Genomic DNA, 223321 nt, shown 5'->3' on the forward strand with positions numbered 1-223321 from the left:
GCTGCTCGGCGCGAGCTTCCAGCTCTCCTTCGCCGCGGTCGCCGCGCTCATCGCCGTCTACGAGACGCGCGCCGACGCGCGCTTCGTCCTGCGCGGGGAGGCGCAGCCCAGAATTGGTCTCGATAGCCCCTGGGAGAGATTCGTCTCCGCCTTGTCTCACGTGGCGACGTTAGGACCAGCGGCGGCGCTGCTCACGACCTTTTGCGCGACTCTGGCCACCGCCTCCTTCATGGCCAACGACTTTCACGAATTGAGCCCCTATGTGCTCGTCGGCAATCCGCTCACGCTCGCCGTCATCGAATTCTTCGCCGTTCCCTGCGCCCTTCTCGGCGCGGCGCTCTATCCGCTGGGGCTAGACGGACTACTCTGGATGTATCTTGGGCTCGGGATCGAGCTCGTGCTGAAGATCGCGCATCTCATCGCCGCCGCGCCCGGGGCGGGCTTGCCGGTGAAGAGCTTCGCGCCCTCGGCGATCTTCTTCCTGACGCTGGCGCTGCTCTCCGTCGTGCTGTGGCGCAGCGCCCTCATGCGCCTCACCGCCGTTCCCTTCCTGCTCATCGGCCTCTTCGGCGCCGCCGCCGAACCGCCCTTCGATCTTGCCGTCGCGCCCTCGGGCGAGACCGCGGCGCTGCGCGTCGAAGGCGGCGAGCTTGCGCTCATGGGAAGGAGATCCAATGATTTCGCGGCCGAGCAATGGTTGCGCGCCGACGCCGACCCCCGCACGCCGAAACAAGCCGGCCGCGCCACTTGCGACGATCTCGGCTGCGTCGCGAAGGCGCGCGGCGGCCAGATGGTGGCCCTCGTGACGAAGCGCGAGGCTTTGCTCGAGGATTGCGCCAAGGCGGATGTGCTGATCGCGCCCTTCAACGTTCCGCAAGCCTGCGGCGCGAAGATCGTGATCGACCGCAGCAAGCTGGCCGAGACCGGCGCGGCGACGCTGCGTTTTGCCGACAACGGGGCGGAGTGGACGACGGCGCGGGCGCGCGGCGAGGATCGGCCCTGGTCAAAGGCGCCGAAAGCCCGCCCGGCGCCGCCAAGAAGCGTCGCGACCGAGGCGAAGCGAGAGGAGGCAGCGGAAGAGTGAAGCGGTCGAGAGAGGTCGAAAGGCGCAGCGCGTTGCAGGAGTGGTCGCCCAAGGTTCAGGTTTTCGCTTCGTCAGACTCTGATAGACTTGGCGCAGGCGCCTCGAGAGCGGGGATCGATATGTAAAATGTCGTCCCCTCCTGGGGTTGCGATCGTACGGAAATATCCCATCCTTCACGGTCGCAAATAGACTTGCAGATCGCAAGCCCCATCCCTGAGCCAGGGTACTTAGATTTGCTGTGAAGCCGCTTGAAGGGATAGAAAATAATCTCGGCAAATTCCTGTTCGAATCCAATTCCATCATCAGAGATAGCAAGAATTATGTTTTTGTCTGAGCGTGAAGTGCTAATCGTTATTTTTGGTGGACGATCTGGTTTGCGGTATTTTATGGCGTTTGACAGGATATTCTGCATCAAGCGCGCGAACTGCGAAGGGTCCGCCTTAAAGGGCGTTGGCGGGATGCTCAAGTGGATCTCCGCTCTTGTTTCGGCGCCAGACTGCGAGATGTCGTCCAATGCAAGCCGCATCTGTTCTTGTAGATCGAGAACGTCGTGCTCCAGCTGAATGTTGCTGACGCGCGCATATATAAGGATCTCGTTGACGAGCTCGCTCGCCGCAGACGCAGATTTGAGTATCGCATTTTTTGCTCGTTCGACGTCTGCGTGGTTTCCTGTCGCAATCCCCTGATCGAGCAAGGTCGCAAAGGCCATAATCTTGCGCATCGGCTCCTGTAAATCATGAGCGGCAATCCAGGCGAATTGCGATAGCTGTTCGTTAATCGTCTCTAGTTCAATAATTCTATCTCGTTCTGCATGTCTCTCATCGTGACTCTTAATGCATGTCGATAGAGGATCGTGGCCGCCTGTAGGTTTGGCTGCTAGGGGGTCTGTGTGGTTGCTAAGGTGGCGGCTCTGCGCATCTGCAGATTTTCTTGTTGGGTCCAAGGTGATCTCCCGCAGTCCTGCTGGGAAAAGGCCAAAGCTTAACCGTTATTCTGTCCCGACTTGCGCGCTTCATTCAACAGATGCAACAAAATTTGTCTGTCCACAAGTGAATACGAACATCCGGCGCTGGCTAAATTCGCGCGGGCAGGGCGCGATCGGCGAGGTGGTCAGTGAACGCGGAACGATTCGAATTTTGGATCGCCATCAGATCCAACGCGTATCATGCCGGAGCAACGACACGGTTCGAAACCATTTTCAAACGGTTCTTCAAGGAGTCTATCCGGAGCCGCCTACATCTTGAAATCTTCGCCGAGGTAAATCCGGCGCACGTCGGGATTGGCGACAATCTCCGCGGGCGCGCCCTCGGTCAGCACATGGCCGTTGTAGATGATGTAGGCGCGGTCGGTGAGGCCCAGAGTCTCGCGCACGCTGTGGTCGGTGATGAGCACGCCGATGCCGCGCTGCTTCAAATGGCGCACGAGGTCCTGGATGCCGCCGATCGCGATCGGGTCGATGCCCGCGAAGGGCTCGTCGAGCAGCATGAAGGACGGCCTGCCGGCGATGGCTCGCGCGATCTCGCAGCGCCGCCGCTCGCCGCCCGAAACGGCGATCGCGGGCGTCTTGCGCAAATGCGCCAGGCGGAACTCTTCGAGGAGCCCGTCGAGCTGCTCGGCGCGCTTCTTCTTGTCCGGCTCGACGATCTCGAGCACCGCGAGGATGTTCTCCTCGACCGTGAGCCCGCGGAACACCGACATTTCCTGCGGCAGATAGCCGATGCCGAGCCGAGCCCGGCGATACATCGGCAAGGGAGTCACGTCGTAGCCGTCGAGCGTGATCCTGCCGCTGTCCGGCTTCACGAGTCCGGTGATCATGTAAAAGACGGTGGTCTTGCCGGCGCCGTTGGGACCGAGCAGGCCGACGGCCTCGCCCCGGCGCACATGCAGGCTCACATCCTCGACGACGCGGCGGGTCTTGTAGGATTTGGCGAGATTGTGGATCGCCAAAACGCCTTCGGAGTCATTCTGCGACCCTTCGGCGATCTCTATCGCATGCTGTTCAAAGGCGTCGGGCCGGGGCTCCTCGAAGGTGTGCTGATCAGGCGCGTCGTCGTCGCGGCCCTCCTCCTGCCGCCATTCCTCCTCGGCGAACTCGTCCATTTTCGTCGCCTGGTCGCGCCGAGCGTCCCTCCCGCGCGAGAGAAACTTCCGTGCGGCGTCGACACCGGTAGAAAAGGTCTTGGGCAGGCGCAACCGAGAAGTCCGATCAAAGTGGGCCGGCTGACTCGTGCCGGCTGACTTGGGCCGGCGACTACTTACCCGAAGTCGACGCGGACCAAAAGTTCCAGCCAGCGCGCCTGCGCTGAATGGGTCTCACGCCCAGGGGCGCGCCGCCCCGGCATGGCGCTCATATTCGGAGATTTTCCCCACTTTCTGCAACGTGAGGCCGATCTCGTCCAGGCCCTCGAGCAGACAGTGCTTGCGGAACGGATCGATATCGAAGGCGACGACGCCGCCGTCGGGACCGCGGATTTCTTGTTTCTGGAGATCGACCGTCAGAACGGCGTTGGCGCCCCGCTCGGCGTCGTCCATGAGCTTCTCGAGATCCGCCTGCGAGACCTTGATCGGCAGAATCCCGTTCTTGAAGCAGTTGTTGTAGAAAATGTCCGCGAAGCTCGTCGAGATGACGCAGCGCACGCCGAAATCGAGCAGCGCCCAGGGGGCGTGCTCGCGCGACGATCCGCAGCCAAAATTGTCGCCCGCGATGAGAATCTTGGCGTTCCGGTAGGCGGCCTTGTTCAGGACGAAGTCGGGGTTCTCGGAGCCGTCCTCGCGATAGCGCATCTCGGAGAAAAGCCCTTTGCCGAGGCCCGTGCGCGCGATCGTTTTCAGATATTGCTTCGGGATGATCATGTCCGTGTCGACGTTCATGATCTCGAGCGGCGCGGCGACGCCGGTCAGCGTGTCGAATTTTTCCATCTTGGCCTTGGCCGTCCTTTTAGCCGCCTTCTGGCGGTTTCTCGGCTCGCGGCTTAGCAAATGGCGGGGCTTGGCGCAAAGCCGAAAGGAAAGTGAGCTCGTTGGAACGGTTCAACCCATCTTTGCGTTTCCCCGTCGAGGCCGCACTCGGGCCAGCGACGAGGGTTGCTCGATGCGAACCGAAAGCCGCAGCCGCGGCGGGAGGAATTGCAATGTGCCAAGCTTGCGGATTCCCGAACGCCAGGCATGAGCGGCCATTGCCGCGCCGCGCCTTCATGTTGGGGGCGGCCGCGGCGCTGACCCTCGCCGATGGCGCGAGCGCGAAGCCGGCGCGCAAGCCAGCGCCCACGCCGCCGAAGCCTCAGAACGTCATGACGCCCGATGCGGCCCTGGCGCGCCTCATGGAAGGCAATAAGCGCTACCAGAAAGGCGTCGCCAAGCGGCACGACTTCGTCGCAGAGCGAGAAGCGCTGGTCTCGGGGCAAAACCCCTACGCCGCGATCCTCAGCTGCTCGGATTCCCGTATCGCGCCGGAATATGCGTTCGACAGCGGACGCGGCGATCTCTTCGTCGTTCGGGTCGCCGGCAATTTCGCCAATCCCGACGGGATCGCGAGCTTCGAATATGCTGTCGAGGTCTTGAAGACCCCACTTGTGCTGGTGCTCGGGCATGACAGCTGCGGCGCCGTGAAGTCGACGATGACGTCCCTCCAAGACAAGACGACGCTGCCTGGGCATCTCCCGTCCTTGGTCGCCGCGCTGACGCCTGCGGTGGAAGCCTCCGCGGGCCAGCCGGGAGACAAGCTCGAAAACGCGATCAGAGAGAATGTGCGTCTCACCGTCGACACACTGCGCGCCGCCACGCCGCTGCTCAGCGCCGCGGTAAACGACAAGCGCGTGAAGGTCGTCGGCGGGATTTATCGTCTCAAGGACGGCGCGGTGGATTTGATCGCTTGAGTGGCGCAGCTGTTGGACGATCAGTGGGCCTTGTCGGCGCATGTCCCCATTGCGTAACGGGTCGGCTCCTCGGGCAGACGCTCGCCTTTCTTTTGCAAGACCGAGCGAACGGTCTCGACAAGGGAGCCGTACGCCGGGTCGTTCGGCCAATTGTGCTTCAAATATTGCGCCTGCTCATAGGCTTCCTTCAGCCTGCCTTGATAATAGAGGGCGAAAAAGAGCCCATTCTGGGCCTCTTCGAGCGGAGCCTCGCCCTTGTTGCATTGGGCGGCGCGAAACAGCTCCTCGGCGTTCTTGGCGAGATCGGGCCGGCTGTTCACCCATAATTGCGCGAGCGTCAGGATCGCCGGGACGTCGTTGGGAGCGATCTTGAGCGCCGCGGTCAGATCGGCGGTCGCCCCTTCCCAGGCGCCAGGATAGTCGAAATTATGCCCCATGCTCTGAAGATAGCCGCGTTGATAGAGGAGCTTCTCATCCTTGGGACGTGAGGCCAGAGCGGCGTCGAGATCCTTCTTGAGCGCCTCATATTGGGCTTTGACGGCGCGCGCGCCGGCCTTGTCTTTCATCTCGGCCGGGTAATGGCCGATCGTCGGCTCGAGCGCATGCAAGCGCTCCTCGAAAGAGCCGGCGGCGAGGGCGTCGACGCCGAGCGCGCCCCAAACGAGACAAACTCCAGCGAGAAACCCCGCCCATTGCCGCTTCGACATCGATACTCTCCTTCCGCAGGGTTGAAAAGGCTGGTCTTGTTATCGTAACCCTTCTGCGAAGTCGCCGCCTCAGCGCGCGGCGAAGAACCCGAGCCAGGAGCCTCCGATGATCCGCATCCGCCTGCTCGCCGCCTCGCTGGGCCTTATGTCGGCGCTCGCCGCGACGGCCGCCTCTGCGGCAGGGGCGACCGTCTACGTCTTCACGGTCACCTGCCCTGACAAGACCCAAATCGTCGAGCAATGGACGATCGACGGCGACGATCCGGGCAAGGAAGTCTTGCGTGGCAAGGCCGTCGAGAAGCACCAGGGCTGCACCGCCGCCGACTATAAGGCCGCGACCGACGGCAAGCTCCTGAAGAACACGCAATTCTACAGCACGAAACCGCCCAAGGAGAACAGCTGGCTGCCGAGCTTCGGCAATCCTTTCAGCGGTCTCTGGAAATAAGTCTCGATTCTAAAAGTTTAGAGCGCGATTTGCGCGAAAAATCGGTTTCCAGTTTTTCGCATCGCGCTCTAGGCCTCGATCCCGCTCGAAATCCACGGGGCCTGCGGTAAATTCCCTCCCATGTCGTTTCGTAGCCTCGCCCCCGAAATTACCCCGCAGATGTTGCTGCGCGCCTATACGCTCGGCATTTTCCCCATGGCCGAAAGCGCCGAGGATGAGGAAATCTTCTGGGTCGAGCCGCGCGAGAGGGCCATCTTTCCCCTCGACTCCTTCCACATCTCGCGCTCCCTGGCCAAAGTCTTGCGGCAGGAGCGCTTCGAGGTCTCCGCCGACCAGGATTTCGACGCGGTGTTGGAACTATGCGCTGCGCCCGCCCCGTCGCGCGAGAAGACCTGGATCAACGCGCAGATCCGCACGCTTTATCGGGCGCTGTTCGATCTCGGCGTCGCGCACACGATCGAGTGCCGGCGCGACGGCCGGCTCGTCGGCGGTCTCTATGGCGTCGCGCTTGGCGCCGCCTTCTTCGGCGAGAGCATGTTCCATCGCGAGAGGGATGCGTCGAAGGTGGCGCTCGCCCATCTCGTGGCGCGCCTGCGCGCGGGCGGGTTTCGCTTGCTCGACACGCAATTCATGACCGATCATCTCGCGTCGCTCGGCGCGAGGGAAGTCTCGCGAGAGATCTATCGCCGGATGCTTTCCACCGCGATCGAAACGCCCGGGGCGGACTTCTGGATCTGGCCCAAGGGTCGTCGCTTGCGGGGAACCGAGGCGCTCGCAGCGCTGGGCGCCGCGAGGGACTAGCGCGTTTCCCGCTCAAACGGAATCGTTCGAGCGATAAGGAATCGCGCCAAGTCAGAAAGTTGGAGCATGTCATGACCGGAAAACCGCTTCGCACTTTTCCGTGACAGGCTCTAACGCCTTCCCGCTCTCTCCTGAGCGGGTTAGAAAATCCCGAAGGGATCGTGAATCTGGGGCGCGGGGGCCTGCTGCGGCGCCTGCGGGACTTGCCTTTGCTGCCGTCGTGACCTCTGGGGCTTTTGCGGCTGGGCCGCGGCCGGCTCGGCGGTGCTGTTGAAGACGGGCTCGTCGGCGGGGCCGATCGGCTGCGCCTCGGGATTGACCGGCGTCTTGGGCACGATCTTGCGCGTGCGTCCCCCCTTGGCGGCCTGCTGCGACGCGTCTGGGGCAGGCTGCAGGGCTTCCGGCGGCGGCTGCGTGGCGACTTCTTTTCCGCCTTTGCAGTTGACGAGCCAGACGTCATAGACGGGGTGCTCGACGCCGTGCAGGCCGGGGCTGGAGGCGAACATCCAGCCCGAGAAAATGCGCTTGGTCTCGTATTTGGCCGAGGCTCGGCCCGGAACGTCCGGGGCTTTGGGCTGCTGCTCGTCCACCTCGACGAAGGTCGTGGTCATCGGCGTCTCGGTCTGCGGCTTGGTGTTGCAGACGCGCGGCGTGACCTGAAGCGTTCCGAATTGGACCGTCTCGTCGATGGCCACGTCGAAGTTGATGATCCTGCCGGTGATCTTGTCGAGCCCGGCGAAGATGGCGGTCGGGTGGCGGATCGGGTCGGCGCGCCCAAAGGTGGGCGTGAGCGAAGCGAGCACAGCGCCCAGGAGGGCGCCTCGCAAGGGAAGCGGAAGGCCCTTGGGCGAAGTCATTGCGTCACCGGGGTCGAAGCCTTTGTGAAAGCCGACAATGTTCGGCCGCGCGGAGTAAGCACTCGATCAAGGCGATTGCGTGGTCGCTCTCGTTTCAGCGCCTTCGTCCTTGGGAAGGAGCCTCTTGAGCGACAAGGAGCCGCGCCAGAGTCGATCCCTGCGGAATTCGTTCTAGCCCTCCGGGCGCCAGGCGTCGTAGTCCCCGCCCGAGGCCGGGCGTTGAGCGGCGGCCAGGATCGAACCCGGCGGCCGATAGGCGAGCGCCGTCCCGGTCATATTCTGGCGGTAGGGCAGCTCCCACTCATGCGGCTTGTAGCTCTCCTGCGTCGGCGGCGTGTCCACCGTGTGATGCAGCCAGCCATACCAGCCGGGCGGCGTGGCCGAGCCTTCCGCATATCCGTTGTAGATCACCCAGCGCCGATCGAAGCCGAGCGCCCTGTCCTTCCTGCCGCCTTTCGTGCGGTAGTAGACGTTGCCAAACTCGTCCTCGCCGACGCGCTCGCCCATGAGCAGCGTGTAGACGGCGGTGCTGAGCGTGGACCTGTTCCACCAGGTGAAGAACCGAATGATGAACGACATGCGCCTTGGTCCCTTTGAGCGCATTCCGCAAAAGCTGATAGACTTTCGCGATAAGAATTCGCTCCGGCTTTGCGTTAGCGCGATTTTCGATCGCTCGAACGAACTCGTTCGAGCGGAAAGCGCGCTCGCCGGCGTCTTATCGCGTCTCGAGCCGCGGATGTCCAGCCTCATCGCTCCCGCGCACGAAGGCCCCGAAGGCGCGCGGACCTTCCCCCGTCTCGGTTTTTCCGAGGATTTTGAGGCTCTGCGCGTCGATGGCCCAAAGCTCGTTCGAGAACCAGTTGGTCACATAGACTTTGGCTCCGTCCGGGCTCGCCGCGACGCTTTCGGGATATTCGCCGACCTTGATCGCGGCCAACGGCGCGAGGTTTTGCGCGTCGAGGACGCTCACCGTCTCGCCATATTGGTTGGCGACGAAGACGCGCCCAGCGGCGAGCGCCACGCCGTAAGGGCGCTTCCCGACCTTCACGGTGGCGACGAGCTTTTGCGCCTTGAGGTCGACGACGCTCAAGTCGTCCGACTCGACATTGGCGGCGTAGGCGCGCAGGCCCGCGGGGTCGACCGCGAGGCCAAAAGGGTGCCGGCCGACGGCGATCGTCGCCCTCTTCGTCAGGGTCGCGGCGTCGAGGAGGACGAGCGCGTCGTCGTCGCGCGCCGAGACGATGATCGTCGCGCCGTCCGGCGTCAGCACGACGCCCGAAGGCACGGCGCCGACCTCGGCCTTGCGGCTCGCGCCGCTTTGCGGATCGATCTCCGTGAGATCGCGGCCGTTCATATCGGCGACATAGATCTTCCTCCCGTCGGGCGAGACCGCGACCCCGAAAGGCAGGCCGGGAGCTTCAAGGCGTCTTTCGAGGCGGCGCGCTCTGGCGTCGATGACGGAGACGAAGCCGCCTTCCGGGCTCGTCACATAGACGCGCGCGCCGTCCGGCGCGACCGCGACGCCCGCGGGCTTCCCGCCGAGCGGCAGGCGCGCTGCGACCGTCATGCTCGCGAGATCGACGATGGCGAGATCGCCGCCGCCCTGATTGGGGATGAAGGCCTCGTCGGCCTGGGCGCAAGAGTGGGCGAGGAGGAGAGCGGCAGTGGCGACGGCGACGCCGAGCACGTCATGGCGAGGAGCAAAGCGACGAAGCCATCCAGAAGGGATGGCTCTAGATTGCCTCGCCTCCAGCTCGCAATGACGGGGAGAGACTTCGACGCCGTTCATGGCCGCTCGAGCTTCGCCTTCAGCGAGGCGAGCCCCGCTTTGAAAATTCGCGTCACGGCGTCGACAGCGATCTCGTCGGTGAATTGCTCGGGCGGATTGCCCCCGGGAAAGGCGCGATAGAAGCGGCTCTTCCATTCGACGCGCGATCCGCCGTCGGGAAGGCCGCGCACGTTGAGCGTCGCGGAGAGATTGCCGACGGGCAGCACCGCGATGTCGGCGCGCTCTATGATGTAGCGCAGCGACATGGCGGCGCCGTCATATTGCACGAGGCGCTCGTCGAGAGAGCCGCCGCGCTTGTAATAGAATCGGCGCGTGGCCGTTTCGGGAACATTGCCGCCCTGAGCCTCGGCGCGCTCGATCTCCGGCCGCCAGCTCACGTCGGCAAAGTCGCCGACGACCGCCCAGACTTTTTCCGGCGGCGCAGCGATCTCGATCGTCTCGACGACCTTTTGCGGCGTCGCGCCATGCGCGATGGTGAGGGATGGCGCGAGCATCATCGCCGCGGCGATGACGAAGGAGAGCGTCGCAGCGAGCAGGAAGAGCGGGCGCGGAGGCCCAAAGCCTCCGGGCGACGCGCCGCCCGGAAGACTGTCGTAGCTCAAGAGCTTACTTGCCCTCGGCCTTGGCCTTCAGCGCGGCGAGGCCGGCTTGGTAGAAGTCGGTGATCGCCTTGAGCGCGGCTTCGTCGGAGAGCTCCGGCGGTGGATCATTGTTCAGGAAGCCGCGGTAGAAGGCGCCCTTCCACTCGACGACGCTCTTGCCGCCCTCTTCCTTGACGCTGATCGTCGAGGAATAATTGGCCACCGGAACGACGGTCGGCTCGTCCTTGTCCATCTTGTAAGAAAGCGTCTTGGCGTCGGCGTCGTATTTGGTGATGGACTCGTCGATCGAGCCGCCCTTCTTGAAGGTGACGGTGCGCTTGGCGCCCACGGCGTTGCCGCCTGTTCCTTCCGTCTTGGCGACTCCCGGATGCCAGCTCAGGTCCTGGAAATTGCCCACGATCTCCCAGACCTTGGCGGCCGGCGCATCGATCTCGATCTTCTCGACGACCTTCTGTCGCGACGGGCCATGCGCGAGCGCCGCAAGCGGCAAGAGGGAAAGGGCCGCGGCGAGGACGAGCCGGCGCGAGGCGACAAAAGTCATGCGGATTCTCCTAAAGCATCGCCCGCCATCCGCGCGAGCGCAGGGTCGCCCGCCACTAAAGGCGCCAAGCCGACGGCGTCAAGCGGCTGTGGCCTAAAGAAGCCGGCGCCACAGCTGGCGCGACTGCAATACGAAATTTCTGCGTTGGCTCTCCGGCCGATCTCTGCTTACTGCTTCTGCAGTGCCTATCAGGCGGAATGAGAACGAAGCATGCATGCAATCTTGAGGCATTTCCTCGACACTCCCCTCCAGACCCTTCGCGACGGCGAAATCCTGGTTGCCGAAGGCGAGCGGACCGGGCGCCTGTTCGCGCTCGCCGAAGGACGGCTCGAGGTGGTGCGGGGCGACACGCAGGTGGCGATCCTTACAGAGCCGGGCTCGATCGTCGGAGAGACGTCGGTGCTGCTCGATGCGCCGCATAGCGCGACCGTGCGGGCGCTCGGCGACGCCAGAGTGCATCGGGTCAACGACGGCGAAGCCTTCTTCGCCGAGCGCCCCGAGCTTGGCTGGATTCTCGCGCGCCTGCTCGCCCGCCGGCTGAATGCGGGCACCACCTATCTCGCCGATTTGAAACGGCAAGTCACCGGCGCCGGCAATGAGCTGGAGAAGGTCAGCGAGACGCTGGAAAGCCTCCTGCATCGCCAGGAGGCCGCGCCGCAAACCGACTCTGCCCGCGATCCGGGGCGTTAGAGCGCGAGGCGAACAGCGGAAGCCTCGCGACGCTCTTTCCGGGTTCAACCTTCGGCGAGACGATGCCCGTCGATTTCGGCCGCACGGCTGACGCCTGAGGGGACAGCGAGCGCATCATGCGCGATCTGATGCTGACGCTCGCGGGGCGCCTCGGCCAGGCCAATATCAAGGTCGCTTTGTTGAGCGCGAATTGACCCTCAATAAGCGCTGTCTGCGGCTAGCAAGATAGGCGGCACCTCGAACACATTACTCGATGAAGGCGTCGACGAGTGGGAGCAGGGACGTTGAGTTTTCGCTCTTACGCTATACTTGGCCTGATTTGAAGTCGATGCTCTGGCCGGATGAGGTTGTTGGTGCTGCTTCCTTCCATGATCCTCGCGGGGAGCCCAAGCAGAGATGCGTTTGCCAAAGAACACTGAGGGGATAGAATAGAAAAAGAAGACGATCTACACCGCCACGACGGTGGCCGATGAAGGCGTTGGTAAAGGAATGGCGGGCGGGGGTGCAAAGTGCGATTCCGTCTCAGCACAGAATTTCATTACCTCCTCGATCATGTGCCTGATGGTCAGGTTTTCCAGTTTCGAGAATAGAGGCGTCAGGGCGTCCCGATGCGACTTGATGTGTACGGCTTCATTGTAAATTACTGCGAGCAGAAAAAATTGTTCGGGAAGGTCGATGCCTTTCTCGAGCGCCCAATCGAGTTTATCTCGCGTCTTGTGAATGTCTAAGAACGCCGGCTTATCGGCTGTATCGAGCTTTTGATAGACCGCGCGCTCCAGGGCGTTCCTTACCGCGCAGCAAACGGAGATCGGATCGTAATTCCTCTTCGAAATGTAGCGATCGAGTTGTGTTTTTACATAAGCGTTAAATTTATTGGCAGTGGATATTTCAAAATATAGTCCAAGCGTGTGGAATTTGGCGGATAGGTCGCGATCAGAAGGGTGAAAATGCAGAAAAAACTTTGATATGTCTGTTTCTATCGATGCATCATGTCGCCTCAAAATCATTTCCTTGACATATGTTTCGGGGCATTTGTTATACCTTGAAAGGTATACAACCTTTTGATCTTTAAATGTAAAGTTATTAAAATAGCTGGGGTCAAGATGGGTCAAAATGAGCGGAAATAACTGGCGCCCCTCTTGCTTCCATTGCGGGATCATCTGTGTGAGGTGGTATTGACACGCCACCAGATTGGCATCATCCAGGTAGTCAAAGACCTCATCGATAACCAAGATACAGCGATCCTTCTTGAGCTGTCGCCGCGCTCTGAGCAACTCCGCGACCAGGCATAGCGTGTCACGTTCTCCATTCGAGATCTGGTTTGCCAGAGGAAACCTAAGCACTAAGCGATTGTCGGCCTCAACCGGCGCTATATTCTTCCACGTCGCCTTGAGCGGCTTCAGCTTAGTGACGTAATATTCCTTGTCGTGCAGGTAACTAAAATGTTTGATGCAGGCTTTGAATTCCTCCTTCTTTTCCTTATGTAACTCGCAGATTTGAATTGCTGCGCATAAGGCGTTCACCTGATTCCCGAACTTTCCCGTGTCAAATTCTTTCACAATATCAGCTATTTCACGAATATGATCAATCTGCCGCAGAAGCTCAATTTCCGCGGTATCGACGGCGGCAATAATTTGCGCGGTAGTGCCAGAGCGCGAGTTAACGTGATTGCGAAAGCGGGCGATGGAGGACCGAGTTCCTGTACGATCTTCCTTCGAGAAGTCCACCTGAGCTATTTTTAGCATCAACTTGACGTCCTTCAAGACATCAGAGATGTTGGGAATGGCCTTTCCATTAGAGCCGAACGTCTGCTTAGATTCAGTGTAGGAGTAGACCAAGGGGTGCTTCGGTGGAATTTTTCCAATCAGTTCGATGTCAGGAACGTTGATTGAAGCCGTTGCAATACTGTTCCCTTGGATCTTGTGTACTCTCGCTCTCGGCTTCAAGGCACTTCTGATTACATAGACGCTGAAGGCCGCCGAGATCTCATTCATCCCGCTATTGGCGGTTAGGGTTTCTTCCGATCCGTCGTCCATCGTGCTGGTGATGACAATTTCTGGCATTGCTCCCGCGTTACCGTTGTGTGCGTGCTCATCTTCGATTTCAAGCTTGGAAGGGCGCAGTGAGTGGAATGCCACCGCGAAGGAGCTCTTGCCGAAGCCGTTCGGGGCCACGAGTATGGTCGGCTTGTTTGGGATCAGCTCGACGTCGAAAATCGTGTTCGAGATCCCCTTTACCTGGTTGATCTCAATCTTCTTAATTCTCTTGACGGGAGGCATGCCTGTAGCCTTCAGAACGATGTAGTTGGCTGCACAAAGGGAGGCACCAATTCGTATCTTGTCGAGAGTCGATGACGATGCGTATGGTCAATAACCTTCACACGTCCAAATTCGCGACGCTCAGCGCGTTCTCCTGGATGAATTCGCGCCGCGGCTCGACAACGTCGCCCATGAGCCGCACGAAAATCTCGTCGGCTTCGACGAGGTCCTTGACCTTCACCTGTAAGAGCGAGCGCACATTGGGGTCGAGCGTCGTCTCCCAGAGCTGCTCGGCGTTCATCTCGCCAAGGCCCTTGTAGCGTTGGACCGTGAGGCCCTTGCGGCCCTGGGCGCTCATCGCCTCATAAAGCGCGAGCGGGCCTGAAGTGGAGGCCTCGTCGCCTTTACGGATGAGCAGCGCCTGGCCCTCGAAGATCTCGCGCAGCGACGCCGCGCGCTCGGTCAGCTTGCGCGCCTCGCTCGAAGCCAGGAGCGCGGCGTCGAGCATCGCGACATGTTCGACGCCGCGCAGCGTTCGGCGGAAAATATAGCCGCCGTCGCGGGGGGCGCCGCGCCAGCCGCCTTCCGTTTCTTCGGCAACGAGGTCGAGCCGACGCGAGACTTCGTTTGCGAGCCGCTGCGCCTCCTCGGCGTCCTCCGGCAGAGGCTGCAAGGCGCCGGCCAAGGTCGCCTGCTCGACGACGGTCTGATCGTAGCGCGAATGCAGCGACAGCACGAGCTGGCGGAAGGCGCGGCACTCTTCGAGCACGCGCCGCAGATCGGCCCCGGCGCGCTCCTCGCCCGAGGCGGAGCGCAGCACGGCGCCGTCGAGCAGCGCGTCGATCAGATAATCCTCGAGCGCACGCTCATCCTTGAGATATTGCGTGGACTTGCCCTTGGTCACCTTATAGAGCGGTGCTTGCGCGATATAGATATGGCCGCGCTCGAGCAGTTCGGGCATCTGTCGATAGAAGAAGGTCAGAATCAGCGTGCGGATATGGGCGCCGTCGACATCGGCGTCGGTCATGATGATGATCTTGTGATAGCGCAGCTTGTCGATGTTGAACTCGTCGCGGCCGATGCCGGCGCCGAGCGCCGTGATGAGTGTGCCGACCTGCTCATTGCCGAGCAGCTTGTCGAAGCGGGCGCGCTCGACGTTCAGGATCTTGCCGCGCAGCGGCAGCACAGCCTGGAACTCGCGGCTCCTGCCCTGCTTCGCCGTGCCGCCGGCGGAATCACCCTCGACGATGAAAATCTCGGATTTCGCGGGATCGCGCTCCTGGCAGTCGGCGAGCTTGCCCGGGAGGTTGGCGACGTCCAGTGCGCCCTTGCGGCGCGTGAGATCGCGCGCCTTTCGCGCCGCCTCGCGCGCGGCCGCGGCCTCGCAGACCTTGCCGACGACGATCTTGGCGTCGCTCGGCCTTTCTTCGAGCCATTGGCCTAGCATCTCGTTGACGATGCTCTCAACCGCCGGCCGCACCTCGGAGGAGACGAGCTTATCCTTCGTCTGCGAAGAGAATTTTGGATCGGGGACCTTCACCGAGACGACGCACGTCAGTCCCTCGCGGCAATCGTCACCGGTGAGATCGACCTTCTCACGCTTGGCCAGCCCCGAGCTTTCGGCATAGGAGGTGATCTGGCGCGTCAGCGCGCCGCGAAATCCCGCAAGATGCGTGCCGCCGTCGCGCTGCGGGATGTTGTTGGTGAAGACCAGCACATTCTCGTGGTAGCTGTTGTTCCACCAGAGCGCGACCTCGACCTGAATATGCTCCCGCTTTCCGGCGATCATGATCGGCGCGGAGAGGAGAGGCTCCTTGGCGCGATCGAGATAGCGCACGAAGGCCTCGAGCCCGCCTTGGTAGAAGAGCTCATCCGTTTTCACCTCGGCATGACGCGCGTCGGTCAAGACGATGCGCACGCCGGAATTCAAAAAGGCGAGCTCGCGAAGCCTGTGCTCGATCGTTGCATAATCGAACTCGACCATGGTGAAGGTCGCGGGCGACGGCTGGAAGGTGACTTCCGTGCCGCGCTTCGGCTTTCCGTCAACCTCCGGCGCCGGACCGACGACGACGAGATCGGCGACGGCGTCGCCATTGGCGAACTCCATCGAATGCTCTTTGCCTTCTCGCCAAATGCGCAGCTTCAACCATACGGAAAGGGCATTCACGACCGAGACGCCGACGCCATGCAGGCCGCCGGAAACCTTGTAGGAGTTCTGGTCGAATTTGCCGCCCGCATGTAGCTGCGTCATGATGACATTGGCGGCCGACACGCCTTCCTCGTGGTGGATATCGGTCGGAATGCCGCGGCCATTGTCGGTGACGGTGCAGGAGCCGTCGGGATTGAGCGTCACCGAGACGAGCGTCGCATAACCGGCGAGCGCCTCGTCGATCGCATTGTCCACGACCTCGTAGACCATGTGATGCAGGCCGGTGCCGTCATCCGTGTCGCCGATATACATCCCGGGGCGCTTGCGCACGGCGTCAAGGCCGCGGAGCACCTTGATGGAGCCCGCGCCATAGTCTTCGCCATTCGCAAATTCTTGATCGCTCATGCTTTTCTTATTCTCCGGGGGCCGCGCGCCCCTCAACGATTCGTCAGGGTTGAGTTTACGACGATTCAGCCCCCGGTTGCACGGAGAAAAGGGGGCGCGCTCGATTTCGGGCGAAGCTGTAAATGCCGGCGATGTTTAGGAGATCGCCGGGGCGCGCGAGAGAGTCCCCCCAATCTCGCCTGCCTTGGCTGCGCCCCTATCGCTTATGCGGCGCCGTCTATCGGATCGCAGACTCGTTGCGCTGCGCTTCAATCCTCACCGTCGCTCCGCCGATCGCCGCGCCACGTCGATATCGGACGTCGATCTCTCGCCCGACGGGCAGAAGTCCCACGAGATTTCGAAGCTGGCTGCGAAAAGCTTTTATCACTCGCCGGGAGTCGCTGCTAGCAGCTTGATTTCAAACGGCTTTGGTATGCTCATTGCTTGCCAATTCACAAGGACGTCGGCACAATCGGCGCACGTCCGAGAGCATAGCAAAGAGGAGAACCGCGATGGCTTCGAAGGAGTTTCGCTTGCAGATGGCGGGCTATGGTCTGACGACGGCGAACATCCTCTATCGCCTGCCGGATCATCCCGCCATCATCCAAAGCTACATCTGGCAGGACTACGATCTGCACCCCGAATTTCCGCAGTTGCGGCGATTCCTGGATTTCTGGGCGCAGAAGCTGGAGGGCCCGCTGCACGCTGTCACAGTCTCCCACTCCGGCCTGATCAAGCCGGCGGAAATTAGATTGCTCAATGGGGAGTTTCGAGTGCACTGACGCGCGAGCTCGCCTTTCCGCAGTCGCTTCAAGCCGGCGCCGATGCGCGCATCTCGCGCGCCGGGCCGGCGCTCCTTGCATTTCCAGGGGAGAGCGGCAAAAGCGTTTTTCCGGTCAGGACCTGTGCTCAGTATTTGATCTGAAGCGATTCCTTTTCGTTCGCGTGACTCCACGCGATCGGGACGCGTTCTAACTGTGAGCTTGTTTGGCTCGTCATGCTATGAGCGTAGCCCATGGGGCGACCGGCGGGTCCTGCGCCAACTCAGAGATCATCGGAGATTGAGCCGTGAAAAAGAGCTCCCTTTGCCTCAGCCTCTCCCTCTTGCTTTGCGGGTCGATCTCCTTGCTCGGGGTCGGCGCCGAAGCCTGCACGCGCATCATTTACGAAACCGGCGCGAAAAATTTCATGGTCGGCCGCACCATGGATTGGATGGAGGAGCCTCCAACGGATCTCTGGTCGTTTCCGAAAGGCTTGGCCCGTGACGGCGGCGTTGGGGCGGGGTCGATCAAATGGACCGCCAAGCGCGGTTCGGTCGTCAGCTCCTTTTACAACATTGGCACGGTAGACGGCATGAACGACGCAGGGCTCGTCGCAAATGTGCTCTATCTCGTGGAGGCCGACTACTGCGACGCCGGCGCATCGAAGAAACCGAAGCTCTCCATCGGCGCCTGGGGCCAGTATGCGCTCGATAATTTCGCCACGGTGGCGGAGGCGGTCACAGCGCTGCAAAAAGAGCCGTTCGTCATCGTCGCCCCCGATTTGCCGGGCGGCCACAAGGCCGGCGCGCATCTCTCCATCGCCGACGCTTCGGGCGACAGCGCCATCTTCGAATATATCAAGGGCAAGCTCGTCATTCATCACGGCCCACAATATCGGGTCATGACCAATTCGCCGAGCTACGACCAGCAGCTCGCGAACGAAGCTTACTGGGCGGATGTGGGCGGCCAGTTCCTTCCCGGCACGGCGCGTTCCGCCGACCGCTTCGCCCGCATGAGCTGGAACCTCAACGCCGCCGCAAAAGAAAGCGACCCGAGGCTCGCGACGGCCACGACCTTCTCGCTCATTCGCGCCATTTCCGTGCCGCTCGGCGTCGCGGATTCTGAGCTGCCCAATATTGCCCCGACAAGCTGGCGGACGGTCTCCGACACGCAGGCGAGGCGCTACTACTTCGATTCGGCCTATAATCCGGAGATCTTCTGGGTCGATCTCGACAAATTGAGCCTGGGACCCGGCGCGAAGCCCGCCAAGCTCGATATGAGCGGCCGGCCCATCCTTTCGGGAGAAGTCTCGGAACGCTTTGCGCCGGCGGAGCCGTTCAAGTTCCTGTCGCGCTGAGCCGGCGCGCATCGCGCTCTAGCGCGCGAAAACACACGGCCAACCCAAGGATCTCGCCCGCGCCTCCGCTTGGGAGTCCGCGTAGAAGTTGAAACGATAATGTCGCCAGGCGTCGAGCCTGGAGTAGCGGCCGTCGCCCAAAAGCACATGCGTGTAGCCTTCCGCGCGCAGGATCTCCGGCTGTCCGGCGCGGTAGCTGCCGTTGGGAAATGCGTAGATTTTCGGCGCAAAGCTCAAGCGCTCGAGAAAAAACTCTCGGCATTTGCGAGCGTCATTCCTAAGATAATCGTCAGTTTCCGTCGCCATGGAAGCGTGCTCGAACGAATGCGCGCCGACTTCATGAGATTGGGCGATTTGCCGGACCTCTTCGATCGTCATCATCGGCGAAGGTCGAAAATTTTCGAGCCGCTCGATCTGCGGCTGCAGCTTAGAGAATTGCGCCTTTTGCTCAGCGATCGGCTGCGCCTTCAACGCGCTCGAGCATCTCAAGCAGGATTTGGCGCGTTTGTCGGGATCGGCTCCGTTGGGCAGGCCAGGAAGCGGGACCTCGCGCAGCAGCCGCGCGGGCGCGCAATTGATGAAGTCCTGCAAGATGACGTTCATCGGCGGCCGCCCCGTCTCGATCGCCGCGGGAAGGACGTTTTGATTGACGCGAACGCGATGTTTCTCGAGTATTGGCGCCGCGATGTCGATGAAATCCTTGTAGCCGTCATCGAAGGAAATGATCATCGGCGGCTTGTCGCTTGCGAGTGGCCGCGAGAGCTCATCGAAGCCGATCAGCGAAAACCTTGCTTTGAGCCAAGGGAGCAGCTCATCGAATTGGCTGGGCCCGATGGACGCGCAGCTTCCCGGGCTGGCCGTGACGCGATGAAGATTGAGGATCGTCAACGCTTTCGCGCGCGAAAGCGTGAAGATCTTGAGCGTCACTGTTAGCTCCTGTTGCAAACCCCAGCAGAGCAACGTTTTCACTGTCTGTCTCACGGCCTCAGCCCCCGTTCGCATTCGCTCTTTAAAAATGGGCGGTCGTTCGCATCGGAGCGCCAAAAAATCTACTGTTGGTTTTGACAGCGCTCCTTGGGAGCGATGCGCTGGAGCGTGAGCGGAGTGCTTCTGCTGTATACCCGAATTACACCAGCCTGAAAAGGCGCAATAAGCTTACGCGTAATGCTAACGAGTGTGTAGATAACAATGAACTCAAAAAGTTATCGAGCCAACAGCACATCAATAACACGTCATTATGTCCGGCGATTGTAAGTTTGTCCCATGCAAATGTCTTCATTCGTAATGCCTGGTAGGCATGCGTATGTATACGTAGAGATTTGCTGCATTCCGAGTCGTGCGGCGCTTTCCAGGCGATTGGCGTTCAAATTTTGGCGATTGCGTCTTCAGCAGACGACGGGGAGGGTATCCCCTTGCTCTTTTCAACGAGCAGGGAGAGCGGTAACGCAGAGAGCGACGGCGTCGAGCGGGCGGCTGGGGCGCCCGCGGCGCGATTTGGAGACATGCGAAGCGTCATGCGTCGCCTGATCACTGCGCTCTTCCTGACTGTTCTGCTCACAGCTGCGGGCGTCTCGCGCGCGCTGAGCGCGTCGCAACCAGCCTATGTTTTGCAGGCGGAACAAAATTATCGACACGCGCGCGCCGAGCTCAACGCCGCGCAGAAGGCGCTGGCCCAATTGAAGCAAGAGGAGGCGCGACTCGGCCGGCAAGCGATGCGGCTGCGCGGGCAGTGGCTTGAACCTGCAAAGCTGTGGCGCGCCACACAGGCGGCGCAAAAAAGGCTGGTCTTTGCGCAGCAGAATTCTCAGCAGTCGTTAACAGAGCTGAATATTGCGCGCGACGCGGCGCGCCGACAGAGGGTAGGACCCGTTTCCACGCCCGAGCGATCGCCGCAATGGTGGTGGTGACGTGGGCTATGGCGCTGAAGGCGCGCGTTCACGCAGGCTTTCTCGGGTCGCAATCACCGGGCCGTTCTCGCGACCGTCTCGCATTCGATCACGACCGAGTCCCGCGGGTTTTGCGATTTCCTCGGCGGATCGTCGAAGGACAGCGAGAAATAATCGACTTTCAGGCGCTTCGCCTCCGCCGTCACGCGCAGAAAGCCGGCGTTCATGACGTCGTAACTCTCCAGCCGAACCGTCGGCAGCGTCGTCACAAAAGGCAGTCGATCGACGGTCAGGCCTCGTTGGAGCTTGTGGAGCGAACGCGACGAGTTCGCAAAACCGCCCCCGCCGGCGACGATATAGGGCAGGGTCCTCCCTTCGAAATCGCGGGAAAATCTCTGATAGGAATGGACATGTCCCGCCAGGACGAGGTCCGGAGCCCGGCCGCTGGCCAGAAATGCGGAGTCCATGGCCGACATGATTTCAGCATATCCGCCGTGGGTTTCATCGAGCGAAAAACAAGGATGGTGAGCCGCAACGATCAACCATTTATCGGACGGGGCGTTCCTCAATCGCTCCATGAGCCAGTCTCGTTGCGGCTGTTCGCCGCGTCGGTCCAATTGTCCATCGATATTTGAATATAATCCGATGATATGAACGAAGGGAGCCTCAAGAACCCAATAACAATAAGGCTGTGTCATCGTCGATCTGTATTTGAAAAGCCGCTGTGGCGAGGAAGCGCAGAAATTCTGCATAAAGCCTTGAAGCGACGGTTCATTGCATAGATCGTTGCGTCCAGCGATTTCTCCATCGTGATTGCCTGGAATCGCAAAAATTGGAGCGTCATAATATTGATATGGCTCGTAGAATTGCGCCACGTACTGGCTGCTTTCCCCGCTCAGATAAACGATGTCTCCAAGATGGAAGAGAAACCTAGGCCGCTCTCTCTCCTGCGCATCGGCAATTTGATCCTGCATGGCCGCAGCCACCGCGTTCTGCGTTTCATTGCCGTGAATTCCGCCGGTGTCGCCGAGGGCGTGAAACACCAGAGCGCCCGCTTCTTCCGATTGCCCGGTCACTCCAGGAAGAATCGCTTCCAAGGGAAAATTGAACTTCGTTCCAGCGAATGGAGGCGGCGGCTGGAAGCGCGGCTCCTCGGGGAAATTCGTGACCGGGTTGCCGATCTCGGGCGCGATCTTCGCAAAGGCCGAGCCCTTGATATCCTCGTTCACGACGCAGCCTCCACTCGATCACGCTGCGTTTGAGCCGAATTGCACAAACGCGGACTGGTGATCGATTCCAAAGTTTGAGAGCGCGATTCGCGCGAAAAACCGGTTTCCACTTTTACGCATCGCGCTCTAAAGCTTGATGCGAGCGCGGCAAAATGCGACGCAGAGACGACAACTAGGCGACGGTTTGGCGCGGGAAGGCGCTTTTGCGTCCGCACCCATAGGAATCTATTCCGCCGATGCCGACGACAAGCGCTGATGAGCGAGAAGGTGGCGTGCGAAGACGCGTTTGTTGCCTGGGCAGCATCAACGCTGATGTCACGCTGCGCTTGGATCGTCTTCCACAGCAACATGAGAAAATTGAGGCGCAACAGGTCCGCGTCGGCGGAGGCGGCTCCGCCGCCAACACCGCCGTCTGGCTATCGCGGCAGGGCTTGAGCGTCATGATGAGCGGCTGGATCGGAGAAGACGCCCTCGGAATGCTCGCCCTTTCCGATCTTCGAGCCAATGGCGTCGACACGCGCGCGGTCAAATTGCTGCCAGTCGCCTCGCCAATCGCCGTTTGCTTAGCGCCGCCGGATGACAAGAGGATCATCATCAGTCCGATCATCGAAGCGCCCTGGACGCCCTATGATTGCGCCGACGCTTATGTAACTGTCGATTGGCTGCACACGACCGTTTGTGAGGCGGATTTCTTGAGCGAGGCCAAAAGCGCGAGCCGCGAGCAGGGGACCGTTCTTTCGGTCGAGTTGGACGGTCGTTATGATCCGGCGCTCGCCAACATAGCGGATTACCTTTTCACGAATTCCGACGAGCTGGCGCGCAAGCTGGGAACGGACGACCCCGTCGGTTTCCTATGGGACAAGCATGGGGCGGATCCTGCAACCTGGTTTGTCACTCAAGGCATGCATGGGGTGGTGGTCATTGGCGGCGGGAAGACCGAAACCGTCTCGGCCCTTCCGATTGAAGCCGTCGACCGCACGGGCGGCGGCGACGCTTTCAACGCAGGCGCCATCGCCGCGCTGCTCTCAGGCGCGGATCGTCGCTCGGCGGCGTCCGCAGGACTTCTGCTGGCCGCGCAGGCGCTGCGAGTTCTGGGCGCTCATTGAACCGAGAGAGTCGCTGCGCGGCCTGGCCGAGTTCGAGAGAGCGGCGCATCCGGAGCAGGCGCTGCCGAGATGGAAACGATCGTAAGCGCCAACACGCAATCCGGCTGAGGAGGAAGTCGGATCAGTCCTTCTCTTTGTCCTCGTCGTCGTCTTCTTCCTCGTCGTCGTCCTCTTCTTCCTCGTCTTCGTCGTCGTCCTCGTCCTCATCCTCGTCTTCATCGTCCTTGTCGTCGTCTTCTGCTTTGGCCCCAGCGTCCTTGTCCCAAGCCTTTTCACACTTTTTGAGATCCTCCGTCAGCTTCTCGAGGAGAGACGGCAGCGAATCCGCGATCTTTTCGAGGCCCTTGGTCGCGGGCGCGCCAGAACCAATTTCAAGCAGCCCTTGGCCGCTGCAGATAGAATCGCGGGTTTGTTCGATCGCTCCGTCCAATTCCTGAGTGCCGAGCTTGCCATAAGCCATGAGCTTTCTCCCTTGAGGCGACCCACACCTGAATTGAGGCCGTCCCGCATCACCGATGATGCGCGCATTCCACGGGGAACCGCGAGCGACAAAATTCGCACAGCCCCATAACGCGCGTGCGACGGCGTCAATTCGAGTTCAGAAGCGCGGACGAGCGAGCGCGGCGCCATGCGACGAAGGCAAGACCTGGACGAATTCGCCGCTCGACTCATCAAGGGCGAAGAGGCTCGCATCCTCGATGCTGAAAAAGGCTCCGTGAAGCGCGAGGCGTCCGGCTCCTTCGGCTTCGACGACTTTCTCGAAAGTGCGCAAATTCGCGAGCCCCCGCCTGATCGACTCGCGCGCGAGGCGATCCGCATAGGCCTGGTCGAATGTGGCGGGAGCCGGCGCGATCGCTCGCGCCGCTGGCGCAATCATCGAGATCCAATTGCCGATGTAGTCTTCCTCGTCGAGGGCGGCCTCGCCAATCAGGTTCTCCAGAAACGCGCGGACGCCTCCGCAGCGCGCATGGCCGAGCACGACGATATGGCTCACTTGCAGATTGGAGACGGCGTAGTCGATGGCCGCCCAGGAACCATGATGGTAGTTGTTGGAGGCGTGCGGCGGCACGAGATTAGCGACATTGCGCACGTCGAAGATCTCGCCGGGCTCGGCGTCGAAAATCTCTTCGGGCGTCACGCGCGAGTCGCAGCAGCCTATGACGAGCGTGTGCGGATGCTGGCCGCGCTTGGCAAGATCATGGAACCTTTCCCGCTCACGATGAAAGCGTCCGGAAAGGAAGGTCTCATAACCTTCGAGAAGATGGTGGCTGAGCAGGGGCGCTTGGCGTTTCTCGGTCATCGCGGCTCGCAGGCGGGGAGAGGGCTTGGTCTTCTGAAGCGATCTTCAGGCCGAAGCGCTCGCGGCGAGCGGATCGCTGTTCGCAACGGAGAGCATGATGGCGGGAAGACCCAAAACCGAGCGGAAACGTTGCAGCATCTTCACCGTCTGCGGATCCATGTCGTCGACAGAGCCCGCGATGAACTCCACGACGGCGATGGCGTCCTTGCGCTCGTTTCCTTCCGATAAGAGAACTGGCAAGGTGTTTATCGCCCGATCCGACTCGAACTCGACGATGATCGATTGCTCGCGGATCAGCGCCGCCCGACGCTCCGCGCCGAGCGATGCGAAGGGCTCGTCCTTCGAGAGAACGGTCGCAGCTCTCTGCAGTCGGTCGCGCCGCACCGATCCGCGCGACTCGGCGAGGAGAATGAGCATGCGGATAACCGCCTCCTCGAAACCGCCGCGATCCACCCCGAGCAAGATCGCCTGCACCTCGGGGAGGAAGCGAAGCTCCTTGGGGTCCTTGCGCGTGCGCTCGAACGCATGGGTTGTCGCAACCCAGGTCATGAACGGCGAGCCGTAAAGCATGAGGAACATGGCTTCAAAGCTCGCGTCGCGCAGGTCGCGACTGAGATCGATGGCCTGCAGTGCCCCCGCCGCCCACCATTTCTCGAAGGCCAAGAAAGGATTGGCCGGGTCTGCGGCCTTGCGGTCCGAAAGGATATGCTTCGCGGCTTCCTGAACCGGTCGCATAGCGAGATTTTGGCTGGAGAACATCAAGCGCGACCAGCGCTCGGGATGCATCGCGCTCATCATTCTGGCCGAGTCCGACGTGACCATCGTCTGAACCAGCGGCCGTAGCGAGAGGTCATAGATCTCGACGGCGAGCTCCGAAAGCCGGGCGACGGCTGCGAAGCCGACTTCGTCGGACCGATCATTGTCGTCCAACGCCAGCAGGTCGGCCAATTTTCGCTCTTGGAAATTCACGAGAAATCGCGCGTCCACGCCGTCGCCGATCTGCTCGTCGATTTTCATTTCGTAAAGGCCAGGAGCCAGCGCCTCGATCGTCTTCATCGTGGACGCGACTTCGGCATGTTCCTTTCTTGCGATGCTCGAGGAAACGAAGATGCCGAGATGGCCGGTCGTTGCATGGACCATATAGATGATGCGTTGGCCGCGGATCTTGATCTCGTGCTCGTCGGCGTAGGTGTCGATGATCCAATTGAGCGCCTGCTGGGGAGGTGTGATGTTGTCGGCCAGACTCGTAAAGACGATGATCGGCGACCGGATGGCCTTCAAATCGAGCTGGCGCCCTCGCTCGATTCGCGCTTCGCCGCGCGCGAGACGATTGCCGATGAACAGCTGCTCGACGATCCAACGGATCTCCGCTTCGTTCATAAAATGCATCCCGCCCCACCAACGCTCGAACTCGAGGAACGTCTTGCGGTCGCGATCGACATTCGCAAACAGGTCGTAATATTTGCTGAAGTAATTCCGTCCCGGGTTCAGCATGCCGAAATTCGAGACCAGATGAACTCCGTCGAACTCCCCGTTTCCCAAGTCGGCGAGCATGACGACGGGCAGCGCGCCGCCGAACAGCCCGGCGAAATATCGCATCGGGTTTTCGCCGACGCGCCCGGACCAGTAGGAGAGCGGCGCGCCATTGATGATGAGCGGCCCGCTGATCTCGGGGTTCGCGGCGGCGAGGATCATCGTCGCCCAGCCGCCCTGGCAATTCCCGACGATGATCGGCTTGGACGTGTCAGCGTGACGCCGCCGAATTTCACCGACGAAGGCGGCCTCCGCCCGCATGACGTCGGCCAGCGTCTGACCGGGTTCCGGATGGGGCCGAAAGACGAGAAAATAGACGGGATGTCCATCGCGCAGCGCGACACCCACCTGACTGTCCGCCTTGAAGCCCCCGATTCCCGCGCCATGCCCAGCCCGGGGATCGATGATCAAATAAGGGCGCTTCCAGTCGAAAACTTCGACGCCGGGCGGCGGCTTGATGCGAAGAAGCACGTAATTGACGGGTCGCGCCAGGTCGCGGCCGTCAAGAATCACGTCGCTCTCATAGACGAGCACAGGAGGAGCGCCGGCCGCTTCATGAACAAGGTCATTGTCACCTCGTTCGCGCAGCGTATCGAGCGTGAGCATCGCGCGCTGCCAGGCGTCGACGCCATAGTCATTGGCAGGCGTCAGAAGCCCGCCGTCTCTGGTCGCTGCGGCGAAAAGCTGCTGCACGGATTGCGCCTCGGACCAGTGCGCGCGCAGGCGCCGTCCGTGCTCCCGCGCCAATTTCTCGAGGCGTCGCGCATAGCCGGTCGTCGCCCTCTGAAGCGCGGCCGCCGCAATCTCTTGGTCTTCGGCCAGCCGCTTCGGCATGCTCTCGAGGTTGAAGCGCGGCTTCACGATCTGCATCCTTGTGTTGCTTTGGGCTTGGCTGGGCGCGGCTTCGTGCGTCACTACGCCGCCATTCGGATCCGCTCTTGAAGAAGGCGACAGGTCCTCGCGAGATCCGTCGGACATCGGCGCCCATCCGTCGCATCATTTTCCTCAGCGCAGGTGACAAATCGGTGACCCATTCGATCGCCGGTGGGTTCAGCCTGGCCGCGCCGCGGGCGGGCCGCGCCGGCGAGAGCGGCGCGCCTTCAAGCTTTGCGCGCGGGTTTGCGATCGGCTTCCTCGCTGCGCGCCTGTGCAAGGACCTGATTGAGGGCGCCGCCATACAGCAGCATCGCGGCTAGCCAGTTCAAAAAGATGACGGCGATCATGATCGACGCGAGGCCAGCGTAAGTGGACACGTAGTTTTGGGGGAAGCGCACGAGGAAGGCTCCGAACGCGGCGCCGAAACCAAGCCACGCGAGCACCGTGACCAAGACGCCGGGGGCGATCATCCGCAGGGACCGTCTTCCTGCCGGCAGGTATTTGTGCGCGATGACGAGCACGACGAGAATGACGGCGGAGGAGACGCCGTAACGCACGGGCGTATAGAAGGTCGCGAGTCGCTGCGCCGTTTCGGGCGCCGCTTCTTGCAGGTGAGCCCATAGCAGCGGCGCCACCACCATGAGAAAGGTGAAGGCGAGGAGAGCGACCGCGCCCATGAGCACGAAGAGGATCGCTTCGAGCCGCAGCAGCCACCACGGCCTTGCGTCGCGCAATGCATAGGCTCGATTGAGGCCGACGCGCAGCGCTTCGACGCCGCTCGCAGAAAAATACAGGGACAGCAGGGCGCCGATCGTCAGCAGGCCGCCGCGTGGCGTGGTCAGGACCCTATGAACTTCTGCAGCGATCGGCTCGGCGATGTCCGGCGGCCAGGCGTCGAAGAGCAGCTCGGCCGCCTTGTCGGCGATCTCGGGCGTGCCGAAGAAGCCGGCGACCGCTCCCACGAAGATCAGAAATGGAAAGATCGTAGTGAGGACGGATAGCGAAATGTGGCTTGCGATCGGCCAGCCGTCATCCTCTACGAATTTGAGATAGGCCGCATAGGCTAAATTCATGAGTCGATACATCGAGCCTCGAATGCAGCGGCGCTTCTCGGATGAGGCCCACATGGCGTCGAGGGGGCGTGGAGGCAATGCCTGCGCCGAAGGACGCGCCCGCTCTTTTCGTCAGTCGACAGCTAAAGCCCCGATGACTCTTATTCGGCTCCATTCTAAAAACGAAACCGCCGCCCGGCGCCCGAGACGGGCGACGGCTCTGTCAGAGCATGTCACGGAAAAGTGCGAAGCGGTTTTCCGGTCATGACATGCTCCACCTTTGATTTGGCGCGATTCCTTATCGCTCGAACGATTCCGTTCGAGCGGGAAACGCGCTAGCGCGCGCGGAAGCCGCTCAGCCGTGGCGCTTTCTCTGATACAGGCCGGCGAGCGCCAGGGCCGTGAGCCCGGCGAGCCCCGCGCCCGGCGTCGGAGCCGGGACGAGGGAGATGTCCACAAGCCCGTTCGAGTGAGGACTGAAGCCGAAAAGGGGGCCCGTCGCATTGGCGGCGAGGAAGGAGCCGCCACCGCCGCCACCTTCGCCTCCAAAGCCGTCGCCGCCATAGCCGCCACTATAACCGCCGCCGCCGCCCCCGCCGCCGACACCGGAATAACTCCCACCGCCGCCGCCGCCGCCGCCATAGCCTCCAGTGGGTTGGCAGATGAGAACCGGGGGGCAGAAGCCGAACCCGCCCATGCCGCCGTCGGTAAAGCTGAGGCCGCCGGTACTGGTGGGGAGGAAGGCGTCACCGCCGTTGCGGCTGAAGCCGCCGCCCCCACCTCCGCCTCCGCCGACGAATGCGCCGCCGTTGCCGCCCTGGCCCCCGACGTCGCCGTTATTGCCGGGCAATCCATTTCCCCCGGCGCCCGACGTTCCTCCGCCGCCTCCCCCGCCAGCGACGACCAGGGGTGTGAAGCTCGCTGGAGGCGGTGGAGGAAGCTGAGTGTCCCAGGCGCCCAGAACGACATAGGTCCCGCCGCCCCCGCCGCCGTAGCTTCCGGCGCCTCCTACCGCAATGGTCAGCGTCTGCCCCGCCGTGAGCGCAACACGCCCGCCGATTTCGGCTCCAAAACCGCCTGCTGCGCCGAGGCCGCCGCCCTGCGCCCCGAAAGCTGTGATGTCATAGAGACCCGTCGTCGGAACGCTGTACGATTGCAAGAAGCCCGTATAATCAAAGATCGTCACGCCGGCCTTTGCAGCGTTCGGGGCCATGGCCGAGAGCGCCAAGACCCCCGCGGAGACGAGGTGGAGGAATACTTTGCAACTGAAAAGATCTTGCGCTGACACCTGAGCCCCCTGGCTAGGATTCGCTGTCGCTATAATCTAACGAGGATAGGAAAGTAACAAGGTGATTTTCAATATCCGTGACTTATTGCCACATGCGTATATTTCCGTGTCATTGAGTATTATTACCTAGGGCGGCTTTTGAATTTTGGCGTCATCGCCTCTTCGGGCTATGCCGGTTGCGTGAACGCCTTTCGGGCGCCCGCCGCCTGTTCCCGGACGAAGCATTCCTCCACGTGATCGTTGATGAGGCCCATGGCCTGCATGAAGGCATAAACAGTGGTCGGGCCGACGAAGGACCAGCCACGCTTCTTCAAGTCTTTCGACAATGCAATGGACGCGGCCGAAGTCGATGCCGTCTGTGGCGCGGCCAGTTCATCCGCCTTCGGCTCGAAGCGCCAGACATAGGCGGCGAGCGAGCCCTCCTGTTTCACCAGCTCTTGCGCCCGTTTCGCATTGTTGATGACGGCGACGATTTTGCCGCGATGACGGACGATGCCGGCGTCTTGCAGCAGACGCTCCACATCCGCATCGGTGAAGTCGGCGATGCGATGAAAATCGAACCCATGAAACGCGGCCCGAAAGTTCTCACGTTTGGCGAGAATCGTCCGCCAACTCAGGCCCGACTGAAATCCTTCGAGGCACAGCTTCTCGAACAGGCGGCGATCGTCACCGACTGGGAAGCCCCACTCGGTGTCGTGATAGGCGAGGAATTCAGGCGCAGCGGCGCACCAGCGGCAGCGCGGGCGCTCGTCCGGGCCCGTGATCGTCGTGCTCATGTCTCAGGCTTTCAGAAAGGCGAGCCGGTCATCGGTGCGACCCGGCGAAATGACGAGAATTTGGGCGCTGACCACGCCTTCGGCGACAAAAGGATCGTCCTGCACCCGCGCCTCTATTTCCTCTGGCGACGCCTTATGCGCAAGGATCGCGCCGCCGGCATTCGGCTGGAGGCTTCCTGCCGCCAAGAATACGCCGTCGTCGAAACCGCGTTTGATCCAGGCATTGTGCCCGTCCATGAACTCTGGGGCCTTGGACTTGTCGGCAAAGCGAAGGGTAATGACGAACATGGCTGCTCCGTCAGGCGGGTTGGTGGAAATGAGGTCGTGATGCGAGCGGGCGTTGTGCTTGCAGCCACGCTTCCATGTCGGCGACCTCGCGGCGGATGAAATCCTCATCGTGGAAGGCGGTCGCGAGCGTCGCAACGCCCTGGCTACGCATCAAGACGTGGAGAGCCAATGTATCGGCGTCAGCTTCACGCCCTAGCGCGGCAAACTGCCTGGCCAGCCAGCTACGGAACAGGGTGAATAGGCGGGCTGCATCGTCCTTCGCGGCGTGATCGAGCTTCGCCAGCTCGTTGCAGAGCGTGCCGACCGGGCATCCATGCGCCATGATTTTCGTTTGGTTCGCGATGAGAATGCGCACGAATCTGCGGATACGGTCCGCGGGCGCTTCGGCATCCTGCTCCCAAGCGTCCAGCAGGGCGCGTGTGGCCGCCATGCGCTGCTCGATCACCGCGTGGAGAATCTCGTCCTTGGACTTGAAGTGGTAATAGAAATTGCCTCGCGACAGCCCGACGTCCTTGGCGATGTCGGCGAAGGAGGTGGCCTCATACCCATGCTCGTAGAAAAGCCTGTCGGCGACAGCCACGATTTGTTGGCGCGTTTCGCTCGCGCTCATAGGGGGCTCCACGATCTTGGCGCGACGAGAGAAGGGGTCAGTCGTGTGTAGGACATCTGACCTAGATTTATAGGTCGGATGTCCTACAAAAGCAAGACCTGCCGAACGCGATGGAGCCGCCAGCCTGCCCAGCGCGAGGCTTGACTGTTACGTTGACCCGGCGAAGATAACCCCGCTACGGCTCCCGATACCTGCGTTGCCGTAGCTTAACTGTCTGCGAGCGGGGATGAGACTCTATGTTGAGCATCAAAGACCTCGGCGAAGCCTTCACGCAGACCGCGGGCGTTGGGGAATGTGGACGCAACATCTGCTTTTCTGAATTGATCGACCAAATGCCCACCGCGGTGTATTCGACCGATGTCGAAGGGCGGGTAACTTATTTCAATCGTGCCGCGGCTCAACTGGCCGGTCGAGAGCCCCAAATCGGCAGTGACAGCTGGTGCATCACCTGGAAGCTTTACCGGCCAGACGGCTCTTTTTTACCGCATGATGAGTGCCCCATGGCGCTCGCGCTGAAAGAGCTCCGAAACATTCGAGGAGCAGAAGCGATCGTCGAAAGACCTGATGGGAGCCGTGTCTGGGTAGAGGCTTACCCGACCGTTCTTTATGGCGCCGACGGGCAGGTCACAGGAGCCGTCAACGTCTTAATCGATATCACCGAGCGCAAAAGGGCGGCTGAAGCTTTAGCCGAGGCGGACAGGCGGAAGGTCGAATTCTTGGCTCAGCTTAGCCATGAGTTGCGTAACCCGCTCTCGCCTGTTCGCAACGGTCTGGACGTCCTGCGCAGCGCCGGCCCGCTCAGGCCGCCCCTCGATCGCCTGCTTGTCGCGATGGATGGACAGGTCGAGCATTTGATCCGCCTTGTGGATGATCTTTTGGATATCTCCCGCATCAGCCTCGGCAAGTTCGAGATGCAAAAGCAACGCGTGGATATCGCGGTCCCGCTGGGCCGAGCCGTCGACATGAGCCGGCACCTCGTCGAATCCGAAGACCTCGACCTCCGCCTGAACCTATCCTGCAAGCCGATGCCAGTCGACGGCGACTCGGTCCGGCTGACGCAAGTCTTCTCCAATCTTCTGAGTAACGCCGCCAAGCACACACCGCGCGGCGGGAATATACAGATCACGCTGGACAGAGTCGGCAGCGAAGCGGTCGTGAGCGTCGCTGATACCGGCGCGGGGATTTCGACGGAGCTGCTGCCGCATATTTTCGACCCCTTTGTGCAAGGGGCGGCGAAAGAGGGGGTCTTGAGGCCGGGGCTGGGCATCGGCTTGGCGCTGGCTCGCAAGATCACGGAGATGCACGGCGGCGCGGTCGAGGCGAAGAGCGACGGCGAGGGACGCGGGAGCGTTTTTACCGTGAGACTGCCTCTTCTGGGAGACGCAAGGATTGAATCGCCCGCTCCGAGTAGATCACCCGCGCGTTTAGAAGGGGCGCGGCGGGTTCTGGTGGTCGACGATGTGCCCGATGTGGCCGAGGCTCTCGCTTTTTTGCTCGACGTCCTGGGCGCAGAAGTTCGTGTCGCGCACGGCGGCGAGCAGGGGCTGGCGATCTGCTCCGCGTTTGAGCCCGAGTTGGTGCTGCTCGATCTCTCCATGCCGGAAATGGACGGGTTCGAGACAGCCCGCCGGATCCGGGAAACGCCGGGGGGAAGAGGAGTGAGACTGGTGGCCTTGACCGGATTCAGCGAAGAGCACGCGCGAGCGCAAACGCAGGAGGCGGGCTTTGACGATCAACTGACTAAGCCTGCCCGTCTCGAGTGGCTCGAGGAGCAGCTCGCCTTGGCCCCGGCGGGAGCGGCGCACTAGGGTTATCTGGCCCTCCGCAGAGCGTGAGGCTGGGCGACAAGGGCGGATGTCCCGGCTCGCATCCGGACCGGCGCGAGCGTTGGGCGCATGGGGCGGGACGTCTCTGGGATTGTGCGGCCTGATGTGGGCTTTTGGCGACCGGAGGCTTAACCGAAATTGACTCGGCAGAACGCCAATGCCTCCTTCGCCGGTTCAAGGGGGGCACGCTATGGGGCATTTTGCGATGCGGGATTGAGCTCATACCGCGGGCTCAGGCCGGCCGGGCGCCGCTGCGGCGCATAGATGATCTCCGCTGCGGCGACCATGCGCCAAGACGCTCTCCATCCAGCTTTTTGGTTTGCAGGCGTCCGGTCTCTCAATTGAAGAAACCGAGAACGTCACTCGCGGAGATAATGACCGCCCCGTCGGCGGTCGCTAGCCCGTGGTCGAATTTTTCGGCCGCCAGGAATTCAAGCGCTGGCAAGTCGGCTTCAAGTTGCGCTCTCAACTCGTCATCCGCCAGCATCGACGTCGTCACGACGAGCGCATCGTCATCGACGACTACCTGGACACTTTGGGCAGTTCCCTCGATGCGCATCGGGAAAGCGAAGCCGTGCCTCTCCCGCACGATTTCGCCTTCGATTCTTTGAAGTGGCATTGGACCTGCTCCTATTCCCCCAAGAGAGCGCCTAGCACTTTTCAAATGCGCCCTGACGACGATTCCGTGACCGGCGCGGGCATCGGGCGCCGGGGCGAGACGTGTCTGGGATTGTGCGGGGCGCCCATGGCCGCCATCACGCAGCAATACATCGCGGCATCGGCAAAGCCCAGGATTTCCGCCGCGGGAGTCGGCGATCAGCATGATCCATAGTGAGAGCCGCTGACCAGCGCCGTTGGCGGGCCGGCCACCACGTCCTCTTCGACACGACTTTCCGACCCGACCGCTGTAAGGCCGCAAGGTTCGCTGATCACGCCGGCCAAGGACCGGCAATTCCAATCACGCGGCGCCCCGCCACACGGCATGTGGGGTCTGGAGTCCTCCGCCAACGAGCTGACGAGACAGCCAGAATGGCGCATAAAATATGCCTTTACAGATATATATAAAAAGGGATATGTATATCGCGTGATTATCGAGACCCTGTCCGCGCTGGCTGAACCGAACCGCCTCCAGATCGTGGAGTTGCTTCGTGTCGGGCCGAGCCCCGTCGCCGAGATCTGTGCGCGGATCCCGCTCGGGCAGCCGCAAGTGTCGAAGCACCTCCGCGTCCTTCGCAATGCCGGTCTGGTCCATGTGCAGCCTCGGGGACAACAGCGCTTCTACGCGCTCAACGCGGTGCCGCTCCGCGAACTCGACGAGTGGTTGGAGCGGTTCCGAGACATCTGGGGCGCACGCTTCGACCAACTCGACGCGTTGCTTCTCGAAATGCAAAAAGGGAAAGTAAAATGAGTGGGGGAAAGACGAACGTCGAGCTGAAGTCGGACCGTGAGGTCATCGTCACCCGAGACTTCGCTGCGCCGGCACGCCTCGTGTGGGAGGCGATGTCCAAACCGGAGTACGTGCGCCGGTGGTACGGGCTGAAGATCCTCGATTGCACAGTGTGCGAAATCGACCATCGCGTTGGCGGAAAATGGCGCTTTGTCCTCCGCGCGCCGGATGGGAGCGAGCACGCGTTCAGCGGGGAGTATCGCGAGATCGATGCGCAGAGGCGCGTCGTCTACACTGAGAACTATGAGCCGCTGGGGCCCGGCCACGAGATCGTGGTGACCGCCACATTCGAGGAGAGGGACGGTTACACCCGACTGACGAGCCACCTGCTCTACAAGTCGCAGGCCGATCGCGATGGTCACCTGCAGTCCGGGATGGAGGCGGGCGCCAACGAGTCGCACGACCGTCTCGCGGAATTGTTGGCTACCCTCACCTGAAGGCGACGAACACCAATGTCGACGTTCAACACGCCTTTTCCGACCAATTCTGCGCGGAACGCGGCCCTCGTGTCCAGCACGGGCACGAGCATGTTCCTGGTGATCCTCGCGGCACTCCATGTTGTCAGAGCTGATCTCGATCCTTCGTGTCGCTTCATTAGCGAGTACGAACTCGGTCCGCTCGGCTGGCTGATGCATGTCGCGTTCATCTGTCTCGCCGTCGGCGCCGCCGGCGTCGCGTTCGCCGTCGTTTCGCAAGCCCGGAGTATCGCGAGCTACGTCGGAACCGCACTGCTTCTGATCAGCGCCGCCGGAATGACGCTGGCCGGAGTCGTCGCCCCGGACTCCAACAGCGGAATCCACGATATCGGAGCGATGCTCGACCTGATTCCATTCGCGGCGCTCCTAATTGCATGGAGCCTCTCGCGAAACGCGACATGGGCTTCGACGCGTGTCTCACTGTGGAGGATCGCGCTTCTCCCGATGCTGGGATTGTTGGCGTTCATGGTTTCGATGGCCGTCCTGCTTCCCCGCAATGGCGGTCGCCCGGGGCCGTCGGTGTTCGTCGGCTGGCAGAACCGGTTCATGATCGTCGCGCAGTGCATTTGGCTCCTTCATACCGCACGCCAGGTTCTCGGATCGCCGCCAACTGCGATGATCGACTGCGAAAGTCATTCGAGCGGGAGCGCCTGGACAGCCCCATTGAACCGCGGACAAGAGGTGGAGGATGGCCGAAGCAGGCGGAACGAGGAAGGTTGCGAATGCGAAAGCGACAGATCGCGCACGGACCAGCCAAACCGCTACGGTGATCGACCAGTATCTCGCGCAGGTCCCCGAGCCGGCGCGAGCGGCTCTTGAGAAGCTCAGGCAAGCGATCCGCGCCGCCGCCCCCAATGCCACCGAGACGACAGCTACCGGCTGGCGGCGTTCAGGCACGAAGGCATGCTGGTCGCTTTCGGTGCGGCCGCGAACCACTGCGGCTTCTACGTTATGAGCGGGACGGTCCTTCAAGGTTTTCGAGACGAAATCGCCGAATACAAGACGTCCAAGGGCGCCAGCGCGCTGGTCAAGAAAATCGTAAGAGCGCGCATCGCGGAGAACCGTGCAAGCTTGGCGCAACGACCCTCGCGCGCCGCCTCCTTGAAGAGACTATCAAATAATATCAGCGCGACAGAAGCCATCAAAGCATCATCATGACCAACGCGGAAGATCGCGATCGCATCTTCAACCACCTCTTCAGCCGGGCCTTGCGCGAGGTGCGTGAAACACGGACTTCCTGATCCAGGTCATGTTTGCGCGGTGTCGCCGCGCGATGGCGCTCGGCGCATCGGCCGTGATAGATACTCGTTTAACGCCTGACTGGTCCTTCGCCGCGCTGGAACTGACCGACGGGCGCGGCGTCGATCATATCCTTAAGACCATCGGCGGCGACAATCTCAGCCAATCGGCAGCGGCGGTGGCGAGCGGCGGGCGTATCGCCCAGATCGGCTTCCTCTAGGGATCGGAGATCAAATTATCCGCCGTTCCCAAGATGCTGAACAAGATGCTGAAAAGGAGGAACATCCAGGGCGTCTCGGCCGGGCATTGACGGGCGTTCGAGGATATGAACCGCGCCATTGACGAGCACGGCATCAAGCCTGTGATCGACAAGGCCTACGGCTTCCTGGATGCACATGCGGCGTTCGACCATCTCGAGCGCGGGCCGTTCGGCAAGGTCGTGGTTTGGCTGAAGAATGAATTTCGAAGCTGATTCTCAATGCCGGCTTACGTAACGAGTGGTGTCCGGCGGCGCTTGCGCAGCACCCGCGTACAATATCGGGCCATATCGCGCATTCGGCGGTAAGTGGCGGGCCACGCCCGATAGCGATGAGCACTACGTTTTCTCCATAGCCCTCTTAAATTGAACCACGGGTGACCTGTGAATATTGGCGGGAAACGGTTGGTCTGCGTACAGTTACGGAACCAGGAAGAATTGGACCTCGTTCAAGGGTAGAAAGGGGAAGGCAGCCAAGGGCCAAGTTCGGACAGCCGATGACCGCCGTAAGTCGATGGCCGATGGCTAGCGCTGGAACGTGAGGTGGACGGTCCCGCTCTCGGCCGTTTCGGACTTGGTGGTGTAGCCGGCCTCCAATCCGCGCAACTCGTCCCAGAGGCGTATGCCTCGCCCCAGCAAAATTGGAGCAATGGCGACATGGATGCGGTCCACAAGTCCAGCCTTGAGATAGGCGCGGACCATGGTTGGCCCGCCGCCTATCCGAACATCCTTGCCGTTTGCGGCTTTCTCGGCGCGCTGTAGCGCAACAACCGGGTCGGCCGCGAGGAAGTGGAACGTCGTGCCTCCAGCCATCTCGATGGAAGGCCGCGGCGTGTGCGTCAGGACGAAGACCGGGCAGTGAAATGGCGGCTCGTCGCCCCACCAGCCCTTCCACTCCGGATCATCGGGAAAGTTGTGCAGGCCGAACATGCCGGCCCCCATGATCTCGGCGCCAATGTTGGCGAAATAATCCTTCGCATACTGATCGTCGAGGCCGGTGGCGCCTTGGCCGCTGGTGTCTTTGAGCACGCGCTCTCGAAACGTCCTTGTGGCCACATATGCTGCAACAAGGCGCGACCAATCGGGGCCAAACGGGTTTTCGGGTGTCTGGTCCGTCGTCGTTGCGAAACCGTCGAGCGAGATAAGAAGGTCGACACGTACTGCCATTGGCCTCTCCCAATAGTAAGGCATAAGCCTTACTAATATAGACGGAATACAAAGGCAAGTACCTTATTGTCGTTGACGCATGTGAACGATCCGCCTTACCGTGGCGCATGCCTTATCATTCGACCCCACTCGACCTTGCCTTCCATGCTCTCAGTGACCCGACGCGCCGGGCGGTGGTGTCGCGTCTGGCCGAGGGAGAGTTGCCGGTCAGCGTCCTCGCGGAGCCCTTCGATATGGCGCTGCCCTCCTTCGCTCAGCATCTCAAGGTGCTGGAAGATTGCGGATTGATCGCCAGCGAGAAGCGCGGACGCAGTCGCTGGTGCCGACTGGAACGAGCGCGCTTCGAGGAGGCGGCCAATTGGATGGAGGCGGAGCGTCGACGCTGGGCCGCGCGGCTCGACCGGTTGGAAGCCTATTTGGACAGGACGGAAGAGAACGACGATGGAAAAACTGTTTGAGACCTGGTCGCTCGACCGTGAGATCGTGCTCGTCAAGGTGCTGAAGCACCCGCGACATAAGGTTTTCGCCGCTTGGATGGATCCGGAAGCGCTGGCGCAACGGTATGGTCCTGATGGCCTCAGCATCGAGAACCACGAGGCCGATATCCGCGAGGGAGGGGAATGGCGCTTCGACATGGTGGGCGTATTCGAGGGCCAAGAGCGGCGCTTTCCCAACCTCATGCGCTTCTTGAAGATCGTGCCCAACGAACTGATCGTGGTGGACTATGGCGCCCCGGACCTCAACGACCCTGAGCGCTTCTACATGACGGTTACCTTCGATGAGCAGACCGACGGCAAGACCGTATTGACCCTGCGCCAGCTTCACCCAAGCCGCGAACGGCGTCAGGTTGTTGTCGGTTTCGGCGCGGTGGAGTATGGCCTGCAAACGCTTGCTGGTCTGGCCGCTTGGCTAGATGGTTGACTTTTGATCGCCATTTGAGGGTTTTCAGTTGTGCCTTTGCAAGCGCTCACCCAGTCGATCCACATCGCGGCAGAGCCACAGGAGGTATGGGACGCCATTTTGGATCCCGATGCCGGAGATAAATGGCGCAATGCTCATTTTACGACCGATTGGCATGCGGGCAGCTGGATCGAGATAGTGGCGGTTATCGGGGAGAAACGCTATCGGGATAAGGGACGAATCGTTAAAATTGAACCGCCGTCACAGCTTCAATATACCTATTGGTCGCGGGCATCGGGCTTACGAGACGTCCCTGAATCCTATTCGACGATTACCATGACGCTTGAGCTAGAAGGAGCGGAGACGATCCTGACAGTCTCGCAGCAAGTGCCCCCTTCGCCCGTGCGACGGGGAAAGGGATGGGAAATCGGAGCGGAGTCCGGGGCAAACCATGTCGCGTTCTATTGGCGCATGACGCTACCCATCCTTAAGCGGATTGTGGAAGAAAATCGCAGAAGCTGATCGCGCGCACTGCGCTGTGCCATCTCGCCTTGCGCAATACCGCGCGGAAACGCGACGGCGGGAATCGGCGTTCCCGGTTTTGTTTCGAAGTGGCGGAAGGGGTGGGATTCGAACCCACGGTGGAGTTGCCCCCACGGCGGTTTTCAAGACCGGAGAGACGGCGCTCATTGTCTTGCCGTGTCCCGCCTTGGCATGTGCATAACCCGCGGCCTGCCTTAGGAAAACGGCGGCCTGTCTGGTATTGTCCGGACAAGGCAGGACAGGCCAAGCCACGCTCTTTTGTTTACGTGGCTGTTACATCAGGAAGCAGCGGTCATGAAACCGGCTACCCGGAGGGGCGGCCTCACGGCCAAGGGGATTGAAGCCCTCAAGCCCCGCCTCAAGCCATACGAGGTCCCGGACGGCGGCGGCCTCTATCTGACGGTTCGGCCGAACGGCTCGCGGTCCTTCAACCTCCGATATCGGCACGCCGGCAAGGCGCGAAATCTGACGATTGGGTCCGAGGCGATCGGCCTCGCCGAAGCGCGCAAGCTCGCCCGTGAGGCCCTTGTCGAGATCGCCCGGGGAGAAGACCCCGCCGCGGGCAAAGCCGCGCGCAAGGCCGCCCTGCGCGCGCCGAAGCCGGACCTGTTCGAGAACATTGTCGCGGATTTTGTGCGGCTCTACTGCATAGGCCCTGACACGGCGAAGCCGCATATTCGCGACTGGCGCGAGTCCGAGCGGCTGCTCAAAAAGCATTTCCTGCCCGCCTGGAAAGGCCGGCGGCTTTCCGAAATCACGCGGCGCGACGTGAGTGCCGCTCTCGACAAGATCATCACCGGCGGCGCGAAGATCGGCGCCAATCGCGCCTTCGCCGTGCTGCGCAAGGCTTGTTCCTGGGCTGTGTCGCGCGGCCTTGCCGATCATAGCCCGTGCGACGGCCTTAGCCGCCCGTCATCGGAGAAGGGGCGAGCGCGCGAGCGGGTGCTCGACGAGCGCGAGCTGGCGCTGATCTGGCGCGCGTCCGATTCGCTCGGCTATCCCTTCGGCGCCTTCGTCAAGCTGCTCATGCTGACGGGCCAGCGCCGAACCGAAGTCGGCGCCATGCAGTGGGCCGAGCTCGACCTGGAAAAGGCCGAGTGGACGCTTCCCGGCGCGCGATCCAAGAACCATCGGGCGCATGTCGTCGCGCTGGCGCCGGCGGGGCTGGAGATCCTGCGCCATATTCCCCGCATCGCCACAAGCAAGGGCGACAAGCGCCCCCGATTCGTCTTCACGACGAGCGGCGACGCGGCGTCTTCCGGCTATTCGCTCGCCAAGCAACGTCTTGACGAAGCCATCGCCGAGTTCAATGGCGGCGCGCCGCTCGCGCCATGGGTTTTCCACGACGCCCGCCGCAGCGTCGCAACGCATATGGCGGCGCTCGGCGTTTCGCTTCATGTGGTGGAGCGTTGCCTAAACCACGTCTCCGGAACGTTCGGCGGCATTGTCGCGATCTACCAAAAGCACACTTTCTCCGAGGAACAGCGCGCGGCCTTTGAGGCATGGGCGAAGCGACTCGACGCGATCGTAAGCAGCGAGACCATCGAAGAGCGGGAGCGCACGACGGCGTGATGACGGACGCGACCCCCGCCAAGCGAAAGCCCGGGCGACCGAGGAAGCCGAGGGAGGAAGCTGCGGCCCGCGCGCATCAGTCCCGCGGGCGGCCTTCAAAGATGATTTGGGAAGATGAAGACCGCTACGCCCTGGCCTATTTTTTCGCGTTGGTATCGGGCGGCGGGATGCGGTGCACTCGAGCTGCGATCCTCGCAGCTCTTACCCTGGCTGCTCCCCTCCAAAAGGTCGAGCCCTGGGACGCGAAGGCCAAATTGAAGGCGGAGCGCGAGAGAAAATCCGTGGTCGGGCTCGAGGTAATCGGCTTGCGCCAGTTCTCCAGGGACCCGGGTCGCCCGGGACCTATACGCCAAACGGCGACTAGGCTGCGCAATAAGGCGGCGGCGCGAGGCCGTTCCTTTACCAGTCAGGAGGGCGAATGGCTCTGGCGGATGGCCTTGGCGATGGCGGCGCCCCTATTGGCCGGGGACGGGCTGGCTAAGAACGTAGTCATAAGCCTTGCCGAGTCGGTTGGGGAAAAAGACTTCGCCATTTCGACAATCGTCCCGGCGATCGAGGCGCGACTTGCGGGGGCGGGCCCTACGGAAATTCAATTTCGATTTTTTGCGAATTTATTAGCAAAGCGCGAGGGCTGATTTTCTGCGAGCCTAACCTCGTCAACGCAAGACGAGGCTAACATGCTGCAAAAAGCTGCTCCAATCTTCCCCACGCCGTTTCGTCGCGGCGGTCGCCTCTTATTCGCGCGCAGTCAGGTGGAGGCTTACAAGGCCCGCGTGCTCGAGATCGCGCACGGCGCATCGGCGCCGCCGCGAGAGATTGCCCCCGTCGAAACCTTCGTTTCAGCCGAAGAGGTCGCGCGCGAGCTTGGGATGGCTCGCCGCACGATTGGCCGGCTCGTCGCTGGTCGCGAGATTCCCGAGGTGAACCTCCATGGCGACGCCGAAAAAGGGGGATCCGCATGACGACGCGTCCCGCGCCGGAAGCGTCCGACGCCGAAATATTCCACGTCAAGGCCCTGATCGGCGAATGCACGCTTGCACGCGGGCGCGGCGGGGAAGTCCTGGTCGAAGCGCCGATCGCCACGGGCGCGCGAGTGAGCTGGCGATTGCGCTCGCCCATAGTCAAGCGATGGATTGCAGGGAAATTGCACGCGCGCGGCCTTCCGCCGATCGGCGACGCCGCGCTCGACGAGATTTTCGATCTTCTTGAAAGGGCGGCGCTCGATGGCGCGATCTCCATCTCCGCGAGGCGCTCTTGAAGGGCTGGATGCCCCTCTACATCGCCGATTACCGGGCGGACACGATGCGTCTCTCGACGCTCGAGCACGGCGTCTATCTGCTGTTGATTATGGAGTATTGGGACAAAGGCTCACTTCCCGACGATGACGCCCAGCTCGCGGAGATCGCCGGCCTCTCCGACAAAGATTGGATCCGCATTCGAGACCGGATCCGACGCTTTTTCCACAGCGGCTGGAAGCATAAGCGGATTGAGGCCGAGCTAGCGAAGGCCGCCGACCTTTCTTCGAAGCGAAAAGCAAGCGCAGAGCAGCGATGGGCCAATCGGGGAGCTGATACGCATGAATCCGTCGCAAATCCAGCGCCTTCGCGATCTCGCGCCGATGCAAATGCATTGCATTTGCAATCCGAAAGCAATGCAAATGCAATGCAAACGCAGTGCAAAACCGATGCAATCGGTATGCATCGCGCGCGCGCGGTACAGTCACAATCACAGTCTTCTCTACGAGAAGACAAACGCGCGCGAGATGGGGCCTTTCAGCAATTCTGGACCTCTTGGCCCCACAAGGTGGGCAAGCCAACGGCGGAGCGCGCCTTCGCGAAGTGCTGGCGAGAGCTTCCCGCGATCCTCGCCGGGCTCGATCGCTACGTCCGCGCCAAGCCGCCGCACCAGGCATGGCTGAACCCGGCGACCTTCCTCAACCAGCGCCGCTGGGAGGATGAGCCCGGCGCCATCTCGGGCGCCGGCCCGCCCCGCCGAGGCGACGCACTGGCACAGGAATTGGCGGAGATTTATCGGCAAGAGGCCGAAGATGGCGAACGATATGGCGCTGAGGCGCAAGGCGGTCTTGGAGATGTTCTGCGGCTGGCCGAGCCTCCAATGGTCGACCGAGAAGATGGCCCTAACAGTCTCGGCCTTCCTACAGGACACTGCGATATTCCCCATGGGCGTGCTGGCCAAGGCGTGCTCGAACCTGCGTCGCCGTCAAGGCTACCCCCCGTCGAGCGGTGACCTTGTCGCCGAATGCGGGAGGGTTGCCCATGAGCAGGCCCGGGCCCGCGCCGCCACAAACCCGCGCCTCCCGCGCAGGCCACGCGGCGTCGACGCTGTCCCTGCTGCAGAAAGGGACGCGGTCCGCGCCAGGATACAGGCTGAGGTCGACGACTGCCTGCGACAGCTCCGCGCGCCGCTCGTGGCGCTGGGGGGGCGACGATGACAGGACGCCTGCCTCTAGCGCGGGACGCGGGGACCTCCCGGAAGGTCGCGGGTCCTTCCCGGGCCTCCCGTCATCGGCGGGCCGGGGGGCATTCGCGAAAAAGCTAGTATCTGCAAGCTGAAACAGAGTTGTGCGGGTTGGTTGTTTCCGTGGGCTTGCGGTTGTGTGGAGTAAAGAAACCACATCTATTCAGGTTAGCGGCGATGAATGAACTTGAGCAAAGGGCCGATGAGCTTCGTATGATCTCTGCGAGACTTTCGGAGATCGCCGCCGAGCTTCGCCTCTCCGGCGATGGATCTTCTCCGGCTCCCGCGCGCCCGCTCAATAGCGGCGAAGCGATGCGGCTGACCAGATGGTCGCACTCCAAATTGACGCGCCTCGCCCGCGCGCGGCCCGACATTGCTTGGAAAACGCAAAGCGGCGGCTGGCTCTTCGATCGCGCGGGCCTGTTGGCCTACGTGCGCACGCCGAGAGACGCTCACTCGCTTGTGGAAAAGTGACGCGCTGGCGATTTTGGCGACGCGCTGGCGATTTTGGCGAGTGCGTTCGGCGCGGGGCGGGGCGATGTTTGGCGAGTCGATGGAGGTGGAGCGGTCACATGGGCGGAATCGTTTTTAAGGTCGGCTTCCCGGCGCTGAACACGGGAATTTGAAAAATGGTCGAGGTGAATTCGTTCTACATGGCCACCGTTGGCGAAGCGCGCGGCGCGACTCAGGCTTATCCGCCAGAGCACTACCGCAGCCAAGCGGAGGTCTTGCGCAAGCAGACAAATCTCGCCGCGCGGCTCCCCGAAGGCCGCCCGCGCGAAAAGTTTACGCGCCTCGAGGAGCTCATCGCCGAGCGCCACGCGCTTCACGACCTGCTGCAGCGCCGCTTCGAAGAAGCGCGCGAGCTGAAGCAGGCGCAGGCGCTGCGCGTGCGAGAGTTCGAGCTGCAGCCCGTGACAGGCGACGGCGCCCTCACCGTTGAGCGAGCGGAGCTGGCTCGCCTTGCGGCCGAAGTAGCGCCGGTTGCCGAGCGAAGGGCGGAAGCGTGGAAAAAACACGAGCCCGAGGTCGCGCTCTTCGCCCGGACGCGCGATTACGTGCGCGACCAGGCACAGGACCTTGCGCCCTTCGATGCGCCGCCGGCGCCGCCGCTCGCGCCGGGCGAAAGCCATGCCGACGCTATCGACGCAGCGCGCGCCGAGGTCTTCGCGATAAGGGGAAAGCTTCAAGATATTGATTTCGCGCCCTATCCGAGTGACTGGTGCAAGCAGCGCGCGCGGGCGCAGATCGACGCGCTCGCCGAACGTGGGCGTGTGAACGTGTCGCCGAGTGTCGACACCGGCGCGCCGGCGATCTTTCCGGGGCTTTCTTTTCGCGAGGTTGATAAGGAAATTCCCGACGGCCTGGCCCTCGTCGCCTGGCTGCACCGCGATGCATTGATTGCCCGCGTCGAGCGGGAGATCGACGAGAATTCCGACGACCGGTCGGCGCTGGACCCGGGCCAGCGCAAATCCCTCCGCGCCGAGCTGGAGGCAGCTCTCTTGGCCGCAGAGCGCATCGAGGAAGCGGCGATCGTCGCGGCCGAAGCGGCTGGCGTTCTGATCGTCCGGCGCGCCGACGCGGACATCCGCAGTTTTCTGGAAATTTCGGGCCCGGCGCCGCGACGCTAAGGAGCACACCATGCCGTCAAGCGAGGTAACTTGGAACGATGCGGCGGATATGATGAAGCGGGCGGAGGCGCGGGGGAAGTCCGACGAACGCCGACGCATCAGAGCAATACTCTGCTGCGCAGAGGCGGAGGACCGCCAACGCTTCGCCCGCCACCTGGCCTTTGATACGACCTTCAACGCGGGGGAGGCCAGGGGCTTTCTCGCAAATACGCCTAAGGAGGAAGTCTCGCGGCGTGATCGGCAGAGCCTGCCGCCCTTCGTCCCGAACGCGACTCCTACGCCATGCCCCGTGCCGGTCGCCCTCGCCGCTCCTCGGCCCGCCGCAGCGCCTGGAGCGCCGCAAGCGCCCGCGCCGCCGCGCGAGCCTGCGTCCTTGCAAGGCGCGAAGGGCTGGGAGGAGATTATTTCGAGAGTCAACGGGAAGAACGCTGGGGTTATCGCGCCTTGCGTGAGAGGGGGGCGTCATGGTTGACGGAAACCAGGGCGCCCTTGAGCGCGCGCGGATCGTCGACATCCTGAGCTGCGAAGAGGCGAAGGGTCGCGAGTCTCTCGCGCAATTTCTGGCGTTGAAAACGCGCGTCACCGTCGACGACGCCAGGACCGCGCTCGCCGCCGCCGCGCTCGCCCCGCAAGCCGCGCCGCCGAAGCCCCGCGAGCGGCTGCTTGCAACATACGCGGCGCGTCATCCCGAAATCATGAATGCGCGAATTTCGGCTTTTGATCCGCGCGAGCATCTATCGCCTCCGGCGGATGGCGCGCCGCCAGCGGGCGCGCCCTGGGAAAAAATCATCGCCAAGGCTTGCGCCGAGGCTGGCGTCAAACCGCGCCGCGGCTAGGCCGCGCTGATGCAATTCCAAAAGCAGGAGACCAATAAAATGCCTCAGCCCGGTTACAGCCTCTCGGAGTGTCGGACCTCGCGACGACATGTGCTCTTCGCCGCTGGCGTCGCCGCCGCGGCGGGAACCGTGCTCGGCGTGAAAGCCGAGGGCAACATCTACTGGCCCCTCACTCCCGAAGCGAGTGACGGCACGCAAACCCCGTCCGCGATTCTCTTCGATGAAGTCGCGCCCACACTCTCGCCGAGGGTTGTCACGGTTTCAATAAACATAGTGGCGAATCGTGCGGCGCTCATATGGCCGCCCGGCGTGACGGCGGAGCAAATCTCGACGTTCGAAACACAGCTCGCCTCGGTGGCGAATATCGCTGTGCGCGACGCATAGCGCGCAATGAATTCCCGCGCGCGAGGGCGATAACTCGCACGCGGGCGCAGCCGGCGGTTTGCTCCTTTCCCGCCGGCCGCAAACACAATGCCTTCGCGGCGCGGGACTCCACGCGCCGTGGAGGAGCGGCCGGCGACGCCGGAACCGTCGCCGGCCGCAACGCAACGAAAGCAAATGGAAACGTTATGGCTACAGTCCTGCAAGCCAAGGCCGTCATTGAGGCCGAAGACCGCACAGGCGCCGTCTTCGCCAAGCTCGGCGAGAAGATCGACGCGATCTCGGCCAAGGCCGCGAAGATTTCGCCGACGGTCGACAAGATGTCGACGCCGAGCGTCGAGCGCCTCGGCGCGCTGGCGAAAACCGAGAACGCCATCTCGCGCGCCACGGTTGGCCTGGCCGCCTTCGCCGCCGGCCTCGCCGGCGTCGAGAGCGCTGCCGGCGCCGCGACGGCCTCCATCCACGCCGCCGCCGCGCGTCTGCACGAGGTTGAGCGCATGAAGAGCGCGGGCATGTCGGGTGCCGAAATCAGCGAAGCGCGAGAAAAGGCCGCCGAGTTGCACACGCAAATGCCCTCGCTCGGCACGACGGATCTGCTGCATATGTTTCGGAACCAACGCAGCGTTGTCGGCGGGACGGAAGAGGTGAAGGAGATCATCGACGACGTCGCAAAGCTCCGCGTCATCGCGCAGGCGGCTCGGCCCGGCGAGGATGTGAGCGAGGATCTCGACAAGCTCGTCAAGGGCATGGAGATTCGAGGCGCGACGCAAAACCGCCCAGAGTTTCATCGGATGATGAACGGCATCGCCAAAGGCCTCAATGCCTTCGGCGACACGCTAAAACCCGAGCAATATTACGAGATGTTCAAATATGGGCGTCAGGCCACGCCCGGACTCTCTGAAGATTTTATTTTGTCGACCGCGCCCACGCTGGCGCAGGAATTGGGCGGCAGTTCCTACGGTAAGGCGATCTCGGCCTTTAACGCCGCGATGGTCGGCGGGGTTATGAAGCACTCCGCGCTCGGCGAGTTCGAAAGGCTCGGCCTCGTCGCACCCGGAGATCTCGACCGCACGAAAACCGGAGAAGCAAAGGGCCTCAAACCCGGCGCGCATTTCAAGGGGTGGAGGCTCGCTCAGAGCAATCCCAACGAATACGTAAAGCAATATCTAGTGCCCGCCATGCAAGAGCACGGCATCACGAGCCGCGAGGACGTGCTCGCCGAGATCCCGCGGCTCTATCAAAACCAGATGGCCGGGCAGATGGTCGGCTTGCTCGCGACGCAGCAGAGCCGCATCAACAAGGACAGACAGCTCTACCTGGGCGCGCAAGGAATGGAAGCCGCCGATCGCATCTCGCGTGAAGATCCGCTCGTCGTCTGGCAAGGCCTGAAAACCTCGCTCGAATCGCTCGGCGGCACGATGTTCCAAGGTCTAGTCAGGGACTTTAACGAGCCCATTTTTGCCTTCTCACAGTCGATCGCGCGTTTCGATGCGGCTGTGTCGAAATCCGCCACGGTGTGGGAAGGCGTCAACGCCGCGCTTTACGAAATGTGGGGCAAGCGGCGCGAGCGCGAGGCGCGTGAGAGCTTCAGCGAGCCCGCCTCAAACGTCTTCGACCGCATGCGGCGCCCTTATGGGCCTCCGATGCGCGCCCTACCGTCGCCGAGCGCCTATCTCGATCTCGCGCGCGGTCGCGGGCCAAATATTTCTTATGCTCCCGTGACGAACGTCTGGCACGACTCGGCCGGCCACTACACCGGCGGTCTCGCGGCCTTCGGCGGAACGATCGGCGCGAAGCCTCAAGAGGTCGAGCTCAAGGGGGTCGCGGATATCGTCTCGCGCATCGAGATCGTGCACGACGCCGAGATTATCGTGAACAAGGTGCTCGAGCAAATCACCGCGCGCGGCAATCTGCGCGCCGACACGGGCCGCAGCATGCCCGAGGCCTCTCCCGGCGCGGCCTTCGGCTGATGGCGATTTACACGCTCGAATATCACTTCCTCTTCGGCCGGTTCGACGGGCCGCAGGTCTCGACCTATTCCGCCGAGAGCGGCGAGGCGCAGCCGCTTTCGGGCGCGGGGGCCTCTCCCGCCAGCGCCGGACCCGACGCGATCGCCGCGCCGCATTCCCCTGCGCATCCCGCCGGAGGTCGGCGCGGCCGCGCGCCGCGCGCGCGATCGGGACCCGCGACGCCGCGCCGGCGCTATCCCACGACGCCGCGGGCGCATGCGGTCGCGACGCCCAGGCCTGTCGCCGCGACGCCCCCCAAAGGCCACGCGCCGCCGCTGACGCCGCGGTCCGCGCCCTCCGGCGCATCCCCCGTCACGCCTGCGCCGCCCGCCAGGGGCGTAGTTCCGGCGCCGCAGAAAGCCCCGCCGCCCAAGGCCTCTCCATCTTCGCCGCCGCCGGGATTTTCTGGCCCCATTACGCCTTCGAACTTGCCGGCCGGCAAGACGCCGATGGCCTGGCCCCAAGCGACGGCGCCCGTCGTCTGGGCCGACCCCGGCAAGATCAATTACGGCGCGGACGCCGCCAAGCTCTCCGGAGCGACGCCCCGCATCGCGCCGGTCGCCGCAAAGACGCCCGCGGGCGCGCCGCCGCCCGTGACGCCGCAGCACGCCGCCGCGACGCCGCCGGGACCGCCCGCGCCTGCGACGCCGCCCGGGCCTCCTGCTCCCGCGACGCCCCAGCGCGCGCCCACCACGCCGGCGGGACCGCCCGCGCCTGCGACGCCGGCCCCGCCGCCCGCGTCAAGCCGCGACAATCCCTTCTTCACCAAGGAGAACGCGGACGCGTTGCGGGCCTCGGCGGCGCGCCGCGGCGTCGATCCGCTCGATCTCGCGACCGTCATCTCCTATGAAACGGAGCGTAGCTTCAATCCAAATATCTGGGGCGGCTCGCCATGGTCCGGCGGCGAATATCGGCGCGGCGGAAATTATATGGGGCTCATTCAGTTCGGAAAGCCCGAGCGCAAGCAATATGGCGCGCATGAGGGACAGAGCTTCGTCGAGCAGCTCCCCGCCGTGGAGGCCTATCTCAAGGACCGCGGATTTCAGCCGGGAATGGGGATTCTCGATCTTTATTCGACGATCAACGCGGGTAGCCCCGGGCATTACAATCTCTCCGACGACGGCGGCCGCCATACCGTCCGCACCCACGTCCAGCAGATGCTGGCCGGCGTAGATCGGCAGCTCGCGCGCGAGTTTCTGGATTCAGGCGGCGTCGAAGCGCGCCAGACGATGACGCCAAGCGCTTCTCTCGGCCGCCCCGTCTTTATCGGCGACTCCATCGCGCATGGCCTGCGCGGCGCGGCGCACGGCGAAGGCGACACGAAAATCGGTCGCGGCCCCCAGGCGGTCCTCGGCTCGATCGCGAATCTTCCCGCGGGCGCGCTCGCCGGGCGCAGCGTCGTGATCTCCTCGGGCGCAAGCAATTATCCCGCGGGGGCGGGAGCTCTCTCCGACCAGATCGCCGCGGCTAAAGAGAAGGGCGCGACGCCGGGCCGCATCACGGTGATGGGCGTCGGCCCGCGCCGCGATTTCGCTGGCGTCAACGAGCGCCTGCGGGGCATCGCCCAGGGCGCGGGCGCGCGTTTCCAGCCGCTGCTCGAGACCGGCCGCGATCTTGTGCATCCGAAGAATTACGACGCCCTGCTGCGCGCCGTCGCCACGCCCGAGCCGGCCGTGACGACTCCTGTTTCCGCAGGCCGGAGCACGGGCGCGCAGGCCGGCGCCACTGCGGCGAAGACGCCCTAACCTAACAGGATCTGACGATGACCGAACACGAGAAGACGGCGCAATTCGCGGACGAGGTTTTAGACCGTGCCGAGCGCGTGATGCGGGATCGAGCGGCGATGTTGCCGAGCTTACAGATCGTCGCGCATCGCGCATGGATCGCGCATCTGACGCTTCTCCAATTACGATCGGCGCTCGGCGTTCCGATTCAGAACGCGACGCTGGAGCTGGAGCAGCTTCGCAAAAATTCGGCAAACATGATCGACCGCAGTTTCGACGACATGGACCCGCGCCTTCGCGCCGAGCTGCTTCCGATCGTGCATGAGGAGCTGCAAATGCTCGTCGAGCATTTGGAGCCCGGAGCATTGAAACTCGACGCCGCGCTTGCGAAAATGGGGCGCGCCTGATCTTTCCTTGGCGATCGCGGAGCCTGCGAGCGGACGATGGCGGAGGGTGAAGAAAGCGGAGGCCTTTGGCTTTCGATATCTGCGCTCGCCGAGGCGAAGGGCGTAACGCAGCAAGCCATCTCAAAACGCGTCGCGCGCCTCAAGGCGCACGGCCTTCTGCAAACGCGCGCGGGCTCCCGCGGCGCGATCGAAATCAACGTCGCGCAGTTCGATCGCGCGACCAAGGAAACGACCGATCTCGCGCGCTCGACGTCGCACATGCGCGCGCCGGCCGCCGCCGCGATCCCCACTGAGGACCCCGACGCGCCCATTTACACGAGAGAGCAGGCGCGCAAGGCCGCCTATACCGCCGACCTCGCCAAACTCGAGCTCGACGAACGGACCGGGAAACTGATTCATGTCGCGGAGGTAGAAGTCGCCGCGACGCGCGCCGCCGAGATGATTGTGTCGCATTACAACACGCTTATCGGGAAAGCCGAAGAGCATGCTGGGATCGTCGCGGCCGAAGGCGCGGTCGGTCTGCGGCGGGCCTATCGTGAGTTTGTGCAGGACCAGCGCGAAAAGATCGCGCGCGGTCTGCTTGCGCTCGGACATGAGGGAGAGGAGATTCTGGAATGAGCGACGACGACTACAAGAAAATTGTCAAAAGCGAAGAGGCGCGCGAGGCGGGCTATCGCGCCGAGATTGAGAGGCTCGATCGCGATTTGGCGAGCGGTCGCGCCATGTCCAGGGAGGACTTCGCGTCCCTGGCCGAAAGCATTTTTGAGCCGGGCTTGGAGCTGCTCGAGCGGCAGGATGTTGTTGAGAAACTCGCCCGCGCCGCCGCCGAAGGTCCCGACGCTCTTCGCGCGGCGCTGAAGGCGCTCGCGTCTGAGATGATGAAGGCGGTCGCGCAGGAGAGCGACGACGAAGCCCAGCGCGGTGATGAAGGCGAATGAGCGCAGCTCACGCGATCAAAGTTCCGCGAAAGAACTTTGATCGGCAGTTTCACGGTTCCGCGCGAGGAACCGTGATTTTGAGCGGCGCGCGAGCTTCACGCTTCCTTCGCGGCAAGGTGATCGCCTTTCGTGCATGGCGCGCCCTTGCGCAGCCGCACGCCCGCCCCGCCGCCGTTATCTGGGATGAACTCGACCCCCCCCGCCTCGAGGGCCGCGCGCAATGCTTCGACCGTCCGCGCCTGGGCGGCCAAGGGTCCAGGGATCGTTTCAAGCCTCTTGATGGCGGGAAGGGAGATTTTGGAAGCCGCCGCCAGGTCTTTTTGCTCCCATCGGAGCATGGCTCGCGCCCCCCGTAATTGCTCGCTCGTAAGCATCGCGCTCATGGTCTGAGGGATATTTGCATACCTGAGGTATTGACATGCCCAAGGGATAGACTTATTCCTGAAGTATCACAAGCCGCTCATCCGAGCAACCCGCCGCCGGGACCCCAGTCCCGGCGAGCTGACAAAATGCTTTCCGAGCTTGGCGACAACCAATCCAAATTTGGATCGGTCTATTCTGATGCCAAAAGGCTTGCCCAATGGAGTGGAAAGTCCACCACGGAACTACTGCGCTTCCCCTCCCGCCTTCCCCCGGACGCGGCGCCGCTCGCCGCCTGATCTCAAAGAGGAGAACGAACCCATGACGAAAGAGCATACCGAATCCATCTGCGATCTCTTCAAGCGACTCGAGGCCGCGGGCGCCGATCCAGGCCATCTTCGCGCCGTGGCCGACCACACCCGACGCGAAAATAACATGGGTGCTCCACGCCTCGACCGGCTCTATTTTGGGAAGGGCGAGGGCGAGCGCGTGAGCCTCGAGGATATCGCCACGGAGTTGGAACAACTGCACCTACGGGCGAGCGGCGTCGAGCTCGCCGTGCAGGCGCTCGCCGATGGCGGCGCGTCCTCGCAACAGGCTGCTGGCGCGGAGGTGCTCATGCGTCAGGTTGTGGCCGACATCGAACGCCTACACCTTCTCGCCCGCGCTGAGCCGGCCGCGAATCGCCCGCGTCTCCCCGGCGAGGATGACGCGATCTATTATGCGAGCACTCTAACGGCGGCGCGCTCATGAGGTTTCGCGGCGCCCTCGAGATCGGCGCGGCGATTGCCTCCGCCGGGTTGCTCAATGTCTCTAGCTGGCTCATCCCGAAAGGAGCGACCACGCCTCGAATCGGGCTCGCGCGGCTCGCGCTCGCCAAAGCTGCTCTGCGTCTATCGCAAAGGATTCTGCAATGCCGTCTCGGCGCGTCAACCTCCTGACGCCTGAAGGCCAGTTCGATCGCGCGGCGATCATGCGCAAGGCGTGGCCGGACTTCCGCCGCGTCCGCGCGGCTGGAGGCTGCGGCATGTGCTTCGCCGACTTTCTGCGCAACGCCTGGCGCGTCGCCAAGGCGCAGCGGGCGCCATTTGTTACGTGGGCAGTTACATCAGAGGCCCGAGAACGACGCTGGCCCCAAGAATTTAAGGACTTTAATTCATTGATTTAATGGCGGAAGGGGTGGGATTCGAACCCACGGTGGAGTTGCCCCCACGGCGGTTTTCAAGACCGCTGCCTTAAACCACTCGGCCACCCTTCCCATGCTTTTCTCTATGGCCGCCCGGATCGCGGCGTCAACTTTCGGCCGGTCTCGGGAGGAGCGGCGGCGCCCTCAAACGCTCGGGGCCACGACAAATCCCGCCTCGCCGGCTTCCGCCGCCGACGCCTCCTCCTCGCGATAGCTCTCGACGCGCGCGCCCGGCGGGCCATGCCGCGCAAGACGTGCGAAGTCTTCGAGCGCCGTCGCTTCGCCCGCGACGAGCGTCTCGACCTCGTCTTGCCCGCGGTTTCGGGCGAATCCCGAGAGCTCGAGCCGCGCCGCGGCATGTGCGAGGAAGGCGCGAAAACCCACCCCTTGCACGCGTCCGCTCACGATGATGCGCAGCGCTTTACGCCTCATGCGTCACCGCCAGATTGTCGATGAGCCGCGTCGCGCCGAGCCGCGCCGCCGCGAGCAGTCGGATCGGCCCGTCGCGCCGGCCGGCGATCCGCGCCAGCGTCTTGGCGTGGCGCGCCTCGATGTAATCGGGGAGGAAACCCGCCTCGCCAAGCGCGGCGCTCGCGCGCGCAAGCGTGGCCTCTATCGCCTCGCCCGCGCCGATGAGGCGCGCAGCCTCGTTCAAAGCCGCGTATAAGGCCGGCGCCGCGGCGCGCTCCGCTTTGGAGAGATAGACGTTGCGCGACGACATCGCGAGGCCGTCCGCCTCCCGCAGCGTGGGCGCGCCCAAAATCTCCGTTGCGATGTCGAGATCGCGCGCCAGGCGTTGGATCACCAGCAATTGCTGATAGTCCTTCTCGCCGAAAACGGCGACGTCGGCCTGCGCTTGGTTCAGGAGCTTGGCGACGACGGTGGCGACGCCGCAAAAATGCGTGGGGCGGAAGCGATCCTCGAGATCGGCGCGCGCGGGACCGTCCACCTCGACGCGCGTTGAAAAGCCCGGCGGATAGACCGCCTCCATGGTGGGCGCAAAGCAGAGGTCGGCCTGGACGCTCGCGAGCTTCTCCAGATCCGACGGAAGCGTGCGGGGATATTTTGCGAAATCCTCCGATGGGCCGAACTGCGCAGGATTGACGAAGATCGTCACCACCACGCGCTCGGCGTGGCGGCGCGCCTCCTGCACCAGCGAGAGGTGGCCGTCGTGGAGCGCGCCCATTGTGGGGACGAGAGCAATCTTCTCGCCCTTATTGCGAAAATCTTTCAGCCGCGCGCGCAGCGCCGGCACGGACTCGACGACGGGAAAATCGGTCATGACGCGACTCGCTTATAGGCTTGCGAGAATTGCTGCAAATAGGCGACGTAAGCCGCCGGCAGCGCCCAGTCGGCCGCCGCGGCGAGGATCGTAGCGAGATGGTCCGCCCGCGGCGCCCCGGGCGCCGGCTCGGCGCCCAGATAGATCAACGCATGAACGGAGCCGGTCGGCTCGCGCAGCACCGGCGTCAGGATTTTGCGATAGAGGCCGCGTCCGACCTCTTCATATCGATCGAGCGCGCCGACGTCGCTTGGCGCGAGCTCCCAAAGCACGCCATGCACGCTCGCTTTCGCGTCGCGCATGACGCTCGCCGCGCCGCAGGCCATGAAGAACAGGCGATGACGGGCGAGCCGGGCGCGGCCCAAGGGGCGCGAGCGCGGGCAGCGCTTCTCCATGGCGCGCCGGTCCATGTTGGTTCCGTAAGCGAAATAAAGCGGCATCGAGGCCTTCCAACGCCCGGAGCCGGGTCCGGGGAGACGCGCCTTTATAGCGCAGGACGGCGATTGCGCGAGGCCGCCTCGCGAGCGAAAGAGATTTCAAGATGATGGCGGACAGCCGCCGGCGAAGAGGCCGGAAAAGCGGCTGCGGCCGACGACGTCGGGAAGCCTCAACAAGACTAGGGTCTCGACGAATTTGAGATATTCCTCCGAGCGCCCCTCCTCGGAGAGCCCATCCTCGACCGGATACGCAATGAGTGCATGATTCGGCGCCGCCCGCGCGAGCAGCGCGAGCGCCCGAGCCATATGCGTTCGACTGGTGATGAGGAGAAGCGGGCCGGAGACTGCGCGATCCTTCAGCCAGCATTGTGTCTCGAGCGCGTTCTGGATGGTGTTCTCCGCCGCCTCGCCCATTTCCACACAGCAGGCGACGAGCCGATCCAGGGACGCAAGCTTGGGATTGCGCTGCGCAAACTGCGCGACGAAACTTTGCTTGTCGAGTCCCGCGCCGCCATTGACTCCCGAGATGAAGACTCTGTGAACGCGACCCTTGGCGAGAAGCGCCAACGCTTCGTCGATGCGGGCGAAGTCGCCCGTGAAGACGATCGCCGCCGCAGCGCGTTTAACCGCAGCTTCGCTCGGCGGCGAGAAGGCGTCGAATTGCAAGAGCTCCGACGCGAAGGACGCGAGCGCGCAGAAAATGAGCGAGAGCGCCAGCACCAGCAGGGAAGGGGGGCGCGCAAAATTGGCGGTCATCTCAGATTTGCGCTTTGCCAAGCTCGCTCGTCCGTTCAGTTTGTCGGCATGGCCGCGCGGGAAATCGACGACATCGGAGCCTTGCTACGCTCTAAACCCAGCCCCGTCGGTTGAAAAGAGCGCGGATTCCATTGTCGCGGCGGCGCTCCGTGAGTGTTCGGTCGAAGGCGTGACGAGCGCGGTCAGCATGCAGCTTGCCCCGGCCCAGGTTGTGGCGACTCTGGGCCTGGAGTTCCGCGACGAGCTGAAGGCGCCCGAGATCGAAGAGGCGGGTAGTCTTGCTGGAAAGGCGCGTCCGAGCCGGGCATCCACAGGTTGTCGCCCTGTTCGTGAAGCCACAGACCAGAAGCACCTTTGAAAAAACTCGCGGCAGCTTTCATTTTGCGCGGTTCAAAGACGGCAAGCGTGCGCCGAGTTAGAGCGCGATGCGCAGGAATGGCGCGGCCCGCCAGCAATGGAAACGACCATGACAATCTTATTCGCACAACCCTACGAATCCAGCCCGTCGGGATCGCCGAAGCGCCTGACCTGAACGACTTTGTTGCGCGGTTCCGTCATAGATCGATTCCTTGCGTAAGGATCGCGTTACTGGCAAAACAGTCACGATGATGACAGGCCATTTTCGAGGAGATCGTAAATGTCCAGGAGCCAGCTCAAGATCAAGGAACCGGCGCGCGAAATTGATGTTGTGCGCGAAACCGATGTGTTGGTGGTCGGTTCCGGCCCCGCGGGACTGGCAGCCGCGATCGGCGCGGCGCGCGCGGGCGCGGAAGTCTCCATCGTAGAGCGCTTCGGCTGCTTCGGTGGAAATATCACGGTGGTCGGCGTCGAGGGCATGGCCTGGTACCGCCACGAAAAAACCATCGAGGCCAACGGCCTAGGGCGGGAAATGGAGGAACGGGCTAAGGCGATGGGGGCGGCGGCGCCGGAATCCCAGTCACTGTCGTATGAGCTCGACTCAGAAGGTTTCAAGGTCGTCGCCGACCGCATGGTGGAGGAAGCGGGCGTGCATCCCATGCTTCACCGCATGTTCGTGGCCCCCATCATGGACAACGACACCATCGTCGGCATTGTCACGGAGTCGAAAGCGGGGCGCGAGGCGATTTTGGCTAAGCGCATCATCGATGCGACCGGCGACGCCGACGTCGCCGCGCGCGCGGGCGCCCCGTTCTTCATGACGCCAAAGGAGAAGATGATGGCGGCCTCCGTCATGTTCCACCTTGCTGGCGTGAACAAAAAGAAATTCATGGATGGTGTGCGCGCCGATCTGCAGACCTACAAGGACTGGGGCAGCGGCGGCGGAGGCGACTGGAACATCGAGACCTCGGGCAAGGAAGACGAGATGTTTTCCCCCTTCATTAAGAAGCCGTTTCAGAAAGCCATCAAGGAAGGCCTGCTGCCTGCGAATCTGAACACCATTGCTGGCACCTGGGGCGCGATGCACGACACCGGCGAGCTGACCTATATGAACCTCATCCACATGGAAAAATGCGACGGCACCAATCCCGACGATCTGACCAAATTCGAAATCGAGGGTCGGCGCCAGACGATGCTGGCCATCGAAGCGCTGCGCCGTTACATGCCCGGCTGCGAAACGGCGCGGCTGCGCAATTTCGGCATGACCATCGGCATTCGAGACACGCGGAAGATCGACGCCGCCTATAACATGACCGAAACCGACGTGCGCGAGCAGGGCAAGTTCGAGGACTCCATCGGCATCTATCCGGAATTCATCGACGGCTATGGCATTCTAATCCTGCCGACGACAGGCCGTTACTTCCAGATTCCGTTCCGCAGCATGATGCCGAAGAAGGTCAAGAACCTGCTCGTCGCGGGCCGCTCCACAGGCGGAGATCGCGTCAGCCACGCGGCGATCCGCAACATGAGTTGCTGCGCCGTGGCGGGGCAGGGCGCCGGCGTCGCCGCCGCGCTGTCGCTCAAGACAAAGACAGACTTCGACCGCCTCGATATTTCGGCGGTCCAGAACGAGCTGACGCGGCAAGGCGTGCGGATACACTAGAGCATGTCACGGAAAAGTGCGAAGCGGTTTTCCGGTCATGACAGGCTCCAACTTTTTGACTTTGCGCGATTCCTTATCGCTCGAACGATTCCGTTCGAGCGGGAAACGCGCTAACAGCGTATTGACGAAGTCGCCGCCGGCTGGTTCGGTTTGAAGAACGAAGGTTCTCGGCTGAAGCCGCCTGATCAAATCGCGACATTTTCACCGAGCTGCTAACGCGTTTTGTCGCCCGCATAGCAAGAATTTTAGTCAAGTTGTCGCAATTTTGTTGAACCGGATTGTTCTTTAACAGGAGGGTCGCATCGCGGGACTTTCAGGGTGAATCGCGCGCCGCCCTGAGGAAGATTGACGCAATCGATGACGCCGCCATGCTCGCGAACGATCGAATAGGTGATCCAGAGCCCAAGCCCGGTGCCTTCGCCGACCGGCTTCGTCGTAAAGAAGGGCTCGAAGATTCGTGCGCGAGCATCCTCGGAAACGCCCGGCCCATTGTCGGAGACCTCGACGACCGCAAGCTTCTCTTCCGATCTCGTCTCGATCAGCACCGAGGGGTTTGGAGCGCTTCTGACTGCATCGAGCGCATTGTCGACCAGATTGCCGATCGCCGAATGGATTTGCCCTTCATGGGCGAATGCGAAGAGATCCGCTTCGAGCCGCATCTCGATCCTGGCCTTCGCCTTTTTGCTGCGGGACGCCCATTGCGAGGCCGTCCGCACCACTTTCGACAGCTCGACAGACACTCTCGGGGCATTGGAGCCAAAGGACAGCCGGCGTAAATTCTTGACGATATCGCTGATGCGCACAGCGCCTTCCAGCGTTCCCTCGATCAGCGGCTCAAGATCTTCCAGCACCGCGTCGATCTTGAGACGTCGACGAAGCGCTTCCCGCGCCTCGTCGGGCATGCCCGAGTGAATGCTTGCGAGATAGTCGGCGAGAGTCATCCTGTAGCGATTGAGCGTATGGATGTTTCCATAGACGAAGCTGATCGGATTATTGAGCTCATGCGCGACACCCGCCACGAGCCGGCCGAGGCTCGCCATTTTTTCCTGCTCGATCAGGCGAGCTTGCGCCTGCTGCAGCTCGACATGGGCGCAATGCAGGGCCTCATAGGCGCGACGTAGCTGTCCAATGGGCCGCCCCGTGAACACGGCGCCGGCGAGTCGTCCCTGGGAATTGAACCGCGCCGAGCAATTGACCGCCATCACGTCCGAGGGTCCGGAAGCCGTCTTGAAACACAGTTCTAGGCTCTCCTCCTTGCTCATAGGCCCCGGCTCGAACATCGCCTGAACAGCCGTGCGGCTTTCCGAAGCGACGCACTCGGCAAAGGGCTGATCCACCAAGGCCAGCTCCGGCGCGCCCATCAGCCTCTGGAAGGCCGGATTGACCTGGACGATCGCCCCCTTCTCGTCGCAAACGATCAGCACGTCGGAGATCGAGGCGACGACGCCAGCGATAAAATTGCGCGCTTCCTCGAGCTCGGCGTTCTTGCGCTCGAGATCGGTCTCGTAGCCGATGAGGTCGGCATAAACCTCATCCATCTTGCGGATGACTTCCACCCACATCGACTCGCCGTCTTCGGACAGCAAGACCTCTTCCTTCCCGCCGACGAGGGCGATCAGCTCGCCACGCCTCGCGAGTCGGGAGGCGTCAGGGTTCGTCATCTACGAGCCGGCAAATGTCGTAGCGGGTGATCTTGCTGCGAAGTCCGACGCGCGAGAGGCCGAGCTCCTCCGCGACGCGGCTGATATTATGTCCGTTTCGTTGCAGAGACTCTTTGATCACGGCGCTTTCCAGGGCTTCGACGCGATCTTTGAGCGTCAGCGGCGCCGCCGACTCGACCGTGGGCTTGGAGCCGGCGCCTTTGGCGATCGTCGCAGACAACAGGTTCGAGCCGAGCGGCGCCTCGCCGTCGCACAAGACGCACATGCGTTGAATCTCGTTGTAGAGCTCGCGGATATTTCCAGGCCAGGCATAGCGCTGCATGAGGCGCAGCGTCTCGGGGTCGAATCCTGGTATGCGTCGGTTGAACGTACGGTTGACCTCGACGAGAATGCGCGCCGCTATGACCGGGATGTCCCCCGGCCGCTCGGCGAGCGGCGGCAGATGGATCGGAAAGGCGGCGAGCCGATAATAAAGGTCGCGGCGGAAGCGGCCGAGGGCGACGTCCGCTTCGATATTGCGATTCGTCGCGGCGATGACGCGCACATTCACGCGGCGCGACCGCTGCGCGCCGAGCGGCCGTATCTCGCCCTCCTGCAATACGCGCAGCAGCTTGACCTGGAATGCGGGCGAAGTGTCTCCGATCTCGTCGAGGAAGATCGAGCCGCCGTCGGCGACCTCGAAAAGGCCGATGCGATCCTGATAGGCGCCGGTGTAAGCGCCCTTTTTGCAGCCGAAGAGTTCACTTTCGAGAAGCTCGTCAGGCAAGGCGCCGCAATTTTCGATGACGAAGGATTTGTCGCCGCGCGCAGAGCTGTAATGGATCGCGCGTGCGAGCAGTTCCTTGCCAGTCCCCGACTCGCCGGTGATCAGCACCGATACGTCGTAGCAGGCCGCACGCCGTCCGAGCGCGATGGCCTCGCGCAAGACGCTGTCCGGACCATGAGCAATGCGATCGAACTCGTAACGCTTACGTTCGTTTCGCTTTCGATCGACGATAAGGCTGTGCAGTTGCAGCGTCGACGGCTTTGCCTCGATGAGCGGCGCCGCGACCCCCTCTTTCTGCAGCCGATAGAGCTCGACCGCCGCGCGGACGCTGCTCACGAGCTTTTCGGGATCCCACGGCTTGGTGATATACTGGAAGATGCCAGCCTCATTCACGCTGGCGATTATGTCCTCCGCATCGGTGTAGCCGGAGATGATCATTCGCACCGGCTCTGGCCATTGGTCGCGCACGCGCCGCAGGAAATCGACGCCATTTTGGTCCGGCATGCGCTGATCGCAAAGGATCACCTGGACAAGATCGCCGGCGAGGATGGCCCCGGCTTCCTGCGCGCTCGCAGCACAGAGCACCTCGAACTCGATGCTCAGCACGCGACGCAGGGATTCGAGTGAACGACGCTCATCGTCGATGACGAGCACGGTCGCGCCCGTTCTTGGCGCGGCTTCGACCGCTATCTCGTCGAGCATCTTGTTCATGTGCTGCTCGCAGTCTCGCTTTCTTCCCTTAACAGATACGCGGCAGCTGCTCGCCCGACAGCCAATCTACGATCCGCGCGCCGCCGAAGACGGTGTTCATTTGCACAAAACGCCCATCGTCGGCCACGATCTTTCCGATCAACGCCGCCTCGGCGCCGAGCGGATGCGCGCGCATCGCCGCGAGGATGGTCTCGGCGGCGCCACTCTCGACAATGGCGATGAGCTTCCCTTCATTGGCGACATTGAGCGGATCGAGTCCGAGAAGCTCGCAAGCCGCGGCAACCTGCGGCTTGATCGGCAGCGCCGCCTCGTCGATACGGGCGCCGACGCCGGATTGATGCGCGATTTCGTTGAGAGTCGCCGCAAGGCCCCCGCGCGTTGGATCGCGCATGGCGCGGATGGAGGCGCCGCCCGCTGTCATCATCGTCGCCACCAGCCCATGCAGTGCGGCCGTGTCAGAGAGCACATCGGTGCCAAATTCGAGGTCCTGGCGCCGGGACATCACGGCCACGCCATGATCGCCGATCGAGCCCGAAAGCAGGATCGCATCGCCTGGACGCGCCTTGTCTCCGGAAAGCTCGACTCCCGCAGGAGCCGAGCCGACACAGGCCGTGGAGATGAAGACCCCATCTGCCTTGCCGCGTTCGACGACCTTCGTGTCTCCCGTGACGATCGGCACGCCCGCAGCGCGAGACGCTGCGCCCATGCTCTGCGCGATGCGCTGCAAATCGGCCAAGGGAAAACCTTCCTCGATGACGAAGCTCGCCGACATATAAAGAGGCGTGGCTCCCGCCATGGCGATGTCGTTGATCGTGCCATTGACCGCGAGAAGGCCAATGTCGCCGCCCGGAAAAAACAGGGGAGAAACGACATAGGCGTCCGTCGTCATGACCATGCGGCCGCCGGCGACGTCAAAGGCGGATTGATCATTGCCCGCGCGCAGCATCTCATTGTCGAAAGCGGCGACGAAGATATCGCCGATGAGCCGCGCCATGGCGCGTCCGCCGGCCCCATGCGATAGATCGACGAGGCCGCGTCGCAGGTCGAGCTTGCGTCCGACGAGATCCATCTTATTCATCCGGCGGCTCTTCTTTGCGGGGCGCGAAAACGTCCATAGGCCCAGTAGGCCGCGCATGAGCCCTCGGAAGAAACCATGCACGCGCCGATTGGCGTTTCCGGCGTGCAGGCTGTCCCGAAAAGCTTGCAGTCGCGCGGATGCTTCTGCCCGCGCAATATGGCGCCGCATTCGCAAGCCGGATTGTCGCGGGCAATTCGCTTCTCCACGGGAAAGCGGCGCTCCGCGTCATATTCGTGATAGGCTTCCCGCAGGAGTAGCGCGCTATTGGGAATTTCCCCAAGCCCACGCCATTCGAAGCTCTCGCGCATTTCGAAGACGTCGGCGATTTCCGCCAGGGCGATGCGATTCCCCGCCGGCGTGACGGCGCGGATATATTCGTTCTCGACCTCGGCGCGACCCTCGTTGACCTGTCGAACGAGCATGAGAATCGCCTGCATGACATCGAGGGGCTCGAAGCCCGCGATGACGACTGGCTTGTCGAACTCTTGAGCGATGGCTTCGTAGGGCGCGGTCCCTATGACCGTCGAGACATGCGCCGGGCCGATGAATCCTTCGAGCGAGAGCGTATTCGGATCGCTCGTCTCGAGAATCTGCCGCATGGCGGGGGGCGTCAGCACATGATTGCAAAAGACCGAGAAATTCTTCAGACCCTTCTTTTCCGCGAGGCGGATCGCCGCAACCGTCGGCGGCGTCGTGGTCTCAAATCCAATCGCGAAGAATACGATCTCGCGATTCGGCGTGCGCCCCGCGATCTCGATCGCTTCGAGCGTCGAATAAACCATGCGGATGTCCGCGCCGGCGGCCTTGGCTTTGGTCAGGCTCGCGCCATTGGAGCCAGGAACGCGCATGAGATCGCCATAGACGCAGAGCGTCACCAACGGATTCTTGGCAAGCTCGATCGCCTCGTCGATGCGTCCCATCGGCAGCACGCAGACCGGACAGCCAGGGCCGTGAATGAGGCGAACATTCTCGGGCAGTATATCCTCAATGCCATATCGCGATATGGCGTGCGTGTGGCCGCCGCAAAACTCCATGAAGGAATAAGGGCGGTCGGCATGCGCCTCCTGCGCGATGCGCGCGGCGAGGCCTCGGGCTAGATTTCCGTCGCGATATTCGTCGAGATGTTTCATGCGGGCGCGCCCAAATTCGTCGCCTCCCGCAGGAGCGCCAGCGTGCGCTGCGCTTCGTCTTCATCGATCTTGGCCAGCGCATAGCCGACATGCAGAACGACATAGTCGCCGACGTCGACGTCTTCGACGAAGGCGAGCGACGCCGCCTTCAGCACGCCGTCGAGACTGACGCGGGCCATGTTATCGGGCAGCAGTTCGACGACGCGCGCGGGTATGGCGAGACACATGCTAATTTTCCCATCCTGCGAGTCTGGCGCGGCGCGCCAGAAGAGCCTGGCCGAGCGATAGGCCACCGTCATTTGAAGGAACGCGACGCGCCACGAGCGGCTCGATCCCCGCTTTTTGAAGCTGCAGCGTGACGCCCTGCGTCAGCACCGCGTTCATAAGGCAGCCGCCGCCGAGGGCGACGCGACGGCGCTCGAACCGGCGGGCGGCTTCCGAGATCCAAGCGGCGAGGCCCTCGATGAGCGTCCCATGGAAAAGCTCCGCACCCTCGACCTGTGATGGCTTTTCCTCGACGAGATACAGAAACAAGGGGGAAAAATCGAGCACGCCCTCGCGAAGCAGAAACCCCTCAGGCAGCGCACGGGGCGCATGGCAGAGGGCTTCCAACTCCATGGCCGCCTGTCCCTCATAATCCTGCTCCAGGCGCAGGCCCAGCAAAGCCGCCGCTGCGTCGAACAGCCGCCCGAGGCTCGTCGTTTGCGAGACGCCCGGCGACAAGGCCAGATGCGCCACCGCCCCCGCGAGAGGCTGCTGCGGAAAGCGCGCCTCCGCTTCCGCGCCGCGCCCAAGCCCGGCGAGCATGGCGACGCCCATGCGCCACGGGCTGCGCGCCGCGCTATCGCCGCCAGGGAGCGGCGCCGGCGCGAGATGACCGACGCGCCGCCAATTGCAGCCGTCGATCCCCATCAACTCGCCGCCCCAGGCGCCGCCGTCGTCGCCGTAACCGAAGCCGTCGAGGGCCGCCCCCAGCGCCGCGTCCTCGACGCCATGCTCCGCGAGAATCGCGGCGATATGCGCGGCATGGTGTTGCGCGCGAAAGATCGGTAGGCCGCTCGCCTCGGCAATCCGCGTGGTGTGAAGATCCGGGTGCAGGTCGCAGGCGACGCATTCGGGCCGCACGTCGAGAATGTCGAGCATGCGCGCGACGGTTTCCGCGTGATGGCGCAGGGTCGCCGCGTCGCTGAGACTGCCGATATGCGTCGAGACGAAGGCTTCCCGCCCACGCGTCACGGTCACGGTGGTCTTGAGATGCGCGCCGAGAGCGAGCACATCGGGACCATCGTCCGCCAGCGGGATGGGCTCGGGAACGAAACCGCGCGCGCGCCGCAGAAAGGCGGGCGCGCCGGCAATCATCGTCATCACGCTATCGTCCGCCCGGGCGACGATCTCCCGGTCGAAGCCCACGATCAGATCAGCAACGCGGCGAAGCTTCTCGCGGGCCTCGTCGTCGTCAATGATCAAGGGCTCGCCGCTCATATTGGCGCTGGTCGCGACGAGGACGCGATCGAGCGGAGCGTCCCGCCAGTCGCGGCCTTCCGGCTCACCCGCCAAGGCGTGGAAGATCAGATGATGCGCAGGCGTGTAGGCCAGCATCACGCCGATTCGCGAGAGCCCTGGCGCGACCGAAGCGGCAAGAGCATCGGCTTTCTCGACGACGACGATCGGCCGCGCCGGCGAAGACAGAAGGGCGCGAGAGGACTCGTCGAGGACGCCGATGCGTCCCGCGGACGCGGCGTTGAGGACCATCACCCCGAAGGGTTTGGCGTCACGCTGCTTGCGGCGGCGCAGCTCCTGAACGGCCGCTTCGTTGCGCGCGTCGCAGAGCAGATGGAATCCGCCGACGCCCTTCAAGGCGACGATCCCGCCTTGGCGCAAGCAGGCGGCGATGTCTTCGATCGATGCGTCGAGGCGCGGCCCGCATTGCGGACAGGCGATCGTCTGCGCATGGAAGCGCCGGCTCGACAGGTTGCGGAAGTCGGCCGCGCAAGCCTCGCACATCGCGAAAGGCGCCATCGTCGTTTGTGAGCGATCGAAAGGAAGCCTGCGCGTCAGCGTGTAGCGAGGTCCGCAATGCGTGCAATTGACGAAGGGATAAAGGTGAAACCGGCTCCGCGGATCGAAGAGCTCGTCGAGGCATTCTTCGCAGACGGCGGCGTCGGCCGGAATTCGCGTCCGGGCTTCGCCCGCGACGCTCGTCTCGATGCAAAACTCGCTTTCGGCTTTGGGCGCGACACTTTGAGCCTCAACCGTGTCGATGCGCGCCAGGGGCGGAGGGCTTCGCCGCAGCGCCGCGACAAATTCCTGCGCCCGCGCGCCTTCGATCTCCAGGAGCACGCCTTCTGCGTCGTTGCGAACGAAGCCGCCGAGATCAAGCGCGCGAGCGAGACCATGCACGAAAGGACGAAACCCCACGCCCTGCACCGCGCCGCGCACTCTCAGGCGCAGGCGCTCCGACGCTCCGCTCTGCGAACGCGCCGGCTCCATGACGGCTACTCCGCGACTGCGGTGGAGGCGTTGGCGCGAGCCCATCGCGCCGCGCGCGCTTCGATCCAGGAATAAAACGCGGCGAGCCCCTCGCCGGTTTTCGCGGACACCACGAGCGCCTGGAGGTCCGGATTGATCTTCAGCGCATGCGCGATGCACTGACCGACGTCGAAATCGAGATGCGGCAGCAGGTCGGCCTTGTTGATCAGCATGAGATCGGAAGCGGCGAACATCTCCGGATATTTGAGCGGCTTATCTTCCCCCTCAGTCGCGGAGAGCACCACGATCTTATGCGCTTCGCCGAGGTCGAAGGCGGCGGGGCAGACAAGGTTGCCGACGTTCTCGATGAAGAGCAATCCGCCCGGCTCGAGCTTCAGGGCGTCGAGCCCATGCGCGACCATATGCGCGTCGAGATGGCAGCCTTTTCCCGTGTTGATCTGCACGGCGGGCGCACCGGCGGAGCGAATGCGGGCCGCGTCGTTCGAGGTCTGCTGGTCGCCTTCGATCACCGCGATCGGGAAGCGCGCGCCGAGATCGGCGATGGCCCGCACGAGCAGCGAGGTTTTGCCCGATCCCGGACTTGAGACGAAATTGAGCGCGAAGGTGCGGCTCCTGGCGAAGCGGGCGCGATTCATCGCGGCATTGTCGTTGTTCTTGCCGAGGATGTCGCGTTCGATGCGCAAGATGCGCTCCTGCGAAAGCCCCGCGACATGCACGCCCGCCGCGCCCGCGCCAAAATCGATCACGCCCGCGTCATTCGCCTGCGCGCTCTCGGGCGCGTGGTGGTGGTGATCGTGGCCATGGCCATGGTCATGCGGGTGGTGATGATCATGATGCGCGTGATCATGGGCGTGTGAATGACCATGAGCGTGGTCGTGATCATGAGTGTGGCCATGTTCGTGACCGTGATCATGATCATGTGTCTTGCCGCCTTCGACGCTCGAGGAGCCGCAGCCGCAAACCGTGCACATCACTCGACCTCCAGTTCCTTGAGGCGCAGATCGTCGCCTGCGGCAACCTGCACATGATAGCGCCCGCACTCCGGGCAGGCGCCGAAACGCTCGCTCATCTCTACGGTCTTGGCGCAGTCGAGGCACCAGCCTTCGCCGGGCGTGACGCAAATATCGAGCTCGGCGCCTTCGACGAGCGTTCCCTTGGCGACCGCGTCAAAGCAAAAGCGCATGGCTTCGCCGTCGACGCCGCCCAACGCCCCAAGCTCCAGCCGCACCACGCGAACGCGGGAGAAACCTCGGTTGCGGCTCTCGTTCTCGATGAGCTCGACGAGGCTTTCCGTCAGCGCCAGCTCATGCATGGCCGTGTTCCCTCACCTCGACGCGGAATGGCGCGCAGGGGTCGAAGAGACTCGCGAGCTGCACGATCCGCCGCTCCGCGCAACCGCGGCTCATACTAGCGCCGAGCAATGTTTCTATGAAGGGTCCGGTCGGATGGAAATTCCATTCGGTCGGCGCGACGATCTGATGATCCGCGATCCGACCGTCAACCGAGAGTCGAACCCAGTGACAGAGTCGACCCCGGGAGGTTTCCGCCGCGGCGAATCCTTCGCGCAGGGCAGGGGAGAAGGCATGGCAAGCCGCCGGAAAATCCCGTTCTGCCCCTTCGAGCTCGCTGAGGCATTCAGCGATGTCGATCATACGCGCCTGGAAGCGGGCGGCAAGCGCTCCTTTTGAGAAGTCGGTCTCCGCCCAGCGGCGCGCAAAGGCCCCGGTCTCCGGCGCGCGTCCCTCGAGGCTCGGCGCGACGGCGAAGCTCGCGCCTGCCGCGCGCGCGCGCTGCATGATCTCCAAGTCATCGGCGTCGCCGAGCGAATCCGGAGCCGTGATCGCGAGAGGCTCGCTGGCGGCAAATTCCTTTTCCAATTGACGGAACGCGAGGGGGTAAGCTGGTTCCGCGCCTTCGGCCGCCAAGCCGAGGGCGTGGCCGGAAGCGCGGATCCTGACGATCAGCAATCTCGCCGCTTCGGCCGCTCCTGGAGCCCGCGCGAAGGACTGGGCACAGAGATCGCGCAGGAGGGACAATAGCTCGCCAAGCGGGCGGACGAGCTCGAGGTCCGCGGATTTGGACTCCCTCTGAAGCGCTAGGATCATGTTCGAGCGCAGCGACGCGCCGAGCCTCTCGGCGGCGAGCGCGATCGCATCGCTCCGATTGCGCTGCGCAGGGACCGGCTCTCCGCGCGCGCTCGCGATGGCGCGCGCCGCGACGACTCGATGCGCGGCGCCGCAGAGCGCGAATATGCGTTCGGCGAGAAGCGGCGCCTCATCCGCGGGCCGGCCGACAAAGAGTCGCGAAAGATCGGTTCGGCGCGTGGAGGAGATGCGCGCTGCGCAGACGCGGCCATCGGCGACTTCGACTATGATCGTCAAGCCGTCCTGGCTTGCGTCGACGATCCCGCCGACCGCGTTCATGACGCCAAACCTTGTCGAATAGGGCGGCCCCTGAGAAAGGCGCGGCGGTCGAGAGCGGGGCGTTCCGTTGCCTTTGTCGCGTGAAGACCGGGGTCGAAGACGGCGTCAAGGGCCGCCTGCGCCGTAGCGCTGGCTGTTTCCTGATCGGGAAAATCGAAGAGCGGCGAGAACAGCGAGCAGCTTGCGAGCCGGCCGAAGCCCGCAAGCTCGGTGACCGTAAAGTCGATGGAGCCAGCGGGAAAGCGCAGACGGAAAGCGCCGAGCGGAAGACCGGGGTCGACGTCGGCGATCGGCGCGGCGACAAGGTTGAGGAACCAGGGCGTCAGCATGACTCCCACCGCATAGCCTTCGAAGTCGCGAAAGCCGATGGCGGTCACCTGCAAGGCGGCGTTGCAGATCGGCGCGTCGCGCATCGCCGTTGCTTCGATTTCGCGATACAGAGCGGTGAGCGCGTCTCCGATCGCTTCCGCATTCATGGCTCGGCCTTCATGAATTTCTCGCGCGGCGCGTCGCAATGGGGACAGCGCCAGTCCTCGGGAAGCTCGGCGAAGGGCGTTCCCGGCTCGATCTGCCAGACAGGGTCGCCTTCTGCCGGATCGTAGACGTGCCAGCAGACGCCGCATTCCATGCGCTGTGTCGGCTCGAGGTGAATGGCGTCGCTCATGTGAAATAGGCCTCGTGGATCTCGCGCAGGCGCTCAGCCGAGTCGCGAAAATCTTCCTCCGCAGCGCAGGCCGCTGCGGGAACGTCGCCGATCTCCAGCGTGTCGAGAATGATCGCGTCGGTGGCGTTGAAGAACTGCACCGACCAAACATTGCGGGCGCCCGTCGCGGTGACCTTGCACGCGCCATAGCCGCGCGAGAGCAGTTGCACGGAGCCCTCGCCCAGCGTCTGCTGGAGAAAGCCCATGTCCACTTCGTTCATCGGCAGGAGTGAGAAATTGATCACATGCGGAGCGCGGTCGAGGACGGGCTGGCTCATGCGCTCATTGATCTCGGCGAGCAGCGGCATCACATTCATCGCGCCCGGAGGCGACGCGCCAAAGGCGAGATGCTCGGCGCCAAGGCTCGCCGCGCGGCGCACGATCTCCGGTATGGCGGCGATCTCGAGATAATCGGCGGCGAGCCGCCGGGCGGCGTCGAAGAAGCGCACGCGCCACAGGCCGGCGACGGTCGCCTCCTGGATTTCGGCCGTGACGCTATCGGGCAGAGCGGCGGCGCCGCTGACCTCGCCTTGCCCGAGCACCTGGCCGATGAGTTCCAGATCGTCGCCGTCATAGTCCGTGATGTCGAAGAGCCGCCCCGGTTCGGAGACCTTCTGCACGGCCAGCGCTTCGGCGAGTTGCGGCAGGAGAGCCGCGGCGCGCGGGCAGGCTGCGACCGCCTCGGCTCCCGCGGCGGTGGCGAGGAAGGAAAGGCTATTGCGCCCTCTTGTATCCTCCGCGACGGGGCCGAGGGGAACGAGCGTCATATTTTCCTCGACGCCTTCCGGGGCTTCCCAGAACCCTGTCTTCATGGCGCGGTCTCCCTCGATGCGAAGGCAATCTGTGTGCGCGGCCCGGACTTGGCGACGAGGGCAGGCGCATCGGGGTGAAGCATGGCCTCGATACGCGCGACATAGTCGGCCCAGTCGTAGACTTTGGGGAGAACGCCGAGGATTTCCGCGTCCCGCAGAATCACGAGGCTCGGGAGCACGCGGACGCAGAAGCGCTCCTTCAACGCCGGCTCGGCGTCCGCTGCGACGAGCGCGCCGCGCAGCCGCCCCGCGAAGGCTTGGAGCAGTTGCGGCAGAATCACCGCGAGATCGCGCGTCTCGGGGCGCTCGCGCGGATCGCCAGCGAAGAACAGCGCGCTATGGGGCGGCGCGGCCGGCGTCGGGGCGAGAAACGCCTCGACATTGGCTTCATCAACCAGAGGCAGATGATGGCGCTCATGAAGCATTTGGCGCAGCGACGCCGGCATGGGGATGTTTCCTTTTTTCATGCAATCGGCAAAGGGCGTGCCAGTGGCGGGAGGCGCGAGTGGTAAGTACCGTGCTGAAATTTAATTGGGTTTCCACTTTGCTCCTCTGGGCGGTGAAAACGTCGCTTCCAGCTATGGAAGGCGCCATTACATTCGGGTTAAGAGCGGCGGGCAGCGGTCTAGCCTGACAAGATAGGCGTCTATGTCTTTGACCGTCTCCCGCGGGATCGGCGCGAGGAGGAACAGGAGTCCTGCCAATTTCACCAATAATACTTCAAGCCTTGCGCCCAAGAGGTCGCGCTGTATCTGGACTTCAGCATGTTGAACCAGGTCTTCCGCTGTGACAGTTCGACATCGGTTCCACCGCAGCGGTTGGCGCCGGTCGGCGCGTAGCAATTGATGGCGCGATAGAGCGCGTAGGCCCTCTCGCGATCGGGCGTTGAAGGGTCGGCGATCAGCCGCTTATACAATTCGCCTCTCGAGAAGGGCTCGCCCGGGAAAATTGACTCGCCGCCACCCAATTCGTCCGGCTTGGGCCGGAAGCTTTCAAATGCGTCTAGTTCGGCGGTGCGAACGAATTCACCCAGACACAACAACCCATGCGGGTCGCGGTTATTGGCGAGAAGCTCGCCAATAACCTCTTTCAAAGCCGGACACTGATAAGGCTCGCTGGCGCCGCGCCAGAGAAACGCTGCCGCTTGCCCGGCCTCGACATTTTTTATCAAGGCGAGGTCCCGCAAGAAGTTGGCGTATTGCCCGCGGGTAGCCTCTTTGAAAAGCAGGACGAAACGGGCGAGGTTTCTTTCGTCAGGTGTCGATTTGGGGTCGTCGACCGCCATGCGTAGCAGTATCGGCCCTGCCGTATGACTCAGCAGAATTTGGCGAATGCGGGATGAGGCGACGCGTGTCTCCGGCAGGAACACCTTGTTCAGCGTTCCTGCGCGCTCCCAGCTCAAAGCGAGGCCGAGTTCGACGGCCTCGCTCTGCCAAGGCTGCGCGAGATTGGGAAGAAGTGCTCTCCAATGGGCTATCGCCGCTTGATACTGTCCAGAGGCCAGAAACGCCTGGCCGCGCAGCATCTCGCGGCTGAAGTCCAGATAGGACGGACCAGACTGCGGTGGGCCGAGCAGCCGCAAAGCTACGTCAGGTTCGCCGTCTACATAATAGGCGCGCGCTGCCTTCAAGAAGGCGAACAATTCCTCGTGGCCAGCAAAGTCGGGCGCTTGCGCTTCGATATCAGCGGCTGAGAATTTAGGTCTGGAGGAGCCACGAAGCCTCATCAAATCCTGAACGGCGAGCAAAATGGGTTCGTGGCTTTGGTCTTTCGCGGCGCGCAGATATTTCGAGTCGATCTCCTCCACGAGATCGTCAACGTCCATCGAAGCGGTCAAATGCGCAATTTGCCATCCGTACTCGGCGGAGAGCCTCGCCTCGTCCGCCCCGAGCCAATAAATGCGACGCAATAAACCGCGCGCGGAGATGGCGTAACGCCCAGCGGGATAGGCGGTGAGATAGGCTTTGATCTCGGTTTCGGAGGCGCCGAGCGAGGCCTTGTCGCTCGCTCGCGGTTCCCCCGTCTGGTCGAAACTATCGAACGCCCCGATCTGCGCCTTGTTCAAAAGCGTGCGCCCGATCATGTAGCGGGCTGTCTCCTGGACCCAAGCGTTTTCGGACTTCGCGAGCAGCCTGAAACGAATTTTGGCCTCGTCAAAAGCGCCTTCGTAGAACGCCTTGGCGCCTTGCAAATAGGTATTGAAATCCTTCGCGGCGAGAGAGGCCAGATTGGCGTGACTCTCTGAGGAATGGGAGACGCCGCCGCTGCACGCGGGAACCGTTTGGTTGCGGGTCTCCGTCAACTCGGCACGCTCGGCGGCGGAAAGGCTTGGGTCCGCCTGGACCGCCGCTAGGAAAGCTTGCTTGCCGCTTTCGAAGGAAATACAGCGACTCCCCTCTCCGTCTGCAAGCGATGTCGCTTTGCGAGCCTCTTCATCGCCGCTGCGGTTCACTGACGAACCGGCGTCGCGTACGAAAGCCGTGTCAAGATCCCACCTCCAAAACATCATAGTGGAAGCGGATTTCTCGTCCTCGGAGGAGACCAGCTTCGCGTTTCGCAACAAGCGAGGGTACGCGTCGACTATAAGGAATTGAAGATTGGTGCGGCTGTCGTTTCCCGGGCTGAGAAAGGGCAGAGCGCTGTCGCCGGTAAAGGCTCTGTGGTCGAGAGACCATCGGTAACAAGGCTCCGGGCCGTCCGAAGATGCGAGGGCTACGCCAGCCCATGCCAAAAGTGCGATAAGGGCGACGCCAGCACAAAGGTGCGCATGCTGAGCCGGGGTCAATTCGGCCTCATGTCAAAGGGCTAACCTTAGAATGGAAAGCATGAAAGTCGCTGCAGAGCAACCGTTAGATGCTGCTGTCGCGCGGGGAAACGAGCTTCACCAGGCGCCTCAACGTGTCCAGTCGTTGGATCAGGGCGCGTCTTGGCGGAGGAAGTCCGGAAGCTCCGGCTCGCGATCGACCAGGTCCGCGAACAGATGATCGATGTTCTCGCCGCGCAGCGCGGCTTCGAGGGCCGTAAGCGCATCGTCGATCTGCCGCGCTTCGAGATCGTCTAGCACGCGCACCGCCGCGCCGAGGTGAGCGAGTATTTTCGTTCCGGCGGGCTGCGGCCCGACGAGCAGCATGGAGATGCGCTGGCGCTCCCCGTGGCGCTCGCAGAGCGCCTCCGAGCCGAGGTCCTCAATCACCTCCATAGGAAAGCCGATGCACATGCCGTTTAATCCCGAATCCATCCCCTCTCCCCGCGAGCGGGGAGAGGGAGTAGGCCCTTGCGCTCTCGTCAGCGTTGCGGCTGAAGCGCGAGCAGGGCTGCGGACCCCAGCGCGATGGCGATGCCGACGCCAATGAAGAGCAGATGATCGGGATTGCTCGCGACGTGCAGCAGGCTCCAGGCCGCATCGCCATGATGCGGGCCGGCGTGCGCGAAGGCCGTCGCTGGCGCAAGCGAGGCGATGGCGATGAGCGGGAGCGTCTTCAAACTGCGCATGTCGTCTCCTATCCGGTCAAGAGCCCCAAGTTTCGCCTCTCATAGGCGCGATCATCGAGATCGTTGGAGAGCAGCGGCGCCGCCGCGCCTGTGCGCTCCCGACAGCTCACGCCCCACTCCTCGAGAACGGCGCGGGCCGCTTCGCAGGCGGGCGCGAGCATCGCGCGCACGGGCGGCGTCAGCGGACCGCCCCAGGCCTCCAAGTCCTGCGGCTGCACGCCGATCAATGCGAGATGCTTCGGATAGCGGCCCAAGAGATCGGCGGCGCTTAGCACCTCCTGGAAACCCGTCTGATGCAGGCTCATCTTCTTCGCGCCGGTGAAGCGGGGCACCGCCTCGTCGCGAATGACGCGCAGCTCTCCGGGAGCGAGCCCGTAGTCGATGGCGTCAAAGACGAGGAGCTGATCGCAGGCTTCCACGAATTGGACGAGATAAAGCCCCTGCGTGCCGCCATCGAGTAGGGTGACGTCCTCACCCATCTCGAAGCGCGCGTGAAACGCTTCGAGCGCGCGCACGCCAAAACCCTCGTCGGCCCAGAGAATATTGCCGATGCCGAGAACGAGCGTTTTGGGCGCGCCGGTCATGGCCTTAATCGTCGCTGTCGCGGAAGACGCGCTCGCCTGAGATCATCGAGGAGATCAGGCTCTGGCGCGACATGATGTCCTCACGCACCGCGGTGTAAATGTGAACGATCACGAAGATCACGACGGCCCACATGCCGAGGTGGTGCCAAGTGTGAATATCCTGGCTGTTCGGCCAGATCGAGAAGACCCAGCCGAAGAGCTTATACTCCCAGCTGTCGCGCCCCGTGCCCTCGGAATAGAGGGCGAAGCCCGTCACGACCATGAAGGTCAGGAGCAGCATGAAGAAGAACATCACCAAATGCGCAAGCGGATTGTGGCCGATGTATTTTTGCGGCCGGCTCACGAGGAAAAAATACCAACGCATCTCATAGAGCACGCCCCACCACCACTTGCGGTCCGTGAGCGGCAGCGTGAAGATCTGCCGGGCGTAAGGGTTTCCGGCGACGGCCCAATAGAGACGGCCGATGAGCCCGATCGCCAGCACAAAGCCGGCCGCGAAATGCGCGAAGCGGATGTAGCCCATGACAAAATTGGCGCTCGCTTCGCCGGGCGTCGACCAGAGGGGCGTCGCAATGAAGAAGCCGGTGACGGCGAGAACGACGATCGCCAGCGCATTGGTCCAGTGCCACAGCCGCACCGGCGCTTCATAGACATAGAAGGTCTGAAGATTCTCGGCCTTCTCGCCATGGCTGTCCAAGATTCCGGATGCCTGCGCCGTGTCGGTCATGAAGGCTGCTCCCTATGTGGCTCGTCAGAGCGAGTTCCGCAAAAGTTGGTAGACTTTTGCAATCGGAACTCGCTTCAGCACTTTCATCTCGCGCGATCTCTCGTCGCTCGAACCATTCCGTTCGAGCGGAAGGCGCGCTAGCGCACTTTCACGCGACTCATCTCCTGTCCGTCCTCGCTCATCACATGCGTCGAGCAAGCGAGGCAGGGGTCGAAGGAGTGGATCGTGCGCAGGATTTCGAGCGGCTTCGCCGGATCGGCGAGCGGCGTGTCCATGAGCGACGCCTCGAAAGCGCCGATATTGCCCTTGGGGTCACGCGGACTGCCGTTCCAGGTCGTCGGCACGACGCATTGGTAATTGTCGATCTTGCCGTCCTTGATCTTGATCCAATGCGCGAGCGCGCCCCGCGGGGCCTCGGTGAAGCCATAGCCCTTCGCTTCCTTCGGCCAGCTTTCGGGCTTCCACTTCTCGACATTGGCGGTCGACGAATCGCCAGCCTTGATCGTCGCGATCAGCTTGTCCTGGAAATGCCGGAGCTTCCAGGCCGCCCACTGGCACTCGAGCGCGCGCGCCGCGGTGCGTCCCAGCGTCGAGAACAGCGCGGAGACCGGAAGATCGAGATGCTTGAGCAGTTTCTCAGTCGGCTCTTTGAATTCCGGCTTACCTTGCGCATAGCCGATCACGAAGCGCGCGAGCGGGCCGACCTCGACGGCGTTGCCGCGCCAGCGCGGCGACTTGATCCAGGAATATTTGCCGCCCTCGTCGAGCTGCTCGATATTTGTCGGCGTTCCCTTGGCGTTGGGGCCGAGCTTGTAGTTCGGCTCGGTCACGCCATCCCAAGGATGAAGGCCGCGAGTCTCGTCGGGATATTTATACCAGGAATGCGTCACGAATTCCTGGATCTGCTCGGGATCGCCGTGATCGATCGGAAGGACCTCCTTGAGGTTTCCGTTGAGGATCACACCGCGCGGCAGCAGCAGGCTCTTCTCGGAATGATCATTCGCATATTCCGGGATGTCGCCGTAGCTCATGACGCTCTTGCCGGAGAGGCCGCCGCCATAGAGCCAGTCCTTGTAGAAGGAGCCGATCGCGGCGATGTCCGGCAGATAGACCTTGTCGACGAATTCGATCGTGCGATCGATGATCGAGCTGACCTCGTTCAGTCGCTCTATATTGATTGCGCCGACCGCGCCCGTCCCATCGACATTGATGGCGCAAGGCACGCCGCCGACGAGCCAATTGGGATGCGGGTTCTTGCCGCCGTAGATCGTGTGGATCTTGACGATGTCCTTCTGGAAGTCGAGCGCCTCGAGATAATGTGCGACCGCCATCAGATTGGCTTCCGGCGGCAGCTTGTAGGCGGCATGACCCCAATAGGCGTTCTTGAACGGCCCGAGCTGCCCCGACTCGACGAATTTCTTCAGCCGAATCTGCAGATCCTTGAAGTAGCCGGGCGAGGACAGGGGCCAATCCGAAATCGACTGGGCGAGCGCCGAGGTCGCCTTGGGGTCGGCGGAGAGCGCCGAGACGACGTCCACCCAGTCGAGCGCGTGCAGGTGATAGAAATGCACGAGGTGATCATGCACCTGCAGCGTGAGCTGCATGATGTTACGGATCGAGTTGGCGTTCTCGGGGATCGTGATTCCGACCGCGTTCTCGACCGCGCGAACCGAGGTCAGCGCATGGGTGCCGGTGCAGACGCCGCATATCCGCTCGGTGAAGGCCCAGGCGTCGCGGGGATCGCGGTTGCGCAAGATCACCTCGATGCCCCGCCACATCGTGCCTGTCGAGACGGCGTTGCGGATGACATTATCCTTGTCGACATTGACCTCGACCCGCAGATGACCCTCGATGCGGGTCAGCGGGTCGACGACGATGCGCTCCCCCGAGTTGTCGAGATTGAAGCCGTTCGGCGTCTGAATGGCCATGATTGCGCTTCCTGCTGCGAGCGATTTTTACGAGGACTTGCCGGTGAGGCGCTTGATGGCGGTGACGCCCGCATGGGCGGCGACCGCGCCGCCGACCAGGCCGACCGCGGCGAGGCCGATCTCATCGGCGTTGTGCTCGACGCCGAACGGCTTGATGTTGGAGAGCCGCTCGTAGAACGGCCCCTTGTCCCAAAAGCCGTCTTCGGAACAGCCGATGCAGCCGTGGCCCGACTGAATGGGGAAGGACACGCCGCCGTTCCAGCGCACGGTCGAGCAGGCGTTGTAGGTCGTCGGACCCTTGCAGCCCATCTTGTAGAGGCAATAACCCTTGCGGGCGTTCTCGTCGTCCCATTGCTCGACGAACTGTCCGGCGTCGAAATGCGGGCGGCGATAGCATTTGTCGTGGATGCGCTGCGAGTAGAACATCTTCGGCCGCCCTTGGCGGTCGAGCTCCGGCAAGCGTCCGAAGGTCGTGACGAAGGTCACGACGCCGGTCATGACCTCGGCGATCGGCGGACAGCCCGGCACTTTGATGATCGGCTTGTCCAAAATGACCTTGTCGATCGGGGTCGCCTGCGTCGGATTGGGTTTCGCCGCCTGCACGCAGCCCCAGGAGGCGCAAGCGCCCCAGGCGATGATCGCCATGGCGTCCTGCGCCATCCATTTCAGTTTCTCGACAAAGGGCTTGCCGCCGTCGATGCAGAACATGCCGCCTTCGTTGAGCGGCGGATTACCCTCGACCGCGAGGATGTATTTGCCCTTATATTTTTCCTTCGTCTCGACGAGGATCTCCTCGGCTTGATGGCCCGCCGCCGCCATGATCGTGTCGTCGTAATCGAGCGAGATCATCGAGAGCACGACGTCCTTGACGAGCGGATGCGCCGATCGGATGAAGCTCTCGGAGCAGCAGGTGCATTCGAGTCCATGCATCCAAATCACGGGGGTGCGCGGATTGGTCTCGAGCGCCTTGGCCATCGTGGCCGCCGCGGTCGATCCCATTCCCATGCTCGCTGCGGTGAGCGAGCAGAACTTCGTGAAGCTGCGCCGCGTGACGCCTTGGCGGCGGATCACATCGTAAAAGGTCTCGATGGCGGCCATTGTCCTCCCCGCAGCATTGTTTTGCATGGCGGTAAACCGCTCTTTGGCGGCGGCGACAAAGAGGGCGCAAGAACCGGACCAGCGGGAGAGCTCCCTGGACTCAAGCAATTAGTGTGGGAGAGCTCGCTGCGAGATGAAAATTTGCTTACCAGCGAAGAAAAGCAAACGACCAATCAATGCGCGGTGCAGACCATACAGGGATCGAAGGAGCGCACGATGTGCTGCACTGCAACACTGGCGGCGCCGTCATTGCCGACCTCCAAGCCCTGCAATGCGAATTCGAGCGGTCCTGGCCGCCCGGCGGCGCAGCGCGGGGAGAAATTCCATGTCGTGGGCGCGATGATCTGGTAGGTCGTATAGCGATCGTCGCGAAGGCTCGCCCAATGGGTCAGCGTTCCGCGCGCCGCCTCCACACAACCCACAACCGCGCCGTCGCGCGCCGTCGCGTCGTCGGCGCAGAATTTCTCCTTGGGCTCAATCCGTTGAACCCAGGCCTCCATCGCTTGCGTCAGCAAAGCGATCTCGAGCAGGCGCGCGACCACGCGCGCAAAGACGTTCGAGGCGCCGTCGCGCGCGATCATGCGCAGAATTAGAGGATGGCCCGCGATGGCCTGCCGCGGGAGCGCGCCGACTTCCACGGGCTCGCCGGAAAGTCGCGGGGCCTTGGCGAAGCTATAGGCGCCGTCGCGATTAACGGCGGGAATGGTTTGCGCCTTGGCGGGATCGGGGTCGCTGTCGCGCATATAGCTATGCGAGACGTCCTCGCGCACGCCGGCGAGATCGAAGCCGCGGAGCGCCCCCGTGCGCGCGTCGAGCACGCCTGCGGGAAAATAATGGCCTTCCGGTCCGCGATAGGCTCCGCCCGACATCATGAGCCCGGGGCCGAAGCCCATCGCCTCGAGCGACAGCGCGCGCGCGATTTTGACGAAGGCGGCAAAATCTCCTTCGCGTCCCGCGCCTTCTACGAAAGCGTCGAGATCGGCCAGCGACTCGAGCGCCGTCACAGCTTCGAGGGGCGCGCCGAAGAGACTTCGCTCTAGGAAGGCGCGAAATCGCGCGATGATCCCGAGCAGCTTGATCTTCGCGCTCAGATCCGGCGCATGCGTGACGCCGCCCGCGCGAAAGGCGAGGCTGTGCGGCCATTTTCCGGCGATGACGCCCATGACCTCGAGAAGGCCGGCGCGCGCCGGCAGAACCTCGCGCAAGCATGCGCCCTTTGTGGCTTTGAAGCGGGCCTCGATCGTCTCGAACCAGGGCCTCCCGGCGTAGCCTGCGCGCGCGAAGTCCGGCATGAAGAACACATAGAAATGCGTCAGGTGATCGGCGATGTTTTCCGCGGCGTGCGCGATATTCGTCAGCAGGAGCCCGTTTGGCGCGGGCCTCGCGCCTTGCGCCGCGCGCAGCATCGCGGCGACGGCGAGCGATTGCGAGACCGAGCAGATGCCGCAAATGCGCGGCGCGATCGCGAGCGCGTCCTCGCTCGGGCGGCCGAGCAGAATTTGCTCGAAGCCGCGATAGAGATTGGCCGCGACGCGCGCCTCGCGCACGACGCCGTCGACGACGTCGAGCGCCAGCTCGAGATCGCCTTCCACGCGATTGAAAGGCCCGATGACGATGCGGGTCATGTTTTCTTATCGGCGCCGGGCTCGGGTGCGCGCTCGATGCGATCGGACCGCGCGTTCTCGCTGACGCGTTGGGGCGTCGCCGATTTCGACAACGCCGCCAGCGCGACGAACCAGGCCTTAGGCATGTCGAGCGGCAGGCCGACAGGAATGCCGGCGATCTTCGGCGTGCGCATGAAGCCCACGGCGGCCTCGAACCCCGGCGACGTGCAGGCGATGCAGGTCGAGCCGGCGCGCGTGCATGAGCCGGAGCCGTTCCAGGATCGTTGATTGCAGTCGCCGACGGCTTGCGTGGCCTTGCAGCCCAGATGCTCCATCAGACAGCCACGCTCGAAAACATGCTCGGCGCTCGCCTTGAATTCATAGAATTCGTTGCGGCTGCAGCCATGATGCGCGAGATGGTCCGCGAAGAGCTTCGGCCGTCCGAAGCTGTCCAGATCCTCGCGACCAAGGAGGCCAAGCGACAGCGCCTCCAGCGTCTCCATGATCCAGCCCGGATGGGGCGCGCAGCCGGCTATGTTCACGACTGGGAGGCCCGCGCGAGAGCGATAATCGCGCCCGAGCGCGCCACCCATTTCACGCGCTTTATATTGCAGCCCGCGCGCGTCGGTCGGATCGGGCGCCCCGGCCGGCACGCCCCCGAAGGCTGCGCAACTGCCCACCGCGACGCAGTAGTTCGCGAGCGGCGCGAGGCTCGCTATCCAGTCGAGCAGGCTGCGCCCGCTGCCCGACAATTTGTTGAAGAGCCCCGTTCCGTCCGGGCCGCAGAGCACTGAGCCCTCGACGACGAGCGCGTCGAGACGCAGCGCTCCGCTCTCGACGGAACTGAGGATCGCGAGCGCCTCTTGCCCGCTCGCCTCGCTGACGCTCGGATGCCACAGCAGCTCGACGCCGAAGGCGGCGAGCTCCTCGAACCAGCCAGCCGCGCCGCTCTCCAGCGCCGACATGGTGCAGCCGCCGCAGCTTCCGGCCTGCAGCCAAAGCACATGGAAGGGCTCGGCGCGTTTCATCGCGCCATTCAAGCGGATGTCCGCGGATCGCGCAAGAAGCGCTGCGCCGCCGATGGCGCGAAAATCAATGTTCGTTCGGGTCGGACGCCACGACCGCTTGGTCAACGCGACCGACATTCCTCGTCTTTAGGGTGCGTTCGATCTCGGCCAGGACCGCGCGCGTTCCGAAGTTCAAATCGCGGACTTCGGCCAGCGTCCGAAAATCGGAGATGGTGTGAGGGCAAACCCAATTGCCCTCGAAGATGCGCACGCCCTCGTCCGTGACGATGACGTCGCCATATCGCAGGGTCGGATCCCGCACCAAAGCCTCCTTGTAGTCAACGATCTTCGCCGCCGGGTCCTCCTCGCCACAAAATCGGGCTCGCTTAGGCTTCACGCTTCCGGGGGCAGAAGCGACCGCAGTGGGCGTTGGCGTTGAAACCGTCCATGCAGCCTGGGCGTAACCCGTCCAGGGAGCCGCGACATGGGCCGCCCAGGGACCCTGGCTGCGCACTGCGGGGACGGCATGTCGCTCGGAGAGATTTGCCCGGACAAGCTTTGCGCGCGCCGAGGCGTGGCGCGCGCCGGCGCGCCGAGCATGCTCGCTTCGCGCCCCCCGGGGGGACCCCCAGCCGCCGCCTCTCGTCCCGCGAGCGACGGGCGCGGGGTCTGCGCCGAAAAGATCCTCGAAGAAGCCGGCCTGCGCAGAACCAGCGAAGACGGCCGACAGCGCCAGGAGAGTGAGCATCCCGACCGTCCGACGCGAGCTTCTACTTGGGAAAAATGCATGGGTTTGATCTGGAGTTCTACCGACAAACGGAGCCAGAATCTGGCCGCAAAGCTGAAGACTCGAAAACATCCCGCCCCCCGGAGTCATGCCAAACCTAAGCCCGAGACTCGATTGCGAATTTGGCGCTTGGGGCCATGCTCGCCCGGTTCTTGCACCGGGCGCGACGCCCCTGAGGAAAGTACGTAGAACTTTTAGATTGCAACTCAATGGCGTTAGTGCCGCGAACAGGGCGGGGGGCGCTTTCCATGGCCTCTGACAGGGTTTTTTTTGCTCTTGTGACCGCGGTGGGCTTTGTCGCGCTGAAGCCTGTGGCGCGCGTGCGCCGCGCCGGGGAAAGCTCGGGCAGTACAGAAAAACCGGAGAAGCGTGATGCTCAGCGCGATAGGAGCGGCGCCTTCCGTTTCTTTGACGCGGCGCGCCTGAAGACGGCGACGAGCTCGATATGCGCGGCATAGCGGAACTGGTCGATCGGCGTCACTTGCTCCAGAGCGAAACCGCCATCAATCATAGCCTTCGCGTCGCGCGCAAAGCTTTGGGCGTTGCAGGAAATAGCGACCGAGAGCGGAACCTTGGAACGCGCGAGCTCCGCCGCCTGCGCGGCCGCGCCGGCGCGCGGCGGATCGAAAATGACGGCGTCGAAGCCTTCGAGCTCTTCGGCGCGAAGAGGATTTTCGAAAAGATTGCGCCGGAACGCCGCGACCGGCTTTGCTCCGCTCACGCTTCTCGCGGCCTCCTCCAAGGCCGCGAGCGCTTCGGCGCTTTCGTCGAAGGCGTCGACCCGCGCGACCTCGGCGAGACGCAGCGCAAAGGCCCCGGAGCCGCAAAAGAGATCGGCGACGCGCTTGGCCTTGCCGATTGACTGCAACGCCAGCCGCGCCATCTCCTCCTCGCCCCGCGCTGTCGCTTGCAGAAAGCCGCCGGTGGGCGGCGATAGCCTCGCGCTTCCGACGCCGAGCGTCGGCCGGCGCCGCAACGCAAGAACGCGGCTGTGATTTGAGAGCCGCGCGATGTCCAACCGCTCCGCCAACTCGACGAGCGCGCGCGCTTCGCTCTCGGAGAGCGCCCCGGAGCCCCGCAGATCGACATCGAGTCCTTCCGGAGCCGAGGTCACGGCGATGTCGAGAGGCTTGCCCGAGCTCTTGAGCGCGCGGGCCAGCGCGCGCGCGGCGTCGAGCGCCGGCGCGAGGCCGCTATCCAAGAGCGGACAGGCGTCGATCTCGACGAGCTTATGCGCTCGCGTCTCCATGAAGCCGACGGCGCCATCGCGCGCGTGGAAGACAACGCGGCGGCGCCCGGCGCCATGGGCGTCGAGGAGGGGCGCGACGTCAGTGGAGATTCCGGCGTTGGCGAGCGCCGTCACGACGAGGCCGCGCTTCCAGGCCGTATAGGCCGAAGGGGCGAGCGTCTGCACGGCGCAGCCGCCACAGACGCCGTAATGCTTGCAGATCGGCGCGATGCGGTCGCTGGAAGCCGTGAGGACTTCGACGAGACGTCCACGCTCGCCGTCGACCTCCGCCAGCACGCGCTCGCCCGCGAGCGCGAAGGGCACGAAGACCGTTCTTCCGGAATGCTTCGCAATCCCTTCGCCGCGTTGGCCGAGGCGTTCGATCTCCAGAATCGCGCGGGTCATGGGCGTTGGCCGCAAATCAAGAATTCGCGGTTTCCCTCGCCGCCCATGATCGGCGACGGCGCGATCCCGACCACGCGCCAGCCGAGCGCGACGATGGTCTCGGCAATTTTCTTGCAGGCGGCTTCATGCGCGGCGGCGTCGCGCACGACGCCTTTTTTGCCCGCGCCCCGGCCCGATTCGAATTGCGGCTTGATCAGCGCGACGAGCGTCGCCTCTTTTGCGGCGAGCGAAAGCGGGCGCTCCAGCAGAAGCGTCAGCGAAATGAAGCTTGCGTCACAGACGACGAGGCTTGGCGGCTCGACGAGATGCGCGGGGGCGAGGTCGCGCGCGTCAAGCTTCTCGTAAGATCTCACGCGCGGATCTTCCGCGATGCGTGGGTGCAGTTGTCCGGAGCCGACGTCGACCGCGACGACGTGGCGCGCGCCGCGTTGGAGGAGAGCGTCGGTGAAGCCGCCCGTCGAGGCGCCGAGATCGAGGCAATAGCGGTCTTTTGCGTCGACGCTGAAATGATCGAGCGCGAAATCGAGCTTGACGCCGCCGCGCGAGACGAAAGGATGCGGGCTCTCCGCGATAATCTCGGCTTCCCGAGCGATCTCCTGCGACGGCTTCGCGATCGCGATCCCGTCGGCGGTCACGAGTCCCGCTTCGATGGCCGCGCGGGCCTTGGCGCGGCTTTCGAAGAAACCGCGCTCGGCGAGCAGTGAGTCGGCGCGCGGCACCTCATTCTCCCGATTGAAGAAGGGAGCCGACCTCGCGCGCCTTGGCGAGGAGATGGGAGAAGGCCAGCAAGGCCATTACGAAATAGAAGGCGTCGAGCGCCAGAGCCGTGATCATGAGATCGGAGCGAAACACATGATCAATGAGCAGCGCGCGCAGACCCTCAAAGACGTAAGTGGGCGGGAGGGCGTAAGCGATGGGTTGCAGCCAGACCGGCAGCGTCGAGACCGGAAAATAGACGCAGCCGAAAGGCTGAACGACGAACATCAAGGACCAGGCGAGGCTCTCGGCGCCGAGCCCATAACGCATCAGCATGCCGCTGACGATGATCCCGATGCTCCAGGCAAAGAGCGCGAGCGCGATGAAAAAAGTGCCGACGGCCGCGCCGAGCGACCAGAGATTGAAACCGAACAGCGCGATCGCCAAAAAGATCACCGGCACGACGCCGATGGCGAGGCGGATCACGCTCATCGCCATCAGCGCGACGATGAACTCGCTCATCCGCAAAGGGCTCATCATGAGATTGGCCAGGTTGCGCGACCAGATTTCCTCCAGGAAGGAGAAGGAAAATCCCTGCTGCGTGCGCAGCAATATGTCCCATAGCAGCACGGCGCCGATGAGCGTCCCGGCGACACGCGCCGGCCCGCTTTGCGCGACGCCCGCAGAGGCGAAATAAGTCTGGAGGAATCCCCAGGTCAGCAGTTGTATGGCCGGCCAATAGGCCGTCTCCAGCGCACGCAGCCAGGAGGAGCGAAGCACATAGACGTAGCGCAGCATCATCGCGCCGACGCGGCCGAGGGAAAAGACGCTCACGCCGCTTCTCCGTTGACTCGCCCGCGCGCCACGTCGAGAAACACCTCCTCGAGCGTCCTTCGGCCGTAGCGCGCGAGCAGCGCCGCGGGCTTGCCGTCGTCGACGAGCACGCCTTTGCGCAGCATCAGCACGCGATCGCAGAGCCGCTCGACCTCGCCCATATTGTGCGAGGCGAGGAGAATCGTGCAGTCATGCTTCTCGCGCTGCGTTTCAAGGCGCGCGCGCACCCAGTCGGCCGTGTCGGGATCGAGCGACGCCGTAGGCTCGTCGAGAAGCAAGAGCTCTGGATCGTTGATGAGCGCCTTGGCGAGAGCGACCCGCGTCTTTTGCCCGGCGGATAGGCGCCCGTTGGGGCGGTCCAGAAAATCCTCGAGCGCGAAATCTTTCGCGAGCCGCGCAATCTTTTCCTTGGCGTCGGCGACGCCATAGAGCATCGCGAAGACGCGCAAGTTCTCGCGTACGGAAAGCCGGTGGGGCAGATCGACATAAGGGCTTTCGAAATTCATGCGGCCGAGCACGCTTTCGCGATTCGTCGCCATGTCCGCGCCAAGCGCGTGGATCGAGCCGGACGAGGGCTGGATCAGCCCCATGACCATGCCGATCGTCGTCGTCTTGCCGGCGCCGTTGCCGCCGAGGAGCGCGGTGACCGCGCCTTTCTCGAGTTCGAAATCGAGCGGGCCCACGACGAGCTTCCCGCCGTAGGACTTACAAAGGCCGCGGAGGCTGAGTGCCGCGACGGGAGGGGAAAATGACATAGCGCGGCTTTTAGCCCCGCTAAGCGGGGCCGGGCAAGCGTGGGTGATCGAGACATTCTCGCGTTGCGGTAACAAACTTGATCGGAGTCGTTGCGTCCGCCGGCCAATCTTATTCGCGATATAGCTGCCCGCTCTCCGATCGCAGCCTTTTCGACGCGTTTGGATGCAGCCGCGGGAGCGATAAGGCCCGCGGCGGCGAGAAAGCCGATCGTGTTGAAACTGAAACACAATGCGGCAAAACCGGAAAATGCGGGTCGGCGATCGTCGCGGGATCAATCTTGGGCTGGAGAGCGCGCATAATGGACGCCAAGAGATTAAAAAAAATGGATATACATGTTGCAAAAAGGCTAAGCTCATGATATTCGCAAAACGATTGAACTAAGTCGCTTGCCGATGGTGATCGGGGCGAGGAAAGCTGTATGGCGCCAGCATAGCGCTCACGCTATACGGGAATCTATTAGTTCGTAGACATTTAACGGATGTATAAAAATGAAAGCAATATTTTCGTACATTGAAGAAAAGCGCAAAGAATACGAATGTCATCCGTTCTTTACCCAGCTTTTGGCCAATCCAGACCTTCCTGGAGAAAAGCGTCTGGCCTGGGCCCCAATTACTATACCTTTTATCATGGGTTACGCTGATTTGAACTGTCTCTTCCGTAGAAATGAGATCGCAGATCCTGCCGATCCCCTCCAGGCGATCTTGAATTCCCATACTTACGAGGAGGACTTTCATTGGCAGTGGTTTCTAAATGATCTGAATAGGCACCATGCAAACCCGACGCTCCCCCTTGCAGACGCTGTGCGAATCCTGTGGAGCGACGATTTCAAGCATTCAAGGACCTTGAGCCTAGAATTGTGCGCATTGGCGCTACGATCGCCGAGCTACGTTCTTTTTGTAATGATGGAGGTTATGGAGGCGACATCGATGACAGTGTTCAAGAATTGTGTTGGCATTAAATTACAAAATGGCGATGAATGCGAATTTTTTGGTACGAAGCATTACCTTGCAGAAGCGTCACATGCAATCTACTCGTTAGACGAAACAAAATAAAAATGTCTAGTCATCAACGATGAGCAACGGCCGATTGCGCGAGAGATGGTCGATCGAGTTTTTTCGTTATTTAGCGACTGGATGGATTCGCTCCTTCACTACTCATTGGAAATTGATGAACACTCGAAGGCCTACGAGCGAATAATTTCTCAGAGCAAAGCGATGGCGCCCTTAATGGACCGCTGCCAAACTCCTGGCTCCGATGGAACAGCCCCGTGAATCTCTGAATGCGGGGCGACCAGGAGAGACCATCCATTGCATGCGTCGCCTTGTCCTCGCCCGGATGCGCCTCGCAGTAGTCGAATACTTCGTGCTCACCGCATCCTCCGCCGCGAATTGGACAAGCCTTCGGCCGCACCGTTTGCTGCAGGGCGTCGCGCGCCATTTATCATGGCGAAGGTCATGTCCAACCAAGGATTGAGGACGCACAGCCGATGCAACAGGACAAATGGAGCGCCTGCGACGCTTATATCGCGAATCATCTGATTGGCGCCGGCGAGGCGCAAGCCGGGACCCTTGTCGCCAATGCGGCGGCCGGCTTGCCGCAGATCGACGTCTCGGCGCCGCAGGGCAAGATGCTTTACCTGCTCGCCCGCTCCCTACAACCCAAGCGCATTTTGGAAATCGGGACCCTCGGCGGCTATTCGACGGTTTGGCTCGCGCGGGCGCTTGCGCCGGACGGTCGCCTGGTGAGTCTCGAGATCGACCGGCGCCATGCGGAGATCGCGGCCGACAATGTGGCTCGCGAGGGCTTGGGCGCTTGCGTCGATATCCGCTTAGGTCCGGCGCTCGAGCTCTTGCCCGGGCTGGAGGCCGAGGGCTTCCACCCCATCGATTTCGCTTTCATCGACGCCGACAAGGAGAACAACGCCGAATATTTCCGCTACGCTGTAAAGCTCGTGCGCAGCGGCGGCTTCATCATCGTCGACAATGTGATTCGCGACGGCGCCGTGATTGATCCGCATAATATCCATCCCGCGATCACGGGCACGCGCGCGCTCTACGAGGCGGTCGCCGGGGAGCCGCGAGTCTCGGCGACGGTCATCCAGACCGTCGGTTCCAAGGGCTGGGACGGTTTCCTGCTCGCCTGCGTGAATTGAGACAGGGCTATTTGATCGGCACTTCGTGCGTCTTCTTGCGGTTCTGACGGTCCGACTCATACTCCAAATAATGGAGATCTGTCGGCTCGGCGGCGGCGCTCGCCCCCTGCTGCAGGCAGAAGGAGGGGATGGGGTGATAGACGCCGTCGTCCGCCTTGAAGCAGTCGGTGAACTGCGTCTCGCATTTGACCGAATTGTCGAGCCCTGGCGCGGCGCGCTTGGCGATGGCGCGCGCCTTGCCGACGACGGCCTCGCAGGTGGATGCGTCGAAGCCCCAGGATTTGCACTCGCTGATCGTCGACATGATCTGCCCCTTGCCGCCGCAGGCCGGCGCTCGTCTCGTCATGACGAAGGCCGTGAGCGCCGCCGCCACAAGCGCCGCGGCGATGATGAAGCCTCTCGAGGGCGTGACGATCATTGAGCTTCCCCTTTGCATTTTCTTTTGTTGCGCGGACCATAGCGCGCTTTCCGCTGAAACGGAATCGTTCAAAAGTCCAGAGACGATCAGATCACGCTGCGTTCAGGCGGAATCGCTTGAACGCAGCGTGATCGATTCTATAAGTTTAGAGCGCGATTTGCGCGAAAAAGCGGTTTCCACTTTTTCGCATCGCGCTCTAGGGCTTGCCAGACCACAAATGATCCGGCGGTCCGGCGCCGGCGCCGAGGCGCATCTTCGCGCCGGCGGCGAGCGCTCGCGTGAGCCAGCTTTTCGCGCCTTCGATCGCGGCCTCCAAGTTGAGCCCCTGCGCCAGGAGGCAGGCGATGGCCGAGGAAAGCGCGCAACCCGTCCCATGCGTGTTCGGCGTTTCGACTCGCTCGCCATGAAAGACCCGGGTCACGCCTTCGGCGTAAAGCACGTCGATCGGCGCGCCGTCGAGATGACCGCCTTTGATAAGCGCCGCCTTTGCGCCGGCTTCGACCAGGGCGCGCGCTTGCGCCCCCATGTCGTCTGCGTTCTGCGCGCGCGGCGTTCCCGTAAGGATGGCCGCCTCTGCGAGATTGGGCGTGATGAGGCGCGCGAGCGGCGCCAGATGCGTGAGGATCGCCTTCGGCAATCCCGCGTCGCTCAAATCCGCGCCGCGAGTCGCCCGCAGCACCGGATCGAGCACGATGCTTTGCGCGCCCGCGCGTTTCAGTGAGGCGGCGACGGTTCTGGCCGTGGAAGCGCGCGCCAGCATGCCGATCTTGACGGCGTCGACGGCGATATCGTCGAAAATCGCGTCGATCTGAGCGGAAACAAGCGCGGCTGTTGCGGGCGCGACCTTCGAGACGCCCCTGGTGTTCTGCACGGTCAGCGCGGTGATCGCCGCCATGCCGTAGGCGCCGAAAGCCGCAAAGGTCTTCAGATCCCCCTGAACGCCGGCGCCGCCCGATGGGTCCGAGCCTGCGATGGAGAGCAGTATCGGGCGAAGCGCGGCGGCGCTCATCCCCGGCGTCGGCGCTTCGAACTGCGCGCCGCGCTCATTTCGCCTTCTGCCCCTGGCTGGCGTCGTTCAGCATCTTGTCGAGCCGTTCGTCCTTCAGTCCCGCTTGCACGGCTCGGTCGCGCCATTGCTTCGCCTTGGCGATGTCTTTATCGACGCCGCGCCCCTGCGCGAGGAGATAGGCGAGGCGGTTCTGCGCCACGACATTGCCCATCGTCGCCGCCTTTTGGAACATTTTCGCAGCGCCGGCCTCGTCGCGTTCGACCCCGACGCCGTTGAACTTCAGGATCGCCAATTCGACCATGGCGCCGAGATGATCGTTTGCAGCCGCAAGCTCGAACCAATGGGCGGCTTCGCCGCCGTCTTTGGCGACGCCCTTGCCGTGCAGGTAGAGCTCGCCCAAGGCGTAGCGCGCGTCGGTGTCGCCGAGCTCGGCGGCGCGCTTGAAGTTGTTCGCGGCCCTCTCGAGATCGGCGAAGGCGCCGTTGTTCTCGAGCGCGAGCTCGCCCAGGAGGTTGAGCGCCGCCGCGTTGTTCTTCTCAGCCGCCTTCTCGAGATAGTTTTGCGCAGTCTTGCGGTCGCGCGTCGCAGGCGCATTGGCGAGAAGGGCCGCCGCGTAAAGATAGGCGCCCTGGGCGTCGCCGAGATCGGCCGCGCGGCGGAACCAGGCCTGCGCTTCCTTCGCGTCGCGCCCCACGCCCGCGCCCTCCGCATACATGCGGCCGATCAGCAGTAGCGCCGCCGCGTCCGAGGGATTGGCGGAGAGGCGCCCCTTGGCCTCGCGCATCGCCCGCGCAAAATCGCCGGCCTCATAGGCCTGGAAGGCGGCGTCTCCCGCTGCGGCGGGCGCGGGCGGTTGCGCGCGCGCCACGGAGAAGAGCGAGAAAAACAGGATGGCGACGAGGGCTGTTGCGCGCATGATCAGGCTTCCTCCCGCGCGAGGGCGTCGAGGACGTCCTGAATTGCCGCGCCCGGGCCGCGGGGATCGCTCCAGACACTATCGCCGAGCATGATGAAATCCGCGCCTGCATGCGCGAAACGCGTCGCCTCCGCCGGGTTCGAAGCGAAAGCCACGCAGGGCGTCGTGAAAATTTCGGCCCACCAGCGCAGATGGTCCTCGATGGTGTCTTCCGGCAGGGGCGCGCTCCAATCTCCGAAGACGACGTAGTCGGCGCCGAGCTCGCCCGCGACCATCGCGTCGTGGCGCGTGGCGAGTCCTCCTGCGCCGACGATGTGGCGGGGGGACAGCCGCTCGACGGCGGCCTTTAGAGCGGGGCCGCTTCCCGCGATCTGGGCGCCGTCGACGTTTGCCCGCAGGGCGAGATCCGTAGAGCCGTCGATCACCAGCGCCACACCCAGCGGCTCTGTCCTGAGCGCAATCTTGCGGACGAGGCGTATCGCGTTCTCCTCGTCATCGATTGACGAGCGAAGAAGCAGGCTCGCGGGCCTCACAGCGTGGAGCGCCTCGTCGAGCGCGGGCAGGAAGCTCTCAGCCTCATGGAGGAGAGGCGTGGCGAGATAGAGCTGCGGGTTTGTCATGGCTCGCGGGTTTAAGGGACGGCGGCCTGGGCGTCGACCAGCCCAGCGCTGGGTCCATAGCGCAAAAAGCTTTCGTCGTCGCGCAGGATCGGCGCAGCGATTTTCCCCGAAGCGCGCGTTGGGGAGAGCGGTTCAGCCGCTTTGTGACAAAAATCCCTTGACCTCACGCTGGCGGGCGTAGGCGTTGCGGATCGCCTCCAGCATGGGGCCGAATCGTTCTTTGAGCTCGCCGCAGCGCGTCGAATTGATGAGTTCCACGCCCTTGCGCTCGCTGCGGATGAGCCCGGCCTCACGCAAAATACGAAAATGCTGGGAGAGCGTGGATTTCGGAAGGATGTCCGCATTGAGATGCGCGAAGGCCGAGCAGTTCTTGGCGCATTCGGAAGCGGCGAGACGGCCGAAGATTTCCATGCGAATCGGGTCCGAAAGGGCATGGAGAATGCCCTCCACGGTGATCTCGTCCAGCTTGGGGTGCGGCAGCGGTCTCATGTTTCTCTTATTTCTCTTATCACATGAATTGACAATCGGCTCATTAGTTCCGTATTATTGAACAATAGAACTAAGCCGGCGCCGGGCCGCAAGTCACCACGGAGATCGATATGGGCAAGCTTTCGGGGAAAGTCGCTGTCGTCACGGGCGGCAACAGCGGAATCGGACTTTCGACGGCGCAGCTTTTCGCCGCCGAGGGCGCGCATTTGGTCGTCACCGGCCGCCGCAAGGCCGAGCTGGACACGGCCGTCGCCGAGATCGGCCACGGCGCGGTCGGCGTGCAGGGAGACGTGTCGAAGCTCGCCGATCTCGACGCGCTCTACGCCGAGGTCAAATCGAAATTCGGTCGGATCGACATTCTCTTCGCCAACGCCGGCGTCTGCGAGCTCGCGCCGCTCGTCGGCGTCTCCGAGGAACACTTCGACAAGGTCTTCGACATCAATGTCAAGGGCTTGCTCTTCACCGTGCAAAAGGCCCTGCCGCTCTTCGCGGACGGCGGCTCGATCATTCTCAATTCCTCTGTCGCAAACACGACCGGCATCCCGGCCTTCGGCGTCTATTCGGCCACGAAGGCCGCCGTGCGCTCTTTCGCCAGAACCTGGACGTCGGAGTTGAAGGATCGCAACATTCGCGTCAACGTGATCAGCCCGGGGCCGATCGAGACCCCAATTTTCGGCAAGGTTGGGCTTTCCGCCGAACAGCTGCAGGAATTCGACGCGCAGATTTCCGCGAAGGTCCCGCTCGGCCGCTTCGGCAAGCCGGAGGAAATCGCCAAAGCGGCGCTGTTCCTGGCGTCGGATGACGCAAGCTATGTCGCCGGCGCGGATCTTTACGTCGATGGCGGCCTGGTCGCCGTCTGACCGCGCCGTCGCGCGCCCGCCCAAGCTTCCCGTTCAATCCCAGGACGACCCTATGTCATACTCGATGTCTCGGGCTTCTCTGCCGGCTTTCAAGCTCGGTCTCACCGCTCTATCATCGCTCCTCGACAAGGCTGCGGCCTTTTGCGCGGCGAGAAAAATTGACGACGCGGTCATACTCCAGGCGCGTCTTGCGCCTGACATGTTCGCTTTCGTCCGGCAAGTGCAAACGACCGCGGATATTACGAAGAATGGGGTCTCCCGCCTCGCTGGCGTCGAGCCGCCGCGCTATGCAGACGACGAGACGACCGTCGCGCAGCTGAAGGATCGTGTCGACGCCACGCTTCGCTATCTCGAAACGATCAGCGCCGCGAAAATCGACGCGTCGGAGGCGCGGGAGATCGTGTTTCCTATCGGTCCGGACGCCAAGGCTAGCATGAAGGGCGACGACTATCTCGCTCAATTCATGCTGCCAAACTTCTATTTCCACCTCGCGGCCGCCTATGCGATTCTGCGCCACAACGGCGTGGAGATCGGCAAGCGCGATTTCCTCGGAGCGATATCGCTGACGCCGCTCGCTTGACGAACTCGACGCTCTTCGTGATTCTTTGCGATGACGATGCGCGCGAGCGAGGGAGGGTCCGCGGTGGCGAAGGCGACTGACGTCGATCGCGAAAAGGCTCCGCAAGGCCCGATCGTCGTCGTGTCCAATCTGAGCAAGGTCTACGCTGGCGGCTTTCATGCGCTGAAGTCGATCAACCTGGAAATCCGCGCCGGGGAGATTTTCGCCTTGCTCGGGCCAAACGGCGCGGGCAAGACGACTCTGATCGGCGCTATCGCAGGGCTCGTGCGTCCGAGCTCGGGCGTCGTCACCGTCGACGGCAGCGACACGGTCAGGGACTATCGCGCTGCGCGCGCCAAGATCGGCCTCGTGCCGCAGGAATTATCGACCGATATGTTCTCGCGGGTGCTGGACACCGTGGCCTTCAGTCGCGGGCTCTTCGGCTTTGCGCCGAACCCAGCCTATATCGAAAAAATTCTTCATGATCTCTCGCTTTGGGAGAAGCGGGACAGCAAGATCGTCACGCTCTCGGGAGGAATGAAGCGTCGCGTCCTGATCGCCAAGGCGCTGGCGCACGAGCCCAAGATTCTGTTTCTCGACGAACCCACCGCGGGCGTCGACGTCGACCTGCGGCGCGACATGTGGGCAATGGTCCGGCGCCTGCGCGAGCAGGGGGTCACCATCATCCTCACCACGCATTATCTCGAGGAAGCGGAGGAGATGGCGGATCGCGTCGGCGTGATCGATCGCGGCGAGATCATATTGGTGGAGGAAAAACGCGCATTGATGCGAAATTTGGGGCGAACGACCGTCACGATCGGCCTTAAGCAACCGCTTCTGGCCGTTCCCCCGGATTTCCTCGGACATGCGGCGAGCCTTTCGCCGGACGGACTGACGCTCACCGTCGCCTTTGCCGGAGAGGAAGAGCACGGGAGCGGCGGCGTGGCGGACTTCATTCGGCGGCTTGCGGCCAGCGGCGTCGATTTCAAGAGCGTCGACATGAGTCGCTCCTCCTTGGAGGAGATTTTCGTCAGTCTTGTGGGAAGACGCACATGAATCTCCACGCCATCCGCGCGATCTATCTCCACGAGCTCGCCCGCACGCGTCGCACGCTGTTTCAGAGCATAGCCGCTCCGGTTCTCTCGACGACGCTCTATTTCGTCGTATTCGGCTCGGCGATCGGCGGCCGCATCTCCATGATCCACGGCGTCTCCTATGGGGCGTTCATCGTGCCCGGCCTGATCATGCTGGCGGTTCTCTCCGAGAGCGTGTCGAACGCATCTTTCGGAATTTACATTCCTCGCTTTACGGGAACCATCTACGAGCTGCTCTCCGCGCCGGTGTCGGTCCTCGAGTTCTTGCTTGGCTTTGTCGGCGCGGCCGCGACCAAATCGATTGTTCTCGGATTGCTGATCCTCGCGACCGCGCGGGTCTTCGTGCCGTTCGAGATCGTCCATCCGCTTTGGGCGGGCGCGTTTCTCTTGCTGGTTTCGATCGCTTTCAGCCTTCTCGGATTCATCATCGGCCTTTGGGCCGATGGCTTCGAAAAGCTGCAGATCGTGCCGTTGATGATTATCTCGCCGCTGACTTTCCTCGGAGGAACCTTCTATTCGATCGACATGCTCCCGCCGCTGTGGCGCAACGTCGCCTTATTCAATCCGATCGTTTATTTGGTCAGCGGTTTTCGCTGGGCCTTTTACGGAAAGGCGGACGTCGCGGTCGCCGTCAGCCTGGGCATGACGGCGGTCTTCACGACGGCTTGCATCGGCCTGATCGCTTGGATGTTCAAGACAGGCTATCGCTTGCGCGCCTGAAGGCGCAGGCTGCGGGCGGATTACATGCCCGATAATTTGCGCCGGTTGGACGTTGCGCGCGCCGCCGGCGCGTCGGACTGCTTGTCTGACGGGTTGAGCGATGGCGCCGTGCTCCGTGGCGGCTCTGTCTCGTTGGCGTCTCGCGCGCGTTCCTTGGGCTTGAACGCCTCGGCCATCGACTTGCCGGCGGCGAGGTCGCGCGCGTCGAGTCGCGTGGCCACCTCGTCCCGCTTCTTGGCAGCCTCGGCGTCTCCTTGAGAGGCCGCGACGGAGAACCACATGTAGGCTTGCACCAAATTCTCCTCGACGCCCGTGCCGCGCGCATAAAGGACCGCGAGGTTGAACTGGCTGTCGCGCACGCCGAGTTCTGCGGCCTTGCGGAACCAACCGGCGGCGGAGACGTAATCGGGCCAACCGTCGCCATTTTCTACAAAGAGCACGCCGAGATTGTGCATGGCGCGGGCGTTTCCGGCGTTGGCGGCCTTTTCATAAAGGCTGCGGGCGCGCCCGAGGTCTCTCTCGACCGACACGCCCTTCTCGTAAAGCGAGCCGAGCCGATATTGCGCGAGCGCGAGGCCCTGATCAGCCGATTTGGCGAACCACTGCGCAGCGAGCTGCGGATCTCGCGCCAAGCCGCCGCGGCCCTCGGCATAGCGGAGGCCGAGCTCGAACTGCGCTTTGGCGTCGCCGCGCAGCGCCTGCGCTTGCAGCAACGCCGGATCCAGCGGCAAGCTTGCCGGCGCCTTTTCGATCGCGCCGACCGGAGTCGTGTCCAATCGCTCGGCCGCGGCGCTTTTGCGCTCGGCCTTAGCGGCCGGCCCGTCGCCTGTGGCTTCTTTCGCGTTTTCGACTGCTGTTCCGTTGCTCGCAGATTTCGTGTCCGTCCTGTTCAGTTCCGGTAGGCTGAACTGTTTGGCGGGAGGCGGCGAAGCATTCAGCGCAAACTTTTGGGCGGCGCCGACGTCGGCTCCGATCGCCTTGGCATCGAGAGCGGAGACGTTCTGTGTCTGATCAAGGACTGCACGGCCGATCGGCGCCGCCGCGGCGATGAGCGCGACACCCGTCAAGCCCGCAATAAGGAGCTTCTTGCGATTTGACACAGGGACGGGCGGCTGAGGACCGGTATCGGAATTACAGTTCGCGGCGAGCTCCCTGATTGTGATTTTGCGGTCCCGTGGCGGGATCCCGCCCGCGCTGGCGCGCTCCGCCGCTCGGCGAGCAGCGGCGATGAACTCCGTCTGCTGTCTCAATTCGAGATCGACGCCGCTGGGGCGGGCCGAGCTCGGCGCGCCAATCCCGCCGGAATCCGAATCGGTTACGACCTGGAGCCCTTGTCCCCACCGTGGCGTCGCGTAAACGACCGGCAAGCGCGGCTCCTCCGGCGCTTCAGCGAGCGCGCTCTCGCCGCATTCCTCCTCGCCGCATTCCTCCTGGGCGCCTTCCGACGTCGCGCTCCAAAAGCTCTGTCCTTGCGACTCGCCATCCGGCGACTCCGAGCGCCTATCTTCATGACCCGAGGGGAGGGCCGCGACGCGTTCGGGCGCATCCTGCGCGACCGTCTCCGCTTCGCGCCCGCGCTCCGGCGCTTCGCGACGCTCGTCGCTCTCGAGCTCTTGGCGCGCACAAGGCGCCTCGCCGCTTATCGAGCCCTCCGTCTCCGCCGCAGCGTTGGCGCGAGAAATCTCAATTTTTTCGCACAGCTCGGTGATCTTGCTTTCGATGGCGGCGAGCGCCGCGCTGTCGATGAGCGAGCGGTCGAGCCGCGTCGAAAGCTGCCGCACCTGCTCGCTCAGACCGTTGATCGCCGCCGAGTCCGCGCCCGGACCGAAGGCCTCCGCGCTTCGATTGGCGAGTTGCTCTAGGAGCGCGGAAAGCTGCGCCTTGTGCGTATCGTCCTTGTGGCGTCGCGTGCTCTCGTCGATCTGCTTCGCGAGCGCGCGCTGCATGACGTCGAGCCGCGTGGCGATTTCACCAAAACGATTTTCCTCGCGCGGCTTTACCTTCGCCAACAGCTCTTCGAGCTTTTTAGCGAAAGCTCCTTCGCTCAGGCGATCGAGCTTCTCGTCAAGGCGATCCACCTTGCCTTCCAACGAGGCGACGGCGACCGGGGCCGCGCTTGCGGAGAGGGCCTGATCGACCTTTTTGGCGAGATCGCCGAGCAGTCCTTCGAGCGCGGCCACATGGGGGGGCGTCTGCGCGATCCCTTGATCGATGCGTTGCGCCAGCGACTGGTGCATCTCGTCGATACGCGCGCCGAGCTCGTCGAGCCGGTCGCCGTCAAACCGGGCGAGCGCCTCCTCCAGCCTGTCGGAAAGCCGGTCGAGCCTTTGATTGAAGGCGCCAAGACCCGTTTCGGCGGACAAGATTGCTCGAATAGCCTTCGCCGCGTCGACCAGCTCGGACGAGCCTTCGCCTGCGAAGGACGGCGCCGGAGTCAGCTTGTCCACGCGGATCGTCAGATCGCGCACGCGCGTTTCGATCTGTTCTTGTGGAAGCGGACGCGCGGCCAGCGCGGAGAGCGCCGATTTGATTTCGGCGGCGCAGCGAGCAAGTTCCTGCAGAGCAGCCGCGTCCGCGTCGCCGGCGGTCTCGAGTCGATCCAGGCGGTCGGCCATCGCGCGCACGTCGGCGTCGAGCTCACGCATATGGGGGCGCGGATCGAGGTTCTCGATCACCGCGCGCAGCTCGCCCGCGATTCTTTCGGCCGGCGCGAGCGCCTGGTCCTCGACGCCCTTCGCGCGCTGGGCGCCGACGCGCTCTGCGAGGTCGCTGAGGGCGCGATCAATCGCTTCGACCGACGCGCGTGAGGCAAGCTCCCCGACGCCCCGCGACAGGCCGCGGATCTCCTCGCGCAGCCCGTCGACTTGAAGCATGATGTGGCGTTCGCGCTCGGCGCTGTTGTCGAGATCGCCGCGAAGAGAGTCAAGCTGGCGCGTGAGCGCCTCCATTTCGGCGCGCATTTCGTTGGAGCGGGCCGAGAGCGCCGGATAGGATTTGCCGATCGCGTCATCGAGCTGGCGTCGCAGCCCGACAATCTCATCCAGAGCGCGATGCGAAAAAGTCACGTTTTCCGCGTTCAGGAGATTCCGCCTGAACGCAGCGTGATCTAGCCGCTCACTCGAACGGTCAGGTTGAGCTTCCTGGCCGCCGAGCATCGCTTCGACTCTTTTCGCCAGGACTGCGATCTTTCGCTCGATCTCTTCGAGAGGCTGCGCGCCGCTCTCGCCGGCGGCCCGAACGCGCGGCTCATCCGAGCCTCTATCGTCGGCATGGGCGTCCGCATCCAGGGCGCGCCGCCTACGCGTGACCTCGAGTATGGCGTCGGCGAGCGGAAGCGCCACGATGGCGGACTCGGACTGGGCGCGAGGCGTTTCCGGCGTGTCAGAGCGCGGGGCCTCTTTCTCGGGAGAGCCGGCGAGATCTTTTGGCGAGCGCTCGGAATCGTCGCCGCCCGCATCGAATTGTGGAGCAAGTTGCTGGTCCGGCGCGGTGGATGGCGCCGCGGACTGCGCGCGATTTGGCCGCTGTTCGCCCGCCGACGGGGCCAGATCATCCTCGATCAGCTCGGCGACAATCGTCTCGAGCGCCCTCGCGGTTCGTCGCTCGCTGGCGTTGATGCTGCGGCTCAGCGCGTCGAGCGCTTGATCCAGGCGGACGCTATTTCGTCTCTCGTCGACGAGCTGCGCGATCTTCTGGAGGGCTCGCGTATTGTGCCGCTCGTTCGTGGCGAAGCGTCGCGTGCGATGCGGGGAGTCTTCAGAGGAATCGTCGCCCTCGTCCGAGACCGGGAGCCCTTTCGCGTCGTTTTCGAGGAGGAAATCGTCTTCCGTTTTTTCATCATCGAAGTCGCGTGACGCGTCGCCGCGGCGATCCTTCGCCCTCACAACCCGGGTGCGGGCGGCGCTCGACAAGCTCTGGATTTCTGCTCTGAGTTGTTTGTAATTCGGCTTATTCATCGGAGCTTCCAGCGAATCCCGGCGAGCCGGCGAGAGGCAGTCGTCTGGGGGGACTGACATGGGCGCGAGCGAATCGCCCGGAACGCACGGCCGGAGAGGGGCCGTTGGCGGCGATTTTCCGACGAACATGGTAAAAACGCCGTTAACCAGGGGACAAAGCGCTGATCCAAAGGCCGCGCGACTCCTCCCGGCAGAATCGCCGCCCGACCGGAAGCGCGCGCGGCCTCCACCCCGAGGAGACGGCCCAGCTATTGCGCGAACCCTGCGTCGTCTCTAGGTAACGTGTTGCGTTCATTGTGCGACTGGGAGTGCGTAGCGGGACATCGTCCCGCGTCTCCACCCGAGGGATGAGCGGAGAGCGCGATGTCGACATACAAGGCCCCTGTCGAAGAGGCGGTATTTCTTCTCGAGGACGTATTAGGCTTCAGCAGTTACGGCCAGCTTCCAGGCTTCGCCGAGGTCAGCGGCGACGTGCTCGCGCAAATCCTCGAGGAGGCCGGGCGTCTTAGCGAAAAGGTCCTGCATCCCCTCAACGCATTGGGCGATCTTGCCGGCTGCCGGCGCGCGGAGGACGGCTCCGTCGCCACGCCCAAAGGTTTCATCGACGCCTATCGCGCTGTCGCGGACGGCGGTTGGATCGGACTCTCCGTTCCGACCGAATTCGGCGGCCAGGGTCTTCCCTATGTGCTGACTGCGCTCACCAATGAATTCGCGTCCTCGGCCAATATGGCTTTCGCCATGTATTTCGGGCTGAGCCAGGGGGCGATGGCGGCGCTGCTGCGGCATGGGAGCGACGCGCAGAAGCAGCTCAGCCTGCCCAAAATGGTGACCGGCGCTTGGAGCGGCACGATGAACCTGACCGAGCCGCAATGCGGCACGGATCTCGGCCTGCTCACGACGAAAGCTACGCCCAATCCGGACGGAAGCTTTTCGCTGACGGGCCAAAAAATCTACATATCGGCGGGCGAGCACGATCTTTCCGAGAATATCGTGCATCTGGCGCTCGCCCGTATCGAGGGCGCGCCCGCGGGCGTGAAGGGAATCTCCCTGTTTCTCGCGCCCAAATTCTTGATCAATCCAGATGGCTCGCTTGGGCCCCGCAACAAGCTTTCCTGCGGCTCGATCGAGCATAAGATGGGCATTCACGGCAACGCCACCTGCGTGATGAACTACGAGGGCGCGCGCGCGGAGCTCGTCGGCGAGCCCAACCGGGGGCTTAATGCGATGTTCGTGATGATGAACGAGGCGCGTCTCGGCGTCGCGAATCAGGGCCTGGGCCTTTCGGAGATCGCCTATCAAAATGCGGCCGACTACGCGCGCGAGCGTCTGCAGGGGCGTTCGCTTTCGGGACCGAAAAACCCGGCAGGAAAGGCCGATCCCATCATCGTGCATCCCGACGTGCGCCGGATGCTGCTCGAGATCAAATGCTTCAACCAGGCGGCGCGCGCGCTGTCGCTTAGCGTCGCGCTCGACAGCGATGTGGCGCATCGCTCGCACGACCCCGCAGCGCGGCAGGCGGCGGAAGATCGGCTCGGTCTGCTCACGCCTGTGCTGAAGTGCTTCTTTACGGAGCGCGGATTCGAGAACGCCGTCAAGGCGCAGCAGGTGTTCGGCGGCATGGGCTACATCGTCGAGACCGGCGTGGAGCAATTCGTCCGCGACGCTCGCATCACGATGATTTATGAAGGCGCAAACGGCATTCAGGCGCTTGATCTTGTCGGACGCAAGCTCCCCAAGGACGGCGGGCGCGCCATTTCCGCCTATCTGAAAGAATTGCAGAGCTTCATCGGGTCGAACGAGGCGCCGGAGCTTGCGCCCTTCGTCAAGCCGCTGCAGACGGCCGTCGGCGATTTGCAGAAAGCGACGCTGTGGCTGATGCAGAACGCCCTGACCAAGCCCGACAACGCCGGCGCGGCCTCGATGGACTATCTGCATCTTTTCGCGCTGGTCGCGCTCGGTCACGCCTCGGCGCGAATCGCCAAGGCGGCGCTCGAGAAGAAAGCGCGTGAGCCGCAAACGGCGAGGGCGATGGAGGCCAAGCTCATTGCCGCGAAATTCTTCATGGAGCGGATGCTGCCGGAGACGGGGTTTCGGCTCGCCCGGCTTTCGACGGGCGCCGACACGATGATGTCGCTCGAAGCGGAGATGTTTTAGGCGTGAAGGGCAAGTTGGCAGTAGGCAGTAGAACGGCGCACCCTCGACTTCCTACCGCCTAATCCCTACTTCCGATTGCCTACTGCCAAGGAGACGCGATGACGGACGCTTACATCTATGACGCCGTGCGCACGCCGCGTGGGCGCGGCAAGGTCGACGGGTCGCTGCATGAGGTCTCGACCTTGGGGATCGCGGTGACGGCGCTGGCGGCGATCAAGTCGCGCAACGGTCTCGCCGGCTCCGAGGTCGACGATGTCGTGTTTGGCTGCGTCGATCCGGTCGGCGAGGCTGGGGGAGACATAGCGCGCGCCGGCGCGCTCGCCGCGGGCTTTGGCGACAAGGTTCCCGGCGTGCAGATCAACCGCTTTTGCGCATCCGGGCTCGACGCCGTGAATTTCGCGGCGGCGGAGATCATGTCGGGTCAGCACGAGCTGACGATCGGCGGCGGCGTCGAGAGCATGAGCCGCGTCGGCATCGGCGCCTCGGGCGGCGCCTGGCCGGTGGATCCAGCGATCGCCATTCCTTCCTACTTCATGCCGCAGGGCGTCTCGGCCGATCTCATCGCGACCAAATATGGTTTCTCGCGCGACGACGTGGACGCTTATGCAGTGCAGTCGCAGAAGCGCGCGGCGCGCGCTTGGGAGGAGAAGCGCTTCGCGCGCTCGATCGCGCCGGTCAAGGATGTGAACGGCCTCACGATCCTCGATCGTGACGAGCACATGCGTCCCGAGACCGACATGCAGGGGCTCGCTTCGCTGAAACCTTCCTTCGTGATGCTCGCCGAGATGGGCGGCTTCGATGCGGTGGCGATCCAGGCCCATCCCGAGATCGAGGCGGTGAACCATGTGCATCACGCCGGCAATTCGTCGGGCATCGTCGACGGCGCAGCGGCCGTGCTGGTCGGCTCCAGGGAGGCCGGTCAGCGCTTGGGCGTCAAGCCGCGCGCGAAGATTCGCGCCTTCGCCAATATCGGCTCGGAACCTGCGATGATGCTGACGGGACCGATGGACGTGACGCGCAAGCTGCTCGCCCGCGCCAAGATGAGGCTCGCGGACATCGAGCTCTTCGAGGTCAACGAGGCCTTCGCCGCCGTGGTGTTGCGTTATCTGCAGGCCTTCGATCTCGACCCCGAGAAGGTTAACGTCAATGGCGGGGCGATCGCGCTCGGTCATCCGCTCGGCGCGACGGGCGCGATGCTGCTCGGGACCGCGCTCGACGAATTGGAGCGCAGCGGCAAAAGCGTCGCGCTCGTGACGCTCTGCATTGGCGCGGGCATGGGGACGGCGACGATCATAGAGAGGGTGTGAGGGGTCGCTACTGCTGCGCCCTTCGAGACGCGTCCTGCGGGCGCTCCTCAGGGCGAGGGGTCTGGCAAACGGCTTGAAGCCCCTCAACCCTCATCCTGAGGAGCGCCCGCAGGGCGCGTCTCGAAGGATGAGACATAAACGCAAGAAGCATCCGGTCAACGACGCGCGCCAATTCGGTCTTTCGACAAAATTTAGCTGGAGCACCCCATGAACCTCCAAAACTTCCGCTTCGATGTGGGCGCCGATGGCGTCGCTCTTCTCACCTGGGACATGCCGGGGCGCTCGATGAACGTCATCACCGAGGAGGTGATGAGCGAGCTCGCGCAGGTCGTTGAAAAGGTTGCGGCGGATGCGGCGATCAAGGGCTGCGTGATTGCATCTGGCAAGAACGCCTTTTCGGGCGGCGCCGATCTCTCGATGCTGCAGAAGAGTCGCGCGGCGCATGGCAAGGCGCTCGGCGAAAAGGGTGCGGAAGAAGCCAACAGGCTCTTCTTCGAGAGCGCGCGCAAGCTATCGCAGCTTTATCGCCGCCTGGAGACCTGCGGCAAGCCTTTCGCCATCGCCATTCACGGCGTCTGCTTAGGTGGCGCCTTCGAGCTCGCGCTCGCTTGCCACCATCGCGTGCTCGCCGACGACGACAAGACCAAGGTCGGGCTGCCCGAGGTCAAGGTCGGGCTGTTTCCAGGCGCCGGCGGAACGCAGCGCGTGGCGCGGATAATGCCGACCGGCGATGCGCTGCAATTCCTGTTCAAGGGCGAGCAGCTGTCGGGCAAGGCCGCGAAGGCCGCTGGGCTCGCGCAGGAGCTCGCGCCCCAGAGCGAGATCGTGAGCCGCGCCAAGGATTGGATCTTGGGCGGCGGCAAGGCGATCGCGCCCTGGGATCAGAAGGACTTCAAGCCGCCGTCCGGACGCATCTTCTCGCCCGGCGGCATGATGATCTGGATGCCAGCCAATGCGATCTATCGGCGCGAGACCTACGACAATTATCCCGCCGTGAAGGCCATTCTCCATTGCGTCTACGAAGGCCTGCAACTGCCCATCGATCAGGGGCTGACGGTCGAGGCGCGCTGGTTCGCTCACATCCTGCGCTCGAAGGAGGCGGCGGCGATGATCCGCTCGCTCTTCCTCTCCAAGAACGAACTCGACAAAGGCGCGAGACGCCCCAAGGACGAGCCGCCGACGCAGCTCAAGAAGATCGGCGTTCTCGGCGCGGGCTTCATGGGCGCGGGCGTGGGCTATGTCTCGGCGTTGAACGGTCTCGAGGTCGTGCTGATCGATCGCGACCAAGAGAGCGCCGACAAGGGCAAGGCTACGATCGACAAGCTCATCTCCGGCCAGGTCTCGCGCGGCAAGGCGACCGCGAGCGCCAAGGAGGCGCTGCTAGCGCGCGTCGAGGCGACGCCCGACTATGAGAGGCTGAAGGGCTGCGATCTCATCCTCGAAGCCGTGTTCGAGGATCGCGCGGTTAAGGCGGAGGCCACGAAACGCGCGCAAGCCGCCGTCGGGCCCGATGTCGTCTTCGCCTCCAACACCTCGACGCTGCCGATCACCTCGCTCGCCGAGACCTCGCTGAAGCCGGAGAATTTCATCGGCGTGCATTTCTTTTCGCCGGTCGAGAAGATGCTGCTCGTCGAGATCATTCTGGGCGAGAAGACGAGCGACAAGGCGCTCGCCACCGCGCTGGACTTCGTCCGCATGATCAAGAAGACGCCCATCGTGGTCAACGACTCGCGCGGCTTCTTCGCCAATCGCTGCGTGCTGGCCTATGTGCGCGAGGGGCAGACCATGCTCGTCGAGGGCGTGCCGCCGGCGATGATCGAGAACGCCGCGCGCATGGCCGGCATGCCGGTTGGGCCGCTGTCGCTCAACGACGAGGTGGGCCTCGATCTGGGGTGGAAGATTTTGCAGGCGACGAAGAAGGATCTCGGCGCCGCGGCGGTCGATCCGGCGCAGGAGCGCGTGCTCGGCTTTCTGGTCGAGAAGAACGGCCGCTTCGGTCGCAAGAACGGCAAGGGCTTCTACGACTATCCGGCGAGCGGCAAGAAGACGCTCTGGCCGGGCTTGGCGGGGCTCGCCGAAAAGACGCTCGATCCCGACGCGATCGACGTGAAGGAGCTTGAGCGGCGCTTCCTCGTCGCCCAGGCGGTGGAGGCCGCGCGCACCTTCGCGGAGCATGTCGTGACCGATCCGCGCGAGGCGGACGTCGGCTCGATCTTGGGCTTCGGTTTTGCGCCGTTTACGGGCGGCGCGCTCTCCTACATCGACGGCATGGGCCTCAAGGCCTTCGTCGCGCTCTGCGACACGCTCGCGGCCAAATACGGCCCGCGCTTCGCGCCGCCGCAATTGCTGCGCGACATGGCCCGCGAGGGCGAGACGTTTTATCGCGCGGCATGAGGCGGCTGGATCGGCGGCGAGGCGCAGCAAGCTCTGCGCCTTGTCCTATGGCGCCTCCAGCATAGCGACGGGCGGGCTTTCGCCATTGACCATGATCTGACGCTTCGCCTCGCCGCGCGCGATCGTGACGACCTGCCAGGCCCGGGGACTTTGCGCCGCCAACAGGCGGGTCGGGTCGTAGCTCGCGCCGGCGGTCGCGCAGGCGAAGCTCAGCTCGACGAGAACGCCTTCGTCATTTGCGGGGTCCTCGCCGGATTTCTCGATCTTGCGCGCGCAGTCCGCTCCTTGGCCGTCGCGCATTGTCACCCGGCTCGCGATGAAAGCTCCGATCTCTCGCTCGATCGCGCCGGGTTGAGCGAGGTCCACGCCCTCGCGTTCGCGCCCCGTTTTCAGAAACATCTGCTCGACATCGGTCGCCAGCATGCGCATATCGACGATATAGCGTTGGCCGTTCCCGGCGATGCTCGCCGTGGATATGTTGTTCTGGATCAGCCCGTTGGAGTCGAGACTGCGCGCCGGCGGGGCTTGCACGAGCATCGTCGCGAGCGCGATCGCTGCGAAGATCTCAACCCGAGGGCGACCCATGAGCGTCTCCTACCTGCGCTTGGCGAGTATGCTGTTTTATAGTATTTATCTCACGAGGTTGAAGCGCGTCAACGCAGGACGCCATGGCTGCGGGACTTGAACGCGATGGCTTCTTCCCAAAGCAGGCGACGCAAGCATGACGCGTGATGCGGCCGGTAGCGGCCTCGAGGCCCGCGCATTGTCTGAGTTGCCCCTTGAGCGGCGGCGAGGGCGATTGCGCCGATCCTTCCTGCGCCTTCATCAAATCATCGGGCTGTTCGCGGGCGCCCTCTTCGTTCTCATCGGGCTCAGCGGCGGCGTTCTCGCCTTTCGCGAGGACATCGACGAATGGCTGAACGACTCGATCATGCGCGTCGAGCCGCCCGCGCAGGCTTCGCCAAAATCCTTGAATGAGATTCTCGCGGCGGCGGTCGCCGCGGCGCCTCCCGACGCCAAACTCGAGCGGCTTACGGCGCCGCGTCACGCGAGAGCCGCCGCGGCCGTCACCTACATGGTGGATGCGGAGGATCTCGAAAGCGACTTCTACGAGACCTTCGTCGATCCCTACACGGCGCAGGTCAAAGGACGCCGGCTGCTCTTGCATGGCGACAAGACCTTCTCGCAGCCCTTCATACAGATCCTCCTGGCTTTCCACTCGACGCTGCTGCTCGGCGCCAACAACGCCTATCTCGTCGGCAGCGTTGGCGTTCTGCTTCTCCTCTCTGTCCTCGTCGGTCTTTACCTCTGGTGGCCTCGTAATGGCGATTGGCGGCTCGGCTTAAAGGTCAAGTGGGGCGCGAGCCGCGAGAGGATCGTCTATGATCTGCACAGATGCTTCGGGATCTATGGCGCCGCGATCCTGCTGGTGATGCTGCTCACCGGCGTTGCGATGATCTTCAAGCCCGCGACGCGCGGCGTGACCGCCCTGTTTTCGCCGGTGCGGGCCGATCCTGATTTTGGACGATCGAAGCCTATAACCAACGGCGCGCCGATCGGCGTCGACGCCGCCGTCGCAGCCGCCGATCGGATCTTTCCCGATGGGAGGCTTCACTGGGTGTTGCTGCCGAGCACGCCCACAGGCGTTTATGTCGTCGGAAAGCAATCAAGGAATGAGCCGAGCCGAAGCAAGACTTTTAGAAACGTCGGCGTGGATCAATATGGCGGCGAGGTCCTGGGCGTTCAGGATCGCAGCGGCTTCACGGCCGGTGAGCGCTTCCTGGAATGGCTCTTCCCGCTCCATAGCGGCGAGGCTTTCGGCGAAATCGGCCGTCCGCTCACCTTGCTGATCGGGCTACTGCCGCTCGTCCTCTATGTCACCGGCTTTCTGCGATGGCGGCAACGGCGCCGCGGGCGAGCGCCGCCGTCCTTCTAATGCCTGTCCTTCTCATTGCCCCGCGAAGATCGGCATCTCGATAATGTCTTCCTTCTCCTTGGCTTCGCCAAAGCCGATCTTGAGAAGATATTTTCCTCTATGGGCGACCGTCGCATCGACGGACATCATCCCGCTCGGATAGCGGGTCGGCGGCCTCGAGCCGATCTCCTTCCTGCCTCCCGCCGTGTCCAATTGATAGAACCAGAGCGAGATGGGCTGGCTGCGCACGTCCTTTTCCATGAAGGTGACGGCGAAGATGACGCGGCCCGTTCCGGGAACGTGATCGCAATATTCGTCATATTTTCGCAGGTCGTCCACCGCGCCCCCAGCGCTTTCGTCGGAATCGGCCAGGAAATAGGTCGTCAGATGGACCGAGTAGAAGTCGCTGACGCCCAGGCAGTCGGAGATGACACGATCGCCGGCCTTTGTCGCCGGCTTCAAGGGCTTCGGCGCCCAATGCTCCGTCCAATAGAGTTGGAAGGCCGGCCCCCAAAGCGAGTAGGTGAAGGCCGCGCCTTGAACGCCGACGAGGACGAGGAGGGCGGCGAACAGAATGAGGTTCAGCCGTAAGCTCGGTTGTATCATGCTCGATTCTTCCTCTTGCTCCCTTCCCCGCTTGCGGGTGGAGAGAACGCGCCACGTCGGTTGGGACGACGCGAACAAGGCCTACGGCTTCACCTCGAAGTCCCAGGCGCCGCTCACGAGATGGCCGTCAGCCGACAGCGCCCGGTAGCGCACCGTGTATTTGCCGGGGTTCAGCGGATTGACGCTGACTGAGACGTGAGAGGGATCGGCGCTGTCGATCGACGCGTCGCGCTTGTCGACGCGCTCTCCGCCCTCGCTCACGACGGCCAATGCGGCGAGCGAGTCGCGGATGCCGGCGTCGTACCAAACATCGACTCTTCCGATGTTCCCTGCCGCGACCCCGCCTTCCGTCGGCGACCTGCGGACGACAATCGCATGCGCCAGGGCGATCGGAGATTTGGACGTCGGCGCGATGAGCGTGAGCGCCGCGGCGTCGCCGGCCGCTGCTCCCAGGCACAGCGCTGAGGTCCAAAAGCAAGCGGCCTTCCAAACAGAGGCGAATACGCGCCAAGATGTCATACCGTTCTGCGTCATGGCCCCTTTCTGCGCATTCGTCTCGTCTCGCGGAAGCCCTATTCGGCGACCGCCCCCATCTCATCGTAACCTTTGGCTTTATAAACTCCATAGGAAATGACCCAGGACAGGGCGAAAACGCCGACGATGGCGGCGCCGAGAACGTCGAAATTGTCGTTCAGGGCGCCGATCAGGCCCCAGAAACCATTCCCTTGGGTCAAGCCCAGTCGATCGCCGATGAGGTTCAGCATTTCGACGCCGCCTATGATGAGAGCGACCAAGACCGACACGGTGGTGATCGTGAGATTGTAATACAGCTTCCGGATGGGCTTCACACTGGCCCAGCCATAGGCGCCGATCATCAGCAGATTGTCCGTCGTGTCCAGGAGCGTTATTCCCGCGGTGAATAGAGCCGGAAAGACCAGAATCTGCCAAACCGAAAGACCTTGGGAGGCTTGTGTCGCGGAAATGCCCAGGAGCCCGACTTCTGTGGCGGTGTCGAATCCGAGGCCGAAGAGAAGACCGAGCGGATACATCTGCCAGCTCTGCTCGATCACGCGGAAGGCGCCGCGAAAGAGCCGGCCCATCCCGCCTTGATTCGACAAAGCGAGATCGAGGTCCTCCTCGACGAAGCGCCCCCCTTTTCGCACGAGGCGAAAAGTCTCGTAGAGGGAGCGCAGCACGAGCGCATTGGCGAAGGCGATGGTGAGGAGGAACAGCGAGGAGACGAGAGAACCGATGACGCCGCCGATCGTCTTGAAGCTCTCGAATTCGCCATGGAGCGCCGTCGCCGTGATTGCAATGGCGATCGTCAGTCCGACGACGATCGTGGAGTGACCGAGCGAGAAGAAGAGACCGACGCCGATGGGGCGCTTGCCTTGCTGCATGAGCTTGCGGGTGACGTTGTCGATCGCGGCGATGTGATCCGCGTCGAAGGCGTGCCGCAGGCCGAGGCTATAGGCGAGCGCCGCCATCCCCAGCATCATCGGGAACTCGCGCGAAGAAGCCGCCGCCCAAATCCAGGCGGCGACATTGGCTGCGAGCAGAACGGCGTAGACGCCGGCGACCTTGGCTCTCAGCGCGCGATTTTCATCGTTGAAGAGAGACGACCAGCTCGAATTCATACCCTTCCCTTCTCGCTTCGTTCGGATCGGGACCAATCGGGTTCTGCGCGAATGAAGCCGCGAGGCCGCACCTTGCCTTTCAAACGCTGGTATGCACTATTATTACTTTATGCATACGCCACGCTGGGGCGTGGGGTCAAGGGAGCGGCGGGATGATAAGCGTCGGGAAAATTGCGATCGCCGTCGCGCTGGCGATGTTTGGCTTTGCGTCGGCGGCGAGCGCCCATACGGCGAATATCTCGAGCAGCCGCATCGTCCCGGAGGCCAGCGGCCGCTACCGCGTGGAGGTGGGTTTTCTCGGAACCGACATCGAGCGCATGCTCGCCGAGAACAAGGAGGCGCTCAAAGGCGTCGATCTCACCGAGCCGGGCCTTCTAGAAGGCCTGCTCGGCAAGTTCATCCAAAGCCGCGTCGCCATGGAGAATACGGAGGGGCAGAAGTGTTCGAGCACGGTCGTCTCGGTCGGCGAGGATCCCACTAGCCCCGCCGACTCGAAGGCCGTCCTGCGCTTCGACTGCAGCGGCGTTCCCGGCCCGATTCTCTATAGCCCCTCCGAGCTTCTGAAAGCGCAAGGGTCTCGCGCGAAGCATCTCGTCAGCATCGGCGAGAAGGGCGACGAATCCAAGTTGACCGAGGCGCAGCGTTTGGGGAGCGAGCCGGCGCCGGGACAAGTGATGATCTTTCCCGGCGACGCGCCGATCGACGTCTCCAAGCCCCTGCTGACGCCCTGGCAGCTTGCGCCGAAATTTTTCGCAGCCGGCGTCGAGCACATCATGACCGGCTACGATCACCTGTGCTTCTTGCTGGCCGTCGTGCTTTGGGCGTCGCGCGCCTGGCCGGTCGTCAAGATCGTGACGGCCTTCACGGTCTCGCATTCGATCACGCTGACGCTGGCGGCTCTCCAGATCGTCAATATCCCGAGCGCCTGGACCGAGATCGCCATCGCGCTCTCCATCATCTACGTCGCCGTCGAGAATTTCTTCACGCGCAAGGTCGATGGGCGCTGGCGCGACACTTTCGTCTTCGGCTTTATCCACGGCTTCGGTTTCGCGAGCGGGCTCGTCGAGCTCGGCGTGCCGCAGCGCGCCATCGTGCCGGCGCTGGCGAGCTTCAACCTTGGCGTCGAGGCCGGTCAGATCGGCGTCGTGATGATCGTCATTCCCTTGCTCGTCTTCATCGACAAGCGGTTCTGCAACGGCGAGCGCAGCCAGCGCCTCGTCTACGCCTGTTCGGCGGTCATCGCCGGCTTCGGCGCCTATTGGCTGCTCGTGCGTCTTGGCGTTTTGAGCGATGACTTTACGACGGGCTCTGTGGGGCTTGCCGTGAGCCTTGGCCTTGCAGCGGGCCTTCTGGGTCTGGCGGTGATGATTCTTCGCCGTGGCCGCCTCATGCGCGGTGGCCGGACTCATCGCAGTCACGGCGCCCGATAGGAGGTCGCCTGAGCCCGAAGAGTTTCACATCGAGAAATGAAAGACGCGCCCCTACATAGGGGCGCGCTTGGCGAAGTCCGACGCCGCCGGCTTCGATCTTACTTGCCCTTGCAGGACGACATGCCTTTGCAGTGGGACTTCTGGGTCTTGCAATGGACCCTGGCCTTGCAATGATGTTTTTGAGTTTTGCAGTGGTTGTGCGCCTTGCCCGCGACGTAGTGGGCGGCGGCCGGAGTCGGGGTGGCGGCGCCGGCGAGCGCCAGCGACACGGCGGCTGCGGCGATCGTCGCGCCGGAAATAATCTTGGAGTGCATCTCTAATCTCTCCTCGCGCTCGCATGATCCCGAGACGGGATATTGGCGGCGGGAAAACGTGTAGCAATTTTCGGGAATTTGCAATCGGCGTCCCCAGATCACGCTGCGTTCAGGCGGGATCTCTGTGAGCCGAGAAAGGGTCATGTGTGAATCCCGGCATCCCTGTGACATTAATGCAACGGCGCCGGAAAATCATGCAGGTCGGCGCTTTCATTAATTGACGGTGATGTATCGATGGGAAACTATGGCGCGACCGTGTGATGATTGATTGAAATCATCACACGCAAGGGAGGCGCCAATGAGCCGTCGAAACCAACTCATTGAAACGTCGCTGCTGGCGCTGACTGTCGCCAGCATCGTAGCGCCCGCTTCGGCGCAGACCGCGCTCCCTGACATTAGCATCGGCCAAAAGAAGCCGAAAGTCGTCCATCAGGCGCCGCAGCCTACGGTGAAGCCGGTACAGCCCCGAGTGGCGCAACCCGCTCCCGCGTCGCCGCCCACGCAAGCCCGCGCCCCGGCGCCCGCCCCCAGGCCTGCGGCGTCGACGCGCCCTTCGGTCGCCGCGCGCGCGCCGGCTTCGGCCCCCAGCGCGCCGCAGCCCGCTCCCTCCCCTCCGGCATCTGCGGAGCAAACCCGGGTCGAGCAGGCCGAACAGCGCTTCAATGCGAGGCAGGAAACCTCGAGCGAGCGCTTTACGACGGGCAAGGAGATCAACGCGGTCCCCTTCAGTCGGCCGGGCGAGGCGCTCGAGACCGCCGTGCCGGGTCTGGTCGTCACGCAGCACAGCGGCGAGGGCAAGGCCAATCAATATCAGCTTCGCGGTTTCCAACTCGATCACGGCACCGATTTCGCGCTCTATCTCGACGGCATGCCGCTCAACATGCCGACGCATGGTCACGGGCAGGGCTACGCCGACGCCAATTTCCTGATCCCGGAGCTGTTGTCTTATGTCGTTGCGCGCAAGGGGCCGTACTTTGCGGACGAGGGCGATTTCTCCTCTGCCGGCGCGGTGCACATCTATTACAAGGACGAAGTCCCCAAGGGCCTGTTCACCGCGACCATGGGCAGCTTCGACTATGGCCGCCTGCTCGCGATCGACAACAACAAGGTCAATGGCGGCACGCTGCTCTCGGCGATCGAGCTCGGCATTTACAACGGCCCCTGGACCATTCCCGACGCGGCGCACAAGATCAACGGCGTTTTCCGATGGACCACGGGCACGCCCGAGAACGGCCTCGCCATCGACGCGATGGCCTATGCCAATCGCTGGCACTCGAGTGATCAGATTCCCCAGCGTGCGGTGACGGAAGGCTTCATCTCGCGCTGGGGCAATATCGATCCCTCCGATCGCGGCAACACGACGCGCTTCAGCCTCTCCGGGCGCTGGACCCAGACGGACGCGCAGAGCCATTCGGTCGTCGAGGCCTTTGCGATCCATTCGACGCTCAATCTCTTCAACGACTTCGACTATTTCCTCACGCAGCCGCTGATCGGCGATCAGTTCCACCAGTTCGACCGCCGCTACATTCTGGGGCTCAAGGCGGAGCACGGCCAGAAATATGAGATCGCCGGCATCCCCATCGAGACTAGGATCGGCCTCCAGTCGCGCTACGACAACATCCGGCTCGGTATTCAGGAAACCTATCGGACGGCGGCCTATGACACATTGACCAATGATCAGGTCCCGGAGGGCAACGTCGGCTTGTGGACCGACACCACGATCAAATGGACGCCCTGGCTGAGGACAGTGACCGGCATGCGGGGCGATTTCTTCGCGGCGAGCATCGGCGATTATCAAGATCCTCGCTTTGCGCCGACGGGCGCGACCTTCTGGAATTGGCCTGCGCCGGCTCTCTTTCCCACCGGGCCGATCTGGAGCGGGCCTTGGAACTCCGGCCAGAAGGTCGCGGTCATCGAGAGCCCCAAGGCGAACATCATCTTCGGCCCCTGGGAGAAGACCGAGTTTTACTTGAACTTCGGCGAGGGTTTCCACTCCAACGACGCGCGCGGCACGGTCGCGTCGATTTCTCCTGTCGACGGCTCCCAGGTCGCGGCCGTGCCCCTTCTCACCAAATCGCGCGGCGCTGAAGGCGGCATTCGCACCAAATTCATCGACGGGCTCGACTCGACAATCAGTCTCTGGTGGCTGAATTTCGACTCGGAGAGCGTGTTTCAGGGCGACACCGGCAACACGATGTTCGGCCGTCCCAGCCGCCGCTATGGCATCGAGAGCACCAATCGCTACACCTACTCCGAGTGGCTGCGCTTCGACGCCAATTTTGCCGTGACGCATACCCGCTACCGCGGCTGGGACACCGAGCAGAGCGCGATCTACAGCACGCTGCTGACGCCCAACGCGATCGGCTACTTCACCTATCTCGGCAACGCGCCAGGCAATTACATTCCCGAGGGGCCGTCGATCATCGCCTCGGCCAACATCGAGCTCGGTCGTCAGACAGGCTGGTTCGGCGCGCTGAAATACCGCTTCAAGGGCGGCTATCCCTTGACCGAGGATGGCTATTTCAAAGCCCCGGCGACCGCGGTGCTCGATTTGCGCGCCGGCTATCGCTGGGAAAACGGGCTGAAGCTGCAGCTCGACGTCATCAATGCGCTAGATTCGCGGTCCGACCAGATTACTTACGCCTACGGCTCACTCTTGCAGACCGACCCGCTTTATTGGTCTTGCCAGAGCGGCGCCGCGCCGGCCGCCGTCTGCGCGATCGGCCAGATGGACCGCCACTACCATCCGCTCGAGCCGACCGCAGCGCGCGTGACCTTGAGCGGACCGCTGACGCTCGGCGCCTTCGATCCGCTTTTCGCGCCGCAAACCGGCGCGCACACGCCCTCGGGAGACTTCCTGGCGCTCGTCGACACGCTTACCGAGCCGCCGCAGCCCGAGAGCCAGGCGGGCGCGAAATCGGACCTGCCGAGGCACAAGGCGACGCCGCGCCTCGTCGAGCCGCCGACGCGCTGGACCGGCTTCTATCTCGGGGCGACGACTGGCGTCGTCTGGGGCGCGAACAACAACATCTATTACGCCAACGGTCCCATCGGCCCAGGCTTCGATCCCGGCGTGGCCCTGCTTGGAAGCGGCAATCTCGGCGAGAGCAACGCGGGATTCATCGGCGGCGGAACCGCGGGCTACAATCTACAGCTCAGCCCGCGCGCGCTCGTCGGCGTCGAGGCGGACCTTCAGGGCGTTCTCGGGGGCAGCGGCGCGTCGAACACGGTGGGGACGAGGCCGAGCTATGCGACGCCCGGCGGCGTCCTCTTCGGCAATTTTGCGGCCAGCCAGACCCTCGACTATCTCGGAACGGCGCGCTTGCGTATGGGCTATGTGCTGCGCCCGAGCCTGCTCGTCTTCGCAACGGGCGGCCTCGCCTATGGCGGGACGAACCTCGTCGCCAACACCCAAGTCCTGAGCGTCGGCCCCACCGGCAACGTCGCCACGCTCGGCGGGGGATCGACGTCGAGCGCGCAGACGCGCGCGGGCTTTTCGGTCGGCGGCGGCTTCGAGTGGATGTTCCTGCCGGGCCTCAGCGCCAAGGCGGAATATCTCTTCTACGACCTCGGCTCTCACGGTCTCGCCGCACCACAATATTCGGTGAGCCTGCCGGCGGGCCCGGCGCTTGCCGATGTGACCACCGCCTTCCATGCGCGCGCCAACGGCCAGCTCGTCCGCGCCGGCTTGAACTACCACTTCGACTGGGCCGCGCCGGAAGCGATCGTCGCCAAATATTGAGCGTCAGGCCCCGCCGCAGGTGTGCTCGGAGTCAGGAAGCTTCCAGCTCTTCTTCGTGCGCAGGTTCGTGGTGCGGTAAATCTTGCCGCGCTCGTCCCCCTTGGGGCAGTCCTGCGGCGCGCTGACGAGACACATGCGCGCCTTGTCGCCCTTTTTCGACTCTTCGATCTCCGGCACCGTGTCGTAGGAGACCTGATAGCCGCCATTGGCGAAGCGCACGGCGCTTCCCGAGCCGGGCACCGGCTCATGCGTGCCGTCGTCCTGGAGGCGCGTCTCCACAGCGGTGATGGTCGTGGCCACGCAATCGCCCACGCGCGTCGGGAGGGACTCGGCGGCGAAGGCCGGCGCGGCGAAAAACAGTGCGGCGGCGATGAAGGCGAAACGAGGAACCGTCATCTGATTTCCTTGCGTGAAGAGCGGCAGGAGGCCGCTGGCCCGCGCTCACCCTAGCGCGCTTTCCGCCCGAACGGAATCGTTCGAGCAATAGGAAATCAATAGCCGGAGCGAATTAAGGATCACTCAACTTTCCTTCACTTCGCTCTGAGTGCGCGCCGCAAGGTCAGCTGCGTATTTCGGCCTCTAAGCTTACGGAGAGTTCATCCTTTTGGCCCTTGTCACGCCTTCGCGCGCGCGCCATATTCGGCCCAGCGGCCCGCGGCAACGCTTTTGAACGAAGCGGGCGGCCAAGCCAAACGAGGAACCCATGTCCAATTACGACCGCAATTACAGCTTTGGCGCGCAAGTCGGCCAAAAGGCGGCCGCGGAGATCGACCAGGGCCTGCGCGCCTACATGATCGGCGTCTATAACTACATGATGCTGGGTCTCGGCGTCACCGGCCTGGTCGCGCTCGGAACGAACATGCTGGCCGTCACCCACAGCGCCGCTGGCCATCTGGCGCTGACGCCTTTCGGCCAGACCATCTACATGAGCCCGCTGCGTTGGGTGATCGTGCTCGCGCCGCTCGGCTTCGTCATGTTCCTGGGCGCCAAGGCGAATTCGATTTCCGCCGCGACCGCTCGGACGCTCTTTCTGGTCTTCGCGGCGCTCGTCGGCCTGTCGATGTCCTTCCTGCTCATGGTCTACACGGGCGGGTCGGTCGCGCAGATCTTCTTCGTCACCGCGGCGGCCTTCGGCGGCTTGAGCCTTTACGGCTACACGACGCGGCGTGACCTGTCGGCGATGGGCTCGTTCCTGGTCATGGGCGTGTGGGGACTGGTGATCGCCGGTCTGGTGAACCTATTCCTGCATAGCTCCAGCCTGCAGTTCGGCCTGTCGATCCTTGCGGTGCTGATCTTCTCGGGCCTGACGGCCTACGACACCCAGGCCATCAAGGACCAATATTACGAGGGCGATGGGTGGGAGGCCACCCAGAAGAAAAGCATCTTCGGCGCGCTGATGCTCTATCTCGACTTCATCAACATGTTCCAGTCGCTGCTCTATCTCTTCGGCCAGCAGCGCAGCAACTGACGATCGAGCTTTAGATGCGAAAAGGCCCCGCGTGAGCGGGGCCTTTTCTTTTGCAGGATTTCTCGCAAGAAACTTTTTGTCTGGGACATTACCGTAGCTTAATAAGATTTCACGATTTAGCCGGCATTGGGCCATTGGCGAGACAGAAGCTCGATCCAATATTCCCTTCATTGCCTCGTGCGATGTCGTTCGCCTTCCGGTTTTCGTCAGCCCCCCAGCCCCCGGAAGGCTGCGACTGCCACGTTCGTGGCGATGGACGAGTCGGCAGAGAGCATCCCTCTCGCCGGCTCGTTCTGCTATAGCCGGCCTAGACGCGACCTGAGTTCATGCGGATGGCCTTCGGCAAGACCCTCGACCTCTCCTTGAAATCCCCAAAAATCTTGGGCGCCGCCGCCGCTGCCGTCGCCTTTCTTCTCGATCAAGCGCACAAGCTCTGGATGCTCGACGTTTTCGGGGTGGCGGAGCGTGAGCCGATCCGACTCACGCCTTTTCTGGACGTCGTGCTCTCCTGGAACCGCGGCATATCCTATTCGCTGCTGTCCGCGCGGGACGAGGTCGCGCGTTACGGTCTGCTCGGCCTGCAACTCGCGATCGTCGCGGGGCTGTGCTTCTGGCTGTGGCGCGCGCCGCGCCGTCTGACGGCCCTGGCCTTGGGGCTGATCGTCGGCGGCGCGCTCGGCAATGCGGCCGATCGGCTGCGCTACGGCGCCGTGGCGGACTTCTTCTTTTTCCACACGAGTCTGCCGGTGGGGCCGCTCGCCAATTACGTCTTCAACGTCGCCGATGCGCTGATCACTCTCGGCGTGGCGCTGATGCTCCTCGACGCCGCACGGAGCGGCAGGGACGGTCAGGCCTGACCGGAAAACCGCTTCCCACCTTTACGCGACAGGCTCTCTTCACTGAAAGTGAATGCGCTGGGAGGCGAAAAAGGCGCCGTCCGGGGGCGGCGGCGCGTGGGTCGCCGTGATCGCGCCGCGCAAGACAGCCTCATGCGCGTGGGACGTGGCCTTGCAAGACTCGACCGAGAGCGCTCCCTGGCCGTCGACGCGGAAGGTGCAGTAGGCCTCTCCCGTTCCTGGCGAGGCGCGGCTCGCCAGGTTCTTGCGCACTGCTTTGGCGAGCTGCGTCGCATAGGCGAGCTTGGAGACGCCCGCGTTCTCCGCGGGCTTTTCCTTCTGTCCGAGGCGATGACGATCCTGCGCATCCCTGCGTTCGCGGGCCTGGTCGCTGCTGTCGCGCTGGACCTGATCGGATTTCGGCGACGCGGAGAGCGCGTCGGGGTCCATTGTCTGAGGAAGCGGAACCTCGATTGGAGCCTTTGTGGCCATGACCATGGGCGGCGGCGCTTCGTCTGAAGCCGCTGTCTCCTCGCTTTCGAACTCGTCGCCTTGCGGGACCAGCTCGAGCCCGATCTCTTCTACGGGCGGCACATTCGCCATCTCGACGGGATGATAGGCGAGCCAAAAGGCGAGGCTCGCATGGGCGAGAAAGACCGATACGAAGATCGTGGGCTCAAGCCAGCGGGGCTTGACCTGCGGATAGGCGGGGGCTGCATCGATCGCGTCCTCCGGGGCCGCGGAAGCGGCGTCCGACGAAGTCCGACCGAAGGAACTCAACAGCTCAACGAGACTCAAAGGCGGCTTTCCGAGCAGGCGGCGGTGTCTGATCCATCAGATTAAGAGAGGAAAACTTCTTACGCAAGCGCTGCGATTGCAGCCGTCGCCGCTCGCCGATCACGGCGCTCGAACGCCTGATTCTTATTTACTTTCTGGACACCAAACGGGCGTAGCCTGTGTTCGTCCCTTGCTCGTTCGCCGGCGTTTTGGCCCAAAAGGAAGCTCCGCCCAGCCACGAGGAGGAACGAAAACATGCCCGTCGCCAGCCAGCCGTTCGCGCCTCTCCTCCGCAAAAGCGGCCTTCGGCCTTTGCTCCTCGCAAGCGCGCTCGTCTCGGCGCCCTTGGCCCAGGCCGCGGATCTTGCTCTTCCCGCCGTGAAGGATGCGCCGGTTTTCAACGCGCCGCTCCCTTATGAGCTCGAGGTCGGCGCGCGCTACTTCTACAGCACAGGCTATTATCGGGGCGACCTCTACAGCTCCGAGACGCCGGCGCACATGGTTTCTCGTCTGACCTACGGCAATCTCGACGCGCATGCGGCGGAGACCTTCTTCCGCTTGGATCATGAGACCGGGCTCTTCCTGAAAGGCAATCTCGGCGGCGGCTCGATCGTGGGCGGCCACATGACAGATGAGGACTATGCGCCCCTTGAGCTGCCTAATTTGCCTCTATCAGTCTATTCAAAGACCGTCAGCTCTCAGAGCGGCGGCTCGCTGCAATACGCCACGGTCGACGGCGGCTTCAATGTGCTGAAAACGGCGCAATACCGGCTGGGGGGCTTTGTCGGTTATCAATATTTCCGCGAACGCATGAACACATTGGGCTGCGTCCAGGTCGCCGCCAATCCATATGTCTGCACCTCGAACGCCTCACCGACGTCCGTCGATCAACTCGACGATGACGCGCGCTGGCAGTCGCTGCGGCTGGGGCTTTCGGGCCGCGTCGCCATCCTGCCGGGACTGAATTTCGACGCGGAAGTCGCCTGGGCGCACAACTGGCTGAGAAGCACGGATTATCACAATGCGAAAGCGCCGACCTGGGGCACGCGCGACGACGGCGCCGGCAATGGGCTGCAGGCTGAAGCGCTCTTGAGCTACGATCTGACGCCGCAGCTCAGCGTGGGCGTCGGCGGACGCTATTGGTATTTCGACGCCGGCTCGGGCCAGTCGCATTGGGAGCGCACGCTGACAGGCGGCGCGCCGGCGCCGCAGCGGGCCACTTCCGAGCGCTACGGCATGTTCGTTCAAACCGCCTATAAGATCGGCGGTCCGGGGGCTGGCGCCCTTCCCTTCGGCCCCTTGACGCTGACGAAAAGCACGCCGAGCCTCCATGATTGGTCCGGCTTTTATCTCGGGCCGAACATCGGTTACGGCATGGGCGCGACCACGGCTTACTTCACGCCGCTCAGCCCCGACTCGATCCTCAACAACTGGGCTTTGGCGAGCGTTCCGACCTCGCGAGCCTATCCTTCGGTCGGCTTCGTCGGCGGGGGACAGATGGGCTATAATTATGCGATCGGCCAGAACGCGCTCGTCGGCGTCGAGACTGACATCGACTATGCCCATATCGGCGGCTCGTTCGGATACTCATATTTGTATCCCATTGTGACCTCCGCGGCGCGGACCGAATGGCTCGGCACGACGCGTCTGCGGCTCGGCTGGACCCCGGGGTCGGGCGCTCTGCTCCTCTATGCGACGGGAGGTCTCGCTTACGGCGGCGGGTTCTTCAACGCCTCCATGATCGACGGCGTTCATTACGTCTTCGGAGCGAATAGGAGCGCATCGGTTGGCTGGGTCGCGGGCGCCGGGGCGGAGCTGGCGGTCGCCGAGAATGTGAGCCTGCGGGCGGAATATCTCTTTGTCGATCTCGGCCGGCGCAACCTCGTCGCCACTGAATATGGCGGACCCGCCGCAATGGGAGCGCCGCTCGCCTATGGCCTTCAGAGCCAAGTCCAGCACAATCTCGTCCGCCTCGGCGTGAACTACCGCTTCAACCTGCTCAATGCGGCCGCGACGCCGGTTCTGGCTTCCTACTGAAGCAAGTTGAAGCAAGCAGCGGCGCGCGATCGCCGGCTCGACGGTCATGCGTGGGCGCGGCCTTCGAAGCCGATTCTCCTTTACTTTCTCGACACCAAATGGGCGTAGCCTGTGTTCGTCCCTTGCTCGCGTCGCCGGCGTTTTGGCAACAAGGAAGTTCCGCACAGCCGCCAAGAGGAACGAAAGATGGGATTGCCCGCCGCCAGCCTGCCATTCCGGCTGTCCTCGCCTCTGCTCCGCAAAAGCGGCCTTCGGCCTTTGCTCCTCGCGGGCGCGCTCATCCCGGCGACCTTCGCCCAGGCCGCGGATCTTGCTCTTCCCGCCGTGAAGGATGCGCCGGTTTTCAACGCGCCGCTCCCTTATGAGCTGGAGGTCGGCGCGCGCTACTTTTACAGCACGGGCTATTACCGCGGCGACCTCTACGACGCGCAATATACGAACATCATGAATTCGCGTCTCACCTACGGGAATCTCGACGCCCATTCGGCGGAGACTTTTTTCCGTTTCGATCATGAGACGGGGCTCTTCCTGAAAGGCTATCTCGGCGGCGGTTCGATCGTCGGCGGACACCTGACTGACGAAGACTATCCGCCGAGGGAAGACGTCTACTCAAAGACGACCCATTCGCAGAGCGGCGGCTCGCTGCAATACGCGGCGATCGATGGCGGCTTCAATGTGCTGAAAACGCCGCATTACCGGCTGGGCGGCTTTGTCGGCTATCAATATTTCCGCGAGCGCATGAACACATTTGGCTGCATGCAGATCGCCACCAATCCCACCGTCTGCGCCGGGGGCGGCGCGCAACCGACGACGCTGGATGGACTCGACGATGACGCGCGCTGGCAGTCGCTGCGGCTGGGACTTTCGGGCCGAATCGCCCTCATGCCGAGGCTGAATTTCGACGCGGAAGTCGCTTGGGCGCACAACTGGTTGAAAGGCACGGACTATCACAACAATCGCGCCAACATCTGGGGCACGCGCGACGACGGCGCCGGCAATGGGCTGCAGGCCGAGGCGCTCTTGAGCTATGATCTGACGCCACAGCTCAGCGTGGGCGTCGGCGGACGCTACTGGTATTTCGACGGAGGTTCGGGCCTGTCGCATTGGGAGCGGACGCTAAAAGGCGGCGCGCCGGCGCCGCAGCGAGCCACCTCCGAACGCTACGGCATGTTCCTCCAAACCGCCTATAAGATCGGCGGGCCGAATGCTCCGGCCGCTCCTTTCAGCCCGCTGACGCTGACGAAAAGCGCGCCGAGCGTCCATGATTGGTCCGGCTTCTATCTCGGGCCGAACATCGGCTACGGCATGGGCGCGACCACGGCTTTTTTCACGCCGCTCACAACCGGTGGGCTCAACGCCGACTATCTGGCGAGCGTTCCGACCTCGCGAACCTATCCTTCGGTCGGCTTCGTCGGCGGGGGACAGACGGGCTACAATTATGCGATCGGCCAGAACGCGCTCGTCGGCGTCGAGACCGACATCGACTATGCCCATATCGGCGGCTCGTTCGGATACACATACCTGTATCCCAATGTAACCTCGGCGGCGCGGACCGAATGGCTCGGGACGACGCGCCTACGGCTCGGCTGGACGCCGGGGTCGGGCGCTCTGTTCTTCTATGCGACCGGCGGCCTCGCCTATGGCGGAGGCTTCTTCAACGCCGCCGCGCTTGACGCCGCTCATTACGTCGTCGGAGCGAATACGAGCGCATCGATCGGTTGGGCCGCGGGCGCGGGGGCGGAACTGGCCGTCGCCGAGAATGTGAGCCTGCGCGCGGAATATCTCTTTGTCGATCTCGGCCGGCGCAACGTCGTCGCCACTGATTTCGGTGGCCCTGCCGCAGGGGAGATACCGCTCGCCTACCGCCTTCAGAGCCAAGTCCAGCACAATCTCGTCCGCCTCGGCGTGAACTACCGCTTCAACCTGCTCAACGCGGGAGCGACGCCGGTTCTGGCTTCCTATTGAAGCCAGGAGCGGGGCGCGATCGACGGCGGACAACGCGCTCCGCCGGAGGCCGCTGACACGCGAGGCGGTTCGCTCAGCCCAAATTCCCCTTCACCGTTTCAATGAGCTGTTTCAGCGTGAAGGGTTTTGGCAGGAAGCCGAACTCCCCCTCGGGGAGATTTTTCGCGAAGGCCTCCTCGGCGTAGCCGGAAACGAAGATCACCTTGGCTTTGACCCCTCGCTTGCGCAGCTCCGCGAACATGGTCGGCCCATCCATCTCCGGCATGACGACGTCCGAGACGATGAGGTCGATCTTGCCCCCCTCGCGGTCGACGACCTCGAGCGCCTCGAGGCCCGAGCTCGCCTCCAGCACGGTGTAGCCGCGCGAGGCGAGCGCGCGCATGCCGAAGGCGCGAACGGCGTCCTCATCCTCGACGAGAAGAATGACGCCCTGACCGGTGTAGTCCGAGGACGGCTTCGCCGCCTCGGTCTTGGGAACCGCCGCGCCGGCCTCGGGAATATGGCGTGGCAGCAGGATGCGAAAGGTCGTGCCCTTGCCGACCTCGCTCACGACGAAAACGAAGCCGCCCGATTGCTTTACGATGCCGAAGACCATCGAGAGGCCGAGACCCGTGCCCTTGCCGACCTCCTTCGTCGTGAAGAAAGGTTCGAAGATCTTCGTCTGCAGCTCCGGCGGTATGCCGCAGCCATTGTCCTCCACCTCGACGAGCACGTAATCGGCCGCGGGCAGCGCCGGCTCTTTCAGCTCGGCGCAGTCGGCGGCGGAGACATTGCGCGTGCGCAGCAGAATCTTGCCGCCGCTTTCGGGCATGGCGTCGCGGGCGTTGACGACGAGGTTGATGATCACCTGCTCGAACTGATTGATGTCGGCCTTGACCTGCCAGAGATCGCGGCCGTGGCGAAGATCGACGTCGACCTTCTCGCCGACGAGCCGGCGCAGCAGGATTTGCAGCTCTGACAGAACGTCACCGAGCTGCAGCACCTGCGGACGCAGCGTCTGACGGCGCGAGAAGGCGAGGAGCTGCCGCGTGAGGCCCGCCGCGCGATTGGCCGTCTGCTTGATCTGCATGATGTCCTGAAAGGACGGATCGGTCGGTCTGTGATTGGCGAGCAGCAGATCGGAATAGCCGATGATCGCCGTCAGCATGTTGTTGAAGTCATGCGCCACGCCGCCGGCGAGCTGTCCGACGGCCTGCATCTTTTGCGATTGGGCGAATTCCTCCTGCAGCTTGCGCTGCTCGGTCGTGTCGAGCGCATAGACCATGGCGCCGCGCCGGCCCGCTTCCTCGTCGGGCGAGAAAAAGAAACGCGCCGATCTGACCGCCGCGCCGGCGCCTTCCTCGAACACCGCGTCGACCGGCTTGATGTCGCCTTGTCCCTCGAAAGCGGCGAGCATCGCGGCTTTCAGCGCGGCGCGGTCGCGCTCGCCGACGCTTTCGAGCAATGGCCATGCCGCATCTTCCTTCGCGACCGGCGCCTTCAGGGCATGAGGGAAAAGCTTGGCGAAAGCGGCGTTGGCGCGACGCAGGCGCCCCGTCTCGTCGAGCGTCGCGATCGCCATGGGCGTTGAATTGAAGAAGCGCGCGAATTTGACCTCGACGGCGCGCAGATCCTCTTCCGATCGCTCGCCGGAAGCACGATTGAGCGCGAGCGTGCGCGAGCTGCCCGGAGCGCCGTCCTGTCCGAAGGCGACGCGATGCAGGAGGCGGACGGGCAAGGAGCGTCCGTCCCGCCGCTTGAAGTCGAGGTCGATCTGCTGCGTGCGGACTTCGCCCGGCGCCCCGGCGTCGAAAGCGAGCAACGCCTCGCCATTGTTGGCGACGATGTCGCTGAGCCCGAGCCCCCCGGCGCCAGCGCCGGTGAGATCATAGCCGAGCCACCCGGCGAGCGTTTTGTTCATATAGGGGATCGCGCCGCCCGGCGCGGCCGAGAAGAAGCCCGCGGGAGCGTGATCGAGAAAGTCGATCGCGTGCTGCAGCTCGAGGAAGCTGTTCTCCTGGCGTTGGCGATCGACGGTGACGTCGGCCACCGACCAAAGCGTTGCGCCGTCGACGTAACGCTTGAGCGGGCTCACTCGAATCCGATACCAGCCGGCGTCGCCCGAACCGCTCAGGGGCGGGGAGAGACGCAAATCCTCAATGTGACGTCGTCCTTCGCGCGCCGCCTGAGCGAGTCGATAGATCGCCTCGGAAACTTCCGGCGGCCCCGCGAAGAGCCTCTCGACAGTCATGAGGCCGCCGACGTCCGGCGCGCCGCACAGCTCCATATACGCTTCATTCGCATAGATGATCTGCAGATCGCCGAGGGTGACGACCAGTCCTTCGCCGCTCGTGTCGGAGATGAGCTTGGTCAAGTCGTTGCGCGCGGCGCGGCTCGTGAGCTGAAGCAGCCCGACGGCATAAGCGAAAAGCGCGAAGATTCCCGCTATCGCGAAAATCGAAAGCGCGAGGAGCGTGAAGCGCGAAGCCTGAGCCGGGGCGAAGAAGAATACGGCCGTGACGGCCGCCAGGCCGGCGGCGAGAAGAAGAACGAGGCCGGCGTTGCCGGGCCGCTCGGAGCGGTCATAGGCGGACGATGCCGAGTTTTCGGACATGCCTGGCTTCTTCCAAGCGCTCCGGCCGGCGTCCCGACCGCGAGCATGAGAATCACGTTCGCACAATGGCCCCCCGCGCGGCCAGAGGCAATCGGCCGTCCGCGCGCCCAGGGCCGAGGCTCGTTAACCATCGATTAACCTTTCCCAAAGACTCCGGGCGAAAAGCTGGTAAATTGTCAAAGCCTCGCCGGCGCTGTAACACCCGGCCCAGGCGGCCAACAAGAGAAGAAGATCGAGGAGTAGATGTTAGCCAGCGTCATGCAAATGCAGCTTCTCCCGGCGGTGCTCGCCCTCGCGGCCTTCCTGGTCGCGATCCTCCTCACTCTTTACATTGTGCGAATGCTGTTCGGGCGCCGCATCCGCGTTCCGAGCGCCCGCAAGGGCGCCAAACGTCTCGACATCGTGGACGCCTTCGATCTCGATCGGGAGCGCCAGCTCGTGATTGTGCGGCGAGACAATGTGGAGCATCTGCTCCTCATCGGCGGGCCGAGCGACGTTCTCATCGAGGCGGGCTTCGAACGCAGCGCCGCAGCGGCGCAGCCGGAGGCGCGTCCGGAAGGGCGCGAGCCGCGAATTTCGGCGCCGACCGCAGCTCCCAGCTGGCCGAGCCCTCCGGAAGGAGAAGAGGAAGCCGCAGAGGCGCCGCTCGCCGCGCGAGACGCCGGCCCGCCGCGCATTCCCTCGCCGCCGGCCGCCGCGCCGCGCGAAGCGCCAGCGCCGCTCAGCGCCGAGTCCCTCAGGCGTCGATTCTCCGAGGCGCCGCGTCCGGCGCCGCGCCCGCCAGAGCCTCCGCGCGCCCCTGGGGCCCCGCCGGCGCCAGGCGTGACCCGCCCGCAGGCGCCGCAGCCCGGCCGCATGGGGCCGCCGCCGTCCCGCGGTGCCGAGCCCCAGCAATGGGAGGGAGGAGCCGCCGCTCCAGCCGGCCCGGGACCCCGTCCGGATGCGCCTCCGCCGCCTGCGCGCCCCACGCCGCCCGGCTTGGCGCCGCGCCCGGCTGGCCCGCCGCGCCCGGCGCCGTCGTTGGCGCCGCGGCCCCCGCGCCCCGCGCCGCCGCCGCCCGCGGCTCCGCCGCCGGCCGAAAACGCGCCGCAGGAGCCTCCGAGCGGTCGTCCCACGCGCGAGTCCTTGGAATCGCTGGAGTCGCTCGAGGCCGAGATGGCCCGCTTGCTCGGCCGGCCCGAAGGGCAATAGCGCCAGCGCTATAGAGACGAGAGATCACAGAGGGCGCGCCGGAACTCGGTCGCGCCCTTAATTTTATATGCTCAGATTCGCGTCTGCGCCGTGAGCCACTTCTGCCAGTCGGCGTGCGTGCCACGGAACGCGTTCTGATCGACATTCCCCGGAATGCCGGGTACCGCGCCGTCCGAGCGATATTGCCAGAAAGTCCAATTGCGCGAGCCATAGCGCACGGCGGGGTGATATTTCGTCGAGCGCACCCAGATCGGATATTCCGCGAGCGCGTCGGAATGGAGGATCGCCTGGTAGAAATCGACCGAAGTGTAGATGATCGGGCGTTTGCCGTAATGGGCTTCGAGGGCCTCAAGCATCTTGCGCAGGTCCGGCAGGACTTCCTCACGCGTGAGCCTGCGCTTGCAGGTCCTCGATTCCGGCGTCGCCTCGAGATCGAGCACGGGCGGCAGCGCGTCCGCCTCGACGGGCACGATGCTTTTGAAATTCGCGATCTCTTCGTGGGGCGGGCGGCACCAATAGACGAAATGATAGGCGCCGCGGGGCACGCCGGCGGCCTTCGCCAAGGCCCAATTGCGCTGGAACTTCGCGTCGACGCTGTCGCCGCCCTCCGTCGCCTTGATGAAGGCGAAGGCGACGCCCGACTCCTTCACGGCGTTCCAATCGATGTCCCCCTGATATTTGGAGACGTCGACGCCATGCACCGAAAATTCGCTGCTGCGCGTGGCCGGGTAGAGATGGAGCTCGGTTTCCGGCACCGCATAGGCCAGGAAATCGGGGTCCTTCTTGGCGTTCTTGAGCGGCACGCTCGTCGCGAAGCGCGGCGAGCGCCCCTCGAAGTTCGGATCGAGGCCGCTATTGCAGCCCGAGAGCGACACAGAGAGGGCGAGCGCCGAAAGCGCGGCGAGCATCGGCCGGGGAGAAGATCTAAATGCGCACATGGCCTTCAAATACCCCAGTCGCGGAAACGGGGCGTTAATCCGCCCCGCGTCCCGTCTCTTCTTTCGAGAGCCTTTGCCGGTTTGGTTTCCGTCCCCTTTCGGACGGACGCGGCTCAGGACAGATGAAACCAAATCGTGGCGATAGAAAGAAACGCCCCGTAGCCGATGACGTCTGTCACCGTCGTCACGAAAGCCGAAGCCGAGACCGCCGGGTCGACCTTGAAGCGCTCGAGCGTGAGCGGAATGAGCACGCCGCCGAACGCGCCGGCGAGAAGATTGGTTAGCATCGCCAGCGCCATGACCGGAGCGATCCCGACGTTCTGGAACCAGTTTGAGGCGACGACGCCGGTGATGAGGCCGAAGGCGGCGCCGTTCACCGCCCCCGCCGCGGCTTCGCGGAAGATCACGCGCACCGCATTGGTGCGCGAAAGCTCCTGCGTCGCCAGCGCCCGCACGATCACGGTCATGGTTTGCGTCGCGGAATTGCCGCCCTGGCTCGCGACGATCGGCGCCAGCACCGCCAGCGCCACCATTTTCTCGATCTGGTTCTCGAACAGACGCAGGACCGACGATGCGAGGAAAGCCGTGGCGAGATTGACCAGAAGCCACCAGAAGCGGCTGCGCGCCGTCATCCAGAAGTTGTCGGAGAGCTCTTCCTCCGGATTGACGCCGCCGAGCGCCTTGATCTCCTCTGACGCCGCCTCCTGCATCACGTCGACGATGTCGTCGATCATAATGACGCCCACGAGCCGCTCGGCCTCGTCGACGACGGGAACGGAGACGAGATTATAGCGCTCGAACATGCGCGCCGCCTCGGCCCGGTCGTCCATGTCATTGAGCCGTCGCCTGTCCTCCTGCATGATCTGATCGACGCGCCGGTCGGGCCGCGCGCGCACCAGCGCGTCGAGGAACACGGTGCCGAGGAACCGGTATCCGGAGTCGACGACGAAGACCTCGAAGAAATTGTCGGGCAGAAGGTCGGGATCGGTCTCGCGAAAGAAATCGAGCACCTGACCGGCGGTCCAAAAGGGCGGGACGGCGATCAGCGACGTCTGCATCAGACGTCCGGCGCTGTCTTCCGGATAGTTGAGCGAGCGAGAGAGCAGCACGCGCTCATGCGCCGGCAGCGCGTCGAGCACCTCCGCCTGCTCGTCGGGCTCCAGAGTCTCGAGGATCGCGACCGCGTCGTCGCTCTCCAGGTCGCGCACCGCTTCGGCGAGCGTTTCGACCGGCAGATCCTCGAGAATGTCCTCGCGCGTGGTTTCGCCGACCTCTGTCAGGGCGGTGAAATCAAAATCGGCGCCCATCAGCGCGATGAGCTGATGCCGGGCGTCGTGATCGAGGAGCTCGAGCAACGCGCCGAGATCGGCCTCGTGGAGCGAGCCGACCAACGCATAGGTCGCCGCCGCGTCGCCGGAGGCGACGGCCTCGGTGACGCTTTCCACGAACAAAGGCCGCGGTTTTCCGTCCTCGTCGCGGAAGACCTCGGGCCCGGTCTCTACTTCTTCACGATCGAGGTCCATAGGCGATTCCGCTTTCCTGGCGATTCGTGGCATAACCCGCGCATCAATAAAATCAAACGGGAAAAGCGCCCGTGATCCAGACCCTTCACATCCTGTCTCTCGCCGCCGCGGTTATCGCGGCCTGTCCGGTGGCGATGGCCGCCGCCGCTTGCGCCCCCGACAAGCTCGGGACGGCGCGCGAGATCGAGATCAACGGCTCGGAAGCGCTATCGCTCGGCTTGCAGAGCTATCCGCGCACGCTCGACTTAAAAGACCATGAGGTCGTGCTGACCTTCGACGACGGGCCGGCGGAGCCGACACCGCAGATCCTCGAGGCGTTGAAACGCGAATGCGTGCAGGCGACCTTCTTCCTCATCGGCAAGAACGCCAAGGAGATGCCGCATCTCGTCAAGCGCGAGATCGAGGAAGGCCACACCGTCGGCTATCATTCGATGACGCATCCCGACCGCACATTGCGCCTCATGAGCCTCGCCGAAGCCAAGGCCGATATCGACGCCGGGATAGAAGCCGTGGACATGGCCGCATTCGGCAAGGTCGGCGAGCATCCGCAGCCTTTCTTCCGCTTTCCTGGCTTCGCCGACACGCCGGAACTGCTCAATTATGTTCATTCCCGCGGCATGGCGGTCCTCGGCTCCGACCTCTGGGCCTCGGATTGGCGCAAAATGACGCCGCAGGAGGAGCTGAAGCTCGTGCTCGAGCGGCTCGAGAAGGAAAAGAAAGGCATCGTGCTCTTTCACGACAACAAGCCCGTCACCGCGAAGATGCTGCCCGACTTCCTGCGCGCGCTCAAAGAGCGAGGCTATAAGGTCGTGCATCTCGTATCCGGCTCGGGCACGACGCCGATCGAGGAAGCCGACGCCGATTGGAAATCGACGACGGCGCCCATCGTCGAGAAAATCCTCAAGGCCAAGCAGCACGAGAAACACAAAAAAGAGACGCGCGACAAAGCGGCGCCGGAGAAAGAGCACGAGGGGATGTGAGGGAGGAACCCGGGCCGTAGCGCCGCCGCCGCTGCCGAGTTCCTGGACCTGCTGTCGCGCGCTCCTCAACAACAAACGCAATCGCAAGCGGGCCGTAGAATCAGCTCGATGCGTCCTCTGTCGCCGCCGCGGCCGCAGCGGCGCGCTTCTTCTCGATGTAGCGCACGGAGAAGATCGAGGCCTCGTAGAGCAGCATGCCGGGAATGGCGAGCGCCAGCTGACTGAACACGTCGGGCGGCGTCAGCACGGCGGCGACGATGAAGACGAGCACGATCGCATAGCGCCGCTTGTCGACGAGGAATTGCGATGAAATGAGCCCGATCTGGCCGAGCAGCGTGAGCACCACCGGCAGCTGGAACACCGCGCCAAAGGCGAGCACCAGCGTCATGATGAGCGAGAGATATTCCGAGACGCGCGGCAAGAGCTCGATCTGCGCGCGGCCCGGCTCATTCGCCTGCTGCATGCCCATGAAGAAGCGCAGCAGATTGGGCGTCACGATGAAATAGACGAGCAGCGCGCCGAAGGCGAAGAAGATTGGCGTCGCGATCAGATAGGGCCGGAACACCGCGCGTTCATGCCGATAAAGGCCCGGCGCGACGAAAGCGTAGATCTGGCCGAAGACGACGGGGCAGGAGAGGAAGGCCGCGGCGAAGAGCGCGACGCGGATCTGCGTGAAGAAATACTCCTGCGGGGCGGTGTAGATGAGCTTGGCTTCGGGCCCCGCAGCCTGCGTGTAGGGGATGAGCAGAAGATTATATATGTCCTTGGCGAAGAAGAACGAGATCACGAACGTCACGAGGAAGGCGATGAGCGCGCGGATCAGGCGCTCGCGCAGCTCCATAAGATGCTCGATCAGCGGCGCCTTGGTCGCCTCGATATCTGCGTCGGTCATGCGCTCGGACCTGCATTCTCGCCCGCGGACTCGGGCTTTTTAGGCGTCTCCGCCGGCGGCCCCTGGAGCGCGGAGTCGATCTCTTGCTTCGCGGCGGAGAGCGGGTCGAAGGAAGCCGCTTGCTTGGCGCCGTCCAACGCCGATCGAACGTCGCGCGTGGCGTCATCGAGGTCGGCCTCGCGGATGGCCTCCATGAGTTGGCTCTGGAACTCGGCCGCCATGCGTCGCGCCTGCGCCGTCCATTGGCCGAGCTGGCGCAGCACGCGCGGCAGATCCTTGGACGGAATGGCGACGAGCGCCACGATGCCGATCACAATCAACTTGCCGGCGTCGAAATCGAACATGGTCCCATCCGGGAAAGGGCAGGGCGGGAAAGCTCTTCGCCTTCAGACTTGCTTGGCGTCTCGCCTTTAGACTTTCTTGGCGTCGCCCGTTTTATCGAGCGGAATCTGCTCCTGGGCCAGGCGGTCGAGCGCCTTTGCCGGGTCTTCCGGCGTGTCGGGCTCGCTCAAGCCCTTCTTGAAGGCTTTGATTCCCTTGGCCACGTCGCCCATCACGTCGGAAATCTTGAATTTGCCGCCGAAGAAGATGAAAACCACAGCGCCGACGACGATCCAGTGCCAGATCGACAGACCACCCATCTCGCAACCTCCAAGACCGCCGCGCGCGGGCGGGCGCCCCTCGCCAGTCGGGGTTACAACTATGCTGCGGCGCGCGTAAAAACAAGCATGAAGCGGGAACAGCCGGCGCGAGGGGAAGAGACCCCCGCCACAGGCTGCCGGCGCCTGCGCGTTTGCCCTCCGCATCCTTCTCGAATGGATTGGCGCCCAATCGCTCGAGCCCGGCTCGCCCGACGTTCTATAGGTCAATCCGGCCGGCTCCAGAGATACGTACTAACACGCAATCTCGGACTCCGCCGCTGTGGTACTTTTGCAATCGTCCGAGAAAAAATACGTTTAGCCGCAGCATCATGTTTACAAGCGGCGTTTCTCTTGGCTTTCTCAAGTCGCGCGGCGACGGACGCAAGTCATTGCCAAGCTTGCGTCCAAACTCAGCTTCGGCGGCGCCGCAGGAGAAGATTTCGTGGCTAAATCATTCGCCGCCACACCCGTCGCCGAGGCAGGAGCGCCGCCGAGCCCGGAGGAATTCGCCGCGCTCGCGAGATTTCGCTACACGCTGCGCAAATTCCTGGCTTTCAGCGAGCAAGCCGCGGGCGAGCTCGGCATGACCGCGCAATGGTATCAGGCGCTGCTGGTGATCAAGACTCGCGGCGCCGAGCAGCCGGTCAGCGTCGGCGATCTCGCCGAAGAATTGCTCATCAAGGATCATAGCGCCGCCGAGCTCGTGTCGCGTCTTGTCGAGGCGAAGCTCGTGCGCCGCAAGGTGGATCCGAGCGACCGCCGCCGCTCGCTCCTGCTGATGACGCCCTTGGCCGACCGCGGCTTGGCGAAGCTCGCGGCCGTCCATCTCGAGCGCTTGCGCGAGGATAGCGACGCCTTTCTCAACGTGCTCGACGGCAATCGGGATCCGAAGCGCCAAGCGCGATAGACTCCGGTCAGCGGCGCTCCCCATGCTCCTCGTGGTGCGGCTCGGGCGGCCTCGCATTCGCGGGAGGGGCGGCATGTGGCGCGCCGGCAGGCTGCGGATGCGGAGTCATGCTGGGAGGAGACGTAGGCGGCGGCGCGACGCCCATCCGCGGCGGGGATGCGCCGGCCGGCGGCGGCGGCGCCATGTGATGCATAGCGCCCTCGCCGGGCAAACCGCGCTCGCTATTCGGGCCGGGCTGCGGCGGCTGGAGCAGCATGTGATCGCTCGGAGCGCCATGCGACAGCGGCTGCGGCCCGGCGCCAGTCGCCGCAGGATGCGGCGGGATCGGCAGGGCGTGATCGTTCGGTGCGCCTGCGCCATGCGGGAGCGGCTGCGGCCCGGCGCCAGCCGCCGCAGGATGCGGCGGGATCGGCAGGGCGTGATCGTTCGGCGCGCCATGCGGGACCGCGCCCGAAGGCGGCGGCAAGGCGTGCTCGCCAGCTCCGGGAGCGCCGCCGTGCGCCTCTGCACGAGTCACGCCGGGGCCTGTAAAATGCCCTGGCGTCGATGTGGCGGCTACCGGCGGAACGCCATGGTTGGCCGTCGCGGTCAAAGCCTTGTCGGCGCGGGCGGCGTCGAAATTCTGCGTCTGCGCTTGTGTCGGCGTGAAGTGCGCCTGGCTCACCGCGGAACGCTCGGCTGCGGTCGGCCGCGCCGACAGTCCGCCCTGACCGCCGTTGTAGCTGACATTGGTGATATTGCGATTGACCGTGACGTTGTTGACGTAAACATTGGTGATATTGGCGCGACCAATATTCACGACAGCGGTATTGTAGAAGAAGCTGCCGTTTCTCCAATATCCGCCTGCGAAGCCGGCGCCGAAATAACCGTAGCCGTAGTTGACGCCACCGTAAAAGCCGATCGTCGGCGCCCAATAGCCCGGGTGGAAGACATAAGCGCCGCCATTCCAGCCCCAATATCCCGGGGTCCACAGCAGTCCGGGCTCGGGCGGCAGCACCCACGCGCCCGGCACCCAGAAATAGTCATAGCCGTTCCAGGCCCAGTATCCGGGAGCCCACAAATAGCCGTAATCGGGCACAGGAGGCTGGACATAGACTGGGAGGGGCGGCGGCGGCGCGTCGACCGAGATGCTGACGCTCATTTGCGAAAGACTCGGAGTTGGCCACGCGAGCGGGAGGGCGATCGTCCAGCTCAGCGCGAGCGCGATCCGAAAAGATGAGCGCTTTTGCATCAATCTTTCACCTCCCAGAGAGTCAGAAAAAGCCCGACGCTTGGCTCTACTCTCTCTGGCGAGTATGGCGACGTCATGGCCCGAAAGCTGTCGCTAACAGGGAGGCCCAGCGCCGGTCCGCGGCCCTGGTGAACAGGCTGATCTGGCTGAGGTCTTCAGCGTTAACGCAATGCAAGGAAAGCATGTAAGAGAGCGGGCATGTCCGCGCGCCGACGAAAGACTCTCCTCCTCGACCTCGACGGGACGCTCGTCGACCCTGCCCGAGGCATCCTGGGCAGCTGTCGATACGCCATGGCGCGCATGGGCCATCCGATCGACGACGACGAGGATTTGCGCTGGATCATCGGCCCCTCGCTGCGTGAAACTTTCGCGCGGCTGCTGGGCGGCCGCGGCGACCCGGAGGCCGCGGTTCAGCATTATCGCCAACGCTATTCGGAATGGGGGCTGACGGAGGCTGCGCCTTACGGGGGCGTCCATGAGGTGTTGGCCATGCGGCGCGCCGAGGGGACCCGTCTCTTCCTGTGCACCGCGAAACCCGCCGTCTTCGCCAAACGCGTCGTCGACCACTTTGGTTTCGCCGGTCTCCTCGACGGCGTCTATGGACCGCAGCTCGATGGCAAGCACGACGACAAGGGCGATCTCATCGCGCATCTGATGGAAGTGGAGCGCCTCGTCCCGGAGGACGTCTGCATGGTGGGCGACCGCGCGCAGGATGTGCTCGCCGCCCGCCGCCACGGCGTCCCGACGGTTGGCGTGCTGTGGGGCTATGGCGGGCGAGAGGAGCTCGTGGCGGCCGGCGCCGAGATCCTCATCGCCTCTCCGGCCCAGCTGCTCGATTAGCAGAGCCACAAATCGCCGAGCGGAAAAAGCGCCATTGCGTCGTCGGCGGCTTGTCAAAGCCGCTGAATTGAAAGACAGTCCTAGGCAGTTGGACGCGCGAATTCCGCAAAAGTTGAGAGACTTTTGCGATCAGAATTCGCGCCAGCTTCTAGATTGGCGCGATTCCTTATCGCTCGAGCCATTCCGTTCGAGCGGGAAGCGCGCGAGGATTCGTCTCGTCATGGCCGGCTCGTCTTCGCTCCCCAAAATCGGCGTCGTCACGCTGGCGATCATGAATGTGACGACCGTCGTCAGCCTGAGCGTGCTGCCGTCGGAAGCCAAATACGGCCCGACCGCGGTGTTTTATTACCTCGTCGCGGCGTTCTTTTTTCTGACGCCCGTCGCGCTCGTGGCGGCGGAGCTCGCCACGGGATGGCCGCAGGAAGGCGGCGTCTATCGCTGGGTCTCCGAGGCTTTCAGCGATCTCTGGGGCCTGATCGCGATCTTCGCCCTTTGGCTCGCCTTCACGATCATGTTTCCAAGCTGCCTCATCTACGGCGCTTCGGCGCTGGCTTTCGCGGGCCCCGACCTGAGATGGGACGAGGCGCTCGCCGCCAACAAGCATTATGTCATCGTGGTCGTGCTGCTGCTCTATTGGGCGGCGACCTTGGTGTCGCTGCGCGGCGCGACGACCGTCGCGCGCGTCGCCAAATGGGGCGGCGTCATCGGCACGATCTTGCCGGCGGCGCTGCTCGTCTTCTTCGGCGTGGCCTATTTCGCCTCGGGTCGACCGATATCCGCCGATATCAGTTGGAAGCGATTCTTTCCCCATCTCGTCGATCTGGACAGCCTGGTTTTGGCGGCGGGCGTTCTACTCTGTTACGCCGGCATCGAGATGAACGCGATCCATGTGACCCAGATCGAGAACCCGTCGAAAAACTACCCGAAAGCGATTCTCGGCGCCGCTGTGGCGACGCTCCTCATCTATGCGCTCGGCACGCTGACCATCGCCCTTATTCTTTCGCCCGCTCAAATCGATCTCACGCAGGGCTTGCTCGTCACCTATCGCGACTTCTTCACGCTATTCGGGCTGACGGCGCACGGCATGGGCGTCGATATCGCTTTGGCGCTCGGCGCCTTCAGCTCTGCGGCGCTCTGGATCTCCGGTCCCTCCTGCGCGCTGGCGGTCGTCGGCGGCTCGGGCTATCTGCCGCCGTTCTTCCAAAAGAAGAACGCGCAGAACATTCCGAGCCGCATCTTGTTCTTCCAGGGCGCGCTCGTCACGCTGCTGACGCTTTTCTTCGTGCTCATGCCCTCGGTCGAAGCCACTTTCCAATTGCTCAACCAGCTCTGCACGACGCTCTATCTGCTCATGTATATTCTGATGCTCGCGGCCGCCATTCGGCTGCGCTACAGCCAAAAAAACACGATCCGCGGTTTTACCGTTCCCGGCGGGCTATGGGGCATGTGGCTCTTGGCCGGCTGCGGAATCATCGTGTCGGTCGCGGCGTTTTTCTTGAGCTTCCTGCCGCCGTCGCAGGTCTTCATCGGCAGCCCGATCCTCTATTCCGCCATCCTGCTCGCGAGCTTTTTGGCGGCGCTGTCGCTCCCCGTCGGACTCTATCTCTACGCCAAGCCCGCATGGAAGCCGCGCTTGGCGTAGAGGGCTTTTCGGATGCCGACCGGGCAGGGAAGCACAGGAGTGTGGGGGGCGACGTGGCGCGTCTCGAGTGGGAGCAGAGCCCGTGATGGCAAGCTCGACGACAAAGGCGGTTTGATCGCCCATCTCAATCGCCGATCTCATGAGAGAGCAGCATCTTGCCAGCATCCGGTCTGCAGGGTGGACGACCGTGAGCAGGATGTCCGCGCCGGACGCAACGGCGTTCCTCGATTGGCGTGTTGCGGGGCTATAGCGGCTGAGATGAATGATCAGCGGCCGATGGGTTCTCCAAGCGCAAAAGCCCGATCCCTCCGCGGGAAGGTCGGCGGTCGACCGGCCAAGCCTCGAGACGAAGGCTTTATCGCCGCCCGCGCCGAGAGGAGTCGCGCGTGAGAAGCGACTCAGTCTTTGGCGAGGAAGGCGCTCGGAGCGCCCCAGTTGAAGTGATAATTGACTCCCGCGCGGGCGATCACTCCCTGATAGTTGAAGGTCGTGTCGGCTGCATTGATGATGGCGACCGAATTCGGCGCGGCGGGGTTGATCAACGGGCTGAGCTGGCCGTTCACGGACCTCGACCCGAGGTCGTAATAAAGCGCCTCGATTTTCGCGCTCCAGCCGGGCCAGAACATCCATTCGGCGCCGCCGCCGACTGTCCAGCCGGCGCTTGCGGTGTCGAACGACGACCACGTCGGAGTCACGGGATTTTCGGGATGCGCGTCTTCGTGTCCGGGATGCCAATGATAGCCGCTGGTGTTGACCGCGCCGTTGGTGTTTCCATAGGCGAGGCCGCCCGTGGCGAAAATCAGCACAGAGGGGGTCGCCAGCAAGCCGAGACGCCCTCTGACTGTGCCGATCCAGTCGAGGCCCGAAGAAACGCTCACAATTCCGCTTTGCAGATGGAGGAAGTTTTCCGCCGCATGCGTCGTGTTGCCGGAACCGCCGGCGAGACCTGTCGACGAGCCGCTTCCCGAGAGGCCGGTTCCCTGAAAATCCGTCTCGAAGCCGACCAGCCAGCTCGGACCGATCAGGAAATTGTAGCCGATTTGCCCGCCGCCGATGACGCCCGCCTGTCCCACGCTGGCGTTTGCGGTCCGATAGCCGGAGGTCCATCCGAAGGGAAGATTATACACGCCTGCCGCCCAGTCGAAGACCGAGTAGCCCGAGGTCGGGACAATTGTGGATGTGCTGACGCCGCCTCCTGCGTTGAGGCCTGCATAGAATCCGGACCAGCTTGGCGGAGGCGCCGGCGAGGGAGAAGCGTCGCCCTTCCAAGGAGCATGGTCGGCGGCAAGAGCAGAGCCGCCCGTCAGCGCAATCAAGATCGTAGAAATTGAAAGGAGATTCATTTCCTTCTTCCTTAAGCGATCGGACTTGTCGCTCGCCATGGCCGAGGACGCCACGCAGTCGTCGGGACGGCCGTGGGGTCGCATCGTCGCCAAAAGCGCGCGGCTTCTTCTAGGCCTGGATCGAATCACTCCGCACCCCAGCTGTTTTCGATAATAAGAGAATCGGACGAAAAGCCAACGCCAGACCACAGGGCGCATCGGACGCGCCCTCGGCTACCGCTCTCTCGTTCTTCGATTCTGGATCACGCGTAGTCCGACAATACAAAATCATCGCGACAAAATCATCGCGGAGGCCCGTGCCCAACATGAAATTGACCGCGCCCATTGCGTCAGAGCAATCGCGGCGCGGCGATTTCCAGGCGCGTCCCGCAAGCATGCTATCCTCCCCTTAGAATCGCCGCCAAGAGCCGCTAAGCCCCAACCCCATGCCTCTGCTTCTCCTCTATCGATTCGCGACGACGGCGCTCACGCCCCTCGCGCGTCCGCTCCTGCTCACGCGCGCCCGCCAGGGGAAGGAAGACAGAGCGCGGCTCTTCGAGCGCCTAGGCTTTCCAGGCGCGGAACGTCCGGAGGGTTCGCTCGTCTGGCTGCATGGCGCGAGCGTCGGCGAGGGTCTCTCGCTGCTGCCGCTCCTCGATCGGCTGCTCTCACGCGGCTATTCCGCGCTGGTCACGACCGGCACGACGAGTTCGGCGCAACTGCTTTGCGAGCGTCTTCCGCCCGGCGCCTGCCATCAATATGCGCCGCTCGACGCCCCGCCCTTCGTCGCGCGCTTCCTCGACCACTGGCGCCCGGACCTCGCGCTTTTCGCCGAATCGGAAATTTGGCCGAATATGGTGGTGGCGACCAAAGCGCGGGGCGTTCCCTTCGCGCTCGTCAACGCCCGCATCTCCGAGACGTCGCTTTCGCGCTGGCGCAAGGCGCCTGGCGTCGCCAAGCGGGTCTTCTCGAAAATCGACCTTTGCTTCGCGCAGGACACGGTGAACGCCGCGCGCTTCGTGGGTCTCGGCGTCAAGGCCGCGAGCGTCGCGGGCAATCTGAAATTCGACTCCGCCCCGCTGCGCGCCGATCCGATCGCGCTCGCCGAATTGCGGGGAGCGCTCGGCGCGCGGCCGGTCTTCGCGGCCGTCTCCACGCATCGCGGCGAGGAGGCCATCGCCTTCGACGCGCATGTCGAGATCGCCGCGGGCTTTCCGGATCTCCTGACGATCCTCGCGCCGCGCCATCCCGAGCGCGGCGAGGAGATCGCCGCTGTTGCGGCCGAGCGGGGCTTGACGGTCGCGCGCCGCTCGCAAGGGGAGCGCCCGGAAAAAGAGACGTCGATCTATCTCTTCGACACGCTGGGGGAGCTGGGCCTCGCCTTTCCGCTCGCCGGCGTCGTCTTCATGGGCCGCTCCTTCGCGCCCGGCGGCGGGCACAATCCGATCGAGCCCGCGCGCTTTGGCTGCGCCCTGCTGCATGGCCCCGAGGTCGCGGATTTCGGCGAGATTTACGAAGCGCTCGACGCCGCCGGGGGCGCGCTGGCCTGCGCGGACGCGCGCGAGCTCGCGCGCGCTGGAAAGCGCCTCTTCGCCGAGCCGCGCCGGCTGCGCGAGATGGGGCGGCGCGCGCGCGAGGTCGTGGAAAAGCTCGGCGGCGCCTCGCAGCGGATCGTCGCGGCGCTGGAGCCCCTGCTCGCGGCGCGCGAGGAGGCGTGACGCCGCCCCTGCGCGCGCCACAGTTTTGGGGACGGCCCGCAGGGCCGCTCGCTTTGGCGCTCGCGCCGCTCGGCGCGCTTTATGGGAGCGTGGCCCGCGCCCGTCTCGCGCATCCGGCGCCGCGCACGGCTCTGCCGGTGATCGCGATCGGCGGGCTGACGCTCGGCGGCGACGGCAAGACGCCAACGGCGCTGGCGCTGGCGCGGATGCTGCTGGAGCAGGGGGAGCGCCCAGCCTTTCTCACGCGAGGCTATGGCCGCGCCGGCGCAGGCCTAGCGCCGCTGCGCCCCGATCCGGCCCGCCACGCTGCGCGCGACGTGGGGGATGAGGCGCTGCTGCTCGCGGCGCTGGCGCCGACCTATGTGGGCGCGGATCGCGCCGCCGCGGCGCGGCTCGCTGGGGCCGAGGGCGCGAGCGTGCTGCTGCTCGACGACGGGCTGCATTCGCGCAGGCTCCTGCCCGACCTCGCCATTCTCGTCGTCGACGCGGCTTATGGGGCCGGCAATGGGCTCTGTCCGCCCGCGGGTCCCCTGCGCGCGCCGCTGTCGGCGCAACTCGCCTGCGCCGACGCGGTGATCCTCATCGGGGAAGGCGAGTCTCCCCTCTGGCTGAGACCGGCAAAGACGCTGCTGCGCGGCCGCCTCGTCGCCGACCCGGCCGCCGCCGCGCGGCTGGCCGGCGCTAGAGTCTTCGCCTTCGCCGGGATCGGCCGGCCGCAGAAGTTTCTTCGCAGCCTTCAGGAGATTGGCGCGCAGGTCGTGGGCGAGCGCTGGTTTCCCGACCACCACCTCTATGACGAGCGGGAGCTGGCGGCGCTCGCCCGCGCGGCGGAGCGGCGCTCGGCGCGGCTCGTCACGACGGAGAAGGACGCGCGGCGTTTCGGCGCGGGAAGGGAGATCGAGACGCTGCCCGTCAGGCTCGAATTCGAGAGGCCGGAGCAGGTCGCGGCGCTGCTGCCGCGTCGCCTCAGCCCTCGCGCTTTTCCTCGTCCTTGATCCGCTGCAATCGCGCCGCCGGGCTGCTGTAGGCCTCCTGGCGATCGACGCTCCAATAGCGCAACTCTTCGAGCGGGATCGGCTTGCCGGTCACCGCGCAGCGGACATAGGCCCCGGCCTTCCTGACGCGATAGTCCCCGTCCCGATATTCGAGCTCAGCCTCTCCGGCCGGCTGGGGAGCGCGTTCAAACCGGTTCATGCGCGGTCGCCTCATCATGCGATGCAAGAGCATCCTCAAGGAGGACATAAGCAAGTTATCGCGCATTTTTCAATGATTCACTCCATTGTGACAGTTAGACGATATATTGGAACGGCGGCAAAAGGCGAGCGTCGGCGCGGCAAAAGGCGAGCGTCGCTATGATCGCCTCGGCGCGGGCGTGTTCTTTTCTGCGAAGCCGCTTCGCGTTTTTCGGGGCGAGCCTCGGGCGGTTTGCGCGAGCGGCCGGCTGGCTGCTATCGCCTCGATGGGGCTCGAGCATGGGGAAAAGGATGAGCGACGTCGGTCCGGTCAGGCGCAAGGCGGCCTTCGTCTTCATCCTCGTCACCGTCGTGCTCGACATGCTGGCGCTCGGCGTGATGATTCCCGTGCTTCCAAAGCTCATCACGCAGTTCGAGGGCGGCGACATTTCGCGCGCCGCGGCCGTCTCGGGCGTGTTCGGTTTCGCCTGGGCGCTGATGCAATTCCTGTTTCAGCCCGTGCTGGGATCGCTGTCCGACCGTTTCGGACGGCGCCCCATCGTGCTCGCCTCCAACCTGGGCCTCGGGCTGGATTACATTTTCATGGCGCTCGCCCCCTCCTTGCCGTTCCTCTTCGTCGGGCGGCTGATCTCGGGCGCGACGGCCGCGAGCTTCTCCACGGCCGGGGCCTATATCGCTGACATTGCGCCGGCGGAGAAGCGGGCAGGGCTTTTTGGCATGCTCGGCGCCGCCTTCGGCTTTGGGTTCATCCTGGGGCCGGCGATCGGCGGCTGGCTCGGCAATTATGACCTGCGCTTGCCCTTTTGGGCCGCGGCGGCTTTGAGCCTCGCCAATGCGGGCTACGGCTTCTTCATCCTCCCCGAGTCGCTTCCGCAAGAGAAGCGCACGCAGAAAATCGCCTGGCGCAGCGCCAATGTTTTCGGCGCGCTGCGGCTGCTCGGCGCCGAGCGCGAGCTCACCTTGATCGCGGCGGCGGCCTTCCTTTCCTATTTGGCGCATGAGTCGCTGCCGAACCTCTTCGTGCTCTACGCCGACTACCGCTATCATTGGGACGCGCAAAAGACCGGCTGGGCGCTTGCGCTGGTCGGCGTCTCCCAGACGATCGTCTCCGGCGGCCTCGTGCGACCGGCCGTGGCGCGGCTTGGCGAGCGGACCACGCTCGCGATCGCGTTGATTTTCGGGGCGGCGGGCTTCCTACTCTACGCCTTCGCCTCCAGTGACGTGCTCTTTCTCTCGGCGGCGCCGCTCATCGCCATGTGGGGAATGGCGAACCCCTCCCTCCAGGGCCTCGCGACGCGGCTTCGCGGCGGGTCCGAACAGGGACGGTTGCAGGGCGCGCTCGCGAGCTTGCGCGGCGTCTCCGGCATGATCGGGCCGCTGCTCTTCACTCAGATATTCTCGCTGAGCGCCGCGGCCGGCGTCTTTCCGGGCGGCGCCTATCTTCTCTCGGCGGCGCTGCTCTGCGCGAGCCTCGTCGCTGCGCTCGCCGCCGGATCTGTTCGGCGCGGCTCCCTCTCGCCGAATGCGGCGCAGGGAGAGAGTCAGGGTGAAGGTTCCGGCCCATTGCTCGGCTGACGCTACGCCGCAGGCAAGCGCTGAACTCCAATCGCAGCTGCGCGTTGAGCTTAGGCGCTCGCCTTGCGTCGCATGGGGAATTCCGTTTAGAGTTTTGCATTGCAATAGGCAGCATTGGAGAGCGAGCATGAGATCAATGGTCACAGAAGGGCTGGCGATCTTGGTGATCGTCTTGGCTGCGGCGCTTGCGGCCTACTACGACGTGAAGATTTACGACGCGAAGATGCGACGACGACGCAGGGCTCGCCTCCTCGATGCTGCGCGGCGCTTTCTATTCCCTTATCTGCTCCCTTCACTGGTCATTGCGGGCTTTGCGGCCTATTCTTTCTCGACGCTGGTGATCATTCCCTATTATCCGGGCTCCGCGGCGGTCTGCCGCTTGCATGATCCGATCTGTCGCGCCCGCATCAATCCGGACGCCAATCAACTCTATTCGATGATCGGCATCGCGATCGCCTGCGTCCTGGCGCTCTTTTACATCGCCCTGACGGTGTGGCGCAGGTATTTGAACCGTCCGATCGCCGTTTATTGATCGCGCTGCGCTTGAGCGGAAGCGCGTGAGGTGCACATCTCACGTGAGGGGACGCGCTTTAGAGCATGTCACGGAAAAGCGCGAAGCGGCTTTCCGGTCAGGACATGCTCCAAACTTTTGATTTGGCGCGATTCCCTATCGCTCGAACGATTCCGTTCGAGCGGGAAACGCGCTAGGCCCTCGCAGGCGCGAAGATCGCGTTTTGTTGCAGCGCCAAATGCGCTAAATTCCGTTGTCCCACGAACTTGAAATCGAGCCTTGCGCATGACGACCGGCGAGCCAGAGACCCATGCCTTGACCCCTGCCGCGCCTGTCGATGCGACCCTTCCGCCTCGAGCGCGCGCGCCCTCCATCTCCACAACGATGCAAGCGACCCCCAAGGAGAAGGCGGGCCGCCAAGCGCAGCAATCCATCGCCCCCTTCCCGGGACGGGCCCGTCCACTGCGGCGGCGTGAGCCGGAAGAAGATCCTTTTGCGACGACGGCCTTTAGCGAGGCCATCGATCGCAGCCTGCACGCCTCATTCGCCTATTTCACCGCAGGGATTTCTCCAGCCGCTCTCGGCAGCGCCTATTTGGATTGGGCGACGCATCTCGCCGCGAGCCCCGGCAAGCAGGCGGAGCTGGCCGTGAAGGCGGCGCGCAAGGGCGCTCGTTTCGCTCATTATGCTTGGCGATGCGCTTTCGAGGGCGGCGCTTGTGAACCCTGCATCGAACCGCTGCCACAAGACCATCGCTTCGTCGGGGAGGCATGGCGGCGCTGGCCATACAATCTCCTCTATCAAGGCTTCCTGCTCCAGCAGCAGTGGTGGCACAATGCGACGACGAGCGTGCGCGGGGTCACAACCCAGCATGAGAACGTCGTCGACTTCATGTCGCGCCAGATGCTGGATACGGTCTCTCCGTTCAACTATCTGCTGACGAACCCGGAGCTGATCGAGCAGACTCTGCGGCAAGGGGGCTGGAACCTCGTCCGAGGCGCCCATAATTTCCTCGAGGACTGGACGCATGCGATCAATGGCGAAAAGCCTGTCGGCGCCGAAGATTTCGAGGTCGGGAAAAACATCGCCGTCACGCCGGGTAAGGTCGTCTATCGCAATCGCTTGATAGAACTCATCCAATACGCGCCCACGACCGAAAAGACGCGCCCCGAGCCGGTTTTGATCGTGCCGGCGTGGATCATGAAATATTACATTCTCGATCTATCGCCGGAAAATTCCCTGGTGAAATATCTCGTCGACCAGGGCTTTACGGTCTTCATGATCTCCTGGAAAAATCCCGATCCACAGGATCGCGACCTCGGGATGGAGGACTACCGCAAGCTCGGCGTGATGGCGGCGTTGGACGCGGTCACGGCGATCCTTCCCGAGAGCAAAGTTCACACCGTCGGCTATTGCCTCGGCGGCACGCTGCTCTCGATCGCCGCCGCGGCGATGGCGCGCGACGGCGACGAGCGCCTCGGGTCGATGACCTTGCTCGCCGCGCAAACCGATTTCAACGAGGCCGGCGAGCTCATGCTCTTCATCAACGAGAGCCAGATCGCCTTTCTCGAAGACATGATGTGGGAGAAGGGCTATCTCGACGCCAAGCAGATGGCCGGCGCCTTCCAGCTGCTGCGCTCCAACGATCTCATCTGGTCGAAGCTCGTGCGCGAGTATCTGATGGGCGAACGACAGAAGATGAGCGATCTGACGGCCTGGAACGCGGATGCGACGCGCATGCCCTACCGTATGCATTCGGAATATCTGCGCCGCCTCTTCCTTCTCGACGAACTCGCGGAAGGCCACTACCTCGCGGGAGGCAATCCCGTCGCCCTGACCGACATTCGCATCCCCATTTTTGTCGTCGCGACGACGCGCGATCATGTCGCGCCCTGGCGCTCGGTCTTCAAGATCCATCTTCTTACCGAGGGCGAGGTGACATTCCTGCTCACTTCGGGCGGACACAATGTCGGCATCGTCTCTCCGCCGACACGCGACATCGCGAGCTATCAGGTCGCCACGCGAGAGCTTGGGGGGAATTATCACGATCCCGACGCCTGGACCGCCGCGGCGCCCAAGAAACCCGGCTCCTGGTGGCCCGAGTGGTTGCATTGGCTGGAGGCTCGCTCGGGCCAAGCGAGCGCTCCGCCGGCGATGGGCGCGGCGGACGAAGGATATGCGCCGCTCGCCGACGCTCCCGGCTTCTATGTGTTGCAGCAGTAGGTTCTGGCTTTGACCGCAACGCGCGAAGCCGCGTGGATTGAGTTTGGCGAACCAACGGACAGGGAGCTTGACTCATGGTCTCGCTTTGGCCGGTCTCGTTCGTCGCAACGAGGAGGAATTCGGTCACGCCGACTTGACAGTGACCCTATAAGTCTTGGCGTCCCGCAATGAGCGAAGACTTCCGCATCGCGACCTTCAATCTTGAGAACCTCGATTGGACGGCCGCCCGCGATCGCCAGTTCGAGCGCCGCATCGCCGTGCTGCGGCCGCTCTTACGCGATCTCCGCGCGGACGTTCTTTGCCTTCAGGAGATCGCCGGCCGCAAGAGCGAGCCTCACGCTCCTCGCCAGCTGCTCGCGCTCGATCGGCTGCTCGAGGAGACGCCCTACTCGGCCTATTTTCGGGCAAGCAGCACGCGCCCCGGCGCCGACGTCCCGGCCGATGTTCACAATCTGGTGATCCTCAGCCGCTGGCCCATCGTCGCGACGCGGCAGATTTATCACGACCTCGTCGCCAAATGGCGCTGGAGCGCTCTCGGCGATGACTCGAATGAATCGAGCTCCATAGAGGTCGCTTTCGATCGCCCGCTGCTCTATGCGGCGATCGATCTGCCTGGAGCGGGGCCGCTACACCTGATCAATCTGCATCTGCGCGCGCCGCGTCCCGTGCCGCTGCCAGGAGGCTCAGCCTCGAGCCGCAAGCGCGTGGAGGGGCTTTTCCTCGCCGCGCAGAAGCGCGAGCGTCAGGCGCTAGAAGCCAGGCTCTGCGTCGAAGACATATTTGACGCCGACGAGGAGGCGACGATCGCGCTCTGCGGCGATCTCAATGTCGATGAGCATGACGCGGCGTCGACGATTCTCGAGGCGAACTTCGAGGGCGGCGCGCGCGATTCAGAAGCGTCGGAGCGCGCGGGGCGCGCAGACCCCGCTTCCGCTTTCTCGCCGCGCGCTCTTGAGCCTTTGGAGACCCGCGTCCCGCTCGAGCGGCGCTATAGCGTCCTGCACGCCGGCGAGCCGAGGCTCATCGACCACATCCTCGCCTCCGCTTCTCTTGCGCGACGCTGCGAGAGCGTAGAAATCCTCAATGAGGGCTTGCAGGACGAAGCTTTTGCGCAAGATCCGATCGATGGCTCGCTTCACGCGCCGGTCGTGGCGTCCTTTCGCATGCTCTAGATCACGCTGCGTTTGAGCAGACGCGCCTTTATTGCGCCGGTCGAGAGCCGCGTCCGGCGGCGAGCCAATAGAGGAATCCCGTCAGCGCCCCGGTCAAGAAGAAGAGCCCCAGGACCCTTATCTCCATCTGGCTCGGGGGATGCGCGCTCGCCTGCGCCCGCGCGCCGCGCGCGATCCAGGGCGAGGCGGCGGCGAGAATGCCGCTGGCGCCGACATACCAGATCCAACTCCTCGCGCCGGCGATCTCGCCGACGAGCGCGGCAAAGGCGAGGGGCGCGACGCAGACCGCGATGAGGATCGCCCAAAAGACGAGGCCCAGAGCGTGAAATCCCGCGGCCGGGTCGCCGTCGCGCGCCGTTTCGTCCAGCATCGCGAAGAAACTGCCGATCACAGCCTCGAACCCAGCCTCGCGCACGGTCGAGTCGGCAAGCGCGGCGATCGGCAGAAACAGCGCTCCGCAGCTCACGGCGAGGATGAAACCGAAGCCCATCACGAGGACGCGGCGCGCCAATCTCCCTATCAAGGCTCGAGCACCGAGTCCCAGTAGAGATAATCCATCCAGCTTTCGTGCAGATAATTGGGTGGGAAGAGCCGCCCGTTGCGATGAAGATCCGAGACCGACGGCGCGTAGGGCTTCTGGATCGGCGTCATATGCGCTTCCGACGGCAGCCGATCGGCTTTGCGCAGATTGCATGGCGAGCAGGCGGCGACCACGTTCTCCCAGGTCGTCGCGCCTCCCTTGGAGCGGGGCACGACATGGTCGAAGGTCAGCTCTTCGTGCTCGCCGCAATATTGGCAGGTGAAGCGGTCGCGCAGGAACACGTTGAAGCGCGTGAAGGCCGGCTGGCGAGACGGCCGCACATAGGCCTTGAGCGATACGACCGACGGCAGACGCATCTCGAAGGACGGGCTTTTGACCACCCTGTCGTAATGCGAGACGATGTTGACCCGATCGAGGAACACCGCCTTGATCGCGTCCTGCCAGCCCCAGAGCGAGAGCGGATAGTAGCTCAAGGGACGGAAGTCGGCGTTGAGCACCAGCGCCGGGCAATTCTGCGGTGAGACATGCTGTGTGCGAAGGGGAATCGTCACGCCCGCGCCTTTCCGTCGCGAGGGACCCGCCCCAGTCGCGGCCCGAATCCCTCGCAGCTGCCGACTCTCATAGTCTATAGCCTGGATGACGCCTTTGTGAAGCCGTCAGCCGAGATCCCCGGGCTCTCCCCAGGCGAAAGGGGCTGCAAAGATTTTTGTTCCCATATTGTTCTTGCCGCGCTCGAGAAAGCCGGCTAGGCTCGCGTCAGCCTTCCTGGGATGCTCGAACGGAGCAAGGTCATGGTCGTCCGCGTTGCAACCGTCGCTTTCGAGGGCGTCGAGGCCCGGCCCGTCGACGTGCAGGTGCAAATTTCCAGCGGCGCCGTCGTCTTCAACGTCGTCGGCCTCGCCGACAAGGCCGTCGCCGAGTCGCGTGCGCGCGGCGCTCGTCGCCTCGGGCCTCGCGCTCCCGGCCAAGCGGATCACGGTCAATCTCGCGCCGGCCGACATGCCCAAGGAGGGAAGCCACTATGATCTGCCCATCGCGCTCGGCGTGATGGCGGCGATCGGCGCGCTGCCGTCAGACGCGCTCGACGGTCATGTCGTGGTCGGCGAGCTCGCGCTCGACGGAACGCTCACCCCGATCGCCGGCGTCTTGCCGGCCGCGGTCGCGGCCAACATGCGCGGCCTCGGACTCATCTGCCCCGAAGCCTGTGGCCCGGAGGCCGCCTGGGCCTCGCGCGACATGGACGTCGTCGCGCCGCGCTCGCTCATTCAGCTCGCCAATCATTTGAGGGGAACACAGGTCCTGTCGCGTCCGCAGCCCGCGGTGCGCCGCCAAGCCGGCGATCTGCCCAATCTTCGCGACGTGAAGGGACAGGAGAGCGCCAAACGCGCGCTCGAGATCGCCGCCGCTGGCGGCCATAATCTGTTGATGAACGGTCCGCCCGGCGCGGGCAAGTCCATGCTCGCGGCGCGCCTGCCGTCGATCCTGCCGCCGCTCAGCCCGCGCGAGCTGCTCGAGGTCTCGATGATTCATTCGGTGGCGGGCGAGATCGCGGGCGGCGAGCTCACCGATCGACGCCCCTTTCGCGCGCCGCATCATTCCGCCTCCATGCCGGCCCTCGTCGGCGGCGGCGCGCAGGCCAGGCCCGGCGAGATCTCGCTGGCGCACAACGGCGTGCTTTTCCTGGACGAGCTGCCGGAGTTCCAATCGCAAGCGCTCGACGCCTTGCGACAGCCGCTCGAGACGGGCGAAGTCGCCATCGCGCGCGCCAATCACCGCGCCGTTTATCCCGCCCGCTTTCAGCTTGTCGCCGCGATGAATCCCTGCCGCTGCGGCCATGCGCGCACGCCGGGCTTCGCCTGCAAGCGCCAGCCGAACGAGCGCTGTGAAGCGCAATATCAGGCGCGGCTCTCGGGTCCGCTGCTCGACCGCTTCGATCTGCAAATCGAGGTCGCAGCGATTTCCGCCGCCGATCTCGTCCTGCCGCCGCCCTCCGAAGGCTCCGCGGAAGTCGCAGCGCGCGTTGCCGCTGCGCGCGAGACCCAACGCGCGCGCTATGCGGCGCTCGGTTGCGCCGGCCCCGCGACAAACGCCGCGGCGCCGGCCAATCTGGTCGAGACCGTCGCCAAGCTCGACTCAAAGGGCGCGGAGCTCATCCGCGAGGCCTCGGAGCGCTTCGCGCTTTCGGCGCGCGGCTTCCATCGCATATTGAAGCTCGCGCGCACGATCGCCGATCTCGAAGAGGCGGATTCGGTCGCGCGCCGCCACCTCGCCGAGGCGCTCTCCTATCGCGCCGGCCTCGTCGGCATGCAGCGCGCGGCATAGCGTCACAGCACGATGAGCTGGCGAGAATTCTTGCCGCTCTTACGATCCCGGTTGAGCAGAATAGCGGCCAACTGGTCACGGATTGGGCTTCGTGAAGGCCGATAAGTTGGGACAGTGAGACGAGTAGCGGCCGGTCGCCTCGTCGAAACTCAGCTCCGAACAATTTCGATCGCAAGGGCATGGCGCGAGCGCCGCCACCGCGTGGTTTGTCAGAAACAGACGCAACACCAGCAAGAGACTAGCGGCTCGTTCCTGCACTCCAAGATCCAAAGCGGTGCGGAGGTCGCAAACGATGAGGTCGCGCACGACGTTAGTTCCTCTCCATAAATTGGAGAGATAGCTTCTCAATATTGCGTGAGTGGCTTCTGTTTCTGCCGCTCCGACGATGATTTCTTCCGAGCTGAGGCCCGTGGCCGCGCGGGTTTCTTCGAGGGTTCGCATTCTCCACCCATCTCGAACAGGATCGAACTCTAAGCGCAAAGGCCCTTCGCGAAAACTCGCTCTGATCGTGAGATCGCCGCGCAGTCTCAACCCCTGCAACATGCATTCCGGAAATGTCGTCGAGGCTGCGTATGAAACGAAGTTCCGTTTGGCCCCCCCCCGCGCCTTTCAGAGCCGCTATGGCCAAGCGCCCTGGCGGCCTCGTCTCAGCACGCGCGTTTCGCCGCTTGAAGGGTGAAGTTCGAAGCCTTAGCTATGCAATGTATTCCAAATGCGGAAAGCCGCGTTTGGGAGGGCAATGAAGCAACCAAATGACTGGAGGGGACAAATGAAAACACGGATGCTGTTCGCTGCAACCCTTGCCGCCCTGGCTCTTTCCTGCGGAGCGAACGCCGCAGAGTACGCAAGCCCCATCAATGTGCGCTCCGGGCCCGGCGGGAAGTGGCCGGTCGTCGCGACCATTCCCGCCGGCGTGGACGTGCAGGTTCTGACCTGCGCCGCCGGCTGGAAATGGCGCTGGTGCCAGGTTCAGGCTGGCGACGTGAAAGGCTGGGTGAAGGAAGTGGGCCTCGGACGGACTGGCGGTCATGCGGACGTCGCGGGAGTGGTCACGCAGGACGCGACCGCCTTGCATAAGGCTCCCCGTCTCTTCTCTCATGTCATCGCGACCATACCGGCCGGCGCCTCGGTCGACGTGGTCCATTGCGCGAGCGGGCTGGGTTCCGGTTGGTGCAAGGTCGGCTACGGCGGCGCGGTCGGCTACGTCCGCGGCGGGCTGCTCGCCCGCAACACTTTTGGCCTCCCCTTCTAGTCTTGGCGACCGCGCCTCATGCGTTATCATGAGGCGCGGTCCTTTCTTGAAGTCGGCGACCCATCGTCTTTCCAGACGCCGAAATAAAGTGCTGCGCGGGCTCAAGTTTTTCTAGAGCGCGATGCGAAAAAGTGGAAACCGGTTTTTCGCACAAAGCGCGCTCTAAACTTTTAGAATCGATCACGTTTTCTGCGTTCAGACGATTCCGCCTGAACGCAGCGTGATCTAACTGGACCGTTCGGCGCTTCTCGAGCGAAACGCTAGCGGTCCGACGGGTCAAGAGCGCCCCATCATGACGACGGACTATGATCCCATCGCCGAACAATATCGGCAAGCTAAGCGGCAACCGCATAGAACGCATATCGAAGCCTATTCCCTGATGCATCTCGTGGGAGAGCTCGACGGGAAGGCGGTTTTGGACGTCGCATGCGGCGAAGGATACTACACGCGCCTGCTGCGACGACGCGGAGCCGAGCGCGTGGTCGGCGTGGATCTCTCGCCCGAGATGATCGCGCTCGCGCGCTCACAGGAATCCGTCGAGCCGCTGGGAATCGACTATGTCGTCGGCGACGGAAAAGATCTGAGCTTCGACGAGTCGTTCGATCTGGTCTTCGCGGCCTATTTTCTCAACTACGCCCACGACGCCGAGGAATTGCAGACCATGTGCGCTTCGCTCGCGCGCTGCCTCAAGCCCGGCGGCCGCTTTGTGGGCGTCAATTGCAGCCCCTTTGCCGATTTCGCGCTCTGGCGATCCTACAGAAAATACGGCCTCGACTCACACGTCTCGCAGCCGCTGCGCGACGGCTCGCCCATTGTCTGGACCTTTTTCTTGGAAGACGGCGATAGCTTCGACGTCGAAAACTATTTTCACGATCAGCCTACATACGCGGCTGCGCTAAGCGCCGCGGGTTTCAGCGAGATTAGATGGCCCGCGCTCCAGTTGTCGCCCGAAGGCGACGCGGCGTTCGGCCGCTCCTTCTGGGCGGAATTTCTGGAGCACCCTCCGATCGCCCTTATCGAATGCGTCAAATAGCGGCGTCCCCCCGGCTCGCCGCCATCGATTTGCCGGGAGGCTCTTCTCGTGGGGCTCCCGAACTCTATCGAAGAACCGCCAAATGCATCAGATATTGGGCGGTCCCGATCGTCAGCGTCAGCGTGACGGCCGACAGCATGATGAAGACCAACGCTGTTTTGCCTTTGTCGGAGACCATCGCCATCTCCCGCAAACGCTCCCCCCTGCTCGCGCGATAAATGGGGCGAGGGAAGAGATCCGACAGGGCTTTAGAGCTGAATTCGCTCCAAATTTGATGTGGCGCCATTCCCCGTTCGTTCGAACGCTTCCTCGAGCTGGAGACGCGGTAGATCGCGCTTCGAGAGACCCATCGGCGTAAGCAACTGCGCGAGCGTGGACGCGAAACGGCGCCGAAAGCGCTCGTCGCAAACGGCGCCGCTCATGTCCGGTAGCTTCTCAGCTCTGATGCGGCCCGAGCATTTCTTTCAGCGCCGCTTCGATGCGCCGCCAAGGCTGCGCGTCTTCGTGCTTGCCTTTTTCCTCCAAAGCGCGCGCTTTTTGCGCCGCTTCGGCGACGGCCTTGTCGCCATGGGCTTCCATGAGTCGCCGAGCGTAATCTTGAACGTCGACTGCTTGCATCTCAACCTCCTCCTCATGGCGGCGCGTCAGCCGCGCCGCAAATGATGGACCGGCTTTCGGGTCAAGCCTGACAGATCGCTTAGATAGGATGCTTCGACTTGGATGGGAGGCTCGGCGACGGCAGTCGCCAAGGCCATCTTTCGCGGATGACGCCTATGCCTCTGCCGATACGCCGATTTCGACGGGCGCCAATTCGGCAAGCTCCGCATCCGAGAACACGCGGCTCCGCGTCAAGAAGCGCAGCCCTTCGGGGGCTTCGAGCGAAAAGCCGGAGCCGCGCCCCGGAACCACGTCGATGATGAGCTGCGTGTGCCGCCAGTAGTCGAATTGGGCGGCGCCCATGTAGAAAGGGACGGAGCCGACTTCGCCGAGCTTCACGTCGCTGGCGCCGATGCGGAACTCGCCTGCCGGATAGCACATGGGGGACGAGCCGTCGCAGCAGCCTCCAGACTGATGAAACATGAGCGGTCCATGCTGACGCTCGAGTTTCGCAAGGAGCGCCAGAGCCTCAGGCGTGGCGACGACGCGTTCGACCATGTCACGATTCTTTTCGGTCAACGCGGCGCGGGATTGCGGCCCGCGCCGCTCAGCCACGTTAAAAAAGGCCCAAAGCCTTGGGACTGTAACTTACCAGCAGATTTTTGGTCTGCTGATAATGATCCAGCATCATCTTGTGATTCTCGCGCCCGATGCCGGACTGCTTGTAGCCGCCGAAGGCCGCATGCGCCGGATAGGCATGGTAGCAATTCGTCCAGACGCGCCCGGCTCGAATCGCTCGCCCGCATCGGTAGGCGCGACTGCCGTCGCGCGTCCACAGACCTGCGCCAAGCCCATAGAGCGTGTCATTGGCGATCTGCAGAGCCTCTTCTTCTGTCTCGAATGTCGTCACGGAGACGACAGGGCCGAAGATCTCCTCCTGGAAGACACGCATGCGGTTATGGCCTTCGAGCGCAGTCGGCTGCATGTAGTAGCCTTCCTTCAGCTCGCCTTCGAGCACGCTCCGCTCGCCGCCAATGAGAACCTTGGCGCCCTCTTTACGGCCGATGTCGACGTAAGAGAGAATCTTCTCCAGCTGATCGTTCGAGGCCTGCGCGCCGATCATGGTGGCGGGATCGAGAGGATGGCCTTGCCGAATCTTGGCCACGCGCGCCAACGCCTTTTCCATGAACTTGTCGTAGATTGATCTTTGCACCAGCGCGCGGCTTGGACAGGTGCAGACCTCTCCCTGATTGAGCGCGAAGGAGGCGAAGCCTTCCAGCGCCTTGTCGAGAAAGGCGTCGTCCTCGGCCATCACGTCGGCGAAGAAAATATTCGGCGACTTGCCGCCGAGCTCCAAGGTTACGGGGATCAAGTTCTCGGCGGCGTATTGCATGATGAGCCGCCCCGTCGTCGTCTCGCCGGTGAAGGCGATCTTGGCGATCCGCTTGTTCGACGCAAGCGGCTTGCCCGCTTCGACGCCAAAGCCATTGACGATGTTGAGAACCCCTGGCGGCAGCAAATCCGCGATGAGCTCGGCGACGGCGAGAATGCTCATCGGCGTCTGCTCGGCCGGCTTGAGCACGACGCAATTGCCTGCGGCGAGCGCTGGCGAGAGCTTCCAGGCGGCCATCAGGATCGGAAAGTTCCAGGGAATGATCTGGCCGACGACGCCCAAGGGCTCGTGGAAATGATAAGCGACCGTGTCGTGGTCGATCTCGCTCAATGATCCTTCCTGCGCGCGAAGGCAGCCGGCAAAATAGCGGAAATGGTCGATAGCGAGGGGTATGTCAGCGGCGGTCGTCTCACGGATGGGCTTGCCGTTGTCGATCGTCTCGACGAGCGCCAGCGCGGAGAGATTGTCATCCAGTCGCTGCGCGATCTTGTTCAGCATGTTGGCGCGCTCGGCGGCGGGGGTCTTGCCCCAAGCGTCCTTGGCCTTGTGCGCGGCGTCCAGCGCCAGCTCAACGTCGGCGGCGCGGCCGCGCGCCACTTGGCAGATCGGATGGCCGGTGATCGGGCTGATGTTGTCGAAATATTCGCCGCCGAGGGGGGCGACCCACTGACCGCCGATGAAATTATCGTAGCGCTTCTTGATCGCGACGGAGCCTTTGAGCTTCTCGATTTCCTGATGCAGCACGGTTTCCTCCTCCCACCTTCGGCATGGTCTTAAGCGCTCCGGTCCCCGGGAGCTAGGCTCCGATGCTTCTGACGAAGATAGGCCCGTCGCCCGCGCACGCCCTCGCACGAGGCCGATGCCGGGAGGGCCAGGAGCATCGTTGAAGCGAGGGACTCGACCGCGCGCCGCAAGTCGTGGCTCAGCGGAAAATTTAGCTAGGGCGCAATCAGAGAGCGGCAAGGCGGAAGGAGACGAAGCTGTTGGAGCCAAGGATCAGGCGCTGGCCCTGTCGCGCGAGCCGCTGATCTGGGGCGCGCGACGCTTCCTAGAAAAAATCCTGGAGCCGTCGCCGGCTCCAGGAACGAGAAACCCAAAAAGCGCCGAGGCGGCGCGAGGCGCCCGGTCAGAGATTGAGCGCGCGGTTGACGGTCGGGATGAAGAACCAGAAAAGCCCGATGATAAAGAGCACCCAAAAGCTCACCCAGCCGAGTTCCTTGGCCTGATGCAACGCCATGTTTCTTTCCCCCTTGAGTTGGTGTTATCGCGCGATGCGCCCCCTCGCCGCCATCACAAAGGCGCTTAACGGCGAGACGAAACAGCAGCTCGCCATAGTTTGTGATATCCATCATGAAGACAATGTTTGTTAGCCGCGTCAAAATGTCACTCAATGTCGATAACAACGAGTCTCACACTTATATGTGTGTATTAAATTACGATACTATATGTAATAATGAGACGCCTATTTTTTGTTCATTCGCATATACATTTAAGCAGTCTTCAACTAAGGCCAGCAATCCCATATTAAATCGCTTTAAATGTCCTAATTTATTGTGCTTCGCGACACATTGTCACACGCACAAACAACAATTTCATGTTTTCCTTCCTTCCCGTGATGTTAAGTTTCCTCGGCTGCGAGACCACGGCGTCATCTATTGACGATGTCGAGGCGAGGCCTGGATTCCTAAGCTGAAACGGCGAAGGGTTTGGGTTCCGCGTCTTGGGCCGGATCGAGAAGTCTTGGAGAGTCCTTCGCGACGGCGTCGGGCGAATAATCGGAAATGGCGAGGCGATCGCAGGTTCGCCTCGGGGAGCCATCCCAAGGGAGAAAGCGAATGAGTATAACAACACAAAAAGCCGGCGCTGCAGCCCATGCTGAAGCCGACGTCATCGTCAATTATAAGCCTGCCTACATTGCGATGCTGTGCCTCGGCTTCTTCTATGTCGGCATCCGCATTTACGAGCAGTATTTCGGCTGGAAAGCGGGTCTCGACTCCTTCGCTCCGGAGTTTCAAACCTACTGGCTGAACCTGATGTGGACCGAGCTGCCGCTCGAGTTCATCGCTTTCTGCGGGATCGGCGGCTATTTGTGGAAGACTCGCGACCGCAACATCGACGCGGTCACGCCGCGCGAGGAGATGCGCCGCCTCCTGACGCTCGTTGGTTGGCTGCTCGTTTACGCCTTCACGGTCTATTGGGGCGCCTCCTACTTCACCGAGCAGGACGGCACCTGGCATCAGACCGTCATCCGCGACACGGACTTCACGCCGAGCCACATCCTGGAGTTCTACCTCAGCTACCCGATCTACATCATCGCCGGCTGGGGCGCCTTCATGTATGCGCGGACGCGTATTCCGATGTTCGCCAAGAACATCTCCATCCCCTTCCTGATGTTCTTCGCTGGACCTTTCATGATCTTCCCGAACATCGGTCTCAATGAATGGGGCCACACGTTCTGGTTCATGGAAGAGCTGTTCACGGCGCCGCTGCACTGGGGCTTCGTGTTTTTCGGCTGGTTCGCCCTAGCCGTGTTTGGCGTCACCCTGCAGGTGCTCGGACGGGTTATCGAGCTCAGCAAGGAATACGAGCAGGACGTGCTCAAGGTCTGAGCCCGAGGCGCGCGTCGCGCGCCTCCCAGTCCACTCCGGAAGCGTCGCCCGTGCTGCGGCGACGCTCCCTCCAAATCCGCAAACTGTTCAACTGCGCCGCAACACCGATGCCGCCGCTCGCGGGATCGACCGGGGAAGCGCTGTCTGAAAAGCCAAAGATCCGGCGGTCTTTGCCGGAAACGAAAGGGAGAAACATAATGTCTGTATCGGCTGCGCCTATCGGCAAGGCATGGAAGTCAAAGGAGGAGTTTCTCGGGTGCGTCATTTTGACGGACTGGATCCTCCTCTTCGTCCTGTTCCTTGTGCTGCTCGGCTCCTACCACATCCACTATATGCTGCTGGCCGGCGACTGGGACTTCTGGATCGACTTCAAAGATCGCCGCATGTGGCCGACCGTGGCGCCGATCGTCGCCATGTGCTTCGCGGCGGCCGCGCAGTCCTTCTTTTGGACTAAGTTCCGGCTGCCCTTCGGCGCGACGGTCGTCACGCTGGCCTTGCTCGTCGGCGAGTGGATCAACCGCTACGACAATTTCTGGGGTTGGACCTTCTTCCCGATCAGCCTGGTGTTCCCCTCCGCGCTGATCCCGATGGCCTTCTGGCTCGACGTCGTGCTGCTGATCTCTGGCAGCTGGCTCGTCACCGCGCTGCTCGGCTCGCTCGGTTGGGGCCTGTTGTTCTATCCGTCCAACTGGCCTGTGCTCGCGCAGTACCATCAGGCCGCCGAGATCGACGGCGTGCTGCTGACCCTCGCCGATCTGATCGGCTTCAACTACGTGCGCACCGGCACGCCGGAATACATCCGCATGATCGAGCGCGGCACGCTGCGCACCTTCGGCAAGGATGTCGTTCCTGTCGCCGCCTTCTTCTCGTCCTTCATCTCGATGCTGGTCTACTTCCTCTGGTGGAAGATCGGGATGTGGTTTGCCCGCACCGACTATGTGAAGGCGGAAGACATCTGAGAACCTCGAATTCGAACAAGACGACGCCGGAGCCGCGGTCGGCTCCGGCGAGGGAAAGAGAAAATCTAGGGAGACGTTGGATATGAATCTCGGAATAACTCAAATCCTCTCCAAGCTAGCGGGAAAGCGCGCGCTTCGCGCCGCCGCCTTTGGCTTGGCAGCGCTGTGCGGCGCCACGACGTTGATCGAGGCGACGCCGGCCAGCGCGCATGGCGAGCGCTCGCAGCAGGCCTTCCTGCGCATGCGCACCTTGAACTGGTATGACGTGAAATGGTCGAAGACGGAGCTCAACGTCAACGACGAGATGGAGATCACGGGCAAGGTGCACGTGTTCTCGGGCTGGCCCCAGGCCGTCGCGAAGCCCGAGGAAGCCTTTCTCAACATCGGCGAGCCGGGTCCGGTGCTGATCCGCAAGGCCTCCTTCGTCTCGGGCATTCCTGCGCCCCGCACCTTCTCGATGAGCGTCGGCAGAGACTATGAGTACCGGATCGTCATGAAGGCGCGCCGTCAGGGACGCTTTCACGTCCACGTCCAAATCAACGTCAAGGACGGCGGACCGATCGTCGGCCCCGGCCAGTGGATCACCATCAAGGGCGACATGGCGAATTTCGTCAATGATGTGACGCTGCTCGACGGCAGCACGATCGATCTCGAGAAATACGGCATTCCGTGGACCTTCACATACCACTTCATCTGGATGGCCGCGGCCGCCGTTTGGGTGATTTACTGGTTCATGCAGAAGGGCATCATCGCCCGCGGCTGGCAGGTCGCCGCCGGCAAGGGCAACGAGATCATCACGATCCGCGACAAGCGTTTCGGCGGCATCTGGCTCGCCGCGTCCCTCCTGGCGCTGCTGTTCTTCTACGCCAGGGCTAACGCCGAGTTCCCGCGCACGCTGCCCATGCAGGCCGGCCTGCTGAAGGGCATCGAGCCGATGGACGAAGAGATCCCGTTGGTGACCGCTCACTATCAGGGCGGCAGCTACAAGGTCCCGGGCCGCGAGCTTTCGATCAAGCTGAAGATCACCAATAAGGGCAAGGAGCCGCTGCGGATCGGCGAGTTCACGACGGCTGGCCTGCGCTTCCTCAATCCCGACGTCTTCGACCATCGTCCTGAATATCCCGAGTATCTCTTGGCGGAGCGTGGCCTCTCGGTGAGCGATCCCTCGCCGATCGCGCCCGGCGAAACCAAAGAGGTGACCGTGGTGGTGCAGGATGCGCGGTTCGACATCGAAAGACTGTCCGACCTCGCCTACGACACGGACAGCCAGTTCGGCGGCTTGCTCTTCCTCTTCGACCCGTCGGCCAAGCGCTACAAGGTCGAGCTCGGCGGCCCGGTGATCCCGCGCTTCCAGGCTGGCGCGAGCCTCTAACGAACAGAGATTTTCCTCGACATCGACTTGACCTCCCAGTCTCGGTGTCCAACTTGCCCGCCCGGTCTTCCGGGCGGGTCTTTTATTTTGGGGGGCCTGCTCCTTTCGGGGCCATCCAGCTAAGCCGACTGGCGCCAGCGTCGACGCCGTCCCGATTGTCTGCTTTATTGACTGGATCACGCTGAGTTCAGGCAGAATGGCTTGCTCGAGCCGCGACATTCGGGAAGACGCGCGATGGAGATGGACCGGGAGATTTTGGGCTTGCTCGGCCTCGCCCTCTTCGCCTTCGCGCTGGGGCTCGGCGCGGCGCTCTATCTCCTGCCGGGTCGCGGCGACTCCGGCGGTCAGAGGGAGGCGCTGCTCCACGAGATTCGTCAGCTGCGCGCCGCAGCCGCCGCTCGCGATCGCGCCGAAGCCGCCAATGAGGCCAAATCTCGCTTCCTTGCGACCGTCAGTCACGAGATCCGCACCCCGCTCAATGGCGTTCTCGGTCTGGCGCAGCTCCTTTCCATGACGCGGCTCGAGGCCGAGCAGGCGAGCTACGTGGACTCCATCCGCGACTGCGCGCGGGCGCTGGCGCAGCTCGTCGACGACATTTTGGATTTCTCCAAGATCGAGGCGGGCCGGCTTGAATTGCGCCGAGAGGAATTCGCGCTTGCGCCGCTCGTCGAAGGCGTCGTCGAGCTTCTCGCGCCACGTGCGCAAGGCAAGGGTCTCGAGATCGCGAGCTATGTCGCGACCGGGACGCCGGCGCGCGTCGTCGGCGATCCGGCCCGGCTGCGTCAGGTGCTCATAAATCTCGCCGGAAACGCGGTGAACTTCACGCAAGAGGGGGGCGTCGGCGTGAGCGTCGCGCCTGCCGCGGACGGCATGCTGCGTTTCGTCGTCGAGGACACGGGCCCGGGGATTCCGCCATCGGCGCGCGCGAAAATATTCGAAGAGTTTGAGCAGGCCGAGCCGCTCACAACCCGCTCGGGCGGCGGCGCGGGCTTGGGTCTCGCCATCGCGCGCCGGCTCGTCGCCAAGATGGGCGGCGCGCTTGCGCTCGAGGCGAGCTCGGAACGCGGATCCCGCTTCGCCTTCACTTTGCCGTGCGAAACCAGCCCGGTCAGCGGCCGCCGCCCGCTCGAAGGCCAGAACGCGCTGATTGTCGCGGCGAGCCGTTTCGAAGGCCCGTTCCTGGCGCGTTATCTCGAAGCGGCGGGAGCGACGGCGCGGATCGCCGCGAGCGCCCCGCAGGCGCGGGCCTTCCTCGAGACCGCGGCCGGAAAGCCGCCGCAGCTTGCGATCGTCGACTGCGCGCTGGGGCTCGAGGCGGCCGAGAGCCTCGCTGCGAGCGCTCGCGAGGCCGGCGTCGCGCGATGCTTCCTTCTTTTTTCGCCTTTGGAGAGGCGCTCCCATGGCGAGGCGGCGCTCAAAGAATTCGACGGCTGGCTCGTGAAGCCGGTGCGCGCCGCGACTCTCCTGGCAAGGGTGTTCCCCGTACCGAGCACGCCGAGAGAAACCTTGGCGCCGCGGCCTGAGCCGACGCTCGCAGGCCTCACGGCGCTCGTCGCCGAGGACAATGAGATCAATGCGCTCATCGCGCTGCGACAGCTGGAGGCGCTGGGCGCGGCGCCGACGCGGGCCGAGGACGGAGAAGAGGTCGTCGCGCTGGCGGGGGCGGCGCTCGAAGGAAAGCTTCGTCGCTTCGACGTGATCCTGATGGACCTCTTCATGCCCAAGCTCGACGGCCTCGATGCGACCCGCCGCATTCGATCGGCCGAGTCGCGCGCAGGGGCGGCGCGCACGCCGATCCTCGCGCTCACCGCCAGCGCATCGCGCGAGGACGCGGAAGCGGCGCTCGCGGCTGGCGCCGACGCGGTGCTGACGAAGCCGATCGAGCTTGCGACAATGGAAGAAGCGATTCGGGCTTTCGCCGCCGGACGCGCCACGATTGCCAGCGTGACCTCAAACTGAAGCGCTGGCGCGTCGCGTCACAAAAGTTTCGTTTCGTGGTGATCTAGCTCCCGCGCTCAAGCCCGCGGGTTGGATGGATAAAGGGAGACGCTGATGGCTCGCGAGAAGCCGCCGCTCATTCGACCGCCGACGCCGCTTTGGGTGAAGGGCGCCTGGACGGTCGCCGCGGCGCTCATTGCCGTTTTCATTTGGGCGAAGACCCGGCCGCCGGAAGCGCCCGTCTGCGACGCCGACATCGTGAAGAGCAATCTCAACGATCTCGTGAATGCGGCGGCCAATGAGACCGCTCTGGAGGCGCGGGCGTTCAGGACGCTGAGCTCCACCAGCAAGGAAAAGAGCTGCGCCGCCGCCGTCTCGAATTCGAAGGGCGTCGAGATCCCGATCGAATATTCGGTGACGATCGAGGACCGCGCGCCCAAGGTGGAGATCACCAGCGGAGAAGATCGCCTCGCTCCCCAAGAGGCCGATCCGCCGGCGCAAGCCGAAGCCCCGAAGCCGGCCGCCGAGGCAGAAAATTGCCGCGCCGGCGCGGAGGCGGAGGCTCGCATCGCCGATTGCGGCAAGATCATCGACGACAAAGACAAGAGCGCCGAGGCCCGGATGGAGGCGCTGACGCTGCGCGGCCAAGCGCTCAGTGAAGGGAAGGATTGGGACAAGGCGCTCGCGGACTTCACCGCGGCGATGGCGCTCCAACCCAAGGACGGCGCCAATCTCGCCCAGCAGTCGCCGATCTATGTCGCGCGTGCAGAGGCCTATCTCGGCAAGGGCGACCATAAGAAGGCGCTCGCCGACTTCAGCGCCGCTGTGAGGACCGATCCCTCGAATGGCGCCGCCTATCTGGGGCGCGCTTGCGAATGGGTGGCCGCCGGCGCGCTCGCCAAGGCGGAGTCCGATCTCAAGACCGCCGCGACCCTCGCGAAGGACCCAACCGACAGCGCCTGCAGCGCGGCGTTTGACGCCCTGCGCGCCAAAAGCAAGACAGCGGCGGCGCCCCGGCGCAAGAGATAGCGTCGGCGCAAGAGATAGCGTCGGGCCGAACGGCGGCGTTCGGGAGAGAGCCTTCGAAGGGAGGCTCTCTCATCGCCTGTCCGATTACTCCTCGCCGCCCGCTTCGGCGAGCGCCTGACCCACCTCGAGGCCGAGCTCATCCATCGAGGTCTCCTCGCGCTCCCGGAGCGTCGACTCACCGCGCGCTTGGCGCTCGGCCTCTTCCTCCGAACGAGCGACATTGACGGTGATCTTCACGTCGACTTCCGGATGCAGATGCACCGGCACGTGATGAAGCCCGAGCTCCTTGATCGGATGGATCAGCACGACCTGATTGCGCATGAGCGTGAAGCCGCCGGCCGTCGCGGCGTCGGCGACGTCGCGGGTCGAGACCGAGCCATAGAGATGGCCGCTCTCGCCGGCCTGGCGGATGATCGTGAAGGTCTTGCCTTCGAGCGTCTCGGCGACCTTCTCGGCCTCCCCCTTCGCTGCGAGGCTATGCGCCTCGATCTGCGCGCGCTGCGACTCGAAATGCTTCTTGTTGGACTCCGTCGCGCGCAGGGCCTTCTTGCGGGCGAGCAGGAAATTGCGGGCGTAGCCGTCGCGCACGCGCACGGTCTCGCCCATCTGGCCGAGCTTGGCCACGCGTTCGAGCAGAATGACGTCCATGGTGGTTCTCCTTGAGTTTTCGTATGGGTTGCTGAGCCGCCTGAGTCAAACGGCGCCGTCCGGCCGCGGCGAACGCGTGCTGCGCTCACGGAAGCGCAAGACGACGTCGGCCAGGCCGAGAATGGAGAAGAGCATCATCGGCGCGCCAAAGACGCCGATGCAAAAATATATCAGCCCGAGCAGGAGCACGCTCGCCGCGGAGCCGCGCAGCCAATAATGCGTCACCGCGAGGCCCTGGAAGCCGAAGGCGAGGGCTATGGGCGCCGCGAGCGAGAGACCCACGGCGCCGACCGGGCCGTCGACGAAGGAAAGCCCGAAGCCGATGACTAGCAGGACCGCCAACCATCGCGGCAGCGCAAGCTCGGCGGCGATGTCCGGCCATGTGATTTGCAGCATGCCCGAAAACTGCACGATCCTGGCGGCGAGCCAAAGGTTGATCGCCTGCACGAGAAGCATGTGGCCTGCGACCATCGCCGGCAGCGCCTGACGCATGACGCGTTTTATGTCCTCGGGATTGGCCTTTTCTCCGAAGACGCCCTCCGTCTTCATCGCCTCGATCGCAAGATTCATTTGTTCTTGCAAATAGGCGAGCGGCTCTGTGACCGTGCCGGTGGAGGAGAGGGCCGCCATGCCGATAAACAGCGCGACCGCCGCTGCGACCGCAAGCGTCTGCGCCGTCACGGCCCATCGGGCCGTGCCGCGTTCGAGCCAGTCGCGGCCCCGAAAGGGCGCGCCAGCGCAAGCATAACAAGAAAGCCAGGCCGGCAAAGCGACGAGCAGCCCGAAGGCCATGCCGAAGAGCGGATGCGGCCATATGCTCAAGCCGAGCGTTCCCACGATCGCCGCCGTCGCGCCCTGCGACACGCCCAGCGCAAGGCAAACGATCATGATGGGCAGCGGCGCGAGATGCGACAGCAGGAAGCCCTCGAACGAGCCCTTGCCGAGCACCGCGAAAAGCAGAGCCGCCGAGAGCCCGCCGCCGATCGCCAATGCGAAATTGGCGGGGGAATAGACGCTTCGATTCGTCACGGCGGGAGGGTTCCAGAAGTTGTCGCGGCTTGGCCGCAAGCCGCCAACGGAAAATGCGCCGGAACGGGGTCGCCGCCAACGCCGGGGCCTTTTAGGCCAGCCGGGGCTTCAGGGCAAGCCTTCGCGGAGCACGAACGCATCCGAGCTTGAAATTCGGCTTTTGCCAGGAGGCGGCTCCCCGACCAGCGAACGAAAAAGCGCCAGGTTCGGCCGATCACGCGTGCTATTTCGGCGAAAGAGTTTCAACAAAATCGACCGCGAATTGCGTATAGCTGGTAAGCTGAGCATCGGTGCGAATCGCCTCTGGGAGTATTGTTGCCCGCCCCTTCATAACCTTGCCCGTCAGATCCATGGGCATGACGCCTTCGCGCGTCAGCAACTCTTCGGCTCGCGTTTCGCCAACACGAAGAATAAGGTTCTTGTTGTGGACGCCGACGCACATGTTGCCGTTCAGGGTGAAGCAAACGCCGCCAAACATGCGGCGAGCTTCGACGTGCGGGTGATTAGCGAGAATAGATCGAAGGCGTTCAACAAGCGCGGGGTCGGACGCCATTCCGGCTAGCCCTCCATCATGGGCGGCATTTTTTCGAAGCGCGGCAGATTTGTATCGGGGATATCCCAAGAAGCGCCTCGGCTCGCGTAAACGATCATTTGAGGCTTGAACAGCTCGAGGTCATCCAGGCTCGACGCCCTGAGGAACATCAATTCGGGCATTGCGTCGTTCAACGAATACATCGGCGAGCCGCAGCGAGGGCAGAATGCCCGCGAGACCACATGACCACTGTCAGCCGCCTTGTCGTAGATGACTACATCCCCTGATACGGTCACCGAGGATCGGGGAACGGCGAGATGCGAACTATGGCCCGTCCCGCTGCTTTTGCGGCAATCGGCGCACTGGCAATGACCGGACATGAGGGGATCGGCGTTACATTCATAATGGACAGCCCCGCAAAGGCAGCGGCCTTGAAAAGCTTCTGACATTGGTTTTTCTCCTGAACTGTGCGTTCATGTCCCTCAATATTAGATGAGCGACTTGCGATTCGCAAGCCACTGTCAGTCGACGAAGGGCCCTTGAAAAAACTCAGATCGGGATGCCCGATAGCCACATCTTTGGATATTTTTGGCGACCGATGGACGCTTATCATCATGCGCGATCTCGCAATGGGGAAAACGCGGTTTGGAGATTTTTCTCAATCCCCTGAACGCATCCCGACGAACGTGCTGACAGATCGACTCATTCGATTGGAGGAATTCGGCCTTATCGAGAAGAGCGCTTATCAAGAACATCCCATCAGGTATGACTACGGGCTGACGCAAAAAGGAGCCGAATTGCTGCCAGTGCTTCAAGCCGTTTGCAAATGGGCGAATAAACATCTGCCGGACACATGGAAAACGCCGGAAAAGTTTCTCTTGCTGAAACCCTCAGACCTCACCGCCTTAAAGGCCAAAGCCGGCAAATAGGCAATCGCCGCGGACCCTGCGCATCGCTCAAGCGACCACCTTAGCCTCGCGCCTTCACTTGCCTGCGCATCTCTTGGGGCGAAAGCGTTTGTGTAATATGCTGGATAGACTCTTCCACTGGCGCTTGGCGCCAAAGGGATTAGACGAATCGTCAAGATGAAAGTAGAATGGCGCATGCGAGCAATCGTATTCTCCATCGAAATTGCAGACCTGTTTGTAATCCGTGAGCCTTACATCGTCGAATACGGGAACGTAACCACTCATATCGCTATAATACGTAGAATGACTGACCTCATTTGGTCCCAGCGAGGCAGAAGTCTCTATTGAATATGTTTTTTCTTTATAGGAAATGGTGATCACAGTGGATCCGGAAACAATATATTTTTTCTTAGCGCTCTGCTTTGATTTTGCCATTTCGTTAGCCGAGCGGTAGGTCAGGCATTGATGATTGTTTGGATCGCCAAACTCACCCTCGCCCAAAATTTTGTAGCATTGCCGAATATCAGTTACTTTTACATCCGCGTCGTTTTCGTCCACCAAGAAAACAGTTGCATAGTCGCAAGGCGAGTTGGGCGCATCTGACGGATGCGTTGCGCCGTCAGCCTGAGAAATCGCGGGCGGTTGTACATCATCCTTGCCGCTTGCCTGGCACTCTTTATGGCCGGCCGCAAGTTCAGGGTTCGCGCAATCGATCGAACCTTCGGAGGGCCCCGGTCTTTCGCGGTTGAAATATGCGCCGGCGGCGGTTCCTAGAACAAGAGTAGTTACGAGGAGCGTTGTCGTGACGAGGCGGTTCGGACTGCGGAAGCTTCCTGTGAGAAGGCGCTTTAGCACAAGGCCGACCAATTGAAACCCGATGAAGCCAGATAAGCCCATTCCTGCAGGCAGGACCCACTCCGGTTCGCTGCAATGAAAGACGCCGCATGTTACAAAGACATATTGGAACAAAAATAGGCTAAATATTGAGAGCGCGAAGAAGATCCAAAAGAGGCCGACCCCAAGGTTTGTCGTGAAGGACCCGCGCTTCATTCTGGCTCCTGTGAGAGGTTGCGCCACCCTTTAGTAGAAGCCGATGGCGCGGGTTCTTTCCTTGGCTTGGTCGATTTATCCTGGATCAAACCCAAAGATAGCGGGTCTACTGCCTTCGGCCTTTGCGCCGGCCGGCTGTGCAACGCGCTCAAACGACCAGCGCAGCCGCGCGCCTTGCGCGGCCTCCCCGCGGACGACGATTTGCGTCGTCGGGCGCGGTCCTTCCGGCGCGGCGCCATAGCGGCCCTCCTCGAGCCGCGCGGGGCCGTCGGCAAAAAATCGCACCTGCGCGCCGGAGGGCAGCGTCACCTCCGCGCTGCGCCCATCCTCGCTTAGAACCGCTTGCGCCTGCGGATGCAGGTGGAACCGGAGCGCGAAAGAATGCGCTTGCCTGCCGGCTTTAGCGCCGCGAACGGCCGAAAGCCGATCTTGACCGAGCAGCCGCGAGCCGTCGCGGCTCAAGATGAGCAGGCGATCGTGACGCAATCCGTAACGCCGCGCATAGCCGTCGAGATCGACAGAGAGCGCGTCGCCGAAGCGGGTCGAGCGCCGGCGCGCGCGTTTCGTCCGCCCATGCTCCAGGATGAGGCCGGAGTCGGCCTTCTCGGAGAGCGGCGCGATCCGGCTCGAGGATTGCTCGTCGAGACAAAGCGTCGAATGCGCCTGGGTTTCGCGCGCCGCTTCCCGCGCCGATTCGAGCGAGGGGAGCGGCGACCCGCTGTTGACCACAACCAGCTCGGGGCCGAATGAAAGCTCGAAAGAGAGCGCGCCGGCATGGGCCTCGCGCGAATATTCCTTTGGCGGCGGAGCGCCCGTGTCCATGATGACGGTCGTCCCGCCCCGCGCCATGCGCGAATAGCCGGAGGGGCGCGCATCCTCCAGATGCGGCTCTCCGGACGGCTCATGCGCGAAGACCGTGGCGAGCGCGCCGGGATTGCCCGCGCCCATTCCATTGAAGCGCGCCAGAGCGCCGTCGCCGTGCTGCAGCAGCCGCAGGAGGGAGATCATCTTGTCGATCGTCGCGGTCAGGGCCGCGGGGGGTTTGACCCCTTGCGCCACCATGAGCTGGCGGAGCGCCAGGAGATCGAGCGAGAGATCGAGCGTCGTTCTGGGATTGCGGCTGACATGGCCCCCGTCGGAAAGCATCTGCTCGCTCAACGCGGCCAGGAAGGCCTGGCGGGCCTGCGTTTTCAGTTGAGGGCTCGAATCCGTGCAGAGGGTGAACTCGAAAAGGGCGAGAGCGCAGAGCAGGCGATCGACGCCTTTCGCGCGTCTCGATGTCAGCATGGCGGCCAGGCTCTTTGCCTGAACGGCGAGGCCTTGAAGCAGCAGACGGGAAAACTGGGGCTCGGCGTCCTCTAGCAGGAAAGGCGCGTGAGCCATCAGATTGAGGACCCGCCGGGCGATCGTTCCAGGCTCCTGAGCCGCGTCGTCCGCTGCGGGTGAACGCATCTCGAGGAAATCCTGGACAAGCGCCCGGGCGGTCTTGCGCGCCCCCGGCGTGTCAGCGGCGCGCAAATGGCGCAGCCAGGAGAAACCGGCGAGCGTGCGCCGCCACGCTCGGCTGGGCGGCGTCAGCGCGAAGGGAGACTGGCTGCTCGTCTGCGCCAGCTTGCCGGCGAAGGAATAGACGCCGGACTCGAACTCCTTCGCGACCGTCGGGTCGGCCGTGCGCATGTCGGGAGCTGCGCCGCGCAGTCTCGTCGGAGTCTCGATACGGGCCTTCACCGATGCGCGGGCGCCGATCTCGCCGCCGCTCGCAAAACGCATCGCTCCCGCAAAGAACGTCTTTAACGCATGCAGCATGCTCGCCCCAAACCATCCCAAGCATTTGGATCTGGCGCGATGTCTTATCGCTTGAAGGGACGACCGGTAACCTAATCGCGGGCCGAATGCACCGGTTTTGTGACAGTGAGCGGCCGGCGGCGCCCGGAGGTCTATTCCGCCGCCTCGCGCAGGAGGTCGCGCGCCTGCTGGCGCAAATCGTCGATCGGCGAGAGGGCTCCGCTTTCCTCGAAGTGCCAGAAGGTCCAGCCGTTGCAGGCGGGTAAGCCTTGCGCCAAGGCGCCGGTCTTGTGGATGGAGCCGATGACGCCGCCGATCAAAAGCGTCCCGTCGGCGCGCACGGTCGCCTTGTGCCGTCGTTTTGCGTCGGTCAACGGCGTTCCCGGCGCGATGAGGCCGGCCTCGATGAGGCTCACGAAGGCGATGCGCGGCTCGGCTCGCTTGCTCGGCGCCGGCGCGAGCATATCCGCGTCGAGGGGCTCCACCGCCGCGATTCGCGCCTGCGCGGCGTCGATGTAAGAGGACTCCCGTTCGAAGCCGAGATAGTCGCGCCGCAGCCGCTTGGCGACCGCCCCCGTCGTGCCGGAGCCGAAGAAGGGGTCGAGGACGAGATCCCCCGGCTGCGATGCCGCCTGCATGATTCGGGCGAGCAGGGCCTCCGGCTTTTGCGTGGGATGGGCTTTGCGGCCGCGCTCGTCTTTGAGCCGCTCGGCGCCGACGCAGATCGGCAGCAGCCAATCGGAGCGCATCTGGCAATCCTCGTTCGCCGCCTTCAGCGCCTCGTAGTTGAAGGTGTAGCGTTTCGCGCCGGCGTCGCGCGCCGCCCAGATCATCGTCTCATGGGCGTTGGTGAAGCGCCGGCCGCGAAAATTGGGCATGGGATTGGTCTTGCGCCAGACGATGTCGTTCAAGATCCAAAAGCCCAGATCCTGCATGATCGCGCCGACGCGAAAAATGTTGTGGTAGGAGCCGATCACGAAGATCGTCGCTTGCGGCTTCATCGCGCGGCGCGCCGCGGCGAGCCAGTCTTTCGTGAAGGCGTCATAGGCGGAAAAATCCGCGAACTTGTCCCAATCGTCGTCGACCGCATCGACGACGCTCTGGTCGGGGCGCGATAGCGCGCCGGCGAGCTGCAGATTGTAGGGAGGGTCGGCGAAGACGAGATCGACCGAGGCTTCCGGCAAGGCGCGGAGCAGCGAGACGCAATCGCCGCGAAGGATCGCGTTGCGCCGCGCCGCGCCGGGCGGCCCGTCAGCTTTCGTCCCAGTACGCGTGACCTTTATCTGGGCTACAGGACGGGCAATCCCGACGCGAGCGGTTTGCATGAACTCGACACCACTTACGCTACCGACGCGATGGACTATGGCGGAACGAAGTAAAGGCCGAGTTTCGAGGGGTGTCGCGCATGCGTCCCTTTTTCGGACGGCTTTGTTAAAGTATCTCGATTTGGAGCAATGATTGACCAATTATTACGTATTTCTCTCGCGCGCCTTGAAGGGCGAGAAGCTCAATCGGTGAAAGGACGTGGGGCCAAGACGCGCAATCGCGTCCAAATGCTTGGCGGAGCCGTAGCCCATGTTCGTCGCGAAGCCATATTCCTCGTGGATGCGCGCCAGGTCGCGCATCATCGCGTCGCGTGCGACTTTGGCGACGATCGAAGCCGCCGCGATCGACTGAGACAGCGCGTCGCCCTTCACGACCGCGCGCGCAGGACAGGACAGAGGAGGCGCGTCGCGCCCGTCAATGAGCGCGAAGGCCGGGGCGAGCCCTAAGGCCCCAACGGCCTGCGCCATCGCTTTGAGCGCGGCCTTCCTGATGTCGGTCTCGTCGATCTCCTTCGCCGTCACGAAGGCGACGCCAACCGCCAGCGCGCTTTCGACGATCGCCGCAAAGGCGGTTTCGCGCGCTGCCGCGGCGAGGGCTTTCGAATCGGCTATTCCCTTAGGAACATTCGCGGGGTCGAGGATGACCGCGGCGGCGCAGACGGGGCCGGCGAGCGGCCCGCAGCCGACTTCGTCGACGCCAACGATAGGCGCGACGCCCTGGGCGATGAGCTCGGCTTCGAGCATGAAGTCAGGAAGGCTTGGACTGATCCCGCGCATCGCGTTCCGAGAGGTTTTGTCGCGGAACGCGCCGCGCGTCGGCGCCGGTGCTAGAACGAAACCCGCAAATGTTGATGGGTTTTGCGATCAGCTAGGACGCTGCATCAGAATAGCGCAAGCTGCTCGGCGGCGCGACGGGGCGGGCTGAAAAGATCGCAACGCAGGCGCGCACCCTGGCCGAAGCCGAGTTTTTCGGCGGCGCGCTCGAAGCGCCGGCCGATCATCCAGGCATAAGGGCCTTCGCCGGTCATGCGCGTCTCGAAGGAGGGGTCGTAGAGCTTCCCCTCGCGCGTCTGGCGAATGAGCGAGAGCACATGGCGCGCGCGATCGGGAAAATGCTCGCAAAGCCATTCGCTGAAGATCTCGCGTAGCTCGAGCGGCAGCCGCAGCAGCACATAGCCCGCCTCGCTCGCGCCGCAGGCGCGCGCTCGCGTCAGGATCGTCTCGATCTCGGCGTCGTTGATCGCCGGGATGATCGGCGCGACGAGAACCGAGACCGGCACGCCGGCTGCGGCGAGCTTTTCGATCGCCTCGAGGCGCAGCCGCGGCTGTGGAGCGCGCGGCTCCATGCGACGCGCGAGATCGCCGTCCAGCGTCGTGACGGAGATCGCGACCTTGGCGAGGCCCTTTTTGGCCATGGGGGCGAGGATGTCGAGGTCGCGCGTGACTAGCGCCGATTTCGTGACGATCCCGACCGGGTGGTTCGCGCGCGCGAGCACTTCAAGCAGCCCGCGCGTGACGCGATGGCGCTTCTCGAGCGGTTGGTAGGGGTCGGTGTTCGAGCCGAGCGCCAGGGTCTTCGCGACATAGCCGGGTGCGGAGATCTCGCGCTCCAAGGCCTGCGCGGCGCCGTCCTTGACGAAGATCTCGGTCTCGAAATCGAGGCCCGGCGAGTAGCCGACGAAGGCGTGCGACGGGCGCGCATAGCAATAAGCGCAACCGTGCTCGCAGCCGCGATAGGGATTGACCGAACGATCGAAGGCGATGTCGGGCGAATCGTTTTTTGTGACGACGCTTCTCGCCTTTTCGAGATGGACGCGGGTCTCCAACGCCGACAGATCTTCGAGAGATCCCCATCCGTCGTCAGCCTCTTCTCGCGCGTGAGGCTCAAAGCGCCCGCTCTTGCGGGAAAGCGCTCCGCGGCCGCGTCGCCTCGCGGGGTCGATCAGTGATTCCGGCGCGCCGAGCCCCAGTGCTCGATAGGGTTGCAGAACGCTGCCGGCGCTCTCCAGGCTTCTCATCGCGACCTGTCCTTCCTTTGGGATAGCCTGCTACTCCGCGGCCCCCGGGCGCTTTCGTGGGGACGAGACGCGCGCCCGGAAGCCGCGAAGGCAAAGGCTCGACTGGAACGAAACCCGACGCCAACGCGAAAGCCCGACGCAACGAGAGACGCGGAGGAGGCGAAACACGGAGCCGAACGCCCTCCGAAACGCGAAACAGAACAAACAGCGAATAAGGAACATATAGAGAACAAACGGCGCGGCGTCAAGCCGCGCGCTGGAGCTTTCCGCGACGCTTCGATAGAAGGCGCGATCTCCGCCAACGCCACGTGATGAGAAGGTCATGACCGAAAAGCCCTGTCCCTGCCGCGTCAAAGATAAAGAGCCGCTCCCTTATGCGACGTGCTGCGCGCCGATCCTCGAGGAGGGCAAGCCCGCGCCGACGGCCGAAGCCCTCATGCGTGCGCGCTACAGCGCCTTTGCGCTGGGCAAGATCGACTTTCTTTATGATTCGCTCGCGCCTGAGTCGCGCCACGACTTCGATCGCAAGGCGGTGCAGCATTGGGCCACGCAGTCGCAATGGCTCGGCCTGGACATTCTTTCGACCGAAGATGGAAAGGCCGGCGACAAAGAGGGTTATGTCGAGTTCGTCGCGCATTTCTCGCTCGACGGGAATGAGCAGGCGCACCGCGAACGCTCGAAATTTCGCGCGGACGAGACGACCGGCGGCTGGTGCTTCCTGGAGGAGGCGAACCGCAAGCCCGAGCCTGTCGTGAAAGGCAAGCAGCCAGGCCGCAACGATCCCTGTCCCTGCGGTTCGGGCAAGAAATTCAAGAAGTGCTGCGCCATGGCGGCGTGATGTGGCCGGCGCCTCTTTCCGCAAAAGCCATGTATGCTGAGTCCGCATGTGCGGACGTTTCACCCAGCACCTCTCCTGGGCGGAGATTCGCCGGCTCGCCGACCTCGTCGGCCAGCCGCGCAATCTCGCGCCGCGCTACAATGTCGCGCCGACGGACGCGATCGAGGTCCTCCGCGCCGGCCCTTCGGGGCTGGAGCTGACGCCGATGCGCTGGGGGCTCATTCCTTATTGGTGGAAGAAGCCGCTCCAGGAGCTGCCGTCATGCTTCAACGCGCGCGCCGAGACGCTCAGCGAGAAGCCGATGTTTCGGGACGCTTTCAAATCGCGGCGTTGCATCGTGCCCGCCTCGGGCTTCTATGAATGGACGAGCGAAAAGGGGCGCAAGATCCCGCATTATTTCTCGAGCGCCGATGGGCTGCCCCTCGCGCTCGCGGGCCTTTGGGAGCAGTGGCGCGATCCGAACGGCCAACAGTTGCTCTCCGCGACCATCGTCGTCGGTGCCGCCAACCCATGGATGAGCCGCTTTCACGATCGCATGCCGATCCTCTTGTCCTGGAGCGACGCAGAGCATTGGGTGAGCGGCGACGATCCCGCGACGCTGCTTCGCCCCGCGCCCGATGAGGCCCTTCAGGAGTGGACCGTCTCGACGCGCGTCAATCGCTCGGGCGTCGGCGACGACGATCCGACCCTGATCGACCGAGCTGAAGGCGAAGGCCTCCTTCCCAGACTCGGGGCTTGATTACGACTTCGCGCAGCCTCGCCCGGTAGCGTCCCCGCTCCCGCTTGCGGGGGAGGGATAGGGAGGGGGCTGTCAGAAGCCTCGCCCCGGCGGCGCCGGCTGACATTTGAACACGGCGATCTCGTCGCCAAGATCGTATTTCAGCTCGCCTTTCGCGAGATCGAGCGTGTCGCGCGTCTGGCTATCGACGCATTTCTTTTTCGTGCCGCTTTGCAGGCAGGCGCGATCCTGGCCGAAGGTGACGAGGTCCTTGTCGATCGTGACCACATAGGTCACCTTTTCTTTTTCGCCGAAACTGTCGGGCCCAGAGATGTAAGACTCGCCCTGCGTATATTCCTCGGCGACGCCCTCGCTCCACATGATCTCGAGATAGCGCCGCTCGGTGTCGAGCCCGAGGGTCACCTTCTGATCCGTGCGCGCGCAATCGAGGTGGAGTTCCTTCGCGCCGGCGCCCGTCGCGCTCAAGAAAAGCGCAAGCGTGGCGCCTAGAGCGCAATGCAAAAAAGTGGAAACCGGTTTTTCGCACAAATCGCGCTCTAAGCTTTCGGAATGGAAAGGTCTGAGCTTCATCGCCGAGTGTCCAATTCTGTCTTCGCTTCCTTGCAGGCTTCGATCTGTTCCTTGCTGGCGAACCAGTAGTTGACGTTGCAGAGCGCCTCGTAGCGGCTGTTGACGAATAGCGACCAGAAATAATAGCCCATCACAAGGCCTGTCACGACGAGGAGCGCGAGGGTCGGCGGTCTCAAAAACGTCTCCGTGGTCACGCGCTTGTTCCGCTCGAGTGCTTTGAGCGACAGAAAATCACGACGCAAATGCGATCGTAAGCGCCACGCCTCCGAAGTCAACGCCGCCCCTCGCTCCCGCATCCGCCGGGCGTCTTTCCCTGCCGCAAGGATAAAGATCGGCGGCGGCACGGAGAGCAAAGAGCGGGGCGGACCGCAGCGAGCGACCATAGGCCGCATAACTCATTGAGCATGAAAGCCTAGCACCAGCCTTGACTTCGAGGGACGCATAGCCTATTTCGCGCTCTCCGCACGCGGGGGAGTAGCTCAGTTGGTTAGAGCGCCGGCCTGTCACGCCGGAGGTCGCGGGTTCAAGTCCCGTCTCTCTCGCCAGCCTCGCGACGAATTCCCCTTGAGCCTTGCGGTTCGGCGCTTGGTGGCGTCGGGAGCGCAGCTCAAATCTTGAAAAATCCGCCGCCTTCTCGTCGATGTTCGGCCAAGGCGACAGCGTCGAGCGGCTCATTGCAGGAGTCCCGATGCCCATGGATCGCCGCCCCGTCCGCCGCGCTCTGCTTTCCGTCTCCGATAAGAGCGGCCTTGTCGAATTCGCGCGCGCGCTTTCGGCCCGCGGGGTCGAGCTCATTTCGACCGGCGGCACGCGCAAGGCGCTCACTGCGGCGGGGCTGAGCGTCAAGGACGTCGCCGACGTGACGCAGTTTCCCGAGATGATGGACGGCCGGGTCAAGACGCTGCATCCGACCATTCACGGCGGCCTGCTCGCTGTGCGCGAGAATCCTGAGCATGAGGCGGCGATGCTCGCGCATGACATCGCGCCGATCGATCTCCTCGTCGTCAATCTCTATCCCTTCGAAGCGACGCTCGAGAGCGGCGCCGCCTTCGAGACCTGCGTCGAGAACATTGACGTCGGCGGACCCGCGATGATCAGGGGGGCGGCGAAGAATCACGATTCCGTCGCCGTGCTCGTCGATCCCTCCGACTATGCGGCGCTGCTTGGCGAGCTCGATGCGCAGAACGGCGCGACGACGCTCACCCTGCGCCGCCGCCTCGCGCAAAAGGCCTTTGCGCGCACCGCCGCCTATGACGCAGCGATTTCCAATTGGCTCGCGCAAGAAATCGGCGATCCGGCTCCGCCTTGGCGCGCGCTGGGCGGACGTCTCGCGCAGGAGATGCGCTATGGCGAGAACCCGCATCAGGGCGCCGGATTTTATCTGGGGGGCCCTAAGCGCTTCGGCGTCTCGACGGCGCGCCAGCTGCAGGGCAAGCAGCTCTCCTACAACAACGTCAACGACACCGACGCCGCCTTCGAAAGCGTGGCGGAGTTCAATCCCGCGCGGACCGCGGCCGTCGTCATCGTCAAGCACGCCAATCCCTGCGGCGCCGCCGAAGGCGCCTCGCTCGAGGAGGCCTATCTGAGGGCGCTGCGTTGCGATCCCGTCTCGGCCTTCGGGGGCATTGTTGCGCTGAACCGCCGCCTCGACGCCGCCGCGGCGAAGAAAATCGTTGAGATCTTCACCGAGGTCATCATCGCGCCGGAAGCCGACGAGGAGGCGGTCGCCATCGTCGCGGCGAAGAAAAACCTGCGCTTGCTCGTGACGGGCGGCGTCCCCGATCCTCGCGCGCCAGGCCTCGCGCTGCGCGCGGTCGCCGGCGGCTTTCTGGCGCAGAATCGCGACAACGCCGTCGTCGATGACATGAAGCTCGCGGTGGTGACGACGCGCGCGCCGAGCGAGGCGGAGCTCGCCGATCTCAAATTCGCCTTTCGCATCGCCAAGCACGTCAAGTCCAACGCGATTGTCTATGCAAAGGACGGCGCGACCGTCGGCGTCGGCGCCGGCCAGATGTCGCGCGTCGATTCTTCTCGCATCGCCGCGCAGAAGGCGGCGGAGGCCGCTGCGACCGCAGGTTTGATCGAGAGCCTCGCTAAAGGGTCGGTCGTCGCCTCTGACGCTTTTTTCCCGTTCCCCGACGGCCTCCTCGCCGCGGCCGCCGCCGGCGCGACGGCGGTCATTCAACCGGGCGGCTCGATGAACGACGCAGCGGTGATCGCGGCGGCGAATGAGGCCGGGCTTGCCATGGTCTTCACCGGCACGCGCCATTTTCGTCATTGAGCAGAGCGAGCGCCGCGCGCGGCGCGTCGGGAAGAAACATGACGGAAGCCTCAAAGACTCTTCTTCGCATCGCCGAGGCGCTGGAGCGGCTTGCGCCGCCGCCGCCTCAGCAGCCGGATTTTTCCGCGGCCGAAGCTTTCGTCTGGCGCGCCGACGCGCGCGTCCTCTCGCCGATCTTTGAGGTCAATCGTATCGCGCTCGATCTTCTCGCGGGCGTCGACCGCGCGCGCGATCTGCTTTTTTCCAACACCGAGCGTTTCGCGCGAGGCTTGCCTGCCAATAACGCGCTGCTCTGGGGCGCGCGCGGCATGGGCAAGTCGTCACTCGTCAAGGCCGTGCATGGCGCGCTGAGCGGGGAGGGGCTCCTCAAGCTCATCGAGATTCACCGCGAGGACATCGAGAGCCTGCCCCTTCTGCTCGCGGCGCTGCGGGGCAAGGATTATCAGTTCATCGTCTTTTGCGACGATCTCTCCTTCGACGTCGGCGAAGCGAGTTACAAATCCCTGAAAAGCGCTCTGGAGGGCGGCGTCGAGGGCCGCCCGGCCAATGTGCTCTTCTACGCGACCTCGAACCGGCGGCATCTCTTGCCCCGGGACATGGCCGAGAATGAGCAGGGCTCGGCCATCCATCCGGGCGAGACGGTGGAGGAGAAGGTCTCGCTCTCCGATCGCTTCGGCCTCTGGCTCGGTTTCCACAAATGCAGCCAGGATGAATATCTCGCGATGATTGCGGGCTATGCGCGGCGCTGCGGGCTCGACGTCGCGCCCGAGACGCTTCGCGCCGAGGCGTTGGAATGGTCGACGACGCGCGGCGCGCGCTCAGGCCGGGTCGCCTGGCAATTCATCCAGGATCTTGCGGGCCGGCTGGGCAAGCGGCTGGACGGCCATTCCTGTGGATGAACGTCTCGCCAACCGGCTCACTCGTCGGGGCGCTCAACGCACTCGACCCGAAGTTTAGCCCCTTTGCCCTTCGAGGCGGACGCCAAACTGCATCTTGCTAGCGCCGGAGTTCATAGTTGGGGCAAGTGTTCACGATTCTCCAACCCGTGCCCGTCCATACCCGTTTCATGCAGTCGAAGCACCGCATCGAGTTACTGAAGTCCTGCCAGGCGCAGTCGTCGTCAGCCTCCGTCGCTAATGCGGCCGGGCTAAGACATGCAGTCGCGACCAGCGTAACCGCGACTATCGTTGTCCTCATCGCGCGCGTTGACATTGCGACGTGCTCCTTTGTGACACCCAGCTAGCTTGGAAAGGCGATGATTCCTCGAATCCTGCGCCCGCCGTGGAATGTGTGTCAGCTGGCTATGGCGGCAAGTCCGCAACCTGCATTCACACAGGTTTTTTATGCTCTTCTACGCGACCTCGAATCGGCGGCATCTCTTGCACCGGACATGGCCGAGAATGAGCAGGACTCGGCCATTCATCCGGGCGAGACCGTGGAGGAGAAGGTCTCGCTCTCCGATCGCTTCGGCCTCTGGCTCGGTTTCCACAAATGCAGCCAGGGTGAATATCTCGCTATGATTTCGGGCTATGCGCGGCGCTACGGCCTCGACGTCGCGCCCGAGACGCTTCGCGCCGAGGCGTTGGAATGGTCGACGACGCGCGGCGCGCGGTCGGGCCGGGTCGCCCCGTAATTCATCCAGGACCTCGCGGGCCGTCTCGGCAATCGGCTGGTCGCCGTCTCCGATTGACGCTTCATTCCTTCGCGCGCCAGCAGCCTTCGAGATGGTCGTCCACCATGCCGACCGCCTGCATGAAGGCGTAAACGACCGTCGGGCCGCAGAATTTGAATCCTTTCGCCCGCAGATCCTTGGAGATGCGCTCGGAGAGCGGCGTATGCGCCGGCACGTCGCGCATAGTCTTCGGCCGGTTGACGAGCGGCGCGCCGTCGACGAAGTCCCATAGATATTGGGAAAATCCCGTCCTCGCCTCGATCTCGAGAAAGGCCCGGGCCGAAAGAATCACGCCTTCGATCTTGGCGCGATTGCGCACGATCGACGGATCGGCGAGCAGCGCTTCGACGCGCGCGGCGTCGTAGCGCGCGAGACGTTCGGGATCGAACCCCTCGAAGGCTCTTCTGAATGATTCGCGCTTGCGTAGGATGACGATCCAGGAGAGCCCGGCCTGAAAACCGTCGAGGGCGAGCTTTTCGAACAGCGCCTTCGAAGAGAACTCGGGCCGGCCCCATTCCTCGTCGTGATAGGCGACGTAAAGCGAATCCTCGCCGCACCAGGGGCAACGCGCTTTTCCGTCGCCGTGGCGCGCGAGCTGTGCCTCTCGCCAAGCCAGAGGATTTTGGCGCTGGGGGTTTTGCGGTTTTGCGACCATCTCTGCTCGGCGGTTTCCTCGACGAGGTCCGGCGATTTCCCCGCGCGAGTTCGGATTGCCTTCGTCCCGACATTCGGATTATCGTCATTATACGCGATGCGGCAGGCGGAGAACTATGCAGGTCCGCGCGCTCGAGGCGCGCTCGCCGCCATTTTTCAGCGCTGCTCACCCGAGCGCGGGGAGCTTCTCGGTTTGGAGAAGAAAGAATGTCGGTCCGATTTGTCCCTCTCGCCGTCGCGTCTCTCGCGCTGGGCGCCATCGTCGTTCCGGCGCAGGCGCAGCAGGTCAGCGTGCAGAAGGAATGCGGCTCCGAATACCAGGCGGCCAAGGCAGCGGGCTCGCTCAATGGCCAGAGCTGGCAGGAGTTCCTGAAAGATTGCCGCGCGCGTCATGCGGGCGCGAGCCCGGCGGCGGCTCCGGAGCCCGCCCCTGCGGCGGCGGCGCCGGCCGCCGCGGCCGCCGCGACGGCGCAGGAGCATTTGAGCGTGCAGAAAGAGTGCGGCTCGGAATATCAGGCCGCCAAGGCCGCGGGTTCGCTCAATGGCCAGAACTGGCAGCTGTTCCTGAAAGATTGCCGCGCACGCCACGCCGCTCCCGCTGCTGCGGCGGCGCCTGCAACCGCTCCGGCTCCGGCTCCGGCTCCAGCTCCGGCCGCGCCTACGCCTGCAGCCGCGGCTCCGACAGCGGCTCCGGCTCCAACAGCGGCTCCCGCACCGGCAGCTGCTCCCGCGGCGGCTCCGGCCGCCGAAGCGCCCGCTGGCGCTGCGACCACCAAGACCGGTAAGCCGCTGAGCGCCGGAACGCAGGCCTTCATCGAGCGCGAGAAGGCGTGCGGAGCCGAGTGGCGCGCCAAGAAGGCCGCGATCCTGAAGGCCAATCCAAAGGCGACTTGGCCTTCTTACCTCAGCGAATGCAACAAGCGCCTGAAGGCTCAGGGCCGCTGAGCGCCCCCTCCCTCACCCTCCCCCGCTCGCTTCGCTTAGCGGGAGAGGGGGCGGCGGCCGCGCCCCGCCTCATAGCCTCAAGTCATCACCACATTCACCGCGCTTTCCGGCAGATCCTTGCCGAAGCAGCGCTGGTAGAACTCGGCGACGAGCGGTCGCTCCAGCTCGTCGCAGCGATTGAGGAAGGTCACGCGGAACGCGAAGCCGATGTCGCCGAAAATCTCGGCGTTCTCGGCCCAGGTGATGACCGTGCGCGGGCTCATCACGGTCGAAAGGTCGCCGGCCATGAAGGCGTTGCGCGAGAGGTCGGCGACGCGCACCATCTTGTTCGCCGCGTCCTTGCCCTCCTTGGTCTTCTGCAACGATTTGACCTTGGCGAGCACGATGTTGGTCTCGGCGTCGTGCGGCAGATAATTCAGCGTCGTGACGATCGACCAGCGGTCCATCTGCCCCTGGTTGATCTGCTGCGTGCCATGGTAGAGCCCCGAGGTGTCGCCGAGGCCCACCGTGTTCGCGGTCGCGAACAAGCGAAAAGCCGGATGCGGCCGGATCACGCGATTCTGATCCAACAGCGTCAGCTTGCCGGAGACCTCCAGCACGCGCTGGATGACGAACATCACGTCGGGGCGGCCCGCGTCATATTCGTCGAAACAGAGCGCCACGTTGTTTTGCAGCGCCCAGGGCAACATGCCGTCGCGGAATTCCGTGACTTGCTTCCCCTCACGCAAGACGATCGCGTCCTTGCCGACGAGGTCGATGCGCGAAACATGGCTGTCCAGGTTGACGCGCACGCAGGGCCAGTTCAAGCGCGCCGCCACCTGCTCGATATGCGTCGATTTTCCGGTGCCGTGATAGCCGGTCACCATCACGCGGCGATTGCGGGCGAAGCCCGCCAGAATGGCGAGCGTCGTCTCCCGATCGAAGAGATAGTCGGGATCGAGGTCCGGGACATACGGGTCGGCCGTCGAATAGGCCGGAACCATCATGTCCGTGTCGATCTTGAAGAGCTCGCGCGCGGAAACTGTCGTGTCCGGCAGTCCCGAACCATTCGCGGCGGCTTTTTCCAGGGCGACCACTCTTCTTCCTCCTCAGCGCGTTCGAAATTCTCCCGGTCGAACGCCATCCGCATTCACTGATCGAGCATGGTCTCATCCAAGACCGCTTCGCGCTTTTGGGCGCAGGCTCTTAAAGACCCGCTCAAGACCCGGCCAACGGCGAGGCCGTCAGACGAGGTGAGCGGCTCGCAGGGTTCTATAGGCGTGGATGATTTCCCGCAATTTTTCCTCGCGAGAGCGGTCTCCACCGTTGGCGTCGGGATGATGGCGCTTGACCAGCTCCTTGTAGCGGGCCTTGATCGCCTCCCCGTTCGCGGCGTCGTCGAGGCCGAGCGCGTCGAGCGCCCGCATCGTCACCGGCGAATAGCGCGGCCCACGCCCTTCCGTGGTCCGGCTTCCGTGGTAGCGCGGCCGGTAGGACCCCAGCGGGTCGGCGTGATCCGAGGCGCGCGGGCCATCATGGCGAAAGCCCGCCGCCCCCCGCTTGACGCCCATCGACCAGGTCGGGCGATGGCCGACCGCGGCGTCCTTGAGGTAGCGGGCGACCGCCTCGTCGCTCATCCCATTGAAGTAATTGTAGGAATTATTGTATTCCCGGACATGAGCGAGGCAGAAGCAGAAATATTGTCCTTCGCGCAGCCGCCCCATCGGCGCGCGAAACTCCCCGGGCGCCTCGCAGCCCGGAGAATCGCAGCGCATTCCGGTCGGTCGGGCGGGCCGCTCGGGACCGCGGCGGGTGCGGATACGGTCGAAGAGGGGTGAATTCAGATCCATGCTCGCCCATTATGGGGATGCGCTGCGCCGCGGCAAGACGAAATCGCGGTCAGGAAGCTGATGCGATGGGCGCGACTCTTGCTTCGACGCTCAAGAAAGGGACAATCATGACGCAAATGAGCGACGGAGCCGTCAAGCAGTTGATCGAGGAGCGGCTCGGCCAGGGACTCGAGCCGACGAGATTGCTCGTTACCGATGATTCGGGTCGCCATGCGGGGCACGCCGGCCACCGCCCGGGCGCCGAGACGCATTTTCGTGTCGAGATCGTCTCCTCGGCCTTCTCGGGGAAAAGCCGCCTCGAGCGCCACCGGCTCGTCAACGACCTCCTGAAGGACGCCTTCGCGGCGGGCATGCATGCGCTAGAGCTCAAGGCCAAGGCGCCGGACGAAGCGCATTAACGCATGAGCTCGGGCAGCTTCCGCTCGCCCCATCCCATGGCCGCTCCGAACAAAATCTGACGGTTCCCAACGCCCGGCGGGAGGCCAGCATGCTGGAAGGGGGATGTCTCTGCGGATCGATCAGATATCGCATCGACGCAGAGCCGACCGACAGCGGCGTCTGCCATTGTCGGACGTGCCGAAAAACGGCTTCGGCGCCGGCGTTGCCTTTCGCCACCGTGGCGTCGGCCGCATTCTCCTTCACTCGTGGAGAGCCAGCGGCGTTTCGATCCTCGTCGTCAGCCACGCGGCGCTTCTGCGGACGATGCGGATCGCCCTTAACCTACCATAACGACGACAGCCCTGAACTCGTCGATATTATGACTTGCAGCCTGGACGATCCTGAGCGCATCGCTCCGAGATTTCACATTTGGCTCAGCCACAAGCTGCGCTGGGAAGAAATCGGCCTTGGCCTTCTTCAATTTCCCGAGCGGCGCTCCGATCCTTGAATCTTTGCGGACCTCCGACAGGGCTGCGCCTATCGGGCGTTAACGCTAAACGCAAATCTTCAACGGCGGGAAGACGGCGGCGTCGAAAGTCTACTCAAGTTAAGTAGGTCGCCGCACGCTCGGCCAGTCTAACACAACGTGTCTTCGCTGCGGCGACTGGCCGGCCACTGCAGAAAGGGGGAGACACCTCGCATCACCGCCTTCATACTTCACAAGAGGAACCTTCTCGCAAGTGATGCGTTCTTTCCTCGCCCTAGCTTCAGCAGAGCCTTGGCGCGAAAGGACTCGGAACCGGCACGCCACCTTTCGCTAACTTGCCGCCCCGACCGCCTAGAATCTTCAGTTTAAAAGAACCGAGGGGAAATAGGATGCCGACCACCAAGGTTATCACTGCAGTACTTCTGAGTATTGCTGTGACTCTAATCGTTGCGGCGCTCGTTGTGCCGCAAATATCAGAAACATACAATGTTAATCTTCCAGCCTTCCTCCTCAACCCCATTAGTTATATAGCCTCTCTTTTTATTCTCGGCATTTGTCTCCATTTCTTGCTGACAATACAAGGTGATAACACTTCTCTCAGGACGAAGGATTTCGCGTTTCTTGCCGAGGCGATCGTTTCGGCCTCCTTGGTCGGATTACTAATAGAGGCGCCTCATATTAGCAAGGTTTTTATAGAAAGGATCGAAAAAACAGAAAAGGATATAGGGGCCGGCCTGATGGAAAACCGGCATAACACAAACACAAAACTCGACGATATCAGAAATTTGATACTTTCAATGCCAAGACAGCAGCAAGCACCTATTGACCCACAGGGAACGTGGCTTTACGTCATACATGGCGACAAACAGACTCCTATTCATAGCGGCGTCGTCTATGTGAGACGCTCAAACGACGATAGTATTAATATTAGCGGTCAGCGGCTATGCACTAACAATGGCCACAATAAATTGGAGAAACTAAAAGGGAATGGGCTGCACTGGGAAGCAGATGACGCCTATATCCATGCTGGGGATAGGAACAAACTAACCTATGTGTTTAGATTTAAGAATACGAATGAGGCAGGATACGCCTCAATTGATTTATATGGCAACCCAATCGAGCAAATGATGGGAACATATAGTGGTTTCGCTCCCAGCACGCTGTTTGGAGAAATACGCTATAAAAAGGTCTCACCCCAGCCATTTTTCGATACAAGCAAAATTAATGACGGCAAATACTGTGATGAGAGCTTTCTTGACGTCCGCTAAATGACTTAATACTTTCTCAATCTCGCCCCGCCCACCTCATCCCCTAGTGTAAGAGGCCCTGGGCCTGAGCGGCTTCCACCGAACGGGGCGTGATCAAGCGAAGAGCAAAAATATCACGCCGCCCTTTCTCGCCTCCCGCGCCAGCGCGGCTTCCGCCTCCTCGGCGCTGAGCGTCGAGAACATCTGCTGGAGTCGCGCGCCGGACGTCGGCGCATAGGCGGTGATCCCGTCTCGGTCGTAGAAGGCGCGGAACATGCGCCTCGCCTCATCGAGGCCGAGCAGGCCGATCTCGTAAATCTCGTCGATGCGGCCCGGGCGCAGCAGCGCGGGGTCCAGCCGATCGAGATGGTTCGTCGTGATGATGAACTTGAGACCATCCGGCGTTTGCATGCCGTCCAGCGTGTTGAGGATCTCATGCAGTGGGAAGGAAAGAGCAGCGTCCTTGCCGCTCTGCGCGCTCGTTCGGTTGAGGCCCGCCGACAGCGTGTCGATATCCTCGATAACGAGGAGCGATCGCGCGGTGACCGTGTCCATCTTCTGCGCCATCAGCGAGAGCGAGGTGACGTAGAAGACGTCGAGATTGAGCTCGGACGCGATCGCATGGATGAGCGAGGTCTTTCCCGTGCCGGGCGGGCCGTGCAGGATGAAGCCGATCTTTCGCGGCACGCCGCGCCGATCGTACCACTCCGCATTCGCGTCGAACCATTTGAGGCGCGCGACGATCCTGCGGCCCACATCTCCCTCGACGAAGACCGTGTCGAGGCGTCTCTTGCGCTTATAGGTCCCGATCCAGCCGGTCCCCCGCTCGACGGCGATGGTGATCGAGTTCTGGTTCGCCTCCGCGGGGATGGCCGACATCAGGAGTCTCCTGACCCGCTCGACGTCGGATGTGTAGAAGGTCATGGTCAGCACGATGCGGACGGCGGCCTGCGCCGATTCGTCCTTCGCCTTGTTGTAGCTGACCCACATGCCCTCCCAGCGGGCGAGGCCCCGCCCAAAGCCTGTGGTGAGTTCCAGGTTCTGGAACTCGAAGGCCTTGTTGATCTTGACGCGATGCGCCGAGAGCGCCCGATCGACGTCGAGGAAGAAGGCGCGGCTGCTGTCCATCGTCACGCGCACGCAAAAGAGCCCGCTCGCGAGGCCATAGATCGCCGCCGGGAGGGACTTCGCCTGATAGGCGACCCAGCCGAGCGCCATCGCGCCAAAGGCGCCGGTCAGGATCTGGTTTTGCAGCAGGCCGTCGACGAGGGAAGCGAACATGGCGGCTCCTCACGGCCTTTCGCCGGCCGCTACGGAGCCGCCGCCGTCGAAGAGAAGGACGCGAGAAGAGTGGCCTTCGACGCCGCGAAGATCAAGAGCGCGGCGCTGGGCTTTTCTCTCCGGACCGCCCGCGCTGGCGCGATCCTCGCGCGGTCACTCATGCGCCTCTTTCGGCCCCCGCAGCACGCGCTTGGCGAGCGGCGCCTCGGGCGCGTTCTGCCCGCGCCACAACAACGTCTCCTCGAGCTTCTTCGCCAGCTCGAAGTCCTTGTCGGTGATCCCCTTGGCGGAGTGGGTGGCGAGCTTCACCTCGACGAAGGCGTAGGAGACGACGAGATCGGGGTGATGCCAGGCCGCCTCCGAGAGCATGCCGATCGTATTGATGAGCAGGAGGGTGCCGGGCCATGTGTGCGTCTTGTAGGTGCGGCGGATCCAGCCGCCTTCGTAGCGCCATTCGGGCAGCTCCTTGGCGAGCTTCTCGGCAATCTCCGCCTCGGAGTAGACGCGATCCTTCGTGGTCATTATCTCTCTCCTGTCGGCGGGACTGAGTGCGGCGCAGCAATTCTCCTTGCCAAGCGCCCTTCCGCCGGGTTAGTCGCGCGAGCGCAGGCGCTGCCGCCATCGCGCGAGATCTCCCTCCCTACTTAGAGCGCAAGCCTCGCCTGTCTTGCGAAACCACGGGGCGCCCATGCCGGCGGACAGAAGCGTCAACGAGGTTCGCGTCGCCGCCAGCGCGCGGCTCCATCTCGGCTTTCTCGATCTCCACGGTGGGCTCGGCCGCAAATTCGGCGGGCTGGGCCTGGCGATCGACGGGCCGAAGACGCGATTGACCCTCACCCGCGCCGAGGAGGTCTCGGTCGAAGGTCCGGAGGCGCCGCGCGCGGCTTCGCTTTTCGAGAAAGCGAGATCGGCCTTCGCGCCGGGCCTGAAGGCGCGGCTCGTCATCCAGGAGGCGATCCCGGCGCATGCGGGTCTAGGCTCCGGAACGCAGCTTGCCCTGGCGATCGCCGCGGGGCTACGCCGCCTCGAGGACGTCGTGGGCGACGCGGCCTCCGACGCCGCGGCGATGGGACGCGGCGCGCGTTCGGGGCTCGGCGCCGGTCTCTTCGAACACGGCGGCTTCGTCGTGGACGGCGGGAGAAGCGACGACGGCCCGACCGCGCCGATTGTCGCGCGCCTGCCCTTTCCGCCCGAGTGGCGAGTGTTGCTGGTTTCCGATTCGAGGGCGGAAGGGGCCCATGGAGAAGGCGAGCGCGAGGCTTTCGCGCGTTTGCCGGCCTTCTCCGAATCGATGGCAGGAGAACTCTGCCGCCGCGTGCTGATGCAAGCGCTCCCCGCCTTGATCGAGCGCGATCTCGCGGGCTTTGGCGCGGCGATCGCGCATATCCAGCAGGCCGTGGGAGATTACTTCGCGCCCGCGCAAGGCGGGCGACGCTTCCTCAGTCCGGTCGTGGAGCGGACGGTGGCTGCGCTTGTCGCGCAGGGGGCGGTGGGCGGCGGGCAGACGAGCTGGGGCCCGACGGGTTTCGCCTTTGCGGCGAGCGAGGCGGAGGCCGAACGGATCGTCTCCCGCATCCGGCCCCTGGAGGCGGGGCTCTCGGTCGAGGTCTTCCGGGCGCTGGACTGCGGTGCGAAGATCGACGCGGTCTACGCGCGGGTGGCGTCTGCTTGACCGTGCGGGCTTGCTCCTCGCGGCGCCCGTAAATAAGCCAGGCTCAGAGCTTTGGACGCCCTTGCGTCCAGCCGGCGGAGGCACAATGTCTGGGGTCGAGCGACGGCGTCCAGAGGGCTTGATTGAGGGCCACAGCGGAGTTGTCGGCAAGGGACCGCTTCGGGGCCCGTTACAGATTCGGTAGAGAAAGGACGCGAAATGGCGAAAATCATCGGCATCGACCTCGGCACCACCAATTCCTGCGTGGCTGTCATGGACGGGTCGACCCCTAAGGTCATCGAGAATGCGGAGGGCGCGCGCACGACGCCGTCCATCGTCGCCTTCACCGACGACGGCGAGCGCCTCGTCGGTCAGCCGGCGAAGCGCCAGGCGGTGACCAATCCCGAAAAGACCTTTTTCGCGATCAAGCGGCTGATCGGCCGCACCTTCGACGATCCGCTGACCAAGAAGGATATGGGCCTCGTCCCCTATCACATCGTGCGCGGCGGCAATGGCGACGCCTGGGTCGAGGCGTCCGGCAAGCAATATTCGCCCTCGCAAATCTCCGCCTTCATCCTCCAAAAGATGAAGGAGACGGCGGAGGCGCATCTCGGCTATCCCGTCACGCAGGCCGTCATCACCGTCCCCGCCTATTTCAACGACGCTCAGCGTCAGGCGACCAAGGACGCCGGCAAGATCGCCGGCCTCGAGGTGCTGCGCATCATCAACGAGCCGACCGCCGCGGCGCTGGCCTACGGCCTCGACAAGAAGCACTCCGGCGCGATCGCGGTCTATGACCTCGGCGGCGGCACCTTCGATATTTCCATCCTCGAGATCGGCGACGGCGTGTTCGAGGTGAAGTCGACGAACGGCGACACCTTCCTCGGCGGCGAGGACTTCGACAACCGGCTCGTCGAATATCTCGCGAGCGAGTTCAAGAAGGAGCACGGCATCGATCTCACGAAGGACAAGCTCGCCCTGCAGCGCCTGAAGAAGGCGGCGGAGGACGCGAAGATCGCGCTCTCCTCGGCGACGCAGACGGAGATCAACGAGCCCTACATCACCGCCGACGCGACCGGTCCCAAGCACCTGTCGATGAAGCTGACGCGCGCGAAATTCGAGACGCTGGTCGACGATCTCATCCAGCGCACGATCGAGCCCTGCCGCAAGGCGTTGAAGGACGCCGGCATGTCGGCGGGCGAGATCGGCGAAGTCGTCCTCGTCGGCGGCATGACGCGCATGCCGAAGGTGCAGGAGATCGTCAAGCAGTTCTTCGGCAAGGAGCCGCATAAGGGCGTGAACCCCGACGAGGTCGTCGCGGTCGGCGCAGCCGTGCAGGCGGGCGTGCTGCAGGGCGACGTGAAGGACGTGCTGCTCCTCGACGTGACGCCGCTCTCGCTCGGCATCGAGACGCTCGGCGGCGTGTTCACGCGTCTCATCGACCGCAACACGACGATCCCGACGAAGAAGAGCCAGGTCTTCTCGACGGCCGAGGACAACCAGACCGCGGTCACGATCAATGTGTTCCAGGGCGAGCGCGAGATGGCGCAGGACAATAAGAGCCTGGGACGCTTCGATCTCTCCGGCATTCCGCCGGCCCCGCGCGGCGTGCCGCAGATCGAGGTGACCTTCGACATCGACGCCAATGGCATCGTCAGCGTCACGGCGAAGGATAAGGCCACGGGCAAGGAGCAGCAGATCCGCATCCAGGCCTCGGGCGGTCTCACCGACTCCGACATCGACCGCATGGTCAAGGACGCCGAGGCGCACGCCGCCGAGGACAAGGCGCGGCGCGAGCTCATCGACGCGAAGAACCACGGCGAAGCGGCCGTGCATTCAGCGCACAAGTCGCTTGCGGAATTCGGCGACAAGGTGTCGTCCGCCGACCGCAGCGCGATCGAGGCGGCGATCGAAGCGCTGAAGACGGCGCTCACGGGCGAGGACGCTCAGGCGATCAAGACGCGCACGAGCGAGCTGGCGCAGGCCTCCATGAAGCTCGGCGAGGCGATGTACAAGGCGCAGCAGGCCGAAGGCGCGAGCCCCGGCGGGCATGAGGCCCACGGCAAGGACGATGTGATCGACGCGGACTTCAAGGAAGTCGGCGGCGACGACCACAAGAAATAAGACAAAAGAATGCGGCTTCGGGCTCCCTTCGGGGAGCCCGAACTTTTTGTGCTATTACCTTCGTGGAGCCGGAGCGCCCGCGGTCAATTTGAAGCCCGAAGCATGAAGCCGTCCGAAGCCCTTGCAGCCCATCGCGAAGCCGTCTGCGCCGCCGTGAGCCGCTTTCGCGCCACGAACCCGCGCGTCTTCGGTTCCGTCCTGCACCGCGACGATCAGGAGGGGAGCGACATCGACATTTTGGTCGATGCGCTTCCCGGCGCGACTCTCTTCGACCTCGGCGGCTTGCAGATGGAGCTTGAAGGGATTTTGGGCGTAAAGGTCGACGTGCTGACCCCGGGCGAGATTTCGCACTATTTTCGGGACCGTGTCCTGGCCGAGGCCAAGCCGATATGAGGCGAAAGACTCCGCTTGCGCCTGTCGGTCATATGCTCGAATCCGCCGTGCTCGCGCTGTCCTACGTCGAAGGAATGAGCAAAGATGATTTCGTAGCAGACAGACGCACCAGGCAGGCCGTCGTGATGAACCTTTTGATAATTGGAGAGATGGCAGGACGACTTGCCCGCGACCACAACGAATTTTGCGCCAAATATCCGGATGCGCCTTGGCTGAAAATGACGTCCATGCGCAACAGAATTGCGCATGGTTATTTTGAGCTCGATCTGGATATTGTTTGGGACACCGTGAACTACTCATTACCTGAATTGATCGCTTTCCTTGAACCCATTCACAAGGAGCTCCTTCGTCAGGATTCGCGATGCTAGCCTACGCCAGCTCAAGCTGCCACCGGTCTAGACGCAGATATTCCGTGCGAACAGTCGTCCCAAGTCCTGTTCCGCCTCCGCCGCGACGCCATTGCCCCGCCTTCTCATACCGTCTATCTCTCCGGCGCGGCGGTGGGGAGCCTGGAATGTCGAGCGAAGACGTATCGCTGAGCGGCGGCCCGGGGGGCGGCTTCCGCCTCGACCGGAATCTGCTGCTTTGGGGCTTCGCCATTGCGGCGCTGCTTGTCGCCGCCTCGGCGCTGAAGTCGATTCTGACGCCTTTCGCCGCCGGCGCAGTGCTGGGCTATCTGCTCAATCCGGTCGCGGAGCGATTGCAGCGCCTCGGCTTGTCGCGGCTCGGCGCGGCGCTGCTGCTGCTTGCCGTCTTTGTCCTGGTCGTCGGCGCGGCGCTGCTGCTGCTCGTCCCGGTGCTCATTCAGCAGTTCGAAGGCTTCCTCACGGGCCTCCCCAGCCTTATTGCCGCGCTCCGTAGGCTTTTCGCCGAGTGGAGCGACAAGCTCGTCACCGATTACAGCAAGGTGCTCAAGGAGCACGGGCTCGACATCGCCATTCCGACCCTCGACACGCAAAAATACGTCGACGAGTTCTTCGGCGACACCCCCGCGCATCTTGCGGATCTGGCGCGCTCGATGCTGTCCCGCGGCCTTGCGATCATCAACATATTGTCGGTGATCGTGGTGACGCCCGTCGTCGCCTTTTACATGCTGCTGGATTGGGGCGCGATGGTGCGCATGCTCGACGACCTCACGCCGCCGCGCTATCGCGGCGAGGTGCGCATGTTGGCGCGAGAGATCGACGCGGCGATGGGCGGTTTCCTGCGCGGACAAGCCGCCGTGTGCTTTTTCCTCGGCAGCTGGTTCGCCTTCGGCCTTTCCTTCATCGGGTTGAACTTCGGCTTTCTGATCGGCGTCGTCGCCGGCGTGTTGAGCTTCATCCCTTTCGCCGGATCGATCGCGGCCTTCGTGCTGTCGATCAGCATCGGCCTTGTGCAGTCCTGGCCTGACTTGCGCCTTCCGCTCGAAGCGGTCGCGATCGTGAGCGTCGGTCTTTTCCTCGACGGAAATGTGCTCTCGCCCCGTCTCGTCGGCGCTTCGATCGGATTGCATCCTGTCTGGCTCATGTTCGCGCTTTTCGCCTTCGGAACGCTCTTTGGATTTGTCGGGCTCCTTCTGGCGGCGCCGGCCGCGGCGGCTGCGGGCGTGCTGCTGCGTTTCGCTCTGAAGCGCTATCGCGAGAGCTCCTATTATCTGCGACCGAGCGCCGCGCCCTCACAGGCGGAGTGAGCGCAAATGGCCGAAGGCGAGAAAGCGGCGCGGGGCGGCGAGCAGTTCGCGCTGGAGTTTCCCTTCGAGCCGAGCTTCGCGCGCGACGAATTTTTGGCAGCGCCATCGAACGTCGACGCGCTGGCGATGATCGATCGATGGCCCTCCTGGCCGGATCGTCTCCTGCTGCTCGTGGGGCCGGCCGGCAGCGGAAAGAGCCATCTCGCCGCCATATGGGCGCGGCGCGCCCACGCGCTCGTGGCGTCCCCCCTGGCCTTGCCTCCGCTGGACGCGCTCGTGGGGCTGAAACCCGAGGCGATCGTCGTCGATGGCCTCGAAGACGCAACGGACGAAACCGCGCTGTTCCATTTGCTGAACTACGCCAATGAAAGCAATATTCCTGTCCTTCTGACGAGGCGTTCGCCGCCGCGCGAGGACAGGGTGCGTCTTCCCGATCTGCTGTCACGAATGCGTCGCGCGCCTTTGATCGAGATTGGCGCGCCCGACGAGGATTTGATCCGCGCCGTGCTGGATAAGCTTTTCCGCGATCGCCAGTTGATCGTGGAGCCCGGGCTCGGCGACTATCTGACGCTGCGGCTCGAGCGCTCGCTCGACGCCGCGCGGGCCTTCGTTCGCGACCTCGACCGCGAGGCGCTCATGCGCGGGCGACGCGTGACCCGAGTACTTGCGGGCGAGCTTCTCGACCGGGCCAGAGAGGACTGACATAAGGAGCGCTCAGCTCGCGGCTCACGGAGTCCTCCGCGGAGCCCTGCACCGCATTGGAGAGTGGTTGTGACGCAGCAGAAATCGAAGGAAGAGGCGCCGGTTGTGGAGGTTGAAAATCCGATGCTGAGTTGCGGGACGGAAGCCGACGCGCTGATGTCCTCGCCCAAGCGGTTCGTCAATCGCGAGCTGTCTTGGCTCGAGTTCAACCGGCGCGTGCTGGAGGAGGCGTCGAACCGCAACCATCCTCTGCTCGAAAGGCTGCGCTTTCTTTCCATTTCGGCGAACAACCTCGACGAATTTTTCATGGTGAGGGTGGCCGGCCTGCGCGGCCAGGCGCGCGCGGGACTAACCACGGCGTCACAGGACGGACTGACGCCGGCCGAGCAGCTCAAATGCGTCAGCGCTCGCGTCGTCGAGCTGACGAACCAGCAAGTGCTGCGCTGGCTGGAGCTGCGCGTCGAGCTCAAGGACGCCGGCATCGCGATCGTCGAGCCTGCAGATCTCTCCAAGACCGACAGCGAATGGCTGGAGGAGCATTTTCTCGCGCGCATCTTCCCGGTGCTGACGCCGCTTGCGGTAGATCCCGCTCACCCCTTTCCCTTCATTCCCAATCTCGGCTCGACGCTGGCGTTGGAGCTCGTCCGCCAGAGCGACCGCAAGGCTCTGCAGGCGCTGGTGCGGCTGCCGCAGAAGATCGAGCGCTTCGTGCGTCTGCCCGCTCCGGAGGCGAAAGCCGACGCGCAGCCGCGTGAGCGCTTCATCCCGCTCGAAACCTTGATCGTGCTGCACGCGCAGCGCCTCTTCCCCGGCTATGTCCTGCGCGGTCAGGGCCTCTTCCGCGTCATTCGCGACAGCGACATCGAAGTCGAGGAGGAGGCGGAGGATCTGGTGCGCCTCTTCGAGACCGCGCTCAAGCGGCGCCGCCGCGGATCGGTGATCCGCCTCGAAGTCGCCGCCGACATGCCGGTCGCGCTCCGCGCGCTCGTCGCCGACGAGCTCGACGTCGAGGACGACGAGGTGTTCGAGCTCGAGGGCATGCTCGCGCTCACCGAGCTCTCGGAACTCGTGGGGCTCGATCGGCCGGAGCTGAAGTTCACGCCCTACAACCCGCGCTTTCCCGAGCGCGTGCGCGACAATGGCGGCGACTGCTTCCTGGCGATCAAGCAAAAGGACCTCGTCGTCCATCACCCTTACGAGTCCTTCGACGTCGTCGTTCAGTTCCTGCAGCAGGCGGCGCGCGATCCCAATGTCGTGGCGATCAAGCAGACGCTTTATAGAACCTCGGCGAACAGTCCGATCGTGCGCGCGCTGATCGAAGCGGCGGAGGCCGGCAAGTCGGTGACGGCGCTCGTCGAATTGAAGGCCCGTTTCGACGAGGAGGCCAATATACGCTGGGCGCGCGATTTGGAGCGAGCCGGCGCGCAGGTCGTGTTTGGTTTTCTGGAGCTCAAGACTCACGCCAAGCTGTCGATGGTCGTGCGCCGCGAGGGCTCCGGCCTCGCCACTTACTGTCACATCGGCACTGGGAACTATCACCCCGTCACGGCGCGCATCTATACGGACATCTCGTTCTTCACCGCGGATCCCGCGATCGGCCGGGACGTTTCGCGCATCTTCAACTACATCACGGGTTACGCGGAGCCCGCCGGGCTCGAACGCATGTCGGTCTCGCCGATCTCGCTCAAGCAGAAGCTTCTCGAGCACATCGAGCAGGAGATCGGTTTCGCCAAGGCCGGAAAGCCTGCTGCGATCTGGGGCAAGTGCAACGCGCTCGTCGATCCCGAGATCATCGACGCGCTCTATCTCGCCTCGCAAGCCGGCGTCTCGATCGATCTCGTGGTGCGCGGCATCTGCTGCTTGCGGCCGGGGGTGCCGGGACTTTCGGAAAACATCCGGGTCAAGAGCATCGTCGGGCGCTTTCTCGAGCATGCGCGCGTCTATGCCTTCGGCGGCGGTCATGGCCTGCCGCATCCGCGCGCGCCGCTCTATATTTCCTCGGCCGACCTCATGCCGCGCAATCTCGATCGCCGCGTCGAATCGCTGATGCCGATCACCAATCCGACGGTGCACCAGCAGGTGTTGGATCAGATCATGGTCGCCAATCTGATGGACAATGAGCAAAGCTATCTTCTTCTCCCCGATGGCTCGTCTCGTCGCGTGATCCCGGCGAGAGCGGCGGGTCAGGACAGCGCGAGGCCCAAGGAAGAACGGTTCAACGCGCACAACTACTTCATGACGAATCCCAGCCTCTCAGGCCGCGGCAAATCTCTGAGAGATTGGCGTCCGCGCTCCTTGCTCAAGCGCGACGACAATGGCTGAGCCCATGCAAGGAGACCCTGTCGCGATCATCGACATCGGCTCGAATTCCGTGCGCCTTGTCGCCTATCAGGCGTTGACGCGCGCGCTGACGCCGATCTTCAACGAAAAGGCCATGTGCGCCCTCGGCAAGGGGGTCGTGGTCAATGGCCGCCTTTCCGAGGACGGCGTCGCCAAGGCGTTGAAAGCGCTGCGACGGTTTCGAGCGCTGTGCGACACGATGCGGATCGCCGATGTGACCGTGATCGCGACGGCCGCCGCGCGCGACGCCGCCAACGGCGCCGAGTTTCTGGATGGCGCCCGGTCGGCGATCGGCTGCGACATCGCGCTGCTCTCAGGGCCCCGCGAGGCGGAGCTTTCGGCGCTCGGAGTGGCCTCGGCCATCCATGCGCCGGACGGCGTCGTAGGCGATCTGGGCGGCGGGTCGCTCGAGCTGATCGATCTCGACGGCGGCGAGCCCTGCGGAGGCGTCAGTCTGCCGCTCGGCGGGCTCGCGCTCATGGATGCGTCGAAACGGTCCTTGCGCGAGGCGAGCCGCATCGCCCGCAAGGCGATCGCAGATGCGAGTCCGCTCGCGAGCCTGCGCGGACGCAGCTTTTACGCCGTGGGCGGAACCTGGCGCGCGCTTGCGAAGCTCCACATGCGCCAGCGCAACTATCCGCTCGACGTGATGCATAATTATCGCATCAACGCTTACGAGGCGGCCGACCTCGTCGCGCTCGTCGAACGGGTCGACAGCGAAGCGCTCGCCGACATCGCGAGCATCTCGATGGCGCGCCGCCCGCTGCTGGCCTATGGCGCGGTCGTGCTCGATGAGATCATTCGCTGCGCCAAGCCCAAGGACATCGTGATTTCGGCGGCCGGCGTGCGCGAGGGCCTGCTGTTCGAGCGCCTCTCGAAAGAAGAACGCCGCGCGGATCCGCTGCTCGCGGCCGCGCGCGAGCAGGGCGCCTTGCTCGCGCGCGCGCCCGTCTATGGCGACGAATTGATCGAGTGGACGGACGTCCTGATGGCCTCGAGCGGCCTTGAAGAAACCGTCGAGGAGAAGCGCTTGCGCCATGCCGCCTGCTTGCTCTCCGACGTTTCCTGGCGCGCCCATCCCGACTATCGCGCCTTGCAGGCGACCAATGTGGTCACCCAGGGCGGCTTCGTCGGCGTCGACCATCCGGGGCGCGCCTTTCTCGCGCTCGCCATCGTGTTCCGGCATGAAGGTCCCGACAGCGAGCACGACTGCGCCTCGCTGCGCACGCTGCTGTCGACGCGTCAGATCATCCGCGCGCGCGTCCTCGGCTCCGCGATGCGCGTCGCCTACCTGCTCTCCGCCTCCATGCCGGGCGTGCTGCCGGCGACGCCGCTGCGCTGCGCAAGGGGACGCCTGATCCTCGCCCTTCCTGCGCCGCGCGCCAATCTGGCGAGCGACCGTCTGCTCAACCGTATGAAGGCGCTGGGCCGGCTTCTCGGGCTCGAGGCGATTGTCGAAACAACAGCCTGAGGGAATGAGTCGCGTCGACGCCGTCGCGAGATTGGATAGGCCTACTGGAGGTCCGACATGAAAAGCTGGGCGCTTGCTATCGCTTCGACGATCTTTGTTCTCCACGCGGCGAGCGCTTCGGCGAGACCGGCAAGGTGCGTGATCGTCAGCAATGGCGAGAAAGAGTTCAACGGTCCCTGCGACTATATGGCCGAATCTGGCGGCAGCTTCTCGGTCTCGCGAGCCAAGGGGCACAAGTTCCTGGAGATCGACCCGATCAGCGTAACCATCGTCTCGCCGGGCGTCGCCGAGGTGAGAGGCCTGACCAAGCTCGGCAACAATTCTCGCTGGGGCGAGGCGAAGCGTTCGACCGCCGACCCCGCCTGTTGGGTCGGATCGGACTTCAAGATTTGCGTCTATTAGATCACGCGACGAGACGCATCGCCTGAGCGCGAATGCGCGATCGAGGCTTTTGAGACTGGAGCGACGCGGGCGTCGCTCGCGCCGCGCCAATTCGTCCCCGACCTCTCCGGCCCCATATGCTCTCCCGAGGGAAAACTGAGGGAGGCCTTCGTGACCTATGAGCTATATTATTGGAGCGGCATACAGGGCCGCGGGGAATTTGTGCGGCTTGTGCTGGAGGACGCGGGCGCGGACTATGTCGACATCGCCCTTCAGCCGAACGGCGACGAAAGGCTGATGGCCTTTCTCGACAGAGAGGATCTTTTGCGGCCGCCCTTCGCGCCGCCGTTTCTGCGCGACGGAGATCTCGTGATCGGCCAGACCGCCGCGATCTTGGCCTATCTCGGCGACCGCTTGGGACTCTCCTCCAAAAGCGAGGCCGACCGGCTCTGGCTACACCAGATCCAGCTCACGATCGGCGACGTCGTCGGCGAGGCTCACGACGCGCATCATCCCTTGGGCGCGCATCTCTATTATGAGGATCAGAAGCCAGAAGCGGCGCGCCGCGCGAAGGCGTTTCGCCAAGAGCGAATCCCGAAATTTCTGGGCTGGTTCGAGCGCGTTCTGTCTCGCAATCCGCACGGCGGCGGCTACCTCGTTGGCTCCGGCGCAACCTACGCCGACCTGTCTCTGTTCCAGCTCGTCGAAGGTCTGCTTTACGCCTTCCCGAAGGCGACGAAGGATTTCCTCGCCGAAGCGCCACGCGTCGCTGCGCTGCGCGAGACGATTTCGGCGAGGCAGCGAATCCACGCCTATTTGGCGAGCGGTCGCCGCATCCCGTTCAACCAGCAGGGGATATTTCGTCACTATGCGGAGCTCGACGGCCGTCGTCCAAGCTGATCGGCGCCTTGCCCTTGCGTCTGACGCAAATCCGGTTATAACCCGCGCTTCGCGTCGCCCCGGCTGGGGGCTGAACGGAAGCTCCGGGGCCAGTCCCCGGTGAAGGGCTTAGGCCCGCCTTCCCGTGTTCCCGCCTTCGACACTTCCCGATCCGAGCCTTTCCATCCGAGGGCTCGAAGGGCTTTGCGCCGGGGCGCGACCGAAAACCAAGGAAAGGCAAGCCAAAATGCCGCTCTACGAGCACATTTACCTTGCCCGTCAAGACGTCTCCGCGCAGCAGGTGGAGACCCTGACCGGGCAGTTCAAGAATACGATCGCGTCGCTTGGCGGAACGGTCAAGAAAGTCGAATATTGGGGCGTCAAATCCCTGGCCTATCGGATCAAGAAGAACCGTAAGGCGCATTTCACGCTGCTCAACATCGACGCGCCGCCGGCGGCGATCGCCGAGATGGAGCGCCAGGAAAGCCTCAACGAGGACGTTCTGCGCACGCTCACCGTCCGCGTGGAAGAGCTGGAGGAAGGCCCTTCGGCGCAGCTCCGCAAGCGCGACGATGACGGCGAACGCGGCGAGAGAGGCGAACGCGGCGATCGCCGCGGCCCGCGCGGCGACCGTGGCGACCGGCCGGAGCGCCGCCCACGCCGTGAGGACGCTCCGCGCAAGGAAGAGGAGACGATCTGATGTCCGCCCCCGCAGCCCCGCGCCGCCCTTTCTTCCGTCGCCGCAAGTCCTGTCCTTTCTCCGGCCCGAACGCGCCGAAGATCGACTACAAGGACACGCGCCTGCTCTCGCGCTACATCTCCGAGCGCGGCAAAATCGTGCCGTCACGCATCACCGCGGTTTCGGCCAAGAAGCAGCGCGAGCTCGCGAGAGCGATCAAGCTCGCGCGCACGCTCGGCCTGCTGCCCTACGTCATTCGTTAGAAACCGACGTCTTTCGCCATCCTCAAAAGGCCGCGCGTCAGCGCGGCCTTTTACTTTGAGCGCCTCTTCTGCCTCCGCACAGTCTCACTCGTTCCGCGCTCTCCAGATTTGCGGCGAGGCGAGCTTTGATTTGCACGCCCTTCCCGCCGCCCGCCAGTCCTTCCAGATGCGACGACGCGCCTCGTTCAGCGACATGCGGCCGGCGCAAACGGCATGCGCAAGGCAGACCTCGACGCCGTCTTTCCTGTCGGCCTCGGACCAGGGTTGAAGCCGAAGATTGCGTACATCGTCGGGAGCGCCGCCGAGCGCGAGCGGGATGATGTGATCGAGCTCGAAGCGGCTCTTGTCCGCTTCCGTCAGTCCACGCTCCCGAAGCTTCGTGAGCTTGATCGCGTTCGAGACCTGAAACGGCGGTCGAACCGTCTTCGTCCAGCCGCGCACGCAAATCGTCTCGTCGATGTTCTCCTGCGTCACGGCGGGATTGAGCGGCAGGGTCGCCGCCTGCGCGCTTGAGGTCAAAACCAAGAGCGCGGTAATCGGAAGCATCGATTTCAAAGAGCCAGTCTCTCCTGTCCGAGAAGCCTTGCGAGTCGGTGGTCTTCCTGGCGAAAACGCGGCGCAATTCCTTGTCGCTCGAACGTTCCGTTCGAACGGGAAGCACGCCAGATCAAATTGCCGGAGCAGGTTTCGATCGCATGAATCTTTCAACTTCTCGTAAAAATGCGCGCTACGCCGTCTCAAGGAGCTGGACGATCTCGTCCTTGAGCGAGAGGCGCTGCTTCTTCAAGCCTTCCAAGGTCTCGTCGGCGACCGGCTCGACGTCGGCCTCCATGCGGTGAATGGCGCGGTTGAGCTCGTGATACTGTTCCGCAAGGCGAGCGAAATGCGCATTCTCGCTCTTGAGACGGCGGATCGTCTCGCTCTTCTCCGGAAATTCTTCGTGAAGCTCGTGCGCCACATGGCTCATGCCGTAACCCTCTTTTGATTTTGGTCCGTCGACTCAGGATGGCTTGCCGGGCTACTCCGCAGAGCTCCCGCTACGAGCGTCTTTGCCCAGTTTGGCGCCTCTGGCAAGGCCCGGCCCAAACCGCGTCGGGCTCTTGATTTGCTTTCAAGACGCTTCCGCATGCGCTTGGAAATAGGCCGTCACGAGCAGGACGAGCTCCCTCTCCAAGCGCCGCCTGAATTGCGCTGGCGCGCCTTCCTTGAGCACGCCCTGCACCGGCCCGACCAGGGCGCCGAGCGCGATCGTGGCGATCGTGACTGGGTCGTCGAGACGGGCGTCCGACACGCTTTCCAGCATGGCCGCGACGGCCGCCACGATGCGCTTGCGCATGCGAGCGACCAGGACTGCGCCGCCCCGTTCTTCCGCCACGGCGTAAAGCGCCTTCGCCTCCTCGGGAGCGCGCAGCTTCGCAGCCAGAAAAGCAACCACAAAGGCGGACGCCGCTTCGGATAATCGTCTGCCGCGATGTTCGAGGCAGGCGCGCTCCACGGCGGCGGCGACGCCTTCGAGGTGCTTTTCGAGGACAGCGGCGAGCAGCGCGTCGCGATTCGGATAATATTGATAAAGGCTGCCGACCGACGCGCCCGCGCGCTCGGCGATGCGAGTTGTCGTGCAGCGGCTCAGTCCCTCCCGAACCAAAACCTGAATGGTCGCGGCGTGCAGGGTGTCGACAGTCACCGCGGAGCGGGCCTGAACCGGGCTTTTTCTGGGCTTTAGGCTTGTTGCGATGGCGCGCATGGAATGCGAATTCGGAAAGTGAAGGATTCCTCATATATTCGAGAGGGCGATTTGAAACAAGGATCCACGCATGACGACCACATTCCCCTTCGGCGGCAGCGCCGTGAAACGGCTCGGCTATGGCGCGATGCAGCTCGCGGGACCGGGCGTCTTTGGTCCGCCGAGGGATCACGCCGCCGCGCTGGCCGTGCTGCGCGAAGCGGTGGACGCCGGGGTGAACCATATCGACACCAGCGACTTCTATGGGCCGCATGTCACCAATCGGCTGATCCGCGAGGCGCTGCATCCCTATCCAGACGACCTCGTCATCGCCACCAAGGTCGGCGCGCGGCGCGGCGCAGACGGCTCCTGGCGGCCAGCCTTCTCGCGCGAAGACCTCGCGCAGGCCGTGCAAGACAATTTGCGCAATCTGGGTCTGGATGCGCTCGACGTGGTCAATCTGCGCGTCATGTTCAGCATTCACGGGCCGGCGGAAGGTTCGATAGAAGCGCCGCTCACCGCGCTCGCAGAGCTTCAGCGGCAAGGCCTGATACGCCACATCGGCCTCAGCAATGTCACGCGCGCTCAGATCGTGGAGGGACGCAACATTTGCGAGATCGTGTGCGTGCAGAACCACTTCAATCTCGCGCATCGGACGGACGACGCGCTCATCGACGAGCTCGCGGGCAACGGTGTCGCCTATGTGCCCTTCTTTCCGCTCGGCGGGTTTACGCCGCTGCAATCCTCGACTCTATCCGATGTCGCGCGGAGTCTCGACGCCACGCCCATGCAGGTCGCTCTTGCCTGGCTGCTTCGTCGCGCGCCCAATATCCTGCTTATCCCCGGCACGGCGTCGGTCACGCATCTGCGCGAGAATCTCCTCGCAACCGAGCTCGATCTGCCGGGCGAGGCGATTATTTTGCTCAACGGCGTGGCGGCAAGCGCGCCGCTCAATGCGCCATGAAGATCGGCAGCTTGCTCTCGGCCAGCATGCGCTGCGTGGTTCCGCCGAAGATCAGCTCGCGCAGCCGCCAATGGCCATAGGCGCCCATGACCAGGAAGTCGGCGCGGCTTTCGGCCGCCCGATCAAGTAGCGCAATCGCCTCGTCCTTCGCCGACGGAATTTCGCACAAGACGGCCGCGACGCCGTGCCGCTCGAGATGTCGGAGAATCTCGGCGCCATTGGGGTCCCCGGGGGATTGACCGTCGTCTTGAACGCAAACGACCTCGACCTTTTCGGCGCGCTCCAGCAAGGGAAGCGATTCGGCCAGGGCCTTGGTCGCGGGCGCGCCCCCGTCCCAGCAGACCATGGCCTTCGTGAGCTTCGCGGGTCCCAAAAAACCTCGCGGTAGAACAATGACCGGCCGGGCCGAGCCGAAAAGCGCGCCGGTCACGATGTCCTGGGCGTAATCCGGACCGAGCGGACTCGGCTGCGGGATGATCGACAGATCGAAGCCGCGAGCGAGCCGCCCGCAGTCCTCACCGATGGTTTGCGGAAAGGACTCGATCATCCTGTGCTCCGCCGAAACCCCGGCGGGCAAGGATTTGGAGAGCTGCGCGAAAGCTTCGCGCGCGATCTTGCGGTACTCCTCGGCAAATTTGACGACGCTTTCCACGTCGCCAAATTCGAGACCGCCCGCAAAGCTCGCGGGCGTCGCGAGCTGCGGCGGATATTGGATCACGAGGCTTGCGACGGTCAGATGCGCGCCATGGGCTTGCGCGAGCGAAAGAGCGAACTCGCTCCCCGGGAACTCCGGCCCTTCCGGCTCGAGATGAAAGAGAAGATCCTTGATCGCCACTTCTTTTCTCCTTCTCTTGAGACGCGAGCGGCGCCGAACGGCGGGCGCGCGAGCGTAGAGCGCGCTGAAAAAAAGTGAAAGCGGGTTTTTCAAGGAAAGCACGCCCAATTTTTTAGAATCAGGCGTGCCCCTCCAAGGGAGAGCGCGCGCGTTTGGCGATTTGCCGATTTCCACTTTTTCGCAGCGCGCTTTAGGATTGCTCCTGGGCTCGCTTGGCAAGTTTGGCGGAAGCATGCCGGAAGATACGCAGACCCTGATCGATGGAGGCCCTCCCGTCGACGCAAGCGCGGCGGGAAGCGTGAGCGCCGTCCGCGGGGCGGTCCTTGACGTGCGTTTCGCCGAAGGGCGCCTGCCGGCGATCGAGGAGGCGTTGATCGTCGACAAAGGCGCCGGCGAGCAGATCTACGCCGAGGTTCAGGCGCATCTCGACCGCAACACGATCCGCGCCCTCGCGCTGCAATCCACGGTCGGACTTTCCCGCGGGCGCCCTGTCCGCGCGGCGGGCGGTCCCATTGAAATTTCCGTGGGCGACGCCACGCTCGGGCGCGTGATCGACGTCGTCGGCCAAGTCGGCGACAATGGACCGCCCTTGCCCGAGGATTCGCCCAGACGCGCGATCCACCGCACGCCTCCGCCTCTCGCGCAGCGACCGCGCGACGCCGGCATTTTTCAGACGGGGATAAAGATCGTCGATCTGCTCACGCCGATCGCCCAGGGCGGCAAGGCGGCGATGTTCGGCGGCGCGGGCGTCGGCAAGACCGTGCTCGTCATGGAGCTGATCCACGCGATGGTCTCGGCCTATCAGGGCGTCTCGGTCTTCGCCGGGATCGGCGAGCGCTCGCGCGAGGGCCACGAGATGCTGGTCGACATGCGCCAATCCGGCGTGCTCGACCGCACCGTGCTCGTCTATGGCCAGATGAACGAGCCGCCGGGGGCCCGCTGGCGCGTGCCGCTCACCGCGCTGACGATCGCCGAATATTTCCGCGACGAGAAGCGGCGCAATGTCCTGCTGCTCATGGACAACGTCTTTCGCTTCGTGCAGGCGGGCGCCGAGGTCTCCGGGCTCCTGGGCCGCTTGCCGTCGCGCGTCGGTTATCAGCCGACGCTCGCCAGCGAGGTGGCGGCGCTGCATGAACGCATCGCTTCGGTAGGCGGCGTCGCGGTGACGGCGATCGAAGCCGTCTATGTGCCCGCCGACGACTTTACCGATCCGGCCGTCACGACGATTGCCTCGCATGTCGACAGCATGGTCGTGCTGTCGCGGCAGATGGCCGCGGAAGGCATGTATCCGGCGATCGACCCGATCGCCTCTTCCTCGGTGCTGCTCGATCCGCTGGTCGTGGGCGAAGAGCACGCGCGCGTCGCCACCGAGGTACGCCGTGTCATCGAGCGCTACCGGGAATTGCAGGACGTCATCGCGCTGCTCGGCGTCGAGGAGCTCGGGGCCGAGGACCGCAAATTGGTCGATCGCGCGCGGCGTTTGCAGCGCTTCCTCACGCAGCCCTTCGCCGTCACCGAGGCCTTCACCGGAACGCCGGGCCGCTCCGTCCCGCTCGCCGACACGCTGGAGGGCTGCCGCGCGATTCTCTCGGGCGCTTGCGACCACTGGCGCGAAAGCTCGTTCTACATGGTGGGCTCGCTCGACGACGTGAGGCGCAAGGAAGAGGCGGCATGACGGAGAAGGTTGTGCGCCGCGAGCCTGGAGGCTCGCGATCTGGGGCGCGGGTGGACGGCGAGCCTAGCGGTCCGCCTTCCCTGCGGCTGACGATCACGACGCCCAACGTCCTGCTCGTCGACGCGGAGGGCGTCCAGTCGGTCCGCGCCGAGGACGAGTCGGGCGGCTTCGGGATTCTGCCCGGTCACGCGGAATTCCTGACGGTGCTGCCGGCCTCCGTCGTGCGCTGGCGGACAGCGGCGGGGCTCGAGGCCTATTGCGCGCTGCGCGGCGGCGTGTTGACCGCGAGTCGCGGCGAGCGCGTGTCGATCGCCTGCCGGCAAGGCGTGCTGGGCCAGGATCTGCAAAAGCTCGAAGCCGACGCGCGGCGCGCCCGCGCCGAAAGATTGGACGCCGCAGCGCGCGCAAAGGTCGAGCAGACGCGCCTACACGCCCGCACGGTTCGCCAGCTGATCCGCTATCTGCATCCCTCTGGGGCGGCCCCCGAGGCGGTGTTGTTCAGCGAGGAGGAGGGGGCGTGAGAGGCCGCCGCCCTCTTTTCCTGGCGCCATTTCTTATGCCGCCCTTTTTGAAAGTGCTAGGGTGCAATGAGAGTTGGCCATGACAGACGAGCGCAGCCTCGAAGAATTGAAAGATCTCGGTTCCGGGCGACCCGCGCCGGGGGGCATTGTGCGCCTTTATCGCGAAGCTTTCGCCAGATACGGAACACGCGCGCTTTGGAACTGGCGGCAGCTAGAGCAGCCGACCATCACACAGGCTTTGACGATAGCCGACTCCTTGCGACTAGAGGGCGATCGGCAAGCGCGCGCTTTGGCCTTTCAAATTGAAGAGGCCTGCCGTGCCGCTGTCTAAACTACAAAGCGAAATTCTTTGCCTGCTGGCGGCGCATCGAAATCCCGAAAGCTATGTCGCCGGTTCTCTGCCGCTAAATCGCAGTGGACCACGCTTTTCCGGCGATATCGACATCTTCCACTCCCGCGAGGAGGCCGCGGCCGCAGCGGCGCTTTCAGACGCTGCGGTGTTGACCCAGGCGGGCTTCACGGTTGAGTGGCTTCGGCAAGAGCCTGGCCTTTATGGGGCGGAGGCGCGGCGTGGCGGCGAGAGCATGAAGCTCGAATGGCTGCGCGACAGCGACTTTCGGTTTTTTCCGCTCCAGAGAGATGAGTTATTTGGCTACGCGTTGCACATCATCGACATCGCCACCAACAAGGCCATGGCGGCCGCCGGTCGGCGCGCGCCGCGCGACGTGCTCGATCTCCTGCAGATTCATGAGCATCACTTGCCCCTGGGCGCGGTCATCTGGGCCGCCGTCGAGAAAGCGCCCGGGTTCACGCCTGAAGGGCTTATCAACGAAATTCGCCGCAACGCCCGCTATCGAGCCGACGAATACGCCGCGCTCGATACGGTCGAGCCCATTGACGCGAGCCTTGTCGCACAACGACTGCGAGCCGCGCTTGATGACGCCGACACGTTTGTGCGTGCGATGCCCCCCGGCAAGGAGGGACTGCTGTTCTTGCGAGGCGGGCAACCTGTGCAACCCGACCCAGCGAATCTTGGCGCTTACGTGGAACATGGCGGCCAGCTGAGGGGTCATTGGCCATCCTCGTCCGAACTTGGTCACGCCATGATGGAGCGCTATGGCAAGTCGGCGCCGTGATTTGCGTCAGCGACCTTGCGGCTTGTCGGAGCGGTTCGTGTCCCATGATAATGACGAAGGCGTCATGACTGAGCGCGAAGCAGAAAAGGCGCATGACCCCGTCGCCGACGCCTCGCGTGTCGCCGCCGAGCGCGACGCCATGCGGCGCAGGGACGCCGAGCCTTCGCTCGGGCGCCGGCTGGGCCAAATCGGCGTGCTGGGCTGGGCGATCGTGCTGCCGGCGCTGGCCTGCCTCTTTCTCGGACGCTGGCTCGACAGGACCTATGCATCGGGCGTCTTCTTCTCCGCCCCTCTCGTCATGATCGGCGCCGGCGTCGGCTTCTGGCTCGCCTGGAAATGGATGACGCGCCAGTGATCGCCGCGTTTCCCTCGCTCGCGCTGCAAATCGCGCTCGGCGCCACCGCAGGCGCGGCGGCGGGATTCGCTTACTTCACGGCCTTGCGCTGGAATGTCGATCTTTTCGAGCGCGGCGCGACGCCCAAGGCGCTTCTTCTGCTCGTCGCGCGCTTTGGGCTGCTGGCTGCGCTCTTCGTCGCGCTCGCGAAGCTCGGCGCGGCCCCGCTGCTCTCCGCCGCTCTCGGTCTGCTTGCGGCGCGGCGCATCACCTTGCGTCGCTTCGGGGGGCTCGAATGAAAGCCTCCCCGCTCGCGCTGGAGCCCGGCTTTCAGCTCGGCCCGATCCCGATCAGCAAGCCCGTGATCGTCACCTGGTGCCTGATGGCGGCGCTCGTTCTCATCAGCGCGCTGCTGACCCGGCGCTTGTCGCTCTCTCCGCGTACTGGGCAATCGGCGTTGGAGCTCTTCGTCGAGGCGCTCGACGAGCAGATCAAGGACACATTGCGCGCCGACCCCGCGCCCTATCGCGCGCTCATCGGCACGATCTTCATTTTCGTGCTTCTCGCCAACTGGTCCTCGCTCATTCCTGGCGTCGAGCCGCCGACGGCGCGGCTGGAGACGGATACGGCGCTGGCGGTCATCGTCTTTTTCGCGACGATCTATCACGGGCTGCGCACGCGTGGGGTTCTCGGCTATCTGAAAACCTTCGCCGAGCCGAGCGTCATCATGATCCCGCTCAATCTCGTCGAGCAGCTCACGCGCAGCTTCTCGCTCATCGTGCGCCTGTTCGGCAATATCATGAGCGGCGTGTTCGTCGTCGGGATCGTCCTGTCCGTCGCGGGCCTGCTCGCGCCGATACCGCTCATGGCGCTCGATTTGCTCACCGGCGCGGTGCAAGCCTATATCTTCGCGACGCTCGCGACGGTGTTCATCGGCTCGGCGGTCGACGGGCATGACTGAGAACGCGCTTTACAGCGAATTCCGCAAAGTTTGGGAAACGCGATAGGAAAGGCCCGGAGATGTACGACATTCAAAGCCTCAGCGTCATCTGCGCCGCCATCGCCGTTTCTTTCGGCGCGCTCGGCCCCGCGCTCGCAGAGGGCAAGGCCGTCGCCGCGGCCATGGACGCGATTGCGCGTCAGCCCGAGGCCGCCGGCGTCCTCTCGCGCACGCTCTTCGTGGGACTCGCGATGATCGAGACGATGGCGATCTACTGTCTCGTCATCGCGCTGCTGCTGCTCTTCGCCAATCCTTACGCGAAGTAAGGCGCGCCACGCATGCAGATCGACTGGTGGACGCTCGGGCTGCAAACGGTCAACGCGCTCGTCCTCATCTGGCTGCTCTCGCGTTTTCTGTTTCGCCCGATCGCCGCGATTCTCGCCGAACGCCGGGCGGCGGCGGCGCATCTCCTGGAAGAGGCCGCCGCCAAAGAGGCTGCGGCCCGCGCGCTCGAGGAAAAGGCGCAGGCGGCGCTCGACGCGATCGCGTCCGACCGGGCGGCCTCCGTCCGCGCGGCGACGCTCGAGGCTGAGGAGGCCCGCCGCGTCCTGCTTGAGGCCGCCCGCGCGGAGGCGGAGCGAACTCGCGCCGGCGCGCAGGCGGAGATCGAGCGCGACAGGAAGTCGGAAGAGCGGGCGGAAGCCTCACGCGCGAACCAGCTTGCCCTCGACATTGCCCGCCGCCTGCTCGAGCGATTGCCGCCCTCCTCGCAGGTCACGGGCTTCGTCGACGGCCTGGTCAAGGGCGTCGGCGCCCTCTCCGCAGAGGCGCGTGGGGAGTTTTCTCGGCGCGCCGACGCGGTGCTGAGAGCCCCGCGCGCGCTGACCGCCGAGGAGGAGGCGCTATGCCGCGGCGCGCTGACGAAGGCTTTCGGGGAGCCGGTGCGCTTCGCCACGCGCGCCGACCCTTCGCTCCTCGCCGGCCTCGAGCTGGAAAATGAGCACACGAGCATCCGTAACAGCCTGCGCGCGGATCTAGAGCGCATCTCGGCCGAGCTTCTGAAGGCGCAGGATGGGTAACGAGGCCCCTGGCGTTGCGCCCGATTGGCTCGCGCGAGGGCGCGAGGCCTTGGCCAAAGCCGAGCTCGGCCCAAGGGTCGAGACCGTGGGGCGCGTCGAGAGCTTCGCCGACGGCGTCGCCTTCGTCTCCGGCCTGCCGCAGGTGGAACTGAACGAGCTGCTTCGCTTCGAGAATGGCGAGCTCGGATTTGCTCTCGCGCTCGAAGCGGATCGCATTGGCGTCATCTTGCTCGACGCCAGCCGCGTCATCGAGGCGGGCGGGCGCGTGCTCGGCACGGGCGAAGTCGCCCGCGCGCCGGTCGGACCGGGTCTTTTGGGGCGCATCGTCGATCCGCTCGGTCGTCCGCTGGACGGCGGCGATGCGATCGTCGCGGAGGCCTTCCATCCCATCGAGCGCGCCGCGCCCACCATTATCTCGCGCGACCGCGTGAGCGAGCCGGTCGCGACGGGCCTTTTGGTCGTGGACTCGATGTTTGCCCTCGGACGCGGCCAGCGCGAGCTCATCATCGGCGATCGCGCCACCGGCAAGACCTCGATGGCGATCGACGTCATCATCAATCAGCGGCATTCGGATATTTTCTGCGTCTATGTCGCGGTCGGACAGCGCGCGACGGCGATTGAGCGCGCTATCGAGGCCGTGCGCGCCAATGGCGCCTTCGAGCGCACGATCTTCGTCGTCGCCTCGGCGGCCGCATCTCCCGGCCTGCAATGGATTGCGCCCTTCGCCGGCTTCACCATGGCCGAGTATTTCCGCGACCGGGGCCAGGACGCGCTCGTCGTGATCGACGATCTGAGCAAGCACGCCGCGACGCACCGCGAGCTCGCGCTTCTCACCCATGAACCGCCGGGGCGCGAAGCCTATCCCGGCGACATTTTCTATCTGCATGCGCGCCTCTTGGAGCGCGCCGCCAAGCTCGCCCGAGAATTCGGCGGCGGTTCGCTGACCGCGCTGCCGATCGCCGAAACCGACGCCGGCAATCTCTCCGCCTATATCCCCACAAATCTGATCTCAATCACCGACGGGCAAATCGTCCTCGACCAACGCCTGTTCGCCGCCAACCGGCGCCCGGCCGTGGATGTGGGTCTCTCGGTGAGCCGCGTCGGCGGAAAGGCGCAGCCCGGATCGCTACGGCGAGTCTCGGGAAAGCTGCGCCTCCAATATACCCAGTTCCTCGAGCTCGAGATGTTCACGCGCTTTGGCGGCATGTCGGGCGCCCGCATCAAAAATGAGCTCGTCCGCGGCGAACGCATCCGCGCTCTTTTGACTCAGCCGCGCTATGCGCCGCTGCGGCTTGCGGACCAGCTGGCGCTGCTAACAGCGCTCGAAGCCGGCGTGATCGACGAAGCGCCCCTCGAGGCCGTGGCGGAGATCCGCGCCAGGCTTCCCGCGCATCTGGATGCGACGGCGCCGCAATGCGTGGCCGCGCTGATGGGTGGGGCGCCGCTTGACGAGTCTCTGCGCGGCACTCTCGTGGCCAAGGTCACGGAGCTCGTCAGAGAGCTCCGTGCGCCCCGCACATGAGCGAGCGCCTCAGCGACATCCGCGCCCATATCGTCGCGACTCGCCAGTTGGAGACGGTGATCACCGCGATGCGCGGCGTCGCGGCCGCGCGCGCGAGAGAGGCGCAAGCTCGACTTGAAGGCGTGCGCGCCTACGCCGGCGCCTTGGGCGAGGCGATCGGCGCGGCGCTGTCGCTGGAGCTTGGCGAGCGCGAGGAGTCGATCGCCTCGCCTGGGAAGCCTAGCGCCGGCCATATTCTGCTCGCCTTCTGCTCTGCGCAGGGCTTCGTCGGCGCCTTCAACGAACGCATTCTCGCGGCGGTCAGAAAGAGTCTCGCCGCTTCGCAAAACGAGCGCATGGCGCTCTATATTGTCGGCGAACGCGGCGCAGCTCTTGCGGAAGAGCAAGGATTAGGCTTGGCGTGGACGACGGCGATGGCGGCGCATGTCGATGAAGCCCCCGCGCTCGCCGACCGCGTCGCGGGCGCCCTTTATGACCGCATCAGCGCGAACCAGGCAGGGCGAGTGACGCTCATTCACGGCGCGCCCGACGGCGGTGCGGGCCTGACCATCGTCGAACGGCAGTTGATTCCCTTCGAGCTTTCTCGCTTTCCGCCGTCCCGCCGCTCGCCGCCGCTCGTCAATTTGCCGAAACCGGCGCTGGTCGAAAGCCTTGCGCAGGAATATGTCTTTGCCGAGCTCTGCGCGGCGGCGACCTTGTCCTTCGCCGCGGAAAACGAGGCGCGGATGCAGGCGATGATCGCGGCGCGCAGCAATGTGCAGAAATCTTTGCAAGAGCTGGAAGCCCGGCATCGCCGCCAGCGGCAGGCGGAGATCACGGAAGAGATTATAGAGCTCGTGCGCAGCGCGCCGCGCTGACAGAGCGAACTTCATGAAAGCCGGCTAAGTCGCGCGAGCGAGGCGTCGCCCCATGAGTCCTTATGATCTTTGGACATGGCCCTGGACGAGCACGATCGAGTTCTACCAACGTCTGCTTGATTTGGGCGAGACGACCGCAACGACTGACGCCGCGCAGACCGAGGCTGCGCTCGAAAGCGAAGCCGAATGGCTCACCCCGAACAACGTGACGCTCGACCTGGACGCCCTGCGGCTGCGCGAATTCTCGAACGCCAAGGCGGCGCAAGCCCCGCTTCTGATCGTCGCGCCGCGTTCGCTTCACGACGCCGGATTCCTCGATCTGGCGCCGGGTCACAGCCTCGTCCAAACCCTGTCGTCGAATGGTTGCGAGCGCATCTTTCTCGTCGAGTGGAAGTGCGCGACGCCGGCGATGAGAGACGAGGGGGTCGATGCTCAGCTCGCCCTTCTCAACATCGCCGTCGACGAAATCGGTCCGCCGGCGGATCTCGTCGGCGTCTGCCAGGGCGGTTGGCTTTCTCTGGTCTATGCCACGCGTTTTCCGGGCAAGATACGCAAGCTCGTACTCGCTGGCTCGCCGATCGACACAAAGGCGGCGCCTTCCGCTCTCTGCGCGTCGGGCGCGCCGCTGAGCGAAGCGCTCCTCGAGCAATTGCTCAAGCTTGGCGAAGGGCTCGTGCTCGGCCGGCATTTGTCGAGGCTCTGGCCGAGTGAAGCCAAGTCGCGGCGTCTCATTGACTTTCTGCAGCTTTCCGCAAGTCCGATGACGCCTGACGAGTGGGAGCTTGCCGAGAAATTCGAGCGTTGGGATCATCGCCTGCTCGATCTTCCCGGCGCCTACTACAGAGAGGTCGCCCTCTGGCTCTATCGAGAGAATCGCCTCATCGCCGGCACCTTCCCGGCGCTGGGACGCGCAGTCGATCTCGGCGCGCTTTCCTGCCCTCTTTTCTTGCTGGCCGGCGCGGAGGACGCGATCGTCCCGCCGGCACAGGTCTTTGCCGCCGCATCCCGAGTCCCCGCGGATTTGGCGGTCGAGACGGCCATCGCTCCCTGCTGCCATCTGGCGCTCTTCATGGGGCGGCGCACCTTGACCGAGCAATGGCCGGGCATAGCAAAGTGGCTGTCGAAGTAGCGTCGCGGAATCAAATGGTCGACGACTCTTAACTAGCGAACGCCCCTCGTTGCCGCCTCCTCGAGTCGGGCGAGGCCCTTCTCGAATTGCGAGGCGATCTTGTCGTCGTGCCGGAGGAGAAGATTCATCGCCTTGGCGACGAGTCCGCGCCGTCCGACCATCGTCCAATCCACCTTGGAGCCCTGGCCATCCGGGGTGATGAGGAAGCGCACGTCGTTTTGCGCGACGATGGGCTTTTGCATGTCGAGCCGCATTTCGACGCTCTCGTTGGGCCTGCTCGAGACGATGGTTACTTTTCCGACTCTTTTGTCGCCCGACCAGGCCAAGCTCGCGCCTTCGCCGGCTGCCGGCCCCTCAAAGGCTTTGTTGGCGGCGGGCTCGAAATCCGCCCAGGGCGACCAGGACTCGAAACGATGCAGATCGTTGACGAGACCGAACAGCGTGTGGGGCGAAGCGGGGATCGTCCGGCTGCGCGCCACGACGAAACGGTCAGGCTGAAGAATGACGAAAGCCGCGAGCGCGGCGAGGCCGAAATAGAGAAGAACGAGCAAAACGCCAGTCATGGGCAAGCCTCCCTTAAGGGCGCCGCGCGAAAGCAGCTAAGGCGGAGAACGGCGCGGTCAAGCGGGGTCGGTCGTCCGCTTTGGGGCTCAAGCGGAGGAGGCGCTTTCCCCGAGGCCGCGCCTGGTGTTTTCTACAGCGCTTCGAGGAAAGACCGGTTCGGCGGCGCGAAGGCGCCAAAGTCTGAGCGGGTTTCTGGGCGCGCGGGGAATCGCTCATGGTTAAGGTTTCGCCTCGCCTCGCTGCGCCGAGCGTCGATGACGCCCGTCGCGCGCTGCGCGAGACTTTCGGCTACGAGCATTTTCTCCCGGGGCAGGCGGAGATCGTCGAGGCGGTTCTCGCCGGACGCGACGTGCTGGCCGTCATGCCGACGGGCTCGGGAAAATCGCTTCTCTATCAGCTTCCGGCGGCGATGCGGATTGGCCTCGTCGTCGTCGTCTCGCCGCTCATCTCTTTGATGCACGACCAACTGCGCGCGCTCGCGGCCGCGAAGCTTCCCGCCGCGGCCTTGCATTCCGCCGAGGATGACGCCGATTATCTGCGAGCTTGCGAGGGCGTGGCGTCGGGCCGCGTCAAGCTGCTCTACGCCGCGCCCGAACGGCTTGCGCAGGAAGGCGCGCTCGCCCTGCTCTCAAGACGGCGCGTGGCGCTGCTCGCCGTCGACGAAGCCCATTGCGTCTCGGCCTGGGGCCATGATTTTCGTCCCGAATACGGTCGGCTGCGCGAGATTGCGGACCGGCTCGGCGCTCCGCCGATCCTTGCGGTTACGGCGAGCGCCGGACCGCGCACGCGCGAGGACATTGCGCAAAAGCTTTTCCAGCGCGAGCCGCAAGTCTTCGTCCGCTCCTTCGCGCGCGCCAATCTCGCCCTCGCCTTCGCCGAGCGGCATGACGAGTTCCGACAGCTTACGCGCTTCATCGCTGCGCAGCGCGGCGGGAGCGGCGTCGTCTATTGCGGCTCGCGCGCCAAGGTCGACCGCTTGGCGCAGGAGCTGCGGCGCTTCGGCCTCGATGCGCTCCCCTATCATGCCGGGCTCGATGGCGAGCGGCGCGCGCGGCATCAGGATGCGTTCTTCGCAAGGGCGGGCGTCGTCATGGTCGCGACGATCGCCTTCGGCATGGGCGTCGATAAAAGGGACCTGCGCTTCGTCGCGCATGTCGATCTGCCCGATTCGATAGAGGGCTATTACCAAGAGATCGGCCGCGCCGGCCGCGACGGCGCAAAGGCGCGCACGCTCCTGCTCTTCGAGCGGCGCGAGCTGGCGGACCGGCTGGCGCCAGAGGGCAGGAACGACGATGCGTCGGTCGAGGCGGAGCGCGGGCGCCGCGAAGCCATGGCGCGGCTCTGCGTCACGCCCGGCTGCCGCATGCAGGCGATGCTCGCGGAATTCGGCGAAGCGAGCGCAGCTTGCGGAAATTGCGATCACTGTCGCGGACTGCTTGCTCCCGTGCGGCGTCTCCACGCCACTGCGCTGAGCCTGCGCTTGCGCGCGAATGGGCGCGCCCGCGCCTTGTTCGAGCGCGGCGAGACAGAGGCGCCAGAGCACGAGCCGGAGCTTGGAACGTCATGGCCGCCGCCCGCAACCAGGGACCTCGCCCCCCTCACTGTCGAAGAGGAGCGTCTGCTCGGTCTGCTCACCGCCGAACGCAAACGCCTCGCGCGCGCGCGCCGACTTCCGCCCCGCAAGATCGCGAGCGACGAAGCGCTGCGCGCGTTGGCGCGCGGCCCATCTGACACAGGAATCGAGGGCGTCGACGACGTCGACGCAACGACTTTCACGCGCATCATCGAAACGGCGCGCCAGCGCAAGTGATGAGCGTTGCTTTGAGCTTCGTTTCGCGCGCGTCGCTGCGCGACTGAGCTTTACGTGTTCCTTATCCCAATCGGCTTCTTACGAATAGCTTCCTTATTCCAGAGCGACATAACATCGCCTTTGCAGTCCACATCCCGGATTGCGGTCACCCCAGGCTCCACAATGAGCATTCACCTTAGCGCAGCGATTGAAAGTTCGCATCATGGCGTCGCAGCCCAATTCGTTATCGGACAAGATCCCAAGGGCCATTGGATTGTCGCCGAATCCCGCAAGCGGTTCGGCGGAATGTTCGCGACGCGTGAGGCCGCGCTGAAATACGCGGCCGTCGAATGGGGACTCGATCCTCAAAGGGTTCGATGGTCGAACGAGCCGCTCGGACTGTGGACCTGACGCATGCTCGCCTCCCTATTTAAACGGCGTCAGCACCCTTCGCTTTTTGGTTTGCCGGGCGCCGATGAAGAAGCCGAGCCGCAGCCCCCAACGCGGCTTGCGCGCATCGTGGCGCGCGATCGCATCTGGCTGACCGCGGCGCCAACGCCCTTCGCGGAGGACGACATCGCCGAAGACGCGTTCGCGCGATACGTCGCCTGGCAGATCGACGAGGGTTGCGGCGGCCTCGTCGTCGGCGGCGCGATGGGCGAGGGCGCGACGCTCTCGCGGCGCGAGCGTCTCCGTCTGATCGAGATCGCAGCCGAGACCGCATCGCGCCGCGCCGTCGTCATCGTAGCCACGGGGACCAATTGCACGCGCGAAAGCATCGAGCGGACTGAAGCGGCGCAGATGGCCGGCGCCTCCGCCGCTCTGTTGGCCACGCCCTATTACAACAAGCCCGGTCAGCGCGGCCTGTTATCCCATTTTCAGGAAATCGCGCGCGCGGTCGATCTTCCGCTCATCATCGAGATCGATCCGGCGAGAACAGCGGTCGACATTGGACCCGAGACGCTTACGCAGCTCGCCGAGATTCCAAACATCGTCGCCATCGCTCACGCCGACGGAGGACTGGCCTCTCTAAGAAAGCGAGGGCCCTCGGCTCAGCCGAACTCTGCGCATCTTTGCGGAAGCGACGACGCCTGCGCGCAATTTTGCCTGGCCGGGGGCTCGGGCTGGATTTCGAGCACGGCCAATATCGTTCCCGCATTGTGGTCCGCGCTCCAGCGGGCCGTTGACGCGAAGCAATGGGACCGCGCCATGCTGATCGAAATGGCTTTGCAGCCGCTGACCTTCGCGCTGCAAAGGGAATCGGGCGCTGCTCCGCTAAAATACGCCTTGTCCTTGCTGCATCCGTGGTTCAGCCCGCAAGTGCGCTTGCCGCTCACCCCCGTCGCAGCCGAGACGGCCCGCGAGATCAGAGCCTGCTTCGCCCGGTTTTGACGCCGTCGGGGAAGGCGCTCATTCCCCGCGTTGAAAATGCTCATACACGAGCCGCGCTGTCGTCTTATTGACGCCGGGCGTCTTCTCCAAATCGGAGAGCGCCGCCCCCGCAATGGCCTTGGCGGAGCCGAAAGCCAGAAGCAGCGCGCGCTTTCGCGCGGGGCCAACGCCCGCGATCTCGTCGAGCGGATTGGCCGTAAAGGCCTTTTTGCGGCGGGCGCGATGCGTTCCGATCGCAAAGCGATGCGCCTCGTCGCGCAGGCGTTGCACGAAGTAGAGCGCCGGATCGTGCGGCGGCAGGCGGAAGGGTTCGCGCCCCTCGACGAAGAAGGTCTCGCGACCGGCGTTGCGGTCGGCGCCCTTGGCGATCGACGCGATCGCGACGCCGGTCACCCCCGACTGCGCAAGCGCTTCTCGCGCCGCGTCGAATTGCCCCCGCCCGCCGTCGATGAGAACGAGATCGGGCTTGGCCGGAAACGCCTCCGGATCGCTCGCCGAGTCGGTCTCCTTGGAGAGGCGCGCGAAACGCCGCGTCAGCACTTGCCGCATCATCGCGTAATCGTCGCCGGGCGCGATCTCGCCCGGAGCGATATTGTATGTGCGATAATGCGCCTTCATGAATCCGGCGGGTCCCGCGACGATCATTGCGCCGATCGCCTGGCTCCCGCCCGTATGGGAGTTGTCATAGACCTCGACGCGCCGCGCCGGGGCCGCAAGGCCGAAGACCTCGCCGAGCGCCGCGAGCAATTTCTCCTGGCTCGAGTCCTCGGCGAGCTTTCTCGAGAGAGTCTGGCGCGCGTTGTTCAGGGCGTGCTCCACGAGCTCGCGCTTCTCGCCGCGCTGCGGCGTCGCGACCTCCACCCGCTTTTTCATGCGCACATAGAGCGCATCCTCGAGGACCTCGCGGTCCTCGATCTTGTGAGAGAGCAGAACGAGCGGCGCCGAAGGATGCTCGCCGTAGAACTGCGCAAGAAAGGACGACAGCACTTCCTCTTCGGAGAGCGTCTTGTCGGCGCGCGGAAAATAGGCGCGATTGCCCCAGTTCTGATAGGCGCGGAAGAAGAAGGCCTCGATGCAGAAACGCCCGGCGTCCTTGGCGATCGCGAAGACGTCCGCCTCCTCGACGCTGCGCGGATTGATCCCCTGGGCTCCCTGGATCGCCGAGAGCGCCGAGATGCGGTCTCTGAGCCGCGCGGCGCGCTCGAACTCCAAGGCTTCAGCCGCCTCCGTCATTTCCTGCGCGAGCTGCTCGCGCACGGCGCGGCTCTTGCCGGTCAGGAAGTCTTTGGCTTCCTCAACCAGCATGTCATAGTCCTCGAGCGAGATTTCGCCGGTGCAGGGGCCCGAGCAGCGCTTGATCTGATAGAGCAGGCAAGGGCGCGTGCGGTTCTCGTAGAAAGAGTCCGCGCAGGAACGCAAGAGAAAGGCGCGCTGCAATGCGTTCAGCGCGCGATTGACCGCCCAGACGCTGGCGAAAGGGCCGAAATAATCCCCCTTGCGCGAGCGCGCGCCGCGATGCTTGCCGATCTGCGCGGCCGCGTGGTCGCGCGCGATCAGAATATAGGGGAACGACTTGTCGTCGCGCATCAGCACGTTGAAGCGCGGCTTCAACTGCTTGATCAGATTGGCTTCGAGCAGCAGCGCGTCGGTCTCGGTTTCGACCGAGATGAACACCATCGACGCCGTTGCGGCGATCATGCGCGCAATGCGGTTCACATGGCCGGCGAGGCGCGTGTAGCTCGCGACGCGCTTCCTGACGTTCTTCGCCTTGCCGACGTAAAGCACCTCGCCGTTCTCGGCGATCATGCGATAGACGCCCGGGCCGTTCGGCGCATTTTTCCACTGCGCCCTGATGACCTCGACGCCGCGTTTCAGGCTCTCGGGCGCATCGGGAAGATCGGCGGCGCTCTCCTCGTCGGGAAGCTCGGGCTCCTCTTCGACAAGGTCTTCCTCGGGCGGCGCGTCGACGGGGCGTTTTGAGGGGATCATGGGCTAAGATGTAGCGAGAGGCGGCCCCGGCAAAAAGGGCGCCCCCGCGCTCGGAGCGAATCTAGAGCATGTCACGGAAAAGTGCGAAGCGGTTTTCCGGTCATGACATGCTCTAACTTTCTGATTTGGTGCGATTCCTAATCGCTCGAACGATTCCGTTCGAGCGGGAAACGCGCTAAGGAGCTGTTCGCGCTAGCCGGCCCGCCGCGCGCGGGGACGCGACGTCTTCTCCTGCATGAGGCGTGGCAGGAGGAGGTGCGGCGCGACGCCCTCGCGGATCAGCGCACGGCGCAAAGGCGCGAAGGCGCTCACGGCGACGAATCCCGCGCCGCGCAGGAGATCGACGGGCAAATAGGGGATAATCAGCGAGCGGTTGAGAAGATCCACGCCGAGCGTGCGGAAGCCGATGTCGGCGCGCCGGTGCCGGTCGTAGCGCGCCAGCGCATGGCCGAGCTCGCGCCGGTTGGCGAAATCGACGCTCGCCAGGCATTCCTCGAGATCGGCGACGTCGCGCAAGCTCAAGTTCAGCCCCTGCGCGCCGATCGGCGGAAACACGTGGCAGGTTTCGCCAACGAGCGCCACGCGGTCCTTGGCGTAGGCGGAAACACGCATGCCGCCCATTCTGAACTGCCCGATTCCGCCTTCGATGGCCATCGCGCCGTAACGCCCATGCGAGCGGTCCTCGAGCTCGAACTGCAGCTCCTTGCCGGGCTTCGCCAGCCTTCGGCTCGCATCGGCGACGCTCATGAGCCAAACGAGGCTCGAGCGGTTCGGCGCGCCTTCGCGGCCCTGCAGCGGCACGAGCGTGAAGGGTCCGGAGCGCGTGTGAAATTCAACCGAGACCCCGTCATGAGGCCGCTCATGCGTTAGCAGCGCCGTCAGCGCGACCTGCGGATAGGTCCATTCCTGCGTGTCGATTCCGGCGACGGCGCGGGCGCGGCTCGCGCGTCCGTCCGCGGCGACGACGAAGTCGGCCTCCACCCGCCGCCCGTCCGCGAGCAAGGCGACGGCGCTGTCGCCGTCGAAGGCGAAGTTGGCGATGTCGGCTTCGATGATTTCGAAGTCGGCGCGTTCGCGCGCGGCGGCGATCAGAATCTCGACGAGCTCGTCATTCGAAATATTGACGCCCAGCGCCGGAAGGCCGATCTCGCGCGCCTGGAGCACCAGATCGGGCGTCGGCAGCAATTGGGTCGTGTCGTCGACCATGCGGATCGCCGCGATCGGCGCGGCTTTCTCCTTGACGCGCTGCAGCACGCCCAGCGCGTCGAGAAAGCGCGTCGAGGCTTCGAACAGCGCCACGGTGCGTCCCGGCAGGGAGGGCGGAAAGCGCCCAACCAGCGCCACCTTGTGTCCAGCGCGCGCAAAGGCCATTGCCGCCGCGATGCCGGTGGACCCGGCGCCTGCGACTAGGATTTGGGTCTTGACAATCTTGGCCTCGGAGGCGGGCTCGGTCATGGTTTCAATCTCCCTGGTCGCGTATATAGCGCTTGTGCGCGATGGGAGCGAGGCCGGGTCTTCCCCGGGCGGGAACTATCGAGCGCTTATCCTAATCATTATCATTCGACGAGGATCCGGGATGACGACCGTCAAGGCCATTCGCGTGCACGCCCCCGGGGCGCCGGACGCGCTACGCTATGAGGATGTCGAGCTGCCGCCGCCCGGGCCGGGCGAGGCGCAGATCCGCCATCACGCGATCGGCGTCAATTACATCGACGTCTATCGGCGTTCCGGGCTCTATCCCGCGCCGTCGCCTTTCATCCCGGGCCATGAGGGCGCCGGCGAGGTGATCGCCGTCGGCGAGGGCGTCGAGCATGTCAAGACGGGCGACCGCGTCGCCTATGTCGACGGGGCGCTCGGCGGTTATGCCGAGGCGCGCAACATCGCCGCCGCCGCGCTCGTCCGCTTGCCGAAATTCCTGTCCTATGAGCAGGGCGCGGCGATGATGCTGAAGGGACTGACCGCGGAATATCTTCTGCGCCGCACTTTTAAGATCAAGAAGGGCCATCGCGTTCTCGTTCAAGCGGGGGCAGGGGGCGTCGGGCAATTGCTTTGCCAATGGGCTTCCGCGCTGGGCGCGAAAGTCATCGCCACCGTCGGCAGCGCCGAGAAGGCCGCGATCGCTCGAAGGGCCGGCGCCGATCACACGATCCTCTACCGCGACGAGGATTTCGTCGCGAAAACACGCGAATTCACCAAGGGGAAGCTTTGCGACGTCGTTTATGACGGCGTCGGGCGGGCGACCTTTCCCGCTTCGCTCGACTGTCTGAAGCCCTTCGGCATGTTCGTCAGCTATGGCTCGGCCTCGGGTCCGATCGCCGCTTTCGACATCGGGCTCCTCTCGCAGAAGGGCTCGCTCTACGCGACGCGGCCTTCGCTTTTCAGCCATATCGCGGATGTCGAGACCTACCGCGACATGACCGGGGAGGTGGTCGACGCGCTCAAGCGCGGCGACATCTCGCTCGACGCGATCAGCGCGCGCCCCTTGGCGGATGCCGCAAAGGTCCATTGCGACCTCGAAGCGCGAAAAACGACCGGATCGATCGTGCTCACGCCCTGAGGCGCGGGCGCGAGACAAAGAATTTCGTGGATAGTGACAATTTTGCCACGTCTGGGGGAGCTCGCCACGCTGCGGCGCTAATATTTTGAAACACAAGAATTTTTTGGGGACGCCAGACGTTGGTCCTTCCGCTGGAAGGCTAAAAACGCGCGCATTTCGGCGAATTTAAGGACTTTCACGAAAATATAATGGAAGAAATTTCCTGCCGAATCGGTTAGTTTGTTTCTACGTTATGGCTGAATGGTTCCTCCCGCCTATCGATGGGCCATAGCTGACTGGACCCGGCTCGACGAGCGAGCCGGGCTCTTTTTTGGGGCGTCGCCCAAAGCCGTTTTCCGCTCAGGACATGCTCTAAGTTTTTGATTTGGAGCTTAGTCCTTTTCGATCGGGTGATTCCACGTGATCAGGACGCGCTCTAAAACTTTGGGATCGATCACGTTATCTGCGTTTTTGAGCGATTTCGCTCAAACGCTTGTGATCTAGGGCCCATATTTGACGGTTATTTTCAACGTGATCTCGCGTTGTGGGGGATCAAAAGGCGCTGAGGCGCGGATTGTCTGAAGCGCGCTCTCATCTAGTTTTGCCTCACCGCTGCTCGAAACGATTCGTAGAGAGCCGAGGCGCAGCGCGCCGTCCGGGAGGATGGTGAACATGACGGCGGCGTCGCCGCGTAGTCCCGCCCTGCGGCCTGCCTCGGGATAGACGAGCCTGCTCATCACCTTCTTTGTCAGCAGTCTTGCGTATTCGCGCAGGGGGTCGGGCCGACTTTCGGGGCGCGGCCGGATCCTGCGCGCCTCCTGCCGCTGATCCGTCCCCGCGACCTCCAGCGCCCCCGGCGAAGCCGGCGCGTCTTTTGCGGGCGTCGCCGCGCGTTGCTCCGTGGCGGGCAGGAACTTCGCATTGAGCATCGCCGTGTCGGATGGAAGGTCTTCGACCGCTTGTGTCATGGGGCGCGGTTGAAGGTTGTCGGCTCTCGAGCCAGGCAAACCGCCGGTCTGTTCCTTCAACTTCGCTTCGGACTGCTCACTGGCTTCGGCGCCCGAATATTCGACGATCAGCAGTTCGGCCTCGTCGAACACCGGCGCTAGCGCCCAGGCCGCAATCAGCAGCGCCGCCAAATGGATCGCGAGCGACGCCGCCATTCCGGGCTTGACTGCTCGCCACACTCAGAGCCCGTCCAGGCCGTGGGTCAGGAGGCGTCGCAAGCGCTGGTCTCCTCGGGCAGCGGCGAGCGCTGCGGTTGTCCGGCCCATTCGAGGGAAAGCTCGTCCTCTCCGTAACGAATGTAAGGGGCGAAGGTTCGGACAATCTCGCGGCTCAGCGCCGGGAGCACGTCGCGCTCATAGCGATAGATGCGTCTTTGCAGCAGCGCGAAGCAATAATAGGCCGGCACGGCGATGAACAATCCCCACATCGTTGAGACGAGCGACTGGTCGATCGCCATCACCAGGGCCGTCATGTCCCGGTCTCCGGCGATCGCGAATTGTTTGAAGGTTCCCATGATGGCGATCGTGGTTCCCAGCACGCCCAAGAGCGGCGCGACGACATAAGCCGTCGAAAGGGGCATGAGGGAGTGATAGAGCCGGTCCGTCGAATCTTCTATCGGCTCGCGATTGATATCGGGATGGACCGGCTCGCCGCGCTCGCCGGCTTCGATATATCCCAGCAGAACCTGAGCGAGGGGGCAGGTATTGTAGACGAGCCCTTCTCGAAACGCATGGAACTCCTCAGGACTTTTGATCGAGCGGGCGGCCTCGACCAAACCGGCGGGGGTCACGCGAGATTGACGAAGGTCCAAAAGCCTCTGGATGGTGATGCCGAGTGTGAAGATGGACAGCGGAATGAGGAGAGCCATCGTGAGTCCTCCACGCAAGACATATTCCTCGAAGGTCGCCGCTACGGCTTGCCCGAATTCATGGACTTCCATCTGCACGACCCTTCTCCGTCTCAATCTTCACCTTCGCGAAGCCAGCCTGCTTGCAGGCGCCGAGCACGTTCACCGTCGCCTGTAGCCGGCTCTCCAGGTCGCCGCGGACGATCACATTTTTGAGATTCGGGTTCGCCGCTTTTCGCTCTCGCATCCGCAAGGGCAGTTTATCGGGGCCGACCTCGTCTTGGCCGATGAAGTAGCGACTGTCTTTTGTGACTTGGATCAGCAGCGACTCGTTGTCCCTCGACGTCTGCTCCCCGTATTCCGTTTTCGGGACCGCGACGTTCAAGGATTTCGTCACTGCCAACTCTGTCGCAAAGACGAAGAAGAGGAGGATATTCAGTACCAGATCGAGGAAAGAGTTAAGGCTTATGTCCGGCTGTTGCCTTCCGGGCGACAAATGTCTCGATCGTCTTTTGATCCCGACAATGCTGCGCGGAGCGCCGAGAGCGTGTGACGATGGGATTGACATCGACCTCGACGGACGAAGCTCGACCGCTGGGGCAGGCGCCTTTTGTCGCACTCCTTGCGAGCCTCCGCGCACAGGCTCTCCCGTGAGCCTTCGGCTTCACAGGCGGCCAGAGCCATACCGCCGTTCCGTCGCCGCCGACATGGCAGCTCACCCCGCCAACGGCGCAGGGCCCTTCGATTCAGCAGGGTAACGACCAGGAGGCGATATGTATTCGGAGTGCATATAGACCATGGCGCGGAAATTGAAAACCGCCGCAGAATGATGCGTGGCGCGCGACATCACGCTGCGTCCAGGCGGAATCGCCTGCACGCAGGAAAGCTCATTGATTCTATAAGGTTAGACCGAGACTTGCGCGAAAAACGGTTTCCACTTTTTCGCATCGCGCTCGAGCGTAGCCGGAGGCTAGCTGCGCTGCTCCTCATACTGGCCCGTCGGGCGAAAACGATAGAGGTAGGACGGCGCGACGCTTTCGAAGGCCGTCGGCGCGATCCCCAATCCTTCCAGCGTGCGTCCCTCGGCCTTAGCCGCGTCAGACACGACGTTGTCATGCTTCAACAGCTCGACCTGATCGGTGGTCATGCGCAAGAGCTTCGGGAACAGGCCGAGTGACAGTCTGTCCAGCGTTTGCATGATCGCGGCGACGAATTTGCCCATGCCGAAGGAAAGATTGACGATGGGGCGCTTTCGGTCGGAGACCGCCAGCACGTAGCGCACGAGCGATTCGAAGCTTCTGACCTCGGGGCCGCCGAGCTCATAGGTCGCGCCCTTGCGAGCCTTGCCGGAGACGGCGCACACGACCGCCTCGGCGACGTCGCCGACATAGACCGGCTGGAATTTGGTGTTTCCGCCGACGACCGTCTCGAAGGGGAGGAAGCGCCCCATAGCCCCGAAACGGTTGAAGAAATCATCGCCAGGACCGAAGACGACGGAGGGGCGCAGGATCACGGCGTCGGGAAGCGCGGAGCGCACCGCGGCTTCGCCGGCGGCCTTGCTGCGGGCATAGCGGGAAGTCGCGCGCGCGTCCGCGCCGATCGCCGACACGTGAACGAAATTGTCGATGCCCGCCGCCTTGACCGCTTCGGCGACCGCGCCCGGGCCCTTTCCCTGAATCGCGTCGAACCGCTGCTTGCCGCTCTCGGCCAAAATGCCCACGAGATTGACGGCGGCCGACGCGCCTTTCAGCGCCGCCGCCAGCGAGCGCGGATCGCGCAGATTCGCCTGGACCGGGAAAATCTGCCCCGGCACGCCGAGCGGCTGCAGGAAAAAGGCGAGATCCGGCCGACGGCAGGCAACGCGAATCCGCCAGCCGTCCTGCGCGAGGCGCGCGACCACATGGCGCCCGATGAACCCCGAGCCCCCGAAAACCGTGATCAGCTTCTGCGTCTCCGCCTGCGGCATGGCCATATCCTCGTCAATTCCCTGCGACGCCTGCGGCGCTCGTTTTTTCGAGCCTCGCGGCGCTGCAACAATCCGCTGCGGCTCTAACGCTTTTTGCGTCCGAAGGGAATGCCGCTTCGCGCATTGACAGAAGCCGACGCAAGCCCGTAAGAGACGCCCCCATGCCCAGGTGGCGGAATTGGTAGACGCGCTGGTTTCAGGTACCAGTGGTGAAAGCCGTGGAGGTTCGAGTCCTCTCCTGGGCACCAACGATCCAAAAGCGCATTGCGTTTAAGGCATTGGCCGCGGCGTGGCGGCTCTTGATCGCTGCGGCGCTCATGCCATCTGTCTCCCCTTTCGCGCCAAAGAGACATGTTCGAGCAAACCTTCAAAAATCTCGACGACGTGCTGTGGAAAGAGGCCGGCTGCACGACCGAGCTCGACTACACCGAGCAATCGTCTTGGCTGCTCTTTCTCAAATATCTCGACGACCTCGAAGAGGAGCGTAAGGTCCAAGCCGATCTGCACGGCAAGGCCTATGACTACATTCTCGACGAGCCGCACCGCTGGTCCTCCTGGGCCGCGCCGAAGCAACAGGACGGGACGCTCGACCATCGCAAGACCCGCACCGGGCCGGACCTCATCGCCTTCGTCGATACGGACCTCTTTCCCTATCTGCCTTCTCGACCAATGGGCTGGGCATTTACCGCGTCGATATGGAGACGGGCGCCGAGGGCTATGTCTCCGCTTGGCCCGCGCCGGAGGAGCTGTGGGCTGAGACCTTTCCCGCACAAAACGCTTGGCGCGACCGCTTCGCCGCCGTGCCCTTTGTCGAGAAGGGCGGCGACTGGAGCCTGCGCTATTATCAATCCAACGCCGTCAATAAGGCGCTGGAGCGCGTGCAGGAAGGCGGGCGGCGCATTCTGCTGACGCTCGCGACCGGCACGGGCAAGACGACCATCGCCTTTCACTTCGCCTGGAAGCTCTTCGAGGCCAAATGGAATCTTTCCGGCGAGCCAGACCGCCGGCCGCGCATCCTCTTCCTCGCCGACCGCAACAATCTCGCCAATCAGGCCTATAACGACTTCAATTCCTTCGCTGCTTTCGAGGAGCGGGGGCTCGTCCGCATCAAGCCGGACGAGATCGCGAAAAGCGGAAAGCCGCCGAAGAACGGCGCCGTCTTCTTCACCATCTTTCAGACTTTCATGACGGGACGCAACGAGAACGGGGAGCCCGCGCCTTATTTCGGCGAATATCCGAAAGACTTTTTCGATTGCATCATCATCGACGAATGCCATCGCGGCGGCGCCAAGGACGAAAGCCAATGGCGAAAGATTCTCGAATATTTTGAGCCCGCCTTGCAGCTTGGCCTGACGGCGACGCCAAGGCGCACAGACAATATCGACACCTACGCCTATTTCGGCGAACCGGTTTACGTCTATTCGCTGAAAGATGGGATCAATGACGGTTTCCTGACGCCGTTCAAGGTCAAGCAGATCGCGACGACGCTCGACGACTATGTCTATACGCGCGACGATGAGGTCATCGAGGGCGAGGTCGAGGAAGGTCGGCGCTATCGCGAGGCAGATTTTAACCGCGTCATTGAGATTGAGGCGCGCGAGGAATACCGCGTGCGGCTCTTCATGGAGGCGATCGACCAAAGGGATAAGACCCTGGTCTTTTGCGCGACGCAGGACCACGCGCTCGCCGTTCGCAACCTCATCAACCAAATGAAAACGAACAAGGACCCGCATTATTGCGAGCGCGTCACCGCGAATGACGGGAAGATCGGCGACCAGCATTTGGAAGCCTTTCGCGACAATGAGAAGACCATCCCGACGATTCTCACGACCTCGCAGAAGCTCTCGACGGGCGTCGATGCGCGCAACGTCCGCAACATCGTCTTGATGCGGCCCATTGGCTCAATGATCGAATTCAAGCAGATCATCGGGCGCGGGACGCGGCTCTATGAGGGCAAGGACTATTTCACGATCCACGACTTCGTTCGGGCCTATGAACACTTCAACGACCCGGAATGGGACGGCGAGCCGCCGGAAACGGAACCGCCGCGGCCTCCCCGCCCGCGACCTGACGGCTGCGAAGAGGGGCCGCAGGATCCTTACGAAGCCGGAGGCGAAGAGGAAGGCGACCGACCGCGAAAGCTGAAAATCAAGCTCGCCGACGGCAAAGAGCGCGCCATTCAATCCATGGTGGCGACGACCTTCTGGAGCGCCGACGGTCGCCCTATGTCGGCGACGCAATTCGTCGAAAGCCTCTTTGGCGAGCTTCCGGCATTCTTCAAGGACGAGGACGAGCTGAGGCGCCTCTGGAGCCGCCCCGACACGCGCAAGGCGCTCTTGCAGGGACTTTCCGAAAAGGGCTTCGGCGCGCAGCAGCTCGGTCAGATCAAGGACATGATCGACGCCGAGAAAAGCGACATTTTCGACGTGCTGGCCTATGTCGCCTTCACCAGCTCGCCCAAGACGCGGGCGGAGCGGGCCGAGGCGAGCAAGAACCGAATGGACGGAGAATATGACGAGAAGCTCGCCGCCTTCCTCGACTTCGTGCTGGCGCAATATGTGAGCCAGGGCGTCGAGGAGCTGGAGCAGGAGAAGCTCGCACCGCTGATCCTCCTCAAATATGGTTCAGTCAATGAAGCCGCCGCCATGCTTGGCGGCGCGGCGACGATCCGAGACGCCTTCGTCGGCTTTCAGCGGCATCTGTACGAGAGCTGAGGGGGCCGGGTTGGCGGTGCGTTGCGGCTCCGCTCACTCGAGAAATTTCGGGAACCAGCCCGTCGCTGGCGGCGGCGCGGCGACAGGCGGCGCGACGGCCGGCCCAGGCGCGGTGACAACCGGCGCGGCCATGGGCGGCAAGAGTGGCGGCGGCGGCGGCGGGATCGCGTCCGAGGCCCAGAGGCTTTTGCCGAACTCGATTCCGGTCGGGAACCAGTCCGGATTGACCGGTCCGTCAATATGCGCGACCTCCGGCAGCGTCGGGCGCACGGGGCCGAGGGTGGGCGAGAGCCTCTTCAAGTTCTCGTCCTTCCAGCCGCCGCCGAGCGCCATGAACAGGCCCACCACGTCGGTGAGCCGCGTTCCTTCCGCCTGCATGCGCGTGGACGAGGCCTGCAGCCACGTTTGCTCGGCGTTCAAGACCTGCAGCATGTTGACCGAGCTGCCCTCTTTCATGAGGAACTGCTTCTTGACGATCTCGAAGCTCTTCCTCGCCACCGTTTCAGAGTGGATCGCCGCCCTCACCGCCTTGGCGTCGGCCTGAAGCGCGCGCAGCGCGTCAGCGACGTTCTGGAAGGCCGTGATCACGGCTTGCCGATAAAGGGCCTCGGCCTGGGTCAGCGCGGCCTCCGCAGACCTCTGCTTGTTGAGCAGTGTGAAGCCGTCGAAAATCGGCGCCGCGACGTTGCTCGCGCCGACCCAGAAGCCCGAGCCCGGCGGCGGGAAAGGCGAGAAGAGCTTCGCGAAGTTGAAGGCGCCGACGCCGGCGTTGGACGAGAGCGTGACGTTGGGCAGGCGCGCGGCGATAGCGACGCCGATCTGCGCGCTGAGCGAATGCATGTTGGCCTCGGCGGCGCGCACGTCGGGCCGCTGACGCACGAAGGCCGAAGGCAGCGTGAGAGGCAGTGCGTCGGGCAGCGCCAGCGTTCTGAGGTTGAAGGTCTCGGGAACCGCGGCGGTCGAATATTGTCCCGCCAAGGCGGTCAGCAGATCGCGTTGCAACGCCAGCGCCTTCTCGAGCGGTGGCAGCAATTGCTCCATCTGCGCCAGCGCCGCCTCCTGCACGAGCACATCGGCCTGCGCCACCGCGCCGATCGCATATTGCTTGCGCAAGATGCTCAGCATGTTGTGCGCTTCGTTAATGACCTCGCGCGTGGCGGCGAGCTGGCCGCGCAGCGCAGCCTCCTGCGTCGCAGCCGAAGCGACGTTGCTGGTCAGCGTCAGATAGGCCGCTTCGAGCTGATAACGCTGCTGGTCGGTCTGAGCTTCGAGCGATTCGACGGCGCGCAGATTCTGCCCCCAAATGTCGGGCGTATAGGAGACGGACAACACTTTCTGGAAAAGACCGTAGGGGTTGGTCGGGCCTGCGCCCTGGAATGTCTGAACGTAGTTCGCGAACTGATAAGTGTCGCCCGACGTCGCCGTGAGCTGGGGCAGGAAGCCGCCCTTCTGCGCCTCGGCCTGGTAATAGGCGATGCGAATCGCTGCCTGCGCCGCCTGCAGCGACGCATTTTGCTCGATCGCCGCCTCGATGAGCGCGTTGAGGTTCTTGTTGTGGAAGACCTCCCACCAGCGCGCGGGGATCTCGTCGACGACGACGACCTGCTGCGAGCCGGCGCTCTTCACCGGCTCCGGCGTGAAGCGGTCGACGGATGGCGGCGGCGGAGACACGAAGTCCGGACCCACCGCGCAGCCGGAGAGAACGAGGACGCTCACGCCCGTTACAACATGGGCGGCGACCGCAAGGACGGGATGTCGCCTGGCGAAAGGCGTTCTCAAACGTTGCTTCACCCGCCATTCCCGCAATTTGGCTGCATCCCGGAAGCTTTTTCTGGTTCCGGCCTCGCGCGACATAGACCTGAGCAAGCCGGCGCGGCCGTCTTGGGTTTTCCCCCAAGCCCGCGCGTCGGCAAAGCCCGAGGCGATATTGCAAATGCGTCCTCAGCGGGTCTACCGTTGATTTTGACAGTGGACCAAAGGCCGGCTCTCTGTCCATACCTCCAATCGCGAGGCCCCTAACGCCCGCTTCGCCGCACTGCGGCGCGAGCGATCCGGACGACGATGAGACGCGCCTGCCGCAGGACGGTTGAATGAGTGAAGCTCCCAAAATCCCGCGAAATTATGTGAGCTATGGCGTCGCAGCCCTCATCGCCCTTGTCGTCGCCTATGTGGGCTTTGCGTTTTTCCTCGCCAAGAAACCGGCCGAAGTAAAGCCCGTGGCGGCGGAGACCGTCCCGGGAGAGCTTGCGGTCGACCTCAATGAAAAGCAGCTCCAGGCGATCAAGATCGGCGTCGTGGGAACGCGGACCTTCGTCATCGAGCGGCAGGCCGTCGGCACGATTGATTTCAATCAGAACCGGCTGACGCAGGTCTTCACGCCCTATCAGGGCCGAATCATCGCCGCCTTGCCCAACGTCGGCGACAGGGTCGAGAAGGATCAGGTGCTGTTCACCATCGACAGTCCCGATCTCCTCAACGCGGAATCGGCGTTGATCGCCGCCGCGGGGGTTCTGAAGCTGCAAAATGCGACGCTGGCCCGCGCCCAGAAGATGAAGTCCTTCGGCGGCGCCTCGCAGCAAGCGGTCGATCAATCCGCCTCGGATCAGCAGACCGCGGAAGGCAATCTGAAGTCTGCGCGCGACGCCGTGCGCATCTTCGGCAAGACCGACGAGGAAATCGACAACATCATCGCTCTGCGCAAGGCCGATCCGCGCCTCGTCGTGAAAAGCCCGATGACCGGCTATGTCACGACGCGCAACGCCGCGCCCGGCCTGTTCGTCCAGCCCGGCGTCGCGCCTCCGCCTTTCACGGTCGCCGATCTCTCCACCATGTGGTTGTTCGCCAATGTGCCAGAGACGGAGACGCCCCTCTTCAAGGTCGGGCAGAGGCTCAAGGCGCATGTCGCCGCCTATCCGGGACGGGATTTCGACGGAACGATCACCGTGCTCGGCCCTTCCGTCGACCCCAACACGCGTCGCATTTTCGTGCGCTCGGAGATCGAAGACCCGCAGCATTTGCTGCGCGGCGGCATGTTCGCGGATTTCACGATCCGCCTGGACGACGCGGTCAACGCGACCGCCGTGCCAGCCGCCGCCGTGGTGCGCGAAGGCGACGGCTCGATGAGCGCATGGACGACGAAGGACGACCGCCACTTCGTGCGCAGAACGGTCAAGGTCGGCCACATCCAGGAGGGATACGATCAGATCCTCGAAGGCTTGAAGCGCGGCGAGCGTGTCGTCGTCGAGGGCGCGGTGTTCTTGAGCAATAAGCTCGCCGGCGGCTCGACCGACTGATCACGGGGTCAGAGCGCCCAGGCGTCGAAAGAAACGAGGTTCGGAAAAGTGCTCAAGGCCATCCTTCAATTCGGATTGACGCGCCGGGCGATCATCGTGATCGGCGTCATCATTTTCGTGGCCGCCGGACTGCTCGCCTTCTCGAAGCTGAACATCGAGGCTTATCCCAATCCGGCTCCGGTCATTCTCGAAATCACCGCGCAGGCCGCGGGCCTCTCCGCCGAGGAGATGGAGAGATATTACACGATCCCAATCGAAAGCGCGCTCTATCCTGTGCCCGGCGTCGTCAATGTGCGCTCGACCTCCTTTTACGGCCTCTCCTTCGTGCGCGTGGCCTTCAAATATGGCGTGGACTACTATTTCGCCTATACGCAGGCGGCGATCGCGCTGCAACAGGGAGTGACGCTGCCGGGCAGCCAATCCGCGCAGATTCAGCAGTCGAGCCTCACCGGCGAGATATACCGTTATCAGGTCACCGGCCCACCGAATTTCGGCCTGACCAATCTGCGCACGATCCAAGACTACATCATAACGCGCCGGATGCTCACCATCCCCGGCGTCGTCCAGATCAACTCTTGGGGCGGCACGACCAAGCAGTTCAACGTCGACGTCAATCTGCGGAAGCTCGAAGCCTATAACGTCACGATCCCGCAGATCATCTCGGCGATCGGAAACGCCAACGCCAATGTGGGCGGCCGCGAGATCCAGATCGGGCAGCAGTCGATCAACATTCGCGGGATCGGCCTCATCGACGACGGCGGCGCTGACGATGTGACCCGGGGCACACGCACCGAGGACATCGAGAATATCGTGCTCTCGCAGACAAACGGCGTGCCGGTGACGCTCAAGGACGTCGCAAACGTCAATGTCGGCTATGTGCCGCGGCTCGGCATCGCGGGGCGCGATCATGAAGACGACATCGCCGCCGCGATCCTGCTCATGGGCCGCATGCACCACACGAACGACGTGCTGCCCGGGGTCGAGGAGGCGGCGGAAAGGCTCAATCACGACGGCACGCTGCCGCCGGGCGTGAAGATCGAATCCTATTACGACCGCGGCGCCCTCGTCGAGGTCACGACCCATACGGTTTTGCACAATCTCTTTTTCGGTTGCGCGCTGGTGTTCCTCATTCAGTGGATCTTCCTTGGCGACTTGCGCAGCGCGATCATCGTGGGCGTGAACATTCCCTT

Annotated in this window: 222 protein-coding genes, 3 tRNA genes and 4 pseudogenes (2 of these 229 only partly in view); 117 read left to right on the forward strand and 112 right to left on the reverse strand. The window is 63.7% G+C overall.

The features are described from left to right. Positions 1–1084, forward strand: partial view of a ComEC/Rec2 family competence protein gene (locus tag QMG80_RS05510; protein WP_245300263.1) — the 3' portion only. It extends 1154 nt beyond the left edge of the window; only the last 1084 of its 2238 coding nucleotides appear in the window; its start codon lies beyond the left edge, outside the window; the stop codon is at positions 1082–1084. A 55-nt stretch (positions 1085–1139) separates the two neighbouring features. On the opposite strand, the gene QMG80_RS05515 is transcribed toward QMG80_RS05510, so the two are convergent. The 3 genes from QMG80_RS05515 to leuD all read right to left on the reverse strand — a co-directional run bounded on the left by QMG80_RS05515 (position 1140) and on the right by leuD (position 4003). Next, positions 1140–2027 carry a sensor histidine kinase gene (locus tag QMG80_RS05515; protein WP_158658741.1) on the reverse strand — a complete coding sequence of 296 codons (888 nt, stop codon included), beginning with the start codon at positions 2025–2027 and terminating at the stop codon, positions 1140–1142. A gap of 290 nt (positions 2028–2317) precedes the next feature. Next, entirely contained in the window at positions 2318–3184 is an 867-nt protein-coding gene (gene lptB / locus QMG80_RS05520) for an LPS export ABC transporter ATP-binding protein (protein WP_085771912.1), read from the reverse strand. Between the two features lie 213 nt (positions 3185–3397). After that, a complete protein-coding gene (gene leuD, locus QMG80_RS05525; RefSeq protein ID WP_085771913.1) occupies positions 3398–4003 on the reverse strand; it encodes a 3-isopropylmalate dehydratase small subunit in 606 nt (201 codons plus the stop codon). A gap of 212 nt (positions 4004–4215) precedes the next feature. On the opposite strand from leuD, the gene QMG80_RS05530 reads away from it, so the two are divergent. Next, positions 4216–4959 carry a carbonic anhydrase gene (locus QMG80_RS05530; RefSeq protein WP_085771914.1) on the forward strand — a complete coding sequence of 248 codons (744 nt, stop codon included), beginning with the start codon at positions 4216–4218 and terminating at the stop codon, positions 4957–4959. A 20-nt stretch (positions 4960–4979) separates the two neighbouring features. Here QMG80_RS05530 and QMG80_RS05535 read toward each other — a convergent pair whose 3' ends face one another. Continuing rightward, complete coding sequence (locus QMG80_RS05535) at positions 4980–5666, reverse strand: tetratricopeptide repeat protein (RefSeq protein ID WP_085771915.1); 687 nt, start codon at positions 5664–5666, stop codon at positions 4980–4982. A gap of 106 nt (positions 5667–5772) precedes the next feature. Here QMG80_RS05535 and QMG80_RS05540 point away from each other — a divergent pair, with 106 nt between their 5' ends. Continuing rightward, entirely contained in the window at positions 5773–6111 is a 339-nt protein-coding gene (locus QMG80_RS05540; protein ID WP_085771916.1) for a hypothetical protein, read from the forward strand. Positions 6112–6231: 120 nt separating this feature from the next. Then, complete coding sequence (gene aat, locus QMG80_RS05545; RefSeq protein ID WP_085771917.1) at positions 6232–6912, forward strand: leucyl/phenylalanyl-tRNA--protein transferase; 681 nt, start codon at positions 6232–6234, stop codon at positions 6910–6912. Positions 6913–7052: 140 nt separating this feature from the next. On the opposite strand, the gene QMG80_RS05550 is transcribed toward aat, so the two are convergent. The 5 genes from QMG80_RS05550 to QMG80_RS05570 form a co-directional block, all read right to left on the reverse strand. Further along, entirely contained in the window at positions 7053–7769 is a 717-nt protein-coding gene (locus tag QMG80_RS05550; RefSeq protein ID WP_085771918.1) for a DUF2155 domain-containing protein, read from the reverse strand. Between the two features lie 171 nt (positions 7770–7940). Further along, positions 7941–8348, reverse strand: a complete 408-nt coding sequence (locus tag QMG80_RS05555) for an NADH:ubiquinone oxidoreductase subunit NDUFA12 (protein WP_085773696.1) — start codon at positions 8346–8348, stop codon at positions 7941–7943. 136 nt (positions 8349–8484) lie between these two features. After that, positions 8485–9558: a YncE family protein gene (locus tag QMG80_RS05560; RefSeq protein ID WP_085771919.1), complete on the reverse strand. Its 1074-nt coding sequence runs from the start codon at positions 9556–9558 to the stop codon at positions 8485–8487. Continuing rightward, positions 9555–10160, reverse strand: a complete 606-nt coding sequence (locus QMG80_RS05565; protein WP_245299905.1) for an SRPBCC family protein — start codon at positions 10158–10160, stop codon at positions 9555–9557. Before QMG80_RS05565 ends, QMG80_RS05560 begins: the two co-directional genes overlap by 4 nt. Positions 10161–10164: 4 nt before the next feature. Continuing rightward, positions 10165–10701 (reverse strand): SRPBCC family protein, encoded by a 537-nt coding sequence (locus QMG80_RS05570; RefSeq protein WP_085771920.1) that lies wholly within the window; start codon positions 10699–10701, stop codon positions 10165–10167. A gap of 210 nt (positions 10702–10911) precedes the next feature. Between QMG80_RS05570 and QMG80_RS05575 the strand changes: the two genes are divergently transcribed. Continuing rightward, positions 10912–11391, forward strand: coding sequence for a Crp/Fnr family transcriptional regulator (locus tag QMG80_RS05575; RefSeq protein ID WP_085771921.1), 480 nt, complete (start codon positions 10912–10914; stop codon positions 11389–11391). 446 nt (positions 11392–11837) lie between these two features. On the opposite strand, the gene QMG80_RS05580 is transcribed toward QMG80_RS05575, so the two are convergent. Then, positions 11838–13670, reverse strand: coding sequence for an ATP-binding cassette domain-containing protein (locus tag QMG80_RS05580; protein WP_085771922.1), 1833 nt, complete (start codon positions 13668–13670; stop codon positions 11838–11840). Between the two features lie 97 nt (positions 13671–13767). Then, positions 13768–16203, reverse strand: coding sequence for a DNA topoisomerase (ATP-hydrolyzing) subunit B (gene gyrB / locus QMG80_RS05585; protein ID WP_085771923.1), 2436 nt, complete (start codon positions 16201–16203; stop codon positions 13768–13770). A gap of 491 nt (positions 16204–16694) precedes the next feature. Between gyrB and QMG80_RS05590 the strand changes: the two genes are divergently transcribed. After that, positions 16695–16964 (forward strand): usg protein, encoded by a 270-nt coding sequence (locus QMG80_RS05590; protein ID WP_085771924.1) that lies wholly within the window; start codon positions 16695–16697, stop codon positions 16962–16964. 286 nt (positions 16965–17250) lie between these two features. Further along, entirely contained in the window at positions 17251–18300 is a 1050-nt protein-coding gene (locus QMG80_RS05595) for a linear amide C-N hydrolase (protein WP_085771925.1), read from the forward strand. Positions 18301–18318: 18 nt separating this feature from the next. On the opposite strand, the gene QMG80_RS05600 is transcribed toward QMG80_RS05595, so the two are convergent. After that, on the reverse strand, positions 18319–19227 hold the full coding sequence (locus QMG80_RS05600; protein WP_158658742.1) for a polysaccharide deacetylase family protein: 909 nt from the start codon (positions 19225–19227) through the stop codon (positions 18319–18321). A gap of 587 nt (positions 19228–19814) precedes the next feature. On the opposite strand from QMG80_RS05600, the gene QMG80_RS05605 reads away from it, so the two are divergent. Then, positions 19815–20207: a hypothetical protein gene (locus tag QMG80_RS05605; RefSeq protein ID WP_281926176.1), complete on the forward strand. Its 393-nt coding sequence runs from the start codon at positions 19815–19817 to the stop codon at positions 20205–20207. Positions 20208–20260: 53 nt separating this feature from the next. On the opposite strand, the gene QMG80_RS05610 is transcribed toward QMG80_RS05605, so the two are convergent. After that, positions 20261–21415: a metallophosphoesterase family protein gene (locus QMG80_RS05610; RefSeq protein WP_085771928.1), complete on the reverse strand. Its 1155-nt coding sequence runs from the start codon at positions 21413–21415 to the stop codon at positions 20261–20263. Positions 21416–21687: 272 nt separating this feature from the next. On the opposite strand from QMG80_RS05610, the gene QMG80_RS05615 reads away from it, so the two are divergent. Next, positions 21688–22521 carry a carbohydrate kinase family protein gene (locus tag QMG80_RS05615; protein ID WP_158658744.1) on the forward strand — a complete coding sequence of 278 codons (834 nt, stop codon included), beginning with the start codon at positions 21688–21690 and terminating at the stop codon, positions 22519–22521. A gap of 121 nt (positions 22522–22642) precedes the next feature. Here the strand turns inward: QMG80_RS05615 and QMG80_RS05620 are convergent, their stop codons facing one another. From QMG80_RS05620 to QMG80_RS05655, 8 genes are all read right to left on the reverse strand, one after another. Beyond that, positions 22643–22981 (reverse strand): hypothetical protein, encoded by a 339-nt coding sequence (locus tag QMG80_RS05620; protein WP_199768965.1) that lies wholly within the window; start codon positions 22979–22981, stop codon positions 22643–22645. A gap of 138 nt (positions 22982–23119) precedes the next feature. Further along, the gene (locus QMG80_RS05625; protein ID WP_085771930.1) at positions 23120–23821 is read right to left on the reverse strand and encodes a carbonic anhydrase; all 702 of its coding nucleotides are present in this window, start codon (positions 23819–23821) and stop codon (positions 23120–23122) included. 45 nt (positions 23822–23866) lie between these two features. Further along, positions 23867–26188: a DUF3141 domain-containing protein gene (locus QMG80_RS05630; RefSeq protein WP_085773698.1), complete on the reverse strand. Its 2322-nt coding sequence runs from the start codon at positions 26186–26188 to the stop codon at positions 23867–23869. Between the two features lie 266 nt (positions 26189–26454). After that, the gene (locus QMG80_RS05635) at positions 26455–27315 is read right to left on the reverse strand and encodes a YihY/virulence factor BrkB family protein (RefSeq protein ID WP_085771931.1); all 861 of its coding nucleotides are present in this window, start codon (positions 27313–27315) and stop codon (positions 26455–26457) included. A gap of 322 nt (positions 27316–27637) precedes the next feature. Continuing rightward, entirely contained in the window at positions 27638–28495 is an 858-nt protein-coding gene (locus QMG80_RS05640) for a hypothetical protein (RefSeq protein ID WP_158658745.1), read from the reverse strand. A 242-nt stretch (positions 28496–28737) separates the two neighbouring features. Then, on the reverse strand, positions 28738–29346 hold the full coding sequence (locus QMG80_RS05645) for a DNA-3-methyladenine glycosylase I (protein ID WP_085771932.1): 609 nt from the start codon (positions 29344–29346) through the stop codon (positions 28738–28740). Between the two features lie 3 nt (positions 29347–29349). Then, on the reverse strand, positions 29350–29634 hold the full coding sequence (locus QMG80_RS05650; protein WP_085771933.1) for a YciI family protein: 285 nt from the start codon (positions 29632–29634) through the stop codon (positions 29350–29352). Positions 29635–29644: 10 nt separating this feature from the next. Further along, a complete protein-coding gene (locus tag QMG80_RS05655; RefSeq protein WP_085771934.1) occupies positions 29645–30244 on the reverse strand; it encodes a TetR/AcrR family transcriptional regulator in 600 nt (199 codons plus the stop codon). 236 nt (positions 30245–30480) lie between these two features. Here QMG80_RS05655 and QMG80_RS05660 point away from each other — a divergent pair, with 236 nt between their 5' ends. Further along, a complete protein-coding gene (locus QMG80_RS05660) occupies positions 30481–32052 on the forward strand; it encodes a hybrid sensor histidine kinase/response regulator (protein WP_085771935.1) in 1572 nt (523 codons plus the stop codon). 355 nt (positions 32053–32407) lie between these two features. Here the strand turns inward: QMG80_RS05660 and QMG80_RS05665 are convergent, their stop codons facing one another. Next, positions 32408–32689 carry a hypothetical protein gene (locus tag QMG80_RS05665; RefSeq protein ID WP_158658747.1) on the reverse strand — a complete coding sequence of 94 codons (282 nt, stop codon included), beginning with the start codon at positions 32687–32689 and terminating at the stop codon, positions 32408–32410. Positions 32690–33154: 465 nt separating this feature from the next. On the opposite strand from QMG80_RS05665, the gene QMG80_RS05670 reads away from it, so the two are divergent. The 5 genes and pseudogenes from QMG80_RS05670 to QMG80_RS05690 all read left to right on the forward strand — a co-directional run bounded on the left by QMG80_RS05670 (position 33155) and on the right by QMG80_RS05690 (position 35704). Beyond that, entirely contained in the window at positions 33155–33478 is a 324-nt protein-coding gene (locus QMG80_RS05670) for an ArsR/SmtB family transcription factor (protein WP_102938200.1), read from the forward strand. Then, entirely contained in the window at positions 33475–33954 is a 480-nt protein-coding gene (locus tag QMG80_RS05675) for an SRPBCC family protein (protein WP_085771937.1), read from the forward strand. The genes QMG80_RS05670 and QMG80_RS05675 overlap by 4 nt, the downstream gene beginning before the upstream one ends. A 15-nt stretch (positions 33955–33969) precedes the next feature. After that, complete coding sequence (locus tag QMG80_RS05680; RefSeq protein WP_085771938.1) at positions 33970–34812, forward strand: DUF998 domain-containing protein; 843 nt, start codon at positions 33970–33972, stop codon at positions 34810–34812. 84 nt (positions 34813–34896) lie between these two features. Next, positions 34897–35151 carry a hypothetical protein gene (locus tag QMG80_RS05685; protein WP_199768966.1) on the forward strand — a complete coding sequence of 85 codons (255 nt, stop codon included), beginning with the start codon at positions 34897–34899 and terminating at the stop codon, positions 35149–35151. Positions 35152–35242: 91 nt separating this feature from the next. Next, positions 35243–35704: pseudogene (locus QMG80_RS05690) on the forward strand (zinc-binding dehydrogenase). A gap of 309 nt (positions 35705–36013) precedes the next feature. Here QMG80_RS05690 and QMG80_RS05695 read toward each other — a convergent pair. After that, on the reverse strand, positions 36014–36655 hold the full coding sequence (locus tag QMG80_RS05695; RefSeq protein ID WP_085771940.1) for a dihydrofolate reductase family protein: 642 nt from the start codon (positions 36653–36655) through the stop codon (positions 36014–36016). Positions 36656–36762: 107 nt separating this feature from the next. On the opposite strand from QMG80_RS05695, the gene QMG80_RS05700 reads away from it, so the two are divergent. The 18 genes from QMG80_RS05700 (at position 36763) to QMG80_RS05785 (ending at position 50074) form a co-directional block, all read left to right on the forward strand. Continuing rightward, positions 36763–37113: an ArsR/SmtB family transcription factor gene (locus QMG80_RS05700; protein ID WP_085771941.1), complete on the forward strand. Its 351-nt coding sequence runs from the start codon at positions 36763–36765 to the stop codon at positions 37111–37113. Continuing rightward, positions 37097–37576, forward strand: coding sequence for an SRPBCC family protein (locus tag QMG80_RS05705; RefSeq protein WP_085771942.1), 480 nt, complete (start codon positions 37097–37099; stop codon positions 37574–37576). Before QMG80_RS05700 ends, QMG80_RS05705 begins: the two co-directional genes overlap by 17 nt. A gap of 30 nt (positions 37577–37606) precedes the next feature. Beyond that, the gene (locus QMG80_RS05710) at positions 37607–38077 is read left to right on the forward strand and encodes an SRPBCC domain-containing protein (protein WP_085771943.1); all 471 of its coding nucleotides are present in this window, start codon (positions 37607–37609) and stop codon (positions 38075–38077) included. A gap of 315 nt (positions 38078–38392) precedes the next feature. Then, entirely contained in the window at positions 38393–39670 is a 1278-nt protein-coding gene (locus QMG80_RS05715) for a tyrosine-type recombinase/integrase (protein WP_085771944.1), read from the forward strand. Positions 39671–40101: 431 nt separating this feature from the next. Continuing rightward, positions 40102–40305 (forward strand): hypothetical protein, encoded by a 204-nt coding sequence (locus tag QMG80_RS05720; protein ID WP_281926183.1) that lies wholly within the window; start codon positions 40102–40104, stop codon positions 40303–40305. Between the two features lie 42 nt (positions 40306–40347). After that, positions 40348–40632, forward strand: coding sequence for a hypothetical protein (locus tag QMG80_RS05725; RefSeq protein ID WP_085771946.1), 285 nt, complete (start codon positions 40348–40350; stop codon positions 40630–40632). After that, complete coding sequence (locus QMG80_RS05730) at positions 40629–40928, forward strand: hypothetical protein (RefSeq protein ID WP_085771947.1); 300 nt, start codon at positions 40629–40631, stop codon at positions 40926–40928. Before QMG80_RS05725 ends, QMG80_RS05730 begins: the two co-directional genes overlap by 4 nt. 8 nt (positions 40929–40936) lie before the next feature. Continuing rightward, positions 40937–41917, forward strand: a complete 981-nt coding sequence (locus QMG80_RS05735; RefSeq protein WP_158658750.1) for a YdaU family protein — start codon at positions 40937–40939, stop codon at positions 41915–41917. 444 nt (positions 41918–42361) lie between these two features. Continuing rightward, on the forward strand, positions 42362–42622 hold the full coding sequence (locus tag QMG80_RS05740; protein ID WP_085771949.1) for a hypothetical protein: 261 nt from the start codon (positions 42362–42364) through the stop codon (positions 42620–42622). Positions 42623–42777: 155 nt separating this feature from the next. Continuing rightward, a complete protein-coding gene (locus tag QMG80_RS05745) occupies positions 42778–43779 on the forward strand; it encodes a hypothetical protein (protein ID WP_085771950.1) in 1002 nt (333 codons plus the stop codon). Positions 43780–43789: 10 nt separating this feature from the next. Then, on the forward strand, positions 43790–44251 hold the full coding sequence (locus tag QMG80_RS05750) for a hypothetical protein (RefSeq protein WP_085771951.1): 462 nt from the start codon (positions 43790–43792) through the stop codon (positions 44249–44251). Continuing rightward, positions 44244–44615, forward strand: a complete 372-nt coding sequence (locus QMG80_RS05755; RefSeq protein ID WP_085771952.1) for a hypothetical protein — start codon at positions 44244–44246, stop codon at positions 44613–44615. The genes QMG80_RS05750 and QMG80_RS05755 overlap by 8 nt, the downstream gene beginning before the upstream one ends. A gap of 39 nt (positions 44616–44654) precedes the next feature. Next, positions 44655–44999: a head decoration protein gene (locus tag QMG80_RS05760; RefSeq protein WP_158658751.1), complete on the forward strand. Its 345-nt coding sequence runs from the start codon at positions 44655–44657 to the stop codon at positions 44997–44999. Positions 45000–45184: 185 nt separating this feature from the next. Beyond that, positions 45185–46966, forward strand: coding sequence for a hypothetical protein (locus QMG80_RS05765; protein ID WP_085771954.1), 1782 nt, complete (start codon positions 45185–45187; stop codon positions 46964–46966). Next, positions 46966–48750: a hypothetical protein gene (locus QMG80_RS05770; RefSeq protein ID WP_085771955.1), complete on the forward strand. Its 1785-nt coding sequence runs from the start codon at positions 46966–46968 to the stop codon at positions 48748–48750. Before QMG80_RS05765 ends, QMG80_RS05770 begins: the two co-directional genes overlap by 1 nt. Positions 48751–48767: 17 nt before the next feature. Then, the gene (locus QMG80_RS05775) at positions 48768–49136 is read left to right on the forward strand and encodes a hypothetical protein (protein WP_085771956.1); all 369 of its coding nucleotides are present in this window, start codon (positions 48768–48770) and stop codon (positions 49134–49136) included. Positions 49137–49172: 36 nt separating this feature from the next. Then, a complete protein-coding gene (locus tag QMG80_RS05780) occupies positions 49173–49754 on the forward strand; it encodes a MarR family transcriptional regulator (protein WP_085771957.1) in 582 nt (193 codons plus the stop codon). Continuing rightward, positions 49751–50074 (forward strand): hypothetical protein, encoded by a 324-nt coding sequence (locus QMG80_RS05785; protein ID WP_085771958.1) that lies wholly within the window; start codon positions 49751–49753, stop codon positions 50072–50074. Before QMG80_RS05780 ends, QMG80_RS05785 begins: the two co-directional genes overlap by 4 nt. 95 nt (positions 50075–50169) lie before the next feature. On the opposite strand, the gene QMG80_RS05790 is transcribed toward QMG80_RS05785, so the two are convergent. Next, on the reverse strand, positions 50170–50412 hold the full coding sequence (locus QMG80_RS05790; protein WP_342586545.1) for a transcriptional regulator: 243 nt from the start codon (positions 50410–50412) through the stop codon (positions 50170–50172). Positions 50413–50755: 343 nt separating this feature from the next. On the opposite strand from QMG80_RS05790, the gene QMG80_RS05795 reads away from it, so the two are divergent. Both QMG80_RS05795 and QMG80_RS05800 read left to right on the forward strand, forming a co-directional pair. Then, positions 50756–51187, forward strand: coding sequence for a hypothetical protein (locus QMG80_RS05795; protein WP_085771959.1), 432 nt, complete (start codon positions 50756–50758; stop codon positions 51185–51187). Beyond that, positions 51184–51375, forward strand: coding sequence for a hypothetical protein (locus tag QMG80_RS05800; protein WP_085771960.1), 192 nt, complete (start codon positions 51184–51186; stop codon positions 51373–51375). The genes QMG80_RS05795 and QMG80_RS05800 overlap by 4 nt, the downstream gene beginning before the upstream one ends. Before the next feature lie 227 nt (positions 51376–51602). Here the strand turns inward: QMG80_RS05800 and QMG80_RS05805 are convergent. The 5 genes from QMG80_RS05805 to QMG80_RS05825 form a co-directional block, all read right to left on the reverse strand. Further along, positions 51603–51692 (reverse strand) — tRNA-Ser (locus tag QMG80_RS05805). A 72-nt stretch (positions 51693–51764) separates the two neighbouring features. After that, positions 51765–52052: an acylphosphatase gene (locus QMG80_RS05810; protein ID WP_085771962.1), complete on the reverse strand. Its 288-nt coding sequence runs from the start codon at positions 52050–52052 to the stop codon at positions 51765–51767. After that, complete coding sequence (panC, locus tag QMG80_RS05815) at positions 52042–52902, reverse strand: pantoate--beta-alanine ligase (RefSeq protein WP_085771963.1); 861 nt, start codon at positions 52900–52902, stop codon at positions 52042–52044. The genes QMG80_RS05810 and panC overlap by 11 nt, the downstream gene beginning before the upstream one ends. Further along, complete coding sequence (locus tag QMG80_RS05820; RefSeq protein WP_085771964.1) at positions 52899–53342, reverse strand: gamma-glutamylcyclotransferase family protein; 444 nt, start codon at positions 53340–53342, stop codon at positions 52899–52901. Before QMG80_RS05820 ends, panC begins: the two co-directional genes overlap by 4 nt. A 96-nt stretch (positions 53343–53438) precedes the next feature. Continuing rightward, positions 53439–54095 (reverse strand): YdcF family protein, encoded by a 657-nt coding sequence (locus QMG80_RS05825; protein ID WP_085771965.1) that lies wholly within the window; start codon positions 54093–54095, stop codon positions 53439–53441. Between QMG80_RS05825 and QMG80_RS05830 the strand changes: the two genes are divergently transcribed. Beyond that, entirely contained in the window at positions 54085–54453 is a 369-nt protein-coding gene (locus tag QMG80_RS05830; protein WP_158658752.1) for a hypothetical protein, read from the forward strand. The two genes, QMG80_RS05825 and QMG80_RS05830, sit on opposite strands and share 11 nt — an antisense overlap. A gap of 279 nt (positions 54454–54732) precedes the next feature. Further along, complete coding sequence (locus QMG80_RS05835; protein WP_085771966.1) at positions 54733–56115, forward strand: FAD-dependent oxidoreductase; 1383 nt, start codon at positions 54733–54735, stop codon at positions 56113–56115. Between the two features lie 245 nt (positions 56116–56360). Here the strand turns inward: QMG80_RS05835 and QMG80_RS05840 are convergent, their stop codons facing one another. The 27 genes from QMG80_RS05840 to QMG80_RS05970 form a co-directional block, all read right to left on the reverse strand. Then, positions 56361–57776, reverse strand: coding sequence for a PAS domain-containing sensor histidine kinase (locus QMG80_RS05840; protein ID WP_085771968.1), 1416 nt, complete (start codon positions 57774–57776; stop codon positions 56361–56363). Then, positions 57763–59253, reverse strand: coding sequence for a sigma-54-dependent transcriptional regulator (locus QMG80_RS05845; RefSeq protein ID WP_085771969.1), 1491 nt, complete (start codon positions 59251–59253; stop codon positions 57763–57765). The genes QMG80_RS05840 and QMG80_RS05845 overlap by 14 nt, the downstream gene beginning before the upstream one ends. Before the next feature lie 28 nt (positions 59254–59281). After that, complete coding sequence (hypE, locus tag QMG80_RS05850) at positions 59282–60331, reverse strand: hydrogenase expression/formation protein HypE (RefSeq protein ID WP_085771970.1); 1050 nt, start codon at positions 60329–60331, stop codon at positions 59282–59284. Then, positions 60328–61461 (reverse strand): hydrogenase formation protein HypD, encoded by a 1134-nt coding sequence (hypD, locus tag QMG80_RS05855; RefSeq protein WP_085771971.1) that lies wholly within the window; start codon positions 61459–61461, stop codon positions 60328–60330. Before hypD ends, hypE begins: the two co-directional genes overlap by 4 nt. After that, entirely contained in the window at positions 61458–61688 is a 231-nt protein-coding gene (locus QMG80_RS05860) for a HypC/HybG/HupF family hydrogenase formation chaperone (protein ID WP_085771972.1), read from the reverse strand. Before QMG80_RS05860 ends, hypD begins: the two co-directional genes overlap by 4 nt. A gap of 1 nt (position 61689) precedes the next feature. Continuing rightward, entirely contained in the window at positions 61690–63951 is a 2262-nt protein-coding gene (gene hypF, locus QMG80_RS05865) for a carbamoyltransferase HypF (protein ID WP_085771973.1), read from the reverse strand. Between the two features lie 5 nt (positions 63952–63956). Beyond that, positions 63957–64922, reverse strand: a complete 966-nt coding sequence (gene hypB, locus QMG80_RS05870; RefSeq protein ID WP_085771974.1) for a hydrogenase nickel incorporation protein HypB — start codon at positions 64920–64922, stop codon at positions 63957–63959. Beyond that, entirely contained in the window at positions 64922–65263 is a 342-nt protein-coding gene (gene hypA / locus QMG80_RS05875; RefSeq protein ID WP_085771975.1) for a hydrogenase maturation nickel metallochaperone HypA, read from the reverse strand. The genes hypB and hypA overlap by 1 nt, the downstream gene beginning before the upstream one ends. After that, entirely contained in the window at positions 65256–66374 is a 1119-nt protein-coding gene (locus QMG80_RS05880; RefSeq protein ID WP_085771976.1) for a nickel-dependent hydrogenase large subunit, read from the reverse strand. The genes hypA and QMG80_RS05880 overlap by 8 nt, the downstream gene beginning before the upstream one ends. Continuing rightward, positions 66371–66850 (reverse strand): [NiFe]-hydrogenase assembly chaperone HybE, encoded by a 480-nt coding sequence (hybE, locus tag QMG80_RS05885; RefSeq protein ID WP_085771977.1) that lies wholly within the window; start codon positions 66848–66850, stop codon positions 66371–66373. The genes QMG80_RS05880 and hybE overlap by 4 nt, the downstream gene beginning before the upstream one ends. Further along, complete coding sequence (locus tag QMG80_RS05890) at positions 66847–67038, reverse strand: rubredoxin (RefSeq protein WP_085771978.1); 192 nt, start codon at positions 67036–67038, stop codon at positions 66847–66849. Before QMG80_RS05890 ends, hybE begins: the two co-directional genes overlap by 4 nt. Next, on the reverse strand, positions 67035–67889 hold the full coding sequence (locus tag QMG80_RS05895) for a hydrogenase expression/formation protein (RefSeq protein WP_085771979.1): 855 nt from the start codon (positions 67887–67889) through the stop codon (positions 67035–67037). Before QMG80_RS05895 ends, QMG80_RS05890 begins: the two co-directional genes overlap by 4 nt. Beyond that, on the reverse strand, positions 67886–68335 hold the full coding sequence (locus QMG80_RS05900; protein WP_085771980.1) for a thioredoxin domain-containing protein: 450 nt from the start codon (positions 68333–68335) through the stop codon (positions 67886–67888). The genes QMG80_RS05895 and QMG80_RS05900 overlap by 4 nt, the downstream gene beginning before the upstream one ends. 260 nt (positions 68336–68595) lie before the next feature. After that, entirely contained in the window at positions 68596–70674 is a 2079-nt protein-coding gene (locus tag QMG80_RS05905; RefSeq protein ID WP_483428762.1) for a PA5441 family protein, read from the reverse strand. Between the two features lie 129 nt (positions 70675–70803). Next, entirely contained in the window at positions 70804–71106 is a 303-nt protein-coding gene (gene hypC / locus QMG80_RS05910; RefSeq protein ID WP_085773701.1) for a HypC/HybG/HupF family hydrogenase formation chaperone, read from the reverse strand. 68 nt (positions 71107–71174) lie between these two features. Continuing rightward, entirely contained in the window at positions 71175–71381 is a 207-nt protein-coding gene (locus tag QMG80_RS05915) for a hypothetical protein (RefSeq protein ID WP_085771982.1), read from the reverse strand. A gap of 8 nt (positions 71382–71389) precedes the next feature. Continuing rightward, positions 71390–71965, reverse strand: coding sequence for a HyaD/HybD family hydrogenase maturation endopeptidase (locus QMG80_RS05920; protein WP_085771983.1), 576 nt, complete (start codon positions 71963–71965; stop codon positions 71390–71392). A gap of 4 nt (positions 71966–71969) precedes the next feature. Continuing rightward, positions 71970–72692, reverse strand: a complete 723-nt coding sequence (cybH, locus tag QMG80_RS05925; protein ID WP_085771984.1) for a Ni/Fe-hydrogenase, b-type cytochrome subunit — start codon at positions 72690–72692, stop codon at positions 71970–71972. 137 nt (positions 72693–72829) lie between these two features. After that, a complete protein-coding gene (locus tag QMG80_RS05930) occupies positions 72830–74620 on the reverse strand; it encodes a nickel-dependent hydrogenase large subunit (protein ID WP_085771985.1) in 1791 nt (596 codons plus the stop codon). 27 nt (positions 74621–74647) lie between these two features. Next, entirely contained in the window at positions 74648–75718 is a 1071-nt protein-coding gene (locus QMG80_RS05935) for a hydrogenase small subunit (protein WP_085771986.1), read from the reverse strand. A 173-nt stretch (positions 75719–75891) separates the two neighbouring features. Further along, positions 75892–77343 carry a nickel-dependent hydrogenase large subunit gene (locus QMG80_RS05940; RefSeq protein ID WP_085771987.1) on the reverse strand — a complete coding sequence of 484 codons (1452 nt, stop codon included), beginning with the start codon at positions 77341–77343 and terminating at the stop codon, positions 75892–75894. After that, a complete protein-coding gene (locus tag QMG80_RS05945; RefSeq protein ID WP_085773702.1) occupies positions 77340–78350 on the reverse strand; it encodes an NADH-quinone oxidoreductase subunit B family protein in 1011 nt (336 codons plus the stop codon). The genes QMG80_RS05940 and QMG80_RS05945 overlap by 4 nt, the downstream gene beginning before the upstream one ends. 64 nt (positions 78351–78414) lie before the next feature. Further along, positions 78415–79077, reverse strand: coding sequence for a hypothetical protein (locus QMG80_RS05950; RefSeq protein WP_085771988.1), 663 nt, complete (start codon positions 79075–79077; stop codon positions 78415–78417). 415 nt (positions 79078–79492) lie between these two features. Continuing rightward, complete coding sequence (locus tag QMG80_RS05955) at positions 79493–80749, reverse strand: class I SAM-dependent RNA methyltransferase (protein ID WP_085771989.1); 1257 nt, start codon at positions 80747–80749, stop codon at positions 79493–79495. Next, complete coding sequence (locus QMG80_RS05960) at positions 80746–81468, reverse strand: TlyA family RNA methyltransferase (RefSeq protein WP_085771990.1); 723 nt, start codon at positions 81466–81468, stop codon at positions 80746–80748. The genes QMG80_RS05955 and QMG80_RS05960 overlap by 4 nt, the downstream gene beginning before the upstream one ends. A gap of 1 nt (position 81469) precedes the next feature. After that, a complete protein-coding gene (locus QMG80_RS05965) occupies positions 81470–82246 on the reverse strand; it encodes an ABC transporter permease (protein WP_085773703.1) in 777 nt (258 codons plus the stop codon). Between the two features lie 29 nt (positions 82247–82275). Then, positions 82276–83034, reverse strand: a complete 759-nt coding sequence (locus tag QMG80_RS05970; protein WP_085771991.1) for an ABC transporter ATP-binding protein — start codon at positions 83032–83034, stop codon at positions 82276–82278. 489 nt (positions 83035–83523) lie between these two features. Between QMG80_RS05970 and QMG80_RS05975 the strand changes: the two genes are divergently transcribed. Together QMG80_RS05975 and QMG80_RS05980 are read left to right on the forward strand one after the other, a co-directional pair. Further along, the gene (locus tag QMG80_RS05975) at positions 83524–84087 is read left to right on the forward strand and encodes a hypothetical protein (RefSeq protein WP_085771992.1); all 564 of its coding nucleotides are present in this window, start codon (positions 83524–83526) and stop codon (positions 84085–84087) included. 434 nt (positions 84088–84521) lie between these two features. Continuing rightward, the gene (locus QMG80_RS05980) at positions 84522–85187 is read left to right on the forward strand and encodes an O-methyltransferase (protein ID WP_085771993.1); all 666 of its coding nucleotides are present in this window, start codon (positions 84522–84524) and stop codon (positions 85185–85187) included. Positions 85188–85194: 7 nt separating this feature from the next. Here the strand turns inward: QMG80_RS05980 and QMG80_RS05985 are convergent, their stop codons facing one another. The 5 genes from QMG80_RS05985 to QMG80_RS06005 form a co-directional block, all read right to left on the reverse strand. Then, complete coding sequence (locus QMG80_RS05985) at positions 85195–85605, reverse strand: DUF1190 domain-containing protein (RefSeq protein WP_085771994.1); 411 nt, start codon at positions 85603–85605, stop codon at positions 85195–85197. A 196-nt stretch (positions 85606–85801) separates the two neighbouring features. Then, on the reverse strand, positions 85802–86614 hold the full coding sequence (thiD, locus tag QMG80_RS05990) for a bifunctional hydroxymethylpyrimidine kinase/phosphomethylpyrimidine kinase (RefSeq protein WP_085771995.1): 813 nt from the start codon (positions 86612–86614) through the stop codon (positions 85802–85804). Between the two features lie 34 nt (positions 86615–86648). Further along, the gene (locus QMG80_RS05995) at positions 86649–87530 is read right to left on the reverse strand and encodes a tetratricopeptide repeat protein (protein ID WP_085771996.1); all 882 of its coding nucleotides are present in this window, start codon (positions 87528–87530) and stop codon (positions 86649–86651) included. 2 nt (positions 87531–87532) lie between these two features. Next, a complete protein-coding gene (locus QMG80_RS06000; protein ID WP_085771997.1) occupies positions 87533–88150 on the reverse strand; it encodes a thiamine phosphate synthase in 618 nt (205 codons plus the stop codon). A gap of 132 nt (positions 88151–88282) precedes the next feature. Beyond that, positions 88283–88639: an ArsR/SmtB family transcription factor gene (locus QMG80_RS06005; RefSeq protein ID WP_085771998.1), complete on the reverse strand. Its 357-nt coding sequence runs from the start codon at positions 88637–88639 to the stop codon at positions 88283–88285. Positions 88640–88749: 110 nt separating this feature from the next. Between QMG80_RS06005 and QMG80_RS06010 the strand changes: the two genes are divergently transcribed. The 4 genes from QMG80_RS06010 to QMG80_RS06025 all read left to right on the forward strand — a co-directional run bounded on the left by QMG80_RS06010 (position 88750) and on the right by QMG80_RS06025 (position 91872). After that, entirely contained in the window at positions 88750–89499 is a 750-nt protein-coding gene (locus tag QMG80_RS06010) for a glucose 1-dehydrogenase (RefSeq protein WP_085771999.1), read from the forward strand. A 52-nt stretch (positions 89500–89551) separates the two neighbouring features. Beyond that, a complete protein-coding gene (locus tag QMG80_RS06015) occupies positions 89552–90079 on the forward strand; it encodes a DUF1993 domain-containing protein (protein WP_085773704.1) in 528 nt (175 codons plus the stop codon). Between the two features lie 63 nt (positions 90080–90142). Next, positions 90143–91114 carry an ABC transporter ATP-binding protein gene (locus tag QMG80_RS06020; protein WP_245299907.1) on the forward strand — a complete coding sequence of 324 codons (972 nt, stop codon included), beginning with the start codon at positions 90143–90145 and terminating at the stop codon, positions 91112–91114. Continuing rightward, positions 91111–91872 carry an ABC transporter permease gene (locus tag QMG80_RS06025; RefSeq protein WP_085772000.1) on the forward strand — a complete coding sequence of 254 codons (762 nt, stop codon included), beginning with the start codon at positions 91111–91113 and terminating at the stop codon, positions 91870–91872. The genes QMG80_RS06020 and QMG80_RS06025 overlap by 4 nt, the downstream gene beginning before the upstream one ends. 20 nt (positions 91873–91892) lie before the next feature. Here the strand turns inward: QMG80_RS06025 and QMG80_RS06030 are convergent, their stop codons facing one another. Next, on the reverse strand, positions 91893–94937 hold the full coding sequence (locus QMG80_RS06030) for an SEL1-like repeat protein (protein WP_281926208.1): 3045 nt from the start codon (positions 94935–94937) through the stop codon (positions 91893–91895). A 66-nt stretch (positions 94938–95003) separates the two neighbouring features. Here QMG80_RS06030 and QMG80_RS06035 point away from each other — a divergent pair, with 66 nt between their 5' ends. The 4 genes from QMG80_RS06035 to QMG80_RS06050 all read left to right on the forward strand — a co-directional run bounded on the left by QMG80_RS06035 (position 95004) and on the right by QMG80_RS06050 (position 101683). Then, entirely contained in the window at positions 95004–95726 is a 723-nt protein-coding gene (locus QMG80_RS06035) for a hypothetical protein (RefSeq protein ID WP_158658755.1), read from the forward strand. 465 nt (positions 95727–96191) lie between these two features. Beyond that, a complete protein-coding gene (locus tag QMG80_RS06040) occupies positions 96192–97982 on the forward strand; it encodes an acyl-CoA dehydrogenase C-terminal domain-containing protein (protein ID WP_085772002.1) in 1791 nt (596 codons plus the stop codon). A 98-nt stretch (positions 97983–98080) separates the two neighbouring features. Next, a complete protein-coding gene (locus tag QMG80_RS06045; protein ID WP_085772003.1) occupies positions 98081–99289 on the forward strand; it encodes an acetyl-CoA C-acetyltransferase in 1209 nt (402 codons plus the stop codon). Positions 99290–99496: 207 nt separating this feature from the next. Then, the gene (locus QMG80_RS06050; RefSeq protein WP_085772004.1) at positions 99497–101683 is read left to right on the forward strand and encodes a 3-hydroxyacyl-CoA dehydrogenase NAD-binding domain-containing protein; all 2187 of its coding nucleotides are present in this window, start codon (positions 99497–99499) and stop codon (positions 101681–101683) included. A gap of 45 nt (positions 101684–101728) precedes the next feature. Here the strand turns inward: QMG80_RS06050 and QMG80_RS06055 are convergent, their stop codons facing one another. Beyond that, complete coding sequence (locus QMG80_RS06055; protein WP_085772005.1) at positions 101729–102268, reverse strand: hypothetical protein; 540 nt, start codon at positions 102266–102268, stop codon at positions 101729–101731. A 214-nt stretch (positions 102269–102482) separates the two neighbouring features. Between QMG80_RS06055 and QMG80_RS06060 the strand changes: the two genes are divergently transcribed. Then, entirely contained in the window at positions 102483–103619 is a 1137-nt protein-coding gene (locus QMG80_RS06060; protein ID WP_245299908.1) for a PepSY-associated TM helix domain-containing protein, read from the forward strand. Positions 103620–103631: 12 nt separating this feature from the next. Here the strand turns inward: QMG80_RS06060 and QMG80_RS06065 are convergent, their stop codons facing one another. From QMG80_RS06065 to QMG80_RS06075, 3 genes are all read right to left on the reverse strand, one after another. Next, positions 103632–104204 (reverse strand): hypothetical protein, encoded by a 573-nt coding sequence (locus QMG80_RS06065; protein WP_102938096.1) that lies wholly within the window; start codon positions 104202–104204, stop codon positions 103632–103634. Between the two features lie 81 nt (positions 104205–104285). Next, positions 104286–104738 (reverse strand): copper resistance CopC family protein, encoded by a 453-nt coding sequence (locus tag QMG80_RS06070; RefSeq protein WP_245299909.1) that lies wholly within the window; start codon positions 104736–104738, stop codon positions 104286–104288. A 38-nt stretch (positions 104739–104776) separates the two neighbouring features. Beyond that, entirely contained in the window at positions 104777–105841 is a 1065-nt protein-coding gene (locus QMG80_RS06075; protein WP_085772007.1) for a HoxN/HupN/NixA family nickel/cobalt transporter, read from the reverse strand. A gap of 152 nt (positions 105842–105993) precedes the next feature. On the opposite strand from QMG80_RS06075, the gene QMG80_RS06080 reads away from it, so the two are divergent. Then, positions 105994–107271 (forward strand): HupE/UreJ family protein, encoded by a 1278-nt coding sequence (locus QMG80_RS06080; RefSeq protein WP_085772008.1) that lies wholly within the window; start codon positions 105994–105996, stop codon positions 107269–107271. A gap of 98 nt (positions 107272–107369) precedes the next feature. Here the strand turns inward: QMG80_RS06080 and QMG80_RS06085 are convergent, their stop codons facing one another. Next, complete coding sequence (locus QMG80_RS06085) at positions 107370–107729, reverse strand: hypothetical protein (RefSeq protein ID WP_158658756.1); 360 nt, start codon at positions 107727–107729, stop codon at positions 107370–107372. A 154-nt stretch (positions 107730–107883) separates the two neighbouring features. On the opposite strand from QMG80_RS06085, the gene QMG80_RS06090 reads away from it, so the two are divergent. Then, entirely contained in the window at positions 107884–111327 is a 3444-nt protein-coding gene (locus QMG80_RS06090; RefSeq protein WP_158658757.1) for a TonB-dependent receptor domain-containing protein, read from the forward strand. A gap of 3 nt (positions 111328–111330) precedes the next feature. On the opposite strand, the gene QMG80_RS06095 is transcribed toward QMG80_RS06090, so the two are convergent. Next, positions 111331–111723 (reverse strand): hypothetical protein, encoded by a 393-nt coding sequence (locus tag QMG80_RS06095; protein ID WP_085772010.1) that lies wholly within the window; start codon positions 111721–111723, stop codon positions 111331–111333. Positions 111724–112030: 307 nt separating this feature from the next. On the opposite strand from QMG80_RS06095, the gene QMG80_RS06100 reads away from it, so the two are divergent. Continuing rightward, positions 112031–112795, forward strand: coding sequence for a Bax inhibitor-1/YccA family protein (locus QMG80_RS06100; protein WP_085772011.1), 765 nt, complete (start codon positions 112031–112033; stop codon positions 112793–112795). 326 nt (positions 112796–113121) lie between these two features. Continuing rightward, entirely contained in the window at positions 113122–113652 is a 531-nt protein-coding gene (gene lspA / locus QMG80_RS06105; protein ID WP_245299910.1) for a signal peptidase II, read from the forward strand. Between the two features lie 39 nt (positions 113653–113691). On the opposite strand, the gene QMG80_RS06110 is transcribed toward lspA, so the two are convergent. Beyond that, entirely contained in the window at positions 113692–114429 is a 738-nt protein-coding gene (locus QMG80_RS06110) for a hypothetical protein (RefSeq protein WP_085772013.1), read from the reverse strand. Positions 114430–114663: 234 nt separating this feature from the next. Between QMG80_RS06110 and QMG80_RS06115 the strand changes: the two genes are divergently transcribed. After that, positions 114664–116445, forward strand: coding sequence for an outer membrane beta-barrel protein (locus QMG80_RS06115; RefSeq protein WP_085772014.1), 1782 nt, complete (start codon positions 114664–114666; stop codon positions 116443–116445). A gap of 186 nt (positions 116446–116631) precedes the next feature. Then, positions 116632–118410 (forward strand): outer membrane beta-barrel protein, encoded by a 1779-nt coding sequence (locus QMG80_RS06120; protein WP_085772015.1) that lies wholly within the window; start codon positions 116632–116634, stop codon positions 118408–118410. Between the two features lie 73 nt (positions 118411–118483). Here QMG80_RS06120 and cckA read toward each other — a convergent pair whose 3' ends face one another. Further along, positions 118484–121003, reverse strand: coding sequence for a cell cycle histidine kinase CckA (cckA, locus tag QMG80_RS06125; protein ID WP_085772016.1), 2520 nt, complete (start codon positions 121001–121003; stop codon positions 118484–118486). Between the two features lie 243 nt (positions 121004–121246). Between cckA and QMG80_RS06130 the strand changes: the two genes are divergently transcribed. Then, entirely contained in the window at positions 121247–122194 is a 948-nt protein-coding gene (locus QMG80_RS06130) for a flagellar biosynthetic protein FliO (RefSeq protein ID WP_085772017.1), read from the forward strand. 71 nt (positions 122195–122265) lie between these two features. Here the strand turns inward: QMG80_RS06130 and QMG80_RS06135 are convergent, their stop codons facing one another. Both QMG80_RS06135 and mgtE read right to left on the reverse strand, forming a co-directional pair. Beyond that, the gene (locus QMG80_RS06135; protein ID WP_085772018.1) at positions 122266–123132 is read right to left on the reverse strand and encodes a glycoside hydrolase family 25 protein; all 867 of its coding nucleotides are present in this window, start codon (positions 123130–123132) and stop codon (positions 122266–122268) included. Positions 123133–123245: 113 nt separating this feature from the next. Further along, the gene (gene mgtE, locus QMG80_RS06140) at positions 123246–124655 is read right to left on the reverse strand and encodes a magnesium transporter (protein WP_085772019.1); all 1410 of its coding nucleotides are present in this window, start codon (positions 124653–124655) and stop codon (positions 123246–123248) included. Positions 124656–124726: 71 nt separating this feature from the next. On the opposite strand from mgtE, the gene QMG80_RS06145 reads away from it, so the two are divergent. After that, entirely contained in the window at positions 124727–125635 is a 909-nt protein-coding gene (locus QMG80_RS06145) for a polysaccharide deacetylase family protein (protein ID WP_245299911.1), read from the forward strand. Between the two features lie 100 nt (positions 125636–125735). Here the strand turns inward: QMG80_RS06145 and tatC are convergent, their stop codons facing one another. From tatC to QMG80_RS06160, 3 genes are all read right to left on the reverse strand, one after another. Continuing rightward, a complete protein-coding gene (gene tatC / locus QMG80_RS06150) occupies positions 125736–126527 on the reverse strand; it encodes a twin-arginine translocase subunit TatC (protein WP_085772020.1) in 792 nt (263 codons plus the stop codon). After that, the gene (locus QMG80_RS06155) at positions 126524–126871 is read right to left on the reverse strand and encodes a Sec-independent protein translocase subunit TatA/TatB (RefSeq protein WP_085772021.1); all 348 of its coding nucleotides are present in this window, start codon (positions 126869–126871) and stop codon (positions 126524–126526) included. Before QMG80_RS06155 ends, tatC begins: the two co-directional genes overlap by 4 nt. 66 nt (positions 126872–126937) lie before the next feature. Beyond that, positions 126938–127168, reverse strand: a complete 231-nt coding sequence (locus tag QMG80_RS06160) for a twin-arginine translocase TatA/TatE family subunit (RefSeq protein WP_085772022.1) — start codon at positions 127166–127168, stop codon at positions 126938–126940. A 442-nt stretch (positions 127169–127610) separates the two neighbouring features. Between QMG80_RS06160 and QMG80_RS06165 the strand changes: the two genes are divergently transcribed. After that, positions 127611–128075, forward strand: a complete 465-nt coding sequence (locus QMG80_RS06165) for a MarR family winged helix-turn-helix transcriptional regulator (RefSeq protein WP_085772023.1) — start codon at positions 127611–127613, stop codon at positions 128073–128075. A 7-nt stretch (positions 128076–128082) separates the two neighbouring features. Here QMG80_RS06165 and QMG80_RS06170 read toward each other — a convergent pair whose 3' ends face one another. Beyond that, positions 128083–129216 carry a YXWGXW repeat-containing protein gene (locus QMG80_RS06170; RefSeq protein ID WP_199768968.1) on the reverse strand — a complete coding sequence of 378 codons (1134 nt, stop codon included), beginning with the start codon at positions 129214–129216 and terminating at the stop codon, positions 128083–128085. A 288-nt stretch (positions 129217–129504) separates the two neighbouring features. Between QMG80_RS06170 and QMG80_RS06175 the strand changes: the two genes are divergently transcribed. Both QMG80_RS06175 and QMG80_RS06180 read left to right on the forward strand, forming a co-directional pair. Further along, on the forward strand, positions 129505–130146 hold the full coding sequence (locus QMG80_RS06175) for an HAD hydrolase-like protein (protein ID WP_085772024.1): 642 nt from the start codon (positions 129505–129507) through the stop codon (positions 130144–130146). 220 nt (positions 130147–130366) lie between these two features. Continuing rightward, positions 130367–131788 (forward strand): amino acid permease, encoded by a 1422-nt coding sequence (locus tag QMG80_RS06180; protein ID WP_158658758.1) that lies wholly within the window; start codon positions 130367–130369, stop codon positions 131786–131788. A gap of 398 nt (positions 131789–132186) precedes the next feature. Here the strand turns inward: QMG80_RS06180 and QMG80_RS06185 are convergent, their stop codons facing one another. Next, on the reverse strand, positions 132187–133131 hold the full coding sequence (locus tag QMG80_RS06185; protein ID WP_085773709.1) for an outer membrane protein: 945 nt from the start codon (positions 133129–133131) through the stop codon (positions 132187–132189). A 425-nt stretch (positions 133132–133556) separates the two neighbouring features. On the opposite strand from QMG80_RS06185, the gene QMG80_RS06190 reads away from it, so the two are divergent. After that, on the forward strand, positions 133557–134828 hold the full coding sequence (locus QMG80_RS06190; RefSeq protein ID WP_085772027.1) for a 3-deoxy-D-manno-octulosonic acid transferase: 1272 nt from the start codon (positions 133557–133559) through the stop codon (positions 134826–134828). Then, entirely contained in the window at positions 134825–135823 is a 999-nt protein-coding gene (gene lpxK, locus QMG80_RS06195) for a tetraacyldisaccharide 4'-kinase (protein WP_245299912.1), read from the forward strand. The genes QMG80_RS06190 and lpxK overlap by 4 nt, the downstream gene beginning before the upstream one ends. Here the strand turns inward: lpxK and QMG80_RS06200 are convergent. Next, entirely contained in the window at positions 135795–136022 is a 228-nt protein-coding gene (locus QMG80_RS06200; RefSeq protein WP_085773711.1) for a DUF2093 domain-containing protein, read from the reverse strand. The two genes, lpxK and QMG80_RS06200, sit on opposite strands and share 29 nt — an antisense overlap. A gap of 290 nt (positions 136023–136312) precedes the next feature. On the opposite strand from QMG80_RS06200, the gene QMG80_RS06205 reads away from it, so the two are divergent. The 4 genes from QMG80_RS06205 to QMG80_RS06220 all read left to right on the forward strand — a co-directional run bounded on the left by QMG80_RS06205 (position 136313) and on the right by QMG80_RS06220 (position 141502). Then, positions 136313–137596, forward strand: coding sequence for a TCR/Tet family MFS transporter (locus QMG80_RS06205; RefSeq protein ID WP_085772029.1), 1284 nt, complete (start codon positions 136313–136315; stop codon positions 137594–137596). 127 nt (positions 137597–137723) lie between these two features. After that, positions 137724–138128 (forward strand): hypothetical protein, encoded by a 405-nt coding sequence (locus tag QMG80_RS06210; protein ID WP_158658759.1) that lies wholly within the window; start codon positions 137724–137726, stop codon positions 138126–138128. A gap of 264 nt (positions 138129–138392) precedes the next feature. Beyond that, positions 138393–140330 carry a PHA/PHB synthase family protein gene (locus tag QMG80_RS06215; RefSeq protein ID WP_085772031.1) on the forward strand — a complete coding sequence of 646 codons (1938 nt, stop codon included), beginning with the start codon at positions 138393–138395 and terminating at the stop codon, positions 140328–140330. A 167-nt stretch (positions 140331–140497) separates the two neighbouring features. Beyond that, positions 140498–141502, forward strand: a complete 1005-nt coding sequence (locus QMG80_RS06220; RefSeq protein ID WP_085772032.1) for an endonuclease/exonuclease/phosphatase family protein — start codon at positions 140498–140500, stop codon at positions 141500–141502. A 28-nt stretch (positions 141503–141530) separates the two neighbouring features. Here QMG80_RS06220 and QMG80_RS06225 read toward each other — a convergent pair whose 3' ends face one another. Together QMG80_RS06225 and QMG80_RS06230 are read right to left on the reverse strand one after the other, a co-directional pair. Beyond that, the gene (locus QMG80_RS06225) at positions 141531–142013 is read right to left on the reverse strand and encodes a hypothetical protein (protein ID WP_085772033.1); all 483 of its coding nucleotides are present in this window, start codon (positions 142011–142013) and stop codon (positions 141531–141533) included. Positions 142014–142021: 8 nt separating this feature from the next. After that, positions 142022–142540: an HNH endonuclease gene (locus tag QMG80_RS06230; protein ID WP_085773712.1), complete on the reverse strand. Its 519-nt coding sequence runs from the start codon at positions 142538–142540 to the stop codon at positions 142022–142024. Positions 142541–142834: 294 nt separating this feature from the next. Here QMG80_RS06230 and QMG80_RS06235 point away from each other — a divergent pair. Continuing rightward, a pseudogene (locus tag QMG80_RS06235) lies at positions 142835–144365 on the forward strand (YifB family Mg chelatase-like AAA ATPase). Between the two features lie 75 nt (positions 144366–144440). Here the strand turns inward: QMG80_RS06235 and QMG80_RS06240 are convergent. Further along, a complete protein-coding gene (locus tag QMG80_RS06240) occupies positions 144441–144806 on the reverse strand; it encodes a hypothetical protein (RefSeq protein ID WP_102938098.1) in 366 nt (121 codons plus the stop codon). A 328-nt stretch (positions 144807–145134) separates the two neighbouring features. On the opposite strand from QMG80_RS06240, the gene QMG80_RS06245 reads away from it, so the two are divergent. After that, entirely contained in the window at positions 145135–145617 is a 483-nt protein-coding gene (locus QMG80_RS06245) for an SH3 domain-containing protein (RefSeq protein ID WP_158658761.1), read from the forward strand. A gap of 292 nt (positions 145618–145909) precedes the next feature. Beyond that, positions 145910–146650 carry a class I SAM-dependent methyltransferase gene (locus QMG80_RS06250; RefSeq protein WP_085772035.1) on the forward strand — a complete coding sequence of 247 codons (741 nt, stop codon included), beginning with the start codon at positions 145910–145912 and terminating at the stop codon, positions 146648–146650. A 435-nt stretch (positions 146651–147085) separates the two neighbouring features. Here the strand turns inward: QMG80_RS06250 and QMG80_RS06255 are convergent, their stop codons facing one another. The 3 genes from QMG80_RS06255 to adh all read right to left on the reverse strand — a co-directional run bounded on the left by QMG80_RS06255 (position 147086) and on the right by adh (position 149384). Beyond that, entirely contained in the window at positions 147086–147268 is a 183-nt protein-coding gene (locus tag QMG80_RS06255) for a hypothetical protein (RefSeq protein WP_085772036.1), read from the reverse strand. 153 nt (positions 147269–147421) lie between these two features. Continuing rightward, positions 147422–147805 carry a DUF779 domain-containing protein gene (locus QMG80_RS06260; RefSeq protein WP_085772037.1) on the reverse strand — a complete coding sequence of 128 codons (384 nt, stop codon included), beginning with the start codon at positions 147803–147805 and terminating at the stop codon, positions 147422–147424. 58 nt (positions 147806–147863) lie between these two features. After that, positions 147864–149384, reverse strand: coding sequence for an aldehyde dehydrogenase (gene adh / locus QMG80_RS06265; protein ID WP_085772038.1), 1521 nt, complete (start codon positions 149382–149384; stop codon positions 147864–147866). Between the two features lie 1091 nt (positions 149385–150475). Here adh and amoC point away from each other — a divergent pair. The 5 genes from amoC to QMG80_RS06290 all read left to right on the forward strand — a co-directional run bounded on the left by amoC (position 150476) and on the right by QMG80_RS06290 (position 156547). After that, positions 150476–151249: a bacterial ammonia monooxygenase, subunit AmoC gene (gene amoC / locus QMG80_RS06270; RefSeq protein ID WP_085772039.1), complete on the forward strand. Its 774-nt coding sequence runs from the start codon at positions 150476–150478 to the stop codon at positions 151247–151249. Positions 151250–151446: 197 nt separating this feature from the next. After that, positions 151447–152208, forward strand: coding sequence for a bacterial ammonia monooxygenase, subunit AmoA (gene amoA / locus QMG80_RS06275; RefSeq protein ID WP_085772041.1), 762 nt, complete (start codon positions 151447–151449; stop codon positions 152206–152208). An 82-nt stretch (positions 152209–152290) separates the two neighbouring features. Beyond that, the gene (gene amoB / locus QMG80_RS06280) at positions 152291–153580 is read left to right on the forward strand and encodes a bacterial ammonia monooxygenase, subunit AmoB (RefSeq protein WP_085772042.1); all 1290 of its coding nucleotides are present in this window, start codon (positions 152291–152293) and stop codon (positions 153578–153580) included. Between the two features lie 234 nt (positions 153581–153814). Further along, a complete protein-coding gene (locus tag QMG80_RS06285; protein WP_245299913.1) occupies positions 153815–155539 on the forward strand; it encodes an ATP-binding protein in 1725 nt (574 codons plus the stop codon). A gap of 93 nt (positions 155540–155632) precedes the next feature. Next, entirely contained in the window at positions 155633–156547 is a 915-nt protein-coding gene (locus tag QMG80_RS06290; protein ID WP_085772043.1) for a tetratricopeptide repeat protein, read from the forward strand. An 84-nt stretch (positions 156548–156631) separates the two neighbouring features. Here QMG80_RS06290 and rplI read toward each other — a convergent pair whose 3' ends face one another. From rplI to QMG80_RS06310, 4 genes are all read right to left on the reverse strand, one after another. Then, positions 156632–157195, reverse strand: coding sequence for a 50S ribosomal protein L9 (rplI, locus tag QMG80_RS06295; protein WP_085772044.1), 564 nt, complete (start codon positions 157193–157195; stop codon positions 156632–156634). Between the two features lie 45 nt (positions 157196–157240). After that, on the reverse strand, positions 157241–158224 hold the full coding sequence (locus tag QMG80_RS06300; RefSeq protein ID WP_085772045.1) for a DUF2232 domain-containing protein: 984 nt from the start codon (positions 158222–158224) through the stop codon (positions 157241–157243). Between the two features lie 223 nt (positions 158225–158447). After that, positions 158448–158777 carry a TfoX/Sxy family protein gene (locus tag QMG80_RS06305; RefSeq protein ID WP_085772046.1) on the reverse strand — a complete coding sequence of 110 codons (330 nt, stop codon included), beginning with the start codon at positions 158775–158777 and terminating at the stop codon, positions 158448–158450. Positions 158778–158782: 5 nt separating this feature from the next. Further along, positions 158783–159205: a GFA family protein gene (locus QMG80_RS06310; RefSeq protein WP_085772047.1), complete on the reverse strand. Its 423-nt coding sequence runs from the start codon at positions 159203–159205 to the stop codon at positions 158783–158785. A gap of 90 nt (positions 159206–159295) precedes the next feature. On the opposite strand from QMG80_RS06310, the gene QMG80_RS06315 reads away from it, so the two are divergent. Next, positions 159296–159685 (forward strand): winged helix-turn-helix transcriptional regulator, encoded by a 390-nt coding sequence (locus tag QMG80_RS06315; protein WP_085772048.1) that lies wholly within the window; start codon positions 159296–159298, stop codon positions 159683–159685. A gap of 54 nt (positions 159686–159739) precedes the next feature. On the opposite strand, the gene QMG80_RS06320 is transcribed toward QMG80_RS06315, so the two are convergent. The 5 genes from QMG80_RS06320 to QMG80_RS06340 form a co-directional block, all read right to left on the reverse strand. Continuing rightward, positions 159740–160714, reverse strand: coding sequence for a hypothetical protein (locus QMG80_RS06320; RefSeq protein WP_085772049.1), 975 nt, complete (start codon positions 160712–160714; stop codon positions 159740–159742). Positions 160715–160789: 75 nt separating this feature from the next. Next, entirely contained in the window at positions 160790–162520 is a 1731-nt protein-coding gene (locus tag QMG80_RS06325; protein ID WP_085772050.1) for a heparinase II/III family protein, read from the reverse strand. A 131-nt stretch (positions 162521–162651) separates the two neighbouring features. Next, complete coding sequence (locus QMG80_RS06330; protein ID WP_085772051.1) at positions 162652–163824, reverse strand: site-specific DNA-methyltransferase; 1173 nt, start codon at positions 163822–163824, stop codon at positions 162652–162654. 144 nt (positions 163825–163968) lie between these two features. Beyond that, positions 163969–164601: a ribonuclease HII gene (rnhB, locus tag QMG80_RS06335; protein ID WP_085772052.1), complete on the reverse strand. Its 633-nt coding sequence runs from the start codon at positions 164599–164601 to the stop codon at positions 163969–163971. A gap of 104 nt (positions 164602–164705) precedes the next feature. Further along, positions 164706–165842: a PA0069 family radical SAM protein gene (locus QMG80_RS06340; protein ID WP_085772053.1), complete on the reverse strand. Its 1137-nt coding sequence runs from the start codon at positions 165840–165842 to the stop codon at positions 164706–164708. Positions 165843–166164: 322 nt separating this feature from the next. On the opposite strand from QMG80_RS06340, the gene QMG80_RS06345 reads away from it, so the two are divergent. Then, the gene (locus QMG80_RS06345; RefSeq protein ID WP_085772054.1) at positions 166165–166680 is read left to right on the forward strand and encodes a YchJ family protein; all 516 of its coding nucleotides are present in this window, start codon (positions 166165–166167) and stop codon (positions 166678–166680) included. Between the two features lie 46 nt (positions 166681–166726). Then, positions 166727–167419: an SOS response-associated peptidase gene (locus tag QMG80_RS06350; protein WP_085772055.1), complete on the forward strand. Its 693-nt coding sequence runs from the start codon at positions 166727–166729 to the stop codon at positions 167417–167419. A 72-nt stretch (positions 167420–167491) separates the two neighbouring features. Here the strand turns inward: QMG80_RS06350 and QMG80_RS06355 are convergent, their stop codons facing one another. Then, the gene (locus QMG80_RS06355) at positions 167492–167884 is read right to left on the reverse strand and encodes a hypothetical protein (RefSeq protein ID WP_158658762.1); all 393 of its coding nucleotides are present in this window, start codon (positions 167882–167884) and stop codon (positions 167492–167494) included. Between the two features lie 101 nt (positions 167885–167985). After that, positions 167986–168183, reverse strand: coding sequence for a hypothetical protein (locus tag QMG80_RS06360; RefSeq protein ID WP_085773714.1), 198 nt, complete (start codon positions 168181–168183; stop codon positions 167986–167988). Positions 168184–168457: 274 nt separating this feature from the next. Here QMG80_RS06360 and QMG80_RS06365 point away from each other — a divergent pair. The 4 genes and pseudogenes from QMG80_RS06365 to QMG80_RS06380 all read left to right on the forward strand — a co-directional run. Beyond that, positions 168458–168534 (forward strand) — tRNA-Asp (locus QMG80_RS06365). A 143-nt stretch (positions 168535–168677) separates the two neighbouring features. Beyond that, complete coding sequence (purH, locus tag QMG80_RS06370; RefSeq protein WP_085773715.1) at positions 168678–170270, forward strand: bifunctional phosphoribosylaminoimidazolecarboxamide formyltransferase/IMP cyclohydrolase; 1593 nt, start codon at positions 168678–168680, stop codon at positions 170268–170270. Positions 170271–170308: 38 nt separating this feature from the next. Continuing rightward, positions 170309–171169 (forward strand): ATP-binding protein, encoded by an 861-nt coding sequence (locus QMG80_RS06375; RefSeq protein ID WP_085772057.1) that lies wholly within the window; start codon positions 170309–170311, stop codon positions 171167–171169. Between the two features lie 444 nt (positions 171170–171613). Beyond that, a pseudogene (locus QMG80_RS06380) lies at positions 171614–171903 on the forward strand (DUF815 domain-containing protein); the annotation flags it as partial. A 61-nt stretch (positions 171904–171964) separates the two neighbouring features. On the opposite strand, the gene QMG80_RS06385 reads toward QMG80_RS06380, so the two are convergent. Next, positions 171965–172597 (reverse strand): DNA-3-methyladenine glycosylase I, encoded by a 633-nt coding sequence (locus tag QMG80_RS06385; RefSeq protein WP_085772059.1) that lies wholly within the window; start codon positions 172595–172597, stop codon positions 171965–171967. Positions 172598–172803: 206 nt separating this feature from the next. Between QMG80_RS06385 and QMG80_RS06390 the strand changes: the two genes are divergently transcribed. Beyond that, positions 172804–173541: a hypothetical protein gene (locus tag QMG80_RS06390; RefSeq protein WP_199768969.1), complete on the forward strand. Its 738-nt coding sequence runs from the start codon at positions 172804–172806 to the stop codon at positions 173539–173541. A gap of 77 nt (positions 173542–173618) precedes the next feature. Here the strand turns inward: QMG80_RS06390 and cobS are convergent, their stop codons facing one another. Together cobS and QMG80_RS06400 are read right to left on the reverse strand one after the other, a co-directional pair. Next, a complete protein-coding gene (gene cobS / locus QMG80_RS06395) occupies positions 173619–174617 on the reverse strand; it encodes a cobaltochelatase subunit CobS (RefSeq protein WP_085772060.1) in 999 nt (332 codons plus the stop codon). A 147-nt stretch (positions 174618–174764) separates the two neighbouring features. Continuing rightward, a complete protein-coding gene (locus QMG80_RS06400; RefSeq protein WP_085772061.1) occupies positions 174765–175370 on the reverse strand; it encodes a J domain-containing protein in 606 nt (201 codons plus the stop codon). 116 nt (positions 175371–175486) lie between these two features. Between QMG80_RS06400 and QMG80_RS06405 the strand changes: the two genes are divergently transcribed. From QMG80_RS06405 to QMG80_RS06415, 3 genes are all read left to right on the forward strand, one after another. After that, positions 175487–175768 carry a BolA family protein gene (locus tag QMG80_RS06405; protein WP_085773716.1) on the forward strand — a complete coding sequence of 94 codons (282 nt, stop codon included), beginning with the start codon at positions 175487–175489 and terminating at the stop codon, positions 175766–175768. An 89-nt stretch (positions 175769–175857) separates the two neighbouring features. Further along, positions 175858–176256 (forward strand): GFA family protein, encoded by a 399-nt coding sequence (locus QMG80_RS06410; protein WP_085772062.1) that lies wholly within the window; start codon positions 175858–175860, stop codon positions 176254–176256. 368 nt (positions 176257–176624) lie between these two features. Next, positions 176625–177503, forward strand: a complete 879-nt coding sequence (locus tag QMG80_RS06415; RefSeq protein ID WP_085772063.1) for a hypothetical protein — start codon at positions 176625–176627, stop codon at positions 177501–177503. Between the two features lie 93 nt (positions 177504–177596). Here the strand turns inward: QMG80_RS06415 and QMG80_RS06420 are convergent, their stop codons facing one another. After that, positions 177597–178763, reverse strand: a complete 1167-nt coding sequence (locus QMG80_RS06420) for an AAA family ATPase (RefSeq protein ID WP_085772064.1) — start codon at positions 178761–178763, stop codon at positions 177597–177599. Positions 178764–178916: 153 nt separating this feature from the next. Continuing rightward, positions 178917–179285 carry a 4a-hydroxytetrahydrobiopterin dehydratase gene (locus QMG80_RS06425; RefSeq protein ID WP_085772065.1) on the reverse strand — a complete coding sequence of 123 codons (369 nt, stop codon included), beginning with the start codon at positions 179283–179285 and terminating at the stop codon, positions 178917–178919. 166 nt (positions 179286–179451) lie between these two features. Here QMG80_RS06425 and QMG80_RS06430 point away from each other — a divergent pair, with 166 nt between their 5' ends. From QMG80_RS06430 to rpsR, 12 genes are all read left to right on the forward strand, one after another. Next, positions 179452–180435, forward strand: a complete 984-nt coding sequence (locus tag QMG80_RS06430; RefSeq protein WP_085772066.1) for a beta-ribofuranosylaminobenzene 5'-phosphate synthase family protein — start codon at positions 179452–179454, stop codon at positions 180433–180435. Positions 180436–180633: 198 nt separating this feature from the next. Then, a complete protein-coding gene (dnaK, locus tag QMG80_RS06435) occupies positions 180634–182538 on the forward strand; it encodes a molecular chaperone DnaK (protein ID WP_085772067.1) in 1905 nt (634 codons plus the stop codon). A gap of 102 nt (positions 182539–182640) precedes the next feature. After that, positions 182641–182931 carry a nucleotidyltransferase family protein gene (locus QMG80_RS06440; protein WP_085772068.1) on the forward strand — a complete coding sequence of 97 codons (291 nt, stop codon included), beginning with the start codon at positions 182641–182643 and terminating at the stop codon, positions 182929–182931. A 32-nt stretch (positions 182932–182963) separates the two neighbouring features. Then, positions 182964–183299: a HepT-like ribonuclease domain-containing protein gene (locus tag QMG80_RS06445; protein ID WP_281926432.1), complete on the forward strand. Its 336-nt coding sequence runs from the start codon at positions 182964–182966 to the stop codon at positions 183297–183299. 146 nt (positions 183300–183445) lie between these two features. Continuing rightward, entirely contained in the window at positions 183446–184603 is a 1158-nt protein-coding gene (locus QMG80_RS06450) for an AI-2E family transporter (RefSeq protein ID WP_085772070.1), read from the forward strand. Between the two features lie 6 nt (positions 184604–184609). Then, positions 184610–185305, forward strand: a complete 696-nt coding sequence (locus QMG80_RS06455; protein WP_085772071.1) for a P-loop NTPase family protein — start codon at positions 184610–184612, stop codon at positions 185303–185305. 123 nt (positions 185306–185428) lie between these two features. Continuing rightward, positions 185429–187627, forward strand: a complete 2199-nt coding sequence (locus QMG80_RS06460) for an RNA degradosome polyphosphate kinase (protein ID WP_085773717.1) — start codon at positions 185429–185431, stop codon at positions 187625–187627. Further along, complete coding sequence (gene ppx / locus QMG80_RS06465; protein ID WP_085772072.1) at positions 187620–189116, forward strand: exopolyphosphatase; 1497 nt, start codon at positions 187620–187622, stop codon at positions 189114–189116. The genes QMG80_RS06460 and ppx overlap by 8 nt, the downstream gene beginning before the upstream one ends. 57 nt (positions 189117–189173) lie before the next feature. Next, positions 189174–189518: a hypothetical protein gene (locus QMG80_RS06470; RefSeq protein ID WP_085772073.1), complete on the forward strand. Its 345-nt coding sequence runs from the start codon at positions 189174–189176 to the stop codon at positions 189516–189518. Between the two features lie 150 nt (positions 189519–189668). Further along, positions 189669–190397, forward strand: coding sequence for a glutathione S-transferase (locus tag QMG80_RS06475; protein ID WP_085772074.1), 729 nt, complete (start codon positions 189669–189671; stop codon positions 190395–190397). A gap of 226 nt (positions 190398–190623) precedes the next feature. After that, entirely contained in the window at positions 190624–191076 is a 453-nt protein-coding gene (gene rpsF, locus QMG80_RS06480) for a 30S ribosomal protein S6 (protein WP_085772075.1), read from the forward strand. Continuing rightward, a complete protein-coding gene (gene rpsR, locus QMG80_RS06485; RefSeq protein ID WP_085772076.1) occupies positions 191076–191318 on the forward strand; it encodes a 30S ribosomal protein S18 in 243 nt (80 codons plus the stop codon). The genes rpsF and rpsR overlap by 1 nt, the downstream gene beginning before the upstream one ends. Before the next feature lie 84 nt (positions 191319–191402). Here rpsR and QMG80_RS06490 read toward each other — a convergent pair whose 3' ends face one another. From QMG80_RS06490 to QMG80_RS06500, 3 genes are all read right to left on the reverse strand, one after another. Continuing rightward, the gene (locus tag QMG80_RS06490; protein WP_158658763.1) at positions 191403–191873 is read right to left on the reverse strand and encodes an HNH endonuclease family protein; all 471 of its coding nucleotides are present in this window, start codon (positions 191871–191873) and stop codon (positions 191403–191405) included. A gap of 172 nt (positions 191874–192045) precedes the next feature. Next, on the reverse strand, positions 192046–192285 hold the full coding sequence (locus QMG80_RS06495; RefSeq protein WP_085772078.1) for an HP1242/YdcH family protein: 240 nt from the start codon (positions 192283–192285) through the stop codon (positions 192046–192048). A 144-nt stretch (positions 192286–192429) separates the two neighbouring features. Next, the gene (locus QMG80_RS06500) at positions 192430–193002 is read right to left on the reverse strand and encodes a TetR/AcrR family transcriptional regulator (protein WP_245299915.1); all 573 of its coding nucleotides are present in this window, start codon (positions 193000–193002) and stop codon (positions 192430–192432) included. 130 nt (positions 193003–193132) lie between these two features. Here QMG80_RS06500 and QMG80_RS06505 point away from each other — a divergent pair, with 130 nt between their 5' ends. After that, positions 193133–194005 (forward strand): aldo/keto reductase family oxidoreductase, encoded by an 873-nt coding sequence (locus QMG80_RS06505; protein WP_085772080.1) that lies wholly within the window; start codon positions 193133–193135, stop codon positions 194003–194005. Here the strand turns inward: QMG80_RS06505 and QMG80_RS06510 are convergent. Beyond that, positions 193992–194840 (reverse strand): universal stress protein, encoded by an 849-nt coding sequence (locus tag QMG80_RS06510; RefSeq protein ID WP_158658764.1) that lies wholly within the window; start codon positions 194838–194840, stop codon positions 193992–193994. The two genes, QMG80_RS06505 and QMG80_RS06510, sit on opposite strands and share 14 nt — an antisense overlap. 232 nt (positions 194841–195072) lie before the next feature. Here QMG80_RS06510 and atpD point away from each other — a divergent pair, with 232 nt between their 5' ends. The 11 genes from atpD to QMG80_RS06565 all read left to right on the forward strand — a co-directional run bounded on the left by atpD (position 195073) and on the right by QMG80_RS06565 (position 204033). Further along, on the forward strand, positions 195073–196515 hold the full coding sequence (atpD, locus tag QMG80_RS06515; RefSeq protein WP_085773718.1) for a F0F1 ATP synthase subunit beta: 1443 nt from the start codon (positions 195073–195075) through the stop codon (positions 196513–196515). After that, positions 196512–197036: a F0F1 ATP synthase subunit epsilon gene (locus QMG80_RS06520; RefSeq protein ID WP_085772082.1), complete on the forward strand. Its 525-nt coding sequence runs from the start codon at positions 196512–196514 to the stop codon at positions 197034–197036. The genes atpD and QMG80_RS06520 overlap by 4 nt, the downstream gene beginning before the upstream one ends. A 317-nt stretch (positions 197037–197353) precedes the next feature. After that, positions 197354–198172 carry a hypothetical protein gene (locus QMG80_RS06525; RefSeq protein ID WP_085772084.1) on the forward strand — a complete coding sequence of 273 codons (819 nt, stop codon included), beginning with the start codon at positions 197354–197356 and terminating at the stop codon, positions 198170–198172. 37 nt (positions 198173–198209) lie between these two features. Beyond that, positions 198210–198527 (forward strand): AtpZ/AtpI family protein, encoded by a 318-nt coding sequence (locus tag QMG80_RS06530; RefSeq protein WP_245299916.1) that lies wholly within the window; start codon positions 198210–198212, stop codon positions 198525–198527. Beyond that, positions 198524–198805, forward strand: a complete 282-nt coding sequence (locus tag QMG80_RS06535; protein WP_245299917.1) for an N-ATPase subunit AtpR — start codon at positions 198524–198526, stop codon at positions 198803–198805. Before QMG80_RS06530 ends, QMG80_RS06535 begins: the two co-directional genes overlap by 4 nt. Then, complete coding sequence (locus tag QMG80_RS06540; RefSeq protein WP_085772086.1) at positions 198802–199467, forward strand: F0F1 ATP synthase subunit A; 666 nt, start codon at positions 198802–198804, stop codon at positions 199465–199467. The genes QMG80_RS06535 and QMG80_RS06540 overlap by 4 nt, the downstream gene beginning before the upstream one ends. 59 nt (positions 199468–199526) lie before the next feature. Continuing rightward, positions 199527–199772, forward strand: a complete 246-nt coding sequence (locus QMG80_RS06545; RefSeq protein WP_085772087.1) for a F0F1 ATP synthase subunit C — start codon at positions 199527–199529, stop codon at positions 199770–199772. Positions 199773–199784: 12 nt separating this feature from the next. Further along, positions 199785–200525 carry a F0F1 ATP synthase subunit delta gene (locus QMG80_RS06550; protein ID WP_085772088.1) on the forward strand — a complete coding sequence of 247 codons (741 nt, stop codon included), beginning with the start codon at positions 199785–199787 and terminating at the stop codon, positions 200523–200525. After that, complete coding sequence (locus QMG80_RS06555; protein WP_085772089.1) at positions 200518–202047, forward strand: F0F1 ATP synthase subunit alpha; 1530 nt, start codon at positions 200518–200520, stop codon at positions 202045–202047. The genes QMG80_RS06550 and QMG80_RS06555 overlap by 8 nt, the downstream gene beginning before the upstream one ends. Further along, a complete protein-coding gene (locus tag QMG80_RS06560) occupies positions 202044–202904 on the forward strand; it encodes a F0F1 ATP synthase subunit gamma (RefSeq protein ID WP_085772090.1) in 861 nt (286 codons plus the stop codon). The genes QMG80_RS06555 and QMG80_RS06560 overlap by 4 nt, the downstream gene beginning before the upstream one ends. Positions 202905–202956: 52 nt before the next feature. Continuing rightward, complete coding sequence (locus QMG80_RS06565; RefSeq protein ID WP_085772091.1) at positions 202957–204033, forward strand: alpha/beta fold hydrolase; 1077 nt, start codon at positions 202957–202959, stop codon at positions 204031–204033. A 32-nt stretch (positions 204034–204065) separates the two neighbouring features. Here the strand turns inward: QMG80_RS06565 and QMG80_RS06570 are convergent, their stop codons facing one another. Next, positions 204066–204596 (reverse strand): SRPBCC family protein, encoded by a 531-nt coding sequence (locus tag QMG80_RS06570; RefSeq protein ID WP_085772092.1) that lies wholly within the window; start codon positions 204594–204596, stop codon positions 204066–204068. A gap of 215 nt (positions 204597–204811) precedes the next feature. Between QMG80_RS06570 and QMG80_RS06575 the strand changes: the two genes are divergently transcribed. The 3 genes from QMG80_RS06575 to dapA all read left to right on the forward strand — a co-directional run bounded on the left by QMG80_RS06575 (position 204812) and on the right by dapA (position 207778). After that, on the forward strand, positions 204812–206407 hold the full coding sequence (locus QMG80_RS06575; RefSeq protein ID WP_085772093.1) for a RecQ family ATP-dependent DNA helicase: 1596 nt from the start codon (positions 204812–204814) through the stop codon (positions 206405–206407). Positions 206408–206569: 162 nt separating this feature from the next. Then, positions 206570–206797, forward strand: a complete 228-nt coding sequence (locus tag QMG80_RS06580) for a hypothetical protein (RefSeq protein WP_085772094.1) — start codon at positions 206570–206572, stop codon at positions 206795–206797. A gap of 3 nt (positions 206798–206800) precedes the next feature. Continuing rightward, positions 206801–207778, forward strand: a complete 978-nt coding sequence (dapA, locus tag QMG80_RS06585; protein WP_085772095.1) for a 4-hydroxy-tetrahydrodipicolinate synthase — start codon at positions 206801–206803, stop codon at positions 207776–207778. An 18-nt stretch (positions 207779–207796) separates the two neighbouring features. Here dapA and uvrC read toward each other — a convergent pair whose 3' ends face one another. Further along, positions 207797–209767, reverse strand: coding sequence for an excinuclease ABC subunit UvrC (uvrC, locus tag QMG80_RS06590; RefSeq protein ID WP_085772096.1), 1971 nt, complete (start codon positions 209765–209767; stop codon positions 207797–207799). A 192-nt stretch (positions 209768–209959) separates the two neighbouring features. Then, on the reverse strand, positions 209960–211222 hold the full coding sequence (locus QMG80_RS06595) for an FAD-dependent monooxygenase (protein WP_085772097.1): 1263 nt from the start codon (positions 211220–211222) through the stop codon (positions 209960–209962). 121 nt (positions 211223–211343) lie between these two features. On the opposite strand from QMG80_RS06595, the gene QMG80_RS06600 reads away from it, so the two are divergent. After that, positions 211344–212324 carry a quinone oxidoreductase family protein gene (locus QMG80_RS06600; protein WP_085772098.1) on the forward strand — a complete coding sequence of 327 codons (981 nt, stop codon included), beginning with the start codon at positions 211344–211346 and terminating at the stop codon, positions 212322–212324. A gap of 479 nt (positions 212325–212803) precedes the next feature. Here QMG80_RS06600 and QMG80_RS06605 read toward each other — a convergent pair whose 3' ends face one another. The 4 genes from QMG80_RS06605 to QMG80_RS06620 form a co-directional block, all read right to left on the reverse strand. Continuing rightward, positions 212804–213490, reverse strand: a complete 687-nt coding sequence (locus QMG80_RS06605; RefSeq protein ID WP_158658765.1) for an energy transducer TonB — start codon at positions 213488–213490, stop codon at positions 212804–212806. 23 nt (positions 213491–213513) lie between these two features. Then, complete coding sequence (locus QMG80_RS06610) at positions 213514–214251, reverse strand: MotA/TolQ/ExbB proton channel family protein (RefSeq protein ID WP_085772100.1); 738 nt, start codon at positions 214249–214251, stop codon at positions 213514–213516. Beyond that, on the reverse strand, positions 214238–214654 hold the full coding sequence (locus QMG80_RS06615) for an ExbD/TolR family protein (RefSeq protein WP_158658767.1): 417 nt from the start codon (positions 214652–214654) through the stop codon (positions 214238–214240). The genes QMG80_RS06610 and QMG80_RS06615 overlap by 14 nt, the downstream gene beginning before the upstream one ends. Positions 214655–215128: 474 nt before the next feature. Beyond that, positions 215129–216130, reverse strand: a complete 1002-nt coding sequence (locus QMG80_RS06620) for a complex I NDUFA9 subunit family protein (RefSeq protein WP_085772102.1) — start codon at positions 216128–216130, stop codon at positions 215129–215131. 157 nt (positions 216131–216287) lie between these two features. On the opposite strand from QMG80_RS06620, the gene QMG80_RS06625 reads away from it, so the two are divergent. From QMG80_RS06625 to hsdR, 3 genes and pseudogenes are all read left to right on the forward strand, one after another. Next, positions 216288–216372, forward strand: a tRNA-Leu gene (locus tag QMG80_RS06625). A 103-nt stretch (positions 216373–216475) separates the two neighbouring features. Beyond that, positions 216476–216688 (forward strand): annotated as a pseudogene (locus QMG80_RS21675) (type I restriction-modification system subunit M N-terminal domain-containing protein); the annotation flags it as partial. A 131-nt stretch (positions 216689–216819) separates the two neighbouring features. Beyond that, positions 216820–218838: an EcoAI/FtnUII family type I restriction enzme subunit R gene (gene hsdR, locus QMG80_RS06635; protein WP_085772103.1), complete on the forward strand. Its 2019-nt coding sequence runs from the start codon at positions 216820–216822 to the stop codon at positions 218836–218838. A gap of 33 nt (positions 218839–218871) precedes the next feature. On the opposite strand, the gene QMG80_RS06640 is transcribed toward hsdR, so the two are convergent. Beyond that, positions 218872–220629, reverse strand: a complete 1758-nt coding sequence (locus tag QMG80_RS06640) for an efflux transporter outer membrane subunit (RefSeq protein ID WP_245299921.1) — start codon at positions 220627–220629, stop codon at positions 218872–218874. A gap of 299 nt (positions 220630–220928) precedes the next feature. Here QMG80_RS06640 and QMG80_RS06645 point away from each other — a divergent pair, with 299 nt between their 5' ends. Continuing rightward, complete coding sequence (locus QMG80_RS06645) at positions 220929–222131, forward strand: efflux RND transporter periplasmic adaptor subunit (RefSeq protein ID WP_085772105.1); 1203 nt, start codon at positions 220929–220931, stop codon at positions 222129–222131. Positions 222132–222179: 48 nt separating this feature from the next. Next, a protein-coding gene (locus QMG80_RS06650) for an efflux RND transporter permease subunit (protein ID WP_085772106.1) crosses the window boundary here: on the forward strand, positions 222180–223321 show its start. The gene runs 2110 nt beyond the window's last position; only the first 1142 of its 3252 coding nucleotides appear in the window; it begins with the start codon at positions 222180–222182; the stop codon falls past the right edge of the window.

Source organism: Methylocystis bryophila, from assembly GCF_027925445.1.
Lineage (GTDB): Bacteria > Pseudomonadota > Alphaproteobacteria > Rhizobiales > Beijerinckiaceae > Methylocystis > Methylocystis bryophila.

Bases quoted from the DNA above. Each gene is read 5' to 3' on its own strand.
- QMG80_RS05685 (WP_199768966.1), top strand. From the start codon at position 34,897: ATGCTGGTCGCTTTCGGTGCGGCCGCGAACCACTGCGGCTTCTACGTT.
- QMG80_RS05985 (WP_085771994.1), bottom strand. From the start codon at position 85,605: ATGATCGTCACGCCCTCGAGAGGCTTCATCATCGCCGCGGCGCTTGTG.
- QMG80_RS06375 (WP_085772057.1), top strand. From the start codon at position 170,309: ATGACGGAAGCCTCAAAGACTCTTCTTCGCATCGCCGAGGCGCTGGAG.
- QMG80_RS06405 (WP_085773716.1), top strand. From the start codon at position 175,487: ATGAGCGACGGAGCCGTCAAGCAGTTGATCGAGGAGCGGCTCGGCCAG.
- QMG80_RS05560 (WP_085771919.1), bottom strand. From the start codon at position 9,558: ATGAACGGCGTCGAAGTCTCTCCCCGTCATTGCGAGCTGGAGGCGAGG.
- QMG80_RS05900 (WP_085771980.1), bottom strand. From the start codon at position 68,335: ATGCCGGCGTCGCTGCGCCAAATGCTTCATGAGCGCCATCATCTGCCT.
- QMG80_RS06560 (WP_085772090.1), top strand. From the start codon at position 202,044: ATGAGCGAGCGCCTCAGCGACATCCGCGCCCATATCGTCGCGACTCGC.
- QMG80_RS06340 (WP_085772053.1), bottom strand. From the start codon at position 165,842: ATGAGAAGCCTGGAGAGCGCCGGCAGCGTTCTGCAACCCTATCGAGCA.
- QMG80_RS06505 (WP_085772080.1), top strand. From the start codon at position 193,133: ATGACGACCACATTCCCCTTCGGCGGCAGCGCCGTGAAACGGCTCGGC.
- cckA (WP_085772016.1), bottom strand. From the start codon at position 121,003: ATGTCCGAAAACTCGGCATCGTCCGCCTATGACCGCTCCGAGCGGCCC.
- QMG80_RS05845 (WP_085771969.1), bottom strand. From the start codon at position 59,253: ATGAACAAGATGCTCGACGAGATAGCGGTCGAAGCCGCGCCAAGAACG.
- QMG80_RS05590 (WP_085771924.1), top strand. From the start codon at position 16,695: ATGGCTTCGAAGGAGTTTCGCTTGCAGATGGCGGGCTATGGTCTGACG.
- QMG80_RS05550 (WP_085771918.1), bottom strand. From the start codon at position 7,769: ATGACTTCGCCCAAGGGCCTTCCGCTTCCCTTGCGAGGCGCCCTCCTG.
- gyrB (WP_085771923.1), bottom strand. From the start codon at position 16,203: ATGAGCGATCAAGAATTTGCGAATGGCGAAGACTATGGCGCGGGCTCC.
- amoB (WP_085772042.1), top strand. From the start codon at position 152,291: ATGAATCTCGGAATAACTCAAATCCTCTCCAAGCTAGCGGGAAAGCGC.
- QMG80_RS05770 (WP_085771955.1), top strand. From the start codon at position 46,966: ATGGCGATTTACACGCTCGAATATCACTTCCTCTTCGGCCGGTTCGAC.
- rpsF (WP_085772075.1), top strand. From the start codon at position 190,624: ATGCCGCTCTACGAGCACATTTACCTTGCCCGTCAAGACGTCTCCGCG.
- QMG80_RS05730 (WP_085771947.1), top strand. From the start codon at position 40,629: ATGACGACGCGTCCCGCGCCGGAAGCGTCCGACGCCGAAATATTCCAC.
- QMG80_RS05860 (WP_085771972.1), bottom strand. From the start codon at position 61,688: ATGTGTCTCGCCATACCCGCGCGCGTCGTCGAACTGCTGCCCGATAAC.
- QMG80_RS05880 (WP_085771976.1), bottom strand. From the start codon at position 66,374: ATGAACGCGGTCGGCGGGATCGTCGACGCAAGCCAGGACGGCTTGACG.
- tatC (WP_085772020.1), bottom strand. From the start codon at position 126,527: ATGACCGACGCAGATATCGAGGCGACCAAGGCGCCGCTGATCGAGCAT.
- QMG80_RS05580 (WP_085771922.1), bottom strand. From the start codon at position 13,670: ATGCCTCCCGTCAAGAGAATTAAGAAGATTGAGATCAACCAGGTAAAG.
- rnhB (WP_085772052.1), bottom strand. From the start codon at position 164,601: ATGCGCGGGATCAGTCCAAGCCTTCCTGACTTCATGCTCGAAGCCGAG.
- QMG80_RS06325 (WP_085772050.1), bottom strand. From the start codon at position 162,520: ATGCTGCATGCGTTAAAGACGTTCTTTGCGGGAGCGATGCGTTTTGCG.
- hypB (WP_085771974.1), bottom strand. From the start codon at position 64,922: ATGTGCACGGTTTGCGGCTGCGGCTCCTCGAGCGTCGAAGGCGGCAAG.
- QMG80_RS06220 (WP_085772032.1), top strand. From the start codon at position 140,498: ATGAGCGAAGACTTCCGCATCGCGACCTTCAATCTTGAGAACCTCGAT.
- QMG80_RS06130 (WP_085772017.1), top strand. From the start codon at position 121,247: ATGTTAGCCAGCGTCATGCAAATGCAGCTTCTCCCGGCGGTGCTCGCC.
- thiD (WP_085771995.1), bottom strand. From the start codon at position 86,614: ATGAGCGCCGCCGCGCTTCGCCCGATACTGCTCTCCATCGCAGGCTCG.
- QMG80_RS05740 (WP_085771949.1), top strand. From the start codon at position 42,362: ATGATCTCTGCGAGACTTTCGGAGATCGCCGCCGAGCTTCGCCTCTCC.
- QMG80_RS06255 (WP_085772036.1), bottom strand. From the start codon at position 147,268: ATGCAAGCAGTCGACGTTCAAGATTACGCTCGGCGACTCATGGAAGCC.
- QMG80_RS06080 (WP_085772008.1), top strand. From the start codon at position 105,994: ATGATAAGCGTCGGGAAAATTGCGATCGCCGTCGCGCTGGCGATGTTT.
- QMG80_RS06540 (WP_085772086.1), top strand. From the start codon at position 198,802: ATGAAAGCCTCCCCGCTCGCGCTGGAGCCCGGCTTTCAGCTCGGCCCG.
- QMG80_RS05765 (WP_085771954.1), top strand. From the start codon at position 45,185: ATGGCTACAGTCCTGCAAGCCAAGGCCGTCATTGAGGCCGAAGACCGC.
- QMG80_RS06610 (WP_085772100.1), bottom strand. From the start codon at position 214,251: ATGGAAGTCCATGAATTCGGGCAAGCCGTAGCGGCGACCTTCGAGGAA.
- QMG80_RS05755 (WP_085771952.1), top strand. From the start codon at position 44,244: ATGGTTGACGGAAACCAGGGCGCCCTTGAGCGCGCGCGGATCGTCGAC.
- QMG80_RS05680 (WP_085771938.1), top strand. From the start codon at position 33,970: ATGTCGACGTTCAACACGCCTTTTCCGACCAATTCTGCGCGGAACGCG.
- amoA (WP_085772041.1), top strand. From the start codon at position 151,447: ATGTCTGTATCGGCTGCGCCTATCGGCAAGGCATGGAAGTCAAAGGAG.
- QMG80_RS05920 (WP_085771983.1), bottom strand. From the start codon at position 71,965: ATGACCGGCGCGCCCAAAACGCTCGTTCTCGGCATCGGCAATATTCTC.
- QMG80_RS05945 (WP_085773702.1), bottom strand. From the start codon at position 78,350: ATGAAACGCGCCGAGCCCTTCCATGTGCTTTGGCTGCAGGCCGGAAGC.
- QMG80_RS05750 (WP_085771951.1), top strand. From the start codon at position 43,790: ATGCCGTCAAGCGAGGTAACTTGGAACGATGCGGCGGATATGATGAAG.
- QMG80_RS05695 (WP_085771940.1), bottom strand. From the start codon at position 36,655: ATGGCAGTACGTGTCGACCTTCTTATCTCGCTCGACGGTTTCGCAACG.
- QMG80_RS05720 (WP_281926183.1), top strand. From the start codon at position 40,102: ATGGCCTTGGCGATGGCGGCGCCCCTATTGGCCGGGGACGGGCTGGCT.
- QMG80_RS06115 (WP_085772014.1), top strand. From the start codon at position 114,664: ATGCCCGTCGCCAGCCAGCCGTTCGCGCCTCTCCTCCGCAAAAGCGGC.
- QMG80_RS06470 (WP_085772073.1), top strand. From the start codon at position 189,174: ATGAAAAGCTGGGCGCTTGCTATCGCTTCGACGATCTTTGTTCTCCAC.
- QMG80_RS06025 (WP_085772000.1), top strand. From the start codon at position 91,111: ATGAATCTCCACGCCATCCGCGCGATCTATCTCCACGAGCTCGCCCGC.
- QMG80_RS06015 (WP_085773704.1), top strand. From the start codon at position 89,552: ATGTCATACTCGATGTCTCGGGCTTCTCTGCCGGCTTTCAAGCTCGGT.
- hypA (WP_085771975.1), bottom strand. From the start codon at position 65,263: ATGCATGAGCTGGCGCTGACGGAAAGCCTCGTCGAGCTCATCGAGAAC.
- QMG80_RS06390 (WP_199768969.1), top strand. From the start codon at position 172,804: ATGTCGGTCCGATTTGTCCCTCTCGCCGTCGCGTCTCTCGCGCTGGGC.
- hybE (WP_085771977.1), bottom strand. From the start codon at position 66,850: ATGAATGCGGAAGCGATCGGAGACGCGCTCACCGCTCTGTATCGCGAA.
- QMG80_RS06345 (WP_085772054.1), top strand. From the start codon at position 166,165: ATGACCGAAAAGCCCTGTCCCTGCCGCGTCAAAGATAAAGAGCCGCTC.
- QMG80_RS06320 (WP_085772049.1), bottom strand. From the start codon at position 160,714: ATGAAGCGCGGGTCCTTCACGACAAACCTTGGGGTCGGCCTCTTTTGG.
- QMG80_RS05840 (WP_085771968.1), bottom strand. From the start codon at position 57,776: ATGACGAACCCTGACGCCTCCCGACTCGCGAGGCGTGGCGAGCTGATC.
- atpD (WP_085773718.1), top strand. From the start codon at position 195,073: ATGCCGGAAGATACGCAGACCCTGATCGATGGAGGCCCTCCCGTCGAC.
- uvrC (WP_085772096.1), bottom strand. From the start codon at position 209,767: ATGATCCCCTCAAAACGCCCCGTCGACGCGCCGCCCGAGGAAGACCTT.
- QMG80_RS06565 (WP_085772091.1), top strand. From the start codon at position 202,957: ATGAGTCCTTATGATCTTTGGACATGGCCCTGGACGAGCACGATCGAG.
- QMG80_RS05675 (WP_085771937.1), top strand. From the start codon at position 33,475: ATGAGTGGGGGAAAGACGAACGTCGAGCTGAAGTCGGACCGTGAGGTC.
- QMG80_RS05895 (WP_085771979.1), bottom strand. From the start codon at position 67,889: ATGAAGACAGGGTTCTGGGAAGCCCCGGAAGGCGTCGAGGAAAATATG.
- QMG80_RS05940 (WP_085771987.1), bottom strand. From the start codon at position 77,343: ATGACCCGCATCGTCATCGGGCCTTTCAATCGCGTGGAAGGCGATCTC.
- QMG80_RS06440 (WP_085772068.1), top strand. From the start codon at position 182,641: ATGAAGCCGTCCGAAGCCCTTGCAGCCCATCGCGAAGCCGTCTGCGCC.
- QMG80_RS06385 (WP_085772059.1), bottom strand. From the start codon at position 172,597: ATGGTCGCAAAACCGCAAAACCCCCAGCGCCAAAATCCTCTGGCTTGG.
- hypD (WP_085771971.1), bottom strand. From the start codon at position 61,461: ATGAAACATCTCGACGAATATCGCGACGGAAATCTAGCCCGAGGCCTC.
- QMG80_RS06190 (WP_085772027.1), top strand. From the start codon at position 133,557: ATGCCTCTGCTTCTCCTCTATCGATTCGCGACGACGGCGCTCACGCCC.
- mgtE (WP_085772019.1), bottom strand. From the start codon at position 124,655: ATGGACCTCGATCGTGAAGAAGTAGAGACCGGGCCCGAGGTCTTCCGC.
- QMG80_RS06580 (WP_085772094.1), top strand. From the start codon at position 206,570: ATGAGCATTCACCTTAGCGCAGCGATTGAAAGTTCGCATCATGGCGTC.
- QMG80_RS06075 (WP_085772007.1), bottom strand. From the start codon at position 105,841: ATGAATTCGAGCTGGTCGTCTCTCTTCAACGATGAAAATCGCGCGCTG.
- QMG80_RS06595 (WP_085772097.1), bottom strand. From the start codon at position 211,222: ATGACCGAGCCCGCCTCCGAGGCCAAGATTGTCAAGACCCAAATCCTA.
- QMG80_RS06555 (WP_085772089.1), top strand. From the start codon at position 200,518: ATGGGTAACGAGGCCCCTGGCGTTGCGCCCGATTGGCTCGCGCGAGGG.
- QMG80_RS06050 (WP_085772004.1), top strand. From the start codon at position 99,497: ATGAACCTCCAAAACTTCCGCTTCGATGTGGGCGCCGATGGCGTCGCT.
- QMG80_RS05745 (WP_085771950.1), top strand. From the start codon at position 42,778: ATGGTCGAGGTGAATTCGTTCTACATGGCCACCGTTGGCGAAGCGCGC.
- QMG80_RS06410 (WP_085772062.1), top strand. From the start codon at position 175,858: ATGCTGGAAGGGGGATGTCTCTGCGGATCGATCAGATATCGCATCGAC.
- QMG80_RS06425 (WP_085772065.1), bottom strand. From the start codon at position 179,285: ATGACCACGAAGGATCGCGTCTACTCCGAGGCGGAGATTGCCGAGAAG.
- QMG80_RS06045 (WP_085772003.1), top strand. From the start codon at position 98,081: ATGACGGACGCTTACATCTATGACGCCGTGCGCACGCCGCGTGGGCGC.
- amoC (WP_085772039.1), top strand. From the start codon at position 150,476: ATGAGTATAACAACACAAAAAGCCGGCGCTGCAGCCCATGCTGAAGCC.
- QMG80_RS05820 (WP_085771964.1), bottom strand. From the start codon at position 53,342: ATGCCGCTTTATTTCGCTTACGGAACCAACATGGACCGGCGCGCCATG.
- QMG80_RS06120 (WP_085772015.1), top strand. From the start codon at position 116,632: ATGGGATTGCCCGCCGCCAGCCTGCCATTCCGGCTGTCCTCGCCTCTG.
- QMG80_RS05975 (WP_085771992.1), top strand. From the start codon at position 83,524: ATGAAAGCAATATTTTCGTACATTGAAGAAAAGCGCAAAGAATACGAA.
- hsdR (WP_085772103.1), top strand. From the start codon at position 216,820: ATGGAGACGGGCGCCGAGGGCTATGTCTCCGCTTGGCCCGCGCCGGAG.
- QMG80_RS06455 (WP_085772071.1), top strand. From the start codon at position 184,610: ATGGCCGAAGGCGAGAAAGCGGCGCGGGGCGGCGAGCAGTTCGCGCTG.
- QMG80_RS06290 (WP_085772043.1), top strand. From the start codon at position 155,633: ATGGCTCGCGAGAAGCCGCCGCTCATTCGACCGCCGACGCCGCTTTGG.
- QMG80_RS06215 (WP_085772031.1), top strand. From the start codon at position 138,393: ATGACGACCGGCGAGCCAGAGACCCATGCCTTGACCCCTGCCGCGCCT.
- QMG80_RS05890 (WP_085771978.1), bottom strand. From the start codon at position 67,038: ATGAGCGACGCCATTCACCTCGAGCCGACACAGCGCATGGAATGCGGC.
- QMG80_RS06200 (WP_085773711.1), bottom strand. From the start codon at position 136,022: ATGAACCGGTTTGAACGCGCTCCCCAGCCGGCCGGAGAGGCTGAGCTC.
- QMG80_RS05950 (WP_085771988.1), bottom strand. From the start codon at position 79,077: ATGCTCACTCTCCTGGCGCTGTCGGCCGTCTTCGCTGGTTCTGCGCAG.
- QMG80_RS06085 (WP_158658756.1), bottom strand. From the start codon at position 107,729: ATGACCCTTTCTCGGCTCACAGAGATCCCGCCTGAACGCAGCGTGATC.
- QMG80_RS05835 (WP_085771966.1), top strand. From the start codon at position 54,733: ATGTCCAGGAGCCAGCTCAAGATCAAGGAACCGGCGCGCGAAATTGAT.
- QMG80_RS05800 (WP_085771960.1), top strand. From the start codon at position 51,184: ATGAGGTTTCGCGGCGCCCTCGAGATCGGCGCGGCGATTGCCTCCGCC.
- dnaK (WP_085772067.1), top strand. From the start codon at position 180,634: ATGGCGAAAATCATCGGCATCGACCTCGGCACCACCAATTCCTGCGTG.
- QMG80_RS05645 (WP_085771932.1), bottom strand. From the start codon at position 29,346: ATGAGCACGACGATCACGGGCCCGGACGAGCGCCCGCGCTGCCGCTGG.
- QMG80_RS05650 (WP_085771933.1), bottom strand. From the start codon at position 29,634: ATGTTCGTCATTACCCTTCGCTTTGCCGACAAGTCCAAGGCCCCAGAG.
- cybH (WP_085771984.1), bottom strand. From the start codon at position 72,692: ATGACCGACACGGCGCAGGCATCCGGAATCTTGGACAGCCATGGCGAG.
- QMG80_RS06400 (WP_085772061.1), bottom strand. From the start codon at position 175,370: ATGGATCTGAATTCACCCCTCTTCGACCGTATCCGCACCCGCCGCGGT.
- QMG80_RS06205 (WP_085772029.1), top strand. From the start codon at position 136,313: ATGAGCGACGTCGGTCCGGTCAGGCGCAAGGCGGCCTTCGTCTTCATC.
- QMG80_RS06285 (WP_245299913.1), top strand. From the start codon at position 153,815: ATGGAGATGGACCGGGAGATTTTGGGCTTGCTCGGCCTCGCCCTCTTC.
- QMG80_RS06240 (WP_102938098.1), bottom strand. From the start codon at position 144,806: ATGCGAACCCTCGAAGAAACCCGCGCGGCCACGGGCCTCAGCTCGGAA.
- QMG80_RS05980 (WP_085771993.1), top strand. From the start codon at position 84,522: ATGCAACAGGACAAATGGAGCGCCTGCGACGCTTATATCGCGAATCAT.
- QMG80_RS06445 (WP_281926432.1), top strand. From the start codon at position 182,964: ATGCTCGAATCCGCCGTGCTCGCGCTGTCCTACGTCGAAGGAATGAGC.
- QMG80_RS06330 (WP_085772051.1), bottom strand. From the start codon at position 163,824: ATGCAAACCGCTCGCGTCGGGATTGCCCGTCCTGTAGCCCAGATAAAG.
- panC (WP_085771963.1), bottom strand. From the start codon at position 52,902: ATGACCGATTTTCCCGTCGTCGAGTCCGTGCCGGCGCTGCGCGCGCGG.
- QMG80_RS05780 (WP_085771957.1), top strand. From the start codon at position 49,173: ATGGCGGAGGGTGAAGAAAGCGGAGGCCTTTGGCTTTCGATATCTGCG.
- QMG80_RS05700 (WP_085771941.1), top strand. From the start codon at position 36,763: ATGCCTTATCATTCGACCCCACTCGACCTTGCCTTCCATGCTCTCAGT.
- QMG80_RS06620 (WP_085772102.1), bottom strand. From the start codon at position 216,130: ATGGCCATGCCGCAGGCGGAGACGCAGAAGCTGATCACGGTTTTCGGG.
- QMG80_RS06495 (WP_085772078.1), bottom strand. From the start codon at position 192,285: ATGAGCCATGTGGCGCACGAGCTTCACGAAGAATTTCCGGAGAAGAGC.
- QMG80_RS05735 (WP_158658750.1), top strand. From the start codon at position 40,937: ATGCCCCTCTACATCGCCGATTACCGGGCGGACACGATGCGTCTCTCG.
- QMG80_RS05825 (WP_085771965.1), bottom strand. From the start codon at position 54,095: ATGACCGCCAATTTTGCGCGCCCCCCTTCCCTGCTGGTGCTGGCGCTC.
- QMG80_RS06260 (WP_085772037.1), bottom strand. From the start codon at position 147,805: ATGGTCGAACGCGTCGTCGCCACGCCTGAGGCTCTGGCGCTCCTTGCG.
- lptB (WP_085771912.1), bottom strand. From the start codon at position 3,184: ATGGACGAGTTCGCCGAGGAGGAATGGCGGCAGGAGGAGGGCCGCGAC.
- QMG80_RS06160 (WP_085772022.1), bottom strand. From the start codon at position 127,168: ATGGGTGGTCTGTCGATCTGGCACTGGATCGTCGTCGGCGCTGTGGTT.
- QMG80_RS06645 (WP_085772105.1), top strand. From the start codon at position 220,929: ATGAGTGAAGCTCCCAAAATCCCGCGAAATTATGTGAGCTATGGCGTC.
- hypC (WP_085773701.1), bottom strand. From the start codon at position 71,106: ATGTGCATCGGCTTTCCTATGGAGGTGATTGAGGACCTCGGCTCGGAG.
- QMG80_RS05775 (WP_085771956.1), top strand. From the start codon at position 48,768: ATGACCGAACACGAGAAGACGGCGCAATTCGCGGACGAGGTTTTAGAC.
- QMG80_RS05790 (WP_342586545.1), bottom strand. From the start codon at position 50,412: ATGCTCCGATGGGAGCAAAAAGACCTGGCGGCGGCTTCCAAAATCTCC.
- QMG80_RS05640 (WP_158658745.1), bottom strand. From the start codon at position 28,495: ATGGCCCCGAACGCTGCAAAGGCCGGCGTGACGATCTTTGATTATACG.
- QMG80_RS06245 (WP_158658761.1), top strand. From the start codon at position 145,135: ATGAAAACACGGATGCTGTTCGCTGCAACCCTTGCCGCCCTGGCTCTT.
- QMG80_RS06350 (WP_085772055.1), top strand. From the start codon at position 166,727: ATGTGCGGACGTTTCACCCAGCACCTCTCCTGGGCGGAGATTCGCCGG.
- QMG80_RS05655 (WP_085771934.1), bottom strand. From the start codon at position 30,244: ATGAGCGCGAGCGAAACGCGCCAACAAATCGTGGCTGTCGCCGACAGG.
- QMG80_RS06570 (WP_085772092.1), bottom strand. From the start codon at position 204,596: ATGACTGGCGTTTTGCTCGTTCTTCTCTATTTCGGCCTCGCCGCGCTC.
- QMG80_RS06180 (WP_158658758.1), top strand. From the start codon at position 130,367: ATGGCCGGCTCGTCTTCGCTCCCCAAAATCGGCGTCGTCACGCTGGCG.
- QMG80_RS05935 (WP_085771986.1), bottom strand. From the start codon at position 75,718: ATGGCCGCCATCGAGACCTTTTACGATGTGATCCGCCGCCAAGGCGTC.
- QMG80_RS06430 (WP_085772066.1), top strand. From the start codon at position 179,452: ATGCCGGCGGACAGAAGCGTCAACGAGGTTCGCGTCGCCGCCAGCGCG.
- QMG80_RS06210 (WP_158658759.1), top strand. From the start codon at position 137,724: ATGAGATCAATGGTCACAGAAGGGCTGGCGATCTTGGTGATCGTCTTG.
- QMG80_RS06010 (WP_085771999.1), top strand. From the start codon at position 88,750: ATGGGCAAGCTTTCGGGGAAAGTCGCTGTCGTCACGGGCGGCAACAGC.
- QMG80_RS05795 (WP_085771959.1), top strand. From the start codon at position 50,756: ATGACGAAAGAGCATACCGAATCCATCTGCGATCTCTTCAAGCGACTC.
- QMG80_RS05930 (WP_085771985.1), bottom strand. From the start codon at position 74,620: ATGGCCATTCAGACGCCGAACGGCTTCAATCTCGACAACTCGGGGGAG.
- QMG80_RS05570 (WP_085771920.1), bottom strand. From the start codon at position 10,701: ATGACTTTTGTCGCCTCGCGCCGGCTCGTCCTCGCCGCGGCCCTTTCC.
- QMG80_RS06055 (WP_085772005.1), bottom strand. From the start codon at position 102,268: ATGGGTCGCCCTCGGGTTGAGATCTTCGCAGCGATCGCGCTCGCGACG.
- QMG80_RS05970 (WP_085771991.1), bottom strand. From the start codon at position 83,034: ATGTCATTTTCCCCTCCCGTCGCGGCACTCAGCCTCCGCGGCCTTTGT.
- QMG80_RS06250 (WP_085772035.1), top strand. From the start codon at position 145,910: ATGACGACGGACTATGATCCCATCGCCGAACAATATCGGCAAGCTAAG.
- dapA (WP_085772095.1), top strand. From the start codon at position 206,801: ATGCTCGCCTCCCTATTTAAACGGCGTCAGCACCCTTCGCTTTTTGGT.
- QMG80_RS05715 (WP_085771944.1), top strand. From the start codon at position 38,393: ATGAAACCGGCTACCCGGAGGGGCGGCCTCACGGCCAAGGGGATTGAA.
- QMG80_RS06175 (WP_085772024.1), top strand. From the start codon at position 129,505: ATGTCCGCGCGCCGACGAAAGACTCTCCTCCTCGACCTCGACGGGACG.
- leuD (WP_085771913.1), bottom strand. From the start codon at position 4,003: ATGGAAAAATTCGACACGCTGACCGGCGTCGCCGCGCCGCTCGAGATC.
- lspA (WP_245299910.1), top strand. From the start codon at position 113,122: ATGCGGATGGCCTTCGGCAAGACCCTCGACCTCTCCTTGAAATCCCCA.
- hypE (WP_085771970.1), bottom strand. From the start codon at position 60,331: ATGAATAAGATGGATCTCGTCGGACGCAAGCTCGACCTGCGACGCGGC.
- QMG80_RS06305 (WP_085772046.1), bottom strand. From the start codon at position 158,777: ATGGCGTCCGACCCCGCGCTTGTTGAACGCCTTCGATCTATTCTCGCT.
- QMG80_RS06550 (WP_085772088.1), top strand. From the start codon at position 199,785: ATGCAGATCGACTGGTGGACGCTCGGGCTGCAAACGGTCAACGCGCTC.
- QMG80_RS06600 (WP_085772098.1), top strand. From the start codon at position 211,344: ATGACGACCGTCAAGGCCATTCGCGTGCACGCCCCCGGGGCGCCGGAC.
- QMG80_RS05535 (WP_085771915.1), bottom strand. From the start codon at position 5,666: ATGTCGAAGCGGCAATGGGCGGGGTTTCTCGCTGGAGTTTGTCTCGTT.
- QMG80_RS05605 (WP_281926176.1), top strand. From the start codon at position 19,815: ATGCGTCGCCTGATCACTGCGCTCTTCCTGACTGTTCTGCTCACAGCT.
- QMG80_RS05555 (WP_085773696.1), bottom strand. From the start codon at position 8,348: ATGTCGTTCATCATTCGGTTCTTCACCTGGTGGAACAGGTCCACGCTC.
- QMG80_RS06185 (WP_085773709.1), bottom strand. From the start codon at position 133,131: ATGAATCTCCTTTCAATTTCTACGATCTTGATTGCGCTGACGGGCGGC.
- QMG80_RS06575 (WP_085772093.1), top strand. From the start codon at position 204,812: ATGGTTAAGGTTTCGCCTCGCCTCGCTGCGCCGAGCGTCGATGACGCC.
- QMG80_RS05575 (WP_085771921.1), top strand. From the start codon at position 10,912: ATGCATGCAATCTTGAGGCATTTCCTCGACACTCCCCTCCAGACCCTT.
- QMG80_RS05630 (WP_085773698.1), bottom strand. From the start codon at position 26,188: ATGCCGAAGCGGCTGGCCGAAGACCAAGAGATTGCGGCGGCCGCGCTT.
- QMG80_RS06000 (WP_085771997.1), bottom strand. From the start codon at position 88,150: ATGACAAACCCGCAGCTCTATCTCGCCACGCCTCTCCTCCATGAGGCT.
- QMG80_RS06135 (WP_085772018.1), bottom strand. From the start codon at position 123,132: ATGTGCGCATTTAGATCTTCTCCCCGGCCGATGCTCGCCGCGCTTTCG.
- purH (WP_085773715.1), top strand. From the start codon at position 168,678: ATGCCCATGGATCGCCGCCCCGTCCGCCGCGCTCTGCTTTCCGTCTCC.
- QMG80_RS05760 (WP_158658751.1), top strand. From the start codon at position 44,655: ATGCCTCAGCCCGGTTACAGCCTCTCGGAGTGTCGGACCTCGCGACGA.
- aat (WP_085771917.1), top strand. From the start codon at position 6,232: ATGTCGTTTCGTAGCCTCGCCCCCGAAATTACCCCGCAGATGTTGCTG.
- QMG80_RS06170 (WP_199768968.1), bottom strand. From the start codon at position 129,216: ATGAGCGTCAGCATCTCGGTCGACGCGCCGCCGCCGCCCCTCCCAGTC.
- rpsR (WP_085772076.1), top strand. From the start codon at position 191,076: ATGTCCGCCCCCGCAGCCCCGCGCCGCCCTTTCTTCCGTCGCCGCAAG.
- QMG80_RS06065 (WP_102938096.1), bottom strand. From the start codon at position 104,204: ATGATACAACCGAGCTTACGGCTGAACCTCATTCTGTTCGCCGCCCTC.
- QMG80_RS06100 (WP_085772011.1), top strand. From the start codon at position 112,031: ATGTCCAATTACGACCGCAATTACAGCTTTGGCGCGCAAGTCGGCCAA.
- QMG80_RS06090 (WP_158658757.1), top strand. From the start codon at position 107,884: ATGAGCCGTCGAAACCAACTCATTGAAACGTCGCTGCTGGCGCTGACT.
- QMG80_RS05660 (WP_085771935.1), top strand. From the start codon at position 30,481: ATGTTGAGCATCAAAGACCTCGGCGAAGCCTTCACGCAGACCGCGGGC.
- ppx (WP_085772072.1), top strand. From the start codon at position 187,620: ATGGCTGAGCCCATGCAAGGAGACCCTGTCGCGATCATCGACATCGGC.
- QMG80_RS06460 (WP_085773717.1), top strand. From the start codon at position 185,429: ATGCTGAGTTGCGGGACGGAAGCCGACGCGCTGATGTCCTCGCCCAAG.
- QMG80_RS05665 (WP_158658747.1), bottom strand. From the start codon at position 32,689: ATGCCACTTCAAAGAATCGAAGGCGAAATCGTGCGGGAGAGGCACGGC.
- QMG80_RS05530 (WP_085771914.1), top strand. From the start codon at position 4,216: ATGTGCCAAGCTTGCGGATTCCCGAACGCCAGGCATGAGCGGCCATTG.
- QMG80_RS05965 (WP_085773703.1), bottom strand. From the start codon at position 82,246: ATGATGCTGCGCTACGTCTATGTGCTTCGCTCCTCCTGGCTGCGTGCG.
- QMG80_RS05785 (WP_085771958.1), top strand. From the start codon at position 49,751: ATGAGCGACGACGACTACAAGAAAATTGTCAAAAGCGAAGAGGCGCGC.
- QMG80_RS06450 (WP_085772070.1), top strand. From the start codon at position 183,446: ATGTCGAGCGAAGACGTATCGCTGAGCGGCGGCCCGGGGGGCGGCTTC.
- QMG80_RS06095 (WP_085772010.1), bottom strand. From the start codon at position 111,723: ATGACGGTTCCTCGTTTCGCCTTCATCGCCGCCGCACTGTTTTTCGCC.
- QMG80_RS05635 (WP_085771931.1), bottom strand. From the start codon at position 27,315: ATGTATCGACTCATGAATTTAGCCTATGCGGCCTATCTCAAATTCGTA.
- hypF (WP_085771973.1), bottom strand. From the start codon at position 63,951: ATGGAGCCGGCGCGTTCGCAGAGCGGAGCGTCGGAGCGCCTGCGCCTG.
- QMG80_RS06420 (WP_085772064.1), bottom strand. From the start codon at position 178,763: ATGTTCGCTTCCCTCGTCGACGGCCTGCTGCAAAACCAGATCCTGACC.
- QMG80_RS06040 (WP_085772002.1), top strand. From the start codon at position 96,192: ATGTCGACATACAAGGCCCCTGTCGAAGAGGCGGTATTTCTTCTCGAG.
- QMG80_RS05955 (WP_085771989.1), bottom strand. From the start codon at position 80,749: ATGACCCGCGCGATTCTGGAGATCGAACGCCTCGGCCAACGCGGCGAA.
- QMG80_RS06155 (WP_085772021.1), bottom strand. From the start codon at position 126,871: ATGTTCGATTTCGACGCCGGCAAGTTGATTGTGATCGGCATCGTGGCG.
- QMG80_RS06005 (WP_085771998.1), bottom strand. From the start codon at position 88,639: ATGAGACCGCTGCCGCACCCCAAGCTGGACGAGATCACCGTGGAGGGC.
- QMG80_RS06545 (WP_085772087.1), top strand. From the start codon at position 199,527: ATGTACGACATTCAAAGCCTCAGCGTCATCTGCGCCGCCATCGCCGTT.
- QMG80_RS06520 (WP_085772082.1), top strand. From the start codon at position 196,512: ATGACGGAGAAGGTTGTGCGCCGCGAGCCTGGAGGCTCGCGATCTGGG.
- QMG80_RS06070 (WP_245299909.1), bottom strand. From the start codon at position 104,738: ATGACGCAGAACGGTATGACATCTTGGCGCGTATTCGCCTCTGTTTGG.
- QMG80_RS05725 (WP_085771946.1), top strand. From the start codon at position 40,348: ATGCTGCAAAAAGCTGCTCCAATCTTCCCCACGCCGTTTCGTCGCGGC.
- QMG80_RS05810 (WP_085771962.1), bottom strand. From the start codon at position 52,052: ATGAGGCGTAAAGCGCTGCGCATCATCGTGAGCGGACGCGTGCAAGGG.
- QMG80_RS05620 (WP_199768965.1), bottom strand. From the start codon at position 22,981: ATGGCTTATGGCAAGCTCGGCACTCAGGAATTGGACGGAGCGATCGAA.
- rplI (WP_085772044.1), bottom strand. From the start codon at position 157,195: ATGGACGTCATTCTGCTCGAACGCGTGGCCAAGCTCGGCCAGATGGGC.
- QMG80_RS05625 (WP_085771930.1), bottom strand. From the start codon at position 23,821: ATGACCGAGAAACGCCAAGCGCCCCTGCTCAGCCACCATCTTCTCGAA.
- QMG80_RS05995 (WP_085771996.1), bottom strand. From the start codon at position 87,530: ATGCGCGCAACAGCCCTCGTCGCCATCCTGTTTTTCTCGCTCTTCTCC.
- QMG80_RS05705 (WP_085771942.1), top strand. From the start codon at position 37,097: ATGGAAAAACTGTTTGAGACCTGGTCGCTCGACCGTGAGATCGTGCTC.
- QMG80_RS05915 (WP_085771982.1), bottom strand. From the start codon at position 71,381: ATGCGCAGTTTGAAGACGCTCCCGCTCATCGCCATCGCCTCGCTTGCG.
- QMG80_RS06310 (WP_085772047.1), bottom strand. From the start codon at position 159,205: ATGTCAGAAGCTTTTCAAGGCCGCTGCCTTTGCGGGGCTGTCCATTAT.
- QMG80_RS06415 (WP_085772063.1), top strand. From the start codon at position 176,625: ATGCCGACCACCAAGGTTATCACTGCAGTACTTCTGAGTATTGCTGTG.
- QMG80_RS05540 (WP_085771916.1), top strand. From the start codon at position 5,773: ATGATCCGCATCCGCCTGCTCGCCGCCTCGCTGGGCCTTATGTCGGCG.